The organism is Frankia sp. CpI1-P, assembly GCF_001421075.1.
GTDB classification, from domain to species: domain Bacteria; phylum Actinomycetota; class Actinomycetes; order Frankiales; family Frankiaceae; genus Frankia; species Frankia torreyi.
Genome location: NZ_LJJX01000004.1, coordinates 57,672 through 244,528, shown reverse-complemented (window position 1 = coordinate 244,528; position 186,857 = coordinate 57,672). Strand labels below are relative to the sequence as shown.

Genomic DNA, 186,857 nt, shown 5'->3' with positions numbered 1-186,857 from the left:
TGCTGGCCAGCCCGCCGATCGACTTCCACGTCAGCGACAGCTACTTCGTCGTCGCCCACTTCCACTACGTCGTGTTCGGCACCGTCGTCTTCGCCGCGTTCGGCGGCACCTACTTCTGGTTCCCGANGATCACCGGCCGGATGATGAACGACCGGCTGGGCAAGGTCCATTTCTGGACCNTGTTCTTCGGCTTCCACACCACGTTCCTGGTGCAGCACTGGCTCGGCGTGCGCGGCATGCCGCGGCGCTACGCCGACTACGGTCCGACCGACGGTTTCACCACCCTGAACACGGTCTCGAGCGCCGGCGCGTTCCTGCTCGCCGCGTCCACGCTGCCGCTCATCTACAACCTGTGGCACTCCTACCGGCACGGCGCCCTCGCCACCGTCGACGACCCGTGGGGGTACGGCAACTCGCTGGAATGGGCGACGTCCTGCCCGCCGCCGCGGCACAACTTCCGGTCACTGCCACGGATCCGCTCCGAGCGGCCCGCCTTCGACCTGCACTACCCGCAGATCAGCGGTCTCGTCGACTACCACGCGACGCCGGAGCTCGCCGCCGCGCACACCCAACCCGCCCAGCGCGAACAGTAGGCGGCAGTCGTTCGGCGACTCAGGGACCGGCCGGGACGAGCAGGCGCAGTGCACCCGGCCGGACCAGGATCTCCGCGGGCAGGTCGGCCAGCGGATCCCCGTCGGCGTACACGGCGAACGGCCGGTCGGCGCTGATGTGCACCCGCCGCCCCCGCAGCACCTGCACGTGGCGGGTGTGGACGTGCCGGCCGGTGAACACCCGCGGGAACAGTGCCAGGAAGGTCAGCCGGGACGTCCGCGAGATCAGCAGGATCTCCAGCAGCCCGTCGGCGACGTCGGCGTCGGGGGCGAAGCGCATCCCGCCGCCGTAGTACGCCGCGTTGGCCGCGGCGACCGTCCAGCCGTGCAGCGCGCGGGGCGGCCCGCCGTCGACCGTCACCGTGAACCGCACCGGCCGCCAGGCCGCCACCGCCCGCAGCGCCGCGTAGGTGTAGACGTGCCGCCCGCGCAGCAGACGGGTCTGATTGGCGATGACCTGCACGTCGGAGTCGAAACCGACGCTGGCGATCCCCAGGTACGGCCGGCCGCCGACCTCGGGCAGGTCCACCCGCCGCTCCCGAAACCCGGCGAGCTCGGCGGCGACGCGGCGGGGGTCGGCGGACAGGCCCAGCCCGCGGGCGAAGTCGTTGCCGCGGCCGCCGGGCAGCACGGCGAGCAGCCCGCCCGCCCGCGCCACCGCCCCGGCCACCGCCCCGGCCAGGCCGTCCCCGCCGAGCGCCACCACCACCCGGCCCTGCGCGGTCGCCTCGGCGGCGAGCCGGCCGGCGTGGGCGAGATCGCGGGTGGGGACGACCCGCACGTCGGCGGCCCACCGGTCGAGCTCGGCGCGGACGCCGTCGAGCAGGCGCAGCGCCCGCCCACGCCCCGCGCTCGGATTGACGATCACGGTGAGCAGCCGCCGATCGACCTCCATCCGATCAGCGTACGGCCGCGGGAACCTCGCTCACCGCACCGAGGACGGCGCGACGGGGAGATGCTCGCTGACGGCGCCGAAGAAGGACCGTTCGCCGATCTCGGGGGCATCACGCACGTCGCGCAGCACCAGGTGCTCCAGCAGGATCAGCGCCGCGTCCGCCGGCCAGAGCACCAGCCACAGCCACACTCCGCGGGCCTCCCCGACGAAGGCGGCCCGGTCGGGTGGGACGGCCAGCGGCCACATGGCGGTGGGATGCCCGGCGGCCTCGACCTTGGCCTCGGGCGCGCCCGGCAGCGTCTGCGGGTCGAGGCCGGTGATGCCCGCGAGCCGGGCACCGAGGCCCACCCCGGGCGCCTCGGCGACGAGGATCATCTCCGCCGGGCCACCCAGCGGGCAGGGGCCGGCGAGGGCGAGCGCGCTGGCCCGTGGCCCGGTGCGCTCGTCACCGGCCCAGCCGACTCCGCTGATGTACCAGTGCACCGGCATGGGCTCGGGCAGCCACACGGGCACGGTCGAGGTCGTGGCCAGGGCGTGCAACGCCTGCTCGCGGGAGGAGACGGCCGTCCGGTACGGGCTCACCTCCCCGTGCTCGTCGCAGCGGTACTGGCTGCTCCACAGGTCGGGCGGGCGGAGCNGGCCGAGACAACGAGGGCAGGCGGCAGCAATGGTCACCGGGCGCCTCCTGGCGTAGGTGGACGGAGCCGCCGGATCTCGGCGGTTCCGATATCGCTGTTCCCGCCCTTCACCACAAGCAACCGTCCCACCAGCACAGATGTGCCGATCCGCCGGGCATGACGGGCCCGTGACCGGCCCGCGAGCGGCCCGTGACCGGCCGGCGATCGGCCGGCGATCGGCCCATGAGCGGACGGTGAGCGGCCTGGGCGCGGAGCGTGGGCAGGCCTGCCGACCCGGCCTCAGCGGCCCGCGGCGACCTCGGCGAACGCCTCGTCGAGGACGTCGAGACCGGCGAGCAGCAGCGCGGTGTCGATGACCAGCGGCGGCAGCAGCCGCAGCACGTTGCCCCACGTGCCGGCGGTGAGCACGATCAGGCCGCGGCGGTGGCAGGCCGCCGCGACGGCGGCGGTCAGCTCCTTGTCCGGGCTCGTGTCGCCACCGCCGCGGACGAGTTCCAGGGCGAGCATCGCGCCCCGCCCGCGGACGTCCCCGACCACGTCGTGCCGCGCCGCCAGGGCGCGCAGCCGGGGCAGCGCCAGCTCGCCGATGCGCCGCGCGCGCCCGGCGAGGTCCGCGGACTCGATGAACCCGATCGCCGCGAGCGCCGCCGCGCACGCCGCCGGGTTGCCGCCATACGTACCGCCGAGCCCGCCGACCTGCGGGGCGTCCATGATTTCGGCCCGTCCGGTGACCGCCGCCAGCGGCATCCCGCCGGCGATGCCCTTCGCGGTGGTGATGAGGTCCGGCACGACGCCCTCGTCCTCGCAGGCGAACAGCGTGCCGGTCCGGGCGAAGCCGGTCTGGATCTCATCGGCGACGAACAGGATGCCGGCGTCCGCGCAGAACTCGGCGAGGCGGGGCAGGAAGCCGCGGCCAGGAACGATGAACCCGCCCTCCCCCTGGATCGGCTCGATGACCATCGCGGCCACCTCGCCCGCACCGATCTCGTCCCGGACGAGTTCGATCACCCGCGCCGCCGCCTGCTCGCCGCAGTGCTCGCGACCGGTCGGCCAGCGGTAGGGGTAGGCCAGCGGCACCCGGTAGACCTCGGGCGCGAAGGGCCCGAAACCGGCCTTGTAGGGCATCGATTTCGCCGTCATCGCCAACGTCAGGTTCGTCCGCCCGTGGTAGGCATGCTCGAAGACGACGATCGCGTCGCGCCCGGTCGCCGAACGGGCGATCTTGACGGCGTTCTCGACGNCCTCCGCCCCCGAGTTGAACAACGCCGTGCGCTTGTCGTGGTCGCCGGGGGTCAGCCGGTTCAGGGCCTCGCAGACCGCGACGTACCCCTCATACGGCGTGATCATGAAGCAGGTGTGGGTGAACCGGCCGACCTGTTCGCGCACCGCGGCGACCACGTCGTCCGCGGCGTTGCCGACGCTGACCACGGCGATCCCCGAACCGAAGTCGATCAGCGAGTTGCCGTCGACGTCGACGACGACCCCGCCGCCGGCCGCGTGCACGTACACGGGCAGGGTCTCGCCCACCCCCCGGGCCACCGCGCCGGCCCGGCGGGCGGCCAGCGCGCGCGAGCGGGGTCCGGGGATCTCGGTGACGAGGCGGCGGACCTGGGGCAGCCCCGGGCCGCCGTGGGCCGGCACGTTCGGAGGGTTCATCTCTTCGGCTCCCGCCTGCTCGTCCAGCCGCTGTCCACCTGGGCATCGTCCCCCGACCACGGACTCGGGACCGGCCTGTCCGCCCAGCTCAGCGCCGCNGGGCGACGGCGCGCGCCGATGCGCCGGCCGGGCGCGTTGGAGCCGCTGGGACGCCGGCGATGCGCCTAGGATGACGGTTGATGGCGACGACAGGGGCGGATCGCGATGGCTGACGTCACCTCGTTCTGGTTGGCGGGCAACCGCGCCGAGGGGGCCGCGACGATCGATGTCCGCCACCCCTTCGACGACGGCCTCGTGGCCACCGTGGCGCAGCCCGACGCCGACCAGGTCGAGCGCGCCGTCTCCGCCGCCGCCGAGGTGGCCCCGCGGTTCTCGGCGCTGCCGGCGCACGTGCGGGCCTCGGCCCTGGCGCACGTGTCCAGGGAGATAGCCCGGCGCGGCGACGAGCTCGCCCGGCTCATCACCGCAGAGAGCGGCAAGCCGTTGACCTGGGCTCGGGCCGAGGTGGCCCGGGCAAGCTCGACGTTTCGCTGGGGCGCGGAGGAGGCCCGCCGCTTCACCGGCGAGCTGACCCGGCTGGACACGGACCCGACCGGGGAGGGGCGCCTGGCGCTGAGCCGGCGCTTCCCGCGCGGGCCCGTGCTGGGGATCACCCCGTTCAACTTCCCGCTGAACCTGGTGGCNCACAAGGTCGCGCCGGCGCTGGCGGTCGGCGCCCCGATCATCGTCAAGCCCGCTCCCCGCACGCCGCTGTCCGCGCTGTTCCTCGGCGATCTGCTCGCCGAGACCGACCTGCCCGAGGGGTCCTGGTCGGTCCTGCCCGTCCCGAACAGCGAGGTCACCGGGCTCGTCGCGGACCCGCGCCTGCCGGTGGTCTCCTTCACCGGCTCCGGCCCGGTCGGCTGGTCGATCCGCGACGCGGTGCCTCGCAAACACGTCGTGCTCGAACTCGGCGGCAACGGCGCCGTGCTGGTGGCGGCCGACTACGCGGCGCCGGGCGACCTCGCCCGCGCGGCCGGGCGCATCGCCCTGTTCGCCAACTACCAGGCCGGCCAGTCCTGCATCGCCGTGCAGCGGGTCTACGCCGACCGGTCCGTCTACGACGAGCTGCTGCGCGAGATCACCACCGCGGTGCGGGCGCTGCGCGGCGGCGACCCGACCGACCCGGCCACCGACGTCGGCCCGCTCATCGACACCGCCGCGGCGCGCCGTGTCGAGGAGTGGATCGCCGAGGCCGTCGCCGCCGGCGGCACGCTCGTCTGCGGCGGCACGCGCACCGGCGCGAGCATCGCCCCGACCGTGCTCACCGACGTCCCCGCCGACGCCCGGGTGGTGCGCGAGGAGGTCTTCGGGCCGGTGGTCGTCGTGTCCGCGGTGGACGGTCTGGACGAGGGCCTCGCCCGCGTCAACGACAGCGAGTTCGGCCTGCAGACCGGCGTGTTCACCCACGACCTGACCACCGCGTTCCGCGCCCACCGCGAGCTCGCCGTCGGCGGGGTCGTCATCGGCGACGTCCCCTCCTACCGCGCCGACCAGATGCCCTACGGCGGTACGAAGGGCTCCGGCATCGGCCGGGAGGGCGTCCGCGCGGCCATGACCGACCTCACCGAGGAGCGCGTCCTGGTCCTCACCGGCCTCGACCTGTAGTCACCCGAGCCGCCGGGCGGCCGTGACGCTCGGCCGGCCGGCCCTCGACGCGGTGCGGCGGGCGGGGGNGAGCTGACAGCATGGACAGGTGACCATCGACCTGCACACCCACTCCACCGCGTCGGACGGACTGGTCGCACCGGAGGACCTCGTCCGGCTCGCCGCCGAGACGGGTCTGACGGTCATCGCGCTGACCGACCACGACACCACCGCGGGCCTCGGGCGCGCCGCCGCGGCGCTGCCCGGCGGCCTCACCCTGGTGCCGGGCGCGGAGATCTCCTGTTCCGTCGAGGTGCCCGGCGGGTCGATCTCCCTGCACGTGCTGGCCTACCTGTTCGACGCGGCCGAGCCCGCCTTCGCCGCGGTCCGCGCCCAGATCCGTGAGCACCGGNCCGTCCGCGCCCGCCGGATGGCCGACCGGCTGGCCGCCGACGGGCACCCGATCCACTGGGAACGGGTGGCGCAGCTCGCCGCCGGGACGGTGGGCCGCCCACACATCGCCGCGGCGATGGTCGAGGCCGGGCTGGTGCCGACGGTGGCGGCGGCCTTCACCCGGGACTGGATCGGCGCCGGCGGGCCGTACTGGGTCGGCAAGGAGCAGCCGGACGTCTGGCGGACCCTGCGGCTGATCCGCGACGCGGGCGGAGTCAGCGTGTTCGCNCACCCGTTCGCCAGCCGGCGCGGGGTGACGGTCGGCCCCGACGTGATCGAGCAGATGGCCCGGGCGGGACTCGGCGGGGTCGAGGTCGACCATCCCGACCATGACGCCGACGAACGGAGCCGGCTGCGCGGACTCGCCGCCGACCTCGGCCTGATCGTGACGGGATCAAGCGACTTCCACGGCAGCAGCAAGCCGCAGGGCCTCGCCGCCGAGACGACCAGCCGCGAGTCCTACGAGCGTCTGGTCGCCGCCGCCACCGGCGCCGCACCCCTCCACGGCCCCTCCCCGACCTGACCACCGCGCGGAACCCGACCGGAACCGGGCGCCCGCCTCCCGCACCCGCCACCTGCCACCCGCCGGGATGACACGGCCAGGCTCACACGCCCTTGCCGCACCCTCCGGCGCCGGCGTCCCGGTCGCACCCCGGGCTGAGCCGCCCGAGCAGCTCGGCGAGCTGGTCCTGCTCCGCCCGGCTGAAGTGGGACAGCACGTGCCGGCTCACCCCCTTCAGGTGGGTGCCGGAGGCGGCCCGAAGCCGGTCGAGACCCTGCGTCGTCAGGGTGGCGAGCGTGCCGCGAGCGTCGGACGGACAGCTCCGCCGGGCGACCAGCCCCTCGCGCTCCAGCCGGTCGACCAGCCGGGTCAGCCCGCTGCGGGACAGCAGCACCGCCTGCGCCAGCTCGCTCATCCGCAGCTCGTGGTTCGGCGCCTCGGCGAGCTGGACGAGCACGTCGTAGGAGGCCAACGGCAGATGGTGGATGGCTTCCAGCTCGGCCTCGAGCACCCTGGTGACGTGCGCGTGCGCCTGCAGCAGCCCCCGCCAGGCCCGCATGCCGCGCTCGTCGACCCAGTCCGCGTCGGTCTCGGAGCTGGCGCCGATCACCTCTTCGACTGCCATCGCGTCCTCCCGCTGCCGCCTCGATCAGCCTATGCCGTAACGTGCCCGCACCGGCTCTCCCGCGGCGGCACCGGCCGGGGCCGGGGGCGCCGCCGCGCGTCCCAACATCCAGGTCACGGCGATCGGCCCGGTTTCGAGTCAGATACCCGACAGGTCCCGAGAACCGGCGGCCCACACCGATCGACAACCGCCGGTACCGACGGATTCATCCGGGTCCTGGCACCCGTGGCTCACACCTGGCCGGCGGGCCAACGCCGACGAGCTTTCCGCGGGCTATCGTGGAGCCAACGGCGGCTCCGAGGGCCGCATCTGATGCCAATCAGTGACTGAGGTTTCCCTTGTCCCCATCCCGGCCTTCCTCCGACGCGATCCAGTCGGCTCTGGCGACGGTGCACGATCCCGAGATCGGCCGCCCCATCACGGAGCTGGACATGGTCTCGTCGGTCCACGTGCTCGACGACGGCTCGGTTGACATCACGGTGCTGCTCACCGTGTCCGGCTGCCCGATGCGCGATGAGATCATCAACCGTGTCAGCCGAGCCGTCAGCGCGGTCGAGGGGGTGCGCGAGGTCCGCGTCGACCTGCAGGTCATGACGGACGAGCAGCGCACCGCCCTGCACACGAAGCTGCGCGGCGGCATCGCCCCCAAGGTGATCCCGTTCGCTCAACCGGGCTCCATGACCAGGGTGTATGGCGTCGCCAGTGGCAAGGGCGGCGTCGGCAAGTCCTCGATCACTGTGAACCTGGCCGCGGCGATGGCCCGATCGGGCCTCTCCGTAGGCGTGCTCGACGCCGACATCTACGGCCACTCCGTGCCCCGGATGCTCGGCATCGACCGCCCGCCCACACAGGTCGAGAAGATGATTATGCCCCCCCAGGCGCACGGCGTCCGGGTCATCTCGACCGNCATGTTCACCCGCGGGAACCAGCCGGTGACCTGGCGCGGGCCGATGCTGCACCGCGCCCTTGAGCAGTTCCTTTCCGACGTCTTCTGGGGTGACCTCGACGTCCTCCTGCTGGACCTGCCGCCCGGCACCGGGGACATCGCCATCTCCCTGGCCCAGCTCGTGCCCTCCTCCGAGCTGTTGGTGGTCACCACCCCGCAGCTCGCCGCCACCGAGGTCGCGGAGCGCGCGGGCACCATCGCCGTGCAGACCCGGCAGAACGTCGTCGGCGTGGTCGAGAACATGGCCTGGCTGCCCTGCCCGCACTGCGGGGAGCGCGTCGACGTCTTCGGCTCCGGCGGCGGCGCCGCCGTGGCCGAGCGCCTGACCCGCGTCCTCGGCCACGACGTCCCCCTGCTGGCGCAGGTCCCGGTGGACGTCCGCCTGCGCGAGGGCGGCGACAACGGCGTCCCCCTCGTCGTCGCCGAGCCGGACAGCGAGGCCAGCAAGGCCCTGCGCGCCGTGGCCGACCGCCTCACCTACCGCTCCCGCGGCCTCGCCGGCCGCAGCCTCAACCTGACCCCCGCCGGTCGCTGAGGCGCAACCCCGCAGCACGGCAACCCCGCAGCACAACAACCCCGCAGCACGGCCCACGCCCGCGGGCGCCCGGTCCCCGGTGACACTCACCGACCCCCGGCCGCCCGCGGGCGTCCTGCTTCCTGCACTCCCCTGCTGGTGGGATCGAGCCCCCGTCCTCCCGCCCGCAGGAAGTTACGGTGAAGTTCCACAGGAACGCGTCGCGGCGCTGCCGGTCCGCCTCCAGACCGTCGGTGGTGATCCCCTCGGTGAGCTTCTGCGCCTGGTCGGCCGCTTCGATCATCTCAGCGAGCAGGAGGACGTCACGCCGCGTACATGGGCCGTGCTTCCGCTAGGACGGACGAGCGTAGCGACGGGTGGAGCCCGCCGACGGAGATCAGATCGACGGGCCGTCCGAACAGGCCTGCGGGGTCATCCGCGAGCTGCTCGATGTCCCAGCCCAGGCGCCGGCCAGGCTGAAGGGTGTACAGGATGTCGATGTCGCTGTCGGCGGTCGCGGTACCGCGCGTCTGAGAGCCGAACAGGGTGAACCGCCCGGCTCTGGATCCGGCGGATCGGGTCAGCTCAGGTGGCGTCGGGGTCGAAGGGGGCAGCGGCGTCGAAGGGGGCGGCGGCGTCGGGCTGGGCGATGGGCTGAGGCGGGACGGCGCGGGAGGCGGTCGCCTTCTTCGGGGGCGACGACTTCGACAGCAGCGCGGGCGTCGACGGGGCCGGCGGCGCGGGGGTGTCCGCGGCGGGGCGGCCGGCCTCGCGGGAGGCGTCCTTCGGCAGGGAGGACTTCGTCAGCGACGGGGTCGCGGGCGTGTCGTCGCCGAGGAGCAGCGCGTCCAGCGCGGTCCGCTTCGTCAGGTACGGCGGCAGCGGGGGCTCGTCCTCGAACAGGTGCTTGCGGACGAAGGTCTTCGGATGCAGATCCCGAATGTCGAGATCGGCGAATTCNGGGCCGAGCTCGGACCGCAGATCATTGCGCATGCCGTTGGCCATCTGCCGGAGCTGGCGGAGCATGCGCCCCGCGTCCCGGNCCNCCTTGGGCAGCCTGTCCGGGCCGAAGACGAACAGGCCGATCAGCAGCAGGACGACGACTTCACCCCACCCGACACCGTTGAACACCGGCTGAGCGTACCTCTCCCCATGTTGCCGCGCGGAACTCCTGGGCAACGAAAGGATGTCCAATACTCAGTTCTGTTGTTCCTGGAGTGTCATTTGGGTGGTTGCGGTGACGCCACCGCGCACGTAGGTGACGGTGACCTTGTCGCCCACCCGATGCAGCCGGGCCGCCACGAGCAGATCGTTCGTCCCGCGAATCGTGTTCGCGTCGATCCGGGTGATGACGTCGCCGACCCGCAGTCCGGCCCGGGCCACAGGGCCGTCGGGAACGAGGCTCACCAGCCGGGCGCCGGGCACCCCGCCGATGGCCGTCGCCTCGCCCGTGGTGACGGTGGCGGCCGAGGCGCCGACGTAGGGATGGGTGGCTCGACCGGTCGCGATGAGCTCCTGGGCGACGGAGCGCGCGAAGTCCACCGGGATGGCGAAGCCCACGCCGATGCTGCCGCTCTGGGTCTGCTCCTCGTGGCCGGGGACCGCCGCGATCGCCGCGTTGATCCCGACGACCTGCCCGAGCGCGTCGAGCAGGGGACCGCCGGAGTTCCCCGGGTTGATCGCCGCGTCGATCTGGATCGCGCCGATGAGGACCGTGGGAGCGCTGCCGTTCTCGGCCGGCACGGTCGGATTGCGATCCAGGGCGCTGACGACGCCGGTCGTCACCGTCCCGGACAGGCCCAGCGGCGCCCCGATGGCGACGACCGGCGCCCCGACCACGAGGGAGCCGGACTGGCCCAGCGTGGCGGCGGGCAGCGGCGTCGGGGCGGGAATGCGCAGCACGGCGAGGTCGGTCTGCGGGTCTCGCCCGACGAGCTGGGCCTGGATCTGGCCGAACTCCTGGTAGCGGCGCACCGAGATCGGGCTGCCGCTGGCGACCGCGGACGCGATGACATGGTTGTTCGTGAGGATGAAGCCATCGGAGCTGATGATCACTCCGGAGCCGGTGCCGCCGCTGCCGTCGTCGCCCACCCCGCCGACGTCGACCGTCACCACGGTGGGCAGCGCGGCCGCGGCGATCGCCGCGACCGTGCGCCGGTCGGTGACGGGAGCCGGGCTGCCGACGGAGAGCGTCTTCACCGGTTGGACGCTGGTGTCGCCCGTGGTGATGGCGACGGCCAAGCCGCTGATCGCACCGCCCAGCAGCCCCGCGACCAGCACACACGCCAGCAGTACCCGTCGGCCGAGGACGACGGGGGCACCCCCCAGCCCCGCGCCGCCGCCCGGCGCCGACCGTTGCGCCGACGACGCGGGGTACGCGGAGCCGGCGTCGCGATCGTCATCGCCGTCACCGCCGGCGCGCGGAGCCGGCGTCGCCTCCCCGCCGGGACCGGCGATCCCGACGCGCCGAGCGGGCCGCGCGGGCCGCAGGGCCGTCACCGATCCGGCTCCCCGGCGGGACTCCCGCGCCGGCGCGACGCTCACCCCCGATCCGGCGCGTCCGTTCGGAGCCGGCCTGGCGTCGGTGGCCCGGCCAGCACCCTGCCCGCGGGCGCCGGTTGCCGCCGACCCGCCGCGGTTTCCCGCGACCGACTGCGACCCCGCAACCGACTGCGACCCCGCGACAGCAGCGAAGATCCCTGCGGCCTGCGCGGCGGGCTGCCGGCTACCGGCAGTCGCCGGTGTCGACACCGCCGGCCGCTCCACCCTGCTCGCGGCCGCCGAGGCGCCGCTGGGCTCGCCGCGAAGGCCGGCGGCATCGTCGTGGGCGACTCCACCGCGTTGGGCTACGGCGCGTTCGGCACCGGCGCGTTCGGCACCGGCACGCTCGGCACCCGCACGCTCGGCACCCGCACGCTCGGCACCCGCACGCTCGGCACCCGCACGCTCGGCACCCGCACGCAGGCTCCAGGTCCGGCCGCCGGCCCGGGTGGCGCGGTCCGCACCGTCCGCACCATCCGCCGTGGCCGCTGTGGCCGCCGTGGAGCCAGGGCCGCCGGTGCTGCGGCCGGAGTGCCGCCCGTGCCGGGCACCGGTCGACGGGCGCTGCCCACCCTCACCGGGCGGCGGCACCGGCGGCCGGCGGGACGCGGGACGCGCTGCCGGAGCCGGAGCCGGCCGGTCCTGGCGGGCCGTTTCCGGCCCTGCGGACTCGGAACGCGGACCCACTGCGCCCTTGGTGTGCATCTCGTCGAGCACCTCGAGCCCGTCCGTCGCGCCGGTAGCGCTCGCCCGCAGCCCGGCGTCGTCCCGCGTGGGCAGCACGCCGTCGGGCGACGGCAGTTCGGGGCCGTCACCCGACGTGACGCCATTGGACGTCCCGGCCGCACGGGCGCGCTCGACTCGCCGTTGCGGCTCACGATCCCCCGCCGGCCCCGCTCGACCCGCCGGCCCCGCTCGACCCGCCGGCCCCGCTCGACCCGCCGGCGCAGCCCCCGGCGTCGGTGCGGTCCCCGGCGTCGGCATGCTGCCCGGCGTCGGCGTGCTGCCCTGGGCCGGCATGCTGCCCGGCGTCGGCGTGCTGCCCTGGGCCGGCATGCTGCCCGGCGTCGGCGTGCTGCCCTGGGTCGGCAGAGTGACCTGGGCCGATGCAGTCGCCGCCGGCGGCGCGGACCGCCGGGCTCCCGAGATCGGCATCGCGCGCACGGGCGGCTCCGGGACGGCGTGGGTGGACGGTCTGGAACCTGTCTGGGAACCCCGTCCGGTGGCCTGGGTTCGCGGGAGGGCGGCGCCGGCGCGAAACCCGGACCGTCCCGCCACGAGAGCACCCGCCGCGGGTTCGGAAGACGCCGCCGGCCTGCCGGTCAGGGCGGTGAGGTCGGGCCGGACGCCCCCGGGCGGAGGCACCTCGGCGGGAGGAGCTGCAGAGGGAGGAGCTGCAGGCGATGGCACCGCGGGCGGAGACCCCGCGGAGCGGCTGGTCGGGTCTCCCGCGGCCGACGCAGCGCCGGGCCGCGGGTCGGTGGAGGGGGGCCAGGCGGCCGGAACCGCTCCGTTGAAGCTCCGGGGCGGCGGGCTGGCGGGCATCGCCGCCGAGGTCGACGGGATGGTCGTCTCGTCACGGGCGCCGGGGCTCTCCGGCCGCCGGTCCATGCCCCGCTCGACCGGAGCCGAACCACCGGCCCGGACGACGGTCCCAGCGGCACCGGCAGCAGCAGCACCGGCAGAAACAGCGGCACCCGCGGGACCGCCAGAGGTGGCCGGAGCCGCGGAACTGGCCGGAGCGGCGGAACTGGCCAGAGCGGCAGGAGCAGCCGGATCGGCGGGGCTGGCGGCATCGGCATCACCGGCGACGGGCCGGCCGGCGGGCTGAGGCTCCCCGGTCGGTTCGGTCCCACCGCACCCGGGCATGGCGGACGGATCGATGACCACGGATGACCGTTCGAGGCGCCGCGGCCTGATCGGCGTGTCCACCGGCTCCATGCCGGCGATCGCCGCCTTGTCGTCGTTGCCGTCCACCACGACCTCCCGACTCGCTCGTCGCGCGACACGGCGGAACACCGGCAACCGGTTCCGTCCTGGGAGGCCCCGCGCAACGACTCCGAGCGGGTAACACGGTAAAGCCTCACATCAGAGCAGAGGAGACCTCTCCTGCTGAACAGTCGAAAAAAGACTTTTCAGGTATCGATCAGCAGCATCCTCCCGCCACCCTGACGGGGGTGAAATCGCCGACGGTCTCCGCTGCTGCGCGGGATGACCGCCACGTGCGGGCACCCCCGGAAGGGAACACGGGGGCAGCACGGACGCGACCGACGCAGGCTCGGCGGGTGAGCACATGTTTCCGCGACGTTCAGTACTCGTCAACCGCGGACGTCCGGGAACGCTACGTCAACGGCGCAACGAAACCTTCATCGGCGTGAACATGGGGATCAGGCGCAGAGAGCCACCGGCCGGGGAGCCTGGGACGACCACGGAGGAAACGGTCGGCACGGCGATGGGACCGGCCGGACGGGCGTTGCCCCGACCGTCCGAGACGGCGGCGCCGGTGACGGCGAGCATCAGCAGCGCGGCGGAACCGAGCAGGGTCCGACGCATGCTCGAGCGGCCCTGGCCGGGCCGCGGGGGTGGCGACGGCCGCAGAGGAAGCCGATCACGCGATCCACCCGGTCGAGCCCCTTGCCGGCGCCCGGTGCCCCGCCGCGCGGCCCGGGGACCAGGCCTCGTCCTGCCGGGCGGCTCGGTGGATCCGCGGCGCGATCTGCGCCGGGACGCCACTCGATCGGACGCCACCCGATCGGTCGGCTGGGCCGCGGACCGNCCGTGGCCGGTGGCATCGGGTCGGCTGGGCGTGCGCCTGGAGGGCGACAAGGGCGAGGGGCGGGGATCTGCCATGGTGCGCTTCGGCCACGGCTCGCTCGCGCCGATGCGCAGCAGCCGGGCGGCGACGTCGTCCGGCAGTCCCGGATCGCCCAGCGCGACCAACCGGGCCTTCACCTGGCGGAGCGCCACCACCTCACGCTGGCAGTCCGCACAGCCGGCGAGATGCGCGAGCGCGCGGTCCCGCGCGTCGTGATCAAGCTGATGATCGATGAGGGGCGAGACCCGGTCGCCAAGATGCTCGGTCACGCGGGCCGCTCCGCAGGAGCACCACCCTTGCTTCCGGCGGGAACAACTCCACGCCGCCGCCCGCCCCTGCCACGCCCGTCGTCGCGGCTTCGTCGCGAGCCGGGCGAGGCAGCAGGTTGATCATACTCGGCGTCGGCGGCACCGGGCGCATCGGCCCGGCCGGCCGGGGCCGCGGGACTGGCGTAGACGTCGTCGGCGTCCTCGGCGGCGACCAGCATGGCGCCGTCGGCGGTGCGGGGCGCCCGGTCCGCCAGCGCCGCCCGCAACATCGCCCGTCCGCGCGAGATCCGGCTGCGGACCGTGCCGAGCTTCACGCCGAGCGTCTGGGCGATCTCCTCGTAGGAGAGCTGTTCGATATCGCACAGCACCACAGCGGCCCGAAAGTCGGGCGGCAGCGCCGCGAGCGCCGCCTCGACGTCGGCATCGAGATGAGCCTCGGCGTAGACCGCCTCAGGGCTCGCCTCGCGCCCGGCCAGCCGCTCGGTGTCCTCGGGCAGCGCGTCGAACCGGATCTTCTGTTGCCGGCGCATGCGATCGAGGAAAAGGTTGGTCGTGATCCGGTGCAGCCAGCCCTCGAAGGTGCCGGGCGTGTAGTCCGCCAGGGACCGGAACACGCGCACGAAAACGTCCTGCGTGAGGTCCTCGGCGTCGTGGGCGTTGCCGGTGAGACGGTAGGCGAGCCGATAGACCCGGTTGCCGTGCTCGCGGACCACGTCCTCCCAGGACGGCGNCACCCAACCGGAAACATCTGAGGTGGCGGCGGCGCCGGCGGCGTCGGAACCCGCCCCGGAGTCCTGTGCAGCCACGGCCGCCTCTCGGTCGGTTCGCGTCGAACGTACCCGACGAGCCGGCCAGGGAGCGGCGAATCCCGCTGCGGACACCGATGTTTCTCCCCTCGTTCCTCGACACGATGCGCGTTGACCAGATGAACGCGCCTCTGTGCTCTCCCGTTCCCGTAGGCTGCGGATGTCATGCCGGACACCGACATCGGCGAGCTTGACTCCGCCGCCGCCTACGCCGAGGGCTTCCTGTTGGAAGACCCGATCCTTCGTGCTGCCCGCGCCCGCGCCGAGGAGGTCGGGATCGTCCCGGTCAGCCCGGGCGCCGGTGCGGTCCTGCGATTCCTCGCCGCCGCCGTGAGCGCCCGCGCGGTCGTCGAGATCGGCACCGGTACCGGGGTCTCCGGTACCTGGTTGCTGCGCGGGATGCGGCCCGATGGAACCCTAACCACCATCGACGTCGAGGCCGAGCATCTCCGGCTGGCGCGCCGCACCTACGCCGACGCCGGGATGGCGCCGGGCCGCAGCCGGCTCATCACGGGCCGCGCCCTCGACGTCCTCCCACGCCTCACCGACGGCGCCTACGACCTGGTGTTCTGCGACGCCGACCGCCGAGAGGGCACCGAGTACCTCACGCAGGCGCTGCGGCTGCTCCGCCCGGGCGGAGTGGTCGTGTTCGCGGGCGTGCTGGCCGAGGGCCAGGCGGCCGATCCCGGTGCCCGCGGCCCGGACGCGGTTGCCGTCCGCGAGCTCGCCACCGCCGTGCGCGATGACATGCGGCTCACCCAGATGCTCCTCACCACCGGCGGCGGCCTGCTGGTTGCAGTGGTCGCCAAGTCCTCACCCGTCGGCTAGGACCTGCGGGGGCGGCCCGGGGTAGCCCGTAAGGGTCAGCGTCAGGCCGGTCGACCGGTCCTGGCAGCAGCCCGCCCGGACGCNGCGCCCAGGCCCGGTGCCGTAACTGGACGGAACCCGCCCGCAACCGCGGCGCGCCGGGGGTCTGGCCCGCTCGGCGCGTAAGGTGCCCTCAAGCGTGACATTTCGACGCCTTGGGGAGTGGATGGCACCGGCGGCCCGGGAGTACCGGCGCTACGACGACTTCGGCGGGTACGAGGGCGACGGTCGCGATATCCACGCCGACCGTGGTGCCCACGCCACTCGCACCGATCGGGCCCGTTCGGGTGCCTACCCGGACATCGGTGCCCGCGGGGAGCGCCGAGACTACGACGGACGCGGCGGCTACCAGGACCACGGCGGCTACGACGACGGCGGGACCTACGACGACGGCGGTGGCTACGACAACGGTGGGGGCTACGACGACGGTGGGGGCTACGAGGACCCCCGGGCCTCCTTTGACGACCGCCGCCGCCACGACGACCGCGGAAACTTCGGCAACCGCGATGGCCATGCCGACCGCACCCCCTACCCCCGCGATCCCTACAACGGGCGCGATCCCCATGCCGGCCACGGAGACCGCGACGGCCGCGGAGACCATGGCCGCGGCCGGCACGACGGTCCCGATGAGTACGCCGGCCGCGGGGGCTACGGCGATCGAGGCACCCAGCTCGATCGAGGCACCCGGAACGGTCGCGCCGCCCAGGGTGGTCGCGACAGCCAGGCCGATCGCGGCATCCAGGGCGATCTCGGCATCCAGGGCGATCGCGGCATCCAGGGCGATCGCGGCATCCAGGGCGATCGCGGTAGCCGCCCCATCCACGATGAGCGCACCGACCCCGGCATCCACACGAACCGCCGTGAGGGCGCCGACCGCGTCGACCGCGGGGCCTACAGCGGCCGCGAGGGCACCATCGGCCGCGAGGGCACCATCGGCCGCGGGAGCAGCGTCGGGCGCGGGGGCCATGACGGCGGCGGGGCTGGTCTCGCCGGCGGCGCGAGCTACCGCTCGCGCGCAGGGGCCGATCCTCGCGGCGGGGCCGACGAGCGGGAGGCCGGGCCGCCTGGCGCCGCCGCGCGGGACGGCCTGCTGCGCTACGTCGTGTTCGTACTGGTCGTGGCCGTCCTGGCCGGCGCCGCCGGGTACGCGCTGAACCGGATGGTGGGACCGGCGCACCAGGCGCGCACGGCGCCGGCCGCGGGTCCGGGTCCGGGTTCGGGTCCGGCGAGCCCATCCGTGGCAAGCCCGGGGGCGGCCGGCACTCCGGGACTCCCCACCGGCACGGCCGACCCGACCGGCCCAGTCCAGGGCGGTGCCGGCGGCCTCCTGACGAACCTCACCGCCGAGCAGGTCGCGATCAGCCTGGCCAAGGCCGGCCTGCCGTTGCACACGACCGTCGTCTACACCGCCGCCACCGACCCCGACCGGCTCCTGGGCACGGCGGGCGGCTACTCCAGCCGGATCGCGTTCAGCGACTCCCGGGTGGGCTCGAACGAGGTGGCGGGGGCGCCGGCGGGGGCGATCGAGCGTGGCGGCGCCGTCGAGGCGTTCCACGACGCGGCGGCCGCTCAGCGGCGGGCCACCCGGCTCCTCACCGTAACCAAGGACAATCCGCTGGTCACGGAGTACGTCTACGTGCGGGGCGGCGTGGTCCTCCGCGTCTCCCTGGTGCTGACCGACGGGCAGGCGAAGGGCTACGAGACGGCGCTGCAGCGGCTGGCTTCCTGAGCGAGCGACCACCCGGGCCGGGCTGGCGGTGCTGGCCAGGACCGGGCGGGGCCGGCCGCCGACCGGCGTCCGGCCGTTTACGCGGGTCCGTCCCGCGAGGAAGGATGATCCATGAACATCCGGGAGTTCTATGGCGAGGAGCCGCGGCGGCAGGCCTCCGCCGAGGTCCCCTTCGGGGACGGGTGGACCGACCACCATGACATCCACAGCACCTACCGGCTGAGCTGGGTCGAGGACACCCGGGAGATCTACTCGGTCCGCGAGCCGCACCCCGGCGGGATCCTCGCCCGTTACCTCGACCAGCTCCGCGTCGACCAGGCGGACATCGACGAGCTGCGGGTCGAGATCCTCGCGGTGGCGGACCGCGAGGCGATCGAGGCGGCGCTGGCGGGCTGGCCCGCGGTGATGGAGGAGCACGACAGCCTGCGCTGGGCCCGCCGCCAGCTCATCAGCCTGAGCTCGGCCGGGGCGACCCCCTGACCGGCGCCCGCCCCCGGACCGGCGCCCGCTGCCGGGCACCGGTCGGTCGCTAGCCGACCTGGGTTGACGCCTCCGCCGGCGCCGGCGTGATCACGTCCGCCGGCGAGGTGGCGTCCGCGGCCAGCCAACGCAACAGGGTACGGACCCCCCAGCCCGTGCCGCCGCGGCTGATCTCGCCGTCGTCGGAGTCGGACCGCGCCGTGCCGGCGATGTCCAGATGGGCCCACGGCAGCTTCCCGGCGAACTCGCGCAGGAACAGCGCGGCGGTGATCGACCCGCCGCCGACGTCCAGCGCCCGGCCGATGTTGGCCAGGTCCGCGACCGGCGAGTCGATCGCCGGCCGGTAGTCCTCGGTGAGCGGCAGCCGCCACACCCGCTCCCCGGCGGACTCGGCCGCGGTGGTCAGCTCCGCGGCGAGATCGTCGTCGGAGCTGAACAGGCCCGCGGTGCGCCGGCCGAGCGCGACGGCGATCGCCCCGGTGAGGGTGGCCAGGTCGACGACGACGTCGGCGCCGAGCTCGCCCGCCGCGTAGGCGAGGCCGTCGGCGAGGACCAGGCGCCCCTCGGCGTCGGTGTTGAGCACCTCGACCGTCGTGCCACCCCAGCAGGTGATGACGTCGCCGGGGCGCATGGCATTGCCGCCGATCATGTTCTCCGCGATGCAGAGCAGGCCGGTCACCCGACCGGGCACGCCGAGCGCCGGCAGCGCGGTCATCGTCCCCAGCACCGCGGCCGCGCCGGACATGTCGGTCTTCATCCCGATCATCGACACGGCCGGCTTGAGCGAGAGGCCGCCCGAGTCGAACGTGATGCCCTTGCCGACGAGAACCCGATGGCGGGCGGCACCAGCCCCGTCGTACTCGATCCGGACCAGCCGCGGCGGGCGCGGCGAACCCCGGCCCACGGCCCGCAGCCCGCCGAAGCCCTGCTCGGCCAGTTCTCGCGGGCCGAGCACCGTCGCGGTGAGGCCGGCCGCGGTCGCGATGCGCACGGCCCGGTCGGCGAGCCATTCCGGCGACTTCACCAGGCTCGGCGTGTTCACCAGATCGCGGGCGATGTACACCCCGAGGGCCACGGCACGGGCCGCCCGCAGCGCGGCGAGCGCCGCGGGATCGGCCGCGAGGTCGGTGACGACGACCACCTCGCGCAGCGGCCCGCCGGCGGCCTCGGCGGCGGGCGCTGACGCCCCGCCGCCCGCGTCCACGGCGGGGCCGGCGGCGTCGATGGCGGGGCCGGCGGCGTCGACGCTGTCGAGCCCGGCATCGTCCACCGTGATCTCGTTGACGTTCAGCGCGTCACGACCGGGCGCCTCGGCGCCGGCCCCGGCGGCGGGCCGGGTCCGGGCGTCCGGGCCACCGCCCGCCGGACGGCCGGGCTGACCGGCCCGCTCCAACAGTCCGGAGACGCGGTAGGAGCCGAGGGCGACTCCCTCGGCGAACGCCCGCAGTTCGACCGGCGCGGGCTGCGCGATCACCGCGAGCCGCGCCGCCGCGCCGGCCCGGCGCGCCACGGCGGCGCCGGCGGCCCGCCAGTCCCCCGGCTGGCCGGCGCCGACTCCCACCACGAGCAGCCTGGTGATCGAGCGCTCCGCGCCGGTGAGCGGGACGACCAGCACGGAGCCGGCGTCACCGCGCAGGGACTCGGTCTCGACGAGCCGGTCGAGGTCCACCCCGAGATCGGCGGCCGCCCGCCGGGTGGCCGCCGCGAGGACCGGCCCGTCCTCCCCCGCCGCCAGCACGACGGCGACGACAGAGGCCGCCGCGTCGGTGGCGCTCCCGGACCGCAGAGTGATCTCCGGCGGCGACCCGATGAGAGCATCGAGCACCGGACTCGACGCGGATCCGTCCATGGTCATCTGACCCTCCCTCATCGCCGCCGCCCCCGGCCGTCGGGCCGGCCAGCCCCGCCCAACACGGGTCGGCCGCCCGGCCGGGACGCATCAACAGCTAGCTGACCGCGGTCTTGAGGGCGTCCCCCAGCGCACTCGCCTCGTCGGCGGTGAGTTCCACAACGAGCCGACCGCCCCCCTCCAGCGGGACACGCATCACGATGCCGCGCCCCTCCTTGGTCACCTCGAGCGGACCGTCACCCGTCCGCGGCTTCATGGCCGCCATCGGTGCACCTCTTCCTGCCGTCGGACCTGNGTCTGGCGACGATTATCCCGTAGACCGGACCGCAAACCGAAACACGTCTCCCCGCGGCATCACAACGGTCGGCGGCACCGACATCGGACGGTGGGTGTCCGGTGTCGACGGACGCGCTCACGGTCGGTCTCGCGTGACCCAGATCGACCGTCCGTCAACGGGATGCCGAGACGCGCGGGACGCGGGCCGGTCAGTCCTGCCGCTTGTCCAGCGGCACGACGGGGTGCTCCCGCACCGACGGCTCGGGGCCGATGCGCGCGAAGGTCGCCAGCCGGACGAGTTCGTCGTCGCGCCGGGCCAGCTCCTCGTCGCGCCAGGCCAGCTCCTCGGCCAGGCGCAGCAGGACGGCGTCGACCTCGGCCATCCGGTAGCCGCGCGGCGCCATCGCGAAGCGCAGTCGAGTGACGTCGCCGGCCGTCACCGTGCCGGCGGGCAGGCCGACGGAGGCACCGTCGGGCGGCGCGGGGGCCAGCCGGTCGAAGCGGCCGACGGCCAGCGCGGCCACGGCGAACACGACGGCGGCCACGATCACGATCTCGACGACGAGCACCACGGGTCGATCGTGCCATGCCCCGACCACCCTGGTCACCCCGCCCGATCTGGCAGTCTGGCCGGGTGGACGCCGACCCCGCCGAGACGACCGCCCCGACGCCCCACTCCCCGGCCGACTCCCCGGCCGACTCCCGGACCGCCGCGTCGCCCCTGGCCCCACGCCCGCCGCACGCCGACCGGACCGGCCAGGACGGCGCACCGGGGCCGGGCGGGCGGCCGCGGCAGGGGCCGCTGCGGCTGGGCCGGCGGGTGTTCGGACCGTCGGAGCTGGTGGTCATGGCCATCGTCAACCGCACGCCGGACTCGTTCTTCGACCGCGGCGCGACGTACGGACAGGCCGCGGCGCTCGACGCCGTCGACCGCGCCGTCGACGACGGGGCGGGGATCGTCGACATCGGCGGGGTCAAGGCGGCCCCCGGCGGCGAGGTGAGCCCGGCCGAGGAGCTTCGCCGGGTCGGCGGCTTCGTCGCCGCGGTCCGCGCGCGCCATCCCGACCTGGTGATCAGCGTCGACACCTGGCGGGCGGCGGTCGGCCGCGTGGTCGCCGGGGAGGGCGCCGACCTGCTCAACGATGCCTGGGGCGGGGTGGATCCGCAGCTCGCCGAGGTCGCCGCCGAGTTCGGCACCGGACTGGTGTGCACCCACGCCGGGCACCTGCCGCCCCGGACCCGGCCGCACCGGATGACCTACGACGACGTCGTCGCCGACATCGTCGCCACGACCGTGGGTCTCGCCGAACGCGCCGTGGCGCTGGGGGTACGCGCCGACGCGGTGCTCATCGACCCGGGCCACGACTTCGGCAAGAACAGCCGGCACTCGCTGGAGGCCACCCGGCGCCTGCCGGAGCTGGCGGCCACCGGGTGGCCGGTGCTGGTCGCCATGTCGAACAAGGACTTCGTCGGGGAGGCCCTGGACACCGGGGTCGACGAACGCCTGGAGGGAACCCTCGCCGCGACGGCGATCAGCGCCTGGCTCGGCGCCCGGGTCTTCCGCGCCCACCAGGTGGCCGCGACGCTGCGCACGCTGCGGATGACCGCGGCGATCCGCGGCGACGCCGACCTCGCCGTCGCCCGCCGCGGCGTCGCCTGACCCGCCCCCGCCGTCAGTCGCCCTCGATGATCTCCCGGTCGGTCGGCTGGGGCGGGGCGCCGGCGCCCGCGGGAACCACGCCCGCCGGCGCGGCGGCCTCCAGGTGGTCGAGGGCCTCGCCCACGCTGGTGGCCCAGATCAGGGTGTCGCGGGCGACGGCCCGGACGAACCCGCCCGCGACGAGGGAGTCGACGAGCAGCCGCAGGTGACCGAAGACCCCGCCGGGGTCGAGGACGACCACGGGCTTCGTGTGCAGACTCAGCACTCGGGCCACCCAGATCTCCAGCAACTCCTCCAGCGTGCCCAGCCCGCCGGGCAGCGCGAGGAAACCGTCGGCGCGGTCGTCCATCAGCGCCTTGCGCTCACGCATCGTGTCCGTGACGATCAGCTCATCCGCCTCGGTGTCGCTGACCTCCATCGCCACGAGGACGCGCGGGATCACCCCGATGGTGCGGGCGCCGCCGGCCCGCGCCGCCCGGGCCACCGCCCCCATGCACGACACGGAGCCACCGCCGGACACCAGGGTGTGGCCGCGCCGGGCGAGCTCCGCCCCGGTCCGGGTCGCCAGCTCCACGTGGGCGGCGTCGATGTCGGACGAGGACGCGCAGTAGACGCAGATGTTCACGGTTCGGGCACCTCCGGGCGGGGCGGCTCGGCGTGCCCGGCCGTCCCCCGCACGATGATGCGCACCGCCTCGTCGACATCGTCGGTGATGGACAGGATGTGCAGGTCCGATTCCTTGATCAGGCCGGCCGACAGGACGGTCGAACGCAGCCACTCCACCAGGCCCGACCAGTACTGCGACCCTATGAGGACCACCGGGAACCGGGTGACCTTCCCGGTCTGGACGAGGGTGAGCGCCTCGAACAGCTCGTCGAGCGTGCCGACCCCGCCGGGCAGGATCACGAACGCCTCGGCGTACTTGACGAACATCGTCTTGCGGACGAAGAAATACCGGAAGCTGACGCCCAGGTCGACCCAGTCGTTGAGCCGCTGTTCGAACGGCAGTTCGATGCCGAGGCCGACCGACAGCCCGCCCGCCTCCTGGGCGCCGCGGTTGACCGCCTCCATCACCCCCGGCCCCCCGCCGGTGATGACGGCGAAGCCGGCCTCGGCGAGCCCGGCGCCGAGGCGCAGGCCCTGGGCGTAGATCGGGTCGTCCGGGGAGATGCGCGCCGAACCGAAGACCGTCACGNCCCGCGGCAGCTCCGCGAGCAGCCCGAAGCCCTCGACGAACTCGCTCTGGATGCGCATCACCCGCCACGGGTCGCCGTGGACGAAGCCCGACGGGCTGCGGGTGTCGAGCAGCCGCTGGTCGGTGGTGGACCGTTCGACCTGCCCGCGCCGGGCGACGACCGGCCCGCGGAACTGCTCCGGCGGCGGGTAGCGGCGCTCACGCCCCGCAGCGGGCCCTGCGGCGGGCCCCGCCGCAGGCCCGGTCGCGCGTGGCGCCTGCTCACCGCCGTGGGCGGGGGGCGACGCAGACTGCGGATCCGGGTTCGCGGGCGAGCTCACCACGCCCACCCTAGACGGCTGCACGGACGACCCACCGGTTGCGGTGCGCGGGAGGAGCGGGCGGAGCGGGCGGAACCGCGGCACGGGATCAACGTGTCGCACAAATGACAAAAACTGGCAAAGTTCCATTGGCTGTGGCCGCGGAAGAACGTCCTCCTTCTCGTTCCGACCGCGGGTGCNGTCGCCCGAAGCAGTGANCCGCGGAGCGGCACGATTCCTCNGCCCAATGTGTCCTCCGTCACTAAATTGCACCCCCCTTCGCCCAACCCGCAGACTCGGACAATCTGGCACCCTCCCCATTCTTCGCGACACTTCGTCGGCCGCGACGGCTGGAACTCAACCGACGGCGCACCCCCGGCTACCTCTCATTGAATCCGACTGTAGTGTCCATCTAACTTCGGGTAACCATTGGCCGAGCAACTTTACAGGGCGCACATTTCGCCGCATCTCCTTGACACCCCCGGCCGGCCAGGTTCTACTCGTACACATGGGGGAGAGACTTGCATGCAGTTCTTTGGGGGGAACCGGCACCATGCGCGGCCGCCCAGAGCAGAGCGATGCACCGATCGGGTGTCGGCGGTAAGGAGCCGAACCGGCGGAGATACAGCCCGGCCAGGTTCATCTTTCGCTGCACCGACAGGCATCAGGTCGGCTGACCTGTTCACTGTTGCGCCGTGNGGGCCCACCGCCGTGCGAGGTTTCCGTGGACCGGCATGTCCGGCCGTACATCACGGTGTTCTTGCTGGTTCACCGAGCTCGATGACGCCCGCATAACGGTCCGACGGCATTGGTCNCCAGGCCGCCCGGCGCCATCGCCGCAGGCCCGGCGGGTGCGAGATAGCACGCTGTCGACCATCCGGTGCGGTGCCTTCATGGCCGCCCGTACCCCGATATGGCACGCCTCTTTGTTGCCCGTCCACACCATGCGCCCGCCGCCCCGGCAAGCCTTCGATCGTGGCGCAGCTGCCACAATGCATCCACCGCAGCGCAGGGGGAAACCGCGATGCCGCAAGCAGATACCATCGGACCACCGGAATCAAACGGTCCGGACCTCGAGAGCCTACGAGTGCGCCACCCTGCGCCACGCGTCCACCTACACCATTCCGGCCCACGCGTCTCCGTCATCATTCCGGCCATGAACGAGGCCAAAAACCTGCCGTGGCTGGCCCGTCGTATGCCCGCGGGTCTGCACGAAATCGTCCTGGTCGACGGCCGCTCCGTCGACGACACCGTCGCGGTCGCCCGCTCCCTGTGGCCGGGCCTGCGGGTGCTGACCCAGACCCGCCGAGGCAAGGGCAACGCTCTGGCCTGTGGATTCCATGCCGCCACCGGCGACCTCATCGTCATGATCGACGCCGACGGTTCGATGGATCCCGGCGAAATACCGTACTTCGTGGCTGCCCTGGAGGCCGGAGCCGACTACGTCAAGGGCAGCAGGTTCGTCGCCGGGGCCGGCTCCACCGACATCACCCGCCTGCGGGCCACCGGGAACCGCGTACTCAACCTGCTGACGAACTGGTCGCACGGCAGCCGGTACACCGACCTCTGCTACGGCTACAACGCCTTCTGGCGCAGAATCCTGCCGGTCCTCGGCCTCGACGACGGGCAGGCCACCGACTCCACCGACTCCACCGAGAGCGACCGCAAGCGCTGGGGCGACGGGTTCGAGATCGAAACCCTGATCAACATCCGCGCCCATGTCGCGGGGCTGCGGATCGCGGAGATCGCCTCCTTCGAATCGTCCCGGCTGCACGGGCGCAGCAACCTCAATGCCACCTCCGACGGCCTGCGCGTCCTGCGGACGATCGCCGTCGAGTACCGGGCGGCGCGTCGTCGCGGCTCGGTCCCGACGCCGACGCCAGTCCCGGTTCAGCCTTCGCAGGCTGCACCACCGGCGGCGACCCCGGTGGCCCCATCACCCACGATCGTCACCGAAGCCCCGGTCACGGCCTCGGCCGGCCGCCTGGCCGGCGAGGTTGACCTGCTCGTCGAGCGGCAACCCGCCGGCCCCGCACCCGCGCCCGCGGCGGTGGTGGTCGGAACCGCCGAAGCCGTGCCGGTTCAGCGGCCCGAGGGCGAGCGGTCACTGTCGAACTCCACCGTGCAGGCCGGAGGCTTGCCGGCCTGATGAGACAGCGGATGGTGACGCCCGGACCGACGGCCCCTGGGCGGGCATGGAGCCATGGGCGGGCATGGAGCCATGAGCGGGCATGGAGCGGCAGGGATGAGGATCCCGTGCCGGCGGCGGCCGGCGCGGGGACGGGATGCGGGTGGTGAAGCTACCCGCCCTGGGCGTTGATCGGCGGCTACGGCTTCCCGCCCTTGGTCGGGTTGCGTCCATCAGCGCCAGCCTGATCGCCACCCAGGCCGTGACGAGCCTGCTCGGATTCGTCTACTGGACCCTGGCCACGCGCGAGTTCAGCGTCGGCGCCGTCGGCCTCGCCGGCGCCGCGGTCTCGCTGATGATGCTGCTGGGCACCCTGGGCATGTTGGGCCTCGGCACCCTGCTCATCGCCGAGTTGCCCAGGGTCGGCGCGGCCCACCGCCAGCTGCTCCTGCGCACGACCCTCGCCGTCACCGCCGCCGCCAGCGCCCTGCTGGCACTGGTGGTCGCGGGGGGCGTCCACCTCATCCCGGCCCACAACCTGNGCCCGATCAGCTCGTCCCCGTGGACGACACTGGGTTTCGTCGCCGGTGTCGCGCTGACCGGTGTGACGCTCGTGCTCGACCAGGCCGTGCTGGCCCTCGGCAACGGCCGCCTCCAGCTCGAACGCAACGCGGTCGCCAGCACGGTGAAGATCGGCGCGCTCCTGGCGCTCGCGCACACGGGCCACGGCGGCGGTATGGCGATCTTCCTGTCGTGGACGATCGGCAACGTCGTCTCGCTGCCACTGATCGCCTGGCGCGCGGCACGCGACGCCCGCCGAACAGGCGACGCCCGCCGAACACGCGAGCCCGCCGTCGACTTCACCCTGCTGCGCGGGCTGGGCCGACAGGCCGCCAACCACCACCTGCTCAACCTGGTGCTGATGGCCCCCATGCAGCTCCTGTCCGTGATCGTGACGATCGCGATCTCGGCCGAGCACAACGGCTACTTCTCCATCGTCCAGCAGGTCTCCGGGTTCGTGTTCGTGCTGCCGTACAGCATCACCATCGGTCTGTTCGCGGCTGCGGCCGGCGATCAGGAGTCAATAGTCCGGCGGATGCGCATGACGATCCCGATCGGCCTGGCCGCGAGCCTCGCGGCCGACGCGGTGCTCCTGCCGGCCGGCGGTCTGGTCCTGGCCGTGTTCGGCCACTCGTATGCGACCGCCGGCGTCACCACCCTGCGAATCATCGTGCTTGCCGGCCTGCCGTTCGTCATCAAGGACCACTACGTGGCACTTCGTCGGGTGCAGGGACGCACCGGTCAGGCGGCGCTCATCTGTTCCGTCGGCGCGGTCGTCGAGCTCGCCGCGGCCGTCACCGGCGCCCGACTGGGAGGGACGGCCGGGTTGAGCGCGGCCTGGGTCGGCGCTCTGCTCATCGAGGCCGCCCTGCTCGTCCGGCCGCTGTGGGCCGCGCGCAAGGACCTGCCGCCCCTGCCCGCCGTCGAGCCGAACGACCGGGCCGTGCTCGTCCCCGATGCCCGAAGCGGCCGCTCCCCCGCCACCACCACCGCCACCGCCACGGGCGTGACGCCCGCGATCGCGGAGCCGGCTGTCGAGACCCTCGCCGGAGGCCTGACGTGACCGTCGTCGACCACCAGGCCCCAGGCGACGGCATCACCACCACAGACGGCATCACCACCACAGACGGCATCCCCAGCGCAGACAGCGTCACCAGCGCAGACAGCGTCACCAGCGCAGACAGCGTCACCAGCGCAGACAGCGTCACCAGCGCAGACAGCGCCGGAACCGCGGAGGTCGTCGCCAGCGGTGCCACGGCCGTCGGCGTCGCCCTCCTGGAGGCGTCCGCGAGCGACCAGGCCGGGGCGATCCCGGCCCCGGGGGCCTCGGGCGAGGCGGCGCGCCGACGGCGTGACCTCACCGGGCCCGTCCTGCTGACGATGTCGTTGGGCCTGCTCCTCGTCGCCTACTGCGTCCAGCGGGGACGCGGCGGCGAGGACCAGGTGACGACCGAATCCCTGTACTGGGTGGCGCTGTCGATCATCTTCCTGCCGCCGACCGTACGCCTCCTGCACCCGCGCACGGGCGGGCGCGAACTGATCATCCTGTCCCTCGCCCTGCCGCTGGCCCTGCAGGTCAGTCGGACGGTTCTCTACCCGACCCGGTTCGTGTTCCACGACGAGCTCGTACACGAGAGCGTCCTGAACCACATCGCGCAGTACCGCCATCTGTTCACGCCGAACCCGCTGCTCCCGGTGACGCCCTACTACCCCGGCCTGGAGGTGGCCACCGACGGGGTGCGGGCGCTGACCGGGCTGCCCGCCCACACGGCGNCGGCGGTCGTGCTGGTCCTCGCCCGCGTCGTCCTGTCCGGCTCCTTCATCCTGATCGTCCGCCGGCTGACCGGTTCGACCCGGGCGGGCTGCCTCGCCAGCCTCGTCTACGTCTGCAACCCGCAGTTCGTCTTCTTCAACGGGCAGTTCTCCTACCAGACGATCGCGCTGCCACTGGCGGTCCTGGCCCTGTACCTCGTCCTGTCCCGAACCGGGGCGGAGACGGGGACGGGGNCGGGAACGGGAACGCGGACGGCCGATCGGCTACGCCCGCTGATCCTGCCGCTGGCGGCGCTGAGCGCCGTGGCGTTCTCCCACCACCTCACGTCGATGCTGCTCGTCGCCGCCCTGTGGGGATGGCTCGGGATGACCCTGATCCTGGGCGGGCGAGGGCGCCGTGACGGCTCGGTGTTCGCGCTGACGGTCGTGGCCGGGATCGGCACGCTGATCGTGATCGGCGCGTCGCTGCGGCCGGGCAACACCCTCGGCAGCTACCTGCTGGGGATCTACCGGGGTTCGGCCGGGGACGTCGCCAAGCTCACCGAGGGGCAGCAGACCCACGAGCTCTTCCACGACTCCGGCGGGATCGTGACGCCGCGATGGCAGCAGTACGTGTCCTTCGGCTCGATCGTCGTCGTCATGGCGGCGCTCGTGCCCGCCGCGATCAAGGCGCGGGTGTGGGTGCGCCGGCGCGCGGCGCTGGCGGTCGTCCTGAGCCTCACCGCGCTGCTCTATCCGGTCATCCCGGCCGGGCACCTGACGGCGGCGACCTCCGAGGTCGGCGACCGGGCTTCCGGCTTCGCCTTCCTCGGCGTCGGCTTCGTCGTCGCCTGGCTGCTGGTCGACCCGCCACGTTGGGCCTCGACGTCGCGTTGGGCCTCGACGTCGCGTTGGGCCTCGGCGCCGCGTTGGGCCTCGGCGCCGCGTTGGGCCTCGGCGCCGCGTTGGGCCTCGGCGCCGCGTTGGGCCTCGATGTCACGTTGGGCCTCGGCGCCGCGCCTGCTGGTGTCCACCGCGGCGTTCCTGGTGGCGTTCGTCGGCGGGGAGATCATCGGTGCCGGCCCGGTGTGGCTGCGGGTGCCCGGCCCGTACCTGGTCTCGGCCGATCCGCGCAGCGTCGACGCGGCGAACCTGGCCGCCGCGCACTGGCTCGCCGACCATGTTCCGCCCGGCAGCCCGATCTACGCCGACCGGGTGTCGGGGCTGCTCGCCTCCGCCATCGGCCATCAGTACACCGTCCGGCACGTCGGCTCCGGGATCGACGCCTCCCCGGTGCTNCTCGGGACGACCTTCACCGCCGTCGACCGGCAGCTCATCCGCCACGCCGGGCTGGCGTACGTCGTCGTCGACCGACGCGACGCGACCGATCTGCCGCACGTGGGGGTCTACATCGAGTCGGGAGAGCTGGGCGGGGAGAGCCGGCAGGCGCCGGTCCCGATCTCCGCGCTCGACAAGTTCGCCACGGTGAACGGAGCCCGTCGTGTGTACGACAACGGATCCATCGTCATCTACGACGTGCGAGCCCTCCGTGCCTCCTGAGACGGCCGCGAGCGCGGCAACAGCCACAGGCCCGGCAACAGCCACAGGCCCGGTGACGGCCGGGGCCCGCCACCCGCGGCCCGCGTTCGTGGCCCGCTTGGCGCTCCTGGTCGCGGCGGTGACGGCGGTGCTCGTCCCCGCCCCCACCGCGCTCACCGCCCCGCTGGCCGCGGTCGCGGTGGTGGCCACCGTCGAGCCGATCGTGCGGACCCGCCGGGTCGGCCACCTCGACGCGCTGGTCGTCGGCACCGGGTCCGTCCTGATCTCGCTGATGGCCCTGGGCCTGCTCCTCAACTACCTGCCCGGCGGGATCACCGAGCGCTCGTGGGGGATCGCCGCCGGGCTGGCCGGGCTGGCCGCGCTGCTCGGCAGCGAGCTTCATCACCGCTTCGGTGCGGCCAGGACCGGGGCCGCAGCCAGGACCGCGGCCAAGACCAGGACCGCGACCGGGACCGGGGCTGCGGCTGCGGCTGCGGCCGGGTGGCGGGCGGTGCGGGAGTCGGTCCGGGCCGGTGGGCGGGCGCTGACCCCGCGGCGGCTGCTGGGCGCGAGCTGGTTCGTCGCGGCGGCCCTCGTCGTGACGGTCGCGCTCACGATGTCCGTGCGGGCCACCCAGCGGGCCGAACAGCCGCCGCTGTCGCTGGCGGTAGCCGCGCCCGCCTCCGGGCAGGCGGCGGCGCCGGGCACGGCGGTGATCGCCGTGTCCGCGACGCGGCCCGCCGGCCCCTACCGGTTGTTCGTCGACGCCGGGCAGGGATCCGTGCTCCTGCGCCCGTCGTTGGCGGTGACCAGCGGGCAGACGTACGTGACCGTGCCGGCGCCGGACGGGCGGCGGGTCGTGGTGACCCTCACCGGCCTGGCCGACGACCACGTCCTGCGCAGCCTCGTCCTCGGGGCGCGCCAGGCAGATCCGGCGCGGCCCGCGCCGGGGACGGAGCCATCCCGATGAGCGACAGCCGGCGCCCCCTGCGGGTGCTCCAGGTCACCGCGCGCTACCTGCCCGACCTCGGGGGCACCGAGACCCACGTGCACGAGGTCGGGCGCCGCCTCGGCCGGCGCGACGACCTCGATCTCACCGTGCTGACGACCGACCGGACCGGCCGGCGCCCGCGCGTGCAGCGGGCCGAGGGCTTCGACGTGCTGCGCCGCCAGGCCTGGCCGCGCGGCAGCGACTACCACCTCGCGCCGGGGCTGGTGAACGTGATCCGCCGCGGCGGCTGGGATCTGGTGCACCTGCAGGGCATCCACACCGCGGTGCCGATCCTCGGCATGCTCGCCGCGCGGCGAGCCGGCATCCCCTACGTCGTCACCTTCCACACCGGTGGGCACTCCTCCGGGGCCCGGACGTCGATGCGGTCGGCGCAGTGGAAGGCGCTGAGCCCGCTGCTGCGGGACGCGCGCCGGCTGATCGGCGTGAGCCGGTTCGAGCGGGATCTGTTCCAGGGGGCGACCGGGATCTCCCCCGACCGGTTCACGGTCATCCGCAACGGCGGTGGCCTGCCCACCGCTCCCGCCGAGGTGCGTCCCATCGCCGGGCGGATCGTCTCCTCCGGACGGCTGGAGCGATACAAGGGCCACCACCGGGTGATCGAGGCCCTCGCGGCCGCGCGGCGCCGCCAGCCCGAGGCGCACCTGGTGATCCTCGGTGCCGGGCCGTTCGAGGCGGATCTGCGTGCGCTCGCCGACCGGTTGGGCGTCGGCCGGTCGGTGACCATTCGGGCCGTCCCCCCCGGGGACCGGGACGCGATGGCCCGGGAGCTCGCCAGCGCGACGGTCGTCGCGGCGCTGTCGGACTACGAGGCCCACCCGGTCGGGGTGATGGAGGCCCTCGCGCTGGGTGTGCCGGTCGTCGGCTACGACGTGGCCGGCACCGGGGATCTCGTCGCCGACGGCCTGGTCACCGGGCTGGCGCCGGAAACACCGGCCGAGCGGGTCGCCGACGCGCTGCTCGCCGCGGCGCGGACGCGGCGGACGGCCGCCGTCGACCTGCCGACCTGGGAGAGCTGCGCCGACGAGCTCGCCACCGTCTACCGCACGGTCGTCGACGAAGTCGACCAAGAGGAGGAAGAGGCGAAGAAGGCGGGGAAGGGGGAGCGCAAGAGGGCCGGTGAGCGGCCGGCCCGGGTGGTGCACGTCATCACCGCGCTCACGACCGGTGGGGCGGAACGCCAGGTCCAGCACCTCGTCGAGCGCGGCAGCGCCGAGTCCACGGTGATCTGCCTCTACGGCGGCGGTCTCGTCGCCGACGACCTGGTCGCCGCCGGCCACCGGGTCCACGTCCTCGGGATGGCCGGCTGGCGGCGTTTCGCCGCCCCCCTCCGGCTGGCGCGGATGCTGCGCCGGTTGCGCCCCGATGTCGTCCACACGCNCCTGCTTGCCGCCCAGTTCTGGGGGCTGCCCGCCGCGCGACTCGCCGGCGTGCCGGTCATCGTCTCGACCGAGCACTCGCTGATGCCGATGACCATGGAGGGCCGCCCCACCACCCGGCGGCTGCGGCTGCTCTACTACCTGCTGGTCCAGCTCGCGCAGCACTCCGTCGCCGTCTCCGCGGCGACAGCCCGCCGGATGGTCTCCTGGGGGATCAACCCGGCCCGGATGAGCGTGATCCTCAACGGGACCGACATCGACGCCATGGCCTTCTCGGCCGGCGACCGGGCGGCGGTGCGCGCGGAGCTCGGCGTCGCGCAGGACGTGCGCCTCGTCGGGGCCGTCGGCCGCCTCGCCCCGGTCAAGCGGTTCGACGTGCTCATCGACGCGCTCGCGCCACTGCTGTCGACGGGGGACACGAGGCTCCTCGTCGTCGGCGTGGGGCCCCAGGAGGGCGCGCTGCGCCGCCGCTGCGCCGAGCACGGGATCAGCGACGCCGTCCACTTCCTCGGCGCGCGTTCCGACGTGGCGCGGGTGCTCAGCGCGCTCGACGTGTTCGTCAGCCCGTCCCGCGACGAGACGTTCGGCCTCGCCATTCTGGAGGCCCTGGCCAACGGGCTGCCGACGGTCTACGGCGAGTGCCCGGGTCTCGAGGGGCTCCCCAAGCCGCTGGCGACGGCGATCAAGCTACCCGCCGAACTCGACGGGAACGCCGAGCGGGCGGCCCTGGCCGAGGCGGTCGACGCCGTGCTCGACACCGGCCTGCGCGCCGATCACCCGCCGGCCGACCTGCGGGCGCACTGCGGGGTCGAGGGTTTCGTCGGCGCGGTCGAGGCCCTCTACCGAAGCCTGTCCGCCGGCCGACGGACCACCTTCGGCCTCGCCACGACACCCGCCACGACGCCCGCCCCAGCGCCGACCGTCCCAGCGCCGACCGTCCCGCCACCGGCCGCGCAGCGGCCCCGATCCCGAGCTTTGCTGGAGGACAGTTGACCCCAGGTAGGTGGCGCCGGGCCGGATCGCTCGGGGTCACGCTGATCATCGTGGGCGGTCTGCTGGCCGGCTGCTCCTGGTTCGGACACTCCGGCGGGTCCGCCACGTCCACCCACCGGCCCGGGCCCGAGCGACCGGAGCTGGCCGACCAGTTCGTGACCCGCTCCGGCGCCCAGCTGAAACTGGGCGGGCANCCGTTCCGCTTCATCGGGTTCAACTACTTCGACGCCGCGGCCACGGACCGTTACACCTGCGCCTGGTGGCCGCGGGTGAGCGACGCGGACCTCGACCGGGACTTCCGCTTCCTGCACGAGCAGGCCGGCGCCACCGTCGTGCGCTTCTGGGCCTTCCAGACCTACACCCAGGGCGGGACGGACTTCTCCGGGGTGGACCGCGTGATCCGTGCCGCCCGGGCCAACGGGATGCGGGTCATGCCCGTCCTCGAAAACGAGTGGGGGGACTGCACGACGGCCGCCACCCGCACCGACAGCAAGGCCGCCTACCAGGGGGACACCTGGTTCGGACAGGGCTACCGGGTGCCCTTCGGCAACGCGACGCTGTCCTACCGGGACTACGTGAGCCGGATCGTCACGCACTACCGCGACGAGCCGACGATCCTCGGCTGGACGATGATGAACGAGGCCGAGACCAGCGCCCGCGACGACCAGAACCGCCCGGCACTCGTGGGCTTCGCCGGCGACATCGCCGGCGTGATCAAGTCCGCCGACCCGCGCCATCTCGTCAGCGTCGGCTCCCAGAGCAACGGGGCTCCGGGGGCGAGCGGACCGGACTTCGCCGCGGTCTACGGCCTGGCGAACATCGACTTCACCGAGGTCCACGACTGGTCGGCCTGGGGCTCGGACACCGAGGCGCTGCCCGGCAGCGCCAAGGACGGGTCGCTGCCGGCCACGGCCTCACCGCAGTGCGCGCCGGTGCGGGGCGCCCCCCTCGCCTGCTCCTTCGCCGCCGCGCAGCAGCTCGGCAAACCGCTGATCGTCGGCGAGGCGGGCATCGCCGCCGGTGACGCCGCCGGCCGCGAGCGCCGGGCCGACCTGCTGGCGGCGAAGGTCCGCGCCGCGTTCCGCAACGGGGCGTCCGGCTACCTCATCTGGCAGTTCAACCACGTCGTCGACACCGAACGGTACGACGTGCTGCCCTCCGACAACGATCCGCTCTTCGCCGTCCTGCGACGGCTCTCGGACAACCCGCCGAGCTGACCCTCGGCCGCCCACGATCGGGAAGGCGACCGTGACGCACCCACCAGACACAGCACCGGCCGACACGACACCGGCCAGCACGACACCGGCCGACGACGAGCGGGCCACGCAGCCCATCACCCTGCCGCCATCCACACGGCCGGGGACCGGCCCGACATCGGTGATCATCTGCGCCTACTCCGAGGAACGCTGGCACGACCTGCTGGCCGCGGTCGACAGCGTCCGCGGCCAGGGGCGTCCGCCGGAGGAACTCATCGTGGTCATCGACCACAACGAGGCCCTGCTCACCCGGGCCCGCGACGCCTTCGGCGGGACGGCCCGGGTGCTGGCGAACACGGGCCGGCGCGGCCTGTCGGGTGCCCGCAACACGGGCGTCGCGGCGGCCACGGGCGCCGTCCTGGTCTTCCTCGACGACGACGCCCGCGGGGAGCCGGACTGGCTGGAGCGGCTACTCGAGCCCTACGCCGATCCGCGCGTGCAGGGCGTCGGCGGCGCGGCGGTGCCGATGTGGCCCACGCCCGGTCGGCCGGCATGGTTTCCCGCCGAGTTCGACTGGGTGGTCGGCTGTACCCACACCGGGCTGCCCGCCGTCGCCGCGCCGGTGCGTAACCCGGTCGGCGCGGCGATGTCGTTCCGCCGCGGGGCGTTCGAGCTCGTCGGCGGCTTCACCGAGGGCGTCGGCCGGGTCGGTGCCCGCCCGCTGGGCTGCGAGGAGACCGAGTTCGGCATCCGGCTGCGGCAGGCCGACCCGGGCGCCCTCGTCATCCACCAGCCGAGCGCCGTCGTACGCCACCGGGTCACCCCGCCGCGGGCCCGGCCCGGCTACTTCTGGCGCCGCTGCTACGCCGAGGGGATCTCGAAGGCGACGATCTCGCGAACGGTCGGGCGGGATTCGGCACTCGCCGTCGAACGCGACTACGTCCGCCGGACCCTGCCGGCCGCGGTCCGCCGCTACCTGGGCCTGCGCGGTCGGCGCCGGGCCGCGGTGGCGGTGGTCCTCGGGCTCACCGCCACGACGGCGGGCTACCTGCGCGGCAGCGCGAGCTCCCTGGTCACCCGCTCCCCGCGCCCGCCCCGGTAGGCGGTTACCCGCTCCGTGCGGCGTCCCACGTCCCCGTCCCCCCGTCCCCGTCCCGTCCCGCGTCCCCGTTCCGGATGTCCCCTCGCCCGTCCCCCTGAGAGCACCGCTGCCGGCCGGCCCCCGACGGCCTCCCCGACCCCTCTGGCGCGCCCGTCTGGCGCACCCCTCTGGCGAACGGAGAACTCCAGTGTTGACAGCGCGGCCGCATCAGGGGCAGGAGGTCGACGACGCCCCGCCCCGCCCCGCCGCGCCGGCCGTCCCGGTGCCTCGCCAGTCGTCGGCGAAGCCCGACGCCGGCACCGACCCCATCGGCACGGTCACGGGGGCCATCGCCACCGACACCGCCCACGCCGCCGACACCGCCCACGCCACCGAGAACGGCAGCGCCACCAGGACCGGCAGCGCCACCAGGACCGGCAGCGCCACCGACACCGCCCACGCCACCGAGAACGGCAGCGCCACCGATGACGGCGGGGTGAGCCCGGGTCTCCTGCGCCTGATCGCCGATCGGCACGGCCGGGGCGCGCTGCGGGTCGGGGTGGTCACCGCGGCGGCCCTGGTGGCCTGCGCCGGCACCCTGGACCGACTCTGGCCGGCCGGCCGGGACCAGGCCGGCGCGGCCTTCCACCTCGCCGTGCTGCCCGCAGGTGCGGCGCTGCTGCTCCTGCGCGGCCGGCCGGCACCCGGCGAGCCCGACATCCACNACCGTCAGGTCGACTACCTGGTGGGGCTGCCGCTGCTGGGCGTCGCGGTGTTCGTGCTGACCGCGATGCCGGCCCGGCTCGGCACTCGGTTCTGGACCACGCACGCCGACCTGCTGCTCCTGCCGCCCCTGATGGCCGCGGCCGTCGCCCTGGTGTTCGGCACCCGCGCGATGTGGCGGCTGCGCGCCCCGCTGCTGCTGCTGACCGCCGCCCTCGCGCCGCTGCCGGAGGCGGCTGCCCGGTGGCCGGCCCGCCCGGTCGCCGCCGCCCTGCGGCCCCTGGTCCGCCCGCTCGCCGGACCCACGCTCACCGGACCCACGCTGACCGGACCGGCGCTCACCGGCGCCCTGACCGGGGCGGCGGGGGTGAGCGCCGCTCTCGCGCTCGCCCTGCTGCTGGGCTGTTCGGCCCGCCGGCCGGCCCGGGCGTTTCGGCGGGGGGTGATGGTGCTGGCGCTCTGGGCGACGCTGGCGGTCGGGCGGATCGCCGTCGCCGTTCTCGCCGCGCGGGCGGGCGCGCCGGGCGCCGCCCGCGCCGTCCTCGGAGTGGGCGGGGATCTGGCCGTCCTCGCGCTGCTGTTCGGGGTGCTCGCCGTCGCCGGTGCGCCCCGGGCCGCGCGCTGCGCCCGCGCCGGTGCCTCCCGGCCGGTGCGGCGGGCGGCGGTGGCCCACTCCCGGTGGGCGCTCGTCGTCGTCGTGGCGTCCGCGGTGACCCTCGCGGCCCTCGGCGCGCTGCTTCCCCCGGCGCTGGCGGGAGCGGTATGAGCGCCCCCGGTCCGTACGCGGCGGCGCGCCGCACGCTGTCGACCGGCCAGCGGGTCGGGCTGGCGGCCGTCGGGGTGCTGCTGGTGGCCGGGGTGACGCTGGCGACGACCCCCACGCTGATCGCCGTGGTGGCGGTGCTCAGCGCCGCCTACGTCGCCGCGTTCGCCGAACGCCTCCTGCTGCTGCACCGGGCCATCCACGATCCGGGCCTGATCGTGGTCGATCCCGACGACGCGCGCGCCTGCCCCGACGCCGACCTGCCGCTCTACACCGTGCTGGTCCCCGCCTACCAGGAGCCGGAGGTGTTGCCGCACCTGCTCGCCGCGATCGGACGGCTGGAGTACCCGGCGGACCGGCTCGAGGTGCTGCTGCTGCTGGAGGAGGACGACGAGGCGACATACGCGGCGGCGCGGGCCGCGGCCTCCCCGCCGTACCTGCGGGTGGTCCGGGTGCCCTACTCGGAGCCGCGCACCAAGCCGAAGGCCTGCAACATCGGGCTCGAGATCGCCCGCGGCGACTTCGTCACCATCTTCGACGCGGAGGACCGGCCCGAACCGTTGCAGCTGCGCCGCGCCGTCGCCGCGTTCCGCCGGCTGCCGCCGAGCGTGGCCTGCCTGCAGGCGAAGCTCGGCTTCTTCAACCACAAGCAGAACATCCTCACCCAGTGGTTCACCGCCGAGTACGCGATGTGGTTCGAGCACATGCTGCCGGGACTCGTCCGCCAGGATGCCCCGGTGCCCCTGGGCGGCACCTCCAACCACTTCCGGACCGAGGTGCTGCGGGAGCTCGGCGGCTGGGACCCGTTCAACGTGACCGAGGACGCCGATCTCGGGGTGCGGCTCTACCGCCGCGGCTACCGCACGCTCATCCTCGACTCGGTCACCCTGGAGGAGGCCAACAGCGACGCCATCAACTGGCTCAAGCAGCGTTCCCGCTGGTACAAGGGCTACCTGCAGACCTGGCTGGTGCACTCCCGCCAGCCGTTGCGTCGCTGCCGGGAGATGGGGCTCGTCACCTACCTGCGGTTCAACCTGTTCGTCGGCGGAACCCCGCTGCTCGCGATCATCAACCCGATTTTCTGGGCGCTGACGCTGATGNGGTTCGTCGGCCGGGTCGGCTTCGTACACGCCCTCTTCCCGGCCTGGCTGCTCTACGCCAGCCTGGTGTGCCTCGTCGCCGGCAACTTCACCTTCGTCTACGTCAACGTGCTCGCGGCCCGCGCCACCGGGCTGCCCGGGCTGGTGTTCCGGTCGGTGCTGTCGCTCGCCTACTGGGTGCTGATGTCGCTGGCCGCGGCCAAGGCGATGGTCCAGCTCGTGCTCGCGCCAAGCTTCTGGGAGAAGACGACCCACGGCCTCGGTGCCACCCCACTGCCCCCACCGTCCGATCCCCTCTCCGATGACGTCGTTCCCGCCGCCGCCGTCGCCACCGCCACCGCCGCCACCGCCGCTGTCGCTGCCGCCGTGGAAGGGCCGACGATCGACCGTCCGGTGGCCGCCGCCCCCTCCGCCGCCGGCACGCCGATCGCCCTGGAGACCGGCAGTGTCCACGCTTGACGCGGGGCCGGTACCCGAGGTTGCCGAGGCCCCGCCCAGCGGTGGTCCCGCGACTGCGCCGACCCCGCAGATCCCGTCGACCCCGCAGATCCCGCCAACCCCGCAGATCCCGCCGCACCTGCCGCGGCCGCCGGGCGGGCGGGCCCATCCCGGGGACGACCGCGAGGAGCGTCGCCGCCGGTCTCCCGCGGTTGCGCGGCTCGCGCCGCCGTGGCGCCGGCCCGCGCCCTGGGTCCTCGCCGCCCTGGCCGCCGGCTATGTCGCCGTCGGGGCGTGGCTGGGGCTGGGCCGGGGCGCCGCCCTGCCCGAGGCGCTGCGGCTGACGACGCGGGCCTACCTCCCGCTGTTCGGCGACGGTGGACAGCTGGGCTGGCTCGCCGTCGGCTGGGCGCCGCTGCCCGCGGCGGTGCAGGTGCCACTGATGCCGCTGGCCTGGTGGTGGCATCCGTTCGCGGCCGGCGGGCTCGGCGCCACCGCGCAGTCGGCGCTGTTCACCGCCGGCGCCGTGCGGCAGCTGCACCGCACGGCCGGCGAGCTGGGCGCCGGGCGGCGGGTCGCGGCGGCCGTGGCGGCGCTGTTCGCCCTGCACCCGGCCGTCGTCTACGCCGGGGCGAACGGCACGGCGGAGGCGTCGTTGCTGTTCTTCCTGCTGCTCGCGACCCGCCATCTGCTGCGCTGGGGCCGCGGTGGGTCGGCGAACCGGCTCGCCGCGGCAGGCGTGGCACTGGCCGGCGCCGGACTGTGCGGGCTGCCGGCGCTCGGCGCGGGTGTGACCGCCACCGCGGCGGTGGCGACGGTGGCGTATCGGGGCGCCGACGGCCCGGTGGCGGCCCGCCGCGCGGTCGCCTGCGCCGACGCGCTGGTCGTCGCCCTGCCACTGCTGTTCACCACGACGGTCCGGCTGCTGATCGGAACGTTGGTGGCCGGGTCGTGGGAGCGGATGGTCGCGATCGGCACGAACCCGAACCTGCTGCCCGCGGGCGCGGAGGGTGCGTCGGGCGTCGGCGCCGCGACGCGGATCGCCCGGCTCGCCGCCCAGTCGGCGGTGCTGGAACCGTTCGCCGCCGCCCTGCTGATCGTCGCCGCGGTCGTCGCCGTCCGGCGGCGCGCCGCGGCGAGCGCGGCGGCCCTGACCATCCTCGCCGGCGGCTACGGCACGGCGGTCGCGGTGGCGGCGATCGGCCCAGGCGGGCCCTGGTCGCTGGGGTCCTCCGCCCTGCTCGTTCCCCTCGCCATCCTCGCCGCCACCGGCCTGGCCACGGCCGGCGGCGCCCACCCGCCCGGCGGCGCCCACCCGCCCGTCCGCCCGGCCGCTCACCCGATCGGCGGCGCGCGCCCGGCCGTCCGCCCGTCGGCTCGCCCGGTGGCGCCCCGGTACCGCCGCGGGGTCGCCGTCGCCGTGATGCTCGCCGCGGCCCTGCCCGCGGGCGCGGCCGGCCTGCTCCAGCGCGCCGTCGCCCCCGACGAGGCGCACACCCTCACCGCCGTGTTCACCCTCGACCGGGCCGACGGCGCCGAGCGGCAGCGGCGCCACCGCTACGACACCGACCGCGGCCTCGCCCGCTGGTTGGACGCCCAGCACCTGCCCCCGCGGACGGTGCTGCTGGACACCGAGACCGGCTTCGAGGTCGTGCTGGCGTCGCGCANCCCCCGCCAGTTCGCCGTCCCCGCCGGCCATGGCTTCGACGAGCTCGCCCACGAACCGGCCCGGCGAGGCGTGCGCTACGTCGTGGCCCGACCCCGGGAGGATCCGCTGCCCGCCGACCGCGTCAACCAGGCGTACCCGACCATCGCCCGCGACGCGAGGCTGCGGCTGGTCCGGGTGGAGCCCACCGCCGGGGACCTGCCCGCCTGGCGCGTCTACGCGGTGCGCTGATGCGCGCCACGCCCCGCGCCGCCCGCCCAGGCTCGTCCCCCCAGCACCGGCTCTGGCGCCAGCCCCAGTTCTGGCGCCAGAGCCGGCCCGAACGGCGCCCGAGCTCCGGTCGCCTCCGCCGGATGGCGCTGGCCGTGGTCGGCGCGGCGCTCGTGCTCGGCGCCGTCGCCACCGGCTGCGCGGGCGGCGGGCATGCCACCGCCGGCCGGCAGGGTTCCGCCGGTCCGGCACGGGCGGGGTCGGCGGGCGATCCCGCCGACGCGTTCGTGACGGTCGCCGGGGGCCGCCTGGAGCTGGCCGGCAAGCCGTGGCGTTTCACCGGGATCAACGTGTGGAACGCGAACACCCCCGCGGACGACAGCCGCTACGGCTGCGGGGAACCGGTGGACCTCGAGGAGGTCGCGCCCGCCCTCGGCAACGGGGTGCAGGTGGTGCGCACCTGGTTCTTCCAGCGCCTGGCCACCAGCCTCGACGGCCGACGGGACTGGTCGACGTTCGACCGCACGATCGCCGCGGCGAAAAGCCGCGGCCTGCGCATCGTCGCGACCCTGGGCAACCAGTGGCCGCAGTGCGAGGGCTTCCCCACCTACCAGGCCGGCTACAAGACGCAGCGGTGGTACCAGACCGGCTACCGTTCCGCGCCGCCGCCCGGCCAGCCCGACAGCTACCGCGCGTGGGTGCGGGAGGCCGTCACCCGCTACCGCGACGAGCCGGCGATCGCGATGTGGCAGCTGATGAACGAGGCCGAGGACGCGACGGCCTACCACGGCCCGTGNGCCCCGAACGCCGCCGCGACACTGCACTCGTTCGTCCAGGACATGGTCACCCTGGTGAAGAGCGTCGACCCCCACCACCTGGTCAGCGTCGGCACGGTCGGCGCCGGCCAGTGTGGCGCCGCCGCCGACGAGTACGCGACCCTGCACGCGATCGACGGCGTCGACGTCCTCGAGTACCACGACTACAGCCCCGCCCCCGTTCCCGGCGACCGGTGGAACGGACTGGCCGAACGGCTGCGCCAGTCCGCGGCGCTGCACAAGCCGCTCATCGTCGGGGAGATGGGCGTCGCCCCGCGGGAGGCCGGCGGGATCCCGGGGCGGGCCGCCCTCGTCGACCGCAAGATCGGCGCCCAGTTGCAGGCCGGCGTCGCCGGCGTCCTGCTGTGGACGTGGCGCGGCAACGACTCCGGCGACGGCTACGACATCCTGCCCGGCGACCCGGTCCTCGGCGTCCTCGCCCGGGCGCTCGACCCCGCCCCTCGCTCGGGAAGCGCCCCCGCGAGCTGACAGTGCTTGCGGGATGCTTCGTCGAGTGCGGTGGTCAGCAGCTGCGTTGCAGTGTTAGCCGTGGGGCCTCTGACCGGCGAGGCGTCGGTGGAGGGGCATGGCAGGGCCCGCCTCCTCATCGAGCTCCTCCGGCGGCGGGAGGCGGGCGGATTCGAGATCGGGGGCGCCGTCGCCATGCCGCCATAGGCCACGCGCCGGTCGGGGTCGTCGAGACGCACCTCTCATCCGCCGATCGCCCCTGCTCGCACGCACCGAGCACCTTGGCGGAACCCGGCCGGCTACGGCGCCAGGGCAGTCAGCAACTACGCTGCCAGACCATGGCCTTGACCATGGCACCCCACTGGTAGGCGATGAGGTAAGNCCATTCCCGCCACGGCGGATTGACCACGGTGACGAGGATCCCCTCGTGGTAGCACCGCCCGATCCGCAATCGCGCCCGGGTGTCCTGCGACCGCTCCACAACGAAGATGACCTTCTTCCAGCCATACTGCTGCGCGAGCCGGCCGGCCTCCTGAGCCTCCCCCTGCGTCGTCGCCGGATCGGGTTGGAAGCAAATTAGCTTGGCCCGAGACACCTCGCCGACCGGGCAGCCTCGACCCCCTGGGGTCGACACAACGAGGACGGGTGCGTATCCCTCTTCCGTCAGCGTGACCGCCCGACTCAGGCGATCTCCAGGACCACCCAACATAAAGATCGCGTCCACACTTCTAGGCCGNTCCACTCGAGGGAAGAGAATAATCTCAGCGGTCAGAACCAAAAAAGAAGCAGTCAACAAAACGCAGATCTTCACAAAAGCTTTTCGCGTCAAGATAGTCGGCGGACTCAATCAAATATCCAGGCGCGGCAGCATAATCTCACCCTTCCGTCACATGCTTATAGATACTATATACCGCACCGAGTCACACAACGCCCCGAAGTAGCGCCCACTAAAGTGGTATACAGGGATCGGTCGTCTGCCGATGTACCACAGCGTGGCTCCGAGACGGAAAACGGCACCACATGATCCTTGTCAAGAACTAAGTAGAATCCACTGACGCGGTGTGCGGGGAGTGATGATCTGACAACTCGCCAGAGCGGGCCGAGAGCTTGCGCCAAGTACCCAGCCTCGTCCGACGTACCAGCTGCAGTTCGGTCAGAAAGTCCAGAGGGTCGACCCAGGAAGGCCGATACATCCGAGTAGGAGGAAGCCGCCCTACCGGAATGGCTGACCCCCAAGGCGGGTCTGCCGGGAGTTCCGAAACCTTCACGTGATCATGCCCCTCCCCGCCGGCGCACCACAGCCCACCACACCCGGCCCTGGCTGTCCTCCCGGCTCCACCAACCGAACCAAGTACACCGCTACGCCGCCGGAGAAACCATCAAACGGGACAGGCCCATCACCGCCCACCGGCAACACACAGGTCACAGTCAAGCTAAGACCCACCCAATCTCTCAACGACCGCTAAACCACTTCCCGGGTAGCCGATGGGCGCCAGCAGAGNAGGCCCAACAAGCCGAAGAGCGCGAAAGCATTAGGATTCGACTCCCAATATTCAAACCCAGAACTGGAGACAACAAATGCTACAAGAGCGGCCGCAGCCCCTAGATTCCGTTCACGCAGCGCCATCAAGATCGGCAGAGCTAAGAACATAAGAAGAGTAGCTAGCCCGGGGACACCTATGCTAATAAGCAACTGTAGCGGCGAACTCTCGATAAGGTATTTGTATCCCAGGTTAGAGACAATCTTCCCGGAAGTTCCCGCACCCGATCCGAGGTCACCATACAGTGAAGCAACTTGCGGTGCTAGGGTATAGACGGACTCGCGATAGATTGAAGACTGCCGGGCTTCGGTCGAATCACTTCGGTTTGCCAAGAGCGGGAATCTGCTAATCAGATAGGCTCCAAGGCTAACCCCGCTTAACACAAGTAGCTTAACCCCAGGCCGACTTCTACCACCGAGTACCAGGGGCACCATCCCAAGAGCGATCCCAACTGCAGCCGCCACAATGCACGACCGTGACACCGTACAAAGAAGCCCGGCCGAAGACGCAACGCACGCCGATAGGGGAAGCCACCTTGTCTGANGCGGCTCCTCGACAGCCGCNAAGAAAGAGAAGGTTGAGGCCGCAGCCAGAAAAGTCCCGTCAATCAGCGGGTGACTAAAGGTGGCCTGCGAGCGATACACGCTCCAATGCTGAACGCTAGAGATAGCAGTCCGCGCATAGAATCCGGAGAACGGGTTGAAATGAAGGATTTGCTCCGCACAGCTCCCGATACCAATAGTCAGACCGAGGACTAAAAACGTCCTTCTTAGAAGGAGATACGTATGCCGACCGATTCTTCGCCCTGCCCAAATGGGGGCCACCGCCCCCAGAACAAGACCGAAGGACCAGCGGATACTGGAGTTCGGTGAGACTGAATACACCGTTCGAAACAGTAGCCAGGCTAGTAGGCAGCAGCTAGCCAAGGCCCACAGCAAGTCGAGTCTGTTTGGTTCCGGTCGAGCCCTATACCCAGTGAGTGCCCACCAGCCAAGCAGTATAACTGCGGGAGGGAATACCTGCATTAAATGAGGCAGATAGGAAGTCAGGGGAGAAACAGTCGAGAAGAGAACAAGTGCTATACTGGGGAACGTCCAGCCGAACTCACGGTATTCTTTCGAATCGACAACCTTGGCGCTAAGCGGCACCCAGGTCCGGGAGGGCGCGCTGGCTACCATAGGAGATTCAACATTAGATGAAACTGGTCAATTTCCAGTAGATAAGCTTTAGAAGCTCTGTCACTCGTCAGCAAAGCGACAGGAACCGCTGGCATGATAACCGTACTGCACGTCTGCGAGGGAAACATATGCCGATCGCCCTTCGCAGAGATAGTCAGTAGTGACATACTGTCCTCACAGGTTCCGGGAGGTACGGAGACCTTCTACATACATAGCGCCGGGACACGTGCGGTTGTAGGGGGGAAGTTGCATTCTGTCGCAGAGGTAGAACTTGAGCGCCGTGGAGTTCTATCCGGAGACTTCCGAGCCAGGCAGATCAGCAGCAAAATGGTCACAGAGTCTCACCTCGTCCTTACAGCAACTACTCATATTCGAGACGATCTCCTAACGGCAGCGCCGTGGAAACTCGGCCGCATATTCACTTGGCTCGAGCTGGCCTGGCTAGCTGAAGGACTCGATTGGAACGACATACCCGGTCGCTCCGCGGCAGAGCGTGTGATAGCAATGCCGGCAGTCGCCGAGCGCGGTCGTGGCTATCTCTCTCCCCGACCGTCCGCCAGCTTCGACATAAGGGATCCACTTCGGATGTCAAAACGCGCAGCAGGCAGGGAGTTCAGGAAGATGGAAACCGCTCTGGAGACGGTTTTCGCTCTATTATAGTCGTAGCGAGATCGAGTCCGTCGTCATGTCGAACGACATCATACGCGGGTCTGCGAGTTGTTTGATGTGCAGACACAGAATCCGGTATAGAGTCGTACCCATATACCCTCTCCGACTTCGTAACTCGATTCGCGATAACGCCCAAGATATTGACCCCAGCTGCTCGAAGTGTTTGCGACGCAGATGCCAGCTGCTCGGATCGCACCTTCTTCATCTGCGCAACCAGCAATACCCCCCCGGTGACCCGGCCGATAAGCGCTGCATCGGTCACCGGCAAAAGCGGCGGTGAGTCGAACACCACCACGAACCCCGAATTGACCAGTTCTCCGACAATCTCTGCAAACTGCGTAGAACTCAGAAGCTCGCTCGGGTTCGGCGGAATCGGACCAGAAGGGAGAAGGTATAGGGGAATATCATCCCGCCACTGCCGAAGCGCTCTAGAGATTGGCACATTCCCCACTAGCACGCTGGTGAGCCCGACACTTCCGGGTAGCGAAAAAGCCTCAGCGAGACGAGGTCTACGGAGGTCGCCGTCAACAAGTACTACACGCTCACCAGCCCTTGCCATCATAATAGCAAGATTCCCCGCGATTAGGCTCTTCCCTTCGGACGCTAGAGCAGAGGTAATCACGAAGCTCGAAAGTTTTCGATCAATCGAGAGAAAGCCAATGTTAGTACGCAGTCGACGCAACTCCTCGGCTATCGATCCAGAGAGTTGATCGACCGCGGGNGCCCGCTCATTAATTCGACGGTCATTCGCCAGGGCGCCAATCACTGGAGCTCTTACAATGCGGGATACCTCCGCCTCGGTGCGGACCCTTCGATCAACACGATACCGCACCACGGCCGTGCCCACTCCAAGGGCAAGCCCTACTAGAACACCGAGGAGGAGGTCTACCTTCTTCCGAGGTGATGACGGTGCGGCCGGAAGCGAAGCGCTTCGCGTAACAGATACCTTCACCGGCGAGATCTGACCGCCGTTAGGCGTTTCAATACGGCCCACGACCGCAGGAAACTGAGCTCCAATAGCATTGGCGATCTCTTGAGCACCTCTCGGGGATCGGTCAGTAACGCTAACATCTATCAGTACCGTATCCACAGGGGTTGAAGCATTTACAGAGCCAGCAAGTTGCTCTGCTGTCTGGTCTAGGCGCAGTTGGTTCACCACTGCCTGCATAACATCGGGGCTGTTAATAATACGGACGTACGATTTCACACGTTCGACCGAAAAGTTCGATGCCTCATAAAGCTGAGTCGCACTCGCGCCTTCGCTACTGGTAGCGACAAACAGCTGAATTTTGGCAGTATAGATTGGTGACTGCACNGAGACATAGAGGCCAGTAGTCACACTACACATAGCAAACACGCCGAGAGCTACCAGCCAGTGCGCTCGGACTGCGCGTAGGTAGAACATCAACNCCATACGGTTGGCCGCCCCCCATTTTAGCCCATACTTAGCTGTACCGATCGTAGCAAACGCCGGGACCACAGGCTTCCGACGCTCACCAGAATTGCGCTCAAGACCGCACCTAGAGCGGCGACTTCCAACTGGCAGGGCTAGGCATGGTCACCACCGTCAAGTGGTTCAGCTACCCCGACATCAGAAGACGCATCGCCATCGAAGCCCGCAGCCCCCGACGATCACCTTTCTGGACATCTTCTCAATGTCCGCGGATCCGACTTCTGAATCTGCGAGAGGTCCTCTGTGACTATACCCCTAACAAATATAGATCAGTTCTGACATGCACCGAGCCTTCCCTCCAGCGGTCCGCCATTCTCGGCGGNGGTCACGGACCGTGATAGCCGCGGTGGCGCGGAAGGCGCAGCGTAGGACTCGATAAGAACTTCGTCCTTCCGCAGATCAGTATCCAAGGCCCTGTGTGCATGGGTGCTGCACACCCACCAAGCTGCCTTTAATTGAGCAGCACCACCTCGTGGCTAACCGTTCTCCTGCTCGTGGAGCGCGAGCTAATCGGCATCCGGACGGGAATCTTCGCGGTCAGATGCCGGGCACAGGACGCGCTTGTTCAGCGCGGTTCAGCGAGGAAACTCGGGTAAAGCATCTGCGCGAAGGCAAACCTGATCAGCAGCTCCCCGGGCTATCAGACCTGCACAAGTGCATCCGAGTGCTTGCCTGGCAGGCCCCTAAGCTGCGCCCTGCAGCAGCGGGCTTCGGCTACGTTATCGTCGACGGCACAGGCGTCGAGATCAACCGGAGCCGCGCCCCCGGCAGGACGACGGGCGTGAATCTCTTGTTCGTTCGCCAGGGCTCGCAACCATGGCAGCAACATCCAGATCGTCTCCGCCGCCACGGAAGCTGGCCACTCTGGGTCCCCGACGTCCGTCCCGGTAGGGAACGCAACACCACCGCACTGCACCTCCGGCGCCCTGCCGATTAGATCGATACCAAGATCCTCTTTGGTATCGACGAAGAAGGGCTACAGGGCCAGATCGCGATCCGATAAGAGAAGGCCAAGGGCAAAGCCCACTCCGACGGCCGGAAGACTCTAGCCGTGAAGGCTACCTTCGCCCCTCCGGAACGACCACCTAACGGCACCGCAAAAACATACTGTTGTGATCACGTACTACAACAGGCGCTTACAGGAGAGGTCTCAGCGGCACCAATTGAGGTTTCAATCGGTGCCTACAGAGCTTTTTTTACCAAATACATCATGGACACGGGAAGAGATTTCTGGCGGGNATATGCTAGACCTCCAGGAGAAGGTGGCCCACAAACAGAGGCTAACAACAACCGCACAGATGCTCAGCGTGAATGATCGATGCAGCAGAGCTACAGGGGCAGTTACGATAGCGGTAAGACAGCTCAGAAGCAAAAGGGGAGACCATTCAACCGAGGATCTAGTGCGCCTTCGAATTTGGACATTTAGAAATCGACTAGAGAAAAAGGTGCCGATCATTGTACCGACGATTGCACCGTACATGCCGATTAGAGGCATCAGGACGAAGTCTGTGGCGACATTCATCGCAGCCGCCATTAAGAAGACCTTCCGAACCAACTTTTCGTTACGAAGAGTGAAGAGCACCGCAATATTTGCTCCACCACCCGATATTCTTCCCAGCCAAGCCACGACCCCTATCAGGACCAGGTACAGCGCCAAGCCCGGATACTTCCCATGAAACAGTATCACGCTAAGACCAGGTCCAATTGCGATCAGTATCGCGAGAGGCCAACTCGACAGGAAAGCTGTGAGATAGGTCATTCTCTGCCACGACTTTCCTAGCTCAAACTTCCCCGATTCTGCATACGTCGCGGAGAATCGGGTCAAAGTCATACTACCGATTCCTGTCAGAAACACTGTATTGGCGGCGGTCGTGAGACTGAAAGCCAGGGCGTAGGTTCCTACCGAGGTCTTGTCGACTGCCACTATTCCTGCGATAATAAGATCGCCTTGCCGATTCAGAATATTATTGGTCAATCTATATACAGTCAGATCAACCAAAGGTCGCCAGCCGCGGTCGGCAAGGTTCGGCATTCGGACAGCATCCCGGAATGATAGTCGCACTGGTTTCAGCAGCCGACATGAGAGAAGAACACAACCCGCGGTCCGCAGTGAGCTGAAAATCAACGTAATAGTGAGGCAAGAGATCGATGACGATGGGCGTACGAGTAACGTCGCGCTCGAGGCAGCGATGACCGCAGCTATATTGAAAATGCTAGGTACTGCTGGGCGTAGAAGCGACGCCGTCTGTGCCACTACTAGATCGTAAATCGAATTAGCAACGACGATGCAGCCTACAATCGCTAGCGACGTCTGATCGCAAACTAAAAGGATACCAGCCAAGAGGGTGAGCGCAAGTCCCACGAAAGCCCGGGAGGCAAGTGCCTCCGTCCAGATCGCTCTATCTCTAGGATTGGCCGCGAGTGCTCGCTGTAGCGATTCCTCGACCCCAAGTGACATCACCGTTGCCGCGATGAACGCTATAGAGAGGTCGACGACAAGCTGGCCATATTGACGAGACGGAAGGACGTTAGCCTGTACTATGCTCGACAGAAATACAGCCGGGAATTCGACAAGTTTAGTTATCTGAAGCAGGGTCGCCGCCCGGGCGAACGTGGGGCCGCCACGCTGCCTTCGATGCCTACTCATCTGGACCTTGCTCCGCTCGCCGTCTGCCTGACCCAAGCAACCTCAAATTTTCACGCATCGGGCCTTCGTTGACCGCGTACACACGCGTACGTCTCCTCCGCCGCGTGCTTCCACGAGAACTCTTCTGCGCGTTCCCTCGCCCGCCTCGCCATCTCCTCTCGCAACGCAGTGTCGCTCATCAACCGCTGCAATTGCATCCGCAACTCGGCTTCGAGGTTCTTGCGGCGAACATAGATCGCGGCATCGCCGGCAACCTCACGTAGCGCGGGTGCGTCGCTGGTCAGAACCGCGCATCCCGCGGCCATTCCCTCCAGGACCGGCAGACCAAACCCCTCATCCATCGACGGATACACCAGGATTGAGCTGATAGCCAGCGCCCGAGCCACATCTTCATCGGGCAGCCAGCCTGTCCATTCGACGAGGTCATCTTGTACAAGCGAGCGAAACTCGGCAGACTCGTCAGCTGTCAACCATCCAAGCTTTCCNATTATTCGAAGTCTCCATCCCGGTAGATCAACTTTTCGAAAAGACCGGATTAGCGCCGAGACATTTTTTCTGGGCTCTATAGTCCCAAGATAGGTGACAATATTCTCGCGAGGAAGGGGGTCTTCCCCTAGATTAAGTGAGGGCCCTTCATGGATTACATGAACCTTTCCCTGACACATCGGCAGGTGCCTAAGTACAGCATCTGCGACGTACCGCGTCGGAACGATTATGCTACTGGCCGAAGATGCAGCTCGTCGCAGGAGTGCGCGATGGAATACACGGTTCCTAGCTGTATGCCGGTCCGGAATAGTAATCGGAGTCAGATCATGAATGGTTAGGNTAGTACCGGAGACCAGACTCGGAACAAGTAGTGATTCAGGTGACCAATATTTTTGATGCCGAGCCATTTCGGCAGCAACGCCATGGAAGCGCGCGCCCTCAGAGAGTGCAATCAATCGGAAATTTTTCTCCGGTCGCCACGCGTCAGCGCTATTGGTAAGCACGGTAATATTCGCATTTGGCCAGTTGTGTACCAGCTGCTTTGTATAACGTCCAACACCAGTTGGACGATGATCTGCACTACGTCCNTCAACAAATAGCATGGTTAACTCCGTTCAAAATGATGTCGTCCACAAAATCTCCAACGTTCCAGAGAAGGACTTCAGTTGATAGCCGCATCCGTAAGGATCTCTTCAATTCGCGCGTAGACACGGTCTCGACGAAAGCTCTTGATATATCTCTCTCGCAACATCCCCGCATCTTCTGCAATTGCTTCCAGGATCTTCGCCGAGATTTCTTCCGGCATATTCGGTTTGTTTTCAACTACCGACTCCCGGCCTAGTGCCCAGCGTGCTCCACTAACGTCGGTTGAAACTACCGGCACAGCCGCAGCCATTGCCTCGAGCATTGCTAGAGAGAGACCTTCCCATTTTGATGTCATCAGCAGCAATCCGCCCCGCTCGAGTTCCTTCCGTAGATCACGCGCGGCTCCGCAGAAATTGATTNGGTCACTTAAACCGAGTTCCAATACCATTTTCTTGCATTCAGCAAGTAGTGGACCTTCTCCAAACCAGCAGGCCGATATGTCGGGGCGCGCCTCTATGACTCGGGCACAGCTCATAATCCAAAGCGAAGGGTTCTTTTGTTCCGTCAAGCGGCCAATACCCAGAATTCGCGCGTGCCGTGGGCGTTGTACGGGAAGATGNAGTAGGTCCTGCTCATGCCAAGGCACGCAGTTTCCAACTAGCCGGACTCGCGATTTCGCCCTCTTGTAACCGTGGACTACCATTGCCACCGTGCTAGGACTCACCGCTNCAATCCGGTCCGCTCGGTACGAAAGTGCTTTCATATCTCGCCCGGGAAGCTCCACGTGCGCGTGCTCAACTATTGGCGTCTTGGTGACGATGCGAGCAGGAAGCGCCGCCAGCGCCTGGCGCCGCCAATGTACATGCATCACATCGGCGCCTCGACCCACACGTATCAGTGTGTTGGTTAGCTCCGAGTCTTTGTCGGTTCTCAGATCGACAGTCTCGACTTTGCCGATCAACCGCCTCCTAAGGGCGCCGCCCTCCGGNGCGGCGAATAGTACTTCATGNCCGCGCTNGGCAAGCCAGTTTGAGAGGTCGATGATGACGCTCTCAGCGCCCCCCAAATTGGGCCGCCTCGAGACTTCAATTATCCTCATTGGGGTTCCTGGTTAGGTCTACTATTCGCTGCAACCGAGTATCCGAAGTCCATGCTGCGGCAAATTGTCGACGAGCGATATCCTTCTTTTCCTTGGCAAGAATCTCTTCTAGAATATCAGTGTTTACATCCGAGGTCACATGGACATCGGCATGTAGCCCGACAAGCGAAGTAGCGCTGACGGCGATTACAGGAAGGCACGCCCAGAGATAATCCCATACCTTCAGAGGGAAGCTTCCATCGGAGTATTCTCCCTCTGCAAGCGCTATAACTCCAACATCGGCGTCCCGAAGAACGGGCCATAGATCTTCCCTGCTCAGAGGNCCAAGCATCCTCACATTTGTTCTCTTTTGTAGGCCTGAAATCTCCTCAGCCCCCGCGGCTAGATTCTCTCGCTTCCCGACGACAACTAGCTCACTGTGCGGAATGTCCGCGATCTTATGGAGCACTCGAAAGTCGAGCTTATAGGTATCGAGTGCTCCAACATAGACAAATCTTCGGCGCGGTGTCCGGTCAGGAAGTGGCTCATTTCCCCAAGGAGGTGGAAGCACTGCGCCTGATAGATAGGTCGCTTCGACACCGTGNCGGCGCAAATATTGGACCACGCCAGGAGATGTTCCTGTCACCAGATCTGCCGCATGGGCGAGCCTTTTTTCTGCGATTCGCAGCGATAGTTTGCTCGCCGTACCTGAGTACCAGGGCTGCGCTTCATAAATGTCGACACAGTCGTAGACTAGGTTCAACGGCTCAAATAGGCGTGCCAGGCCGAGCGACATCGGGTCATAGGTGAGTAGTAGGTCCGGCCGTCCTCCAAGATAAGTCGTTACCTGGTCAACCCAANGGTTCGCCAGGGAGGATCTGATCTTCCTCGTTGGAAGATAGGCACGGCCCGACCAGGGGACCCAGGGTCGGGCCCTTGTCACGAGGATGCTGTTGTGTATCTCCCAGTGGGCACCTTGTCGGCCTACAACTTCACAGTAGGCAGTCTTACCGAATTTCGACAAGGCTCTCGCAGCGTATTGCCTATTGGTCGACGTACTGTGATTCCACTGCATGTTACTAAGTACTACCGAACGCACTACTAATCCCGTCTTTGTCTTAAGTTCGACCCTCTGTCATGTCGACAAAGTTTTTTGTAGATCCAAACAATATTTTCGAATGTTATAATATATTGAGATAAAAGATCATTCAGTGAACGTGGCGGTTCTGGAACTAAGAAGATCTTGATATAGGGCCAAATAGTTTTCCGTCATAGCTTTCAGCGAGAACCGCTTATGAACAAGCGTTCGCCCCTCCCTACCCATGGCCAACGCGGACGCAGGATCATCGAGCAACCTTAGTACCCCATTACTTAGCGACATAACTGAAGGTTCCGCAAGTAACCCTGTAATGCNATGTTGAACTTTATCGGGAATTCCTCCAACAGCTGTCGCCACCGTCGGCCGGCCATGAGCCAACGCCTCAAGTACAGTCAGGCTGCTACCTTCGAACCTTGATGGTTGTATGAATAGGTCCGCCTTCGATAGAAGAGACTGGGTAGTCTGGTCGTCTAGGTCGCCGACAAGGCTCGCGTATCGTTCCAATTGGAGTATTTTTATTTTTTGAATTATTGTTTCAGATAGAGGACCTACTCCAATATGCAGCCATTGCAGCTCTTTCCCAGCAGTCCTGACGGTAGCCAGAACATCGGGTAGAAGATCGTAACCTTTGTTGCCTACAAGACGGCCGATTGACACCATCAGCTGTCCGGATGGTCGAGGATACTTCGGGTTTGACGTAACGTTGCCGGAGTATCTCTCGAGAAGGTCAGTGTTGACCGAGTTGGGGATTACTCTGATTTTTTGCTGATCAGATCCCAAGTTGGCTTCAACTGTCTCCACCAGGCGGGTATCTGTTGCAATCACTACGTCAGCTGCGGCAGCTCCGGATCGCACTGAGTGGCGCTGCCAAGTACAAGATGCACGCCCCCGCAGAGTCGTTTGATGAAATTCTTCCATGCCATGAGGATTGAGTACTCGGATGTGTCCTCCAGGAAGTGCTGCGAGAATGCCCGCCGCAGCGCCGTGTACGTGCATAACGTCGTTCGATCTTAGTCGTCCATGNAGCGTTCTCCGGACTCGTGAAAGCCAGATGGCATACGCGGCGCTTGCGTTGAGAGAAGAATTTTGAATGACTGGCCACGAGACAAATATTACGTGCCGAAACTTCTGATTTTCCACCATGGGGATNGGTCCGGATGTTACTAGACGAACCTCGGTTCCGGCTTCTATTAGGCCCTCGGTGAGGTCAGCCACCGCCCTTTCGAGACCGCCTCGGCCGTGGAATCCTGCCACTGCCCTGCTGACAATCCAAACCCGTCCNACTGCAGTCATCTCAACCCCTGTCTCCGGTCGGACATCGGATATAGCCCGGAGCATGCAATTCGCTTCCGCCTTTTCAAACGTCTGCGCGTGGGCTGGATCAGTCGTCTTGATGCGTCGACTCGCGGGTAGACCTATGAAGCAGGATTTCTCCGATCGCATATGGAACGAAGGCGAGATCCCGGACCAAGTATCGCCGCCACAGGCGTCGAAAATCGGTACTGAGGCGCCACATCCATTCAAGTCCAATCTTCTGGACCAGTCTGGGGGCACGTCTTTGCCGCTTCGCTAGGAAATCAATAGCGGCACCCGCGCATATGATGACCGCCGGGCTAAGCGTTTTGCGGTGGTAGTCAGCCCAGATTTCCTGTTTTGGCATTCCAAGCCCAACTACGACGATATTTGGCCGGTTATGTGCGAGTTCATCGACCAAGGTGTGGTCGATCTTCCCTCCAATCACGTGGTTCATGGGCGGTGTGACAACTATGGGTGGTTGGAGGGTTGGATGGCGCCGCTGCAGCTCCCGAGCGGCCGCTTCCCCTACCCCCTCCTCTCCCCCGAAGAGGGCCAGTTTCAGACCTCTCTTTGCCGCCAGATCGCAAACAGCTGGAACCAGATCCGCACCGGTTACGCGTGAATGCAGAGTTTGACCCACTAGACGGCTGAGAAGGACGATTGGCGAGCCATCCGCGGTTACCAAGTCAGCGTTGTTGTATGNACGACGTAGACGCGAATCGATTCGGAGCGTAAGTGCGTGATCAACGTTACATGTGACTACCACTCCGCCCCTCGTGGATGAGAGGCTCCCGATTATTTCAACCGCCTCGTAGAGGCTGACATCGTCGATATCGACGTCAGAAACTCTTTTTTTTGTTTTTTTTGACCGCAAATCGACCGTTTTTTGCATGGCGCCACTCTCCGCTAGAGACGGCTTAGCGCCGTTTTCTTCGTTTACAACACGAAATTTTTTTGAGGCGTAGGTAATCCGTGCGTGTACCATACTTCCCCCGACGGCTTTCAACTTGCGTTTACTTTTTGATCCGGATAATATGCCGCACGGAAAAGGTTGAAGATAGGGCCATCTCTTTCTTACTAATTTCTGATACAGTTTGCGACTGAGGTCTCATCAACAGACCCCGCCTCTACAGCACGGGCCATCGGTTGAATTGGCACGATGGGCATTTCATATCTAACTGGCTCCCGAGTGTTGACGGTAACTTCGAGTGGGAGTCTGGGTGTCGGGTAGATCCACATTGTTATTCTGGGATGGCCAAGTTCAGTTCCGCTGTTAAAATTGATTTGTTTGCCGTCTAGAGCTACTCCGGTTATCTCGGCTCCCTCTGTCATGTAGATCGAGAGCTGCAGCCGGCTTTGGCCTGGCGGATAGGTGCCTCGGGGCGCATCGATGCGATCCGTAACAAATGTCGGCAGGTTTGACGGCGCTTCATTGGTGAGTTTCACGGCAATTCGGCCGGACCGGTGGTCGCCGTTGCAGGTGCCGAGGGTGTAGGAGATATTGCGGTCGAGGTAGTAGTCGAGTTTCGCACCGGAAACGTTGTTCAGCACGATCCCCGCATACGGCGCCGGGCCCTGGTACATCTCCCCGGTAAGATGCGCCTGGCGCAATCCGGCCATCTCCTCCGCCCGCGGCGACCAGATCTGCAGGCGCTGGGCCCGGCCGGCGTCGCCGAGCTCGGCGAGCAGTTTCCGTGACGGCGCCTTGCCGTTCAGTGCCGCATGGAACGCCGCCTCCGCGACACCGCGCAGGAAGTCTTTCCGATCGCTGCGTTTGCCGTCGTACTCGGCGTAGGCGTCGACCTCGACGATCCTGGCGACGTTGTCCGCCGTGGCCACCCGGCCATCGGGTAGCGGAACCGGTCCGGTGGCACGCAGCAGGTGGGCGAGCATCTCCGGGTCGGCCGCGATAACCCCGTCGATGTGGGTCCCGAACTGGTGCTCGTACATCGCGGCCCACGTCCGGCCGGCGTAGGGGAAGTGCGGGCTCGAGTTCGCGTTCGACCAGATCGCCCCCGGGAACAGTGGGCCATAATTCTGGTTGAACTCCGGCCCCAGATCGACGACNGGCAGTGGAAAATCCCGCAGTTCAGTGTTGGACGCCGTCCTGACGAGATCAACCTTGCCGTGGTTGGCCGTTAGCACACCGAAGACGCCGAGCAGGCCCCCGGTCCCCTTGATCTCGGCGTTGTTCTGGAAGGCAATGAAATAGGTGCGGGGCCCGTTGGCGCCGAGCATTCCCGGGCCGATCCGCACTGCCTCTGCCGCCCCGTCAAGCAGGCTGCTGAGCTTACCGATCTTCTCGACGGCCTCGGACCGGGCCTGGCGCACCGGTCCGAGCAGTCCCGTCGACGGTAGAGACTGCACCCGCCGGCTCGCGACGCTGACCTCGGTGCTTCCATTGATGATGGGTTCGCGCGCCTCGTCGAGCGCGGCGAGATCGACCGTGCCGTCCCGGACGAGGGTGTCCGGATTGATCTTGTCGGCGACGGCGACGAGATTCGCCAACGGGCCGTCCGCCAGATCGTCGAGCGACACGACCAGCTCACGGGTGGTGCCGAGGCTCGACCCGACGAAAGGCAGTTTCGAGCCGAGCCACCAGACCGGGCCAGCCGAATGGCTCCGCGCGCGCCCGGTCGCCGCTCCCACCTGGGCGAGGGTCTGCCGTGCGGCGGGAACGTCGCCGTCGAGGGCTCGGTCCTGCAACACCCCCAGCTTGTCTGGGGCACCGGCGAGATCCGACCGGACCCACAGGACCTGGCCGACGAGCACGCCGGCGGCGAGCAGGATCAACCCACCGACCACAACGACTCCGGCCACGGTGAACCGCCGCCGCCGACGGGAACGCTGAGCGGCCGCCGCAGCGCCATCCAGCGCCCCGACCGCCAGCGCGGCACCCGGCACCGACTCGTAGTCCGATCCGGTGATGGCCGGCGTGCGCTTTACGATCAGCACATGCTCGGTACGTTCTTCTCCGCCGCCAGGTTTCCCAGGCACACCGTCTCGCTCCCGTTGCCNAATGATCGGCGTGGTCGCGTCCCCCGACGACGGTTGGTCCTCGTTCAGTACGCCCCCCTACAGCACAGAACTGCCCATACGGTACACCCCGAAGGGGTAGTCACCTCGAGGGAGGTGACTAGTTCTGGATGTAAAGCGGCTCACGGTGGAGCTAATGCGCCTGCCTCTGAGGTCAGAGCATCCGGAGGCTTGCTGCCGGCAGTGCCGACCGAGCTGCGCCACCGACCAGTGATGGACGTCATCCACCTTCTCGGCTACCTGCATTGGCAACAGCGGCCCAACTCGAACCCGTCAAGCTTGACCCCGCCCGGGTTGCGGTCGCCCAAATGAACTCGCTACGAATCCACCCGGTCCACACAACGGTCGGATTTAGGGCCGTGGGGGTGCGCAGACGCGCCGCGTCCGTGGACCGAGCTGTCGACGTGGACGCGGCACGTTCTCCTCTGTTATTCGGGCCAGGGCCAGCTCAGTACGCGCCTTCGCGGCGTAGGACGGCGAAGACGGTGCGCCACAGGATGTAGAAGTCAAGCGGTAGTGACCAGTTCTGGACGTAGCGCAGGTCGAGGCGAACCGACTCGTCCCATTCGAGATCAGATCGGCCGGAGATCTGCCACAGGCCGGTCAGGCCCGGTTTGACCATGAGGCGGCGGTGAACTTCGTCCTCGTACTGAGCGACCTCGGCGGGCAGCGGTGGGCGCGGGCCGACGAGAGACATCGTGCCATTGGCGATGTTGAGNAACTGAGGTAGCTCGTCCAGCGACCACTTGCGCAGGAACTTGCCGACCTTCGTGATCCGGGGGTCGTCGCGCATCTNGAACAGCAGGCCCTCGGCGCGCTCGTTCTGCGCCGCCAGCTCCGCCTTGCGCGCCTCCGCGTCGACGTACATCGAACGGAACTTGAACATGGTGAACGGCCGGCCGTCGCACCCGACCCGGGTCTGGCGGAAGATCGCCGGGCCGGGGCTGGTGAGGCGGACCGCGAGCGCCAGCGCCACGAACAGCGGCGAGGACAGCAGCAGCACGCCGATGGCCACGCTGCGGTCGAACAGGCCCTTCACGGCCCGCCGCGCGCCGGTCAGCTCCGGTTCCTCGATGTGCAGCAGCGGCAGGCCCGCCACCGGGCGGATCGAGATCCGCGGGCCGGTCACGTCCGTCAGCGCCGAGGAGACCAGCACGTCGACGTCGCTGCCCTCCAGCATCCACAGCACCCGGCGCAGCGTCTCGCCGTCCATCTGCGGGCTGATCGCCACGGTGGTCGCATGGGTCGCCCGGATGGCGGTGTGCAGGCTCTCGGACGTGCCGACGATGGGCACACCCAGCAGGTCGAAGCCGCCGCGGTCGGCGTAGTCGTGGCTGTGGCGACCGGGCGAGCGGTCCAGCACGACGCCGACGACCGACCAGCCCGCGGTGGGGTCGCGCCGCGCGAGCCGGACGAGCGACGCCGCCGAGTCGCCGGCGCCGACCACGAGCACCCGGTGCAGGCCGCGGCCGCCGCGGCGCAGGCGGTGCAGGTAGCCGCGGGCGGCGCAGCGGCCGAGCACCGTCAGCAGGAGCGCGGCGGGGAAGGCGATCAGGACGTACGCGCGGGCGAGCTCGGCCTTGGTCGCATACGACAGCACGGCCACGACCGCGGTCAGGTGCGCGGCGGCGTTGAGGACCCGGCGGAACTCCTCCGACCCGCCGCCGAGGAAACGGCTCTCGTAGGCGCGGCCCAGGAACATCGCCAGCACCCAGACGACGGGCAGCACGACCGACATCGCCAGGTAGGGCTTCGCCGACACGGGCTTCAGGTCGAACTCGACCACACCGCCGAACCGCACGAGGTAGGCCACGCCGGCGGCGATCACGCAGGCCGCCGCGTCCGAACCCATCAGTAACCAGCCGAACCTGCGCTCCCAGGGCACCCTGGCCCGGTAGCCCTCGAAGCCGTCGGCGCGGTCCTCGGGATCGAGCGGGACGCCGCTGCCGGCGCCGGCCTCCCCACGGGCACCGCGGCCGCCGGCGGCCCCGGGCCAGCCGGCAGCGTCACTCTCCGCAGTGGTCCCGAGCCCCCCGAGGACATAGCTCTCCCCCGCGGCCCCGGCCCCGCCGAGGGCATCCCCTTCCGCCGTTTCCACCCCGCCGAGCGCGCCGCGCTGCGCGCGCGGCCGCTGTACCGGGATCGCCTGCTCCGTCATGGGCAGGGCAGGCCGCGCCCCGACCTCAGCCACCTGTTTGAGACGCGTCGGAAGCGACCTCCGGTCGATGTTGGTCAGCGTGCGTTCGTCGTAGNCCTGGTCGCTTTTGTCCGATTCATCGCCATTGGGTCCGGTCTTCGGGTCGCCCCCCGACCCGATCCTGGCATCGCTGAAGACAGTGTCCGTCACCTGGCTGACCCCCCATGGTCACGACCCTCGTTGGCCGACGACGACGGAAAGGGGCTCGCAACACCGACAGCCCTGGTCACGGCGCATGACGCTGCATCCCGGTCACCGGCCGAGCCCCCCTGGCCCGCCGCATCACCGGCCCTGCGGACCCCCCGNCCGGCCGGCACTGTACGTGCGCACCCAACTCTAACGTCCTAGCATCGTCAGTTCTATGCCGGCATCGCGTGATGGCTCGTGTGCGTGACATAAATCGCTACTCGACCGATTCGCGCCAAATTCTTGCCGGATGCGCTGCTCCCCGTTGGGNGCATGCCGGACGGATCGTGAGTCGATCCACCTTCGAAACATGTCATAAACGGGCAAACAACCCAGACGCGGGCAACGATTCTAGTGACGCGCGGTGATGGCCTGTCGCGGCCAGGCGATCAGGCGGTCAGGTAGTCAGACGGTCAGGTAGCGGCGCAGCAGCCGCTCGCCCTCGTCGATCGCGGCGAGCTCCACGTACTCGTCGCGGGTGTGGGCGAGGTTGGGATCGCCCGGGCCGTAGTTCAGCGCGGGGATGCCGAGCTCGGCGAAGCGGGCGACGTCCGTCCAGCCGTACTTCGCCACCGGGACACGGCCGGTGGCGGCGACGAACGCCGCGGCGGCGGGCGCCGCGAGCCCGGGCGGCGCGCCGGCCGCCAGGTCGGTCAGCTCCAGGTCATAGCCGTCGAAGACCCCCCGGACGTGGGCGAACGCCTCCTCGGGCGTGCGGTCCGGCGCGAAGCGGAAGTTCACCGTCACCCGGCACAGGTCGGGGATCACGTTGCCGGCCACGCCGCCGTCGATGCGGACCGCGGACAGCCCCTCGCGGTAGGTGCATCCGTCGAGCGTCACGATCCGAGCCCGGTAGCCGGCGAGCCGGCCCAGCACGCCCGCCGCCTTGTGGATGGCGTTGTCGCCGAGCCAGGAGCGGGCGGAGTGCGCCCGGGTGCCGGGCAGCGTGACGACGGTGCGCAGCGTGCCCTGGCAGCCGGCCTCCACCTCGCCGGAGGTGGGCTCCATGAGGATGGCGAGGTCCGCGTCCAGCCAGTCCCGGTGCCGCGCGGCGAGGCGGCGCAGCCCGTTGCGGTCGGCGGTGACCTCTTCGTTGTCGTAGCAGATCCAGGTGACGTCGTGGCGCAGCGCGCCCGCGTCGGTGATCGGCAGGGTGGCCGCCAGGCGCAGCGCGATCGCCACGCCCGCCTTCATGTCGGAGGTCCCGCAGCCGTAGAGCCGCCCGTCTACCACCCGCGCGGGCAGGTTGTCCGCCAGCGGGACGGTGTCCAGGTGCCCGGCGAGCAGGATCCGGGACGGCCGACCGAGGAAGGTCCGGGCCACGACCGCGTCGCCGTCGCGGTCGACCCGCAGCCCGTCGATCGCCGCGAGCGCCTTCTCCACCGCGTCCGCCAGCGCAGCCTCCCCGCCACTCACGGACGGCACGTCGACCAGCCGCCGGGTGAGCTCGCCGACCGGAACGGTGAGATCCAGATCCATGCCGTCGACCCTACGGCCCCCGCGAGTGCCGAGCCGCGACCCCGACGGGGCTGGTGGCGCGGCTCGACCCACGGGGACGGAGGTCAGCCGGTGGCGCGGCTCGACCCGAGGAAACGGGCTCAGCCGGTGGCGCGGCTCGACTCCGCGGGGACGGGGGTCAGCCGGCGACGCCGTGCTCGCGCAGGACGTCGTTCAGCGCCAGCTTGTCGTGGATCTCACCCTCGGCGAGGGTGCGCAGCACCAGGATGCACGGCATCGCGAACTCGCCGCCGGGGAACGACTTCAGCCGGCTGGAACCGACGGCGACCGCTCGCTCGGGGATCTCGCCGCGCGGGTATTCCTCGCCGGTGTTCGCGTCGAAGACGTGGGTGGACGCGGTCAGGATCGCCCCGGCGCCGAGCTTGGCGCCGCGGCGGACCCTCGCCCCGTCGACGACCATGCACCGGCTGCCGACGAAGGCGTCGTCCTCGATGACGACGGGGACCGCGTTCGGCGGTTCGAGCACGCCGCCGAGCCCGACGCCGCCCGAGAGATGCACGTTGCTGCCGACCTGGGCGCAGGACCCGACCGTCGCCCAGGTGTCGACCAGGGTGCCGGCGCCCACGTACCCGCCGATGTTCGTGTAGCTGGGCATGAGGATCGCGCCGGGCTGGACGTGCGCACCCCAGCGGACGATGGCCCCCGGCACCACCCGGACGCCGTCGAACCGGGTCTTCAGCGGCATCCGGTCGTGGTAGTGGAAGTCCCCGGCGGCCGACTCGGCCATCGGCAGAACCTTGAAGGACAGCAGGATCGCCCGCTTGGCCCGCTCGTCGACGACGACCGAGCCGTCTGCGGCGACGATCGCGACGCGGGCGATCCCGGCGTCGATGGCGTCGACGGCCGCGACCACGGTCTTGCGGGCGTCGGCGTCGTCGGGGGTCAGGTCCGCCCGGCGATCCCACAGCTCGTCGATGATGGGATCGATCGGGGAGTCGAAGCTCGTGTTGGGTGCGCTCACAGGCCCGACCTTACGAGGTCGGCGGCGGTAGCGGCCACGCCGTGGCTCCCGCCCGCCCCGGGGCCGCGGACCGTGAAGCCGCGCGTCGTGGGGCGTACGGGTTCCCGGCGGCGCTGGCTGCGGCCGGCCCGGGGGCCGGCCGCAGGGGTCAGCGGATGTCCGGCTCGCCGTTCCACGAGCCGCCGGCGGCGTGACGGCCGGCTTTGGAGGGCTGGCCGTGGCCGGTCGGCGGATCGTCGTGGCCGGCCGGCCGCTCGTAGTCCGCGGGATTCTCGTAGCCGCTCGTGGGGTCGTAGCCGCTCGCGGGGTCGTAGCCGGCCTGGCCGTCGCGCCGGGCCGGATCGTCGTGACCGCCCGACCGAGCGCCGTAGCCGGACTGCCGCGCGTGGCGCGGGGAGCGCTCGTAGCCGGGCTGCCCCTCGAAGGCGCGCTGACCCTCGAAGGCGCGCTGGCCCTCATAACCGCGCTGGCCCTCGAAGCCGGGCTGCCCCTCGTAGCCGGCTTGACCTTCGTAACCGGGCTGGCCCTCGAAGCCGGCCCGGCCCTCGTAGGCCGNCTGGCCCCGGAAGCCGGCCTGACCCTCGTAACCTGCCTGGCCCTCGTAACCGGTCTGGCCCTCGAAGCCGGTCCGGCCCTGACCGGTCTCGCCCTCGAAGCCGGTCCGGCCCTGAAAGGTGGGCTGGCCCTGGTAGGTCGGCTCGCCCTGGTAGGTCGGCTCGCCCTGGTAGGTCGGCTGTCCCTCGTAGCGGGGCTGGCCCTCGTAGGCTCGCGCGCCCTCGTAGCCGGGCTGGCCCTCGTAGCCGGGCTGGCCGTCATAGCCGGGCTGGCCCTCGCGGCCCGGCCGCGGCTCGTACGCGGGCCGGGTCTCGTAGCCCGCCGCGGACTCGTAGGGCACCCGCGCCGGCCCGGCCGGGTAGCCGGGGCCCGGGGCGGCGTAGCCACCCTGCTGGGCGCCGTACCCCGCCGGCGGCCCGGACTGCGGGTAGCCACCGCCCGCCGGCGGCCCGCCGGCCGGCCCGCTCGGATGCGATCCGGCGCCGCCCGCCACGACGGCCGGCGCCAGCATGGTCATCCGCTCGGGGACGGTCGCCACCTGGGAGTCCGGCGCGGTGAGGGCGACCCGGACATGGTGGCGGCCGCCCTCCCCGTAGAACGTCCCGGGCGCGACGAGCACGCCGACCCCGGCGAGGGCGTCGACCGTCGCCCACGCGTCCTCGCCACGGGTGGCCCACAGGTACAGGCCGGCCTCGCTGTGGTCGATGGTGAACCCGGCGACCGCGAGCGCCGCCGCCAGGACCGCCCGCCGGTTGGCGTAGCGGGCCCGCTGGTCGGCGACGTGGATGTCGTCGGCGTAAGCGGCGGCCATCGCCGCCGCCACCGGGGTCGGCATCATGAACCCGGCGTGCTTGCGGACCCCGATCAGCCCCTCGACGAGCTGCGGATCGCCGGTGACGAAGCCGGCCCGGTAGCCCGCGAGGTTGGACCGCTTCGACAGGGAGTGCACCGCGAGCAGGCCCTCGTGGGATCCGCCGCAGACGTCCGGGTGCAGCACGGAGACGGGCCGGGCCTCCCAGCCCAGTTCGATGTAGCACTCGTCGCTGGCGACGATGACGCCCCGCTCGCGGGCCCAGGCGACGACCGCTCGCATCTCGTCGACGGTCAGCACCCGCCCCGTCGGGTTCGCGGGCGAGTTCAGCNAGACGAGCGTCACCCCGTCCGCGGGGCCGACGACCGGCTCGCAGCGCGCGAGCAGGGCGCCGACCTCATAGGTCGGGTACGCCGGCGTCGGCACCCAGACCCGGTCCCCTGGTTCGAGACCGAGCTGCCCCGGGAGCTGGGCGACCAGCTCCTTGGTGCCGAGCACCGGCAGGACGGCACCCGGATCCACGAGGACGCCGAGGCGGCGGGCCAACCAGCCCGCCGCCGCCTCTCGAAGATCCGGGGTACCGACCGTCAGCGGATAGCCCGGAGCATCCGCGGCACCGGCCAGCGCCTGTTGCACGACGGCCGGGGTGGAGTCGACCGGAGTCCCGACCGAGAGGTCGACGAGCCCGTAGGGGTGCGTGCGGGCCTTCTCCTTGTAGGAGACGAGCTGGTCCCAGGGGAAGTCGGGCAGCCGCACGCGGGAACGGGCCGGTGACCGCAGGACTCCGGAGGTGTTGCCCGACCTCCCAGAGCCGCTCAGGACTCGCCCTGGGGGGCCAGCGCGGCGACCGCCGGCGGGTCGAAGTCCAGCGCGCCGACCTTCGAGGCGCCGCCCGGCGAACCGAGCTCCTCGAAGAAGTTGGCGTTGGTGTCCGTGTACCCCTTCCACTGATCGGGGACGTCGTCCTCGTAGTAGATCGCCTCTACGGGGCAGACCGGCTCACATGCTCCACAGTCGACGCACTCGTCGGGCTGGATGTAGAGCATCCGTCCGCCCTCGTAGATGCAGTCGACCGGGCACTCCTCGATACAGGCCCTGTCCTTGACATCGACGCAGGGCTCCGCGATGACGTAGGTCACCGGTTGTTCCTCCTCGGGCTCGCGGGCGACTGAGTCCTTAGTATCGACATGGACAGTTCCGTGTCGACAACAAGGGCGTGCGCTGGTGGTGTATGTCGTCCGCATCACTCAGGCCGACATCGGCGCGCGAGTCATGATCCGCAGGCGCATCCCGGGTCCGATACCTCTCAGTGACGTTCTCGGGACACTACGGTCATGGTCATCGCACGTGCTGACGGTCGAAACGGCGGAGGGCACGCACGTCCAGATTACCGAGGATGACGTGGTCGCGGCACGCGTCATACCCCCTAGACCCCCCGCGCGGCGATCACCCACCGATCCGGCCACGCAGGTCACGACCGCGGCTGGTCCGCTCGACGCCAATGCGGACATACCGCCTCCGGGCACCATCGTCCGAACCCGGCCGGTCCGGCGAGCGACAATCCCAGCTATGACGGAACAGGACACCGACACAGGCGGGACGGAGCGCGGATGAGCACCCGCAGCCGCAGCCGGTTCGCCGAGGTCGTCCGGCGCGAGCCCGTCGACCTGGCCGTCGCCTGCCACCTGCTCGCCGCCGAGGCGGATCCGACCGCCGACGCCGTCGACGCCGCGGCCACCCTCGGGGCCCTGGATGCGCTCGCCCTGCGCGCCCGCCCGCTGCTCGCCGCCCGAGCCACCGCCACCCGGGGTTTCCCGCGGGTGGAGCGCGGCACGCCGCCGCCGGCCGGTGGCGCCGGCGGCGGGGGGCAGCCGGGGCCCGGCGTCGACCCCCCGGTCGGCCGTCTCGGGGAGCTGCGCCGCTTCGGCGCCCTTGATCCGCGGGCCGCCGCGGAGGCCCTGCACGAGGCGCTCGGTCTCGACGCCGGCTTCGCCGGTTCCGCGGACGACTACGACGATGTGCGCTCCTCGCTGCTGCCCGACGTGCTGCGCCGCCGCCGGGGGCTGCCGATCCTGCTCTCCGTCGTCTGGCTGGAGGTGGCCCAGCGGCTCGGGGTCGCCGCCTACCCGGTCGGCCTGCCGGGGCATGTCGTCGTCGCCGTCGGCTCGCCCGAGGACTTCGTGCTCGTCGACCCCTTCGCGGCCGGCCGGCTGCTGACCATCCACGACGCCGCGGCGAAGGTCCGCGCGGCGGGGGTCGCGTTCAACCGGGCGCACCTGGCCCCGATGAGCGCCGGGGACGTGCTGAGCCGCATCCTCGGCAACATCCGCATCCTCGCCGNCCGTTCGGACACGCCGCGGACCCGGCTGTGGGCCGTCGAGCTCTCGCTGCTGCTCCCCAGCCATCCGGCGAACCTGCGCCGCGAGCGCGGCGAGCTGCGCGTGCGGCTGGGCGACTTCCTCGGCGGCGCGACCGACCTGGCGACCTTCGCCGACACGGTGGCCGAGGTGGAGCCCGCGGCGGCGGCCGCCGCCCGCCAGGCCGCCGCGGCGGCCCGCGCCCGCCTCAACTAGATCCGCTGGATCCGCTAGATCCGCTTAGCGCCACCGTCCTGGGCGGGGACCGCCTCGCGGGACGGCGCCAGGTCGAGGTACTTCCCCTCGAAGAAGACGAGGGGGTCGGCGTCATCGCGAGGCTGCGCGAACGACACCACCTCGCCGACGACCAGGGTGTGATCCCCGCCGGCGTGCGTCGACACCGTCCGGCACTCGAAGACCGACAGGGCGCCGTCGAGCAGGACGACGCCGGTCTGCCCGCCGATCGTGTGCGGCCACTGGGCGAACATGTCGCCGGGCTGCTCGTACGCCCGCCGGGCGAAGAAGCGCGAGGCCTCGGTCATGTCGGCGGCGAGCACCGAGACGCCCCAGACCCCCGCGGCCAGCAGTGGGGCGTGGAACCGGGCGTCGCGGCGGATGCTGGCCAGCACCAGCAACGGGTCGAGGGAGACCGAGACGAACGAGTTCGCCGTCATGCCGAGATGGCGCCCCTCGGTGACGGTGGTGAGAACCGTCACACCCGTGGCGAACCTGCCGACCGCCCGGCGAAAGTCACCCGCATCCAGGGGCGCCCGGACGGCGGGTGGATCGCTGCGGATCTCCTGCGGCAGGCTGCCCACCCGGCTCACGCTACCGCCGCGGTCCCCTGCCGCGGTCCCGGATGCCGGAGCCGGTGACATCTTGCACAGTGGCCTGTCCCCCCGTCTGGGTGCCTCCCGCCATCGGGGCGCACCTCCCGTCGTCGCCGGGGCTCGCCGTCGCGGTCGGAGGCTCGCCGGCGCGGTCGGGAGCGGGCCGGCGCGGTCGGGAGCGGGCCGGCGCCGGTCAGCGCGGGGGCGGGAGCACGGTGAACCCGCGGCGCGCCCCGCCGAGGACCGCCACGACGATCGGGCTCAGTCCGCCGAGCAGCAGGAACGCGTACGCGGTGGCGCTGGACTGCAGCAGCAGGTCACCCTCGGGGCGGGAGGCGGCGAGCAGCAGCACCACCGGCATCCAGCCGATCAGCACCGTCGCCGGGCCCAGCCGGGTGCCGGTCAGCCAGCGCACCAGCAGCGCCGCCGCCCCGTTGCCCACCAACGCCAGCAGCAGGCCGACGGACAGCAGCGTGCCGCCCGGACGGGGGCCGTCGGGGACGAGGAAGACGCCGTAGAGGCCCAGCCCGACGCCGAGGACAATGCCCAGCACATACGAGAAACCGAGGAAGACCCGACCCGGCTCCGGTTCGGCCGTCGACGCGGCGAACCCGGGCCGGCCGGCCGGCCCCGACTTCCCGCCCGGCCCCGACTTCCCGACCGGCCCCGACTTCCCGCCCGGAGCCGCCGACCCGGACCCCACCGACCCGGACACCGCCGCCCCACCCGACGACCCTGCTGACGAGGCCACCGACGAGCCCGCCGGGGAGCCCTCGGCGCCCGAGGAGCCCCTGGCACCCTTCCCCGCGGCTCGAGGGCGCGCCCCGCCGCCCCCCGGGCCGCCCCCGGACGAGGCGCCCTGGGCCGGCCCCGTCCCCGACCTTCGGGTTGACCCGGATGACTGAGACGACCGGGACGAAGGCGGCGTCCGACGGGGACCGGTACCGGGGCGGGGCATGTTCCGACAGTAGGACATGATGCGCGGGAACCGCCCGGCCAGTCCGACCGCCTCCCCCGCCGGGCGGCGGAGTGCGACGCCGGCCACGACCTCACCCCACCCGGCGTGCCCCACTCGGGCACCTGACGAGGGTCAGGTGGTCACGAGCTCCCGGGGGACGACGATGACGTCCACCATGGCGCCGCGCCGCCAGACCGTCAGCTCCACCGCGCGGCCGATCGTGGCCTCCGTCAGCAGCCGCTGAAGGTCAGCGGGGGTGACGATGGGAACCCTGTCCAGCGACAGCACGAGGTCCCCGGTGAACAGGCCCGCGCCGCCCGCCGGGCTGTCGACGACCACCTCGGCGAGACGGACGCCGTGGCTCTGGCGGGTGCGCTCCGCGACGGCCGGCGGCAGCGGGACCCGAACCCCGGCCACGCCGAGGTAGGCCCGGCGCACCCGCCCGTACCGCATGAGCGCGGCGAGGATCTTCCGGGTCGCCGCGTTGACGGGGACGGCGAGCCCCAGCCCCACCCCGGCGACGGCCGTGTTGATCCCGATCACCCGGGCGTCGGCCGTGCTGAGCGCGCCGCCCGAGTTGCCCGGGTTCAGCGCCGCGTCGGTCTGGATGACCTCGTCCACCACCCGCACCGCGGAGCCGGCGCGGGTCGGCAGCGACCGGCCGAGCGCGCTCACGACGCCGGCCGTCACGCTGCCGGTCAGCCCGAGCGGGTTGCCGACGGCGACGACGAGCTGGCCGACCCGAAGCCCGGCGGCGTCGCCGAGGACGGCGGCCCGCGGCGTCGCGCCACGGGCCCGCAGCACGGCGAGATCGGACAGCGGGTCGGCGCCGACGACGTCGAACTCGCGCTCGGTCCCGTCGGCGAACTGGGCGAGCCCGACCGGGGAGCCGCCCCCGCCGAGCAGCCCCTCGACGACGTGGGCCGAGGTGAGCAGGAAGCCGTCGTCGGTGAACACCACGGCCGATCCCGCCCCGGCCCCGCGCCGGGTCCGCACCCGCAGGCTNGCCACCGACGGGGTCAGCGCGGCGGCGACCTGGGTGACGATCGTCGAGTAGGCGTCCAACGGCTCATCCGGACGGTGGGGATATCCCTCGTTGCTGGCGTGCATCCGACCTCCCGGGCCCGCACCCGTGCGTGCACTGATTACAGCGTTACACCGCTGCACATGTGCACCAACGGCGGGCAGGCCGGCGGGATTCCCACGATGGTCAGAAGGTGACGCCGGCGAGCAGGTCCCGCTCGCGGCCGTCGGGCCCGTCGCCGGGGCCACGGGTGCCCGCGGCGAGCACGAAGTGCTCCACACCCCACGCCCGCTGGCCGATGCCGTCGGCGAGGGCGAAGAAGAAGCCGTCGACGGCCATCTGGGTCCGGTGCGCCCGCATCGCGGCGATCTTGGCGTCGAAGAACTCCGGCGCGGAGATCTCGGCGGTGATGTCGGCGTCGTCGACGAGCCTCATCGCCAGGTCGTCGACGGACTTCAGGCCGGCGAAGGGGTTGTTCCGGTCGGCGGAGTCGTGGAAGAGCTCGAACCCCGCGACGGCTCGCGAGCGGGGCATCGCCGTCTCGTAGCGCTTGGCGACCTGCCAGGGCTCGCCGGTGCCCGGGGCGAACGCCGGGTCGGCGGCGTCGGTGAAGGCCCGCACGGTGACCTGGTGGGCCCGGATGTGGTCGGGATGCCCGTAGCCGCCGTGGGAGTCGTAGCTGACCAGCACGTGCGGCCGGACGTCGCGGACGATCCGGACCAGCTCGGCCGTCGCCTCGTCCAGGTCGGCCCGCCACAGGCTGCGGGGATGGTCGTTCGGCGGGGTGCCGATCATGCCGCTGTCCCGCCAGCGGCCCGGACCGCCGAGGAAACGCTGGTCGGTGATGCCGAGCGCGGCGCAGGACCCGGCGAGCTCGCCGATCCGGTAGCCGCCGAGCTGATCGCCGCGATCCGCCCGCAGATTGATCAGCTCGGGCACCAGCACCTCGCCCTCCTCCCCCAACGTGCAGGTCACGAGGGTGACGGAGGTGTCCGGGGCCGCGGCGTAGGAGGCGAGCGCGATCCCCGTGGAGATCACCTCGTCGTCGGGATGGGCGTGGACGAACATCAGCCGGCGGGCGGCCGGCGGGGTGGACGGGGCCGACGGCGTGGTAGCAGATGTCACCATCCCGACCCTACGGCCCGTTGCGGCCACAGGCCCGTCCCGACGACCGCCCGCCAGGGTCAGCGGCGCCGCGAGCGCAGCTTCTCCCGCTCCCCGGCGGTGAGCGCCACCTTGCGGAGTCGGACGAAGCCCGGCGTCACCTCGACGCACTCGTCCTCGCGGCAGAACTCCAGCGCCTGCNCGAGGGTGAGCACCCGGTGCGGGGTGAGCCGGACCAGCTCGTCACCGGTGGACGAGCGCATGTTCGTCAGCTTCTTCTCCTTGGTCGGGTTGACGTCCATGTCGTCCGCCNGGGAGTTCTCGCCGCAGATCATGCCCTCGTAGACCTCGGTCGTCGGCCCGATGAACATCGTGCCGCGCTCCTGGAGGTTGAACAGCGCGTAGGCGGTGGCCACCCCGCTGCGGTCGGCGACCATCGAGCCGGTGGCCCGCGTCCGCAGCTCGCCGAACCAGGGCTCGTACCGGTCGAAGACGTGGTGCAGCAGGNCGGTGCCACGGGTCTCGGTGAGGAACTCGGTCCGGAAGCCGATCAGCCCGCGGGCGGGGACCAGGTACTCCAGCCGGATCCAGCCGGTGCCGTGGTTGACCATCTGCTCGACCCGGCCCTTGCGCAGCGCGAGGAGCTGGGTGAGCGTGCCGAGGAACTCCTCGGGCGCGTCGATGGTGAGGCGCTCCACCGGCTCGTGCACCTTGCCGTCGACGATCCGGGTGACCACCTGCGGCTTGCCGACGGTCAGCTCGAAGTCCTCGCGGCGCATCAGCTCGACGAGGACGGCGAGCTGGAGCTCACCGCGGCCCTGCACCTCCCACGTGTCGGGCCGCTCGGTCGNCAGCACGCGGATGGACACGTTGCCGACGAGCTCGGCGTCCAGGCGGTTCTTCACCAGCCGGGCGGTGAGCTTCTTGCCGGACCTGCCCGCCAGCGGCGAGGTGTTGATGCCGATCGTCATGCTGATCGACGGCTCGTCGACGGTGATCACCGGCAGCGGACGGGGGTCGTCCAGGTCGGCGAGGGTCTCACCGATGGTGATGTCGGGAATGCCGGCGATGGCGATGATGTCGCCCGGCCCGGCCTCCTCCGCCGGCACCCGCTCCAGCGCCTGGGTCATCAGCATCTCGCTGATCTTGACGCGCGTCTGAGTGCCGTCCGCGCGGCACAGGGTGGCCTGCTGGCCGCGCTTGATCGTGCCGTTGTGCACGCGGCACAGCGCCAGGCGGCCGAGGTAGGGCGACGCGTCGAGGTTGGTGACCAGCGCCTGCAGCGGCGCGTCCGGGTCGAACGACGGCGCNGGGACGGTCTCCAGCAGCAGGTCGAACAGCGGCTTGAGGTCCGGCGAGTCGGGGCTCGCGCCGTCGGCCGGGCGGGTCGTCGAGGCGCGGCCGGCCTTGGCGTTGCAGTAGATGATCGGGAAGTCGATCTGCTCCTCGTCCGCGTCGAGGTCGAGGAAGAGCTCGTAGGTCTCGTCGACGACCTCGGCGATCCGCGCGTCGGACCGGTCCACCTTGTTGATGACCAGCACCACCGGCAGCCGGGCCGCGAGCGCCTTGCGCAGCACGAAGCGGGTCTGCGGCAGCGGGCCCTCGCTCGCGTCCACCAGCAGCAGCACGCCGTCGACCATGGACAGGCCGCGCTCCACCTCGCCGCCGAAGTCGGCGTGGCCGGGGGTGTCGATGATGTTGATCGTCATGTCGCCGTGACGGACCGCGGTGTTCTTCGCGAGGATCGTGATGCCCTTCTCGCGCTCAAGATCCATCGAGTCCATCACGCGGTCGGTCAGTTCAGCGTGCTCGCCGAAGGCGCCGGACTGGCGCAGCATGGCATCGACGAGCGTGGTCTTGCCATGGTCGACGTGGGCGATGATGGCCACGTTACGAAGATCGGCACGAAGGGACACGGTGGGGCGCTCCGGGGCGGACGTGGGGCTCTCGACCCCGCAACAACGACAACGGCACCGTGCGAACGACGGTGCCGGCTGGAACCGGTGACGCGAACGCCGCAGCGGAACTCCGCCGCGCCGATCTGCGCCGAGGCACGCCGACGCGCCCGCCAGACGGGCACTGGCGACGTTCGTGCCACCGCCCATGGTACGGACACCTCGCCCCGGCGTGTCCGCCCCGCCACGGCCACCCCTGCCCGACACCCCCGCGCCGCCTCCCCGCACCCGCGCGGCCACCTCCCGGCGGCGATGGCCCCAGCCGCCTCGGCGCGGCGGGCCCCGCGGCGCTTCCTTGCCTATTCGCAGGCTATTCGCAGGGATAAATCAGACACAAAACCCTGTGGAAGGGCAAGGAACCCTGGAAACGATCAGCAGCTGAGGCGGCCGGGACTCGGGGCTCGGGCGTCAGGGCCGATGGGGCCAGCGAATCGGATCCGGGCCGGTCAGCGCGTCGCGGAGTTTCTCCACGAGCGGGCCGTCCGCCGGCATCCAGCGGACGTCGTCGAGCTCGTCGGCGGCCAGCCAGCGCAGCTCGTCGTGATCGAGCAGGCGGGGACTGCGTCCGACGACCCGCCCGAACCACACCCGCAGGATCCACCCCGGGCTCGCCAGCTCCACCTCGCCCAGCGGCGGCCCGACCTCGATCTCGACGTCGAGCTCCTCCCGACACTCCCGCACGAGCGCATCGAGCTCATCCTCGCCCGGCTCGACCTTGCCGCCGGGAAACTCCCACATCCCGGCGTAGGCCGGCGGCTCCCGGCGCCGGGCGGCCAGCACCCGGCGCTCATCGTCGAGGAGGGCGACCGCCACGACCAGTCGACCCCGCGCCGCAGGCGGCACCGCAGTCCCAGCCGATACCGCGGTCCCAGCCGATACGGCCGGCGCGCTGCCGTCGGGTTGCTCTCCGGGCGTTGCGCCCCGTCCCGGCGGGGTAGGAGCGCCGGCAGGCGGGCCGCCCACATCCGCATTCATGGTGCCGGACTCTCCCAGACTCCGGCCATCGAAGGATCGGATACCAGCGGTTCGGGTCGGATGGCCCGATCAGGCCACCGAAGGGCAGGAGACCTGGTGCGGGAGCAGCGACGGCGACGGATCGGATTCCGGTCCGGCGCGCCGCCGCGCCGACCATCCCGAGAGCGGCTAGGCACACAGCCATGGTCAACCCGGCCCGCGGTCGCCGGACCGCCGGGCCCGAAGACGGAGGGCAGCAGCATGCCGACCAAACTGGACAACGCCGAGGTCGCGGACGCGTTGGCGGCGCTTCCCGGCTGGCTCGGCGACGCCGACCGCATCCAACTGCAGATCATGGTCGACGGCGACGAGGCCGATGCGATCGCCGCCGAGGTGGCTCACGCCGCCGACGAGATGGATCACCACCCGGTGATCGACCGCGGCCCGGGGACCACGACGTTCACGGTCTGGACGCACTCCGTCGGCGGCGTCACCGAACTCGACGTCGCCCTGGCCCGCAGGATCTCCCAGATCCTCTACTCGGCGGGCGTTTCCTACTGACCGATCCGGCTTGCCCGCCCGGCCGAGCCGGCATGCGGCATGATCACCTCAGGCGTACGACGGAGGTGATCGCGGGCGGTGGGCGCGCAGGCGGCGGCGGAGATCCGGGCCGGCGGCCGGTTCGGCCGGCTGCCGCCCGGCGCCGACCTCCCCCGTGTCGGGACGCTGCGCCTGGGCCCACTGCCGCCCGGCTTCCGGCTGGCCGCGGTCGCGCTCAGCCACGCGGCGAGCGGCCTCGGGCCGTCCTGTTTCGACCTCGACCGCGGCGAGTGGCACCGCGTCCTGGTCACCCCGCAGGCCGGCCCACTGGCGATCACCGTCCGCGAGTCCGCCGCCCCCGGCGGTGCCGGTCCACCTCTCATCGTCAGTTGGGGCCGCGCGACCGGCGGCGACGCCGACCGGGAGGCCATCCGCCGCCAGGTGCGGCACGCGCTCGCGCTCGACGAGGACCTCGCCGATCTGTATGCCACGCTGGCCGGCGAGCCGGACCTCGCCTGGGTGGCGGCCGGCGGCCACGGCCGGCTGCTGCGGAGCCCGAGCGTCTGGGAGGATCTGGTCCGCGCGCTCGCCGCGACGAACGCCGCGCTGACCCGGACCCGGTCGATGCTCGACGCGCTGGTGGAGCTGTTCGGCGCGCGCGGCCCGGCCGGGGAACGAGCGTTCCCGGACGCGGCGGCGGTGGCGCGGGCCGTTGCCGACCGCGGTCCGCAGTTCCTGCGCGATCGGGCGGGCTGGGGCTACCGTGCCGGATCGCTGGCCATCCTCGCCCAGCGGATCGACGCGGGCACCCTCGACGTCGAACGCTGGTGGGACCGCGGTCCGCGCGGCCCGAGCGACGACGAGGTCGCCACCGAGATCCGCGCCCTGCCCGGCTTCGGCCCGGTCAGCGCCGACGGGCTGCTCGGCCTGCTCGGCCGCCCCCGCGGGCTCGCCCTCGACGCCTGGGCCAAGGCCCGCGTCGGCGAGCTCGCGGGCCTGCCCGGCCCGGCCGGGGAGCGGGAGGTCCGCGCCCGCTACGCCCGTTTCGGCCGCTGGGCCGGCACGGTGTGCCGGCTGGAGATCACCAGAGGGTGGACGGGACGTTGAACGTGCCGTCCGGCTCCGGCGGGAACGGCACGACCNCCGCGACCGCCCCGGCATCGATCGGCCCGTACAGATGCGGGAACAGCTCCCCGGCCGCCGGTTCGCTCGCGCCGACAGGCACGGCCCCCGACGACGGCAGAGTCCCCGCCGACGGCGTGCCGTCCGGTGGCTGCGCGGCACCCCCGGCCGCAGCGGCCGCAGCGGCGGGAACGGCGGGAGCGGCGGGAGCGGCGGGAGCGGCGGGGGGCTCCCAGCGCAGCGGGGCGGTGAGCCGCTCCGGGTCGACCACGACGAGCAGCAGATCGTCGCGGCCGGCGTAGAACCGGTTGGCGGTGGCGACGACCTGCGCCGGGGTGGAGAAGTGGATGAACCCCTCGGTGCCGAGGCTCGCCGGCCGGTACCCGGCCGCCCCGACCGACCACGCGATCCGCCCGACCAGATGGCAGATCACCCGGTCGTCCCGCGCCTGCTCGTCGTCGCCCGCCACGTCCGTCCGTCCTTTCCCGCATTCAGCCATAACCGGAATCCGGCGGCCCCGCCCCGGCCCGGCCCGCTCGGCCCGGACCGACCAGCCCGGTCGACATCCCGCGGCAGCTTTGTACCCGCGGGAGCGGCCGCCTCGCACGGGTCGCCCGCCTCAACCNCCCGTCCGAGCCGGCCGCATTGAGCCGCCCGCGTGCCTCGTCCACCTTCATCACCGGCTCGGGTGCAGCGACGCCATCCCCATCCCGGCAATCATGGACTACTGATCTTTGATTCGCCGGGTCGGACTGGAGCGGATCCCGCCCGTCTCCGGTTCCGCGGAACACCAAGATCGCCGAGTTGAGGTCGTGGTTGGACGCCTGTCGCGGTTCCGCGGAACACCACGATCGTGAGAGCTGGAGACCGGACACGACGTGGTTCCGCGGAACACCACGATCGCCGACTGGGGTCGGGACGGAGGGCGGAGTTGTGCGCCGGCCGCATTGCTGGCGGACTCCCAGGAAATGCCCGAACCGGTATTCGGCCAGCCTCCGAACCGCTCCCGGTGCAGATGGGCGAAGAAGTAGCACATCCGTTCGCATTCGGCATCGGGTATCGCCGCGGCGGGGTTGGCGCTCACGGCCTCGTNGAACTCGCGGCCGAGGGCGACGATGAAGCCCCGGCAGTAGGGAAACTCGTCGTCCGAACCGTCGATGATCTCCTGGATGTCGGACCGGTCGAGGTCATAGAGCTTTGTCGCCGGATTCGGGCGTCCGCTCGACGAGGGCCCGGCGGAGTGCCGGCTCCGGTCGGCCGCCTCCCGTCACTGCTGGTGGTACCGGTCACCGACAGATCGTAGCGATCAGGGTCGGCGCAGGCTCACGCCGCCGCAGTCCACGCGACGGCGCAGGTAGGCAGTTGCGCCANGCGGCCTGGTTGCGCCACGGACCGGCGGAAGCACCGACCGGTCAGACGTTGAAGCGGAACTCGACGACGTCGCCGTCGGCCATGACGTAGTCCTTGCCCTCCATGCGGACCTTGCCGGCGGCGCGGGCGGCGACCATGGAGCCGGCGGCGATGAGCTCGTCGAAGGAGACGATCTCGGCCTTGATGAAGCCGCGCTGGAAGTCGGTGTGGATGGNGCCGGCAGCCTCGGGGGCGGTCGCGCCGGCCTTGATCGTCCAGGCGCGCGATTCCTTCGGGCCGGCGGTGAGGAAGGTCTGCAGGCCGAGGGTGTGAAAGCCGATCCGGGCGAGCTGGGCCAGGCCACTGACCTCCTGGCCGAGGGAGGCGAGCAGCTCGGCGGCGTCGGCGTCGTCCAGCTCGGCGAGCTCGGCCTCGACCTTGGCGCACAGCACGATNGCGTCGGCGGGCGCGACCGACTCGACGAGCTCCTTGTGGCGGCCGGGGTCGGCGAGGACGTCCTCGTCGACGTTGAACACGTACAGGAACGGCTTCGCGGTGAGCAGGAACAGCTCGCGCAGCGCGTCCCGATCGATCTTCGGATCGGAGGAGAGGGTGCGGCCGGCGTCGAGGACCTCGCGGGCGGCCTTCACGGCGGCGAGCAGCGGCTGCTTCGCCTTGTCCGCGCGGNCCTCCTTCTCCAGCTTGGGCAGCCGGGCGTCGAGGGTCTGCAGGTCGGCGAGGATGAGCTCGGTGTTGATCGTCTCGATGTCGTCGGCCGGGTCGACCTTGCCCTCGACGTGCACGACGTCGGGGTCGGAGAACACCCGGACGACCTGGCAGACCGCGTCGGACTCGCGGATGTTCGCGAGGAAGCGGTTGCCCAGCCCCTGGCCCTCGGACGCGCCGCGGACGAGCCCGGCGATGTCGACGAAGCTGACCGTCGCCGGCACGACGCGGGCGCTGTCGTACAGCTTCGCCAGCTCGTCGAGCCGCGGGTCGGGGACGCCGACGACGCCGACGTTCGGCTCGATCGTCGCGAACGGGTAGTTCGCGGCGAGCACATCATTGCGCGTCAGGGCGTTGAACAACGTGGACTTGCCGACGTTGGGCAGCCCGACGATACCGATCGACAAGCCCATGGCGGATCAGTCTACGGGCCGGCGGACAGCGCGCCGGCGGGGTCCGGCGAGCGGGAGGCGGGCGGGAGGCGGGCGGGAGGCGGGCGGGAGGCGGGCGGGCTCTCGCGGGCCCGTGCCGCCGGGAACGCGGCCGACCCGGCGGCGGTCGCCACGCCGCTGACCGACTTGCCGCGAAACTGCCGGAGGGTCGTGATTGCCTTCCCATTGTGAACACCACCAGCGCGTTGCTGACCCTCCTCGGGCTGGCCGTCGGGGCCGTGGGCGGCCTGTTCGCCGCCCGCCGGCTGGCCGATCCGCGCTACGCGGCGCTCGCCGCCGCGCAGGCGACGCTCCTGCAGGAGCGGGACTCCGCCCGCGCGGCCGCCGCGGCGAGCGCCGAGCGCGCCCAGCTCGCCGAGTCGGACGTCGCCGGCCTGCGCACGGCGCTGGAGTACGAGCGGCGCGCCGCGGTCGAGCGGGTCGCCCTGGTCGAGCAGAGCCAGGATCGGCTCGCCGAGAGCTTCCGGGCGCTGTCCGCGCAGGCGCTGGAGGGGGCGAGCCNCCAGCTCGTGGAGCTGGCCGCCGCCCGGCTCGACGAGGCCGGCGCCCGCGCCCGCGGCGATCTCGACGCCCGCCGCGCGGCGGTGGAGGGCATGGTCACCCCGCTGCGCGACGCCCTGGGGCGGATGGAGAGTCGCCTGCACGAGCTGGAGACGGCCCGCACGGAGGCGTATGCGGCGCTCGTGGAGCAGGTGCGCTTCGCCCGCGAGGCGTCGGAGAGCCTGCGAACCGAGACGGCGGCGCTGGTCACGGTCCTGCGCCGCCCGCAGGCCCGCGGGGCGTGGGGGGAGATGCAGCTACGCCGGGTCGCCGAGGTGGCCGGCATGCTCAACCGCTGTGACTTCACCGAGCAGATGACCGTCCAGGGCGACGACGGCCCGCTGCGGCCCGACATGGTGGTTCACCTCGCCGGTGGGCGNAACGTCGTCGTCGACGCGAAGGTCCCGCTGGCGGCCTTCCTCGACGCCGCCGAGAGCACCGACGAGGCCTACCGCGCCGGGCGGATGGCCGCCCACGCCCGCCACCTGCGCGCCCACGTCGACGGGCTCGCCGCGAAGTCGTACTGGCGGCGGCTGCCGGCCTCGCCGGAGTTCGTGGTGCTGTTCGTGCCCGCCGAGGCGTTCCTCGCCCCGGCGCTCGACCACGATCCGGGCCTGCTGGAGCACGCCGCCGCCAAGAGGGTCATCATCGCCACCCCGACCACGCTGATCGCGATGCTGCGGACCATCGCCCACGCCTGGACCCAGGAGGCGTTGACCACGCGGACCCGGGAGATCTTCGAGCTCGGCCGGGATCTCTACACTCGTCTGGGCACGCTCGGCGAACATGTCGACCGGCTCGGCCGCTCGCTGGGCCGGGCGGTCGGGGACTTCAACGCGACCGTCGGTTCGCTGGAGAGCCGGGTGCTCACCCCCGCCCGCCGGCTCGCCGCCATGGAAGTGGTCGAGGCGGCGCTGCCGAGCCCCGCGCCCGTGGAGTCCGGCGTGCGCGCGCTGTCCGCGGCGGAACTACTGCAGGACCCCGGCCTGCCGGAACAGGCGGCGCCGACCGCCGACGGGACCGGGGATGTCGGATATCGGACCTGGGCAGAAGCGGCGGGGAGGACATCGGGGNCAAACAACCAGAAAGACAATGACGACACGACGCAAAGCAGTGGTTCGACCACCGAAGGTTCCGACACGGGGCCGATGCCGCGGTCTGATGCATCGTCCTGACGCATTCGAAATCCCCGGGCGGTACCTTGCGTTCGTGAGTGTGCCGCCGCATCGGCAGTCAGCCGGGCCGCCGGGTAGATCCGTGCGCGCCGACAGGTTCGACGATCCGTATGTCCGCGGCTCGCGAGGCCGCGCGAGCGCGCCGCCGCCCACGCTGTTCACCGGCAGCAGGCGGGGGCTGACCGCGCTCGGCACCGGGATCATCGTGCTCGTTGTCGGCGGGGTCGGTGCCCTCATCGACTCGGTCGCCTTCGGCTCGCTGAAGTACGCGTTCGGCACGCTGTTCATCGGCGCCTGCGTGCTCGTCGCGGTGCGGGTCCACACCGACGATCTGATCGGCGTCGTGATCATGCCGCCGCTGGTGTACGCGCTCATCACGATCGGCGTCGGCTATCTTGATCCTTCCACCGGTGACGGCAGTTCCGGACTGCGGAACAAGACGATCGACATCGGCTCGGAGATGATCCTGCACGCGCCGATCCTGCTGGCGGCCTTCCTGCTGGTCGCCCTCATCGCGGTTTTTCGCGGCCGGCGCGCGCAGATCGCCCGGCGCGAGCGGCAACGCGCCCTCGCCGCCCAGTCAGCCGCCGAACGCCGCCGGCGCCCCGGCCACTAGGCCTTCCTGGCCGCTGTGAGCCAGCAGGCCCACCAAGCGGGATCCCCGCACCATCGACCCGCGCCGAAGAGCCCCCAGCGGCCGCACCGACCCTCCCCCGGAGGGGTCCCCGACCACGGCGACCACGGCGACCACACATAATCGCGCCCGAGTAATGTCACCGAGTGGTAGCGCCGAGGAGGGGGGGCTCCATGGGAGCGATCTCTTCGTGGTGGGATCGGTGTCGCTGCGGCCATAGCCGCGATCTGCACCGGCATTACCGCAAGGGCAATGACTGCGCGCGCTGCGCCTNCCAGGCGTTCACCCGGATCCGGCCTCGCCGCTCCGGCGGCGCCCCCACGCCCTGACCTTCCCTGCTCCACGGCCGGCGCCGGGACACATCGGCAGGCCGAAGCCGACGGGCCGCAACCTCGGCCCGGCCCCCGACCGGAATGGAACGCCCGCGGGCACCGAGAGCCACAATGTGGCAGTTGGGCCCACGGTGCACGAGCGCACGACCGGGCGCGCCAGTCGGAGCCCAGCGCGTGCCGGCCGCGCCGACGACGCGCACCAGGCCTCGAGCGGGCCGCGCCAGGTGGTCACCGGATGCCCTAGTCGCAACTCCAGCACCACGTCCGCGCCCCCGGCGATCCACTGATTGCGCGGCGACACCTCTCGGAAAAGTCCTGTTTTCTTAATCAGCACAATGATGGTGGGCGCCGACGGGCGGCCGGCAAGGTACTCGCCTTCCCGGTTCACCGGCTATTGGGGCCACTCGTGCTACATTTCATGCCGCATCACGGACTNACTCCTCGGACGCACTTCGGCGCCATTACCCGATGCCGCGTCCATGCCCGCGGCGTTCACAGGGAGGCCCGCTTGACGTTCGCTCCGCCCGAACCGCGCGCCAAGCGAGACGCGCATGGCGCCGCGCTCGGACCGCGATGACGCTCGGTCTACGGACGGCCCGGCGCGGACAGATGATCCCGGTCCTGCGCTACCGCTCGCTCGACCCACACACCACCCGGGGCGCACCGCGTCGGCCCATGCCGCTCTNGACCTTCGCCCGGCACTGCGGCCTGATCGCCGCATCCGGCCGCNAGCCGATGACGGTGTCCGGGTATGTCGCCTCCCTCGGTGTCGCCTCCGCCCCGAAGAATCCGATCGTCATCACCTTTGACGACGGCGGCGCGGAAACAATGAACGCGCTGCGCCGCCTGGCCGAGTGGGGACTGACGGCGACGGTCTTCGTGACCAGTTCTCGGGTCGGTGATCCGGGCTATTTCCATCGGGCCGACCTACATCGCATCCGCGGACTGGGAATCGAGATAGGAGGGTCCGGACACACCGGTCGACCGCTCAACGAGCTGGCGCGCGCGGACGTGATCGCGGAGCTGACCCTTTCCCGGCGCCGCCTCGCCGTGGCGACGGGGGACGAGCCGCGCACGTTCGCCTACCCAGGCGGCGGCTATGACCTGTCCGTCCGCCAGTTGGTGATCTCCGCCGGCTACAGCTCGGCCTGCGCGGTGCGCGATGTGCTGTCCCATCCCGCCGACGACCGCTTCGCTCTGGCCCGCCTGACGGTCGACGCGACGACGCCGGACAGCCGGCTGCTGGCCTGGCTGGAGGGAGTCGGCCGGACGGAGCCGCATCCGGTGTTGCCGCGGGACCGGGCCTTTCGCTTTCCGCGCGTGGCCCGGTCGTCCGGCCCGTTTCGCCCCCGCCTCGGCCGCTCCGAGCCCCGGCTGCCCGGTCCCGCCGTGCCCAGCCCCGCCGTGCCCAGCCCCGCCGTCGGCGCCGGCCCCGATGCGGGAGGGCGACAGGTGCCGACCGACCTCGCCCAGCATTGCGCGCACGACACCGAGCGCACCGCCCACCAGGGCACTGACGGCCGGGTCAGCCCTGCAGCAGCCCGGACAGCGGAGACGGCGTTCCCGTTGAACCCGTGAGTCGGCCGNCGACGACCGGCGACCGGTTTGCGCGCCCACCAGACACCGGACCAGTGGTCGTGGGTTCGCTCATGGTTTCGCTCATGGGTTCGCCGCGGAATCGAGGCCGCGAGCGGTCGGGGAGAGCTCCACGGCGTCCCGCGGCGGGTTCGTGCGCAGGGCCAGATCCCCGAGGGGGCTGGTCACGCCGAGCCAGTAGCGCTCGTTGCGATAGTGGTGCAGCCGATGGCCGCGCCAGAGCCGCCGGTAGTACGCCGTGCGCGGCGGGACCCGGGTGTGGATGAGGAAGTGCGTCCAGTCGTAGGCGAGGACGCCGACGCCCGCGCACAGCGCCCCCGTCGCCGCCCAGGGCGGTCCGAGCAGCGCCGGCAGGGCCGCCACGGCCGTTCCGGTGATGACCTCGCGGNGGCGCAGGAACATGGTGTCGAGGTCGGTCGGGTCGCGATGATGCTGCTCGTGGCCGTAGCCGGCAAGTTGGTAGCCGATGGCGCCCAGCCGGCTGGCCGGGCGGGCGTGCAGCAGCAGCCGGTGCACGCCCCACTCCACGAACGGCTGGGCGAGGGCGGCGGCCACGGCGACGCGGGTGTCACGCGCCCGCCACGGCCCGCGGCCCGCGCGCACGGCGGCGAGCGTCCCCACGCAGCCGAGCAGGACGGGCGGCCTGGGGTGGGCGAGGAACCGGCGGGCGGCGGCGGCCAGCGTGCGGACCTCCGCCGCGCTGCCGTGCGGCCCCGGCCGGTCGAGCCGGACGAACAACTCCGCGGGAGACAGCCGCGCCACGCGATCGCCTCCCCGAAGTGAGATCAGAACGGAACGGTGGAGTACGCCTGCAGCTTGGTGAGCTGATGCTGGCTGTCGACCCGGCGAATCGTGCCCGAGCGGGAGCGCATCACCAGCGACGACGTGTTCGCGCCGCCCGGGNGGTACCGTACCCCGGCGAGCAGCTCACCATCCGTGATCCCCGTCGCGACGAAGAAGACGTTGTCGCTGGCCACCAGGTCCCGTGTGGACAACACCCGCTCCGGGTCGTGCCCGAGGGCGACGACCTTGCTGCGCTCGGCCTCGTCCTTGGGCCACAGCCGGCCCTGGATCACCCCGCCGAGACACGTCACGGCGCAGGCGGTGATGATCCCCTCCGGCGTGCCACCGATGCCGAGAAGCAGGTCGACGCCGGTGTCGGCGGAGGCGGCCATCACGGCGCCGGCGACGTCGCCGTCGGAGATGAGCTTCACCCGAGCGCCGGCGGCGCGGATCTGCTCGACGAGCTCGACGTGCCGCGGGCGGTCCAGGACGACCACGGTGACGTCGCGCGGGTGGATCGCCTTCGCCTTCGCCACGGCCCGGATGTTGTCCTCGACGGAGGCGGTGATGTCGACGACGTCCGCCGCCTCCGGCCCGGTGACCAGTTTCTCCATGTAGAAGCAGGCGCTCGCGTCGTACATCGAGCCGCGCTCGCTGACCGCCATGACGGACACGGCGTTGTTCATGCCCTTCGCGGTGAGCGTGGTGCCGTCGACCGGGTCGACGGCGACGTCGCACTCCGGCCCCTCACCCGAGCCGACCTGCTCGCCGTTGAACAGCATCGGGGCCTCGTCCTTCTCCCCCTCGCCGATGACGACGACGCCGCGCATCGACACGGTGCCGACGAGCCGGCGCATCGCGTCGACGGCGGCCCCGTCGGCGCCGTTCTTGTCGCCACGACCGACCCAGCGCGCGGCGGCGAGCGCCGCGGCCTCGGTCACGCGGACGAGTTCGAGGGCGAGGTTGCGGTCCGGGGCCTGCCCCTGCACGGCCAGCGTGTCGGGCACAGCCGAGGAGTCGGAGGACCTGGCGGCGAAGGCATCGGGAGCGGAAGGCACGGCCGTGAGCCTAGTTCCGCCACCCCGCAGGCGCCCGAGATACGCAGCCACACGAGGATCTACACCCCGATCACCGTAACCCGGAGCATCGACCGCGGTCAGGAGAACCGGGGGACCCGGACTGTCGTGCGCGTGACAGACCAGAAGCCGAAAACCTGCGCGCAACCTTCCGGTGCATGCAGGCGTCAAACGCTTCGATCGGGCGGCCGTCACGCGGAGGGGGCGTGACGGCCGCCCGTCGACGTTCCGCCCCGTCCGCGGCAGGCCGTGGGCGAGATTCCGACCACACCGGCGCCGCAAGGGGCCGCCCAAACCGGTCCCGGGCCACCATCGACCCGCCGAGACCTGGAAGATGGGGGCGTGGCACAACGACAGCGACGCGGCCAGGAAACGATCAGGGACATGGTCCTCTCCCTCGCCGCGGTCATGGCGGGCGTCCTGGTCTTCGTCATCTTCGTGATGCCGCGCGGCGGCGACGAGACGGCGGTCAAGGTCGTCGAGACGGCCGAGCCGCTGGCGGCCTTCGCCCGGCAGACGCCCTATACCCCGCTCGCTCCCGCCGGGCTGCCCGGCTACTGGAAGGCGACCTCGCTGCGGCTGACCGGCCCCACCGGCAGCTCCGACGGCGGCAACGTCGCCGAGGCGACGGTCGGCTACGTCGTCGACCGCTCCGGCCACCGGACGTACGCCCGGCTGCGGGAGAGCAACGCGCCGAACGCGGTGCAGAAGCTGCTCGGCAACCGCCCNGCGCGCGGGACGGTGGACGTCGACGGGGTCCCCTGGGAGCAGCGCCCGGNCAACAACGGTCAGCTGGCCATCAGCCGGACCGACGGGGGCCTCACGGTGGTCGTCGACGACGGCGATGGGAAGGGCGGCGCGTCCCAGGCGGATCTGGTCGTCCTCGCCGAGTCGCTCCAGCNGGTCCAGGCGATCCAGCCCAGCGGCACCTGACCAGCCCCGGCCCGGACGGCGGCCTCGGACGAGCCCCGCAGGTCGGTCGCCGTGGGGACCGATGGGGCGACGACGGTGGGCCACTGCAGCGCTAGGGTGCTCGGGTGCTCAGGCGCTCAGGCGCTCAGGCGCTCAGGCACTCGGGTGCTCAGGCGCTCGGGTGCTCAGGCGCTCGGTGGGCCGCGGGCGGCCGCAACCTTCGTGTCTCTCCGTGGCTCATTGCGCACGGAATCGTGCCGAGGGGCAGGCGCGGTTTTCGGCCGCAGAACCGTACCGAAGCCTCGGCACGATCCGGCCGCTATCTGGCCGGATTTCGGCTCGCCGTCCTGCGGCCGATATGACGAATCGTTAGTTCGTGGGCATTCAGACCAATTGTTCGGCGCGCAGCGATAAAAGGCCGATCGTCGGACACTGCTCCGCCGCCGGAGTCGGCGCTGCCGGGAAGGCTCCGCGGGCTGGATACCCGGACCTGCGGGCCCGGGTATCCAGTATCACCGGATGATCGCTGCGGTGGCGAGGCCGGCCTCGACTACCTCAGTGCTGGCTGGCCCCGGCGGCGACGGGAGGCCGCCCGGACGGCGCGGGATTCCCGTGGGATCCGTGTGAGCCGTCCCAGGCGGTAGCCGCCGGGATGAGTACCGCCAGCCCGAGGATGAGACCGGCCGCGCGCCGCAGCAGCGGCCCGCCGGCCGGGGTGCGCCGGTTGGACCGGGCACCCCGGCCGCCCTGATCGATGGAACTGGCGTCGCGAGACGCCGTGCCGGCGAGGTCGTGCCGCAGCAGGACCGGACCTCCCGGAGAGGCGGGTGGAACCTGCCCCCGGGAGCGACCACCGACGGCCTGACGTCGGAGCGACGGACGTGCGCCGGGCATGTGGTGTACCTCCGGACCGCCCGAAGCGGACGGGCGGTCAGCCGAGTGGGGCCCGCAGATTCGCGGACCGCCACCAATCTGAAACGTCCTGCAGTGACCTTGTACTATGGATCTCCGCCGAGCCAACCCGCTACGACCATGATTGTCGCCTGATTGATACCACGTTGCGCCGACGGAGTGCGACATTTCAGGCTCGAGTGGCACCCGGCGTGGCGTCCGCGCCGGTCAGGAATACTCGTGACACGCCACGTCGAATTGCGGCCGAGCCGCGCGGAGGCACGAGGCGTCACGATCGGGCCATGGCGGCGCATTGGCCGGGAATTGGGTAGGCGAGGGCGCGGAGGTGGCGATGTCCGAAAGTCCTGGATCCACGACGGTCGGCGACTCTCCCGGCACCCCGGCGGCGCCGGCGATCAGCTACGAGACCGCCCGCGCCGAGCTGGAGGAGGTCGTCCGTCAACTCGAGGCCGGCGGGGTGACGCTGGAGCAGTCGCTGGCGCTGTGGGAGCGCGGCGAGGAGCTGGCCCGGACCTGCCAGGCGCTACTCGACGGCGCCCGCGCCCGGCTCGCCGCCGCCGACCCCACCCGCCCCGCCTGACCCCGACCCGCCGAACCCCGACCCGCCGAACGGTGGGCCACCGAACCCCGATCCGCCGAACAGTGGGCCACCGAACCCCGATCCGCCGAACAGTGGGCCGCCGAACGGTGGGCCGCCGAGCACCCACGCGCCGAACGGTGGGCCGGACGCCGACACGCCGGATGCCGGTGCGCGGCGTTCTCCCGCCGGACGGCGGCCGGTTCAGTCCTCGGTGACCACGGCCGGGAACGCGCCGCCCGCCACCCGGATGGTGAGCAGCTCGCCCGGCCCGACCTCCGCGGGGTCGCGCACGACCGCGCCGTCGGCCGAGCGCTGCGCGACGGCGTACCCGCGATCGAGGGTCGCCGCCGGGGACAGCGCCCGCACCCGGGCGCGGGTGGCGACCAGATCGCGCGCCGTGACGTCCAGGGCGTGGTGCACGCAGCGGCGGGAACGGGCCAGCAGGGCGGCGACGTCGTCCGAGCGCCGGGCGAGATCGCGGGCGGGCGCCGCGAGGACCGGGCGGCCGCGCATGTCGGCGAGCCGGCGCTCCTCCCGGTCGAGGCGGTGCTCGACGACCCGCCGCGCGCGGCCCCGCAGCTGGGCGACCGCGGCGGTCTGCTCGCCGACGTCGGGCACCACCCGCTTGGCGGCGTCCGTCGGGGTCGAGGCGCGCACGTCGGCGACGAAGTCGAGCAGCGGCGCGTCCTGCTCGTGTCCGATCGCCGACACGACCGGCGTGCGCGCGGCCACCACGGCGCGCAGCAGCGCCTCGTCGGAGAACGGCAGCAGATCCTCCAGCGACCCGCCGCCGCGGGCGATCACGATCACCTCGACCTCGGGCTGGCCGTCGAGCTCGCGCAGCGCGTCGATGACCTGGGACACCGCCAGTGGGCCCTGGACGGCCACCTCCCGCAGCACGATGCGCACCGCCGGCCAGCGTCGCCGAGCGTTCTCGACGACATCGCGCTCCGCGGCGCTGGCCCGCCCGGTGATCAACCCGACGGCCGCCGGCAGGAACGGCGGGCGCCGCTTGCGGGACGCCGCGAACAGGCCCTCCGCGGCCAGCGTGGCCTTGAGCTGCTCCAGCCGGGCCAACAGGGCGCCGGCGCCGAGGGGGCGGATCTCCACCACCGCGAGGGCGAGGGTGCCGCGCCCGGGGTGGAAGGACGGCTTGCCCCACACGACGACCCGCGCGCCGTCCACGAGCGCGGGACCGACGGCGTCACAGACCGCCCGCGGACACGTGACCCGCAGTGACACGTCCGCAACGGGGTCCCTGAGGGTGAGGAAAACAGTGCCCATTCCGGGCCGGCGGACGAGCTGCGTGACCTGTCCCTCAACCCACACCCGGCCGAGCCGGTGGACCCAGTCGCCGACGGCTCGCGAGACCGTGCGAACCGGCAAGGGCTGTTCGGGAGTCGAGGTCAGGGCCATTCGGGCACCGTAGCCGGTGCGTCCGACAGGTCGGGAAGAGTCCGCGCGACCGTGGCCGGAGGCGGAGCGGACGATGTCGCCGACACGTGATGCATCGCCCGCGGCTCTTCCAGCAGGCCCCCCACCGCGTAGACTGCCCAGCATGGGCCGGGTCCTTCTTGCCAAGCCGCGCGGCTACTGCGCCGGTGTCGATCGAGCTGTCGTGACCGTGGAGAAGGCGCTGGAGCTCTACGGCTCGCCGGTCTACGTACGCAAGCAGATCGTGCACAACCTCCACGTCGTCAGGACGCTGGAGGCCAAGGGCGCGATCTTCGTGGACGAGACCGACGAGGTACCACCAGGCGCCACTGTGGTCTTCTCAGCGCACGGCGTAGCGCCGACCGTGCACGAGGAGGCGGCGTCGCGTCAACTGCGCACCATTGACGCAACCTGTCCGCTCGTCAGCAAGGTGCATTCCGAGGCGCGTCGGTTTGCCCGCGAGGATTACGACATCCTGCTCATCGGCCACGAAGGCCACGAGGAGGTCGTCGGCACCACCGGGCAGGCGCCCGACCGCATTCACCTGGTGGACGGTCCCGAGGACNCCGCCAAGGTGAAGGTACGCGACCCGGAGCACGTCGCCTTCCTCTCCCAGACCACCCTCTCCGTCGACGAGACACAGACAACCGTCAAGGCTCTGCGCGAGCGCTTCCCGCACCTGCAGGGTCCGCCGAGCGACGACATCTGCTACGCGACGCAGAACCGTCAGGTCGCCGTCAAGGAGATCTCCAGCGCGGTCGACCTGGTCATCGTCGTCGGCTCGCCGAACTCCTCCAACTCGGTGCGCCTGGTCGAGGTCGCGCTCGACGCCGGCGCCCCCGCCGCCCACCTCGTCGACGACTCCACCGAAGTCGACGCGAGCTGGCTCGACGGCGTCGAGACCGTCGGCGTGACCAGCGGCGCCTCGGTCCCCGAGGAGCTCGTCACCGGCGTCATGGCCTGGCTCGCCGAGCGTGGGTTCAACGACGTCGAGGAGGTCACCTCCGCCGACGAGCACCTCCTGTTCGCTCTTCCGCCCGAGCTGCGCCGCGACATCCGCGCCCGCGAGCGCGAGACCGCCGTCTCCTAGCGGCACCACCCAAACAACGACGCCCACTGCCCCGCCCCGTGGCACCGACGCCACGCGGCAGGGTAGTGGGCGTCTCTCATTGGCGCCCCGCTCCCCGTCCGTGCCAGCCGGCCCGACCTGCCACTCCCCCGGGTTCCCCACATAGTGCAGCGCCTCAGCAGCCCGCTTCCCGTCCTCCTATCACGTTCCGTGACAGCAGGCGGTGTGGCTAAGTCGGGTCGCAGACCGGGCGACGGCTCGTGCGTTGGCAGCGGATGCGTGGGAAAGCGCCTGCCTGTTCCTTCTGGGGGGGTTCGGCGCCCGATTCGTCCCCCCAGAAGGAACAGGTAGCCCCGCTCCCATGCACACCCCTACCTCGCGGGGCGGCCTGGCGGTGCCGGTGGGCCACCCGGCGGCGAGGCGGGCGTCGGCTGACATCACACCCCGTCACCGAACACCGGAGAAGAACTAGCGAACGGCTGCACTCGGGATGATCAGCGACCCGTACGTGCCTCGTCGCGGTGTTGGTTGCGATCCCTCTAGGGATGATCAGCGACCCGGCGACTACGCCGGCGCGGCACCCGGCAACTAGTTGCGATCCCTCTAGGGATGATCAGCGACCCTCGAGGCGGTCGCCGCGGCCGGGGCGGGACAGGCTGGTTGCGATCCCGTCGGCCGTTCCGAGATGTTGCGGACGGGTGCCGGGCCTGGCGCGCGCCACCCGCCGAACCATGAGCGCACCAGACTCGCCCGATCACGCCGACACCCACATCCAGGGAAGCTCGCCGAAGGCGATCTGACCGAAACCCGCACGGCGCCCAATACCAGGGGTCCCCGCAAAGCGCCGGAGGCGCTTTGCGGGGGACGGTGTGAGAGCTCCCATGCGCCCGTGCGGCGCGGGCACCAGTCGCCCGACATGTCCTAGGGTCGGGCGATGGGGCCGCTGTCCAGACGGCCTCTCGCCGGGTGGTGGGCACCGGCGTGTGGTGCTGGTCAGATGCAGGTCAACGGCGACGGAACATCGGGAGAACGGGCGCATGAGCGAGCAGGAATACCGCATCGAGCACGACAGCATGGGCGACGTCCGGGTGCCGGCCTCGGCCCGGTGGCGAGCCCAGACGCAGCGGGCGGTGGAGAACTTTCCCGTCTCCGGCCAGCGGATCTCCCGCGCGCACATCCAGGCGCTCGCGCGGATCAAGGCGGCGGCGGCGACGGTGAACGCCAAGCTCGGGGTGCTCGACGCCGACATCGCCGAGGCGATCGCGGACGCGGCGGCCGAGGTCGCGCGCGGCGACTGGGACGACCAGTTCCCGCTGGACGTGTTCCAGACCGGCAGCGGCACCTCGTCGAACATGAACACCAACGAGGTGCTGGCGTCGCTGGCGTCCGAGCGGCTCGGCCGGGCGGTGCATCCGAACGACCACGTGAACGCGTCGCAGTCGTCGAACGACGTCTTCCCGTCGTCGATCCACGTGGCCGCGACCCAGGGGATCGTGCAGGAGCTGATCCCGGCGCTGGAGCACCTCGCCGCCTCGCTCGGCCGTAAGGAGACCGAGTTCGCGGACGTGGTGAAGTCCGGGCGGACGCACCTGATGGACGCGACGCCGGTGACGCTCGGTCAGGAGTTCGGCGGCTACGCCGCGGCGGTCCGCCTCGGCGTCGAGCGGCTGACCGTGGCCCTGCCGCGGGTGGGCGAGCTGCCGCTGGGCGGCACGGCCGTCGGCACCGGCATCAACACCCCGCCCGGCTTCTCCGCTGCGGTGATCGAGGAACTGGCGGCCAGCACGAGTCTGCCGCTGACCGAGGCGCGCAACCATTTCGAGGCACAGGCGTCGCGGGACGGCCTGGTCGAGGCGTCCGGGGTGCTGCGGGTCATCGCCATCTCGCTGTACAAGATCGCCAATGACCTGCGCTGGGCCTCGTCGGGGCCGCGGGCCGGCCTCGGGGAGATCCACCTGCCGGACCTGCAGCCCGGCTCGTCGATCATGCCCGGCAAGGTGAACCCGGTCATCCCGGAGGCGGTCTGCCAGGTCGTCGCGCAGGTCGTCGGGAACGACGCGGCGGTCGCCTTCGGCGGCTCGGCCGGGAACTTCGAGCTCAACGTGATGCTGCCGGTGATCGCGCGCAACCTGCTGGAGTCGATCCACATCCTGTCCACGATCAGCCGGCTGCTCGCGGACCGCTGCGTCGACGGGATCGTCGCCAACGTCGAGCGCTGCCGCCNCTACGCCGAGTCCTCACCGTCCATCGTGACGCCGCTGAACAAGTACATCGGCTACGAGGAGGCGNCCAAGGTCGCGAAGCTGTCCCTCGCCGAGGAGAAGACGATCCGCGAGGTGGTGATCGAGCGCGGCTACATCGAGGCCGGCAAGCTCACCGAGGACCAGCTNGACGCCGCCCTCGACGTGCTCTCGATGACCCACCCGTAGGCGGTCCATCCGCCGATGATCCGCTCGTCGGTGGCTCACCCGGCGACGAGCGGCCGGACGGGCCGGCTCCGGAGGATCGCTCCGGAGCCGGCGTCCGGCGCCGTTCCCCTCGCCCGTCACCGCTCCCAGCGCACCTTCCCGCCAACGGGTGGGCGTCCGTCCCGACAACGGCGACGCGGCGGCGGCGCGGCGGGGGTCGTGGAAGACCCCCCAGACAGCCTCCACGACCCCCGCCCCAGGTCTAACGAGACGGCGGCGCGTTCGTTACGGGTGAAGGCGACACGAATTTCGAGCGGTCCCGCGAAGATCATTCGACGCCGTCGCGCGGTCGATCCGCCCCAGCGGCGTACGGCCGGCGGACCGGCTTGGCTCGGGTGTGCCACCCACCGCCGGCACGTCTCGGTCATCACAGAAGGTTTACGGGAGAACACTTTCCGTGATATCGCGTGGCTGAAACCCCCGGGGGAAAGCGCGGAGAAGAAATAAACGTAACAAGCCCGTGCAACTTGCCGATCCGCCCGCTCCGGCCAGATAGCCTCTGCTTCACCGGGAGCCGGAAAGAATGCGGGGAGGTGACGGTGTTCGACTATGACGTCCTCGTCATCGGGTCCGGACCCGGCGGGCAGAAGGCTGCGATCGCGGCAGCCAAGCTCGGCCGGCGGGTCGCGATCGTGGACAAGCGGGAGATGATCGGCGGTGTCAGCATCAACACTGGCACGATCCCGTCCAAGACGCTTCGGGAGGCCGTTCTCTATCTGACCGGCATGTCGCAGCGCGAGCTGTACGGGTCGAGCTACCGGGTCAAGGACGACATCACCGTGGGTGATCTGTCCGCCCGGACCAGGCATGTGATCAGCCGCGAAATCGATGTCATCCGCAACCAGCTCAGCCGCAACCACGTCACGCTGCTGACGGGCCTGGCGAGCTTCATCGACCCGCACACGGTGAGCGTGCGGGCGGCCGGGGACATCGAGGACCGGCGGGTCCAGGCCGAACGAATCATCATCGCCACCGGCACCCGGCCCGCGCGGCCGGACACGGTCGACTTCGACGGCCGGACGGTGGTCGACAGCGACCAGATCCTGGCCCTCGAACGGCTGCCGCGGTCGATGGTCGTCGTCGGCGCCGGAGTGATCGGCATCGAGTACGCCTCGATGTTCGCCGCGCTCGGCACCAAGGTGACGGTCGTCGAGCGGCGGGACCGCATGCTGGACTTCTGCGACGTCGAGATCGTCGAGGCCCTGAAGTACCAGTTGCGGGACCTGGCGGTGACGTTCCGCTTCCGCGAGTCGGTGGTGTCGGTCGAGCGGCACAACGGCGGGACGCTCACCCTGCTGGAGAGCGGCAAGAAGCTGCCCGCGGACACGGTGATGTACTCGGCGGGACGGCAGGGGCTCACCGACATCCTCAACCTGCCGGCGGCGGGGCTGTCCGCGGACAACCGCGGCCGGATCAAGGTCGGCTCCGACTTCCGCACCGAGGTCGAGCACATCTACGCCGTCGGCGACGTCATCGGTTTCCCGGCGCTCGCCGCGACCTCGATGGAGCAGGGCCGGTTGGCGGCGTATGCCGCGTGCGGCGAGAACGTCAACGCGATGCGGGCGGAGCTCATGCCGATCGGGATCTACACGATCCCGGAGATCTCCTACGTCGGGCGGACCGAGGACGAGCTCACCNAGCTCGCGATCCCGTTCGAGGTGGGCATCGCCCGGTACCGGGAGCTGGCCCGCGGCGCGATCCTGGGCGACTCGTACGGGATGCTGAAACTGCTGGTCAGCCCCGAGGACCGGAGCCTGCTCGGGGTGCACGTGTTCGGCACCGGCGCCACCGAACTGATCNACATCGGGCAGACGGTGATGGGGTGCAACGGCACTATCGACTACCTTGTCGACAGCGTCTTCAACTACCCGACGCTGGCCGAGTCCTACAAGGTCGCGGCGCTCGACGCGATGAACAAGATGCGAGCCGTCGCCCGCTTCAGCGGCTGATCCCTCCGCTACGGCGACCCCAGCATCAGCAGTATCAGCAGCACCCACGCACCCCCGTCGCGGGCCGAGGTACAGCTCCCGGTCCAAAGCACGCGACGGGGGACGACGGCCGCGCCGGACTCGAGTCCGGCGCCCCGAGCCCGCCGCCCCGAGCCCGCCGCCCCGAGCCCGACGGCCCGAGCACGACGCCCCGAGCCCGACGGCCCCGAGGCCGCCGCCCTACCCGGCGGACGTCGAGCTTCTCGCCGCCTTCCAGGCCAGCGTGGACAGACCCTGCACCGTGGTGATGCCCGACTGCATGCTCGGCCCGTTCTTCGTGTAGACGGCCATGATGTAGTCGCGTCCGGCGCCATGGACATGCGCCAGGCTGGTGATCACCCAGCCGCTGGTGCGGGGCAGCCAGCCGTTCTTCAGCTCCACCGCGACCCCCGCCGCAACGCCGCCGGTCAGGCCCCACCGCTGCGCCGGGATCACGGTCCGCAGCAGGCTGCTCACCGTGGCGCGCCCGGCGGCCGACAAGGTGCCCGGGTAGGCGATCGCGCGCAGCACCGCGAGCTGGTCGGCCCCGGTGGTCCGGGTCAGTCCCCACTTCCCGCCCGGGCCCGCCGTCGTCGCGTGCATGCCGAGCCGGGCGAAGAAGGCGTTCATCGCAGGGGCGCCGCCGACATCGGCCCACAGGGCGCTCGCCGCCGCGTTGTCGCTGACCGAGATCATCCGCCGGGCGAGCGCCTGCTCGCGGGCCGTGAGCCGCCCCGATGCGCCCGCCCGCTGCACGAGCGCCGTGAGGATGTCGAGCTTGACCGAACTCGCCGTCTCGTAGCCGGCGACCGCCGGGTCGGTGTAGACGGCCGTGGTGCCGGCAACCGCGTCGTACATGGCGACGCTGACGTGCCCCGGCCGGCCCGCGAGGTAGCCGCGGAACCGCGCCGCCAGGCCGCTCGACGCGGCACCGCGCACCGCCGCGATCGGTTCGACCGTGGCGAGACCGCCGGCCTGCCTGGTCGCGAGCGCGCCGTCCGTCGCCGGCGCGGCCGCACCGCCCGTCCCCACGGCCTCCACGCGACGTCGCACCAGCGCCGGGCTGATGATCCCGAGGCCCCCCGCCCGCGCGGCCGACGCCGGTGCGGACACCGCGGCGGGTGCACCGACAGCCAGCGGACCGCCGAGCCCCGCCGACCCGGGCGCCTCGCCCGCCGGCCAGTACATCACGCCACCGGCCACACCGGTGACAGTCAGCAACACCACACTCGCGCCCCATCGGCGCGCCACTCGTTCAAGCACGCCGCCTGTCTAACCAAGGCGGACCAATTTAAGAAGAGTACGGAAGAAAACGACATCAATCTTTTACCGCTACGACAAACAGAACCCGCAGGGCGACAATGATGTTTCACACTTGATGAACGCTAAGGCGTTATAGCACCATATTAGATCCCAGCTCGGCAGGGTGACATCTTTGCGCCGAAACGCAGTTACCCGAATACTCGGACGGAGGCACCGATTCCTGCCCGGCGCAGACCAGACCAGACCGGTTTCCGGGCCGATGACGGGAGAGCNNGTGGCGAGGCAGGAAGACGGGGGCGGGGCGCGGCCGGTCGGGGAGGTGGCCGGACGGCCGGCGGGGCTGTTCGTCGGCCTCACCACCCTCGACACGATCTACCTGGTCCGACACCCACCCGGGCCCGACGAGAAGATCGTCGCCGACGATCTGGTGGTCGCCGCGGGCGGCCCGGCGACGGGCGCGGCCGTGGCCTTCGCCCATCTCGGGGGTCGGGCCACGCTCGTCAGCGCGGTCGGCTCCGGGCCGCTGGCCGCCGCGGCGCGGGCGGATCTCGCCGCGCTNGGAATCCGGCATCACGACCTGCGGCCGGGAGAGCAGGTCCTGCCGGTTTCGGCGATCATGGTCAACGCGGCCGGGGAGCGGGCGGTGGTGTCGGCGCACGGCGCGCTGCCGGGCGCCGCACCGGGCGCCGCGGACGCCACGCGGGCCCTGCTCACCGGGGCGGACGTCGTCCTCGTCGACGGCCATCAGCCCGACGTCGCCGTCGGCGTCCTGGCGGCCCGCCGGGCGCGGCCGACGACAGCGACGGCCGCGCCCGCATCGGTGGCCCGCACGGCCTCGACGAGCCCGGCCGGGACGGCGAGCCCGGCCGGGTGGCCGCCCGTGGTGCTGGACGGCGGTTCCTGGAAGCCGGGGACCGAGCGGCTGCTCCCCCACGTCGACGTGGCGCTGTGCGGGTCCGCCTTCCGGCCGCCGGGCGTCGGCGGCGACCCGGACGAGGTGCTGCGTTACCTGCTGGCGCACGGGCCTTCGTTCGCCGCGGTGACTCGCGGTCCCGGTCCGGTCCGGTGGGCGACCGCCCAGGCCGGCGGGGAGGTCCGGCCCCCGGCTGTCCACGCGGTGGACACGCTCGGCGCCGGCGACGTGTTTCACGGGGCGTTCGCCTGGTCGATCGCGGGTTCGCCCGAGCTCACCACCGACGCGCTGGTGGACGCGCTGGGGGCGGCGTCGCGGGTCGCGGCCCGGTCGGTGACGAGCTTCGGCACGCGCTCCTGGCTGACCCGAGGCGAGGCGCCGCGTTGCGGGTGAGTCCTCAGCGGTCAGCGGCCAGGCGGATCCGATCGGGCGGCGGTTCGTCCGGGGGGAGCCGGACCAGGTAATCGGCGCGCGGGGCCGTCGCATCCACCAGGTGCAGATTGTTAAGATCGTTCTGTTCGACCCATTGTCGCGCGGCCGGTCCGCAGCGCCCGCCGGAGGTGTGCCGGGCGATCAGACGGGTCCGGGCGACCTCCTCGTCGACCTGGAGAAACCAGGTCTCGTCGCAGCATGCGCGCACCTGCGCCCAGGCTCCGGTACCCAGCAGCAGATAGTTCCCCTCGCAGATCACCAGCCGCACGGTGGGCGGAATCCGGTGCGCTCCCGGGACCGGCGCGTCGTGGAGGCGGCTGAACGACGGCGCGTCCACCTCCTGCGGTCCGCCGGCGCGCAGTCGGGCCAGCAGGGACGCGTAACCGGCGGCGTCGAACGTCTCGGGGGCGCCCTTGCGGTCGGCGAGGCCGAGCCGGGCGAGCGTGCCGTTCGGCAGGTGGAAGCCGTCCATCGGCGCCTGCGCGACGAGCCTCGGGCTCGTGCCGTGGCGGGCGTCGAGCTGCGTGACGAGCCAGTCGGCGAGGGTGCTCTTCCCGGCGCCCGGCGGCCCGGCGATCCCGAGCAGGACGCGCCCGCCCGCCGCCAGGAGCGTCTGCGCCCTCGCCAGCACGGCCGCCCGACCGATCAGCGCGCCGGGCCGGGCCGGCGGACGGGGATCCACCCGGTGATGGTGTCACCGGCTCGCGGCGGGGGCGATGGGGTCAGGTCGGGCGCAGCAGGCGGCGCAGGAGTTCGTCGACGGCGGCACGGGCGTGGCGGATCGCGGCGCGCTGGTTGTCGGCCCGGGCGACGAGCAGGGCGATCTCGTTCATCGAGGCGAGCAGCACGTGCGCGAACAGGTCGGCCATCGAGGCGTCGAACACGCCGTCCCGGGCGAGTTCCGCGACCGTCTGCTTGATCTTGCCGAAGGCGTGCCGCTCGTCGAGTTCCCGCCAGCGTGCCCAGCCGAGGACCCCCGGCGCGTCGATGAGCAGGATGCGCTGGACGACGGGGTCGCCCGCGATGCCGATCCAGGCCATGCAGCCCAGGCGCAGCGCCGTGGCGGGGTCGCGCGAGCTGTCGGTGCCGACGGCGGCCACCAGCCGGCGGCCCACGTCCAGCTCGACCGCCTCCAGCACCGCGTCGAACAGCGCGTCCTTGCCCTTGAAGTGGTGGTAGAGCGAACCGCGGCTCACCCCNGTCTCGGTGAGGACGGCGTCGATCGAGGTGCCCTCGTAGCCCCGCTCGGCGAACAGCCGGGTGGCGACGCCGAGCAGGTGCTCCCGGGTCGCGGCACCCCGTTCGACGTTCCTGCTGGGTGGGTTCATGGGTACCTCGTGACTCGGAGCCGACACTCCATTGTCGGCGCGTACCCGGGCCAGCAACCCCCACAAAGCGCCATCAGCACGGTCGAAAACACAAAATGTAGCAAAGCTAAAGGATTCAGCCGGCGCCCCGCTCCGCTCGCAGACGGCCTCCCACGCAGGCCACGGCACCTGCCGGGCGTGCGCGTGCGGATCATCCGGACTGCCGCCCGAGCATTCCCGCAACGTCGTAACCAGACGTTTCTCCCTACGCCGCAGCAACTTTCCCATCACGGTCATTGCGCTGCTGTGCGTCCAGGCGCCCGGCTCGGACCCGAACGTGACACCGTTGGTGTTCCACCGCAGCCGGTTCCGCCAGCTCGTGGCCCACTGACCAGGCCGCGAATCCGAATCCACGAACCCCAGCCGCCGACCCGTCCCCGGGGGTGCCCGTGCCGCCGTTCCGTCTTCCCGACCTCAATCTCGACCTGCCGATCTGCCTGACCTGCGGGGTGCAGTACGGCGCCGTGCGGGTCGACTGCCCGGTCTGCGAGGACGAGCGGCAGTACGTCGGGTGGGAGGGGCAGCGGTGGACGTCGCTGGCCCGGCTGCGCGCCGGGGGCTACCGCGGCGTGCTGCGTCCGGAGGGCGAGCGGGTGACCGGCGTCGGCGTCGAACCGAAGATCTCCATCGGGCAGCGGGCGCTGCTCGTCCAGACGGACGCCGGCAACATCCTGTGGGACTGCGTGCCCTTCCTCGACGACGAGCTCGCCGGCCGGGTCGCCGCGCTCGGCGGCGTCACCGCCATCGCGGTCAGCCATCCGCACTTCTACGGGGCGATGGTCGACTGGAGCCGGGCGTTCGGGGGCGCTCCGATCTACGTCCACGCCGCGGATGCCGACTGGCTCGGCCGGCCGGACGGCGCCGTCGAGCTGTGGTCCGGCGACGCGCTGACGATCGGCACCGGGCTGACCCTGATCAACGGCGGGGTGCACTTCGCCGGCGGCACGGTCCTGCACTGGGCGCAGGGCGAGGGCGGGCGGGGGGCGCTGTTCTCCGGCGACATCCTGCAGGTGGTCCTCGACCGCCGNTGGGTGAGCTTCATGTACAGCTACCCGAACTACATTCCGGAACGGCCCAGCGTCGTCCGCCGCGCGCTGGCCCTGCTCGAACCGTTCGACTTCGACGCCGTCTACGGCGCGTTCTGGCAGACCGTGGTCCGCGCCGACGGCCGGGCCGCCGTGCGCCGCTCCGCCGACCGCTACCTCCGCTTCGCCACCGACACCCCGTAGCCGCCATCCTGTGCGCCGGCTTGTCCCCACGCCCGCCCAGCCGGCGGGACAAATCGGACGCCGAAGCCTCCGGACAGGCGAGGGGGGTGGGCCGGTTCGGCGCCGCCTGCGAGACTTCTGGCCCGACGGCTGGACCGGCGCGGCTCCCGGAGGTCTCGATGGCNCAGCACGACCCTCTCCGCGAGGACGACCCCCGCCAGATCGGGCCGTACACGCTGCTGGAACGCATCGGTGCCGGCGGCATGGGCGTCGTCTACCTGGCACGCGACTCCGTCGGTCGGCGGGTCGCGCTGAAGATCCCGGGCAGCCTCGGCCGCGACCACCCGATCCCCCAGGCCTACGAGCGCTTCGTCGCGGAGGTCGCGACCCACCGGACGCTGACGAGCGAACGGGTGGTCCGCTTCCTCGACGCCGACGTGACCGGCCGCCCGCCCTGGGTGGCGCTCGAATACGTCCAGGGCGCCAACCTGGGCCAGGTCGTGGCCCAGGCCGGCGTCTTCCGCGACCGCTTCCTGCTGGCCCTCGCCGCCGAGCTCGCCGAGGCGGTGGCCGACATCCACGCGCACGGCATCGTCCACCGCGATCTGCACCCCGCGAACGTCATCTGTCTGCCGAACGGCATCAAGGTCATCGACTTCGGCCTGGCTCGCGTCCAGGCCGACGACGAAAGCCTCACCACCCAGGGCCCGCCCATCGGCGTCCCGGCGTTCATGGCGCCGGAACGCTTCACGGGCGTCGTCACCCGGGCCTGCGACGTCTTCGCCTGGGGATGCTGCGTGGCCTACGCCGCCGCCGGGACGCCACCGTTCCCCACTGCGACGCCTCACGACGCCTACGCCGCCGTCGCGGACTCCCCACCAGTCCTGACGAACCTGCCCGGCGACCTCGCCGACCTGGTCGGCTGGGCGCTGGCGAAGAGGCCGGCGGACCGGCCGACCGCGTCCCGGCTGGCCGCCGAGCTCCAGGAGCTGGGCGTTCCGGTGACCCGGCCAGCCGTCCGGCCCTGGCCCGCACAGGCGCTCCCGCTGATCAGCCGGGCCGTCCCCGCCACGGCCACCCGCGCCGCGGACGACTGGATCAGTGGCCCGCGCGGCGGGATCGCCTACTCGGGGATCGGCGGCTTGGGGATCGAGGAGTCGAGGACCGGGGACTCGGACCTGGTCACGACGCCGAGCAGCCCGGGCCACTCGAACCACCTGAACCACCCGAACCACCTGAACCACGGCGAGCCGGCGCCGATCGGTCCCCGCGGCGCCGGCGGAATGCTGGGGGCGGTGATCGGTGCGGCGTTGTGCCTGCTCGGCCTCGCGCTCGCGGCGGGGGGTTACCCCGCGGGCGACGTCACCGGGCCGGGCGGCGCCGGCCTGGTGGCCGCCGCGGTGGGCGTACTGGCCTTCGTCCGGACCGGCGACCGGAGCGGCGACCGGAGCGGCGACCGGACCGGCGACCGGACCGGCCGGGTCACCCCGGTCGCCCCGGTGGGCGCGCAGGCCCCACGTCCACCGGGCGGCATAACCGCCTGGTTCGTCTCCGTGACCGTCATCGCCGGCGGCGTCGCCGGCGGCGTGCTCGGTCTATTCCTCGCCCGCGAGCTGTGGGCCGGCAGCCCGCGGGCGGCCGCGGCGTCGGAGCTCGCCCTGGCCTGCTGTTTCGCGGCGGCGTTCGCGCTGTACCTGCGAGGTCCGGCCGCCGCGCGGCCGGAGCCGACCCGGTAGGCGGGGCACCCGGCCCCGCCTGCCGGGATCAGGGCACCAGGCGGGATTGGCGGGACGCCTTCGTGAGCTTCTCGCCGAGCTGGCCGGCGACCTGCCCGGGCTCGACCCAGCGGACGCGGGTGCTGACGGAGTCGGGCACGGCGAGGCTGCGGTCCTCGACGTGGAACAGGTAGGTCATCTCGTAGTGGACGTGTTCGGGTTCCCCGCGCGTCGGCGCGGCCTCGACAATCCTCGCCTCGACGTCGAAGGGGATGATCCCGTCGGGGATGACCATGTTCGTCTCCACTCCGGCACGGCGGGCGGCGAGCCCGAGCGCCGCGCCGAGCAGGGACGAGTCGCCCGCGTCCACGTGGCCGCCCGGCAGGTGCCAGGTGGACGTGGCCGAGTCCGTGATCTCAAGAACCTGCCAGTCGGGGGAAACGATCGCGGCGCGGCAGGTGACGTGAGCCGGCGTCGTGCTACGGGCTGCGATGGCAGGCCCGTGCAGGGCAAGCACGACCAAGGACCGCATGAGGTCCATCTCGTCCGGGTTCGCCTCGATGTAGCCGAGGGCCACACCGATCACCGCGTTGTTGGTGACCGCCACGCTCAGAGAACGTACAGGTGTCGGGTGCTCAACACGGAACACCGGGGCGGGACACTCCGAAGTTCGTACTGCACACATACCCTCACTCACCGTGTCGATAAACCTGGCTATATCGGAAGAAATCGGAATGCCAGTTCGGCATGTTCCTGGACTTCCTCGTCCAGTCGCGCTGGCCCNCGAGACGATGCGCGCGACGCTCGGCCACGTTCGGCGCGACGCACCCCTCCCCGTGGGCAACTCACCAGACCGCCCCGGCATCGCGACGGAGTGTGACAGTTGGTCGAGCTTCGCGGCACGCCGGCCGCAACCCCTACGGCATCCCGCACGTCGATCCATCCTTCCCGAGATCGGGTGAAGCGGACAAACAGGGCAAGTACCCGCCTGCCGGGTACCCCGCCCCTACCATCGCTAAACCTCCTTCGTGCCGCAAATCAGAAATTTTGCTCCATCTTCAGTCGAGGGTCGACCTCACCCCAGGTCAGCCCGGATACGGGCGGCCCGGGGCGGCGGAACACGCGGGCGCCGAACGCGGNGGCAACCGGCACCTGTAGGCAGCACGTTCGGGTGGCCCCGCAGCGGTTGCGGTACCCCCGGCACCGATGATCGTGACGGTCAGCCGACACCGCGGGCAGCCGGCGTCCGGCCGCGACTAGGGTCGGCGAGGACGCAACGGCAGAATGCCGACACCGGGCCGCCATCCGTCGGCACCAAGGCACATCGCCATCACGTACGCCCTCACCGGCTACCTGGAGCGATGCGACGGTTGGGCCCGGGAACCGCGGGACCAACGGGAGGACCCCACCGTGGCCGACAGTCAGGCTCTCGACGCGACGCGCCCAGGGGAGCGCCGTGCCCGTCGGGCCACGGTGCTCATGGCGGGGCTCGCCCTGACCGGGTTCGTCGGTCTGACGGCCGGTTGCGGCTCGGACGGCGTCGACCTGCCGGACCCAAGCGCCAGCGCGAGCCTGCCGACGGCGCTGCCCACGGCCCTGCCGAGCGGCCTGCCCACGGCCCTGCCGACCGCCCTGCCGACGGCCCTTCCCAGCTCGTTGTCGACGTCCATCCCCGGGGTGGGGAAGATCGATACGGTGACCGGACCGGCCGCGCTGCACGGCACCAACGTCCCCGCGGACTTCCCCCTGCCGCCCGGAGCGGGGGTGAAGGTCGGCACGACCACCGGGAAGACCTCGACGGTGACGCTGTCGGGGGTGCCCAGCNACCGGGTGGCGGCCTTCTACCGCACGGCGCTGCCGCCGGCCGGCTACCGGATCACCTCGGACGTCGGCCTTCCCGGCGTCGCCCGCGCGCTGGCCTTCACCGGGCACGGCGTCACCGGGAGCCTCGGCGCCGCGGGCCTCGGCCAGTCCAACGCGATCGCCATCGTGTTCACGAAGAACTGACGAGGCGGCCGGCGCCGCCGGGGCATCACACCGGCGCGGGGGCCAGGTCCGGCAGGTTGAAGTACCCGCGGATCTCCGTCTGAACGGCCCGCGGCTCCCGGCGGGCGTCGACGACGGCCACGAACTCCTTGCGCTGGAAGATCTCCATCACCGGCTGGGTCTTCTCGTGATAGTCACGCAGCCGCACGGCCAGTGCCTGGGGATTGTCGTCGGCCCGCCTGCGCAGCCGTGCTCCGCAGACGTCGCAGGTGTCCGGCATGACCGGCCGGCTCGCTATCAGGTTGTAGTCCAGGCCGCAGCGGGAGCACAGTCGGCGGGCCAGCACCCGCCGGTAGACCTCGTCGTCCGGGAGATCCAGATAGATGACCCCGTCGATGTCGTAGCTCTCCAGAAAGAACTCCGCCTGCCGCGCGTTGCGGGGAAATCCGTCGATGATGAAGCCGTAGTTCCAGTCGTGGTCGGCCAGCCGGGTGCGCACCACCGATTCGACGAGGTCGTCGCCGACCAGGTGGCCGGCGGCAACCGTCCGCTTCACCTGGGCGCCCAGCTTCGTGTGATTCTGTACGTTCCAGCGGAAGACGTCGCCGACGCTTATGTGGACGAGGTCGAAATCCCGTGCCAGCATCGTCGCCTGGGTTCCCTTGCCACTGCCCTGTACTCCCATGATGACGAACTTGCGCACGAAATCCCTCTCCCGCTCGAATCGCAGGTCGCACAGGTGGTCGGCCGCGGACCGTCGTCCGGTTCATTCCCTGCCGGGTACCGTATCCGCTGAACGAATGGGCCGACCCGGCAGCCACCCGCGTGAATGCGGCGTGGGCAACGACACAGATCCTGGTCAACGGCGTGACGGGCCGCGGGTGGGTGCCGAAGAACCGCGGGCAGCGGGAGGTTACGGCCACCGCCGGCAGGCCCGTCGACCCGGTGGCGCCACCCGACGGACGGCCGGCGCAGGTCCTCGACCGGCACCGAAAGGGCGGTTGTGCGAGGGCCGTCTCACCCTGATCAGGTGGCACCTGCGCGCCACCCGCGGCGGGCCGCCTGGCCCGCCGGACGGCCCGCTCAGCCCCGCGCGTAGCGGCGCGGCACCCAGGTCTGGCTGTCGATCGGGGGTCGCTTGTAGGCCTTCTCCTGCCGCGGGGGCAGCACGACGCGGTCATGCGGCACGTCGCCGTACGGCACGACCGACAGCAGATGGCTGATCAGGTTGAGCCGGGCCGTGCGCTTGTCTTCGGCGTCCACCACGTACCAGGGCGCCTCACGAATGTCGGTGTAGGCGAACATCTCGTCCTTGGCCGCCGCGAAATCCACCCAACGGGCCCGTGCCTGCAGGTCCATCGCCGACAGCTTCCACCGCTTGCCGGGATTGTCGATGCGTTCCTGGAAGCGACGCTCCTGCTCCTCGTCGCTGAGCGACAGCCAGTATTTCACCAGGACAATCCCGGAGCGGACCAGCGCCCGCTCGAGCTGCGGGCAGGTGCGCAGGAAGTCGTCGTACTCGTCGTCGGTGCAGAATCCCATCACCCGCTCGACCCCCGCCCGGTTGTACCAGCTCCGGTCGAACAGCACGATCTCGCCGGNGGCGGGCAGGTGNGCCAGGTAGCGCTGGAAGTACCACTGGGTGCGTTCCCGCTCGGTCGGCGTGCCCAGCGCGACGACCCGGCACTGGNGGGGGTTGAGCCGCTCGAGGATGCGTTTGACGGTGCCGCCCTTGCCCGCGGTGTCCCGCCCCTCGAAGACCACCACCAGCCGGAATCCGGTATGCCGGATCCATTCCTGCATCCGAACCAGCTCGGTCTGCAGGCGGTCGAGTTCCCTCTCATACTCCTTCCTGGAGACCCGGCACGGAGTGATTCCCACCGCGAGGGCCGCCGCGGTCGAGGGATCGGCCGCGGCGATCCCCGCGGGTCCGGCGGGTCCGGCGGCCTGCGGCGACCCACCGGTGCCGGCCGTGACCCCGCCGCCCTCGCCGGCCCCGTCCCCCGCCGGCCCGCCGTGTCGTCCCTGCGCCATGTCCCCACTCTCCCTGCCCTGAGCAACTCGCCCGACACGAGCAACTCGCCCGCCTCGGGATTGCCATCAGCCCATCATCGCCGCCACCGGACGCGTGGCCACCCGCTCGGCGCCGGCCGTACCGGTGCAGGACGACAATTCACTACAGAGCAGGATGTGTACGGGAATCGGGGACGTGGGGAACGGCCGCGCGGGTGGCGACCTCCCCGATTTCGGGGAGGAACGCGGGTGTCGAGGGGACTGCGGCGGGCGGTGGGTGCGGCTCTGGCCGCAGCCGCACTGACGGTCGGGCTCGGGGCGTGCGGCTCCGGTGACAAGGCGCCGGCACCGCCGGCGGAGGTCGTGCTGAACCGGGGGCAGGACACCTCGATGCCGTTCCGGACCGGCGCCGAGGGCGAGGTCCTGCTCGACGTCACCACCGCCGCGCCCGGCGTGTCGTGGGGTTCGCCGGGCAGCGAGTCGGCCGTGGTGTCCCTGTTCGTCGNCAACACCTACGCCACCGACGTCGTCATCCCCGCCTCGTTCCCGATCAAGCGGAGCCTGGCGCTGGGCCACCTCGCCGCCGGGGACCACACCCTGCGGGCGCAGTTCGCCGCCGACCGCTCGCCGCAGGCGGCCGCGTCGGCCCGGCTGACCGGCTTCACCTTCCGGACGGTCACGCCCCAGGACAACGGCTACCAGGCATTGGCGCACGCCCCGGTGGTGTACGGCCGGACGGTGCCGCTGCCCACCGCCGGTTCTCCCGACGCGGGCGCGCCGTCGTCGGCGACCGCGGCGGACCCGCTGGCCGGCGGACCGTTCCAGAACGCGATCACGGACACGCCGCTGCTGGCCTTCCACTCCNAGGCGCCGACGGCGATCTCGGGACACCGGCTGCTGACCTACTCGATGGTCTGGAGCAACGAGGACGGCGGCACGTCCGCCCCGGCGCTGATGGCGCAGTGGGGCCGCACCACCGACATCGAGTGGACCTACCAGGTGGAGATCGACGCCGCCGGCAACGCGATCCCCGGCAGCGCGGTCATCCAGGGCCCCGACCACACGACGCAGCCCTTCACCGGCCGCTCCGAGGGCGGTCACCCGCTGCTCGGGACGTGCACGCTGAACAACGGCATGTGCCAGAACCCGGACGGCCCGATGCGGTTCGCCCTGTCCGCCGCCGACACCCTCGACCCGAACGCCGACGCCCGCGAGCGGCAGATGGACCGCAACCCGTGGACCTACTGGGTGATGGCGCAGGAGGTCGCCCGCGAGGGCAAGGTCGACGAGAACAAGGCGCCGAACTCCACCACGAAGATCAGCGACCCGCGCAACTACCTCTATCTGATCATCCGTAAGAACACGGTGGGGACGCCGAACACGGAGAACAACTGGGTCGGTCTGTCGGTCGGCGTGCGGTTGTCCGGCAACGGCGAGACCTACCGGTCGAACAAGATCTATCCCCTCTGGGCGATCGAACAGGACNCCCCCGCCGCGACCGCCGTCGAGCTTCCCCCCGGCACGGTCGCCGAGGACATCTCGACGATCGAGGCCACCCGCGTCGTCGGGGCGGGCATCGACCGCGGGGCCCGCATCACGGTCGACTCGATCGAGCGGGCGTTCCTGCTCGGGCCGGACGGCGTGCCGCAGCAGTCGTTCCTGTTCACCCCGGCGAAGGCGACCCTGAGCCAGGCCGCGCCCACCGCGACCCTGTTCCGGCGCCCGCAGGGTGGTTCCTGACGCCCGCAGGGTGGTTCCTGACGCCCGCAGGGTGGTTCCTGACGCCCGCAGGGTGGTTCCTGACGCCCGCCAGGGTGGTTCCTGACACCCGCGGGCCGCACGTGAGTGCCGGCACCGCGATGCCATCCCGGTGGCGGGCCGCCACCCCCGGTAGCGCCGTCCGGCGGCACACCCGGGTGGCACCACCGTGGTGCTGCCCCGGCCGCTCGGGGGCCGCCGCTCGGGTGTGCCCGGGCGGGTCAGACGCCGGGATGCAGCGCCGGGAGCAGAGCGACGTCACCGAAGGCGGCGAGATCGGGATCGTCGAACGGCAGCCGGCCCCACAGGGCGAGCAGCACGGCGGCGGNGGGGCCACGTAGGGCGGCGTCCCCCTTGGCATGCTCCCGGGTCACGGTGACGTCGTTGCCGGCCAGCGCGACCAGCCACTCCCCCTCGACGTCGGTGAGGTGGACGTGCACGCCACCGTGAGCCAGTCCGGTGGTCGTCGCGCGGGCGCGCTCGCCGGGCAGCAGGATGGTCAGCAGCTCGTCCACGCCGTCCGCGGCCACCTCCGCCGCGGGTGGGCGAGCGGCGCCGACGGCGTTGTCGGCGTCCCAGCGATGCACGGTGAGCTCCTGGGCGAGGCGGCGGTGCCAGAACCCGGCGACCGGCGGCGCCACCCCGGTGTGGTTCCACGCCGGCCGGGCGGGATCGGTCTCGCGCAGCACGCGCAGCAGGTCGTCGAGGGAGCGCCGGTAGTAGGCGATCAGTCCCTCGTCGTCGGTGGGCGCGGGCGGATTCGGCGGCGGCGGCTCGGTCGTGCCCCGCGCCACGACGGCGCTGACGCTGTGCAGCAGGCGTCCGACGTGCCGCAGAAGGCGGCGCGAACTCCAACCCGGGCAGGTCGGCACGGGACTGTCGAGATGCTCGCTGGTCGTCGCCAGCAACGCGACGCCCTCGGCCTCGATGAGCGCGAGATGGTCCACCTGCCCGAGTCTGGCAGGGCAGACGCCCACGGGCGACGTGCTAGTTCGTCGCAACGATCTGCGCCGGCGCGCCGATCTGGGCGGCCAGCCTCGTCCAGTGGCCGTCGGCGGTGTTCAGGGCATCGGTCGTGCGCTGGAGCAGGACCGGCGGGGGCAGGGCGGTGCCGTCGAAGAGGTTCCCGCAGGCGGTGACGGCCTGGGCGTAGGCGGTGGCGCCGTCGGTCCAGGTCTGGCTGGCGGTGGCGACGGGCGGCACGCCGAGCGCACCGATCCGGTCCACGGCCTGGCCGAGCTGGACGCACGCCGGCCTCAGCGCCGTGCCGTCGGACGCCTGGATGTCCGTGCGCACCACGTTGACGGACGCCACGATCTCGTCGCGGATCCCGGCAGTGGTGGCGTACCAGGTGGCGAGCTGGGTCTTCACGTCGATGGTCGGCGGGACCACCGCGCCGGCCTCGGCCTGTGTTCCGCCGCCGCCGACGATCAGGTACACCGCGGTCACCGCACCGGCGCCGGCCACGCCCAGGATCGCGAGGCCCCGGCGGCGCTCCTGGCGGGACAGTTCCTCCCAGTTGCGGTAATCGTTACGGCGCCGGCGCACGGATCCCCCACATCGCGAGAAGTAACCGACAGAACAGACGCCCGAATCAACCCGGACGTTGCGCCCGGGTCGCCGCCGGCCGGCCCCGAGACCTCTCCGACCGCCCCGCCGCTCCCGGCCAGATCCACCCCTCGCCGGACCGCGATCGCATCCCCGCCGGACCGCGATCGCACCCCGCCGAGCCCACGCCGGGCGCCACCCTCGCGCCACCCCGCGGTGGGTCGCCGGAGCACTCGACGATGTTTGTCACATTTTCGATTCGGCCGTGCCCGGACCGCCGCGAACGTATGCCGAGTGAGAACGGCCGTGCACCAGCCAATGCAGATGCGCGTTCCGTGGGCTGTCCGTCGGACACCGCCGAGAAAAAATTCGGCTGTTTCGATGGACAAGACGACGGGAAGGCGCACGATATCGGAGGGGCCATCCACGGCGTCGGCGTGCATCGTGGCGCATCGCCGGCCCGGCCGGAGGGACCAGGCGACGATCATTTCGGCAACGACATCCAGCGACGCGAATGTGCGCGCCCGGCGCGATGACCTGCCGAACCATGTGTCGCCATCACGGGTGGCCGCTGGAAAACATGCATAAGGGGGCGTGAATGGTCGAGGGTGGGCCGTACTGGTGGGAATCCACATCCTTGCCGGACCGGGCGGCGGACGACGACGACGCCGCCGCCTGGGCCGTGGTCGTGCTCGGGGGCCCGGGCGGGCGGGTGCGCGGGGTGGTCGGCCCGTTCCGCAGCCCGGGCTACGCGCACAAGTACGCGCACGACGAGGGATTGCGGGAGTGGCTCGTCGTCCCCGCCCTGTGTCTGACGCTGCCGGCCAGCCAGCAGGCCGCCGGCGTCGCGGTGCTGTGAGACGCCCCTCCCAGTAACCGCCCCTGCCCGCCGTCGGGCCGGCCGGCGGGCAGAATCAGTGGCCATGTCGGAACGGATCATCGAGAACTATCTCATCGACATGGACGGCGTTCTCGTCCACGAGGAACACCCGATTGCCGGGGCGGACGCGTTTATCGCCGGCGTCATCGCCTCGGGCCTCGGCTTTCTGGTACTGACGAACAACTCGATCTACACGGCCCGCGATCTGTCGGCGCGACTGTCCCGCTCGGGCCTGGAGATCCCGCCTGAGCGAATCTGGACCTCCGCGCTCGCCACCGCGCTGTTCCTGCACACGCAGCGGCCGGGCGGCTCGGCGTATGTCGTCGGCGAGGCGGGGCTCACCACGGCGCTGCACGACATCGGATATGTGCTCAGCGACAGCTCGCCGGATTATGTGGTGCTCGGGGAAACCCGGACCTACAGCTTCGAGGCGATCACGCGGGCGATCCGGCTGGTGCGCGACGGCGCCCNCTTCATCGCGACGAACCCCGATCCGACCGGACCGTCGGTCGAGGGGCTCCTTCCGGCGACCGGCGCCGTCGCCGCCATGATCACCAAGGCGACCGGGGTCACCCCGTACTTCGTCGGCAAGCCGAACCCGTTGATGATGCGCAGCGCCCTGAACACCCTGTCCGCGCACAGCGAGACGACGGTGGTGATCGGCGACCGGATGGACACCGACGTGGTCGCCGGCCTGGAGGCCGGGATGGACACCGTGCTCGTGCTCTCCGGCATCACGACGCACGCCGACATCGAGCGGTTCCCCTACCGCCCGACCGCGGTCGTGGACAGCATCGCCCGGATCCCGGTCGGGCGGGACGTCCACACCATCGACGGGGCGCCCACCGCGCCGGCCCGCCGCCCGGCCCCGGCAGCCGCCCCCGACGACGCGGAACCACGCCACGCCACCCAGAGCTGATCCCACGGCCTCAGGCTGATCCGCCGCGCTCGGCGAAGGCGATGACCGGCCGGTGGCCCAGACCACCGGCCGCTGTCAGCCGTCCGCGGTCAGCCGTCCGCGGTTGCGACGCCCACCGGGCAGGACAGCCCGGTGCCGCCGAGGCCGCAGTAGCCGTAGGGATTCTTGGCGTCCGACAGGTACTGCTGGTGGTACTCCTCCGCAAGGTAGAACGGGCCCGCCGGGGCGATCTCGGTGGTGATCGGGCCGAAGCCCGCGCCCTGCAGGACCTTCTCGAACCCGTCCCGGCTCGCGCCGGCCGCCACCGCCTGCGCCTCGGACGTCGTGTAGATCGCCGAGCGGTACTGGGTGCCCACGTCGTTGCCCTGGCGCATGCCCTGGGTCGGGTCGTGCCCCTCCCAGAACACCTTCAGCAACTCGGCGTAGGAGACCTTCGCCGGGTCGAACACGACCAGCACGGCCTCGGTGTGCCCGGTCTGCCCGGAACACACCTCTTCGTACGTCGGGTTGGGGGTGGATCCGCCGGCGTAGCCGACCGCGGTCGTGTACACGCCGGGCACCTGCCAGAACGCGCGCTCCGCGCCCCAGAAGCAGCCAAGGCCGAACACGGCCGTGTCCAGCCCGTCCGGGAACGGCCCGGTGAACGAGGTGCCGAGGACGGTGTGCCGGGAGTCGCCCACGAAAACCGGGCGATCCCGGCCGGGGAGCGCCTCCTCGGGCGTGGGCAGCGTGGTCTTATGGCGACCGAAGAACATCTGTGCCACCTCCGGTGAGTGTCTCCTCTGACAACCATCCAGGGCGGCCGGGCGTTCCCGCGGCCCGCCGGCGCCCGGCCGGATCCGCGGACTGGACCCCGGACCGGGCCACCACGCGGGCCCGGTCCGGGTGCGGCGCGTCAGAGAACCAGGTCCTCCAGCATCGTGGTCACGAGCGCCGCGATCGGCGAACGCTCCGAGCGGGTGAGCGTGACGTGCGCGAACAGCGGGTGACCCTTGAGCGTCTCGATGACCGACGCGACCCCGTCATGCCGACCGACCCGCAGGTTGTCGCGCTGCGCCACGTCGTGCGTGAGCACCACCCGAGAGCCCTGCCCCAGCCGGGACAGCACGGTGAGCAGGACTCCACGCTCCAGCGACTGCGCCTCGTCGACGATCACGAAGGCGTCGTGCAGGGACCGCNCGCGGATGTGGGTGAGCGGGAGCACCTCCAGCATCCCCCGGTCGACGACTTCCTCGATCACCTCCTGGGAGACCAGGGCACCGAGGGTGTCGAACACGGCCTGCGCCCAGGGCGCCATCTTCTCGTTCTCGCTGCCCGGCAGGTAACCGAGCTCCTGACCGCCGACGGCGTAGAGCGGCCGGAAGACGACGACCCGCCGGTGGGCCCGGCGCTCCATCACCGCCTCCAGACCCGCGCACAGGGCCAGCGCCGACTTGCCGGTGCCGGCCCGACCGCCGAGCGAGACGATGCCGACGTCCGGGTCGAGCAGTAGGTCGAGCGCCACCCGCTGCTCCGCGGACCGCCCGTGCAGCCCGAACGCGTCCCGGTCCCCGCGCACCAGCCGGACCTGCTTGTCCGCCGTGACCCGGCCGAGCGCCGAGGCGCTGCCGCCTGCCGTGGTGAGCACCAGACCCGTGTGGCAGGGCAGATCGGCGGCCTCCAGGATCTCCGTGTACTCACGGGAGTAGAGCCGGTCGAGGTCCTCCTGGGCGACGGTGAGCTCCGCCATGCCGGAGAAGCCGGTGTCCACCGGCGACAACGCCTGGTACTCCTCCGCCGGCAGCCCCAGCACCGAGGCCTTGACCCNCAGCGGAAGGTCCTTGGTGACCAGCACGACGTCCGCGCCCTCGCGGGCGAGGTTCATCGCGACACACAGGATCCGCGAGTCGTTCGTGTCCACCCGGAACCCCGGTGGAAGCACCGCCGCGTCGGTGTGATTAAGTTCCACCCGAAGCGTTCCCCCACCCGCCAGCGGGATGGGCTGGTCGAGGCGACCGTGCCGAATGCGCAGGTCGTCCAGCAGGCGCAGGGCCTCCCGGGCGAACCAGCCCAGCTCCGGGTGGTTCCTCTTGCCCTCCAGCTCCCCTATGACGACGAGGGGGAGCACGACATTGTGCTCCGCGAACCGCAGCAGCGCGCCAGGATCAGAAAGCAGCACGCTTGTGTCGACGACATGCGTTCGTGGCACACGCCCACCCGCTTACTCGGAGGTAGTCCGGGACCGACCCCTCCAGGAGCCGGGCACCGGCCTCCTGGTGTAGTCGCGCTTGCGGCACCGAGGGGCCTCCCGAGAGGTCCGGCACCACGCCGGACCACGGCTTGAGACGCTAGGGCTCTCACGGTAGCTGCCACCTCCCAGGATGGCGACCCACTTCGAGCAACACGTTGCGTTAAGAACGGGAAACGTTTTGCCTCCTCGGGTGCCTACTGTGTCCCTTTCGGTGACATAGCGCCCCGATCGTGACGCCCCGCAGCAGNCCTCCTCCCCAGGGCGCCGGCCAGCACTCACCGACCTTCCCGCAAGCCGCACCACATCCAGACCACAAGATCAATAGAGTCGCACCCGAGCAACAACCCCGTCACGCGGTCGATCCCCGCCCCAAGCCCGGAGCACCATCCCCCGGAACCCATCAGAAGTGATCAACCTCCCCGCACGGCAGCAATCGCTGGAGGTTGATCACCACCCCAGGCCCTCGGCCCGCCATCAACCTCCAGCAGTTCCGCTCCCCTCCAGATTGTCGAGGTGTGGAGGTGGGGCTCATCGTTCCCGTCGAGGTCAGGCAGCCGGGCGCGGTTCCGCGGAACACTGTGATCTTCGGCTGCGCGGCGTAGGACCGGTGGGGTCGGGGCCCGGCAGGGGATGGAGACCCGCACGGCAGGGCCACGGGGGCCGGCGGGCGGAGCGGGCAGCCGGAAGCAGGGGGCGCGTCCTCCCGGCCGCGAAGGCGGAAAGGCGTCACGGAGAGGTGAGGAAATCACGGAAAGGGAGCGGAGGGTACCGGATGCGGCGAAGCGGAGAACACGCCAGGGCGACAAGGGCGGGCGGTGCGGTCTGCCGGTGGGGTCGAGGATGCCATGGTCCCGAGAAGACCAGGAAAGGTTAGGAGTACCTAACCGACCCGGATCCTCGGGGCGGGTGCCACGGGACGGTGATCGGGAATCTGCCNGCCGCCGGGATCAGCTCCGGACCAGGAGCAAGGAATCGGGCGGCTCCGNCCTGGGACCCAGGTAACGCGAGTGCCCTTCCGGGCGCGTACGGGGTGGCCGGAAGTCTTTCGGAAACATGGCGAGGTGGCCCGGCAACACCGGGAAATGTGGATGGAACGACTCGGGCCGGATGGATCGGGCGGCACGGGGCTGGACGGACCACAATTTCCGAGGAGCGGGCGGCCCGGCGGGGTCCGATTCTCCTGCCGACCGACCCTCACGCCCCCTTGACGGAAATCCGCCGATCAGTCACGGACGTTGCAGGAAATCCCCGCGACGACACGCGCAGGTGCCCGTGGAACATGCGGGCCGCCGGGCCCAGGGAGCGGAGAGCGGGCCCGTTTTCCGGTGAATGCGGGGCCGCCGGCCACGGCATAGCGGGCACACAAGTGCGTGCGCTGTACACGGGAATCGTGACAGAGCGCAACCAGTCGGGGAAGCCGGTCGGGGCGGGCATCCGGCGGGAACCGGCTGGGGGCGGACATGCGACGGCCCGCGCGGGCGGGGGAACCGCCCGGCGCGGGCCGGGGTGACGCTGGTGTCGCGGGTCAGCCGTCGAGACGGCTGACCAGGGCCTCGTGCTCGGCCCAGAGAGCGGCGGGGAGCCGGTCGCCGAACGTCTGGTAGTGCTCGGGGATCAGGTCGGCCTCCTGCTTCCAGACGTCGATGTCGACTGTGAGCAGGGCGTCCAGGTCGGCTTCGTCGATCTGGAGGCCTTCGGTCGGCAGGGCGTCCCTGGTCGGCAGGACACCGAGCGGGGTCTCCACACCGTCGGCTTGGCCCTCGAGGCGGCCGACGATCCAGGCCAGGACGCGGCTGTTCTCGCCGAAGCCGGGCCAGAGGAACTTGCCCTCCGGGCTCTTGCGGAACCAGTTCACGTAGTAGATCCGGGGCAGCTTCGCCTGGTCGGCCTTCTGGCCGACCTCGAGCCAGTGGGCGAAGTAGTCGGCCATGTTGTAGCCGCAGAACGGGAGCATCGCGAACGGGTCGCGGCGCAGCTTGCCGATCGCGCCGGCCTGGGCCGCGGTCGTCTCGGAGGCGACGATCGAGCCGAAGAAGACCCCGCNCCGCCAGTCGGGCGCCTCGGTGACCAGCGGAACCGCGGTCGCCCGGCGCCCACCGAACAGGATCGCCGAGATCGGCACGCCCTTCGGGTCCTCCCACTCGGAGGCGATGGTCGGGCACTGCCCGGCGGGGACGGTGAAGCGGGCGTTGGGGTGCGCGGCGGGCTCGGTGGACTCGGGGGTCCAGTCGTGGCCCTTCCAGTCGGTGAGGTGCCCCGGGGCCTGCTTGGTCAGCCCCTCCCACCAGACGTCGCCGTCGTCGGTGCGGGCCACGTTCGTGAAGACCGTGTTGCCCCACAGCGTCTTGATCGCGTTCGGGTTGGTCTGCTCACCCGTGCCGGGGGCGACACCGAAGAAGCCGGCCTCGGGGTTGACAGCGTAGAGCCGGCCGTCCTCACCGAACCGCATCCATGCGATGTCGTCACCGACAGTCTCCGCCTTCCACCCGGGAAGGGTGGGAATGAGCATCGCGAGGTTGGTCTTTCCGCAGGCCGACGGGAAAGCCGCGGCAATGTAGTGAACCTTGCCCGCGGGCGACGTCAGCTTGAGGATGAGCATGTGCTCGGCGAGCCAGCCCTCGTCGCGCGCCATGACGGACGCGATGCGCAGTGCGTAGCATTTCTTGCCGAGCAGTGCGTTACCGCCGTAACCCGATCCATAAGACCAGATCTCGCGGGTCTCCGGGAAATGGGTGATGTACTTCGTCGTGTTGCACGGCCAAGCGACGTCGGCCGCACCGGACTCCAACGGAGCGCCAAGCGAATGCACCGCNGGCACAAAGAAGCCGTCTTCACCGAGCTGTTCGAGTGCGGGCGCTCCCATACGGGTCATGGTGCGCATTGAAATGACAACGTAAGGCGAGTCGGTGATTTCGACCCCGAGGGCCGAGATATGCGATCCGAGCGGACCCATGCAGAATGGCACGACATACATCGTGCGACCGCGCATGGAGCCCTCGAACAGGCCCTGGAGCTTGACCCGCATCTCCGCCGGGTCCATCCAGTTGTTCGTGGGGCCGGCGTCCTCGGCCTTCTCGGAGCAGATGTAGGTGCGATCCTCGACCCGGGCCACGTCGCTGGGGTCCGAGGCGGCGTAAAAGCTGTTGGGACGCTTTTCGTCGTCCAGCCGGACCAGGGTCCCCTTCTCGATCAGGAGACTGGTCAACCGGTCGAACTCGGCCTCCGATCCGTCGCACCACTCAACCCGTTCCGGCTGGGTGAGTTCGGCGATCTCACGCACCCAGGCGACCAGCCTGGCGTGCTTCGTCGGGGCCGCTTCCAGCCCCGGAATCTGTGCCGCGGTCGTCACAGCTCACACCTCCGGTCGAGTCGAACCCGCCGCGTTCTTGCCCCGTGCGCAGGTGCCGACTTCAGTACTCGAACGTATTCGTTCACGCGCTGACAAAACCCGCGGTACAGGGGCAGTTCGAGGCCGCGTTCAGGATCATTAGACTGTACCGCGCGTTCCCCCCGCAGTCGCGCGATAGCGAGTGGACAGAAGCGTCGGATCCATCACGCACCGGTACGGACGGACCGCCGCCGGGTGACTCCGTCTCGTGGCTGGCGGAAGCCTCGGGTTATCGTCCTCGGCGTGGCTTCCCTCACGCAGCAGCCCGCCGGGCCTCCGCAGGCGGACGGCCCCGCCCACCCCCGTGACCTGGTGCGACCACGTATGCGGGGATGGCTACATGCCGGGGCATTCCCCGTAAGCCTTGCACTGGGTCTCCTTGCCGTGGCGCTGGCCACCACGCTCCGTGCCCGACTGGGGATCGCGATATACGCACTGAGTATTGCGGCGCTGTTCGGAACGAGCGCGCTCTACCATCGCACGATGTGGTCGACGTCACGTGCTCGAGCGCGCATGAAACGCCTCGACCATTCAATGATCTTTATTTTCATCGCCGGGACTTATACCCCTTTTGCCCTCCTTNCGATGCCGGCGAGCACGGCTCGCGTGGTCCTGGCCGTGGTGTGGGGCGGAGCGGCACTCGGCGTGACCATCCGGATGCTGTGGCTGCACTCCCCGCGGTACCTGACCGTGCCGCTGTACATCGCCCTCGGCTGGGTCNCCATCTTCGTCATCCCGGAGCTCGCCCACCGGGCCGGGATCGCCTCGATGGTCCTGTTGCTGGTCGGCGGCGTCTGCTACAGCCTTGGTGCCGTCGTCTACGCCGCGCGGCGACCGGACCCGGCCCCGGCGACCTTCGGCTACCACGAGGTGTTCCACGCCTTCACCCTCGTCGCCGCGGCCTGCCACTACATCGCCCTGATGTTCGCGATCTACTGACCCGCCCGACCCGCTGCCCAACCCGCCCGACCCGCCCAACCCGCCCGACACACGGCGGCGCAGGAGGAGCGCAGGAGGAGAGGTCAGCGGCCGGGGCCCTCGGAGCGGATCTTCTCGACCTGTTCGAGGGCCTCGCGAAGCTGGCGCAGCCAGGTGTCGGAGTTGTCCCCGACCAGCCGGACGCACCAGGCCAGCGCCTCGCTGCGGCTGCGTGCCACGCCGGATTCGACGAGCGTGTCCAGCACCTGACGCTCCGGCTGGCGCAGCCGCGTCATCACCGGCACGGACAGCACGGTGAACAGCTCGCTGGCCGTGCCGGCGGTCGCCCCCCACGCGACCTTGCGCCCGTAGCGCCGCTCGGCCTCGGCGGCGATGGCGATCCGCTCGTCCCGGGTGCGCTCGCGGAAGCGGCGGATCAGGGCGGCGGCCTCCGGATCACGCCCAGCCGGCAGCTCCACCCCTCCGGAGTGAAGGAGGGGTTCCTCGACGGGGAGCTCCCCGACGACGGTGATCTCGTCCCGGTCGACGACCACGGCCGGCGGGCCGGTGAACCACCCGGCGGGGATGTGGGCCGCGAACCAGTCCGGCGCGTCCTGCGCCGGCACCGACTCCGCCCGGTCCCCCGGCCTGCCATAACCGCGCCCACGCGGACCGGACATGACGAGTCTCCTCAGGTCCCCCGGGCCGGGCCCGCGGACGGGCCCGGCCTGCCGAACTGGTCCGGAGCCGTGGCCCCGCCGGGGTGCGCGCCGACACACCCCGCCGACGATTACACGCTTACCGGGTCACGAGTGAAAGTGCCTGGGGCCTCAGGTGGCGACCTTCACGCCGAGCTGACTGCGGACCTCCTCCGCGGTATGCACGGGTAGCTCGCAGACGAAGTCCCGGCAGACGTACNCCCCTGGGGCCCCCCGCCCGGCGACCAACGGCCCGCTGGTCACCACGACGGCCCCCGGCGCGGTGCCCAGCCGGGCGAGCCGTTCCAGGGCCGGACTGTCCACGACGGCAACCTCGGCCGGCCCGGCGAGCAGCGCCTCGGCGACCGCCCCGGCCCAGCCGGCGAACCGGGCGTCGCGGGACAGCAGCGGCGCGAACCGGGCGACGGTCGCCTCGGCGGTGCGCCGGTGCTCGGCCGAGCCGGTCAGGGCCGCGTAGGTGAGCAGGGCACCCGCCACCGCCGCCTGGCCCGACGGGGTCGCCGAGTCCGAGTCGTCGCGGGGGCGGCGCAGCAGTGCCTCCGCGTCGTCCGCGGTGTCGAAGAAGCCGCCGTCCGGTGCGGCGAACCGGGCCCGGACCACGTCGAGCAGCTCGCCGGCCAGGGTCAGCCACTCCGGATCCCCGGTGACCTGGTGCAGGGTCAGCAGCCCCTCGGCGACGTCGCCGTAGTCCTCCAGCACACCGGCGTTCGTCCCGACCCGGCCGTCCCGGCTGGTGCGCCGCAACCGGCCCGCCACGAGATGGACGTCGCGCAGCAGCACGGCCGCGTCCTCGGCGGCGCGGATCCAGGCCGGCTCATCGAGCAGCACGCCGGCCTCGGCGAGGGCGGCGATCGCCAGCCCGTTCCAGGCGGCGACCACCTTGTCGTCCCGGGCGGGCTGCGGACGGCCGGCCCGGGCGGCGGCGAGGGTCGCGCGCACCGCCGCGAAGCGCGCCGCGTCGGGCGGGTCCGCCGGCAACTGCAACACGGACGTCCCGTGCTCGAACGTGCCCTCCGGGGTGACACCGAAGATCTCCGCCGCCCAGGCGCCGTCGTCCGCGCCGAGGGCGGCGCGCAGGCCGGCGGGTGTCCACGAGTAGCTCGCGCCCTCCTCGGGCTGCGCGTGGGCCGCCGGGACGCCCGCCGGCACCGCGTCCGCGTCGAGCGCCGAGGCGAACCCGCCCTGCGGGGTGCGCAGGTCGGCGAGCAGGAACGCCGCGGTCTCCCGGACCACCCGCCGGGCCAGCGGCGAGCCGGTGGCCCGCCACAGGTGCAGGTACACCCGCAGCAGCTGGGCGTTGTCGTAGAGCATCTTCTCGAAGTGCGGGACGGTCCACGTCGCGTCGACGCTGTAGCGGGCGAAGCCGCCGGCGAGCTGGTCGTACATGCCGCCGCGGGCCATCCGCTCGCAGGTGAGCGCCACCATCTCCAGGCTGTGCTCGTCGCCGGTGCGGGCGGCGTGGCGCAACAGCATCTCCGCGACCATGGACGGCGGGAACTTCGGCGCCCCGCCGAATCCGCCGTGCCGAGCGTCGAACCGGGCGGACAGGCCCGCGACGGCCGTGTCCAGCAGCGGCGGGCTCAGCTCGTCGGCGACGCCGGACGTCGGGCTCGCGGCGAGCCCGGCCACCGGGCCGCGCGCCGCCGCCTCCGCCAGCCGGCGGGCGATGTCGGCGCCCGACTCCTCGATCTCCGCCCGCCTGGTCTGCCAGGCGGCGACCACGGCCTCCATGACCTGGCGGAACGACCCCATGCCCGGCCGGGGTCGGGGCGGGAAGTAGGTGCCGGCGAAGAACGGCTCGGCGGTCGGGGTGAGGAAGACCGTCATCGGCCAACCCCCGTGACCGGTCAGGGCGACCGTGACGTCCATGTAGACGGAATCGACGTCCGGCCGCTCCTCCCGGTCCACCTTGATGTTGACGAAGTGGTCGTTCATGTAGGCGGCGGTGACCACGTCCTCGAACGACTCGTGCGCCATGACGTGGCACCAGTGGCAGGAGGCATAGCCCACCGAGAGCAGCACGGGCACCCCGCGGCGGGCCGCCTCCGCGAACGCCTCCGGGCACCACGGCCACCAGTCGACGGGGTTGTCCGCATGCTGGAGCAGGTACGGAGACGTCTGCTCCGCCAGCTTGTTCGGCACCGGGCAACTCCTCAGGGTCTGGCGTCGCCCGGGTCTGTGGAACCCCGGGTCACTGGCTATGCAACCAAAGCGGCGAGCGGCTATGCCCCCACCCGTGCCCCGGCGCGCCGACTGTGGCCATCGGCACCCCCGACCGGACCCTGCCCGGCCAGCTTCTGGCGTGTCGGCTGGTGCACTCTCGGTACCCAACCGAGCTCAGGCCAGACCACCGCCGCAACCGGGGCGGGTCGACCGGCCCGGTCCGCTCGTGGTGGCGTGCGGTCGGAACCGGGGTGCACGGGACCGGATACGCTCGGAGAAAGGCACGATCCCGGCTCCTCCGCTCGCTCGCCCGTCCGCCGTCCACTCGCTCGATCGCCGTCCGCCAGGCCGCCGTTGCGCCGCGAGAGCGGTCGAAGGGTCGTCGCGGGCGCTCGGAAGGGTTGTCGCAGGGTCGGAGTACCAACGAGTTGGGGTGGCACGAGCGAATGAGTGAGACGGCCGAGCACGGCACCGACGCCGGCGCCGCGAACGCCACGGCAGCCCCGTCCGGCGCCGCATCTTCATCCGGCGCCACGCCCACCGCCAGGACCGGCGACGAGCCGGGGTTCCGCTACGACGCCCGGCTCGCCGCGGACATCGAGCGCCGCTGGCAGCGTCGGTGGGCCGACGAGGGGACGTTCAACTCGCCGAACCCGGTCGGGCCGCTGGCCGCGGGCTTCGACGAGGTCGCCGGGCGCGAGCCGTTCTACATCATGGACATGTTCCCCTACCCCAGCGGCACCGGCCTGCACGTCGGGCATCCGCTCGGGTACATCGGCACCGACGTGTTCGCCCGCTACCTGCGGATGTCCGGCCGCCATGTGCTGCACCCGTTCGGCTACGACGCCTTCGGCCTGCCCGCCGAGCAGTACGCCATCAACACCGGCCAGCACCCGCGCACGACCACCGACGCCAACATCGCCAACATGCGTCGGCAGCTCTCCCGACTGGGGCTCGGCCACGACACCCGCCGCGAGATCGCCACGACCGACGTCGGGTACTACCGCTGGACGCAGTGGATCTTCGAGCAGATCTTCGACGCCTGGTACGACCCGCAGGCCGGCCGGGCGCGGCCGATCGCGGAGCTGATCGCCGAGTTCGAGGCCGGCACCCGCTCGCCGGTGGCCGGCCCCGCCGCCGGCACCACCGCCGTGTCGGTCGACGCCGTGCGCGCCGCGAACCCGGCGGGCCTGCCCTGGGCCGAGCTGGACCGGGTCGCCCGCCGCCGGGTCGTCGACGCCCACCGCCTGGCCTACATCTCCGAACAGCTCGTCAACTGGTGCCCCGGGCTCGGCACCGTGCTGGCGAACGAGGAGGNCACCGCCGAGGNCCGCAGCGACATCGGGAACTACCCGGTGTTCCGCCGGCCGCTGCGGCAGTGGGTGCTGCGGATCACCGCCTACGCCGAACGGCTGGTCGCCGACCTGGACCTGGTCGACTGGTCGGATTCGATCAAGCAGATGCAGCGCAACTGGATCAGCCCGAGCGACGGCGCGAGCGTCGAATTCGCCCTCGTCACCCCCGGTGCTACCGGCGCAGGCGGCACGACCCGCCCAGCCGGCACGACGGACGCGGTCACCGGCACCGCCGGGTCCTCCCCCGCGCCGCGCATCGAGGTCTACACCACCCGCCCGGACACCCTCGCCGGGGCGACCTTCCTGGTGCTGGCGCCCGAGCATCCGCAGGTCGACGCGCTGGTCGCCGACGCCTGGCCGGCGGGCACCCCGGCCGGCTGGCGCTTCCCGGCCGGCCACGGCGCCCCCGAGGCCGCTACTGAGACCGCTACTGAGACCGCTGCCGCCGACCCGACCTGGACGCCGCGCGCCGCGGTCGAGGCCTACCGGGCCTTCGCGGCGCAGCGCAGCGACCGCCAACGCGGCGAGGAGATCGACCGTACCGGCGTGTTCACCGGCGCCTATGTCCGCAACCCGGTGGGCGGCGCGGAGATCCCGGTCTTCCTCGCCGACTACGTCCTCGTCGGCTACGGCACCGGCGCGATCATGGCCGTGCCGGCGCACGACAGCCGGGACTTCAGCTTCGCGCGCGCCTTCGACCTGCCGATCCCGGCGGTGCTGGCGCCCGACGAGCCGTGGTACGCCGAGCGCGACGTGACACCCGGCGCGCCGCCGTCGGCGTGGCCGGACGCGTTCAGCGGCGAGGGCGCCTACCTGCCCGGCCCGGCGGGAGCCCCGGTGCTCACCGGCCTGGGCAAGACCGACGCGATCAAGACGACCGTCGCCTGGCTGGAGGAGCTCGGCGCGGGCCGGTCGGCCCGGTCCTACCGGCTGCGGGACTGGCTGTTCTCCCGGCAGCGCTACTGGGGCGAGCCGTTCCCGATCGTCTTCGACGACGACGGCCTGCCGCATGCCGTCCCGGACGAGCTGCTGCCCGTCGAGCTGCCCGAGATGACCGATTTCCGGCCGACGGCGATGGCCGAGGACGACGAGAGCGATCCGGTACCGCCGCTGGCCCGCGTGGCCGACTGGGCGAGCGTCACCCTCGACCTCGGTGACGGCCCGAAGCGCTACCGGCGCGAGACGAACACGATGCCGCAGTGGGCCGGGTCCTGCTGGTACCACCTGCGCTACCTGGACCCGACCAACACCGAGCGGTTCGTCGACGAGACCGTCGAGCGGTACTGGATGGCCAAGCCGGGCGCGGCGGCCGGCGACGGCGGCGTCGACCTCTACGTCGGCGGCGTCGAGCACGCGGTGCTGCACCTGCTCTACGCCCGGTTCTGGCAGAAGGTCCTCTACGACCTGGGGCACGTCTCGTCCAAGGAGCCGTTCAAGCGGCTGTTCAACCAGGGCTACATCCAGGCCGATGCGTTCACCGACGCCCGCGGGATGTACGTCCCGGCGGCCGAGGTGGAGGCGAGCGGCGACGGCCGGTTCACCCACCAGGGGGCGCCGGTCGACCGCCGCTCCGGGAAAATGGGCAAGAGCCTGAAGAACAGCGTCAGCCCGGACGAGATGTACGACCGGTTCGGCGCCGACACCCTGCGGGTCTACGAGATGGCGATGGGTCCGCTCGACGCCGACCGGCCCTGGCACACCGACGACATCGTCGGCTCGCACCGGTTCCTGCAGCGCCTGTGGCGCGCGGTCGTCGACGAGGGCAGCGGGACGGTCGCCGTCTCCGACGAGCAACTGGACGCCGAGGCCACCCGCGTCCTGCATCGGACGATCATCACGTTGGNGGCGGAGTACGCGGGCCTGCGGTTCAACACGGCCGTCGCCCGGCTCATCGAGCTGACGAACTTCGTCTCGAAGCGGTACGGCCAGTCCGCGACCCCCCGGGCGCTGGCCGAGCCGCTGGTGCTGATGGCCGCGCCGCTGGCTCCGCACATCGCGGAGGAGCTGTGGACCCGGCTCGGGCACAGCGAGTCGGTGAGCCGCGCGGCCTTCCCCGTGGGCGACCCGGCGCTGGCCGCCGAGTCCGAGCGGACCATCCCGGTCCAGGTGAACGGGAAGGTGCGGTTCACCCTCCAGGTGCCCGACGGTGNCGCGGAGCCCGTGATCCGCGAGCTGCTCACCGCGCACCCCGACTACGCGCGCCAGACCGAGGGCCGCTCCATCAAGAAGGTCATCATCGTCCCCGGCCGCATCGTCAACATCGCCCTGGGCTGACCGCTCCGGCCTTACCCTGCCCTTCCAGAGGGATCAATCGGGCACAGAACCCTCTGGAAGGGCAGGGAAGCAGCGATGGTGTGGTGGGGCTCCCGGCTCAGCCGCCGGAGGACGGGGGGCCGGGCTGGACGGGCAGGTCAAGATGCTCGCCCGCGCCACCCGTGGCCGCGGCATCGCCGCCGACCTCGCCGTCGATCACCGGGCCCCGCCGGCCGGCCAGCACCGACCGGCGGCGGATCGCCTGGCGGGGATCGACCGGGCCGCTGAGCCGGTCGGACTCGACCCCGAGGAAATCACCGTTCGCCACGTTCGCGCGCATTCGGCGCAGGCTCCTCGAGAGCATGAAGAACAGCCCGGTGGAGACCACGATCAGCCCCACGACGATGAGCAACCCAAGACCGCCCGCGCTGTGCTCCTGCTCGGCCAGCACCGAACCGGCGAAGATCTCGTTCACGGTGACGTCCTCACACCCGGGTCCAAACTCTGCGGTCAGCCCGCCGCTGCGCCGCGCGAGCGCGCGGCCGGCTCCGCCCCAGCGGGCGGTGCGCCGTGGGCTCCCGGCGGTACCCACCCCCGACATTACGCCGCGCTGGACCGCCCGAGGTGGGCGCCGATCGGCCCCCGCCGGCCGGCCGGCCACCCGCCGTGCGCACGATCACACGCCGTTGAACAGGTCGTCCTCGGGCAGCGTGCCGACCTCGATCAGCGAGCGGGCGAGCTGGTAGTCCTCGGTGGGCCAGGCCTCCCGCTGCACGTCGAGCGGAACCCGGAACCACCATCCGGTGGGGTCGACCTGGGTGGCATGCGCGATCAGGGCTCGATCGCGGGTCGAGAACCAGTCCGCGCACGGCACCCGGGTGGTGAGCCGGCCCGCGTCCGCCGCCCGGTCGGCCCACTCGTCCAGGCGTTCCGTGTAGGGGGACTCCAGTCCGCGGGCCAGCAGCGCCTCGTGCAGCGCCAGGATGCGCTCCTTGTGGAAGGTGAGGTGGTAGTACAGCTTGAGCGGCTGCCAGGGGGCGAACCCGGCTTCCNCCCCCNCCTCGGGATAGCGCTCGGGGTCGCCGGCCGCCTCGAACGCCTCGATGCTGATCTTGTGCGTCATGATGTGGTCGGGGTGCGGGTAACCGCCGGACTCGTCGTAGGTCGTGATGACCTGCGGCCGGAAGGTGCGGATCAGCCTGACCAGGGGCTGGGCCGCCGCGGTCAGTGGCGTGGTGGCGAAGCGCCCCGGTGGCACGGGCGGCAGNGGGTCGCCCTCGGGCAGGCCGGAGTCGACGAAGCCGAGCCACTCCTGGCGCACGCCGAGGATGCGCCGGGCGTTCTCCATCTCCTCACGGCGGATCTCGGTGATGCGCTCGGCGACGCCGGGTGAGTCCATCGCCGGGTTGAGGATGCTGCCCTCCTCACCACCGGTACACGTCACGACCAGCACGTCCACGCCTTCGCTCGCGTAACGCGCCATCGTGGCCGCGCCCTTGCTGGACTCGTCATCGGGGTGGGCATGGATGGCCATGAGACGCAGGCCATGCCGCTCGTCGACCGAAGGCATGCCACCATTGTCGCTGACGGCCGGGCCAGACCGCGGCCATCGACCCGGGTGGCCGTGACGTGACCGCCGTGCTACACCACTGTGCGGAACCATGGAGCCCGCCTCCACGTTTGATCTGGAAAAGTCACCCAACGACGTGGCACAATGCACCGTCCGCGCATGCAGTGACGGGTGCGACGTCGCCGGCCGGCGTACCGACATCGGTGTCGGTCCGGCCCCGGGGGACCGATGGAGTGCGGCACCCGTTCGCCACGCTCCCNCTCCGCCAGGCGTGCGGTCATGGTCGAAACCACGGACTGACGGTTCACCCAGGAGGGTAGAACCGCTGGTCTGGGGTCTCCCGGTGGTGGAGCAGCCGCCGTGAGGAGTCAGCGGGCTCGACCCTGGATTCCTTGATTCACCTTGATATCGTGACCCTTTTGATGTTCACCGAGGAGCGTGACCCGCGTGACGCAGCAGACTTGGCTCACTCAGGAGGCATACGACCGGCTCCGCTCCGAGCTCGACTACCTCACCGGCCCCTGGCGCACGGAGATCGCGACCAAGATCGAGGCGGCCCGTGAGGANGGCGACCTCAAGGAAAACGGTGGCTACCACGCCGCCAAGGAGGAGCAGGGCAAGCAGGAGGCCCGGATCCGCCAGCTCGCCGACCTGCTGCGCGACGCGCAGGTGGGCGAGGCGCCCAACACCACCGGTGAGGCCGGTCCGGGCACGGTCGTCGAGGTGCGCTTCCCCGGCGAGCAGGCGACCGAGAAGTTCCTCATCGGCTCCCGCGAGGACCACAGCACTCCCATCGACGTGTTCTCCCCCGCCTCCCCGCTCGGCGGTGCCGTGAACGGCCACAAGGCAGGCGAGACCGTCAGCTACACGCTTCCCAACGGCCGCTCCGCGAAGGTCGAGATCGTCTCGGTCGCACCTTACGGCTCCTGACGGCACCGGAGCCTGGTTCGGCCATGCCACTTCGGCCGGACCGGGGGTCACCCATCGTGGCTGGCGCGCCGGCACCTAGGAGCCGGCCCGCCCGGCTGGGCCGGTCGGCGGGAAGAGGGCTCCTTCGGGCGGGGGCGGGCTCCTTCGGGCGGGGGCGGGCTCCTTCGGGCGGGGGCGGGCGGCGTACCCCCGACTACGCCTGCAGCGGACGGCAGCCGACTTGGCTGCGTCGCGGGCGGTGTCGACGTACCGTCGACGCGTGGAGGATCTGCCGGCACCGCCCCGTCATTCCATGCCACCGACCGCGACATCCCCGGCCACCGCGCCGGCGGATACCGCTCCGCCCTATGCNACGGTGGGTGAGCTTCGCCGCAGCGGGCACGTTCACCGAACCGTCCGCACGGAGCTGCGCGACAACCTCGTCGCCCTGATGAAGGGCGACACGCCCCGCTTCCCGGGCATCGTCGGGTTCGACGAGACCGTCCTGCCGCAGGTCGAGCGCGCCATCCTGGCCGGTCACGACATCGTCTTCCTGGGCGAGCGGGGCCAGGGCAAGACCCGGCTCATCCGCACCCTGGTGAGCCTGCTCGACGAGTGGTCGCCCGCCGTCGCCGGCTGCGAGATCAACGACCACCCGTACGCGCCGGTCTGCGGCCGCTGCCGGGCGCTGGCGGCCCAGCTCGGCGACGAGCTTCCGATCGGCTGGCGCCACCGCTCCGACCGGTTCGGCGAGAAGCTCGCCACGCCGGACACCAGCGTGGGCGACCTGATCGGCGACGTCGACCCGGTGAAGGTCGCCGAGGGCCGCACCCTCGGCGACCCGGAGACGGTGCATTACGGCCTGGTGCCGCGCACGAACCGCNGCATCTTCAGCGTCAACGAGCTGCCCGACCTCGCCGAGCGCATCCAGGTGTCGCTGCTCAACGTGCTGGAGGAGCGCGACATCCAGGTCCGCGGCTACCTGCTGCGCCTGCCGCTCGACCTGCTGCTGGTGNCCTCGGCGAACCCCGAGGACTACACCAACCGCGGCCGGATCATCACCCCGCTCAAGGACCGCTTCGGCGCCGAGGTGCGCACCCACTACCCGCTGCAGCTCGCCGACGAGCTCGCGCTGATCCGCCAGGAGTCCGTGATCTCCTGGGCGGGCTCGCCGCTGGGCACTCCCGAGCTCGCCGATCACCTGCTGGAGATCGTGGCCCGGTTCACCCGGCTCGTCCGCGACGCCCCACAGGTCGACCAGCGTTCGGGGGTGTCGGCCCGGCTGGCGGTGGCCGCGGCCGAGACGGTGGCCGCCTCCGCGGTCCGCCGCGCGGCGCTGACCGGGGAGGAGACGCCCACCGCCCGGGTGGTCGACCTCGCCGCGATCGTGCCGGCGGTGCGCGGCAAGGTCGAGTTCGACCAGCTCGAGGAGGGGCGCGAGGACGAGGTGCTCGCGCTGCTGCTGCGCCGCGCGATCGCCGAGACGTTCCGGGCCCGCCTCGCCGGGGCCGACCTCACCGGGCTGCAGAACCGGTTCGACGCCGACGGCCCGGTCGAGACGGGCGACATGGTGCCCGCCGCCGAGCTGCTGCGCCGGGTCGGTCCGGTGCCCGGTCTCGCGGCGATCCTGAACCGACTCGGCGTGGATGGCGCGGAGTCGCCCGGCCTCGCCGCGGCGGCGCTGGAGCTGGCGATGGAGGGACTGCACCTCAACCGCCGGCTGGCGAAGGAAGAGCTGCCGGGCCGGACGGTCTACGGCTCCTGACATGACCCCCGTGGGAGGACCCCGGTGAGCTCCGGCGCATTCCGTTACGGCCCCTGGGACGGGGGGCCCGACCCGCTCGCCTCCCCCTTCACCGCGGCCGGCGCGCTCGACGAGATGTCCCGCCAGATCCTGGAGGGGCGCACCCCCCGGGAGGCGCTGGAGGCTCTGCTGCGCCGCGGCATGCCGGGCCGTCGCGGGCTGGACGACATGCGCCGCGCCATCGAGCGGCGCCGGCGCGAGGCCCGGTCCCGCGGCCGGATGGACGGCACCCTGGAGGAGGTCCGCCGACTGCTCGACACGGCCGTCGGGCAGGAGCGGGCGGCGCTGTTCCCCGACCCGTCGGATGAGGCCCGCCTGCGGGAGGCCGAGCTCGACGCGCTGCCCGCCGACCCGGCGCGCGCGGTGCGGTCGCTGGCCGAGTACGACTGGCGTTCCCCGCAGGCCCGCGAGACCTACGAGAAGATCTCCGAGCTGCTGCGCCGAGAGGTCCTCGACAGCCAGTTCAGGGNCATGAAGCAGGCCCTGGAAGGGGCGACGCCGGAGGATTTCGCCCGCATCCGGGACATGATCGGGTCGCTGAACACCCTGCTGGAGGCCGACGCCCGCGGCGAGGACACCGACGCCGCGTTCGCCGAGTTCATGTCCCAGTACGGCGACTTCTTCCCGGAGAACCCGCAGTCGCTCGAGGAGCTGGTCGACGCGCTGGCGCGCCGTGCGGCGGCGGCCGCCCGGCTGCTCGCCGGGCTCACCCCGCAGCAGCGCTCCGAGCTCGCCGATCTGATGTCCACCGCCATGGAGGACCTGGGCCTGGCCGCCGAGATGTCCCGGCTCGCCCAGGCGCTGCGCGCCTCCCGCCCGGACCTGAACTGGGGCGGCCGGGCCCGTGGGCGCGGCGGCCGGCTCGGCGAGGGCCTCACCGGAGACGAGCCGCTGGGCCTCGGCGACGCCACCTCGGCGCTGGAGGAACTCGCGGAACTCGACGAGCTCGCCGCCGCGCTCGGGNAGGACTACGCCGGGGCCTCGCTGGAGGACATCGACCCGGATGCGGTCGCTCGGGCGCTGGGCCGTTCCGCCGTCGACGACCTGCGCAGCCTGCAGCAGATCGAGCGGGAGCTGGAGCAGCAGGGGTTCATCACCCGCCGGGCCGGCAGCCTGGAGCTCACCCCCCGCGCGGTCCGCCGGATCGGGCAGGCGGCGCTGGCCCGGATCTTTCGCCAGGTCTCCGCCCGCGGCCGCGGCGACCACAACCTCACCGACGCCGGCTCCGCCGGCGACCTGCTCGGCACCTCGCGGGCCTGGCAGTTCGGCGACACCCAACCGATCGACGTCGTCCGCACGGTGCGTAACGCCGTGCTGCGCGCCGGGCCGACCGGCAAGGGCCGGCCGGTGCGGCTGGAGGTCGGCGACTTCGAGGTCGCCGAGACCGAGCGGCGCACCACCGCCGCGGTCTGTCTGCTCGTCGACCTGTCCTACTCGATGGCCCTGCGCGGGACGTGGGGGATCGCGAAGTCGACGGCGTTGGCGCTGCACACCCTCGTCAGCACGTCGTTCCCACAGGACAAGATCCACATCATCGGCTTCTCGGACTACGCCCGCGAACTGCGGCCGGTGGAGCTCGCCGGCCTGGACTCCGAGATGGTCCAGGGCACCANCCTGCAGCACGCCCTGCTCATCGCCGGCCGGCTGCTCAGCCGGTACCCGCAGGCCGAGCCGGTCGTCATGGTCGTCACCGACGGGGAGCCCACCGCGCACCTGCTGCGCGACGGCACTCCGTCGTTCTCCTGGCCGCCGATGCCCGAGACCCTGGAGCTGACCCTGGCCGAGGTGGACCGGCTGACCCGCCGCGGGGTGACCATCAACGTGTTCATGCTCGACGACGAGCCGCGGCTCGTGCAGTTCGTCGAGGAGATGGCCCGCCGCAACGGCGGGCGGGTCCTGTCACCCGACCCCACCGCCCTCGGCAGCTACGTCATCCGGGACTACCTGCGTTCCCGGGGACGCCACCGCGTCGCCCGCTGACCCGCCCGGGGTGTCCCCCGCCGGCCGCGCGGGCTCGGCGGGGGGCGGGGGGATACGAGTGACGACGGGGTCGGCGGCGAGCCGCTCCCAGAACTCCGCCACGAGCCGCTCGTAGGCGAGCCNGAGGTCCAGCGTGCGCCGCAACGTCCAGACCATGGCGTCCGGCGGCAGCGCGGCCAGCGTGCGGTAGACCTCCAGGTGCGCCCGGTGCGCGGCAGCCTGGGCACGGGCGAGCCGGGCGACGTCGCCGGGACGGCCGAGGTCGGCGAACGCGAGTTTGAGCAGGCCGAGGTCGCGCAGTTCGGTGCGCCCGGAATCGGCCGAGGAGAGCCAGTCCTGCAGACTGCGCCGACCGGCGTCGGTGATCCGGAAGATGCGCCGGCGGCGCCCCNCGGCCTCCCGTTCCTCGGCCAGCAGCCCGGCCTCGGCGAGGCGCGGCGGCTCCTTGTAGAGCTGCGCGTGCGGGAACGACCAGTAGTTCCCGACCGATTCGGCGACCGACACCTTGAGGTCGTAGGGCGTGGCACTGCCGCGGCGGGCCACCTCCCCGAGGACCAGATACGACACCGGTGTCAGCACGATCTCCGCCATGGTCTCCATCATACGGCTTGACTCATACCGTCTCTTTGAGACTATCCTGACCCCAGCAACGGTCCGAGTCAGACTATTGTGGAGGTGGGTCACCGTGNCGACGATTTCCTGGACCACCCCGCCCGGCCGCAAGGCCGGCGCGGCCGAGCCCGCGGGCACCGGCGCCGAGGTCGGCGCCATCGAGGTCGGCGCCATCGAGGTCGGCGCCATCGAGGTCGGCGCCATCGAAGACGGTGCCATCGAAGACGGTGCCATCGAGGTCATGGCCTCGCGCTTCGTCCTCACCTCGGCCCGACACTCGGTCACGATGCTGCGCTCGGCACTCGCCGTCCGGCGAGCCCTGCTCGCCGCGCCCGGCGCCCTCGGCGTCTCGCTCGTCGCCCGGCCGCTGCGGCGTGAATACCTGACCCTGTCCGCGTGGACGGACCGGGCCGCGCTGGACGCGTTCGTCGGCGACCCCCACCACCGGGAGGCGATGCGCCGCCTCGGACCCGCCATGGCCCAGTCCCGGTTCGTCTTCTGGCACCCGCCGGCCGGCGCCGGCGCCCCCACCTGGGCACAGGCCCACGAGCACCTCGCCGCGCCCGCCGACTGACCACACCCACAGGGCCCACAACCGGCCACGCTCCGCCGGGGTCACGGTCGGCCGCACCCACAGCACCCGAAAGGCCCGCCGCCGACCGCCCGGGCCGGCCGGGGCCCGTGACCCTCACCCGCCGCGGGGGATCTGACCGGCACCCGGCAGGCGGCCGTCGCGCCCCGACCATCCAGATCTCGAATTCTGCTACTCTGCGCGATCGTGAAGTCACGGAGGGCAGGGGAGGGCGCGACGGGCGCGAGGCACCGGGCGAGCCTGCGGCAGCGCGAGCAGCGGCCCCGGCCACCGGCCCGTTCGCGGCTGGTCGCCGCCGTGCTGCTGGCCGCGGGCGTGGGGCTCGCCCCCACGGCCATGCCGGCCAACCCCGCCCAGGCCGCGCCGGGCGGCGCGATCCTCGCGGACGGCCTGCCCGGCCCAGACGCACTGGGCGGCCTACCGGGCGCGGATGTGCGGCCGGCGGCCGGCGGCCCGCCGATCGCTGGTCCCGACGCCGGGCCGGTCCGGCCGGCCGACCCCGCCGCCGAGATCACCCAAGGTCGGCCGGCGCCGCTGTCGGCGCCCGGGGCGGTGACCGCCGCCGAGCAGCGCGCGGTCGAACGGTACTGGACGACCGAACGTCGCGACCGGGCCTTCGGCTCCCACACCACCGACCGCGCCGATGCCAACGCCGGCGCGGCGGCGGCGGGCACGCCGTTCGCCGACGACCCGAGCCCCGGACTGTCGAGCACGCCGCCGCCGCCCAGCGACGGCACGCCGTACACCCGGGGCGGTCTGGTCACGGCGACCACCGGCCGGCTGTTCACCACGATCGGCGGCGCCGATTTCGCGTGTTCGGCGAGCGTGGTGACCAGCCCGGTCCGCGACCTCGTCGTGACCGCGGGGCACTGCCTGCACGGCGGCACCGGCGCGCAGTTCGCCCAGCAGGTCGCCTTCGTCCCGGGCTACGTCGACGGGACCATGCCGTACGGCATCTGGACCGCCCGCCGGCTGACCGTGACACCGGGTTGGGCGAGCGGCTCGAGCTTCGACGTCGACGCCGGCTTCGCACTGTTCAACACCCACGGCGGCCGGNACATCGAGGACGTGGTCGGGGGGCAGGGCATCGCGTTCGGCCTGCCGAACACCTACCCGCAGTACAGCTTCGGCTATCCACGCCTGTTGCCGTACGACGGCAACCAGCTCATCTACTGCGCCGGGCCCGGGTCGGCCGACCCGTACGGGGGCCCGGCGATCGGAGTTCACTGCCGGATGACGGCGGGCGCGAGCGGCGGCCCGTTCATCACCGGGTTCGGCCGGCTCGGGCCCGGCCACGGCTGGATCGACGGGGTGGTCAGCTACGCCTACGCCGGATCCACCGACCGCCTGTACGGGACGCACTTCGGCGAGGCGGTGAAACTGCTCTACTACCAGTCCTACCCGCTCTGAGGCGCGAGCCCCGCGAGCCCCGGCGAGGTGCATGGGGCACATGGGGCACACGGGGCACACGGGGCACAGGACCAGCACAGTCGGCCCAAAGGCGGTGTACAAGCGGTCGGTGTACAAGCGGGAGGAGTCAGTCGGTACCGTCTGCGCATGCCGCATCCGGGCAGCTTCGGGCTCCTCCTCACCCTGCACGTCCTTCTCGCGATCTTCGTCATCGGACCGCTGACCCTGGTCTGCGCGGCGGTCCCCCGGCTGCTGCGGGCCGGGCCGAGCGCCCTGCCGATGCTGCGGCTCGCCGCCCGACTGGTGCGTGGGTTCGGGCTGGCCTCGCTGCTNATCGCGGTGACCGGCGCGGGGATGGTGCACCAGGGGTCGTTCGGCAGCGTGCGGTCGTTCAGCGACTCCTGGCTGCTGGGCTCGCTGGTGCTGTGGGTGGTGGCGTGCGGGATCTGCCTGGCGGTCATCGCACCCGGCCTGTCGCACGCCGTCGCCGAGATCGACGCCGGTGGGGACGCTCGGCGCCGGCTCGGCACCGTCACCGGCGGCGCGGTGCTGAGCTCCGCCTGCTGGGTCGTGGTCGTCGCCCTGATGGTGGTCAAACCCGGCGCGTGAGCCGGTGGGCGGCGACCCGACGGGCCTCGCGTCCGCTCAGCTCGCGTCCGCTCAGCTCGCGGCGGCGAGGGGGCGCCGAGGGGCCTCCCCGCGGTCGACGACGTCCTCCAGCTTGTCCAGCACCCGGTCCCACACCTGCCGGGGCAGGTCGTGGCCCATCCCGTCGATCTCCAACAGCTCCGCGGCCGGGATGGCCGCGGCCGTGAGCCGGCCACCGATCACGGGAACGAGCGGGTCGGCGCCGCCGTGGACGACGAGGGTGGGCGGGCNCAGCCCGGCGAGCTCCGCGGTGCGGTCCGGGGCGGAGAGCACCGCGGCGACCTGGCGCAGCACACCGTCGGGGCTGGCCCGGCGGTCCCAGTAGATCTCGGCGCGCCGGCGCAGCCACGCCTCGTCCGGCGCGAACTCCGGCGAGCCGAGCACCCGATGCGCCTCGTGCGCGGCGAGAACGGACTGCTCCACGTCTTCCGGCGCCGGGCGCAGGAACAACCCGATGGCCTCCGGCGTCGGTTGCACCCGGTGGTCGCCGGGGTGCGACATCACCGACGTGAGGCTGCGGACCCGCTCCGGGCTGCGCAGGGCCGCGATCTGGGCGACCATGCCGCCCATCGACAGGCCCAGCAGGTGCGCCGACTCGACGCCGAGCGCGGTGAGCAGGCCCAGCGCGTCGGTGGCGAGGTCGGCGAGCCCGTAGGGGGCGAGGTCGAAGCGTCCGGCGATGATCGCCCCGAGGTCGGGCCGGCCGAGGTGATCGAGGTGGGTGGACAGGCCCACGTCGCGGTTGTCGAAGACGATCGCCCGGTAGCCGCGCCGGGCGAGCGCGGCGAGCAGGTCGGGATGCCAGCCGACGAGCTGCTGCCCAAGGCCGCCGATCATCAGCAACGGCAGACCGTCGTCGTCGCCGTGGATCTCGTAGGCGAGGTCGATGCCGTTGACCGTGACGATGCCCATGGTCGGAAGGTAGCCATCCCGTGGCTGACGTGCACGCCTTCCCGGCTGAATCGAGCCAACCTCACCCATTCGGGCCGCTGCGCCCGCCGAGGCGACCGATCTCACCGGTCGTCCCGCCACGCGTCAGCGCNCACCCTCCGGCTGGTCACTACTTTATGTATCTTCTTAGCTTCATAGAGTATCGATGTGGCCCCCGAAGGGCCACCCGCCACCCGCCGCCCACCCGATCTCCNTGGACGGCCATACGTGATCTTTCCGACGATCGAGTTCGCGGCGTTCTTCGTCGTGGTGATGACGCTGTCCTGGCTGCTGATGCCCCGGCCGGCGCTGTGGAAGCCGTTCATCCTCGCCGCGTCGTACTTCTTCTACGGCTTCGCCGACGCCCGGTTCGTCCTGCTCATCGTCGCCTCGACCCTGATCAACCAGGCCGCCGCGCGGGCGATCCACCGCTTCCGGGACCGCCGCATCCTCGCCGCCGCGATCGCCTGCGACCTCGGCCTGCTCGGCTGGTTCAAGTACTACGGCTTCTTCGCGCTGTCCGTCGATCGCGCCCTGGCCGACGTCGGACTGCCCGCGCCGCTCCCGCTGCTCCAGGTGGCGCTGCCCATCGGGATCTCGTTCTTCACCTTCCAGGCGCTGAGCTACGTCATCGACGTCCACCGGGGGATCAACGCGCCGGCACCGCTGCTCGACTTCGCCGTCTACGAGGCGTTCTTCCCGCATCTCGTGNCCGGTCCGATCGTGCGGGCCAGCGAGTTCCTCCCGCAGCTCGCCACGCCGCGCGACCCGGCCCGGGTGCCGACCACCCGGGCGGCGTTCCTCATCCTCNGGGGACTGATCAAGAAGGTGGTGCTCGCCGACGTCCTCGCCTCCCGGCTGGTCGACCCGGTCTTCGACGCCCCGGGCCAGCACTCGTCCGCGGAGATCCTCGCCGCCGTGTACGGCTACGCCGTCCAGATCTACTGCGACTTCTCGGCCTACTCCGACATCGCCATCGGGATCGCGCTGCTGCTCGGCTTCCGCTTCCCGGACAACTTCGACCGGCCGTACGCGTCACGCAGCCTGCAGGAGTTCTGGCGACGCTGGCACATGACGCTGTCGCGCTGGCTGCGCGACTACGTGTACCTGCCCCTCGGCGGGAGCCGGCGCGGACGTCGCCGGACCTACCTGAACCTCATGATCACTATGACTCTGGGAGGCCTGTGGCACGGCGCGTCGTGGACCTTCGTGCTGTGGGGGGCACTGCACGGCGCGGCCCTGGTCACCGAGCGCCGACTGCGGATCTGGCGGACGAGGCGGGCGGCCGCCGCCGGGCTCGTCCGCATACCGCTGCCGCGCGCCGCCGCCCCCGCCCCCCTCGGCGAACCCCTCACCGCCCAGCGCGCAGCCACCGACGCCGGGGCGGGCGCCGTCTCGCCGGCGCCCACGCCCCAGCCGGTCGGGGTGGTGGTGACTCCCCTGCCAGCCGACGCCGCTCGGAGCGCCGCCGGGAGTGCGACTGGGAGTGCCGCTGGGAGTGCGGCCCGGGTCGGCGGCCCCGTGCGGGGCTGGGCGGCCCGGCTGGCCGTCTTTCACTTCGTCTGCGCGACCTGGGTGCTCTTCCGCGCCCCGGATCTGGACACGGCGGGCCGGCTGTTCGCGCGGCTGTTCACCGCGGGCGGCCCGGCGCCGCTGGTCACCCCCGCGGTGCTGGCCGCGATCGTGGTGGGCCTGGCCACGGCGGCCATCCCGCCGAGCTGGTGGGCCGGGACGCGGGCCCGGTTCGCCCGGGTGAGCCTCGGCCCGCAGATCGTCCTGCTGACCGTCTCGATGATGGTCATCTACGCGGTCGTCGGGCAACAGGACGTCGCCCCCTTCATCTATTTCCGCTTCTGAGGACGGCCCGCCGGGGCGCAGAGGACCAACAGGGCGAGGTAAATCACCTAAGGTAATCGACGCACCACGGAAGACGAGGTCCGGTTCCCCCTCCCCCAGCCGCCGACGGAGCCCGCGACCATGACCGAGCGCGACGATGCGGTGCCGACCCGGCCGCCGGCGTCCGCCCCCACCCCCGCCCCCGCGCCCCCGCCCGCCCCGGCACCCCTGCCCGCCGGACCGCCACCGCGGATCCCCCGCGGACCGCGGGGCCGTCGCTTCGCCCAGGACCGTCCATCGCACCAACCAGCCAGGCAGGAGGTGCCGGCCCAGCCACGCCATCGCGCCCGCCCGCCGCAGGTCGGGGCGGACGCCGTCCCGGCGCGCCGCGCCCTGCTGCTGGTCGTCGCCGTGCTGGGGCTGCTCGCCGTGCTGCGCGCCCCCGCCATGGTCCATGCCGGCGAAGGCATGCGTCCGGGGCTCACCCGCACCCTCGTGCTGAGCGCGGCGCGGCCGATCGAGCGGGTGACGCACACGGCGCGCCTGGACGCGCCGGACCGCTGGCTGGCCCGCGCCTTCGGCCACGGGACCGCGCCGCGCGGCGGCGACTCGGAGCTGGCGACCGCGGCGAGCCGCGCCGCGGCGGACGCGGCGGTGCCGGGCCGCCCCGGCACCGCCGAGCTACCCACCGCCCCGCCCGCCCCCGCCCCACTGCGCCTGCCCACCACCGCCGACCCGCTGCGGGTGCTCGTCACCGGCGATTCCCTGACCGAGTCCCTCGGCCCCACCATCACGAACACGGCGCCGGGCACGGTCCGGGCACAGACCGAGACCCGGTTCGGCACCGGCCTGGTCCGGCCCGACTTCTTCGACTGGGCCGCCCATGCCCGCGACCAGGTCACCGCGCGCAGCCCGGAGCTGGTCATCGTCGCCATGGGCGGCAACGACGGGCAGGGCATCACGCTCCCCGACAGGACGGTGCTGCCCGCCGGATCGGCCGAGTGGGAGGCCGAGTACCAGCGGCGGGCCAGCGTCGTCATGCGAATCTGGACCGGGAACGGCGCCAGGCGGCTGCTGTGGCTCAGCCTGCCCCCGGCCCGCTCCAACCGGTTGAACGGCTACTTCCATCGGCTGAACGCGGCGACGGCGGCCGCGGCGGCGGGGGTGAGCGGCGCGAGCTACCTCGACCTGACCCCGTGGCTGTCGCACGGCGGCGCCTACAGCGACTACCTGACCGCCGCCGACGGGCGGGACGTGCTCGCCCGGTCCCGCGACGGGGTGCACCTGACCCTCGACGGGGCGCGAATCGCCGCGGCGCACGTGCTCGACGCCGTCCGGAGCACCTGGCGGCTGCACTGACACCGAACGGTGCACCGAAGCCGACGGCCGCGCTCAGGTCGGCCGATGCGCTCGGGTCGAACGGTCGGTCTGGGGTGGCGGCCGCAATCAGCGCACGCGGAACCCAAAGCCGGCGCCGTCGAGGTCCGCACGCGCCCGGGTCACCGCCGCGCGGGCGTCGGTCAGCACCTCGCGGGTGGACGGAAGGGTGGCGCCGGCGGCGTCGAGCGCGGCCAGCAGGTCCTCGGCGAGCACGGCGAGCTGGTCGGGCAGGGCGTGGGTGGCGAGCCTCGGCGGACGCATCTCGACGGGCGCACCCGTGCCGATCCGTTCGCCGAGCGCGGCCAGCTCGTCGAGCAGCCGAACCGTGCGCTCCGCCCGGGTCATCCCCGAACCCACCGCGACGTCCCAGGAAGAGCCGGCCCATCCCCGGATACGGCGGATGAGCAGACCCACCTCCCGACTGAGATCACTGACCTCATCGGACATCCGGGCAGGATACCCCACGAGGCCCGAACGGGGCCTTGCCCTTTGCTGTGGCATGGGGCACGCTGGCGACATGAGCCGTTGACGTCGGGTTTCACTTCTGGAGGCGCGCATGTCGCTCAACCGCTCCCCNCAGACCCACCAGAGCCTCATCGAGCGGATTCCGAAGGCAACGGGGCACGGGGTGAACCACTGGCTAAGCCGGCTGGACGACGGTCCGGGCCTGCTGCGCTTCACCGAACGGGTGAACTGGCTACGCGCCGAGCACAACCTGCCGCACAGCTTCGCGGCCGCCCTCGTCCACGAGGCGGACCTGCGGCGGCGGGCAAGCCGGGCGTAAGGCCCCGGGGCGTCGCGGCGGGCCTGGCCGGCCGCCACGGCGCCGCCGCTCCGCCCCGTCCGGCCTCGGTCACCTTCCGCGGTCCACGTCGCGGGAGTCACGTCCCGTCGGACAGAATGTGCGGATGGACCTTGATGCCGCCACCGAGTTCGTCCGNGATCATCACCGGGCGGTGCTCAGCACCACCCGCCGGGACGGCAGCCCGCAGATGTCGCCGGTGACGGTCGGGGTGGACGCCGAGGGTCGTCTGCTGATCAGTACCAGGCTCACCGCGTACAAGGTCGGCCATGTCGAGCGCGACGCGACCGTGCGGCTGTGCGTGCTGCCGGACGACTTCTTCGGACCGTGGGTGCAGATCACCGGCACCGCGGAGATCGTCCGGCTACCGGCGGCGATGGAACTGCTGGTCGGTTACTACCGCGACATCTCCGGCGAGCATCCCGACTGGGACGACTACCGAGCGGCGATGGTCCGCGATCAGCGCTGCATCCTGCGGGTCACACCCACCGCCGCCGGCCCGGACCGTTCCGGCTGAGCCCGGTCCGGGCGGGCGCCGGGCTACTGGCGCAGCTTGGACAGCAGCCGCAGCATCTCCAGGTAGACCCAGACGAAGCCGATCAGCAGGCCGAAGCCGGCCCGCCAGGCCTCGGAGCGCGGCGCGCCCGCGGCGATCGCCCGCTCGATGTAGTCGAAGTCGAGGATGAACTGGAGGCTCGCGACACCGAGCACCAGCACGCTGAACAGGATGCCCAGCGGCGTCGNGTCGTTGATCACTGGCAGATGGCTCCCGCTGACCGCCCTGACGACCAGGTCGACCAGGCTGAGCAGGACGACGCCGAACAACACGCCGGTGACGATGCGGGCCATCCGCGGAGTGGCCCGCAGCCGGCGGCTGCGGTAGGCGAGGAGCATCGCGACGAAGATCAGCCCGGTGCCGAGCAGCGCCTGCGGGACGATGCCCGCGAAGTCGTCCTCGTAGAAGCGCGAGATCGCCCCCACCGCGACGCCCTCGATCAGCGCGAAGGCGATGACCAGCGACGGGCGCAGCCGATTGCGCATCGACACGACGAGGCTGATGACCAGCGCGACGAGACCGGCGGCCAGCGCGATGCCCGGGGCGTCCCGCCCGACCACCCAGCCGACAGCACCGCCGACACCCAGCAGGGCGAACAGCCCCAGCGTGTGCACGACCACGTCGTCGACGGTGAGGGTGGTCGGCTGCCGGTAGTGGCTGGCGAGCTCCTCCGGGGTGGGCGTCGGCGGCGGCGCGAACCCGCCGCGCCGCAGCACGGGGTTCGAGGAACGAAGGTCGGCCATCGAGCCGGCTCCTCTCGGTCGCCGCCGGGGCGGCGCCACCGTCATCAGTTGGTGCACACGTCAACCACGCAACGAACCCACTGTCGGCGAGGTTCCCGCCGCCCGGTCGGCGCCGTGGGCTGGCGGGCTCGACCACCACACACTGATGTTGTAACGAATCTAGAACGGATAGTAGCGGATTCGGCGATGCAAGGAATCATTGCGCCCCCACACGGGGGCGCACCTCACCATGGCGACGAAGCCTTCCATGCCGACCACCCGCGGCGTTCATCAACGCACGCGGGCGATCGGCAATGGATTGTGCCGGTGGTCGGAGTCGAACCGACACTCGAGCTGTTTTTAGGACAGCCTCCTCTACCAGTTGGGATACACCGGCTCGTCTACATCGCTGATGTTTCTACCATGCTGCGTAGGGTCTGGGAATAACACATCGCGGAAAAAGTGGTCCGGAGATGGCGGCCCCCACGAAAGCGTGACTCATCGTGACTAGGGCGCTGCCGCATTGCCATCCCCGCCGATCAGTGGACGACCCAGATCGTCGGAAAGCCGAGCTCGCGGCTCGTTAGCAGCGTCGGGCCAGTCCGGAGATGCCGGAATCCCGCCCCCACCTTGGTGTCGTTAAGCAGCGGCGGCCGGTGAAGCAGCGGCAGCCGGTGAAGCAGCGACGGCCCGTGAAGCAGCGACGGCCCGTGAAGCAGCGACGGCCCGTGAAGCAGCGACGGCCGGTGAACCCCACAGGAGGCGGGGATTCACCGGCCGCCGTGGGGTCGTGGCGGGGCCCGCGGGCGCGGGCGACGGTCAGCTCCGCCGCTGCGCGGCCTGCGAGTTCGCCTCTGCCGCCGTGGCGGGGGGAGCGGGCGTCCCAGGCGGGGCAGGCGCGGCGGCGGGCGTCCCGGGGAAGGTGGACGCGGCGGGCACGGCCTTGTCCGCGGTGGAGTCGGCGGCGGAGTCCGCGGCGGGGCCGTCGACCGCGGCCGGCATGCCGGGGGCCGCGTGCGTGCCGGCGGCCGGGGCGGACGCGGGGGTCGCCACCCGGCGGAACTCCGCCCGGGGGTCGGCGAACGAGCCCAGCGAGACGATCTCGCGGCGGAAGAACAGCGCCAGGGTCCAGTCGGCCACCACGCGGGCCTTGCGGTTCACCGTGGGCACCCGGCTGAGGTGGTACGTCCGGTGCATCAGCCAGGCGGGCCAGCCCCGCAGCCTGANCCCGTAGATCTCGGCCACGCCCTTGTGCAGCCCCAGGGACGCCACGCTGCCGGCATAGCTGTGCTCGTAGGGCCTGATGGGCTCGTGCCGCAGCTCGGCGAGGAGGTTCTCCGCCAGCCGGCGAGCCTGCCGCACGGCGTGCTGGGCGGACGGTCCGGTCGTCGCCCCCTCGCCCTTGGTCAGGTCGGGCACGGCCGCGCAGTCGCCGGCGGTCCAGGCGTCCGCCACCCCGTCGACCTGGAGGAAGGCGGTGGCCCGCAGCCGGCCGCGCTCGTCGAGCGGCAGATCGGTCCGGGCGAGCATCGGATTGGGCTTGACACCGGCCGTCCACACCACGGTGCCGGCCTCGAATCGCTCGCCGTCGTCGAGAACGACATTTCCATCGAGCAGACTTTCGACCCTGGTGTTCAGCTTCACCTGGATTCCGCGGTGTTCGAGCTGCTTGACCGTATACAGCCCCATTGCGGGCGAAACCTCGGGGAGAATGCGACCCGTCGCCTCGACAAGCACCCAGCGCATGTCCGCGGGCGCCAGATCCGGGTAATAAGAACATGCATCACGCGCCATGTCCTCGAGTTCGGCGAGCGCCTCAATTCCGGCATATCCGCCACCGATGAAGAGGAAGGTGAGTGCGCGCCGCCGGACCGCGGCATCGGTGGCCGACGCGGCCGCGTCGAGGCGGCTGATGACCTGGTTTCGGAGATAGATGGCCTCGGCCGCGCTCTTGAATCCGATTCCCTGCTCGGCGAGACCCGGGATCGGGAGCGTCCGGGCCACCGAACCGGGACAGATCACCAGAATGTCGTACTTAAGGTCGAAAGCATCCCCGAGGAGCGGCTGGATGGATGCCGTGCGTTGCTCGTGCGACACCATCACGACATGGCCGCTGATGATCCGGCAGNCCTTCAGCACCTTGCGTAGCGGAACGACAACGTGCCGTGGCTCAAGGTTACCGGCAGCCGCCTCCGGGAGAAACGGCTGGTAGGTCATGTATGAGTTGGGTTCGACGACGGTGATGGTCGCCTCGTCCCCATGCAGCTTCCGCCGAAGCCGCAGGGCCGTGTACATGCCGACGTATCCCCCGCCGACGATGAGGATGTGCGGTGCCTGCCCATAGCCCATGCAAAAACGGTACCCGCGGGGGCCGGCTTACACCCGGCGTGGAGCCGGCTGACCCCATCTATTCCGTGATGCAGGACACCAATACGGACGACCTTCGGCCCGTCTTGTCGCCGACGGAAGAGTGCCGTGGCTCACGCGCTGTGTCCGTGGCCACAAGGCGTGGGCTTAGTCGAGCCGCTCAACCACTTCCGCCAGCGCCGCCGCGGAACCGAAAACCGTGTCCAGCATCACCTCGGTGACCCGACCGGTGAAGGTGTTCTGCTGACTCGGGTGATAGCAACCCACGACCCGGACGCCCGTCCCGGGAAGTTCGACCCGGGTCCCGTGGCCGAACGGCACCCTGGGCGCCGGGACGGAGTACCCTGCCTGCTCCAGGGCCGGCCAGAGCGCCGTCCACGCGAACCCGCCGAGAACGACGACGACCCGCAGTGTCGGCCGGACGAGCTCCAGGTCCCGGACCAGCCACGGACGACAGGCGTCCCGTTCCGCCGTCGTCGGCTTGTTCGCCGGCGGCGCGCAGCGCACGGCCGCGACGATCCGGGTGGCCGGCAGGCGCTGGCCGTCCCCGGCGGAGTGCGACGTCGCCCGGGTGGCGAGCCCGACCCGGTGCAGCGAGGCGAACAGCCAGTCGCCGCTGCGGTCGCCGGTGAAGATGCGCCCGGTGCGGTTGCCACCATGGGCGGCGGGAGCGAGGCCCACGATCAGGATCCGGGCGTCGGCCGGGCCGAACGAGGACACCGGCCGCCCCCAGTACGGCTGGTCGGCGTACGCGGCCCGGCGGACCGCCGCGACCTCCTCCCGCCACCTGACCAGGCGCGGGCAGGCCCGGCAGACCGACATCCGAGCATCGAGCGCCCCCGTGTCGGCGGCGCCGGCGGCCAGCTCGCGCACCCGCGCGGAGGTCGCCGCGACCGGGGTGGTCGAGTCGGCGAGGTCCCCCGGCCAGCCGCCGCCCGGCCGCGCCGGACCGCGCTGCGGACCGGCCGTCATCCCGCGGCGGGACCGGCCCCGGTCGGCAGGGACGGCGCGGTCGGCAGCGGCGACGCGAGGCTCTCGGCCGCCGAGCCGCTCGCGGCCGGTGGGGAGATGGCCAGGGCCAGCGCGATCCCGTCGAGGATGTCCCGTTCGCTCGCGACGACCGCCGCGGCGCCGGTGCGTTCGACCAGCGTGCGCAGCACGAGCGCGCCGGACGCGATGACGTCCACCCGCCCGGGGTGCATCACCGGCAGTGCCGCCCGCTCGTCGTGCGTCATGCCGAGCAGCCGCTCGGTGACGGCGGCAACCTGCTCGGCGCTCGTCACCGACAGGTGGATGCGGTCCGCGTCGTACTCCGCCAGTCCGGCGGCGAGGGCGGCCACCGTGGTGACGGTCCCGGCGACGCCCACCAGGGTGGCGGCCTCGGTCAGCGGCACCGTCGCGGCGGCGAGATCGAGCGCGGCGTGCACGTCGGCAACGATCGCCGCGGCCTGCGCCGCGGTCGGCGGGTCGTCGCGCAGGTGCCGCTCTGCCAGCCGGACGCAGCCGACGTTCACCGAGCGGGCCGCCCGCACGCCGCGCGCGTCCCCGAGCACCAGCTCCGTCGAGCCCCCGCCGATGTCCGCGAGCAGGATCGGCGTGGCGACCGACGACGAGCCGCCTGTTCCGGACAGTCCGATCTTTCCGAGCTGGCCGATCTTTCCGAGCCGGCTGGGCGTTCCGANCTGGCTGGGCGTTCCCGCCAGGCCTGGCGCGCCGGGCGCCCGGCCGGATCCTCCGCGCGCGTCCGAGGGGCCGGGATCGCCGGATGTTCCGGGCTGCCCGGGTGCTCCCGACCGGTCGGACGCTCCCGGCTGGCTCGGCGCCCCCACCCGACCCGGCGCTCCGAACTGCCCGGATCCGCCGACGAGGTCGCCGATGGCGCCACCGAACGACAGCGCCGCCTCCTCGTCCCCGCTGATCACCTCGGGGTCGACCCCGAGGATCGCGCGGACACCGGTGACCAGCTCGTCTCGGTTGCGCGCGTCGCGGGTCGCGCTCGTGGCCACCATCCGCACCCTGGTGGCACCCAGGCGTTCGATCTCGGCGGCGTAGTCACGCAGCGCGGCGAAAGTCCGCGCCAGCGCCTCGGGGGCGAGCTCACCGGTGCGGTCCACCCCGGCGCCCAACCGGACGATCTCCATCCGGCGGGTCAGCTCGCGCAGCCCGGACCCGTCGTAGTCCGCCACCAGCAGGCGGATCGAGTTGGTCCCGCAGTCGATCGCGGCGACGCGGTTCACGCCGGCACCTCCTCCGTCGTCCCCGCGGAACCCGCCGCGGTTCCGCCCGCTGCGCAGGCTGCGGCCGGGCTCGCGGCCACGCACGGCCCCCGCCGGCCCCAGTCGTCGACGGCGGCGAGCGCCTCGTCCCCGAAGGGATTCACTCCCGGGCCCGCCGCCAGGCTGTGCGCGACGAGGACGTGCAGGCATTTGACCCGCTCCGGCATGCCGCCGGCGCTCGGGGTGCCGGGCAGGACCTCGTGGGCGTCGCGGCGGGCGAGGTAGTCCCGGTGCGCCGTGGCGTAGGCGGCGGCGAGATCGGGGTCGTGGGCGAGGCGCGCCGTCATCTCCCGCATGATCCCGGCCCCCTCCAGCCGCGACACCGCCGCCGCGGCGCGCGGGCAGGTGAGGTAGTACAGGGTGGGAAACGGCGAACCGTCGGGCAGCCGGGGAGCGGTCTCGACCACGTCCGGCAGCCCGCAGGAACAACGATGGGCGACGGCCACGACCCCGCGCGGCGCACGGGACAACTGCCGCCCGACGATCTCGACCTCCTCGGCCGTCGCTGCCGTCGACACCACGTTCTCCTCCCGCACCGCGACGCTCTCCTCCCCGGGACGGCGACCGCGCACCGGCACCGCCGCCTAGCATCGCAGATCCACGGGGCACCGCAGATCCACGGACGGGCCCAGGACCCGGGCCCGTCCGCCGGCGCGCCGCTAAGGCGTCGCGATCTCCGACCACAGCCGCCCGTACCAGGCCGAGCCGCCGGACGATCCACCGCGTTCGCCCCCGTCACCGGACGCGGGGGTGGGCGCGGCGGGCATCAGGTACGCCCGCTNGCCCGGCTTGATGTAGTGCAGCCGCCGACGCGCCTCGTCGGAGACCCAGGCCTGGTCGTCGTAGCGCTCGACCGTGGAGCGCAGCTCGTTGACCCGGGCCTGGGCCTGCGTGTTCGTCCGCGCGAGCTCCGAGAGCTTGCTCTGCTGCTTCAGGTACAACCGCAGCGGATAGGCGAGGGTCAGGACCAGCACACAGATCACGACGGCGAGCAGGGTCGCCCTCGTGGTCAGCGCGGCGCGCGGCGGCGGCATGCGGATCAGGCGGGCTGCCCGTGCCGCGGGAAGGCTGCCGCGCCGGCGAAGCGGGCGGCGTCGTCGAGCTCCTCCTCGATCCGCAGGAGCTGGTTGTACTTCGCGACCCGCTCGCTGCGGGCGGGGGCACCGGTCTTGATCTGGCCGCAGTCGACGGCGACCGCGAGGTCGGCGATCGTGGTGTCCTCGGTCTCACCGGAGCGGTGCGACATCATCGCCCGGTAGCCGTTGCGATGGGCGAGGTTGACCGCGTCGAGGGTCTCGGTGAGCGTGCCGATCTGGTTGACCTTGACCAGCAGGGCGTTCGCGGCCTTGGAGGCGATCCCGCGGGCGAGCCGCTCCGGGTTGGTGACGAACAGGTCGTCCCCGACGAGCTGCACCTTGCTGCCGAGCCGCTCGGTCAGCGCCACCCAGCCGGACCAGTCGTCCTCGGCCAGCGGATCCTCGATGGAGACGATCGGGTAGGCGCCGACCAGCTCCGCGTAGTAGTCGCTGAGGTCCTCGGCGGTGCGGGTGCTGCCCTCGAAGGTGTACGAGCCGTCCGAGTAGAACTCGGTCGAGGCGACGTCGAGGGCGAGCGCGACATCCGAGCCGAGGCGCAGGCCGACCTTGTCGACGGCCTCGGCGATGAGGTCGAGCGCGTCCCGGTTGGTGGGCAGGCTCGGGGCGAAGCCGCCTTCGTCGCCGACGCCGGTGCCCAGGCCCCGCGCCTTGAGCACGCTCTTGAGCGCGTGGTAGACCTCGGCGCCCCAGCGCAGCGACTCGGAGAAGGTGCTCGCGCCGATCGGAGCGATCATGAATTCCTGGATGTCGACGTTCGTGTCCGCGTGCGCGCCGCCGTTGAGGATGTTCAGCATCGGCACCGGCAGGAGATGCGCGCTCGGCCCGCCGAGGTAGCGGAACAGCGGCAGCCCGCTGGCGGCCGCGGCCGCCTTGGCCACCGCGAGNCTCACGCCGANCAGGGCGTTGGCGCCGAGGGCGGACTTGCCCGGGGTGCCGTCGAGGTCGATGAGCGTCTGGTCGAGCAGGCGCTGCTCGGTGGCCTCCAGCTCGATGATCGCCGGGCCGATCCGCTCGATCACCGCGGCCACCGCCTTGNGGACGCCCTTGCCGCCGTAACGGTCCTCCCCGTCGCGCAGCTCCACGGCCTCGAAGGCGCCGGTGCTGGCCCCGCTGGGCACCGCGGCACGGCCCAGCGTCCCGTCCTCCAGGACGACTTCGACCTCGACGGTGGGATTGCCACGCGAGTCAAGGATCTCGCGGGCTCCGACAGCCTCGATGGACGGCACGGCTAGGACCTCCGAATGCGACGACTCGAACGCGACGACACGATGGCACCGAACGGACCGCCGCGAACCGGCGCCCAGCGAGCACCCGCGCCGGACCCCGCAGCACGCCCGACGGCGTGGCGGACCCAATACCGCGGGACGAGCGGGGCCGTCCGGACGAACCGGTCGGTGCGAGACTACCGTCGCCGCTCCCAAGGGGCGGCGCTGATCCCGGCGCGTCGCGGAAGGTTCCGGCGAGGCCCCGCCACGCGACCGGCCCTGGCCGGCCAGCCAGCCCCGACGCGGGCAACGCGGTGTCACGCATCCCACAGCCCCGCGGGCCGCGACCCGCCGCGGCCCCGGGCACCCAGGTGGGGCCGGGCAAGCGCCCGGCCCACAGCCGACCTGCCGGCCATCGTGAGGTTTCCGCGGAACCGTCCCGCCAGCCCGATCGATCATGGTGTTCCCGCGCCAGGCGCGCCTGTCCAACTCCCTCGGACGCGGCAGCGGCCTGCCCCGTACGACCCACGGCCGCCGGCCGGACGCCCCCAGNCGGATGCCGCCGGCCGGATGCCCCCAGCCGGACGCCGCCAGCCGGACGCCGCCGGTTCGCGGCCTGCCGGCAGCTGCCCCCCGGCAAGCCCGGTTCCGGCCAGATCGAGGCCAGATCGAGGCCAGATCGTGCCGAGGCTTCGGTACGGTTTTCAGGCCAAAAACCGTACATACCCCTCGGCACGATTCTGTGCACAGAAGATTACGGAAAGGCGCGACAGCGGCGNCCCAGTAGCAGGGACGCCGAGCCCGCCCGGTAACCCCGTACCCGTCGCCCGATCAGACCGCAGGGCCACGGACCACCGTGGACCGAGTCCCCTAGCCGATGCGCCCGAGCGGCGGCATCATCAGCGGCCCGCCGACGGGCAGGCCGAGCCGCGCGGCCAGCGGCGCCCAGGGTCCCCAGCCGGCGGCGAACCCACCGAGCCCGCCAGCACCACCGAACGCCCCGGAACCACCGAGCCCGGATCCAGCGCCGAGCAGGGCGGCCAGGCCGCCGGCCAGGATCCCCGGCCGGGCCGTCGCGGCGGCGCCGCGGTCCTCGCTGGACTTCGGCGTCCGGACCCGTTCCAGCACCGACGGCTTGGGCGCCAGCCGCACCCGCGGCGTGTCCCCCGCGGGCAGCCCGGCCCGCGTCCAGGCCAGCCTGAGCGCGTCCGTCAGCCCGCCGAGCTCGTCGACCAAGCCGTAGGCGTGGGCGTCGGCCCCCGTCCACACCCGGCCCCGGGCCAGCTCGTGCACCTGCTCCCGGGTCAGCCGTCGGGCCGCGGCCACCTTGTCGACGAAGTCCGCGTAGACGCGGTCGAGGAACTCCTCCAGCTTCTCCCGCTCACCCACGGTGAACGGACGCCGCGGCGACATCATCAGAGCGTGCTCGCCCTCGGCGACCGCCCCGAACCCCACCCCGACCTTGTCGAGCAGCTCCCGGACCACCTGCTTACCGGCGAACACCCCGATGGACCCGGTCAGCGTGCCCGGATTGGCGACGATGAGGTCCGCGGCCAGGGAGACGAAGTAGCCGCCCGACGCGGCGACGTCCCCCATCGACACGACGAGCGGGCGGCCACTGGCCCGGAACCGCTCGGCCTCCCGGCGCACCAGGTCCGAGGCGACGTAGGAACCCCCCGGGCTGTTCACCCGGAACACCGCCGCCGCCACATCCTCGTCGCGCGCGGCGGCCCGGAATGCCGCCGCGGCGGCCTCCGCGGCGAGCACCGGGCTGGCGAACGGCCCCGGGCTGCCCTGCCCGAGGATGACCTGGCCGGTGCCGTGGATGAGCGCGACGACCGACCGGCGGGGGTCGCGATGCGGTGCGGTGGCCGACGGCGCCAGCGGGACGCCCTGGGTGTCCACGGTGGCGCCGTCGTCGAGCGCCCCGGCGTGCCCCCCCGCCGAGCCTGTGCCGGCGTCGGCGGACCGGCGCTGCGGCGTGGGTGAGGTCTCGCGCAGGAAGAAGGCACCCGGACCCCGCGCGGTGAGGGTCGCGACCCGCCGCACCGGCGACTTCTCCCGCCGTTCGGCGAGTCGGCGGTACGCCGTGGCGTACATCAGCACCGGCTCGGCGCCTGCGTCCCCGGCCGCGGTCGCAGCCGCGCCGCCCGGCAGGCCGGCGGCGGCGAGGTCGGTGTCCGCCGTGGGGGCGAGGTCGGCGTCAGCCGCGCCGACGACGGGGGACCCGCCGACGACCGGGGACCCGCTTCCCGCGGGGGACCCGCCAGCCGCCGGAGACCCGCCGCCCGCCGACGAGCGCCGGACCCGGGCCCGCGCGGCCGCGTACACCTCGTCGCGGTAGCCGAGGCGGTCGACGAGCCCCACGTCGAGGGCGACGGTGCCGGCCAGCGGGCCGAGGTCGATCAGCCGGCGGACGCGGTCGGCCGGTATCCGGCGGCCCTCGGCGATGCCCGCCACCACCTGCTCCGAGCTGGACTCGATGATCCGGCTCACCGCCTCCAGGTGCGCCGGCGTGAAGTCCCGCTCGACGAGCGTGTTGACCGCGTTCTTGTATTCGTAGCGCTGGCCGATCTCGACCGCGACGCCGAGCCGGTCCAGCGCGCCGCGCAGGAACGGCGTCTCCATCCCCAGGCCGGTCAGCCCGCAGTCCCCGGACGGGGCCAACCAGATCTCGTCGAACGCGCAGGCGAGGTAGTACGGGCCCGTGCCGCCGCCGAACTCGCCGAACGTGTCCGCGTAGGCGATGGCGGTGCCGCCGGCGGCCCGGAAGGCGCCGATCGCCGCTCGGATCTCCTGGATGCGGGCCAGCGGCGTCCCGGCGGCGCCGATGTGCGCGACCACCACCGACACCCGCGGGTCCTCGGTGGCGTAGCGCAAAGCCTCCACCAGATCGCGCAGCGTGGTGCGGCGGTGGGCGAGGGCGAGGGTGACCGGGTCGTTGGGAACGCCTTCGAGCGGATCGACCGTCAGATCGAGTTCCAGGACGATCGGAGCCGTCCGCCGCGCCGCGATCTGGCGGACGTCGGCCAGCGCCTTACGTGGGGTGGCAGCCATGGTCAGAGGCTAGTACCACCGACCGTCCCGGTTCCGCGGTCGTATCAACCTCACGGTCGTCCTACCGTCACCCATCCGGCGTAACGCGGTCACCCGAGCGGGCCGGGGCGACCCAGAGTTCCCGCCAGCGCGCGCCGGGCAGCACCCCCGGGGCGGCGCCGTCCACCCGGGCCGCACGCTCGGCGGCGGCTAGCCGGTCCCGGAAACGCCGCGCCGACGTGCGCAGGGCCCGCTCCGGGTCGACCCGGGCCGCGCGCGCGAGCGCGACGGCGGCGACGAGCAGATCGCCGAGAACGTCGTCGGCGGCCACGTCCGGCCGGCCGAGTGCCGCGACAGCGTCGGCCGCGATCGCCGCGACCCGCTCGCCGGCCTCGGCTACCCCGCCGGACCCCGCCAGCCCACCAGCCGCAGCCAACCCGCCGGCCGCAGCCAACGCGCCGGCCGCAGCCGACCCGCCGGCCGCAGCCAACGCGCCGCCCGTCTCCTCGGTGACCCCGGCTAGCGCGAGGTCCGCCGGCACGCCGATCCCGCCGGCGCGCTTGAGCAGCTTGGCCGCGAGCGTCAGCGCCGGCTGGGACAGCGCCACCCCTTCGGTCACCGAGGCGCGGCCCTTCTCCTCCGCCTTGATCGCCTCCCAGTTGACGGCGACGTTCGCCGACCCGTCGACGACCACATCGGCGAACACGTGCGGGTGCCGCCGGATCAGCTTCGCGACCAGCCCCGCCGCCACATCGTCGACGTCCCAGCCGTCGCCCGCGCGCTCGGCGGCGATCCGGGCGTGGAAGAGCACCTGCATGAGCACGTCGCCGAGCTCCTCGCGCAGCTCGGCGAGGTCACCGTCCTCGATCGCCTGGTACGCCTCGTAGGTCTCCTCGATCAGGTAGGGAGCGAGGGACTCGTGGGTCTGCTCGGCGTCCCACGGGCAGCCACCCGGGGAGCGCAGCCGGTCCATCACGGCCACGGCGTCGAGCAGGATGGACCCGGGCAGCTCCGCCGTGCCGGCGAGGGTGTCCACCACGACGCCGACGGCGGGCAGCGCGGCCGCACCGGCGCCGGCCGGCGAACGGGGCTGAACGAGACGGTCGAGCACCCGGTCGAGCGGCGTCGGCGCGGACGGGTCCGGCAGCCAGGCGACCTCGGTCGCCGCCGGATCGGGCAGGCCGGCCCGCAGGAAGGCAGCCAGCTCAACCCCCGCCGGATCGACCCCCGCCGGATCGACCGCGGGCGGGTGGCCGTCGACGACGACGACGGTCGCGCCGGCGGCGCGCAGGGCGGCGAGCTGCGGGTGGGCCGGGGTGGCGGTCAGCACGGGCACGCGGCGCATCAGGTCCCACGCCGGCGCGGTGAGGACGCCCGGCGCGACCCGCGGGCTGGTGACGACCACGGTGATCCGCAGCAGCATGACCTCATCCACTCGCTTCGGCTGGTCGGGGACGGGACTGGGNGGTCAGGACTGGGCGGTCAGGTCCACCGTGGGGGTGGGCGCGGGCCGGCTGGCGATCGATCCATCCGCGGCAATCACGGCGAACTGGCCGGTGTTCCAGGTGCCGAACCGCGGGTTGATCGAGATCGGGTCCTTCTTCTCGGCCTGCGCGAGGACGGGCCGCAGCTTCGCGGAGCGCTCCTGGCTGACGATGAAGCGGGCCAGGTACGGCTTCGCCTGTGCGTAGGTGAGCGGGATCCGGCCGACCTGGTCGACGATGCTGTTGTNCTGCTCCCGGGTCTCCGCCTCGGTGGCGAGCAGGTGCGGGCTGACCCGGTCGCTCAGCGCCGACTCCAGCGCGCCGGAGCGCACGATGACGGAGACGTCGCGCGGCGCGAACCCCGCGGCGGCCGCCCGCTGCTCGAACGCCTGCACGCTGCCGAACTGGAGGATGGCGTACGCCTGGTAGTAGGAGGCGACGTCGCCGGAGCTGAGCGTGACGCCACGCCGGTCGGCCTCGTCGGAGAGCAGTTGAAGCTGCACGAGGGTGGTCAGCGTGCGGCGTTGGAGGTCGAGGCGGTTGAGGGCGCTCGACGCGGCCTGCCCGGACTGTGAGACCGGGACGCCGTCGGCGGCCGCGAGCCCGCGATCGACGATGCCGCGTAGCTGCGAGGTCTCGATGGACTGCGATCCGACCTGGGCGGCGGCTCCGGCATGCGTCGTGCAGGCCGTCCCGGCGGTCCCCACGAGCACAACAAACCCGACGCCGGCCAGGAGGCGGGAGAGCTTCACGACTCCAGACGCTATCCGCTCGCGTGTGGCGAAGCACACCTCACCCGCCCGACACCGCCGAATTCCCCGCCCCGCCGCCCGACGAAACCCGTCCCGACCGCCGCTCAGCCAGCGGCCGCCGCTCAGCCAGCGGCCGCCGCGGCGACCGAATCGCCGGCGACGGCGGTCAGGAGCTGACCGGCCCACGCGAGCAGCACCCGGTCCCGCAGCGGCCGGGAGCCGATGCGGCCGGTCTCCGTCGGGGCCGGCACCAGCACGATCCGCACCGCGGGCTTCACCACCGCGCCCTTGTACAGGCGGGTCAGCCGCAGGGTCTGGCTCTCCCGCAGCTCCAGCGGCGCGAAGCGGATCTGCCGGCCGGCGGCGGTGATCTCGGTGACGCCGAAGCGGCGCGCGAGCACCCGCAGGCCGGCGACGGCGAGCAGGTTCTCCACCGGCTCGGGCACCGGGCCGAACCGGTCCACCAGCTCCCCGCGCACCTCGTCGATGTCGGCGTCGGTGACGGCGCCGGCGAGACGGCGGTAGGCGTCCAGGCGCAGCCGCTCGCTGGGCACGTAGTCGTGCGGCAGGCTCGCGTCGACGGGGAGCTCCACCTTGACCTCCGGTGGCTCCTCCACCTTGTCCTTGCGGTATTCGGCGACTGCCTCGCCGACCATCCGCACGTACATGTCGAAGCCGACCGAGGCGATGTGCCCGGACTGCTCCCCGCCGAGCAGGTTGCCGGCGCCGCGGATCTCCAGGTCCTTCATGGCCACGGCCATGCCGGCACCGAGGTCGTTGTGCTGGGCGATGGTGGCGAGCCGGTCATGGGCGGTCTCGGTCAGCGGCTTGTCCGGCGGGTACAGGAAGTACGCGTACGCGCGGTCACGGCCCCGGCCGACCCGGCCGCGCAACTGGTGGAGCTGGGACAGGCCGAACACGTCGGCCCGTTCGACGACGAGGGTGTTGGCGTTGGAGATGTCCAGCCCCGACTCGACGATCGTCGTGCAGACCAGGACGTCGAACTTCTTCTCCCAGAAGGAGACCATCACCTGTTCGAGGGCGTCCTCGTTCATCTGGCCGTGCGCGGTGGCGATGCGCGCCTCGGGGACCAGCTCACGCAGTCGAGCGGCGGCCCGGTCGATCGACTCCACCCGGTTGTGGATGAAGAAGACCTGCCCCTCCCGCAGCAGCTCCCGGCGGATCGCGGCCGCGACCTGCCGGGTGTCGTAGGGGGCGACGGAGGTGAGCACCGGGTGGCGCTCCTCCGGCGGGGTGTCGATGGTCGACAGCTCCCGGATGCCGGTGATCGACATCTCCAGGGTGCGCGGGATCGGGGTGGCGCTCATCGTGAGCACGTCCACCGCCGTGCGCATCTTCTTGAGCTGCTCCTTGTGCTCGACGCCGAAGCGCTGCTCCTCGTCGACGATCACGAGCCCCAGGTCCTTGAACCGGTTCTCCCCCGACAGCAGCCGGTGGGTGCCGATCACGACGTCGACGGTGCCGTCGGCGAGGCCCTCCTGGACCGCCTTCTGCTCGCCGGCCGAGTTGAACCGGCTCATCGCCTTCACGATGACGGGGAACGCCGCGTACCGCTCGGAGAACGTCTGGAAGTGCTGCTGGACCAGCAGCGTCGTCGGGACCAGCACGGCGACCTGCTTGCCGTCCTGGACGGCCTTGAACGCCGCTCGCACGGCGATCTCGGTCTTGCCGTAGCCGACGTCGCCGCAGATCACCCGGTCCATCGGGACGGGCTTCTCCATGTCGGCCTTGACCTCGTCGATCGCGGCCAACTGGTCGGGGGTCTCCCGGAAGGGGAAGGCGTCCTCCAGCTCGCGCTGCCACGGGTTGTCCGGGGCGAAGGCGTGCCCGGGGGCGGCCATTCGAGCGCTGTAGAGCCGGATCAGCTCCCCGGCGATCTCCTTGACCGCCTTGCGGGCGCGGCTCTTGCGCTTGGCCCAGTCGGCGCCGCCGATGCGGTCCAGGCTCGGCGCGTCGCCGCCGACGTAGCGGGTGATCTGTTCGAGCTGGTCGGTGGGGACGTAGAGCCGGTCGCCCCGGGCGTACTCCAGCAGCAGGTACTCGCGCTTCGCCCCGGCGACGGTGCGGGTCACCATCTCGACGTAGCGACCGACGCCGTGCGCGTCGTGGACGACCATGTCGCCGGGGACCAGGGCAAGCGGGTCGATGCCCTTGCGCCGCCGGCTGGGCATCCTGCGCATGTCCTTGGTGGTGACCCCGCGGGCGCCGGCGATGTCGCTCTCGGTGAGAACCGCCAGGCGCAGCGTGTCGCTGGTGAAGCCGGTGACGAGCTGCCCGCGGGTCACCACGGCGACCCCGGCGGCGAGCTCGGCGTCCTCGGCGTAGCGGGCGCCGAGGTCGGCCTCCCGCAGCATCTCCACCAGGCGCTGGGCCGGGCCGTGCCCCTCGGTCACGAGCAGCACGCGCCACGACTCGGCCAGCCAGCCCTTGACGTCGGCGATGACGGCGGCGGTGTCGCCGTGGTAGAGCGGCGCCGGCCGCAGGCTCGCGACCACCGTGTCGTCGCCCTCGACGACGAGCCCGCCGGCCACCCCCGCCACCGCGTCGGCCTGGTCGGGGCCCGCAGCCTCGGCGCCGGTCGGGGCCGAGGTGAAGGGGGTGACCGACCACCAGGGCAGCCCGAGCGCACCGGCGTGCTCGCGGACCTCCGCGATGGAGCGGTAGGCCGCGGCGCCGAGGTCGATCGGCGCGCCGCCGCCGAGCGCCGCGACGCTCCAGGACGCCTCCAGGAACTCCTGGCTCGTGCGCACCAGCTCGCTCGCCCGCGAGCGGACCCGCTCCGGGTCGCAGACCAGGACGTGGGTGCCGGCGGGCAACTCGTCGAGCAGCAGCGACATCCCGTCGACGAGGACCGGGGCCAGCGCCTCCATGCCCTCCACGGGAATGCCGTTCGCGATCTTGTCGAGCATGTCCACGAGCTGGGGGTAGCGGGTGGCGAGCTCNGCGGCCCGGCCGCGGACGTCCGCGGTGAGCAGCAGCTCGCGGCACGGCGGCGCGAACAGCCCGCGCCCACCGGCGGCGGCCGGCTCGGAGTCGTCCTCCGGCAGCGCCCGCTGGTCGGCGACGGCGAACCGGCGGATGTCCTCCACCTCGTCGCCGAAGAACTCGACCCGCAGCGGGTGCTCCTCGGTCGGCGGGAAGACGTCGAGGATCCCGCCGCGCACGGCGATCTCGCCGCGCCGCTCCACCAGGTCCACCCGGTGGTAGGCCATGTCCACCAGCCGGGCGACCACGTCGTCGAGGTCGGCGGTGTCGCCCGCCGTGAGGCTGACCGGGGCGAGCTCGCCGAGCCCGGCGACCTGGGGCTGGAGCACGGAACGAACCGGCGCGACGACGACCCGCAGCGGCGGGCGACCGGTGCTCGCCGGATAGGCCAGCCGACGCAGCACGGCCAGGCGCTGGCCCACCGTGTCCGCCCGGGGGGACAGCCGCTCGTGGGGCAGCGTCTCCCAGCTCGGGAAGACGGCCACCACGTCGGGACCGAGCAGGTCGGCCAGCGCGGCGGCCAGGTCCTCGGCCTCGCGGCCGGTGGCCACCACGGCGAGGACGGGACGCCCGGCTCCGTGGGCGGCGGCGAGGGCGGCGGCGGCGAAGGGTCGCAGGGCGGCCGGACCGGCGAGGTCGAGCGCGGGTTCGCCCGCCGCGCCGATCGCCCGCCCCAGGGCAGGATCGCCGCCCGGCCGGGCGATCAATGCGTCGAGCAGCGGCGCGAGAGTCATGGTTGCGTCCGGTGTGCCTCTCGGAAACGAGCGGAACGGAACAGGCGTGGAGCAGACGCCGCGGCACGAAAACCGCCGCCGCGGAACACGACGACCTGGCGCAACGGGGCCCACCACGGCCCGGACCCGCTCGCCCGAGGGGCCGGCCCGCCGCCCGACCCGCCCCCGGAGATGACCCGGGCGGTCGGCCGGCACCGGCCCGACCCCGTCGGCACAGACGATATGACCAGCCTACGACACCGATGCCCGCCCCCACCGCCGCGCCGACCGTGCGCCGCTGACGGCATCCCGCCCCCGCAGCCCGCCCGCACCTGCCCCCGCATCCACACCCGCACCCACCCCGCACCTACACCCGCACCACTGCGGACCTGCGCCGACGCTCGTCGCCGGCGGCCGGGGGGAGGGCGGCGGACGGGCCGGTAGGGCCGAGCGCGCCCGGCCGGCCGGCCGGTCGACGTACAGTCGACTGCCTGGCGTCCAGTCCGGCCGCCCGATACCTACGCTGACGTTAGGGTCGAGTTGTCCAGCATGCGCCGCAACGTTTCGAGATCGGACGCGGCCCGCGGCGACGTCTATCAGATCGGGGACGTCGCCGAGCGGGTCGGCCTCTCGCTGCGAACAGTCCGCTACTACGAAGAAGCGGGCCTGCTCATGCCGGTGGGGCGCACCGTCGGTGGGTTCCGCCTCTACGACGTGGATGCGATCGAGCGGCTGCTGCTCATCAGGAAGATGAAGCCGCTGGGCTTCACCCTGGAGGAGATGCGTTCCCTGCTGATCCTGCGCGACGAGCTGGCCACGCCCGGCCTGGCCGCGGACGCCCGCGCCGCGTTGCAGGAGCGGCTTGGCACCTGGGTGCTACTCGCCGAGGAGAAACTTGCGACGCTGCGGGAGCAGGTGAGCGTGGCGGAGTCCTTCGTCGGCGGGCTACACGACGATGCGGAGCGCACCGGCGGCGACGCAGTGTGACCCGCCGCCGGCTCGACGCCCCGCGTGGCCAGGAGGGGACACGCGGGGCGCCCATGGCGGAGCCTCAGCCCCAGAGCCGCTGGTAGACGGCCGCCGAGGCCGGATTGAGATCGGGATNCACCAGCGAGGAACGGACGTTGCCCTCCTCCGCGTCGGGGAAATACGCCTCGTAGGCGAGGATGTCGGCGTTGCGCGAGAACGTCTCGTACATCTTCTCCATGTAGGCGGGGTTATCCCCGCCGGCGGCGCCGCCCCGCCCGGCCTTCGTGCCCTGCTGGCTGACCACTCCCCACTCGGGCACCGAGAACAGCTTGTGGTGGGTCCGCGCGAAGGTGATGACCTGGCAGAGCCCCGCGTCACCGTTGCACTGGTTGTCGAAGTCGGCGTAGGTGGGGCTGGGCGGGTACTGGTCGTAACTGTCGATGCCGATGACGTCGACGTACTGGTCGCCGGGGTACAGGTCGAACGCGCCGACCGGCGTGGTCGACCCGTGGGCGTTGAGGTTCCAGTCGATACGGACCTTCGGGCTGGTCGCCCTGATCGCCGAAGAGGCGTTGCGGAAGCACTGGATCCACTGCTGTGGATCCGTCGCCGACCAGGCGAACCACAGGCCGTTGAACTCCCAGCCCAGCCGGACGAACGAGTCGCCCCGGCNCATGTTCACCAACCAGCGCCCGAACTGCCGCCACTTGGCGTCGTAGTTGCCCGCCGCGCAGTCGGCGAGGTTGCCCTTCTCCGGCCCCGAGTCGGGGAAGAGCGGCTGGGTGATCACCCAGGTGCCGGCGTACCCGGAGAAGGTCGACGCGCTTCGCCCCATCCACGGGTTCGTGACGTCGCTCCAACTCGACCGGTCGGTGTACATCACGATGACGTCATTGGGCCGGCCGCGGAACCTCGCCCAGGCATTCGCCTGGGCCAGGGTGTGCGCGGCGACGCCGGTCGGGAACAGCCCGGTGGTCGCGGCCCGCTGGACCTGCGGGACGGCGGCCGCCGGCACCCCGCTCTGGGTGGGCCGGGCCGCGGTGCCCGGCTGCCCGGTCGGCGACGCGCCCTGCCCCGCGGTGGTGGCGATCGGGTCGGATCCCCCGTCGCTGCCGGAGGGCACCAGCAGCAGCGCCGTCACCGCGACCAGGGTCAGCACCGCCGCGACCGAGACCGCGATGACGGGCAGGTGCGGGAGGCGGCTGGCGTTCCCGCCCCAGTGGGCGGTGATCCACGAGGCCGCCCGGGCCCGCCGCCCGGAGGCCGGCGCCGCGCGGTCGTCGGACCGGCCGGTGTGGCGGGCGCCGCCCCTGGCAGTCCGGGCAGCCTCGGCCGCACGCGCCGAGCCGATCTCGTCGGACCAGACCTCGTCGTCGGTCCAGGCGGCCCGGCCGCCCCGCCCCGCCCCGCGCTTCTCTGCCGCGCCGCGACCCGAGCCGGCCTGACCCGAGCCGGCTAGGGCCGAGCCCGACCGGCCTGCTCGAATCCGCTCCGGCGCGATTCGACCTGGTCCGGCCCGATCCAACGCGACCCGATCCGGTGCCCCACGGCCCGGCGCCCCACGGTCCGATCCCCGGTCCGGCCGGACTCGGTCCGACCGAACCCGGTCAGCCGCACCCCGGTCAGACACACCCCGGTCCGGCACAGCCCGGTCCGACACAGCCCGGTCAGACACAGCCCGGTCCGACGCAGGCCGGTCCGACCCGCCCCGATCGCTTCCGGTCCGATCCGAGCCGCCCCGGGCCAGGCCGGTCCGGGGGGCCCAGCCCTCGGCCTGCCGGCCTCCGGGACCGGTTCCGGCCCGGTCCGTCCGCGGGCGCAAGCCGTCCCCGCCATGGCCACGGGTGGCCGCGGGGCCGTCTGCGGGGGCACCGAAGGCGGGACCGGACGGCTGTGACGGCGCCCACCGGCCGCCGCTGCGAGGATCATCGGCCAGCCAGGCGTCGCGGGCGGCGGACCAGGCGCCGGTGCGCGGTATCCCCTGGGCGGACCCATGGTCGTCCCATCTCCCGGGGCGATGATCGTCCTGGTCCGCGGCGTCACGGCGACGACCGTCGCCTGGCGGGGCGCCGGTCTCGGACCAGCGCAGGACGCCCGTCTCGTCCGCCGGGTGCGCGCCATGGGGTGGCGTCCGCACCGGCGGGGTCGGGAGCGCATGGTCCGGCGGCGGGGACGAGGGCGGGTCCGCCCGATCGTCGCCCGGCCACCCGGGGTCATCGCCGCGCGCACCGGGCCGGCGGATCTGGAACAGCGCCGTGCCCTCGTCCCAGCCGGACGGGGCGGTGGGGTTCACCGGCCGCCCGGCCGAAGGCCGACCGTTCACCAGGACGGCCCGCTCGGAGAGCGGATTGGTCGGCGCGTCGAGGGGCGGATCGGCCGGTGGCTCCCTTGGCGGATCGGTCGGCGCACCGATCGGGGCAGCAGCCGGGGCGCCGACCCGCGGGGCCGCCGGCGGACCCACCGACAGCCCGGTGCCGGGCGACCCCGCGCGGGCCGATGAGTCGCCCGGACGGGACTCGACGGACCACAGGTCACCCGGACGGGACTCGACGGACCACAGGCCGCCCGGATGGGACTCGACGGACTCGGGGTCAGGCGGACGGGAGCCGGGCAGGCGGAGGTCGGGCGGCCGGGCTGCGGGCAGCCGGGGGCCGGGTGGGCGGGTGCCGGGCAGCCGAGGTTCGGCGGGTCGGTCCGCACCGCCCGCAGACCGGTCACCGTCGCCGGCCGTCCTCGCCCCCCTCGCGGGAACGGTCATGGACGGAGGGAGGAGCACCACCGGCGGCGTCCGGCGCCGGCGCCCGGAACGGCCGTTGCCCGTCCGGTGGTCCGCGCGAGCGCCGCCGGCGTCCCCGTCGGGCGACTGAGCCCCGCCGGAGGAGCCGTCACGGCCGGCGCGGTGAGGTTCGGTGGCGCGGCGTCGGTCGACCCGGTGTCCGCGCTGCCCGCCGTCCTCGTCGACTTCGGCGGACGGTGGCGCAACCCGCTCTCGGTCGCCGGCCGAAGGTTCATCCGACCAGGAGCGCCCACGCACCCGCATCACCCCAGATCGTGCTCTGTGCCCCATCGAAACATCTCGGCGTAGCCGGCGCGCAACTCTCACCCGGGGTGAGAATTCCTCCGCCCGGCCGACCTGCCAGAAGATTCGTCGGCACCGGCAACGCCACGAGCCGAGGCTCTTTCACCAATCCAGTAGTGACGGACGAACCGTAACAACAACGCGCGAAGAGCGATGTCGGCGGCCTCGGCCTATCACGGACAGCAACGATCATCCGCATCGGCACCAAACCCCTTCCGCTCCGTGGGAAGCAGCCGGCAGCCGGCGACCNCCGGCAGGCCGGACGCCCGCGTCATCGCGGGATCCACCAGTCAGGACGCGGTACCGACCGGGCGAGTTGCCGGTCCTGCGAAGATCTGGCACTCTTGACCATTCATTCGCCACGAAGGTGGGCCGCGGGGTGCCGTCTGTCCTGGCCGCGCCCGCCGGCCGTCGAGCCGGTCAAGGGCGGCCCGGCGGGCCGGCGAGCGGCGCGGTGCATGACGCCGGCGAGCGACCTGACCAGCGGAAACGAGTCCCGGCGGCGCTCTGGGGAAACGGCGTTCGCGGGGGCAGCGCGAGGTGCGCCCGGCGGCGGCGTGGCGGGAATCTCGCGGGGGCGGCGCCACCCGGTACGCAGACCACGTGCGGGGCGGGCGTCGACGACGCGGCGCCAAGCGCGCGGGGAAGGCTACGCCCCGGCATGACCCGGTTGTCGGGCTTGCCCGTCGGGCGGCGTCGTCGCGCGGGTCTGCACCGGCTTGGAGGGACTCCCCCAGCAGGCAGAGGACCGTGCGGTACCGTTGCGACGGCAGTGCCGGGGGGGCGCCGATGAAGGCGGTCCGTCGCCGGTATCCACCGAGAAGTGGCAGAGGGGGATCACGCGTCCGCGCGCGCCAGGAGCGCGGGCGAGCGAGCGATGTCCTCACGCGCGGGAGCGTGCCATTCCGCGCACCGGGAACGACCGGCGGCTGTCCCCGTCGGCCCCGGCATCGGTCGGCGAGTGGCAGCAGGCCGTTACGGGTCACCCGGAATGCACCGCGGTCCAGCGAGGACCATGCCATCAACCCCCGCCCCACCGAGCCCGACCGGGGCATGAGCACGGGAGACGCAAGCCTTGAGCATCGAAAGCGCCAGGACCACCGAAATCCCCGACGCTGCCGACATCCCGGTCGTCATCCTCTGCGGCGGGATGGGTACCCGGCTGCGGGAGGCCAGCGAAAAGCTGCCGAAGCCGCTGGTGGACATCGGCGGCAAGCCGGTGCTGTGGCACATCATGAAGACGTATGAACACTACGGCTTTCGCAAGTTCGTGCTCTGCCTCGGCTACAAGAGCGACCTGATCAAGAACTACTTCCTGGCCTACCGGGCGCAGGTCGCCGACTTCACCCTCACGCTCTCCGACGACCACACGCCCCAGTTCCACAACGCGGTGGGCGACGAGAAGTGGGAGGTCACCTTCGCGGAGACCGGCCTGCTCACCGGCACCGGCGCCCGCCTGCGCCGAGTCGCCCAGTACCTGACCGGCCCGCGGTTCATGCTCACCTACGGCGACGGCGTCGGCGCGATCGACGTCGGCGCCGTGCTGTCCGACCACGTGGAATCCGGCCGCCTCGGCACCGTCACCGGCGTCCGGCCGTCGAGCCGCTATGGCGAGCTGGAGACCGATGGCAACGCGGTCACGCTGTTCGCCGAGAAGCCGCCGCAGACCGGCTGGGTGAGCGGCGGGTACTTCGTCTTCGAACGCGAGTTCATCGACAAGTACCTCGACGACGACCCGGCGCTGCTGCTGGAGCGCCACCCGCTGCAGCAGCTCGCCCGGGACGGCCAGCTCACCCTGCACAACCACGACGGGTTCTGGATGGGCATGGACACCTTCCGGGACTGGACCGAGCTCAACCAGCTCTGGGACTCCGGGTCCGCGCCGTGGCGCGTCTGGGCCGACTGAGAATTCCGGACGGATCCGCGACGATGACCGAATCCGCGAGCGTGGCCGGGACCACCGGCCACGCCGGCGACCGCGACGGTACCGCGCTCCCGGCCGATCCTGGCCGCTGGCTGCACGATCTGGTCGCCGACCTGCTGCCGCCCATGCGCAGCATCACCGGCGAGGGCGTGCGCACGACGCTGCGCACCGTCGCGCGCGCGCTCGGCCCCGACGTGCCGCTCACCGTGCACGAGGTGCCCAGCGGCACGCCGGTGCTGGACTGGACCGTCCCCCGGGAGTGGAACGTCGGCTCGGCCCGGCTGATCGGCCCCGACGGCAAGACCGTCGTCGACGCCGCCGACAACCCGCTGCACCTGCTGGGTTACANCACGCCGGTGCGCGCCCGGATGACCCTCGACGAGCTGCGCCCGCACCTGTTCTCGATGCCCGACCGACCGGACTGGGTCCCCTACCGGACGTCGTACTACAACGAGAACTGGGGCTTCTGCCTGACCGACCGGCACCTCGGCGCGCTGCCCGCCGGCGAGTACGAGGTCGAGATCGACACGACGCTCACCGACGGCTCGCTGACCTACGGCGAGATCGTGCTGCCGGGCGAGACGTCCGACGAGTTTCTGATCACCACGCACACCTGCCATCCGGCGATGGCCAACGACAACTGCTCGGGCATCGCCACGGCGACCCTGCTGGCACGGGCGCTGGCCGCCGGGCCGCGGCGGCACACGTTCCGGCTGCTGTTCATCCCGGGGACGATCGGCTCGATCACCTGGCTGGCCCGCAACCGGGACACCGTCGGCCGCATCCGGCACGGGCTGGTCCTGACCGGCCTCGGTGACCGCAGCGACCCGACCTACAAGCGCAGTCGCCGGGGTGACGCCGCCGTCGACCGGGCCGCCGCGGTGGCGCTGGCCGAGACCGAGCGGCCGCACCGGATCGTCGAGTTCTCCCCCTACGGCTACGACGAGCGGCAGTTCTGCTCGCCCGGCTTCGACCTGCCCGTCGGCCGGTTCGGCCGGGGTCAGCACGGCGAGTATCCGCAGTACCACACCTCGGCCGACGACCTTGAGTTCGTCACGCCCGAGTCGCTCGCCGACTCGTTCGCGATCCTGCGGCGCACGATCGAGATCTGCGAGCGGGACCGGACCTGGCGCAACACCGCCCCGTACGGCGAGCCGCAGCTCGGCCGGCGCGGCCTGTACCGGGCCATCGGCGCGACGATGAATCGCCAGGCCATCGAGATGGGCCTGCTGTGGGTGCTCAACCTCGCCGACGGCACCCGCAGCCTGCTCGACATCGCCGAGCGCGCGGGGCTGCCGTTCGACACGGTCGCCGAGGCCGCGGACGCGCTGGCTGGCGTCGACCTGCTCGCCGAGACGGGCGCCGGCCCCGGGGGAGCGACCGGTGGCTGATCTTGCCGGCAGTCCAGGTAGCCCAGGCGGCCCAGGCAGCTCAGGCCGGTCCGGGCGGCCGGGGCGGGCCGGCAACTCCGGGCCGGTCTGGACGATCGTGCTCGCGGGCGGCGGCGGCACCCGCTTCGGCGGGCCGAAGCAGTTCTTCGACCTCGGCGGCGAGCCGCTGCTCGCCCACCCGGTCGCGGCGGCCCGCGCGGCCAGCGACGGCATCGTCGTGGTCGTGCCCGCGGGAACGGCCGGAAGCTGGTCGGCCCNGCCCGGCGTCCGGCAGGTGACCGGCGGCACCACCCGGGCCGAGTCGGTCCGGGCCGGCCTCGCCGCCGTTCCCGCGGACGCCGGCGTCATCGTGATCACCGATGCCGCTCACCCGCTGGCCACCCCCGCCCTCTACCAGCGCGTCGTCGACGAGGTCCGGGCCGGGGCCGACGCCGCCGTGCCCGGCCTGCCACTCACCGAAGTCGTCAAAGAGATCCGGGTCGCCGACGAGATCCGGGTCGCCGACGAGATCCGGAGCGCCGACGAGATCCGGCCGGCGGCGGGCGGGCTCGGTCCCTCCCCCAGGCTGGTCGCGGGGGCATCCCTGCCGCGGGAGACCCATCGGCTGGTGCAGACGCCGCACGCGTTCCGGGCGGACCTGCTGCGCTCCGTGCATGCAGGCGCCCACGAGGCGGTGGAGGACTCGGCGATGGTCGCCGAGGCCGGCGGCCTGGTTGTCGTCGTACCAGGCGAACCCGCCAACATCCATGTCACGACGCCGGACGAACTCGCCATGGCCCGGCTGCTGCTCACCCACGTCCGTTCCGAGGGGGAATCCGATGAGTTCGGTACTGGTCGAGTCCACGCTGTCCGATGACGAGCGACGGGCCAAGCTTTACCAGGGCGACCTGTTCGTCTATGCACCCAGGCCGGCGACCCGCGAGTTCGTCGAGTTCAGCCGCGCACTGATCCGGGAGGCGTTCGGCAGCCTCGACCCGGAGACGGCGCAGTACCACATGCCCGTCGAGGAGTACGCCGCCCTGCTCGCGGAGCTCAAGCCACGGTTCATCCACCATCCGACCTGCAAGGAGCTGCTGCCGGCGATCCTCGCCGAGCATGGCGCCGACCCGTCGAAGACCTACTTCGACGTGCCGCGGCTGCGGACCTCGACGTCGGACGACTACCTGACCTCCGGCATCGCCTACGCCTTCCACCCGCACCGCGACACCTGGTACTCGGCGCCGTTCTGCCAGCTCAACTGGTGGATGCCGATCTTCGACATCGTCCCGGAGAACGGCCTGGCCTTCCACCCGCGCTACTTCAGCCAGGGCGTGAAGAACGGTTCCCGCGACTACGACTACTACGAGTGGAACGCCAAGAGCCGGGCGGACGCGGCGAAGCACATCAAGTCCGACACCCGCAAGCAGCCCAAGCCGGAGGAGGAGGTGGAGATCTTCCCGCAGACCCGGGTGGTCGCGCCGTCCGGCGGCATGCTGATCTTCTCCGCGGCGCAGTTGCACTCGTCGGTGCCGAACAACTCCGGGCNCACCCGGTTCAGCATGGACTTCCGCACGGTGCACTTCGACGACGTCATCAACCACGTCGGGGCGCCGAACGTCGACTCCGAGTGCACCGGCACCACGATGCGGGACTACCTGCGCGGCACGGACCTCACCCGCATCCCCGAGGACATCTGCCTCAGCTACGACACCGCGCCCCCGCGGGAGGACGCCGTGCTGGTGTTCTCCCAGGCGTCGAGCGCGTGACGGCCGGATCCGCGGGCGGCCCGGCGGCGGACGCGGTTCCGCTCGCCGGGCACGTCGCCGTCGTGACGGGCGCGTCCAGCGGCATCGGCCGCGCCACCGCGTTGCGCCTGGCCGCCGACGGCGCCACCGTGCTCGCCCTCGGCCGCGACCAGGCCCGGCTCGACGGCCTCGGCAAGGAGGCGACCGGGCCGGGCACGCTGCTGCCGGTCCGGCTCGACCTGACCGACGACGCGGCCGTCACCGACTTCGTCGCCGAGGTCACCGTCCGCCATGGCCGGGTCGACCACCTGGTGCACAGCGCCGGGGCCTACGCCAGTGCCCGGGTGGACGCGGCCTCGCTGGCCGACCTGGACGCGCAGTACCTCGCGAACGTCCGGGCGCCCTACGCGCTGACCCAGCGGCTGCTGCCCGCGCTGCGGGTCGCGGGGGCCGACGGCGGCGCCGACATCGTCTTCATCAACTCCACGCAGGGCATTCGCGCGGGCGCGGGAGCGGGCCAGTTCGCCGCGACCCAGCACGCCATGCGCGGCTTCGCCGACAGTCTGCGCCAGGAGATCAACGCCGACGGGATCCGGGTCGCCACGATCCACCTCGGCCGCACGGCCACCCCACGCCAGGAGACGATCTACGCCCGAGAGGGCCGAGAGTACGCGCCGGCGCTGCTCATCCAGGCCGACGACGTCGCCGACCTCGTCGACTACCTCATTCGGCTCCCACCCACCGCCGAGATCACCGAGCTGCACCTGCGCCCCGCGAAGAAGAGCTACTGACCCGCCGCCGCAGCGCCGCCCCCCGCCCCACCAGAAGGTGGTGTGCGGGGGAGCGGCTCCCGCTGTCTCTTCCACAGGGATAAATCGGACGCCGACCCCGGTGGAAGAACCATGGAGGCCCTCAGCGGGGTGGTGTGGTCGGTGGCGGCGGCGCGCCGAAGAGGGCTCGGTAGCGCTGGGCGGCGCGGGGGTTGCTCGGGGGGTCGACCAGCGAGGACTGGACGTTGCCCGCATCGGTCGCGGTGAAGTACGCCTCGTAGGCGAGGTTCGCCCGGTTCGCCTGGAACAGCTCGTACATCTTCTGGACATAGAACGGGTTGTCCGCGCCGCCGCCCGCCGAGCGGACGACACCCCATTCCGGCACGGCGAACTGCTTGCCATGCTCGCGCGCGAACCGGGCGACCGTGCAGGCGCCCGAGTCCAGGTTGCACTGGGCGTCGAAGGTCGCGCGGGTGAAGGACGGCGGGTAGGAATCGTAGGCGTCGATGCTGACGACGTCGACGAACGCGTCACCGGGATAGGCGGCCCAGACATTGTCGCCGCCCGGCATCNAGTCCCGGTGGGCCGAGATGTTCCAGTCGATGCGGACGCCGGGCGAGGTCGAGCGGATCGCGGTCACCGCCCGCTGGAAGCAGGTCCGCCAGGTGGCGGTGTCGCGCGGGTACCACCAGAACCAGTCGCCGTTGAACTCCCAGCCGAGCCGGACGTAGGCGTCCGGTCGGCCGTTGCGTACCAGCGTCCGCCCGAACGTCGCCCAGTTGGCGTCGTAGTCGCCGCGGGCACAGGCGGCCTCGTTGCCGTCCTTCGGGAACAGCGGTTGAGCGATGGACACCTTCCCGGCGTAGGCGTCCGGGCGGAGCCCCGACAGCGGCCAGTCGTCGGCGACAATCTTCCGCCAGTTGTCACGGACGGTGAATACGACGGCGACGTCGGTCCGGCGGCCGAGCCAGCGTTCCCACGCGGCCAGGTCGTGGGGCGGGTTGGCGTTGGCGCCCGAGGGCCAGGCGACGCCGCCCGCCGGCGGGGCGGGCGGCCTCGAAACCTCACCGCCGCCGCCACCATCGCCACCGCCGCCGAGCACGACCAGCCCGACGGCACCGAGCACGGCCACGAGGATCGCCGCGAGGCCGGTGACGGCCAACGCCCGTCCGCGGCGTGACGGCGGCAGACGCCACCGCGATCCGCCCGAGCCGCCGGCTCCGCCAGACCCGCCCGAGCCNCCGACCCCACCGGACGGACCGACCCCGCCGGACGCGTCGTCGGGCTGGTCGGGCTGGTCGGGCCAGAGTGTCAAGCCGGACAGCTCGGGGTCCGTGGACGCGCCAGAGTCCACGGACCCCGAGGTCCGGATGCCCGGCAGCGGCATGGTGCCGGTGTCGGCACCGGGCCAGCCGGGCCCGCCACCCCCCTTGATCGAGACGGCGCGGGTCGGCGAGGTGCCGCCCCGCTGCGGACCGAACCGGTCGGACGGGGGCGGACGCCCTCCCGGCACGATGCCGGAATAGCGCACGTTACACCTCCACGCTGAGGACAGATCGTCGCCAGGCGCCGGAACGACCGGACGTCATCACGACAGCAATGAACGACCGACCCCGCCGCACAGGTACGAGAACAGGCTTCGGCCGCGGCCGATAACNCCGCCCTGATACGAGGAACGCGGGCCTTCACCCAGGGAGTTCCCAGGCCGGAGAACTTCTCCGACCGCAGCCGTCCGGGCGGCCCGGGCCATTATTCACCCGACGGCGCCAGGTTCCCGGAAGACACCACGAGGACGACTGCGGGCGGTGACGGACGGGCGACCGTACGCCCCGGGAATTGACCGAAGACCACGGTGGGAGGCGTCCGATCGGCGCCGGTTAGACTTGCCGACGGTGCCGTCCACGCACGGCCCACCGGGCCGCCATGCGGGGTCACCCGGCTGTCGTCCGCAGCGTTCGCCGCCGCCCACCCGGCCGCGGCGCGCCCGCCGACCGAGAACGGGGGACGGGAAACCAGTGGTAACCACCACCCTCACGACCAGGATTCCGCGGTCGTGGGTGATCCCGACCCAGGAGGCGGGCAGCGGCCGGACGGCCAACGACGCGACGCTGCGGCTGCTCACCATTCTGCTGTTCTTCGAGATCTTCTTCCAGCGGATCGCCATTCCCGTCGGCGGCTCACAGGTCCAGGTGATCCTGCCGATCACCTACGTGTGCGCGGCGATCATGGTCCGGCGTGGCGGCCTGAGCCGGAACTCGGGCCGGATGACCGGCTACCTGGTGGCGATGACGGCGTGCTCGCTGTCGGCGCTCGTCTCCTTCCTGCGGCAGAAGGACAGCACGTCCCTGACGTCGCTGTTGCTGCTGCTGGCGACGTATGTCCCGTTCGTCTTCGGCCTGCGTCCCGCCGACGCCCGGGCGCTGCTGCCCCGGCTGCTCGACCGCTTCCTCATCATGATCACGGTGCTGGCCGGGCTGGCCCTGTTCCAGTTCGCGATTCAGCTTGTCGGCGTTCCGTACACCGACGTGGTCAAGGACGTCGTGCCGTCGAACTTCCTGATGCACGGCTTCAACACTTCCTACCCGGTCCAGTACGGATCGTCGCTGTACAAGTCGAACGCCTTCGTCTGTCTGGAGGCGTCGTTCTGCTCGCAGTTCCTGGGCTTCGGCATCGTGGTCTGCGTCCTGCGCAACGGCGGCTGGTGGCGGCTGTTCATGTTCGTGCTGGCGATTCTCAGCACCGTTTCCGGCACCGGCCTGCTGCTGCTGGCCTTCGCGGGTGTGCTGCTGGCCGTCCACAAGGGCGCCAAGTTCGCGTTCACCGCCCTGGTCGGCGTGGGCCTCATCGCCCTGGTCATCAGCTTCACCCCGGCGTCGAGCATCTTCGCGGCCCGGGCGACGGAGACGTCCTCGTCGACCTCCAGCGGCAGCCTGCGCTTCGTCCAGCCCTACCAGCGCACCTGGGACGCGCTCGGCAGCGATCCGGCGACGGTCGTGTTCGGCTCCGGCGCGGGCTTCNCCGACCGCGACGCCGGCGAGTTCTTCCGCCGCACCGGTCTGCCGCTGAACTACGCGCTCGTGCCGAAGCTCGTCCTCGAGTACGGGGTTCTCGGCACGGTGACGTTCCTCAGCTTCATCGTGGCGATGTTCGTGCGTGGCTCGCAGTCGTTCGTGCTCTCCGGGTCGGTGTTGATCTTCTACACTGTGCTGTCCGGCGGCCTGCTGGCCCCGGTCGTCACCGGCCTGGGCCTGCTGCTCGTCGGCTGGTTCACGGTCGCGCCGGAGGAGTCGCTCCGGCTGGCGGACGATCCCGGGCCAGCGCCGCCGAGCCCCTCGCCCCCTGCGCAGCGCAGGTCCTTCGCGGGCATCTGAGACCGCCTCGCCGGGCCCCGGCCGGGCGCCCGGCGCCCACGCTGGCGACCATGGAGGTGCCCACCGGTGGACGACCTGGTGCAGAACTGGCGAGCCGTCGACGACTATCTCGTCGACACCCTCGTCGACGATGACGACACGCTGCGGCAGGCGCGGGCCGCGAGCCACGCGGCCGGGCTGCCGCCGATCGAGGTCGCGCCGAACCAGGGCGCCTTCCTCGCCCTGCTCGTCCGCCTGGTCTCCGGCCGACGGGTGCTGGAGGTGGGCACCCTCGGCGGATACTCGACGATCTGGCTCGGGCGGGCCGTCGGACCGACCGGCCGGGTGGTCACCCTGGAGGTCGATCCCCATCACGCCGAGGTGGCCCGGGGCAACCTGGAGCGCNCCGGCCTCGGCGCCGTCGCGCAGGTCGTGCTCGGTCCCGCCGTCGACTCGCTCGACGCGCTGATCGCGGCCCAACCCGAGCCGTTCGACCTCGTGTTCATCGACGCGGACAAGCAGAACAACGCGCGCTACCTCGCCGCCGCGCTGCGCCTGACCCGCCCCGGCAGCGCGATCGTGATCGACAATGTGGTGCGCCGCGGGGCGGTCGTCGACCCCGACAGCGCGGACCCCGACGTCCAGGGGACCAGGGCCGTGCTGGACCTGGTGGGGGCGGAGCCGCGGCTGACGGCGACCGCGCTGCAGACGGTGGGCAGCAAGGGCTGGGACGGCTTCGTCCTCGCACTCGTGCGCGCGTAGAGCCGGGCCGGGCCGCGGCCGCGGAACGGCTCGGCCCTCGCAGAACGGCGACGGCCCCGCTCGACGCGCAGGGCGCGAGGAGCGGGGCCGTCTGTCGCTCTGGCTGTCTGCCGGCCGCCGTGGGCGGCCCGGCCGGCAAGGGCGGGGCGAGGGCCGGGTTGTTACCGGGCGGGACGGGCGTAGCGGTCGGTGGCCTCCGGATCCATGCCGCCGCGCTTGCTCGGCGGACCTTCGCCGCCCACCGGGGAGTTCGACGTGATCGTGNCGACCGAGGAGCGACGCTCCGGGGCGGCGTTGCCGGTCGCCCGGCGGATGCCGGTCCGGCCGTCGTGGACGACGCCCACGACGCGCTCGGCGAGCGCCGGCCAGTCCCGCGGCACCTGCTCCAGCTCCTTGAGGTGCGTCTCGGTGGACGTGATGACCACGACCGCGTCGGCCTGGATCGCCGACGCCGCGGTCATCGGCAGCTCGGCCAGCGCCGAGGTGACCAGGATGACCAGGTCGACGACGGGCGCGCGGTCGGCGAGGATCGGCGCGAGGCCGCCGGGGCGCGCCGCCCGGGCCGGCGAGACGCGGTTGTACAGGATGTGCCCGCGGCCGGTGCCGGACGAGCGGGCGAGGCAGGTGGGCTCGTGCGCCCAGCGGGGCAGCTCCCCGGAGGTCGCCCGCGGCAGCCCCTCCAGCGACGCCCGCACCTCCGACGACGGGGAGGTGTCGAGGATCAGCACGACGCCCTGGTCGTCCGACCAGGCCGCGGCGACGGAGGAGACGAGGTCGGCGGCGAGGTCCCCGCGCGACGCCGGGGTGAACGCCACCACCTTGCTCGTCGGCGACATCACCGCCGACATTGCCGAGACGAGCGTCTCGGCCGCGCTCGCGGTCGTGCGCCCCGGCTCCAGCGCGGCGATCAGCGGCACGCCGAGGGTGTCCGACGGGTTGTGCGGGTCGAGGATCGTCGGCCGCCGCTGGTACATGATCCAGATAGCGGCGATGGAGCCGAGCAGGCCCACGATCACCGCGACGAGGACGTTGCGCAGCAGGTTGGGACCGCCCTGACCGTCGGCGACCGGCGGCTCTGCCAGCTTCACCGCGGAGCTACCCAGCACCGCCGCAGTCTCCGCCGCAGCGATCTTGGTGTTGAGGTCCTGGATCTGCGCGGTGCGCACACCGACGTCATTGGCTGTCCCCGCAGCCGAACCCTGCCCCTCAGTGACGAGCCGGTCGCGCAGATTTTTCAGCGCGGTCACCGACTCCTGGCTGTTGGGGCCATAATTCGTCAGCAGCGTGCTGTAGGCCGTCTCGGCGGACTTGACCAGGGAGTTCGCCGCCTCCTGCGACGGCCCCTTGCCCTTGATGACGAAGAAGTAGCCCGCGTCCGACGGGGACGTGCTCAGCCGGCTCGACACGTCCGACTCGGACAGTTTGAGGTCCTTCGCGATCACCGCCACCGCTGCCGAGGACTGGGCGAACTGCGCCTGGGTCTGGACGAAGCGGGTCGCGTCGACCGAGCTCGCCCCCAGGGTGCCCGAGTCGGTGGAGAGGAAGACCCGCGCGCTCGACGCGTAGGTGGCCGACTGCGCCTTGGAGTAGATGGCCGCCAGCGCCGCGAAGATCACAACCACGATCACGATGATCAGCAGCCGCGGCTGGATGATGCGGAACAACGAGGGAGCGGACGGGGCCCGGCTGGTCTCGCCACCCGCCTGTGCGTTGCGGCTCATGACGTGCCCGCCTCGGACTCAGGACGGGCGGACCGGGCCCGCACGCGGATCGGAGAGCCGGCGAGCTGACGCACCGACACCTCCAGCAGGACGTGAAGCGGACTCAAAGTGGCCCCCCACAGGAGCATCCGGCCCGATTGCCGGACCACGGTCTAGATCTGACGAACCGATTTGTGAGCATAGCCGATAGCGGATAGTAAACGGTCATAGCTATGACTGACGCCGTGATGGCGCTCAGGTGTCGCCCCTGCCACGCCGCGGGCCGGTTCCGCGACGATGACCGTCGCGCTGACCTCCCCGGGCGAGACCCCTACCGTCCACATCATCCACCGACCCGATACCGCGCTCGGATTCACCCGACTTCCCCCGCGGCGAGGGACGGTCACGATCCGTGCGGACCGGCCGCGGTCGCGGAAGTTCCCGTCGTAACTCTTCCGGGACGTCAGATTTCCGAACTTTTGTCGAGTTATTTCCATCCCGTCGTTTTGCACTGGACCTATCACGCCGCGCCGAACCTTCGGGCAACTCCCACCCGCCGGTCATTTCCACCTCGTCGAACGCACCGGCGACCGGGCGACCGCCGGCCGGCCGCCGCCCCCCGGACGAACGTTGGTCCTGGCGTGATCGTCCCCGTTCCGGCGACCAACCACCCGCGGTGCCGGGACCGGCGCCGCCGCGCGGCGCCCCGGCCGACACCGGCTCGGGCGGCCTCGCCCCCCGGTCCGACCATCCCGCGCGGCCGCCTCTCCCCTCCCCCGGCCGGGGCCGCCGCGACCCGCGCCCACGAGCGCCACCACCACTGCCGGATTTGCCGGCGCGCGGACGCACCGGATCGACGGCGGTTCCCGGCTCGCCCTGCGCCGCGCGCAGCGCCGCCTGCTCGGCGTCGTGTTCGCGCCCGAGCCGACGGAGCAGAACGAACCACACCGGAGCAATAGCCCAAAAAGCAATGTTGAATCCGATCACCGCGCCGCGGGCCTCGCCGAGAACCGCCCCGAGGATGGGAAATCCGAGCAGCATCGGGGCGAAGNCCGCGTTCAGCCTAAAAGTGATCTTGGTCTTACCGAGCGCGTAGACCATGCAGGCCGGTCCCACCGGGACCGCCGCCGCGAGATAGTGCAGGATCGACAGGCCCAGGATGCCCTTCGTCCCCTCCCAGGTGTCGCCCAGCAGAGCCTGGCCATAGCGCTCCGGCAGGAAGTAGAAGATCAGGCTCCAGGCCGCGCCGATCGCGAGGACCAGCCCGGACAGCGCGTACGCCGCCCGCTCACGGGCGTGCACGTTCATCGAGGTCCGCTTGGAGAACTCGGGTAGCGCGAAGCTGACCACCCCGACCCCGACCACGGTGGTCGGACCGAGCAGCGTCCGCGCGCCCTGCAGGGCACCGATCGTCGACAGCGACCCGACCGCCCCGATCGCCAGCATCGACGTCTGCAGGGNGCCTTGGACCGTGATGAACTCCGCCGCCAGGTACGTCGAGTCCGTCCTGTTCTCCGCCAGCCACCGCCTGGTCGCCCCGGGCGACGGCCAGAAGCCGGCCTGGACGATGCCGATGAGGGCGGCGACCAGGGCCGAGGCTCCCCAGGCCAGCAGCAGCGGGGACGACTCGGTCACCCCACGGTGGACGAGCAGCCAGATCCCGAGCAGCTGGACGACGGCCCACACGAGGTCGTTGAGGAACGCGCCGAACGGCCGCCCCATGGCGAAGAAGACGTACCGCCAGGCGTCCTGCAGGAGCAGGCCGGGCAGCACGAAGCCCATCGCCATCAGCGACGATCCGACCGGCCCGCCGACGGCAAGGCCGACGCCGACGAACCCGACCCCGATCCCGATCCCGAAGACGAACGACGAGCCGGTCGTGGCCGAGGCGGCCGACCGGAACGACGACGGCGTCGCGCCCGAGTAGTGCATGCTCAGCGGCATGCAGGTCGCGCCACGAGACAACCCGATCACAATGGCGAACAGCGTGTAGGCGATCCCGAACGCGCCATACTCGACATCGCTGACCTGGCGCGCGATGAGAAACGAGATCGCGGCGTTCGTCGCGCTGGAGATGGCCTGGTCGGCGAGGGTCCAGATCGCCTTCGAGCGAGTGCTGGGGCCGCCCCCGCCGGGGCCGGCCCCCCGCTCGGGATCGTCAACCTCGCCAGGATCGCCGTCGACGCGGCGGGTCCGGTCGGCACGGCGGCCATGGTCGGCACGGCGGCCACGGTCGTCGACCACCCCGCCGACGTCGGCCCGGCGCCGCGCCGTACCGCCCGCCCGGCCGCCACGCCGATCGATGAGCCCGGTGTCCAGAGCGTCGGCGAGGCCCTCGTAGGCCGCGCCGCTGCCCGACGGATCGGACCGGCCGCCGGGACGCGGCTGGCCGGGCAATGACCCGCGCGAGACCACCTGGGTGGACTCCACGTCCGCGGGGGCGGCTCGGCGGCGGCGCCGGTGCGAGCGGGGCGCGGGATCCTCGACCCGGGCGATGATCTCGGTCTGTTCGACGCGGAGGCGGTGCTGCAGGGCGCTCAGGTCGATCGTCGAGGTGATCGTGTGGGGCAGCGGGCTACCGCCCGGCAACCGGCGCAGCCCCGGCAGCGCCGAGGTCTCCGGCGAACTCGGCCCCGCACCCGCACCGCCCCCGGCCTCGCCTGGCCCCGGCTGCGACCTCACCCCTGGACCTGCGGCGGGACGTGGGCCTGCGGCTGCGGCTCCGCCGGGGCCGGGGCCTGGGCCCGGGTCTGGGCCGGGGGCCGGATAGGTAGATCCGAACCCGGGCAGGCTGCCGCCCACCTCGGGACCGCCGGCCTCGACGGATCGGATGGAAGCCCGCGGCGCCGTGCTGACCGCGATCCAACCCAGACCGGCGGACTCCGCCGACGTCCGCGTTCCCGGCGCAGGCCGCGAACCATCTCGCATGTCCGGACCCAGCGGCACACCAGGACCCGANGGCACACCAGGACCCGACGGCACGCCAGGACCCGAGGGCACGCCAGGACCCGACGGCGCACGGCCTTCCCTCGGCCCACGCGGACCCGAGGGGGTGCGGGGCCCTGACGGCCCAGCGGAGGCCGGCGGGACGGATCGCACCCCGGGTTCCACGGTGATCGGCGAGGGCATCTGCCCCCCGGGGGGACCCTCGGGGAGCGCCGGGGTGAGCCCCGGCAGCACGGCGGGGGGCCGTTCGGGTGGTGTGGCGGCCGGACCCGGACGTGCAGCCCCCACGCCCGGCCGGGACGATACGGTCCAGCCGGGCTGCGAGAACCCGGTCCTGCCGGGCGAGGTCGGGTTCCGGCCTCCCGGGACCTGTCCCTGCGGAGTCTGGCCCGGCGGAAGCTGGCCCGGCCTGACGTAGTCCGATCTGGCCTGGCTTCCCGCGGCGTGGCCTGCTGGCGTCTGGCCCGCCGGCGTCGGACCTGCGGGGGCCTGGCCCACCGGGCCGCGGGCTGTCGGCGATGGTCCGGTGGGAACGCGTCCCACGATCGGCGCCTGACCCGCCGGGTAGCCGGCCGGCGGTGACGTCGGGACGCGGCCCGCCGTGGGAATCCGCCCCCGCCGGGACCCATCCGGCGGCGACGGGCGACCAGGGGAGGTGCCCGATCCGGCGGGGTAGCCACCCGGCGACATCGGTGGCCGGTGATCCGTGGCAGGGGGCCCAGCCGTCGGGTGGCCGGCGGGCGGCGTCCGATGGGCGGCGGGCGGCGGTGTCGCAGCCCGGTCCGGAGGCCCGGCGCCGGACGTCGGGGCCGGGGGTGCGGTCGGGGTTCGACGGGGGTCGGGCGGACCGCTCAGCGGTTGCCCCCCACCAGGCTGTTGCCCCTGACCAGGCGGCGGAGGCCGCGTTCCGGACCCGGTGGACTGGGGACGCGGCGGCGCGGGCTGCTGGCCCGGCCAGGCCGGTACGCCGGGCGCCGGCTCGGACGTACCGGGGTGCCCCGGGGGCTGACCCCACGGTCCGGCGCCGGGGCCGGGTTGTCGGTGAACCGGAGGCGCAGGGTGAACCGGAGACGCCGGGAGAGCCGGAGACGCCGGGAGAGCCGGAGACGCCGGGAGAGGCGCAGGCGCGGCCCAGGTCTCCGGCGGGATCACCGAGGACACCTCGAAGCCGATGAACGCCGAATCGTAGGCGCGCGCGGGGCTGCTCTGGCCGCCGGCCACCGGAGATCCGTCCGGCGCCGGCGCGCCCGGCCGGGGGGCGTGGGGGGTCTGCTCGACGGAGTGCGGGTCCTCGGGCGGCGGATCCTCGGGCCAGCCCGAGGCCCGCAGATCCAGATCGATGTCCGTCATGCTCGCTCTCCCGACCGACGACGCCGGCCCGGCGCCCGCGACCCGGATGGCCGCGGGCGGAGATGACGACGACCCCATTCCACGATGCAGGACCCGCCTACAGCACGACCGGCCGGGGTACCGGCACGATGAAGGAACCGCCGCGCGCGGCGTACTCCTCCTGCTGGGCGATGATCTCCTTCTTCACGTTCCAGGCCAGCAGCAGCAGGTAGTCGGGCTGGCGCTCCAGCAGGACGGCGGGGTCGAGGATCGGCAGCCGCGCCCCGGGGATGTACTTGCCCTGCTTGTGGACGTTGCGGTCGACCACGAAGTCGATGAGGTCCGTGGTGATGCCGCTGGAGTTCAGCAGCGTCGCACCCTTGGCCGCGGCGCCGTAGGCGGCGACCGTCTTCCCCTCGGCTCGCAGCGACTGCAGCAGGGCGACCAGCTCCTCCTGCACGGCGCGTACGTCGTCACCGAAGGTGGCGTACCGCGCGAACGAGTCGAGGCCCGCGGCCCGCTCGGCGCCGAGCACGGCCGCGACCGACTCGGCCGGCTCGGCGGCCACGGCGTGCTGCATGCTCCAGCGCAGCGTCCCGCCGTGCAGCTCGGGAAACTCCTGGACGCCGACGAGCGCCAGACCGTGGCGGCGCATGAGGGCGTCCACCGCGATGGTGGAGAAGTAGCAGAAGTGCTCGTGGTAGACCGTGTCGAACTCGGTGTGGGCCAGCAGGGCGCCCACGCCGGGGTTCTCGACGTCGACGAGCCCGCCGTCGGCGAGCAGGATCGAGAAGCCCTCGACGAAGCTGTTGAGGTCGGGGACGTGGGCCATCACGTTGTTCGCGATGATCACGTCGGCCCGCAGGCCCTCCGCGACAAGCTGGCGGGCCAGGTCCGCGCCGAAGAACTCCTCGCGGGTCGGCACGCCGGCCTCGCGGGCGGCGGCGGCCGGACCCGGCGTCGGCTCGATGCCGAGCACCGGGATGCCCCGCTCGACGAACGCCTTGAGCAGGTAGCCGTCGTTGCTGGCGACCTCGACGACCAGGCTGTCCGGGCCGAGGTTGCGGCTGGCGATCAGGTCGATGACATGCTTCTCGGCGTGCCGGACGAGCATGTCCGAAAACGACGAGAAGTACGGGTAGTCCTCGTCGAAGATCTCCGACGCGGGCAGCTCGTGGGTGAGCTGGACCAGCGCGCAGGACTCGCAGAAGCCGACCTCGAGCGGGAACGACGGGTCGGTGGCGTCGAGGGCGTCGGCGCGCACCAGGCGGTTCGCGATGGGCGTCGACCCCAGGGAGAGGAACAGCCGCGGGGCGGCCCCGCCGCAGGACCGGCACGCGGTGACCGGCGTGGCGATGCCGCCGGAGGTGGCCGGCGACTGGTTCGCGTCGGCCGCGACGGTTCCGCTACCGCCCTGGGCCGGGTTTCCGGATGACATGCGCTCCCCTTGGTGAGATGTCGGCATCGATCTGCCCGCGTCGGTGCCGGCTACACGGCCCGGCGGGCCGGACGCGGGTGTGCCGCTCGGCCCAGCGAGCCGAGCGGTGTGGTGACCGCACATCCGCCGCGGGGATGTGACAGTCCGAAGCAATCTGATCGTCACGGCACCAGGGTCAGGGGCCGTGTTGCCCTCCGGGTCGCGAGGGCACCACCCACGTTCCCGCCGGCGTTGAGTTTCGCAGGCACCGAAAGCGATCGGACAACGGGGGGTGGCGGCAACGACAACGGATTCAGGCCGGGACGCCCGTGAGCAGCGGCCAGGCCCGGTCCTTGTCGGAGATCACCGACACCGGCAGCGGCCAGGCGATGCCCAGGCGCGGGTCGTCGAAGCGCAGCCCGCGATCGTGTCCCGGGGTGAAGGGAACGTTCATCTGGTACGTCGCCTCGGTGGCGTCGGCCAGCGTCTGGTAGCCGTGCGCGAGCCCCGCGTCGATGAACAACGCCCGGTGGTTGTCGGCGGACAGCTCGACCGCGACGTGGCGCAGGTACGTCGGCGAGTCCGGCCGGGGGTCGACCACGACGTCGAGCAGCGCGCCGCGGGTGCAGCGGACCAACTTGGTCTCGCGCACGGGTTCGCCAGCCCAGTGCATCCCGCGGATCGTGCCGGCCGTGGCGTTGTAGGCCACGCTGCACTGGGCGACCTCGACGGCGAGCCCCGCGGCGGCGAACTCCTCGGCACAGAACGTCCGAGCGAACAGGCCCCGGGCGTCGGTGAACGCCTCGACGTCGACGATCGTCACCCCGGCGATCGCCGTCGGGGTGACGATCACGGATGCGCCCAGAACAGGTCGGCGTCGAGCTGGCCGGTGCCGATCAGGTACTGGAGCTGCTTGAGTCGGGTGTGCCCGCGGCCGGTGAAGGTCTCCGGGTCGAGCTGGATACGGCTGAAGACCTCGTGGAGCTGCTGGGCGCCGCGCAGCGCGTTCCAGTCGCAGGAGAATCCGGGCAGGGTGCTCGCGATCTTGTCGAAGGACACCCGGTAGCTGCGGTTGTCACCGCCGTTGTCGCCGAAGCTCAGCTTGCACCCGGTGAAGACGCTGGCGACCGCGTCGGCGATCTCCTTGACCTGGTAGTTCTGCTCGCTGTCACCCACGTTGAAGATCTGGTTGTGGACGACGTCGCGCGGCGCGGTCAGCGCGAGGCCGATCGCCTTCGCGATGTCGAGGCCGTGGACCAGCGGACGCCAGGGGGTGCCGTCCGAGGTCATCGCGATCTCGCCGGTCGTCCAGGCGACGCCGGCGAGGTTGTTCAGCACGATGTCGAACCGCTGCCGCGGCGAGGCGCCGTAGGCGGTGGCGTTGCGCAGGAAGGTCGGCGAGAAGGAGTCGTCGGCCAGCGGGGCGACGTCGCGCTCCACGTAGACCTTGCACTCGGCGTACGGGGTCTGCGGGTTGACCGGCGAGGTCTCCGTGACGTCCTCGCCGGTCGCCACGCCGTAGACGCTGCACGAGGACATGTAGACGAACCGTTCGACGCCGGCCTGCTTGGCGAGGTTCGCCAGCCGCACCGAGCCGAGGTGGTTGACCTTGTACGTGACGTCCGGCGCGAGCGCGCCGAGCGGGTCGTTGGACAGCTCGGCCATGTGCACCACGGCGTCGACGCCCGCGAGGTCTGCGACGGTGAGGTGGCGCAGGTCCTTGTCGAGGGTCAGCGGGGTCCGGTCCGTCCCGCGGTACAGCCAGCCGTACTTGTAGTAACCGGTGTCCACGCCGATGACCTCGTGGCCATCGCGCATCAGCTCGGGCGCGAGCAGGCACCCCAGGTACCCCTCCGTGCCCGTCACGAGCACCTTCATCCGCGAGTCCTCTCCATGTCGGCCGCGGGGTGGCCCGATCGGGCCAGACGGTCCGGCCTCAAACCGTACCGACTCGGTCCCGCCCCCCGGCCGCCGACATCCCGCGGCCTCCGCACAGGCCACCTAGTCGACGCACCGCGACACCAGACGCGAAAGCCCGGTCATTCACCGTCACTGTGAACGGACCGACCGATGGCCACCCGGGGAGCGGTCGGACCTCGTCAGCCCTGACTGTCGTCCTGACGGCGTAGATCGCGGATGGCTGCCGCGGCGCGTAGTTCCCAGTCGGGCGGCGGGTCGGCCGCGGGGTCGTAGGGGGACAGGCGGGGGATCTCGGCGCCCAGGGTGTGCAGCAGCTCCGTCGCGCGGTTCAGTTCGTGGCGGTGGACGTGGGGTTCGCCGTCTGCCCAGGCATACCGGTAGGCGGCGAGGGCGTGCCTGGTCGCCTGGCCGGTGTCGCCGATGGCGTGCCACAGACGCGCGAGGTGGAGGTGCGCGGGCCGGCGGAGCGCGGCCAGGCGTTCGGCGTCGGCGCGGGGGTTCGTGAGCTGGCCGAGGTGGAGACGGGCCAGGGCGAGCAGGGTTTCAGCGTGGGCTTCGGGGATGCCGGCTTCGCGGGCCATGCGCACGGCTTCGCTGAGACTGTCTGCTGCGGCCGCCCACTGGCCGCGGTCCGCCAGCCACCACCCACGCAGCCGGTACAGCTCGCGGACATTCTCACGGCTGCGGCCGGCCGTCGCAATCTGCTCGGCCTGCCCCAGGTCGTCCTCCGTGAGAGTGCCCTGCTCGAACAGGAAGTGGGCACGCAGTAGCTCGGCGCTCCCGGGTCTGTACCTCGACCGGGCCCAGTCGCGACCCATCGGGTCGAGAGCCTCCCACATGCGCTCGGCATCATCCATACGTCCGGAATCTACATATATATTGTAAAGGCTTAGTCGCCCGAGGAACAAATCCTCACCGTCGAGACATTCAGCCAGCTCGAGAGCGAGAGAAAAAAGGCGCTCGCCAGCCGCGAGGCGGTTCTGGCCATAAATACCCATTCCACAGTTGCTTATCGCATTACGCAAGNTATTCCAGTTCTGCCGGTCAAGGTTGATATCCAAACCGACTCTGCCAGCGGCGAACGCCTGGCGGTACTCTCCGAGGATACTGAGCGCGTAGCCCGCGTTGGAGACCAGAAAACTCTGGGCCGTCGCGTCCAGATCGGGGGACGGAGTGTTCCAGCCATGGACAAAGAAGGGGCGTACTAAAGATAGTATCTCAGTGTACGCCTCCAGATTGAAGGCGAGGGCGTGTGTCAGGTCGCCCAGGTATGCGTCGTAGGCTTCGGAGATCCGGCCCATTCGCAGGAGGGTACGGACGACGGTCAGGCCATTCTGTAGATCGTCAAGAGATTCGGCTTCCCCGTAANGGATGTGGGGACGGGCGGAGAAGTAGTCCACGACGCGTTGGCCAAGGTGGTCACGGTCGTGGGTGGGGAGCCTGCCGGCGGCGACGGAGCGCACCACCGGGTGCAGGTCGTACCGGCGGGTGCGCCGATCGAACTGCAGCAGCCCGCGTTTTTCCAGGTCCACCACGGTGTCGGCGAGTCGTCGCGCGGCCGAGAGACGTTCCGGGGCTCGCTCCCACGTGCTCAGGGCTTGCAGGTATGCCTGGTACTCCTCCATCGCCGCCGCGTGTGCCACCCGCGCGGCGGCGCGGTCCTCCGCCGACCTGTACTCCCAGTCCCAATCGTCTTCGGGCTTCGACGGCGTGGGGACGGCGTCGGGTTTAACCGGCAGGTGGGGGTTGAGCGCGTTGATGGTGTCGTAGTCGGTGGCTTCGGACAGCAGGGCGAGCATGGACAACAGTTGTCGACCCGGGTCGGGAAGTGCGTCGATGGCCGCGTGCAGGATGTGGTTGCGTTTGCCGACGAGATCGAGGTCCCCGACGTCGAGGCGGCCCCCGTGGTCGGGGTCGGCGGCCCAGCGGTCGAACTGGCCGCGCGCNGGCAGATAGTGGGTGACGAGACCGGCGACGATGCCGGTCACGAGTGGATGGCAGTCGCAGTGCCGCTGCAGGTAGGTGCGGATGGTGCCCGAGTCGCCGTCGACTCCGAAGGACCGCAGCAGGGCTTCCGCGTCGGCTGGCCGGAGTCCGGGCAGCGGCTCGTGTCGGACACCGGGGATCGGTTGGCCGGCGGGGCCGAGCAGAACCGACGGCACCAGCCGTGAGGTCATGAGGATCTTCGACGGACCGGGGGCGGCGAGCCCGCGCAGCAGCTCGTCGTCGAGGGGACGGATCGCCGCGCAGGGGTCGCGGTCGGCGATCGTGTCGCTGGTGCCGGCGTCTTCGTCGGCGAGCTGGGCGGCATCCTGGCGGTGGTAGTGGACGAGGACTCGTTCGAGGCCGTCGAGGACCAGCAGCCACGGCCTGCTCTGGAGCTGGCGGAGCAGCAGGTCGGTGAGGTCGGNCTGTTTGAGGTTCCTGAAGTCGTCCAGCGGCCGGCCNGTGGTGTAGGCGAGGGCCCGGCGGCAGAAGTCGGCCATCACCGCCCCCTTCTCGTAGAAGGAGTACCAGAATCGCCCCGCCCAGTCTCCGCGGACATCAGTAGCGTGGCCGAAGACCCATTCCCACGTCAGCGCGCTCTTTCCGGTGCCGCCGATCGCGTCGAACAGCAGGATCGGGTACGGATCCGCGGGTGCCGCCCAGTCGGTCAGGGTCTCCAGTTGGGCCACCCGCCCGACGAACCGCTGCCGACCGATATAGGGAGGCTCGGCGTAAAGCTGCGGCGAGGCGGGGATACCATCGCGCTCCCGCCGGCCGGCCCGATTCGCCCCGGCGGCGGGCCCGGGGGCAGCCCCGGTGTCGCGCGCGTCGAGGACACGGCGCAGCGCGGCGACCGACTGCGTGACCGCGACCGTGAAATCCTCGAGACTGTCGAACTCCCGGTACACCCGGTGCACGAGAGAGTCGTCACTCGCGCGCTTCACCTCGTCGCGGAACTCCGCCAGTTTTCGGCGTTTCTCCGGGTCCAGCTCCACCGCCGTCTCCGGCACCGGATGCCTTTCGCTCATGATGAAGATCAGCGTTGGCCGGCCGAGGCGGCGCGCCTCCCGGAACTCCAGCTCGGTCAGCGACAGACCCCGCGGATTACCTGCGATCCTGGGGACCTGCCCGTAGCTGCGTCCAACGATGCCCACATAGGCCGCCGCGTCCCGGACCTTCTGCAACGAGGAATCCACCACGGTGACCTCGGGCAGCGCCGAGTCCTGCTCCATCGCAACCGGGTGCAGCCCCTGCCCGTCAATCGCCCGGATCGCGGCGGCACGGTGCTGCTCCAGATCTCGGTAGGTACTCGAGACCATCACCCCGTGGAACCGGCGCGGCGTCGTCGAAGGTTTAGCCGCCGAAGGTTCAGGCGCCGAAGGTTCAGGCGCCGAAGGTTCAGGCGCCGAAGGTTCACCGGTCACGGCACGACCCGGCCCGTACACGTGCCTGTCCCCCATGCCCTGGGAGTATGTCACCCAGCGCTTCGGGCGGAATCGCGTCGCGTCCGGGCTCCGGCTATTGCGATCTCAGTGTTCCGCGGAACCGCGAATCACGTCCAACCCCAACCACATACCGGTGATCTTGGTGTTCCGCGGAACCGCGCCATGCGCCCGGCCCCCACCACAGCTCAGTGATCTTGATGTTCCGCGGAACCGGGCTGCTTGTCCGAGCGGCGGCCGGCCGAAGTGCGGTGGTCAGCGGGTGGGGGGCTTCATGATCCGGGCCGGGGCGGCGAAGACAGTGGAGCCGGCAGGGACGTCCGCCATGACGATCGAGCCGGGGCCGATGCGGGCGTCGTCGCCGATGGTGATCGCGCCGAGAAGGTGGACGCCGGGGGCGAGCTCGACCCGGGCCCCGACCTTCGGCACGTCCCGCGGCGACGCCGAGCCGCCGGCGTAGCCGATGGTCAGGTTGTGCCGCAGGGTGCAGTCGTCGCCGATCTCGCAGAACGGCGGGATCAGGATCGTCTGGTGATGGCCGATGAGGACCCGCCGGCCGAGGCGGGCCTGCTCGGAGAGCTCGACCCCGTAAAGGTTACGGATGACGAGGTTGTTGAGCACCTTGTAGACCACCGTGAGCGCGGCGCGCAGCGGCTGGCGCCGGGTGCGCCGCCACTGCCCGAGGCGGTAGACGGCGAGCACGTGCAGGCCCGGATGGGCGAGCGAGCCGTAATGCCGCCGGAAGTCCTCCCGCAGGATCTCTCGCAGGCCCAGCTCGGACGCCTCCCGATGATCCGCCTCGGCGGCGGTCCGGGCGGTCGCGGCGGTCGCGGCGGACGGGGCGGACGCGGCGGTGACGTCGTCCGCTGGGGCGATCGGCGGGGCGGGTGACCCGATCGCGGGGCCGGCCTCAGTGGACACCGCTGAGCTCCTCGATGTGCTCGCGCATGTCACCGACGGTGGCGAAGCTGGCGAGCCGGTCGTCGGCGATCTGGATCGAGAACTCCCGCTCGACGGCGTAGATCAGGTTGATGTGCGCGAGCGAGTCCNAGCCGGGCACGTCCTCGGCGGTCATCGTGTCGGAGACGAGGAGGCCGTCGTCGCTGAAGATCTCCCGAAAGATCTGCTGGAGTCGGTCCTGCACCATCACCTTTACACCTCTTCCATCCTGCGGTCCTGCGGCCGCGTCTGGGCGAACACGTGGGTGGACAGCTCGGCGGGCGGCACACCCGGCCGGTCGGCCCCGTTCGGGTCGACGCCGGCCGCCGCCGCGACGACGCGCATCAGGGCGGGCGGCGCATACGGCGCGTCCGCGGCACGGGACCAGTGGATCGTGCCCGGCTCGGACGGATCGTCCGGCGCGTCCATCCGGGTGAAGCCGAGGCGTTCGTAGAGGTCCGCGACCAGGGCGTTCTTCGGTGACGGGCGGTACTCGCCGACGACCCGGGCGAGCCCGCGCCGGCGCGCCTCGGCAAGGATCAGCCCGGCGACCTCGTCCTCCAGGGTCCGGCCGATCACCCGGCAGCTCATCAGCCAGGTGTCGACGGCCAGGGCGTCGCCCGCCTCGACCGCGATGACCACGGCGACGAGGCCGTGGTCGGCGAACCGATCGGCGAGGCGGATACAGAGCACGGCCGTGCCGGGGTCGGCGGCCAGCCGGGCGATCTCGTCGGCGCTCCGGCGGCGCCCGGTCAGGTTGAACTGGTTGGTCTTGCCGACGAGCTGCGCGACCCGGGGCAGGGTCAGCTCGTCGAGCGGAACGACGGTGGCCGTCATGTCCAGCCCCCGGTGGAACTCCGCCAGCGAGGGGGCCGCGGCCTCGGCGGCGGCGAGTTCGGCCCGGGCCCGGTAGGTCGCCGTCCGCGCGGCGTCCTCCGCGGTGAGCGCCGCCGTCTCGAAGAACGGGTAGTCGGCCAGCGCCCGGACGTAGCCGTGCGGGTCGGCGGGCAGCGCGAGGACGTCGACCTCGCCGACGAGCTGGCGCACCGCCTCGCGCTCGGCCGGATTGTCGTCGACGAAGACGAGGGCGTCGAGGCCGAGGCCGAGGGTGGCGGCGATCCGGCGCACCTGGGTCGGCTTGTCGTCCCAGCAGGCGCTGAACATCGCGATGTCGTCGAGGCGCAGCCGCATGCCGGGGTGGCGCTCGAACGCCTCCCGCGCGTCGGCGTCGTTGTTCTTGGAGCAGACGGCGAGCACGACGCCGCGGTCCTTCAGCTCGACGACGTAGTCCTGGAAGGCGGCGAAGGCCTCNCCGACGGCGCCGTCGCCGAGCGCGATGCCGGCGAGCCCCTCCTCCCCCAACACGCCGCCCCACAGGGTGTTGTCGAGGTCGAGGACCAGGCACTTGCGGCTGACCCCGAGCTGCGCGCCGATCACCGCCGCGGTGTGCCGGGCGAGCAGCGGTACCTGCGCGAGCGACACCGCCTGCTTGGAGCGATGCCAGTAGCGCGCGTCGAACCAGGCCCGCTTGCCGACGTCGGCAGCGAGGCGCTCGCAGTCGACCAGGCCGACCCCGTCGCCGGCGGCGCGGCCGAGCTCGGCGTTGACCCGGGCGAGCAGGGTCGGGCGGGCGCCCCCGGTACGCAGCGCCAGATGCCCGAGGGCGACCTCGCCGGGCACCGCGAAGGTGTGCTGGACGACCCGGGCGCCGCAGCGAGCGCGGATCGTCTCCCACAGCGCCGTCCAGCGGCGCACCTCGGCGGCGACCACGGCGTCCGGCCCATCCCCGACGGCCGGCAGGGNCGCCTCGCCGGCGTGCACGGCGAGCACGACCACGTCCGGCGCGAAGCGGTACAGCCCGCTGCCGGGATCGAGGATCTCCTGGCGGTACTGCCCGTAGCCGCACTCGTAGGTCTCGATGGCGACGCCCGCCCGCGCGGCCGCGAGCGGCAGCAGCGCCGCGAACTGGGACGTCGTGTAGCTGCCGAGGACGGCGACCCGGGCCGAGCGCGGCAGCGGCGCGACGGCGGGCAGGCAGCGGCGCAGCACGCCGGCCGCCGCCGACCAGGCGCCGAGGTCGCCGTCGGTGTCGGTGAGCGCCAGCGCCCAGCGCACCGCCCCGTCCGGGTCTCCGGCGCGCTCGTGGGCGACGGCGAGGTCGCGGCACAGCGCGGCGGTCGGGATCTCGCTCGCGGCGGCGAGCGCGGTCAGCTCGGCGATGCGTCCGTCGCGCGGCGGCGCCGGCCGGTCAGGCCCAACCCCCACGCCGGTATCCCCACTTTCGGTCATCCCTGTGGCCCCTCTCGTGGCGGCCCGTCACGGCCACCGCATCCGACCGCCCAAACTCTACCCTCACGTGAGAGTTGGTTCGAACGGAACGGCGGGGACGGGCGGCGGGGATATCGACCGGATATCCACGGCGGCCGCGGCCGCAGCGGCAACAGGAACACCACGGATTTTCCGCACAAAATCCGGCATCCTTCGCGACTCGGGGCGGTCCACCGGAGGCGGACGCAACGGCGCCGAGCCGCCGCGACGACCGACCGCCACAGTCAACACACAACTGTAATTGTCACATTACACATTGTAGTATCCGTTCCGCTGCAGTGGCGCCACCCCACCGTGTCCGACACCTCGGCGCGTCTCGGACCCGGACTCGAGACGCGCCGAGGGTTGCGCCCTACCAGGTCAACAGGGGCGTATCTGTTTACTTCTCGACAACGGCCCGCATAGGGCCGGCAATATGGAAAACTGCCTCACACGGCGACGCCGACCGCGCCTTTCCACCCGGCCACCCGTGATCCCCCTCAGCGCGCCCAGTGGCACGTCCCGGGAGGCAGGACCNCCCTCATGCAGCACCGCGCTATGCCCCGCGGCCCCGGTGGGACGGTGCCCCGCGGCCCCACCAGGACGGTCGTGCCGCGCCGTGCCCTCCGGGCGGTGCCGGCCGTACTGGCGCTGCTGGTGGTGTCCGTCCTCGATGGGCCGCTGCTCGCCGTGGCCACACCCGCCGTGGCCGCACCCGCCGGCGTCGTTCCCGCCCCCGTCGCCCCCGCGCAGGGCTCGCAGTGGTACCACGCGGTGCTCGGACTCGCCCAGGCGCAGCAGATCAGCGAGGGCGCCGGGACGGTGGTCGCGGTCATCGACGGCGGGGTCGACGCCGGCCACCCCAAGCTGCAGGGCCAGGTCCTGCCCGGCGCCGGCGTCGGGCCGGGGGCGGCTTCCGACGGGTGGCGCGACGACGATCCCGACGGCCACGGCACGGCCATGGCGGGCCTGATCGCGGGGCGCAACGACAACGGCCGGCCCGAGGTACGCGGCATCGCCCCGGCCGCCCGGATCCTGCCCATCTCGACCGGCGCCGAGGCCGACTCGACGGAGGTCGCCCGCGGCATCCACCGAGCCGTCGACCTCGGCGCGGACGTCATCAACCTCTCCCTCGGCTCGGCCGGCGCCGCGACCCCCGACGAGCGGGAGGCGGTGGCCTACGCCTTCGCCCACGATGTGGTCGTGGTCGCCTCCGCCGGCAACGTGGAGACCGGCGACAGTGAGATCAACTCGCCGGCGAACATCCCGGGTGTCGTCGCCGTGACCGGCTCGACCGCGCGGGGCGACTTCTGGCGCGGCTCGTCCCGCGGAACGCGGGCCGTCATCGCCGCCCCGGCCCCGGGCATCCGGGCGCCGGTGCCGACGAGGGTCTCCCCGGACGGCCTGGACACCGGCGCCGGCACCTCGAACTCGGCCGCGATCGTCTCGGGCGTGGTCGCGCTCATCCGGTCGGCCCGGCCCGACCTGGACGCGCCCAACGTCATCGAGCGGCTCATCTACACCGCGCGGGACGCCGGGGCGCCGGGACGCGACGTCGAGTTCGGTTTCGGCATCGTCGACCCCGCCGCGGCGCTGACCAAACCGGTGCCGGTCGTCGCCGCCAACCCCCTGCTGGCCACCCCGACTCGCTGGGGCACGGCCGGCCAGGCACCCGCCGGCGCGGACCCCACCGACGCCGAGTCGGGCTCCGGCCTCTCCGGCCTCTCCGGCGGCGCGGACGGCGCGGACGGCTCCGCCGGATCCGGTCCGAACGGCGACGGTGGCCTCGGCTCGCAGGCCGCCGCATCGGTGGTGCCGCCGACGGCGGCCGGTGCGCGGGCGGAACCAGCGGACGGCGCGGCCACGCCGCCGGGCCTGACCGCCGGCCGCCCCACCGGCCCCACCGGCCCCGCGGGCGGCCCCGGCCCCGGGCACGGGGCGGCCTCGGGTGGCGGGCAGGGGCAGGACCGGGACGGCGGCTCGGTGGCGGCGGCCGGCGCCGGCGGCCCGGGTGGACATCCCGGCATCCTGTCCGCGCTGGCCTGGGTCGGCGGGCTGGCCCTCGCCGTCTGGCTGGGCGGCCTGCTCGGTGTGGGCGCGCACCTGCTGTCCGCCCGGCGAACCACGACGCACGAGGGCCCGCGCGGCCACTCCTAACATGGCCATATGACACACGCGCTCCTGGACGAGCTGTCCTGGCGTGGACTCATCCACGACAGCACCGATCCCGCCGAACTACGGGACCACCTCGACAGCGGCGGGCGGCGTTGCTACATCGGTTTCGACCCGACCGCCCCGTCGCTGACCATCGGCAACCTGCTGCCCATCACGCTGCTGATCCGGGCGGCGCGGGCCGGGCTCGGCGCCGTCACCCTGTTCGGGGGCGGCACCGGCCTGATCGGCGATCCGTCCGGCAAGTCCGTCGAGCGCAGCCTGCTCACCGTCGAGGACGTGCGGGCCAACGTGGCGCGCCACCGCGAGATCATGGAGACGATCTTCGGGCGGGCGTTGGCCGCCGAGGAGATCCCGGCCTTCGTCGACAACGGCGACTGGCTGGGCGGGCTCGGCATGATCGAGTTCCTGCGGGACGTCGGCAAGCACTTCCCCGTCACCGAGATGATCAGGCGCGACTCGGTCCGCCGCCGCCTCGACGACCCCGATGTCGGCCTGACCTACACCGAGTTCAGCTACTCGCTGCTGCAGGCGTACGACTTCCGCCGGCTGTGCGAGGACCATGGCGTGACGCTCCAGATGGGGGCGTCGGACCAGTGGGGCAACATCGTCGCCGGGATCGACTACGTGCGCCGGGTGCTGCGCACGCAGGTGCACGGGCTGACCTGCCCGCTGCTGCTGCGCGCGGACGGCACGAAGTTCGGCAAGTCGGAGAAGGGCGCGGTGTGGCTGACGGCCGACCGCACCTCGCCATACACGCTGTACCAGTTCCTGATCAATCTGTCCGACGACGAGGCACGCCGGTTCGCGCTGTTCTTCTCGCTCACCGACCGCGAGCCGCTGGAGCGGCTGNTCGCCGAGCACGCCGAGGCGCCCGGCCGCCGCGCGCTGCAACGCCATCTCGCCCGGGAGATGACCGGGCTCATGCACGGCCAGCCCGCCGTCGACGCCGCCGAGGCGGCGTCCGCGGCGCTGTTCAGCGGCGACGTGAAGGCGATCGGGGCGGACCTGATCTCGGACGTCTTCGCCGACGTGCCCACGGTCACCGAGCCGCTGGCCCGGCTCGCGGCCGACGGCGGCTGGCCCGTCGTCGACCTCCTGCTCGCCACCGGCCTGGCCAGCAGCCGCCGCGACGCCCGCGAGCACCTCGGCAACCGTGCCGTGCTCGTCAACGGCGACCGGATCGACGCCGAGGCGACCGTGACCGAGAAGGACCTGCTGCACGGTTCCGTCATCCTCGTCCGCCGCGGCCGCCGCGAGTGGCGGGTCGCCCGCTTCACCTGAGCGCCCGCCTCGCCCGGCCCCAGCCACGCCGGGCGGGGCCTCAGGGGGCGGGCGGACCGACGAGCAGCCCCTTGATGTAGGCGGCGTGCTCGTCGGCCACCGCCTTCTTGCCACGGGCACGGGAGAGCACCGTGCGCCCGGCGTACCCGGCCACGAGCATCGAGCGCATCACGTTCACCCGGGCCGGAGCGTTGTGTTTGCGCAGGTAGCGGACCATGGACGCGCCGCGCATCTGGAGCATCCAGGTCTTGCCCGCGCCGCTGCCGCCGGCTCCGTGCGGCACCAGCAGATCGGTGTGCAGCTGCTGGCGCAGGCCGGCCTCGCGGATCGCCCGGCCGAGCGCCATGTCCTCGTTGTAGACGTAGAACGTCTCGTCGAAGCCGCCCAGGTCGAGGAACGTGGCGCGGCGCACGGCCATGCAGGCGCCGGTCAGCCACTCGGGGTTCATCGGCCGACCGGGGGTCGGGCGCGCGAACAGCGCCGAGGTCGGGGCCACCTTGTGCGCGCCGAGGACGTGCAGCAGCACCCGGCGGGGCGTCGGCTCCCACCCACCGTTGCCGAGCTCGGGCTTGTCGTCGTGGCCCTTCATCGTCGCCGCGCTGGTGACCAGCTCCGGATCGGCGATGAGGTCGTCGACGAGCACGTCGATGACGTCGACGGTGGGCCGGCTGTCCGGGTTGCCGAGGACGATGTAGTCGTACCTGGACGAGCGGATGCCCATGTTCGCGGCCTTCGCGAAGCCCTTGCCGCCACCGGAGTCGAGGTAGCGGCTGTTCGGTCGGTCCGCGAGCAGCTCGTCGACCCGGTCGGCGCCCTTCGCGTTGTCGATGACCACCACCGGCATGTCCAGCGGCAGCGTCGCGAACAGCCCCTCGAGCTGCTCCCGGCTGTGGTAGCTGACCAGCACGAGCTCGTACTGCCACGTGGACCGCTTGGCTTGCTCGACCGACACNGCGGCACGCTCCTCACTGCGTGTGTTCACGCGAACTTCCGATGCACCGTTCGGCCCGGCTGCCGAGGGTGCTGCGATTCTCGACTCAACCGCCGGCCGAGGTCAGCGCGCTGGACGGGCTGGACGGGCTGGACGGGCTCGCCGGGTCGGCTCCGGCCGGCGCACCGGCACCGGACGGCGGGGCGACCGGCTGGCGATCCGGCTTCGGCCACACGGCCGGGCGGTCCCGGGCGGCGAAGCGGCGCACTCCGCCGAGCGCGACGGCCTGCAGGAAGAACACCTGCGCGACCAGCCGGCTGGGCCCCGGCGGCGTCCGCCCGGTCATCAGGGCGGCGGCGCTCGCGGCGCCGGCGGCGTTGCCGGCCAGGAACACCCGGGCGGCCCAGCTGTGCCGGGCGGCCGGGACGGCCATGACGACGAGGACGACGTGGGCCATCGGCCCGAACGACGAGCGGACCAGCCGATGCCCCCACAGTTGCGGGGTGACCGGCAACGCGCCCGGCACCAGCGCCGCCCGGCGGCGCCAGAGCATGTCCAGGTTGCCGGCGACGATCCGGGTC

Annotated in this window: 105 protein-coding genes, 1 tRNA gene and 130 pseudogenes (1 of these 236 only partly in view); 94 read left to right on the top strand and 142 right to left on the bottom strand. The window is 71.9% G+C overall.

All coding sequences use genetic code 11. From position 1 onward, the window contains the following. Positions 1-2: 2 nt before the first annotated feature. The 3 pseudogenes from FF86_RS40410 to FF86_RS04630 all read left to right on the top strand — a co-directional run. Positions 3-126: pseudogene (locus tag FF86_RS40410) on the top strand (cbb3-type cytochrome c oxidase subunit I); the annotation flags it as partial. A 1-nt stretch (position 127) separates the two neighbouring features. Further along, a pseudogene (locus FF86_RS40405) lies at positions 128-179 on the top strand (hypothetical protein); the annotation flags it as partial. 1 nt (position 180) lies between these two features. After that, positions 181-593, top strand: a pseudogene (locus FF86_RS04630) (cytochrome ubiquinol oxidase subunit I); the annotation flags it as partial. A gap of 19 nt (positions 594-612) precedes the next feature. On the opposite strand, the gene FF86_RS04625 reads toward FF86_RS04630, so the two are convergent. From FF86_RS04625 to FF86_RS40395, 4 genes and pseudogenes are all read right to left on the bottom strand, one after another. Then, entirely contained in the window at positions 613-1,506 is an 894-nt protein-coding gene (locus FF86_RS04625; protein ID WP_044883475.1) for a diacylglycerol kinase family protein, read from the bottom strand. A 30-nt stretch (positions 1,507-1,536) separates the two neighbouring features. Next, positions 1,537-2,127: a DUF6758 family protein gene (locus FF86_RS40400; protein WP_396229772.1), complete on the bottom strand. Its 591-nt coding sequence runs from the start codon at positions 2,125-2,127 to the stop codon at positions 1,537-1,539. A 296-nt stretch (positions 2,128-2,423) separates the two neighbouring features. Further along, positions 2,424-3,384: pseudogene (locus FF86_RS04615) on the bottom strand (aminotransferase class III-fold pyridoxal phosphate-dependent enzyme); the annotation flags it as partial. A 1-nt stretch (position 3,385) separates the two neighbouring features. After that, a partial coding sequence (locus FF86_RS40395; RefSeq protein WP_242418171.1) for an aminotransferase class III-fold pyridoxal phosphate-dependent enzyme occupies positions 3,386-3,800 on the bottom strand: 415 nt, incomplete at its 3' end. 204 nt (positions 3,801-4,004) lie between these two features. On the opposite strand from FF86_RS40395, the pseudogene FF86_RS40390 reads away from it, so the two are divergent. From FF86_RS40390 to FF86_RS40375, 5 genes and pseudogenes are all read left to right on the top strand, one after another. Continuing rightward, positions 4,005-4,483: pseudogene (locus tag FF86_RS40390) on the top strand (aldehyde dehydrogenase family protein); the annotation flags it as partial. 1 nt (position 4,484) lies between these two features. After that, the coding region (locus tag FF86_RS04610) for an aldehyde dehydrogenase family protein (protein ID WP_242418170.1) at positions 4,485-5,447 on the top strand (963 nt) is incomplete at its 5' end. An 88-nt stretch (positions 5,448-5,535) separates the two neighbouring features. Further along, positions 5,536-5,838 (top strand): annotated as a pseudogene (locus FF86_RS40385) (PHP domain-containing protein); the annotation flags it as partial. A gap of 1 nt (position 5,839) precedes the next feature. Beyond that, a pseudogene (locus FF86_RS40380) lies at positions 5,840-6,107 on the top strand (phosphatase); the annotation flags it as partial. Position 6,108: 1 nt separating this feature from the next. Then, a pseudogene (locus FF86_RS40375) lies at positions 6,109-6,402 on the top strand (phosphatase); the annotation flags it as partial. Positions 6,403-6,484: 82 nt separating this feature from the next. On the opposite strand, the gene FF86_RS04600 reads toward FF86_RS40375, so the two are convergent. Further along, entirely contained in the window at positions 6,485-7,006 is a 522-nt protein-coding gene (locus FF86_RS04600; RefSeq protein WP_044883471.1) for a MarR family winged helix-turn-helix transcriptional regulator, read from the bottom strand. 338 nt (positions 7,007-7,344) lie between these two features. Here FF86_RS04600 and FF86_RS40370 point away from each other — a divergent pair. After that, positions 7,345-7,912, top strand: a pseudogene (locus FF86_RS40370) (P-loop NTPase); the annotation flags it as partial. Position 7,913: 1 nt separating this feature from the next. Beyond that, positions 7,914-8,487 (top strand): P-loop NTPase (locus tag FF86_RS40365; RefSeq protein ID WP_242418169.1); only part of this gene is annotated, 574 nt, incomplete at its 5' end. Positions 8,488-8,789: 302 nt separating this feature from the next. Here FF86_RS40365 and FF86_RS40360 read toward each other — a convergent pair. The 8 genes and pseudogenes from FF86_RS40360 to FF86_RS61860 all read right to left on the bottom strand — a co-directional run. Then, the gene (locus tag FF86_RS40360; protein ID WP_255355706.1) at positions 8,790-9,011 is read right to left on the bottom strand and encodes a nucleotidyltransferase family protein; all 222 of its coding nucleotides are present in this window, start codon (positions 9,009-9,011) and stop codon (positions 8,790-8,792) included. A 40-nt stretch (positions 9,012-9,051) separates the two neighbouring features. Further along, positions 9,052-9,426, bottom strand: a pseudogene (locus tag FF86_RS04590) (Sec-independent protein translocase TatB); the annotation flags it as partial. A 1-nt stretch (position 9,427) separates the two neighbouring features. Further along, a pseudogene (locus tag FF86_RS40355) lies at positions 9,428-9,508 on the bottom strand (Sec-independent protein translocase TatB); the annotation flags it as partial. Positions 9,509-9,512: 4 nt separating this feature from the next. Further along, positions 9,513-9,597: twin-arginine translocase TatA/TatE family subunit (locus tag FF86_RS40350; protein ID WP_242418185.1), on the bottom strand; the 85-nt coding region annotated here is incomplete at its 3' end. 66 nt (positions 9,598-9,663) lie between these two features. Beyond that, positions 9,664-12,162, bottom strand: a complete 2,499-nt coding sequence (locus FF86_RS40345; RefSeq protein ID WP_242418168.1) for a trypsin-like peptidase domain-containing protein — start codon at positions 12,160-12,162, stop codon at positions 9,664-9,666. A 1,191-nt stretch (positions 12,163-13,353) separates the two neighbouring features. Beyond that, a complete protein-coding gene (locus FF86_RS40340; protein WP_236706095.1) occupies positions 13,354-13,560 on the bottom strand; it encodes a hypothetical protein in 207 nt (68 codons plus the stop codon). Positions 13,561-14,087: 527 nt separating this feature from the next. Next, positions 14,088-14,821: pseudogene (gene sigE / locus FF86_RS04570) on the bottom strand (RNA polymerase sigma factor SigE); the annotation flags it as partial. 1 nt (position 14,822) lies between these two features. Beyond that, positions 14,823-14,972: pseudogene (locus FF86_RS61860) on the bottom strand (RNA polymerase sigma factor SigE); the annotation flags it as partial. A 90-nt stretch (positions 14,973-15,062) separates the two neighbouring features. On the opposite strand from FF86_RS61860, the gene FF86_RS04565 reads away from it, so the two are divergent. From FF86_RS04565 to FF86_RS04555, 3 genes are all read left to right on the top strand, one after another. After that, positions 15,063-15,725 (top strand): O-methyltransferase, encoded by a 663-nt coding sequence (locus tag FF86_RS04565; protein ID WP_044883466.1) that lies wholly within the window; start codon positions 15,063-15,065, stop codon positions 15,723-15,725. Positions 15,726-15,903: 178 nt separating this feature from the next. Then, positions 15,904-17,493, top strand: coding sequence for a hypothetical protein (locus FF86_RS40330; RefSeq protein WP_242418167.1), 1,590 nt, complete (start codon positions 15,904-15,906; stop codon positions 17,491-17,493). A 111-nt stretch (positions 17,494-17,604) separates the two neighbouring features. Beyond that, complete coding sequence (locus FF86_RS04555) at positions 17,605-17,973, top strand: hypothetical protein (RefSeq protein WP_044883465.1); 369 nt, start codon at positions 17,605-17,607, stop codon at positions 17,971-17,973. Between the two features lie 49 nt (positions 17,974-18,022). Here FF86_RS04555 and FF86_RS04550 read toward each other — a convergent pair whose 3' ends face one another. From FF86_RS04550 to FF86_RS04545, 3 genes are all read right to left on the bottom strand, one after another. Then, a complete protein-coding gene (locus FF86_RS04550; protein WP_242418166.1) occupies positions 18,023-19,828 on the bottom strand; it encodes a M17 family metallopeptidase in 1,806 nt (601 codons plus the stop codon). Between the two features lie 91 nt (positions 19,829-19,919). Further along, positions 19,920-20,087 (bottom strand): DUF3117 domain-containing protein, encoded by a 168-nt coding sequence (locus tag FF86_RS31530; protein WP_011438211.1) that lies wholly within the window; start codon positions 20,085-20,087, stop codon positions 19,920-19,922. A gap of 220 nt (positions 20,088-20,307) precedes the next feature. Beyond that, positions 20,308-20,670: a DivIVA domain-containing protein gene (locus tag FF86_RS04545; RefSeq protein ID WP_044883463.1), complete on the bottom strand. Its 363-nt coding sequence runs from the start codon at positions 20,668-20,670 to the stop codon at positions 20,308-20,310. Between the two features lie 275 nt (positions 20,671-20,945). Between FF86_RS04545 and folP the strand changes: the two genes are divergently transcribed. Then, entirely contained in the window at positions 20,946-21,758 is an 813-nt protein-coding gene (gene folP, locus FF86_RS04540; protein ID WP_055408361.1) for a dihydropteroate synthase, read from the top strand. Between the two features lie 13 nt (positions 21,759-21,771). Here the strand turns inward: folP and FF86_RS04535 are convergent, their stop codons facing one another. From FF86_RS04535 to FF86_RS63590, 3 genes and pseudogenes are all read right to left on the bottom strand, one after another. Next, positions 21,772-22,383: a TIGR00730 family Rossman fold protein gene (locus FF86_RS04535; protein WP_044883462.1), complete on the bottom strand. Its 612-nt coding sequence runs from the start codon at positions 22,381-22,383 to the stop codon at positions 21,772-21,774. Beyond that, positions 22,380-22,953 (bottom strand): annotated as a pseudogene (locus FF86_RS04530) (TIGR00730 family Rossman fold protein); the annotation flags it as partial. The pseudogene FF86_RS04530 and the gene FF86_RS04535, both read right to left, overlap by 4 nt. 1 nt (position 22,954) lies before the next feature. Beyond that, positions 22,955-23,282 (bottom strand): annotated as a pseudogene (locus tag FF86_RS63590) (TIGR00730 family Rossman fold protein); the annotation flags it as partial. 994 nt (positions 23,283-24,276) lie between these two features. Here FF86_RS63590 and FF86_RS04525 point away from each other — a divergent pair. The 11 genes and pseudogenes from FF86_RS04525 to FF86_RS40325 form a co-directional block, all read left to right on the top strand. Further along, positions 24,277-25,095, top strand: a pseudogene (locus FF86_RS04525) (glycosyltransferase family 2 protein); the annotation flags it as partial. Between the two features lie 3,897 nt (positions 25,096-28,992). Continuing rightward, a pseudogene (locus tag FF86_RS35365) lies at positions 28,993-29,253 on the top strand (hypothetical protein); the annotation flags it as partial. A 97-nt stretch (positions 29,254-29,350) separates the two neighbouring features. Beyond that, positions 29,351-30,202: a hypothetical protein gene (locus tag FF86_RS04510; RefSeq protein ID WP_128423255.1), complete on the top strand. Its 852-nt coding sequence runs from the start codon at positions 29,351-29,353 to the stop codon at positions 30,200-30,202. Continuing rightward, positions 30,199-31,621 (top strand): annotated as a pseudogene (locus FF86_RS65135) (glycosyltransferase family 4 protein); the annotation flags it as partial. The gene FF86_RS04510 and the pseudogene FF86_RS65135, both read left to right, overlap by 4 nt. 1 nt (position 31,622) lies before the next feature. Continuing rightward, positions 31,623-32,613 (top strand): glycosyltransferase (locus tag FF86_RS65130; RefSeq protein ID WP_396229759.1); only part of this gene is annotated, 991 nt, incomplete at its 5' end. 194 nt (positions 32,614-32,807) lie between these two features. After that, positions 32,808-33,830, top strand: a 1,023-nt coding sequence (locus FF86_RS04500) for a cellulase family glycosylhydrolase (protein WP_206778892.1), incomplete at its 5' end; no start/stop codon positions are given. Between the two features lie 31 nt (positions 33,831-33,861). Continuing rightward, positions 33,862-34,911 carry a glycosyltransferase family 2 protein gene (locus FF86_RS04495; RefSeq protein ID WP_242418165.1) on the top strand — a complete coding sequence of 350 codons (1,050 nt, stop codon included), beginning with the start codon at positions 33,862-33,864 and terminating at the stop codon, positions 34,909-34,911. A gap of 1,464 nt (positions 34,912-36,375) precedes the next feature. After that, a pseudogene (locus tag FF86_RS65125) lies at positions 36,376-37,476 on the top strand (glycosyltransferase); the annotation flags it as partial. 1 nt (position 37,477) lies between these two features. Continuing rightward, positions 37,478-37,935: pseudogene (locus FF86_RS65120) on the top strand (hypothetical protein); the annotation flags it as partial. Between the two features lie 1,875 nt (positions 37,936-39,810). Beyond that, positions 39,811-40,586: pseudogene (locus tag FF86_RS65115) on the top strand (hypothetical protein); the annotation flags it as partial. Position 40,587: 1 nt separating this feature from the next. Further along, positions 40,588-41,094: pseudogene (locus FF86_RS40325) on the top strand (beta-mannosidase); the annotation flags it as partial. A 361-nt stretch (positions 41,095-41,455) separates the two neighbouring features. Here the strand turns inward: FF86_RS40325 and FF86_RS40320 are convergent. After that, a pseudogene (locus tag FF86_RS40320) lies at positions 41,456-41,668 on the bottom strand (YdcF family protein); the annotation flags it as partial. 2,217 nt (positions 41,669-43,885) lie between these two features. Here FF86_RS40320 and FF86_RS65110 point away from each other — a divergent pair. Beyond that, a complete protein-coding gene (locus FF86_RS65110) occupies positions 43,886-44,452 on the top strand; it encodes a hypothetical protein (RefSeq protein ID WP_082121636.1) in 567 nt (188 codons plus the stop codon). On the opposite strand, the gene FF86_RS65105 is transcribed toward FF86_RS65110, so the two are convergent. From FF86_RS65105 to fdxA, 30 genes and pseudogenes are all read right to left on the bottom strand, one after another. Further along, on the bottom strand, positions 44,406-45,143 hold the full coding sequence (locus tag FF86_RS65105) for a CpsD/CapB family tyrosine-protein kinase (protein ID WP_396229771.1): 738 nt from the start codon (positions 45,141-45,143) through the stop codon (positions 44,406-44,408). The genes FF86_RS65110 and FF86_RS65105 overlap by 47 nt on opposite strands. Positions 45,144-45,183: 40 nt before the next feature. Then, a partial coding sequence (locus tag FF86_RS65100) for a YveK family protein (RefSeq protein WP_396229758.1) occupies positions 45,184-45,776 on the bottom strand: 593 nt, incomplete at its 3' end. A gap of 1 nt (position 45,777) precedes the next feature. Next, the coding region (locus tag FF86_RS65095) for a hypothetical protein (RefSeq protein ID WP_396229770.1) at positions 45,778-45,866 on the bottom strand (89 nt) is incomplete at its 3' end. 1,287 nt (positions 45,867-47,153) lie between these two features. Further along, positions 47,154-47,673: polysaccharide biosynthesis C-terminal domain-containing protein (locus FF86_RS65090; RefSeq protein ID WP_396229769.1), on the bottom strand; the 520-nt coding region annotated here is incomplete at its 3' end. Between the two features lie 938 nt (positions 47,674-48,611). Beyond that, positions 48,612-49,046 (bottom strand): annotated as a pseudogene (locus FF86_RS65085) (glycosyltransferase); the annotation flags it as partial. Position 49,047: 1 nt separating this feature from the next. Beyond that, positions 49,048-49,379, bottom strand: a 332-nt coding sequence (locus FF86_RS65080) for a glycosyltransferase (protein WP_396229768.1), incomplete at its 3' end; no start/stop codon positions are given. A 329-nt stretch (positions 49,380-49,708) separates the two neighbouring features. Then, a pseudogene (locus tag FF86_RS65075) lies at positions 49,709-50,051 on the bottom strand (glycosyltransferase); the annotation flags it as partial. A gap of 1 nt (position 50,052) precedes the next feature. Beyond that, positions 50,053-50,251: pseudogene (locus FF86_RS65070) on the bottom strand (glycosyl transferase family 1); the annotation flags it as partial. Between the two features lies 1 nt (position 50,252). Then, a pseudogene (locus FF86_RS65065) lies at positions 50,253-50,360 on the bottom strand (hypothetical protein); the annotation flags it as partial. 1 nt (position 50,361) lies between these two features. Then, positions 50,362-50,620, bottom strand: a pseudogene (locus tag FF86_RS65060) (hypothetical protein); the annotation flags it as partial. A 30-nt stretch (positions 50,621-50,650) separates the two neighbouring features. Beyond that, positions 50,651-50,731, bottom strand: an 81-nt coding sequence (locus FF86_RS65055; RefSeq protein ID WP_396229767.1) for a hypothetical protein, incomplete at its 3' end; no start/stop codon positions are given. After that, positions 50,718-51,053: pseudogene (locus FF86_RS65050) on the bottom strand (hypothetical protein); the annotation flags it as partial. The pseudogene FF86_RS65050 and the gene FF86_RS65055, both read right to left, overlap by 14 nt. A 1-nt stretch (position 51,054) precedes the next feature. Continuing rightward, positions 51,055-51,281 (bottom strand): annotated as a pseudogene (locus tag FF86_RS65045) (hypothetical protein); the annotation flags it as partial. A 34-nt stretch (positions 51,282-51,315) separates the two neighbouring features. Further along, positions 51,316-51,570, bottom strand: a pseudogene (locus tag FF86_RS65040) (hypothetical protein); the annotation flags it as partial. Position 51,571: 1 nt separating this feature from the next. Further along, the coding region (locus FF86_RS65035) for a hypothetical protein (protein ID WP_396229766.1) at positions 51,572-51,785 on the bottom strand (214 nt) is incomplete at its 3' end. A 129-nt stretch (positions 51,786-51,914) separates the two neighbouring features. Further along, positions 51,915-52,123, bottom strand: a pseudogene (locus FF86_RS65030) (glycosyltransferase); the annotation flags it as partial. A gap of 1 nt (position 52,124) precedes the next feature. Next, a pseudogene (locus FF86_RS40315) lies at positions 52,125-52,832 on the bottom strand (glycosyltransferase family 4 protein); the annotation flags it as partial. A gap of 1 nt (position 52,833) precedes the next feature. Beyond that, positions 52,834-52,958, bottom strand: a 125-nt coding sequence (locus FF86_RS65025) for a hypothetical protein (protein ID WP_396229765.1), incomplete at its 3' end; no start/stop codon positions are given. A gap of 1 nt (position 52,959) precedes the next feature. Continuing rightward, on the bottom strand, positions 52,960-53,063 hold a 104-nt coding region (locus tag FF86_RS65020; protein WP_396229764.1), incomplete at its 3' end, for a hypothetical protein. A 127-nt stretch (positions 53,064-53,190) separates the two neighbouring features. Next, positions 53,191-53,790 (bottom strand): WecB/TagA/CpsF family glycosyltransferase, encoded by a 600-nt coding sequence (locus FF86_RS65015; RefSeq protein ID WP_220386679.1) that lies wholly within the window; start codon positions 53,788-53,790, stop codon positions 53,191-53,193. A gap of 392 nt (positions 53,791-54,182) precedes the next feature. Then, a pseudogene (locus tag FF86_RS65010) lies at positions 54,183-55,172 on the bottom strand (DUF4012 domain-containing protein); the annotation flags it as partial. Between the two features lies 1 nt (position 55,173). After that, a partial coding sequence (locus FF86_RS65005; protein ID WP_396229763.1) for a DUF4012 domain-containing protein occupies positions 55,174-55,343 on the bottom strand: 170 nt, incomplete at its 3' end. A gap of 1,246 nt (positions 55,344-56,589) precedes the next feature. Then, positions 56,590-56,859, bottom strand: a pseudogene (locus tag FF86_RS40310) (sugar transferase); the annotation flags it as partial. Between the two features lies 1 nt (position 56,860). Further along, positions 56,861-56,936 (bottom strand): annotated as a pseudogene (locus tag FF86_RS40305) (sugar transferase); the annotation flags it as partial. Position 56,937: 1 nt separating this feature from the next. Further along, positions 56,938-58,299 (bottom strand): sugar transferase (locus FF86_RS04450; protein ID WP_242418183.1); only part of this gene is annotated, 1,362 nt, incomplete at its 3' end. Positions 58,300-58,929: 630 nt separating this feature from the next. Then, positions 58,930-60,003: a succinyl-diaminopimelate desuccinylase gene (dapE, locus tag FF86_RS04445; protein ID WP_044883452.1), complete on the bottom strand. Its 1,074-nt coding sequence runs from the start codon at positions 60,001-60,003 to the stop codon at positions 58,930-58,932. Positions 60,004-60,160: 157 nt separating this feature from the next. Then, positions 60,161-61,003, bottom strand: a complete 843-nt coding sequence (locus FF86_RS04440) for a 2,3,4,5-tetrahydropyridine-2,6-dicarboxylate N-succinyltransferase (protein ID WP_055406312.1) — start codon at positions 61,001-61,003, stop codon at positions 60,161-60,163. 556 nt (positions 61,004-61,559) lie between these two features. After that, positions 61,560-62,700, bottom strand: a pseudogene (gene dapC / locus FF86_RS40300) (succinyldiaminopimelate transaminase); the annotation flags it as partial. Position 62,701: 1 nt separating this feature from the next. Continuing rightward, a partial coding sequence (locus FF86_RS40295) for an aminotransferase class I/II-fold pyridoxal phosphate-dependent enzyme (RefSeq protein ID WP_242418163.1) occupies positions 62,702-63,125 on the bottom strand: 424 nt, incomplete at its 3' end. Between the two features lie 59 nt (positions 63,126-63,184). After that, positions 63,185-63,508, bottom strand: coding sequence for a ferredoxin (gene fdxA, locus FF86_RS04430; RefSeq protein WP_009742053.1), 324 nt, complete (start codon positions 63,506-63,508; stop codon positions 63,185-63,187). A gap of 471 nt (positions 63,509-63,979) precedes the next feature. On the opposite strand from fdxA, the pseudogene FF86_RS04425 reads away from it, so the two are divergent. Beyond that, positions 63,980-64,709, top strand: a pseudogene (locus FF86_RS04425) (transglutaminase-like domain-containing protein); the annotation flags it as partial. A 1-nt stretch (position 64,710) separates the two neighbouring features. Then, positions 64,711-64,942: tetratricopeptide repeat protein (locus FF86_RS40290; protein WP_242418162.1), on the top strand; the 232-nt coding region annotated here is incomplete at its 5' end. Positions 64,943-64,956: 14 nt separating this feature from the next. Here the strand turns inward: FF86_RS40290 and FF86_RS04420 are convergent. Together FF86_RS04420 and FF86_RS04415 are read right to left on the bottom strand one after the other, a co-directional pair. Then, entirely contained in the window at positions 64,957-65,553 is a 597-nt protein-coding gene (locus FF86_RS04420; protein ID WP_370657213.1) for a flavin reductase family protein, read from the bottom strand. A gap of 196 nt (positions 65,554-65,749) precedes the next feature. Beyond that, a complete protein-coding gene (locus FF86_RS04415; protein ID WP_055864325.1) occupies positions 65,750-66,109 on the bottom strand; it encodes a DUF6113 family protein in 360 nt (119 codons plus the stop codon). On the opposite strand from FF86_RS04415, the gene FF86_RS40285 reads away from it, so the two are divergent. Then, on the top strand, positions 66,099-66,461 hold the full coding sequence (locus FF86_RS40285; protein ID WP_044883446.1) for a hypothetical protein: 363 nt from the start codon (positions 66,099-66,101) through the stop codon (positions 66,459-66,461). The genes FF86_RS04415 and FF86_RS40285 overlap by 11 nt on opposite strands. Positions 66,462-66,646: 185 nt before the next feature. Here the strand turns inward: FF86_RS40285 and FF86_RS04405 are convergent. The 10 genes and pseudogenes from FF86_RS04405 to FF86_RS04390 form a co-directional block, all read right to left on the bottom strand. After that, positions 66,647-67,519, bottom strand: a pseudogene (locus tag FF86_RS04405) (S1C family serine protease); the annotation flags it as partial. A gap of 1 nt (position 67,520) precedes the next feature. Next, positions 67,521-67,624: pseudogene (locus FF86_RS40280) on the bottom strand (peptidase S1); the annotation flags it as partial. A 100-nt stretch (positions 67,625-67,724) separates the two neighbouring features. Further along, on the bottom strand, positions 67,725-68,606 hold the full coding sequence (gene mshB / locus FF86_RS04400) for an N-acetyl-1-D-myo-inositol-2-amino-2-deoxy-alpha-D-glucopyranoside deacetylase (protein WP_044883444.1): 882 nt from the start codon (positions 68,604-68,606) through the stop codon (positions 67,725-67,727). A gap of 116 nt (positions 68,607-68,722) precedes the next feature. Beyond that, positions 68,723-68,843 (bottom strand): annotated as a pseudogene (locus FF86_RS40275) (hypothetical protein); the annotation flags it as partial. A 1-nt stretch (position 68,844) separates the two neighbouring features. After that, positions 68,845-68,954, bottom strand: a pseudogene (locus FF86_RS40270) (hypothetical protein); the annotation flags it as partial. A gap of 1 nt (position 68,955) precedes the next feature. Then, positions 68,956-69,149 (bottom strand): annotated as a pseudogene (locus FF86_RS40265) (translational GTPase TypA); the annotation flags it as partial. 1 nt (position 69,150) lies between these two features. Next, positions 69,151-69,492, bottom strand: a pseudogene (locus FF86_RS40260) (translational GTPase TypA); the annotation flags it as partial. Position 69,493: 1 nt separating this feature from the next. Beyond that, a pseudogene (locus tag FF86_RS40255) lies at positions 69,494-69,952 on the bottom strand (EF-Tu/IF-2/RF-3 family GTPase); the annotation flags it as partial. Between the two features lies 1 nt (position 69,953). Next, on the bottom strand, positions 69,954-70,558 hold a 605-nt coding region (locus FF86_RS40250; RefSeq protein WP_242418161.1), incomplete at its 3' end, for a GTP-binding protein. Positions 70,559-71,005: 447 nt separating this feature from the next. Then, positions 71,006-71,410: a (deoxy)nucleoside triphosphate pyrophosphohydrolase gene (locus FF86_RS04390; RefSeq protein WP_236705479.1), complete on the bottom strand. Its 405-nt coding sequence runs from the start codon at positions 71,408-71,410 to the stop codon at positions 71,006-71,008. A gap of 402 nt (positions 71,411-71,812) precedes the next feature. Between FF86_RS04390 and FF86_RS04385 the strand changes: the two genes are divergently transcribed. Both FF86_RS04385 and FF86_RS04380 read left to right on the top strand, forming a co-directional pair. Next, positions 71,813-72,112, top strand: a complete 300-nt coding sequence (locus FF86_RS04385; RefSeq protein ID WP_044883441.1) for a 4a-hydroxytetrahydrobiopterin dehydratase — start codon at positions 71,813-71,815, stop codon at positions 72,110-72,112. 78 nt (positions 72,113-72,190) lie between these two features. Continuing rightward, on the top strand, positions 72,191-73,198 hold the full coding sequence (locus FF86_RS04380) for a ribosylglycohydrolase (RefSeq protein WP_044883440.1): 1,008 nt from the start codon (positions 72,191-72,193) through the stop codon (positions 73,196-73,198). A 36-nt stretch (positions 73,199-73,234) separates the two neighbouring features. On the opposite strand, the gene FF86_RS04375 is transcribed toward FF86_RS04380, so the two are convergent. From FF86_RS04375 to FF86_RS35295, 6 genes and pseudogenes are all read right to left on the bottom strand, one after another. Further along, positions 73,235-73,712, bottom strand: a 478-nt coding sequence (locus tag FF86_RS04375) for a DUF952 domain-containing protein (RefSeq protein WP_242418160.1), incomplete at its 3' end; no start/stop codon positions are given. Positions 73,713-74,625: 913 nt separating this feature from the next. After that, a pseudogene (locus FF86_RS40245) lies at positions 74,626-74,798 on the bottom strand (DUF933 domain-containing protein); the annotation flags it as partial. 1 nt (position 74,799) lies between these two features. Next, positions 74,800-75,018, bottom strand: a pseudogene (locus FF86_RS40240) (DUF933 domain-containing protein); the annotation flags it as partial. 1 nt (position 75,019) lies between these two features. Beyond that, positions 75,020-75,250: pseudogene (locus tag FF86_RS40235) on the bottom strand (redox-regulated ATPase YchF); the annotation flags it as partial. A 1-nt stretch (position 75,251) separates the two neighbouring features. Next, positions 75,252-75,702, bottom strand: a 451-nt coding sequence (locus FF86_RS40230; protein ID WP_242418159.1) for a GTPase, incomplete at its 3' end; no start/stop codon positions are given. A gap of 11 nt (positions 75,703-75,713) precedes the next feature. Further along, entirely contained in the window at positions 75,714-75,854 is a 141-nt protein-coding gene (locus tag FF86_RS35295; protein WP_206778891.1) for a hypothetical protein, read from the bottom strand. Between the two features lie 480 nt (positions 75,855-76,334). On the opposite strand from FF86_RS35295, the pseudogene rmuC reads away from it, so the two are divergent. From rmuC to FF86_RS04355, 4 genes and pseudogenes are all read left to right on the top strand, one after another. Next, positions 76,335-76,660: pseudogene (gene rmuC, locus FF86_RS40225) on the top strand (DNA recombination protein RmuC); the annotation flags it as partial. Between the two features lies 1 nt (position 76,661). Then, a pseudogene (locus FF86_RS40220) lies at positions 76,662-77,354 on the top strand (DNA recombination protein RmuC); the annotation flags it as partial. An 88-nt stretch (positions 77,355-77,442) separates the two neighbouring features. Continuing rightward, positions 77,443-78,072, top strand: a complete 630-nt coding sequence (locus tag FF86_RS04360) for a DUF6542 domain-containing protein (protein WP_173667228.1) — start codon at positions 77,443-77,445, stop codon at positions 78,070-78,072. Positions 78,073-79,157: 1,085 nt separating this feature from the next. Then, positions 79,158-80,000 carry a polysaccharide deacetylase family protein gene (locus FF86_RS04355; protein ID WP_313954301.1) on the top strand — a complete coding sequence of 281 codons (843 nt, stop codon included), beginning with the start codon at positions 79,158-79,160 and terminating at the stop codon, positions 79,998-80,000. An 81-nt stretch (positions 80,001-80,081) separates the two neighbouring features. Here the strand turns inward: FF86_RS04355 and FF86_RS40215 are convergent. The 4 genes and pseudogenes from FF86_RS40215 to glpX all read right to left on the bottom strand — a co-directional run. Continuing rightward, positions 80,082-80,406 (bottom strand): annotated as a pseudogene (locus tag FF86_RS40215) (sterol desaturase family protein); the annotation flags it as partial. Position 80,407: 1 nt separating this feature from the next. Continuing rightward, positions 80,408-80,780: pseudogene (locus FF86_RS40210) on the bottom strand (fatty acid hydroxylase family protein); the annotation flags it as partial. A gap of 23 nt (positions 80,781-80,803) precedes the next feature. Beyond that, a pseudogene (locus FF86_RS40205) lies at positions 80,804-80,921 on the bottom strand (fructose-bisphosphatase class II); the annotation flags it as partial. A 1-nt stretch (position 80,922) separates the two neighbouring features. Then, the coding region (glpX, locus tag FF86_RS04345) for a class II fructose-bisphosphatase (protein WP_242418181.1) at positions 80,923-81,790 on the bottom strand (868 nt) is incomplete at its 3' end. Positions 81,791-82,126: 336 nt separating this feature from the next. Here glpX and FF86_RS40200 point away from each other — a divergent pair. The 4 genes and pseudogenes from FF86_RS40200 to FF86_RS04330 form a co-directional block, all read left to right on the top strand. Then, a pseudogene (locus tag FF86_RS40200) lies at positions 82,127-82,605 on the top strand (DUF4245 domain-containing protein); the annotation flags it as partial. Between the two features lies 1 nt (position 82,606). After that, positions 82,607-82,655: pseudogene (locus tag FF86_RS40195) on the top strand (hypothetical protein); the annotation flags it as partial. Position 82,656: 1 nt separating this feature from the next. After that, positions 82,657-82,778, top strand: a pseudogene (locus FF86_RS40190) (DUF4245 domain-containing protein); the annotation flags it as partial. 1,254 nt (positions 82,779-84,032) lie between these two features. Further along, positions 84,033-84,281, top strand: a complete 249-nt coding sequence (locus FF86_RS04330; RefSeq protein WP_044883433.1) for an exodeoxyribonuclease VII small subunit — start codon at positions 84,033-84,035, stop codon at positions 84,279-84,281. 201 nt (positions 84,282-84,482) lie between these two features. On the opposite strand, the gene xseA is transcribed toward FF86_RS04330, so the two are convergent. Then, positions 84,483-85,697 (bottom strand): exodeoxyribonuclease VII large subunit, encoded by a 1,215-nt coding sequence (xseA, locus tag FF86_RS04320; RefSeq protein WP_044883431.1) that lies wholly within the window; start codon positions 85,695-85,697, stop codon positions 84,483-84,485. Between the two features lie 142 nt (positions 85,698-85,839). On the opposite strand from xseA, the pseudogene FF86_RS40185 reads away from it, so the two are divergent. From FF86_RS40185 to FF86_RS40160, 8 pseudogenes are all read left to right on the top strand, one after another. After that, positions 85,840-86,280 (top strand): annotated as a pseudogene (locus FF86_RS40185) (4-hydroxy-3-methylbut-2-enyl diphosphate reductase); the annotation flags it as partial. 1 nt (position 86,281) lies between these two features. Then, positions 86,282-86,805, top strand: a pseudogene (locus FF86_RS40180) (4-hydroxy-3-methylbut-2-enyl diphosphate reductase); the annotation flags it as partial. A 1,016-nt stretch (positions 86,806-87,821) separates the two neighbouring features. Further along, positions 87,822-89,007 (top strand): annotated as a pseudogene (locus FF86_RS04310) (class II fumarate hydratase); the annotation flags it as partial. Between the two features lies 1 nt (position 89,008). Continuing rightward, positions 89,009-89,072: pseudogene (locus FF86_RS40175) on the top strand (hypothetical protein); the annotation flags it as partial. Between the two features lies 1 nt (position 89,073). Continuing rightward, a pseudogene (locus FF86_RS40170) lies at positions 89,074-89,173 on the top strand (hypothetical protein); the annotation flags it as partial. Positions 89,174-89,791: 618 nt separating this feature from the next. Beyond that, a pseudogene (gene sthA, locus FF86_RS04305) lies at positions 89,792-90,889 on the top strand (Si-specific NAD(P)(+) transhydrogenase); the annotation flags it as partial. A 1-nt stretch (position 90,890) separates the two neighbouring features. Beyond that, positions 90,891-91,051, top strand: a pseudogene (locus tag FF86_RS40165) (Si-specific NAD(P)(+) transhydrogenase); the annotation flags it as partial. A gap of 1 nt (position 91,052) precedes the next feature. Beyond that, positions 91,053-91,201, top strand: a pseudogene (locus FF86_RS40160) (Si-specific NAD(P)(+) transhydrogenase); the annotation flags it as partial. A 219-nt stretch (positions 91,202-91,420) separates the two neighbouring features. Here FF86_RS40160 and FF86_RS04300 read toward each other — a convergent pair. Continuing rightward, positions 91,421-92,443 carry a serine hydrolase gene (locus FF86_RS04300; RefSeq protein WP_242418158.1) on the bottom strand — a complete coding sequence of 341 codons (1,023 nt, stop codon included), beginning with the start codon at positions 92,441-92,443 and terminating at the stop codon, positions 91,421-91,423. A 313-nt stretch (positions 92,444-92,756) separates the two neighbouring features. Here FF86_RS04300 and FF86_RS40155 point away from each other — a divergent pair. Both FF86_RS40155 and FF86_RS04295 read left to right on the top strand, forming a co-directional pair. Then, positions 92,757-93,040: pseudogene (locus tag FF86_RS40155) on the top strand (sugar kinase); the annotation flags it as partial. Position 93,041: 1 nt separating this feature from the next. Then, positions 93,042-93,788: PfkB family carbohydrate kinase (locus FF86_RS04295; RefSeq protein WP_242418157.1), on the top strand; the 747-nt coding region annotated here is incomplete at its 5' end. Between the two features lie 4 nt (positions 93,789-93,792). On the opposite strand, the gene FF86_RS04290 is transcribed toward FF86_RS04295, so the two are convergent. The 3 genes and pseudogenes from FF86_RS04290 to FF86_RS40150 form a co-directional block, all read right to left on the bottom strand. Further along, positions 93,793-94,509, bottom strand: coding sequence for a nucleoside/nucleotide kinase family protein (locus FF86_RS04290; RefSeq protein WP_044883426.1), 717 nt, complete (start codon positions 94,507-94,509; stop codon positions 93,793-93,795). A gap of 40 nt (positions 94,510-94,549) precedes the next feature. Further along, positions 94,550-95,026, bottom strand: a pseudogene (locus tag FF86_RS61855) (TetR/AcrR family transcriptional regulator); the annotation flags it as partial. A 1-nt stretch (position 95,027) separates the two neighbouring features. Next, positions 95,028-95,155 (bottom strand): annotated as a pseudogene (locus tag FF86_RS40150) (TetR family transcriptional regulator); the annotation flags it as partial. A 422-nt stretch (positions 95,156-95,577) separates the two neighbouring features. Here FF86_RS40150 and FF86_RS40145 point away from each other — a divergent pair. The 3 genes and pseudogenes from FF86_RS40145 to FF86_RS04275 all read left to right on the top strand — a co-directional run. Further along, positions 95,578-96,221 (top strand): annotated as a pseudogene (locus FF86_RS40145) (MBL fold metallo-hydrolase); the annotation flags it as partial. Between the two features lies 1 nt (position 96,222). Beyond that, positions 96,223-96,423, top strand: a pseudogene (locus FF86_RS40140) (MBL fold metallo-hydrolase); the annotation flags it as partial. Between the two features lie 164 nt (positions 96,424-96,587). Continuing rightward, the coding region (locus tag FF86_RS04275) for a serine/threonine-protein kinase (protein WP_242418156.1) at positions 96,588-98,138 on the top strand (1,551 nt) is incomplete at its 5' end. 28 nt (positions 98,139-98,166) lie between these two features. On the opposite strand, the gene FF86_RS04270 is transcribed toward FF86_RS04275, so the two are convergent. From FF86_RS04270 to FF86_RS40125, 5 genes and pseudogenes are all read right to left on the bottom strand, one after another. Continuing rightward, a complete protein-coding gene (locus FF86_RS04270) occupies positions 98,167-98,724 on the bottom strand; it encodes an NUDIX domain-containing protein (protein WP_236705473.1) in 558 nt (185 codons plus the stop codon). Positions 98,725-100,149: 1,425 nt separating this feature from the next. Beyond that, on the bottom strand, positions 100,150-100,806 hold the full coding sequence (locus FF86_RS04260) for a nucleoside monophosphate kinase (protein ID WP_044883423.1): 657 nt from the start codon (positions 100,804-100,806) through the stop codon (positions 100,150-100,152). Between the two features lie 380 nt (positions 100,807-101,186). Then, a pseudogene (locus FF86_RS40135) lies at positions 101,187-101,704 on the bottom strand (polyphosphate kinase 2); the annotation flags it as partial. A 14-nt stretch (positions 101,705-101,718) separates the two neighbouring features. Next, positions 101,719-101,793: pseudogene (locus FF86_RS40130) on the bottom strand (hypothetical protein); the annotation flags it as partial. Position 101,794: 1 nt separating this feature from the next. Further along, positions 101,795-102,137, bottom strand: a pseudogene (locus tag FF86_RS40125) (polyphosphate kinase 2); the annotation flags it as partial. A gap of 844 nt (positions 102,138-102,981) precedes the next feature. Between FF86_RS40125 and FF86_RS40115 the strand changes: the two are divergent. Beyond that, positions 102,982-103,601: pseudogene (locus tag FF86_RS40115) on the top strand (hypothetical protein); the annotation flags it as partial. Position 103,602: 1 nt separating this feature from the next. Further along, a pseudogene (locus FF86_RS40110) lies at positions 103,603-103,856 on the top strand (hypothetical protein); the annotation flags it as partial. Positions 103,857-104,095: 239 nt separating this feature from the next. Here FF86_RS40110 and FF86_RS40105 read toward each other — a convergent pair. The 3 genes and pseudogenes from FF86_RS40105 to FF86_RS04240 all read right to left on the bottom strand — a co-directional run. After that, positions 104,096-104,202: pseudogene (locus FF86_RS40105) on the bottom strand (maleylpyruvate isomerase family mycothiol-dependent enzyme); the annotation flags it as partial. A 1-nt stretch (position 104,203) separates the two neighbouring features. Next, on the bottom strand, positions 104,204-104,851 hold a 648-nt coding region (locus FF86_RS04245; protein ID WP_242418155.1), incomplete at its 3' end, for a maleylpyruvate isomerase family mycothiol-dependent enzyme. 10 nt (positions 104,852-104,861) lie between these two features. Then, positions 104,862-105,422, bottom strand: coding sequence for a hypothetical protein (locus FF86_RS04240; protein ID WP_044883420.1), 561 nt, complete (start codon positions 105,420-105,422; stop codon positions 104,862-104,864). Positions 105,423-106,020: 598 nt separating this feature from the next. Here FF86_RS04240 and FF86_RS04235 point away from each other — a divergent pair. From FF86_RS04235 to FF86_RS40095, 3 genes and pseudogenes are all read left to right on the top strand, one after another. Continuing rightward, positions 106,021-106,281 carry a hypothetical protein gene (locus FF86_RS04235; RefSeq protein ID WP_128423252.1) on the top strand — a complete coding sequence of 87 codons (261 nt, stop codon included), beginning with the start codon at positions 106,021-106,023 and terminating at the stop codon, positions 106,279-106,281. A 64-nt stretch (positions 106,282-106,345) separates the two neighbouring features. Next, positions 106,346-106,772, top strand: a pseudogene (locus tag FF86_RS40100) (TIGR01457 family HAD-type hydrolase); the annotation flags it as partial. Between the two features lies 1 nt (position 106,773). Further along, a partial coding sequence (locus FF86_RS40095) for an HAD hydrolase-like protein (RefSeq protein ID WP_242418154.1) occupies positions 106,774-107,221 on the top strand: 448 nt, incomplete at its 5' end. An 89-nt stretch (positions 107,222-107,310) separates the two neighbouring features. Here the strand turns inward: FF86_RS40095 and msrA are convergent. From msrA to FF86_RS40065, 7 genes and pseudogenes are all read right to left on the bottom strand, one after another. Further along, positions 107,311-107,976 carry a peptide-methionine (S)-S-oxide reductase MsrA gene (gene msrA, locus FF86_RS04225; RefSeq protein WP_044883417.1) on the bottom strand — a complete coding sequence of 222 codons (666 nt, stop codon included), beginning with the start codon at positions 107,974-107,976 and terminating at the stop codon, positions 107,311-107,313. A gap of 140 nt (positions 107,977-108,116) precedes the next feature. Next, positions 108,117-108,399 (bottom strand): annotated as a pseudogene (locus FF86_RS40090) (PhoH family protein); the annotation flags it as partial. A gap of 1 nt (position 108,400) precedes the next feature. Further along, positions 108,401-109,027, bottom strand: a pseudogene (locus FF86_RS40085) (PhoH family protein); the annotation flags it as partial. Position 109,028: 1 nt separating this feature from the next. After that, positions 109,029-109,409 (bottom strand): PIN domain-containing protein (locus tag FF86_RS40080; RefSeq protein WP_242418153.1); only part of this gene is annotated, 381 nt, incomplete at its 3' end. A 1,567-nt stretch (positions 109,410-110,976) separates the two neighbouring features. After that, positions 110,977-111,494: pseudogene (locus tag FF86_RS40075) on the bottom strand (phosphoenolpyruvate carboxykinase domain-containing protein); the annotation flags it as partial. 1 nt (position 111,495) lies between these two features. Next, positions 111,496-112,263: pseudogene (locus FF86_RS40070) on the bottom strand (phosphoenolpyruvate carboxykinase domain-containing protein); the annotation flags it as partial. Between the two features lies 1 nt (position 112,264). Next, a pseudogene (locus tag FF86_RS40065) lies at positions 112,265-112,800 on the bottom strand (phosphoenolpyruvate carboxykinase); the annotation flags it as partial. A gap of 282 nt (positions 112,801-113,082) precedes the next feature. On the opposite strand from FF86_RS40065, the pseudogene FF86_RS40060 reads away from it, so the two are divergent. The 3 genes and pseudogenes from FF86_RS40060 to FF86_RS40050 form a co-directional block, all read left to right on the top strand. Beyond that, a pseudogene (locus FF86_RS40060) lies at positions 113,083-113,421 on the top strand (hemolysin III family protein); the annotation flags it as partial. 1 nt (position 113,422) lies between these two features. Beyond that, a pseudogene (locus tag FF86_RS40055) lies at positions 113,423-113,559 on the top strand (hemolysin III family protein); the annotation flags it as partial. A 1-nt stretch (position 113,560) separates the two neighbouring features. Continuing rightward, on the top strand, positions 113,561-113,778 hold a 218-nt coding region (locus FF86_RS40050; protein ID WP_242418152.1), incomplete at its 5' end, for a hemolysin III family protein. 83 nt (positions 113,779-113,861) lie between these two features. Here the strand turns inward: FF86_RS40050 and FF86_RS04205 are convergent. Continuing rightward, positions 113,862-114,437, bottom strand: a complete 576-nt coding sequence (locus tag FF86_RS04205; protein ID WP_044883414.1) for a hypothetical protein — start codon at positions 114,435-114,437, stop codon at positions 113,862-113,864. 239 nt (positions 114,438-114,676) lie between these two features. Further along, positions 114,677-116,618 (bottom strand): thioredoxin domain-containing protein (locus FF86_RS04200; RefSeq protein WP_242418151.1); only part of this gene is annotated, 1,942 nt, incomplete at its 3' end. A 467-nt stretch (positions 116,619-117,085) separates the two neighbouring features. Here FF86_RS04200 and FF86_RS40045 point away from each other — a divergent pair. The 3 pseudogenes from FF86_RS40045 to FF86_RS40035 form a co-directional block, all read left to right on the top strand. Then, positions 117,086-117,956, top strand: a pseudogene (locus FF86_RS40045) (class I tRNA ligase family protein); the annotation flags it as partial. A gap of 13 nt (positions 117,957-117,969) precedes the next feature. After that, a pseudogene (locus FF86_RS40040) lies at positions 117,970-119,837 on the top strand (leucine--tRNA ligase); the annotation flags it as partial. Position 119,838: 1 nt separating this feature from the next. Then, positions 119,839-120,143: pseudogene (locus FF86_RS40035) on the top strand (class I tRNA ligase family protein); the annotation flags it as partial. A 222-nt stretch (positions 120,144-120,365) separates the two neighbouring features. Here FF86_RS40035 and FF86_RS04190 read toward each other — a convergent pair. The 4 genes and pseudogenes from FF86_RS04190 to FF86_RS40020 all read right to left on the bottom strand — a co-directional run. After that, complete coding sequence (locus FF86_RS04190) at positions 120,366-120,722, bottom strand: hypothetical protein (protein ID WP_044883507.1); 357 nt, start codon at positions 120,720-120,722, stop codon at positions 120,366-120,368. Between the two features lie 201 nt (positions 120,723-120,923). After that, a pseudogene (locus tag FF86_RS40030) lies at positions 120,924-121,299 on the bottom strand (mycothiol conjugate amidase Mca); the annotation flags it as partial. 7 nt (positions 121,300-121,306) lie between these two features. Beyond that, a pseudogene (locus FF86_RS40025) lies at positions 121,307-121,514 on the bottom strand (PIG-L family deacetylase); the annotation flags it as partial. Between the two features lies 1 nt (position 121,515). Beyond that, a partial coding sequence (locus tag FF86_RS40020) for a PIG-L family deacetylase (protein WP_242418150.1) occupies positions 121,516-121,817 on the bottom strand: 302 nt, incomplete at its 3' end. 447 nt (positions 121,818-122,264) lie between these two features. Here FF86_RS40020 and FF86_RS40015 point away from each other — a divergent pair. The 8 genes and pseudogenes from FF86_RS40015 to FF86_RS39990 all read left to right on the top strand — a co-directional run. Beyond that, positions 122,265-122,383: pseudogene (locus FF86_RS40015) on the top strand (transcription elongation factor GreA); the annotation flags it as partial. A gap of 1 nt (position 122,384) precedes the next feature. Then, positions 122,385-122,747 (top strand): GreA/GreB family elongation factor (locus tag FF86_RS04180; RefSeq protein WP_242418149.1); only part of this gene is annotated, 363 nt, incomplete at its 5' end. Positions 122,748-123,099: 352 nt separating this feature from the next. Continuing rightward, positions 123,100-123,609: pseudogene (locus FF86_RS63585) on the top strand (magnesium chelatase); the annotation flags it as partial. 133 nt (positions 123,610-123,742) lie between these two features. Continuing rightward, a pseudogene (locus FF86_RS40010) lies at positions 123,743-124,491 on the top strand (magnesium chelatase); the annotation flags it as partial. Positions 124,492-124,515: 24 nt separating this feature from the next. Continuing rightward, a pseudogene (locus FF86_RS40005) lies at positions 124,516-124,999 on the top strand (hypothetical protein); the annotation flags it as partial. A 1-nt stretch (position 125,000) separates the two neighbouring features. Beyond that, positions 125,001-125,493 (top strand): annotated as a pseudogene (locus FF86_RS40000) (hypothetical protein); the annotation flags it as partial. A 1-nt stretch (position 125,494) separates the two neighbouring features. Further along, a pseudogene (locus tag FF86_RS39995) lies at positions 125,495-126,142 on the top strand (hypothetical protein); the annotation flags it as partial. 1 nt (position 126,143) lies between these two features. Then, a pseudogene (locus tag FF86_RS39990) lies at positions 126,144-126,510 on the top strand (hypothetical protein); the annotation flags it as partial. On the opposite strand, the pseudogene FF86_RS61850 reads toward FF86_RS39990, so the two are convergent. The 4 genes and pseudogenes from FF86_RS61850 to FF86_RS65000 all read right to left on the bottom strand — a co-directional run. Continuing rightward, a pseudogene (locus tag FF86_RS61850) lies at positions 126,430-126,632 on the bottom strand (PadR family transcriptional regulator); the annotation flags it as partial. The pseudogenes FF86_RS39990 and FF86_RS61850 sit on opposite strands and share 81 nt — an antisense overlap. A gap of 1 nt (position 126,633) precedes the next feature. Beyond that, positions 126,634-126,901: pseudogene (locus FF86_RS61845) on the bottom strand (PadR family transcriptional regulator); the annotation flags it as partial. A 1-nt stretch (position 126,902) separates the two neighbouring features. Continuing rightward, positions 126,903-127,101, bottom strand: a pseudogene (locus FF86_RS39980) (PadR family transcriptional regulator); the annotation flags it as partial. A gap of 98 nt (positions 127,102-127,199) precedes the next feature. Further along, the coding region (locus tag FF86_RS65000; protein WP_396229762.1) for a pentapeptide repeat-containing protein at positions 127,200-127,399 on the bottom strand (200 nt) is incomplete at its 3' end. Here FF86_RS65000 and FF86_RS39975 point away from each other — a divergent pair. Continuing rightward, on the top strand, positions 127,364-127,696 hold the full coding sequence (locus FF86_RS39975; protein ID WP_044883504.1) for an antibiotic biosynthesis monooxygenase: 333 nt from the start codon (positions 127,364-127,366) through the stop codon (positions 127,694-127,696). The genes FF86_RS65000 and FF86_RS39975 overlap by 36 nt on opposite strands. Positions 127,697-129,457: 1,761 nt before the next feature. Next, positions 129,458-129,733: pseudogene (locus tag FF86_RS39970) on the top strand (hypothetical protein); the annotation flags it as partial. 51 nt (positions 129,734-129,784) lie between these two features. Here the strand turns inward: FF86_RS39970 and FF86_RS39965 are convergent. Next, positions 129,785-130,002 (bottom strand): annotated as a pseudogene (locus tag FF86_RS39965) (alpha/beta fold hydrolase); the annotation flags it as partial. Between the two features lies 1 nt (position 130,003). Then, positions 130,004-130,684, bottom strand: a 681-nt coding sequence (locus FF86_RS04145; protein WP_242418148.1) for an alpha/beta fold hydrolase, incomplete at its 3' end; no start/stop codon positions are given. Between the two features lie 246 nt (positions 130,685-130,930). Here FF86_RS04145 and FF86_RS39960 point away from each other — a divergent pair. From FF86_RS39960 to FF86_RS04135, 4 genes and pseudogenes are all read left to right on the top strand, one after another. Continuing rightward, a pseudogene (locus FF86_RS39960) lies at positions 130,931-131,413 on the top strand (MBOAT family protein); the annotation flags it as partial. Between the two features lies 1 nt (position 131,414). Beyond that, positions 131,415-131,512, top strand: a pseudogene (locus FF86_RS39955) (hypothetical protein); the annotation flags it as partial. A 1-nt stretch (position 131,513) separates the two neighbouring features. Further along, a partial coding sequence (locus tag FF86_RS39950; RefSeq protein WP_255355701.1) for an MBOAT family protein occupies positions 131,514-132,559 on the top strand: 1,046 nt, incomplete at its 5' end. A gap of 120 nt (positions 132,560-132,679) precedes the next feature. Beyond that, positions 132,680-133,897, top strand: coding sequence for a DUF459 domain-containing protein (locus tag FF86_RS04135; protein WP_236705467.1), 1,218 nt, complete (start codon positions 132,680-132,682; stop codon positions 133,895-133,897). Positions 133,898-133,984: 87 nt separating this feature from the next. Here FF86_RS04135 and FF86_RS04130 read toward each other — a convergent pair whose 3' ends face one another. Next, complete coding sequence (locus FF86_RS04130; protein ID WP_044883403.1) at positions 133,985-134,365, bottom strand: hypothetical protein; 381 nt, start codon at positions 134,363-134,365, stop codon at positions 133,985-133,987. A gap of 130 nt (positions 134,366-134,495) precedes the next feature. Between FF86_RS04130 and FF86_RS04125 the strand changes: the two genes are divergently transcribed. Then, positions 134,496-134,702, top strand: a 207-nt coding sequence (locus FF86_RS04125; RefSeq protein WP_242418147.1) for a DUF4287 domain-containing protein, incomplete at its 5' end; no start/stop codon positions are given. Between the two features lie 157 nt (positions 134,703-134,859). Further along, a partial coding sequence (locus FF86_RS04120; RefSeq protein WP_242418146.1) for a PPOX class F420-dependent oxidoreductase occupies positions 134,860-135,237 on the top strand: 378 nt, incomplete at its 5' end. Positions 135,238-135,260: 23 nt separating this feature from the next. On the opposite strand, the pseudogene FF86_RS39945 reads toward FF86_RS04120, so the two are convergent. The 19 genes and pseudogenes from FF86_RS39945 to FF86_RS39900 form a co-directional block, all read right to left on the bottom strand. Beyond that, a pseudogene (locus FF86_RS39945) lies at positions 135,261-135,463 on the bottom strand (Bax inhibitor-1/YccA family protein); the annotation flags it as partial. Position 135,464: 1 nt separating this feature from the next. Next, positions 135,465-136,019: Bax inhibitor-1/YccA family protein (locus FF86_RS04115; RefSeq protein ID WP_242418145.1), on the bottom strand; the 555-nt coding region annotated here is incomplete at its 3' end. A 301-nt stretch (positions 136,020-136,320) separates the two neighbouring features. Then, a tRNA-Leu gene (locus tag FF86_RS04110) sits at positions 136,321-136,395 on the bottom strand. A 422-nt stretch (positions 136,396-136,817) separates the two neighbouring features. After that, a pseudogene (locus FF86_RS64995) lies at positions 136,818-137,224 on the bottom strand (NAD(P)/FAD-dependent oxidoreductase); the annotation flags it as partial. A 1-nt stretch (position 137,225) separates the two neighbouring features. Continuing rightward, positions 137,226-138,126, bottom strand: a pseudogene (locus FF86_RS39940) (NAD(P)/FAD-dependent oxidoreductase); the annotation flags it as partial. 1 nt (position 138,127) lies between these two features. Then, the coding region (locus tag FF86_RS39935; protein WP_255355700.1) for an FAD/NAD(P)-binding protein at positions 138,128-138,347 on the bottom strand (220 nt) is incomplete at its 3' end. Positions 138,348-138,512: 165 nt separating this feature from the next. After that, entirely contained in the window at positions 138,513-139,337 is an 825-nt protein-coding gene (locus tag FF86_RS04100) for a uracil-DNA glycosylase (RefSeq protein ID WP_044883398.1), read from the bottom strand. Further along, positions 139,334-140,046, bottom strand: a pseudogene (locus tag FF86_RS39930) (Ppx/GppA family phosphatase); the annotation flags it as partial. The pseudogene FF86_RS39930 and the gene FF86_RS04100, both read right to left, overlap by 4 nt. A gap of 1 nt (position 140,047) precedes the next feature. Beyond that, positions 140,048-140,602, bottom strand: a pseudogene (locus FF86_RS39925) (Ppx/GppA family phosphatase); the annotation flags it as partial. Continuing rightward, positions 140,599-141,177 (bottom strand): DUF501 domain-containing protein, encoded by a 579-nt coding sequence (locus FF86_RS04090; RefSeq protein ID WP_044883502.1) that lies wholly within the window; start codon positions 141,175-141,177, stop codon positions 140,599-140,601. The gene FF86_RS04090 and the pseudogene FF86_RS39925, both read right to left, overlap by 4 nt. A 246-nt stretch (positions 141,178-141,423) precedes the next feature. Then, the coding region (locus FF86_RS04085) for a septum formation initiator family protein (RefSeq protein WP_242418144.1) at positions 141,424-141,675 on the bottom strand (252 nt) is incomplete at its 3' end. A 5-nt stretch (positions 141,676-141,680) separates the two neighbouring features. Continuing rightward, positions 141,681-142,622: pseudogene (gene eno / locus FF86_RS04080) on the bottom strand (phosphopyruvate hydratase); the annotation flags it as partial. Positions 142,623-142,634: 12 nt separating this feature from the next. Then, positions 142,635-142,773, bottom strand: a pseudogene (gene eno, locus FF86_RS39915) (phosphopyruvate hydratase); the annotation flags it as partial. Position 142,774: 1 nt separating this feature from the next. Beyond that, a pseudogene (gene eno / locus FF86_RS39910) lies at positions 142,775-142,964 on the bottom strand (phosphopyruvate hydratase); the annotation flags it as partial. Between the two features lie 849 nt (positions 142,965-143,813). Beyond that, positions 143,814-146,000 carry a signal peptide peptidase SppA gene (sppA, locus tag FF86_RS04075; RefSeq protein WP_044883395.1) on the bottom strand — a complete coding sequence of 729 codons (2,187 nt, stop codon included), beginning with the start codon at positions 145,998-146,000 and terminating at the stop codon, positions 143,814-143,816. 67 nt (positions 146,001-146,067) lie between these two features. Further along, positions 146,068-147,402, bottom strand: coding sequence for a nucleoside triphosphate pyrophosphohydrolase (locus tag FF86_RS04070; RefSeq protein WP_044883501.1), 1,335 nt, complete (start codon positions 147,400-147,402; stop codon positions 146,068-146,070). Between the two features lie 309 nt (positions 147,403-147,711). After that, a partial coding sequence (locus FF86_RS39905; protein WP_242418143.1) for a SurA N-terminal domain-containing protein occupies positions 147,712-148,215 on the bottom strand: 504 nt, incomplete at its 3' end. A 122-nt stretch (positions 148,216-148,337) separates the two neighbouring features. After that, positions 148,338-151,178, bottom strand: a pseudogene (gene mfd / locus FF86_RS04060) (transcription-repair coupling factor); the annotation flags it as partial. 1 nt (position 151,179) lies between these two features. Next, positions 151,180-151,955 (bottom strand): annotated as a pseudogene (locus FF86_RS39900) (transcription-repair coupling factor); the annotation flags it as partial. 528 nt (positions 151,956-152,483) lie between these two features. On the opposite strand from FF86_RS39900, the gene FF86_RS04055 reads away from it, so the two are divergent. Next, complete coding sequence (locus FF86_RS04055; protein ID WP_055406287.1) at positions 152,484-152,921, top strand: MerR family transcriptional regulator; 438 nt, start codon at positions 152,484-152,486, stop codon at positions 152,919-152,921. Positions 152,922-153,039: 118 nt separating this feature from the next. Here the strand turns inward: FF86_RS04055 and FF86_RS39895 are convergent. Next, positions 153,040-153,531, bottom strand: a 492-nt coding sequence (locus FF86_RS39895; RefSeq protein ID WP_396229761.1) for a glycosyl hydrolase, incomplete at its 3' end; no start/stop codon positions are given. Positions 153,532-153,576: 45 nt separating this feature from the next. Beyond that, positions 153,577-154,428 (bottom strand): annotated as a pseudogene (locus tag FF86_RS39890) (hypothetical protein); the annotation flags it as partial. Between the two features lie 2,629 nt (positions 154,429-157,057). On the opposite strand from FF86_RS39890, the gene FF86_RS04045 reads away from it, so the two are divergent. The 8 genes and pseudogenes from FF86_RS04045 to FF86_RS04025 all read left to right on the top strand — a co-directional run bounded on the left by FF86_RS04045 (position 157,058) and on the right by FF86_RS04025 (position 161,812). Then, a complete protein-coding gene (locus FF86_RS04045; protein WP_044883391.1) occupies positions 157,058-157,888 on the top strand; it encodes a sugar phosphate nucleotidyltransferase in 831 nt (276 codons plus the stop codon). 23 nt (positions 157,889-157,911) lie between these two features. After that, positions 157,912-158,254, top strand: a pseudogene (locus FF86_RS39885) (DUF4910 domain-containing protein); the annotation flags it as partial. Position 158,255: 1 nt separating this feature from the next. Beyond that, a partial coding sequence (locus tag FF86_RS04040; protein WP_242418142.1) for a DUF4910 domain-containing protein occupies positions 158,256-159,297 on the top strand: 1,042 nt, incomplete at its 5' end. Further along, positions 159,290-159,554 (top strand): annotated as a pseudogene (locus FF86_RS63955) (NTP transferase domain-containing protein); the annotation flags it as partial. The gene FF86_RS04040 and the pseudogene FF86_RS63955, both read left to right, overlap by 8 nt. Position 159,555: 1 nt before the next feature. Beyond that, on the top strand, positions 159,556-160,153 hold a 598-nt coding region (locus tag FF86_RS04035; protein ID WP_242418141.1), incomplete at its 5' end, for a 2-C-methyl-D-erythritol 4-phosphate cytidylyltransferase. After that, positions 160,116-160,821, top strand: a pseudogene (locus FF86_RS39875) (hypothetical protein); the annotation flags it as partial. The gene FF86_RS04035 and the pseudogene FF86_RS39875, both read left to right, overlap by 38 nt. A 1-nt stretch (position 160,822) precedes the next feature. Continuing rightward, positions 160,823-161,042, top strand: a pseudogene (locus FF86_RS39870) (hypothetical protein); the annotation flags it as partial. Then, on the top strand, positions 161,039-161,812 hold the full coding sequence (locus FF86_RS04025; protein WP_044883388.1) for an SDR family oxidoreductase: 774 nt from the start codon (positions 161,039-161,041) through the stop codon (positions 161,810-161,812). The pseudogene FF86_RS39870 and the gene FF86_RS04025, both read left to right, overlap by 4 nt. Positions 161,813-161,933: 121 nt before the next feature. Here the strand turns inward: FF86_RS04025 and FF86_RS39865 are convergent. Next, positions 161,934-162,363 (bottom strand): annotated as a pseudogene (locus FF86_RS39865) (beta-mannanase); the annotation flags it as partial. Between the two features lies 1 nt (position 162,364). Next, positions 162,365-162,644: pseudogene (locus FF86_RS63950) on the bottom strand (beta-mannanase); the annotation flags it as partial. Positions 162,645-164,809: 2,165 nt separating this feature from the next. Here FF86_RS63950 and FF86_RS39855 point away from each other — a divergent pair. The 3 genes and pseudogenes from FF86_RS39855 to FF86_RS39845 form a co-directional block, all read left to right on the top strand. After that, positions 164,810-165,162: pseudogene (locus FF86_RS39855) on the top strand (hypothetical protein); the annotation flags it as partial. A gap of 66 nt (positions 165,163-165,228) precedes the next feature. Continuing rightward, positions 165,229-165,546 (top strand): annotated as a pseudogene (locus tag FF86_RS39850) (O-methyltransferase); the annotation flags it as partial. Position 165,547: 1 nt separating this feature from the next. Beyond that, a partial coding sequence (locus tag FF86_RS39845) for an O-methyltransferase (RefSeq protein ID WP_242418140.1) occupies positions 165,548-165,903 on the top strand: 356 nt, incomplete at its 5' end. Between the two features lie 265 nt (positions 165,904-166,168). Here FF86_RS39845 and FF86_RS04005 read toward each other — a convergent pair. The 12 genes and pseudogenes from FF86_RS04005 to FF86_RS39815 form a co-directional block, all read right to left on the bottom strand. Beyond that, a partial coding sequence (locus FF86_RS04005) for a Wzz/FepE/Etk N-terminal domain-containing protein (RefSeq protein ID WP_242418139.1) occupies positions 166,169-167,624 on the bottom strand: 1,456 nt, incomplete at its 3' end. A 1,440-nt stretch (positions 167,625-169,064) separates the two neighbouring features. Further along, positions 169,065-170,285, bottom strand: a pseudogene (locus FF86_RS39840) (hypothetical protein); the annotation flags it as partial. A 1,711-nt stretch (positions 170,286-171,996) separates the two neighbouring features. Further along, entirely contained in the window at positions 171,997-173,316 is a 1,320-nt protein-coding gene (locus FF86_RS03995) for a class I SAM-dependent methyltransferase (protein ID WP_044883382.1), read from the bottom strand. 292 nt (positions 173,317-173,608) lie between these two features. Beyond that, positions 173,609-174,148 (bottom strand): dTDP-4-dehydrorhamnose 3,5-epimerase family protein, encoded by a 540-nt coding sequence (locus FF86_RS03990; RefSeq protein ID WP_044883381.1) that lies wholly within the window; start codon positions 174,146-174,148, stop codon positions 173,609-173,611. Beyond that, entirely contained in the window at positions 174,145-175,173 is a 1,029-nt protein-coding gene (locus FF86_RS03985; protein ID WP_044883380.1) for an NAD(P)-dependent oxidoreductase, read from the bottom strand. Before FF86_RS03985 ends, FF86_RS03990 begins: the two co-directional genes overlap by 4 nt. Positions 175,174-177,663: 2,490 nt before the next feature. Next, the coding region (locus tag FF86_RS64990) for a DUF4062 domain-containing protein (RefSeq protein WP_396229756.1) at positions 177,664-178,520 on the bottom strand (857 nt) is incomplete at its 3' end. A 378-nt stretch (positions 178,521-178,898) separates the two neighbouring features. Continuing rightward, positions 178,899-179,564, bottom strand: coding sequence for a serine O-acetyltransferase (locus FF86_RS03975; protein ID WP_242418138.1), 666 nt, complete (start codon positions 179,562-179,564; stop codon positions 178,899-178,901). Further along, positions 179,554-179,692 (bottom strand): annotated as a pseudogene (locus FF86_RS39835) (acyl carrier protein); the annotation flags it as partial. The gene FF86_RS03975 and the pseudogene FF86_RS39835, both read right to left, overlap by 11 nt. 1 nt (position 179,693) lies before the next feature. Then, positions 179,694-179,790: pseudogene (locus FF86_RS39830) on the bottom strand (acyl carrier protein); the annotation flags it as partial. A 5-nt stretch (positions 179,791-179,795) separates the two neighbouring features. Next, a pseudogene (locus tag FF86_RS39825) lies at positions 179,796-180,893 on the bottom strand (HAD-IIIC family phosphatase); the annotation flags it as partial. 1 nt (position 180,894) lies between these two features. After that, positions 180,895-181,384, bottom strand: a pseudogene (locus tag FF86_RS39820) (methoxymalonyl-ACP biosynthesis protein FkbH); the annotation flags it as partial. Position 181,385: 1 nt separating this feature from the next. Next, positions 181,386-181,871, bottom strand: a pseudogene (locus tag FF86_RS39815) (methoxymalonyl-ACP biosynthesis protein FkbH); the annotation flags it as partial. 561 nt (positions 181,872-182,432) lie between these two features. On the opposite strand from FF86_RS39815, the gene FF86_RS03960 reads away from it, so the two are divergent. From FF86_RS03960 to FF86_RS39810, 3 genes and pseudogenes are all read left to right on the top strand, one after another. Then, the gene (locus FF86_RS03960) at positions 182,433-184,046 is read left to right on the top strand and encodes a S8 family serine peptidase (RefSeq protein ID WP_242422249.1); all 1,614 of its coding nucleotides are present in this window, start codon (positions 182,433-182,435) and stop codon (positions 184,044-184,046) included. A 9-nt stretch (positions 184,047-184,055) separates the two neighbouring features. Continuing rightward, positions 184,056-184,913 (top strand): annotated as a pseudogene (tyrS, locus tag FF86_RS03955) (tyrosine--tRNA ligase); the annotation flags it as partial. A gap of 1 nt (position 184,914) precedes the next feature. Next, the coding region (locus FF86_RS39810) for a S4 domain-containing protein (protein ID WP_255355699.1) at positions 184,915-185,345 on the top strand (431 nt) is incomplete at its 5' end. A gap of 40 nt (positions 185,346-185,385) precedes the next feature. On the opposite strand, the pseudogene FF86_RS03950 reads toward FF86_RS39810, so the two are convergent. Further along, positions 185,386-186,297, bottom strand: a pseudogene (locus FF86_RS03950) (glycosyltransferase); the annotation flags it as partial. A gap of 85 nt (positions 186,298-186,382) precedes the next feature. After that, positions 186,383-186,857, bottom strand: a pseudogene (locus FF86_RS03945) (glycosyltransferase family 2 protein) (its annotated part continues 659 nt past the right edge of the window); the annotation flags it as partial.

Coding starts and splice junctions, on each gene's coding strand:
- FF86_RS31530 (WP_011438211.1), bottom strand. CDS start 20,087: ATGGCGGCCATGAAGCCGCGGACGGGTGACGGTCCGCTCGAGGTGACC.
- FF86_RS40285 (WP_044883446.1), top strand. CDS start 66,099: ATGCCCAGCACATACGAGAAACCGAGGAAGACCCGACCCGGCTCCGGT.
- mshB (WP_044883444.1), bottom strand. CDS start 68,606: ATGTTCGTCCACGCCCATCCCGACGACGAGGTGATCTCCACGGGGATC.
- FF86_RS04625 (WP_044883475.1), bottom strand. CDS start 1,506: ATGGAGGTCGATCGGCGGCTGCTCACCGTGATCGTCAATCCGAGCGCG.
- folP (WP_055408361.1), top strand. CDS start 20,946: ATGGCCATCGTCAACCGCACGCCGGACTCGTTCTTCGACCGCGGCGCG.
- FF86_RS04600 (WP_044883471.1), bottom strand. CDS start 7,006: ATGGCAGTCGAAGAGGTGATCGGCGCCAGCTCCGAGACCGACGCGGAC.
- xseA (WP_044883431.1), bottom strand. CDS start 85,697: ATGGCCCTGACCTCGACTCCCGAACAGCCCTTGCCGGTTCGCACGGTC.
- FF86_RS40345 (WP_242418168.1), bottom strand. CDS start 12,162: ATGCCGATCTCGGGAGCCCGGCGGTCCGCGCCGCCGGCGGCGACTGCA.
- FF86_RS03985 (WP_044883380.1), bottom strand. CDS start 175,173: ATGAAGGTGCTCGTGACGGGCACGGAGGGGTACCTGGGGTGCCTGCTC.
- FF86_RS04550 (WP_242418166.1), bottom strand. CDS start 19,828: ATGACCATGGACGGATCCGCGTCGAGTCCGGTGCTCGATGCTCTCATC.
- FF86_RS04385 (WP_044883441.1), top strand. CDS start 71,813: ATGCCGACCAAACTGGACAACGCCGAGGTCGCGGACGCGTTGGCGGCG.
- FF86_RS04235 (WP_128423252.1), top strand. CDS start 106,021: ATGGTCGAGGGTGGGCCGTACTGGTGGGAATCCACATCCTTGCCGGAC.
- FF86_RS04205 (WP_044883414.1), bottom strand. CDS start 114,437: ATGTCCGGTCCGCGTGGGCGCGGTTATGGCAGGCCGGGGGACCGGGCG.
- FF86_RS65110 (WP_082121636.1), top strand. CDS start 43,886: ATGATAACCGTACTGCACGTCTGCGAGGGAAACATATGCCGATCGCCC.
- FF86_RS04135 (WP_236705467.1), top strand. CDS start 132,680: ATGACCGAGCGCGACGATGCGGTGCCGACCCGGCCGCCGGCGTCCGCC.
- FF86_RS04330 (WP_044883433.1), top strand. CDS start 84,033: ATGTCCGAAAGTCCTGGATCCACGACGGTCGGCGACTCTCCCGGCACC.
- FF86_RS04565 (WP_044883466.1), top strand. CDS start 15,063: ATGCCGGACACCGACATCGGCGAGCTTGACTCCGCCGCCGCCTACGCC.
- dapE (WP_044883452.1), bottom strand. CDS start 60,003: ATGGATCTGGATCTCACCGTTCCGGTCGGCGAGCTCACCCGGCGGCTG.
- FF86_RS03960 (WP_242422249.1), top strand. CDS start 182,433: ATGCAGCACCGCGCTATGCCCCGCGGCCCCGGTGGGACGGTGCCCCGC.
- FF86_RS04070 (WP_044883501.1), bottom strand. CDS start 147,402: ATGCTGCTGCGGATCACCGTGGTCGTCACCAGCCCGCGGGTCGCGCCG.
- FF86_RS04555 (WP_044883465.1), top strand. CDS start 17,605: ATGAACATCCGGGAGTTCTATGGCGAGGAGCCGCGGCGGCAGGCCTCC.
- FF86_RS39975 (WP_044883504.1), top strand. CDS start 127,364: ATGGCCTCGCGCTTCGTCCTCACCTCGGCCCGACACTCGGTCACGATG.
- FF86_RS04100 (WP_044883398.1), bottom strand. CDS start 139,337: ATGACGGCCGGTCCGCAGCGCGGTCCGGCGCGGCCGGGCGGCGGCTGG.
- FF86_RS03995 (WP_044883382.1), bottom strand. CDS start 173,316: ATGTCATCCGGAAACCCGGCCCAGGGCGGTAGCGGAACCGTCGCGGCC.
- FF86_RS04055 (WP_055406287.1), top strand. CDS start 152,484: ATGCGCCGCAACGTTTCGAGATCGGACGCGGCCCGCGGCGACGTCTAT.
- sppA (WP_044883395.1), bottom strand. CDS start 146,000: ATGGCTGCCACCCCACGTAAGGCGCTGGCCGACGTCCGCCAGATCGCG.
- FF86_RS04130 (WP_044883403.1), bottom strand. CDS start 134,365: ATGTCCGATGAGGTCAGTGATCTCAGTCGGGAGGTGGGTCTGCTCATC.
- msrA (WP_044883417.1), bottom strand. CDS start 107,976: ATGTTCTTCGGTCGCCATAAGACCACGCTGCCCACGCCCGAGGAGGCG.
- FF86_RS40340 (WP_236706095.1), bottom strand. CDS start 13,560: ATGCGTCGGACCCTGCTCGGTTCCGCCGCGCTGCTGATGCTCGCCGTC.
- FF86_RS04355 (WP_313954301.1), top strand. CDS start 79,158: ATGACGGTGTCCGGGTATGTCGCCTCCCTCGGTGTCGCCTCCGCCCCG.
- FF86_RS04360 (WP_173667228.1), top strand. CDS start 77,443: ATGCATCGTCCTGACGCATTCGAAATCCCCGGGCGGTACCTTGCGTTC.